This window comes from Bradyrhizobium sp. Y36 (assembly GCF_002531575.1).
Lineage (GTDB): Bacteria > Pseudomonadota > Alphaproteobacteria > Rhizobiales > Xanthobacteraceae > Bradyrhizobium.
The window spans coordinates 1-194,037 of the sequence record NZ_NWTI01000016.1 but is presented as its reverse complement, the minus strand read 5'-3'; the positions used below and the strand labels follow the sequence as shown (position 1 = coordinate 194,037).

Annotated in this window: 177 protein-coding genes, 3 tRNA genes, 1 pseudogene and 1 riboswitch; of the genes and pseudogenes, 124 read left to right on the top strand and 57 right to left on the bottom strand. The window is 65.1% G+C overall.

Going from position 1 to position 194,037, the window contains the following annotated elements; all coding sequences use genetic code 11:
• Positions 1–851 precede the first annotated feature (851 nt).
• A complete protein-coding gene (locus CO669_RS24760; protein ID WP_097662560.1) occupies positions 852–1,088 on the top strand; it encodes a hypothetical protein in 237 nt (78 codons plus the stop codon).
• Here the strand turns inward: CO669_RS24760 and CO669_RS35395 are convergent.
• The gene (locus CO669_RS35395; RefSeq protein ID WP_143278721.1) at positions 1,060–1,278 is read right to left on the bottom strand and encodes a hypothetical protein; all 219 of its coding nucleotides are present in this window, start codon (positions 1,276–1,278) and stop codon (positions 1,060–1,062) included. The two genes, CO669_RS24760 and CO669_RS35395, sit on opposite strands and share 29 nt — an antisense overlap.
• A gap of 346 nt (positions 1,279–1,624) precedes the next feature.
• Here CO669_RS35395 and CO669_RS24755 point away from each other — a divergent pair, with 346 nt between their 5' ends.
• The 3 genes from CO669_RS24755 to CO669_RS24745 all read left to right on the top strand — a co-directional run bounded on the left by CO669_RS24755 (position 1,625) and on the right by CO669_RS24745 (position 4,524).
• Positions 1,625–2,164 (top strand): TRAP transporter small permease subunit, encoded by a 540-nt coding sequence (locus CO669_RS24755; protein WP_097662551.1) that lies wholly within the window; start codon positions 1,625–1,627, stop codon positions 2,162–2,164.
• Complete coding sequence (locus CO669_RS24750) at positions 2,161–3,768, top strand: TRAP transporter large permease (RefSeq protein WP_097662550.1); 1,608 nt, start codon at positions 2,161–2,163, stop codon at positions 3,766–3,768. The genes CO669_RS24755 and CO669_RS24750 overlap by 4 nt, the downstream gene beginning before the upstream one ends.
• 144 nt (positions 3,769–3,912) lie before the next feature.
• Complete coding sequence (locus tag CO669_RS24745) at positions 3,913–4,524, top strand: hypothetical protein (protein ID WP_097662549.1); 612 nt, start codon at positions 3,913–3,915, stop codon at positions 4,522–4,524.
• Positions 4,525–4,693: 169 nt separating this feature from the next.
• Here CO669_RS24745 and CO669_RS24740 read toward each other — a convergent pair whose 3' ends face one another.
• Positions 4,694–5,671, bottom strand: coding sequence for a GlxA family transcriptional regulator (locus CO669_RS24740; RefSeq protein WP_097662548.1), 978 nt, complete (start codon positions 5,669–5,671; stop codon positions 4,694–4,696).
• A 152-nt stretch (positions 5,672–5,823) separates the two neighbouring features.
• Between CO669_RS24740 and CO669_RS24735 the strand changes: the two genes are divergently transcribed.
• Positions 5,824–6,087 carry a tautomerase family protein gene (locus CO669_RS24735; protein ID WP_097662559.1) on the top strand — a complete coding sequence of 88 codons (264 nt, stop codon included), beginning with the start codon at positions 5,824–5,826 and terminating at the stop codon, positions 6,085–6,087.
• Positions 6,088–6,161: 74 nt separating this feature from the next.
• On the opposite strand, the gene glnA is transcribed toward CO669_RS24735, so the two are convergent.
• Together glnA and CO669_RS24725 are read right to left on the bottom strand one after the other, a co-directional pair.
• Positions 6,162–7,571 carry a type I glutamate--ammonia ligase gene (gene glnA, locus CO669_RS24730; RefSeq protein ID WP_097662547.1) on the bottom strand — a complete coding sequence of 470 codons (1,410 nt, stop codon included), beginning with the start codon at positions 7,569–7,571 and terminating at the stop codon, positions 6,162–6,164.
• Between the two features lie 152 nt (positions 7,572–7,723).
• On the bottom strand, positions 7,724–8,062 hold the full coding sequence (locus CO669_RS24725) for a P-II family nitrogen regulator (protein WP_007603495.1): 339 nt from the start codon (positions 8,060–8,062) through the stop codon (positions 7,724–7,726).
• A 382-nt stretch (positions 8,063–8,444) separates the two neighbouring features.
• Here CO669_RS24725 and CO669_RS24720 point away from each other — a divergent pair, with 382 nt between their 5' ends.
• Positions 8,445–9,944: an NAD(P)H-hydrate dehydratase gene (locus CO669_RS24720; RefSeq protein ID WP_097662546.1), complete on the top strand. Its 1,500-nt coding sequence runs from the start codon at positions 8,445–8,447 to the stop codon at positions 9,942–9,944.
• Between the two features lie 164 nt (positions 9,945–10,108).
• Positions 10,109–11,074, top strand: coding sequence for a hypothetical protein (locus tag CO669_RS24715; RefSeq protein ID WP_143278720.1), 966 nt, complete (start codon positions 10,109–10,111; stop codon positions 11,072–11,074).
• Between the two features lie 61 nt (positions 11,075–11,135).
• Here CO669_RS24715 and CO669_RS24710 read toward each other — a convergent pair whose 3' ends face one another.
• On the bottom strand, positions 11,136–12,458 hold the full coding sequence (locus CO669_RS24710; protein WP_097662544.1) for a multicopper oxidase family protein: 1,323 nt from the start codon (positions 12,456–12,458) through the stop codon (positions 11,136–11,138).
• A gap of 155 nt (positions 12,459–12,613) precedes the next feature.
• Here CO669_RS24710 and CO669_RS24705 point away from each other — a divergent pair.
• From CO669_RS24705 to CO669_RS24655, 13 genes and pseudogenes are all read left to right on the top strand, one after another.
• Positions 12,614–12,698 (top strand) — tRNA-Leu (locus CO669_RS24705).
• A gap of 173 nt (positions 12,699–12,871) precedes the next feature.
• Positions 12,872–14,233: a trigger factor gene (tig, locus tag CO669_RS24700; protein ID WP_097662543.1), complete on the top strand. Its 1,362-nt coding sequence runs from the start codon at positions 12,872–12,874 to the stop codon at positions 14,231–14,233.
• 289 nt (positions 14,234–14,522) lie between these two features.
• Positions 14,523–15,155, top strand: coding sequence for an ATP-dependent Clp protease proteolytic subunit (locus tag CO669_RS24695; protein WP_097662542.1), 633 nt, complete (start codon positions 14,523–14,525; stop codon positions 15,153–15,155).
• A 470-nt stretch (positions 15,156–15,625) separates the two neighbouring features.
• Entirely contained in the window at positions 15,626–16,897 is a 1,272-nt protein-coding gene (gene clpX / locus CO669_RS24690; protein ID WP_097662541.1) for an ATP-dependent Clp protease ATP-binding subunit ClpX, read from the top strand.
• A 325-nt stretch (positions 16,898–17,222) separates the two neighbouring features.
• Positions 17,223–19,646: an endopeptidase La gene (lon, locus tag CO669_RS24685; RefSeq protein ID WP_097662540.1), complete on the top strand. Its 2,424-nt coding sequence runs from the start codon at positions 17,223–17,225 to the stop codon at positions 19,644–19,646.
• A 72-nt stretch (positions 19,647–19,718) separates the two neighbouring features.
• Complete coding sequence (locus CO669_RS24680) at positions 19,719–20,123, top strand: GFA family protein (RefSeq protein WP_097662539.1); 405 nt, start codon at positions 19,719–19,721, stop codon at positions 20,121–20,123.
• 46 nt (positions 20,124–20,169) lie between these two features.
• Positions 20,170–20,246 (top strand) — tRNA-Val (locus tag CO669_RS24675).
• 106 nt (positions 20,247–20,352) lie between these two features.
• Entirely contained in the window at positions 20,353–20,610 is a 258-nt protein-coding gene (locus tag CO669_RS24670) for a hypothetical protein (RefSeq protein WP_097662538.1), read from the top strand.
• Between the two features lie 46 nt (positions 20,611–20,656).
• A pseudogene (locus tag CO669_RS36430) lies at positions 20,657–20,757 on the top strand (SAM-dependent methyltransferase); the annotation flags it as partial.
• Between the two features lie 53 nt (positions 20,758–20,810).
• A complete protein-coding gene (locus tag CO669_RS36120) occupies positions 20,811–20,984 on the top strand; it encodes a hypothetical protein (RefSeq protein ID WP_181770258.1) in 174 nt (57 codons plus the stop codon).
• A gap of 266 nt (positions 20,985–21,250) precedes the next feature.
• Complete coding sequence (locus CO669_RS24665) at positions 21,251–22,459, top strand: hypothetical protein (protein ID WP_143278719.1); 1,209 nt, start codon at positions 21,251–21,253, stop codon at positions 22,457–22,459.
• 280 nt (positions 22,460–22,739) lie between these two features.
• The gene (locus CO669_RS24660; protein ID WP_097662536.1) at positions 22,740–23,600 is read left to right on the top strand and encodes a class I SAM-dependent methyltransferase; all 861 of its coding nucleotides are present in this window, start codon (positions 22,740–22,742) and stop codon (positions 23,598–23,600) included.
• A 132-nt stretch (positions 23,601–23,732) separates the two neighbouring features.
• Positions 23,733–24,812: an acyltransferase family protein gene (locus CO669_RS24655; RefSeq protein ID WP_097662535.1), complete on the top strand. Its 1,080-nt coding sequence runs from the start codon at positions 23,733–23,735 to the stop codon at positions 24,810–24,812.
• Positions 24,813–24,875: 63 nt separating this feature from the next.
• Here the strand turns inward: CO669_RS24655 and CO669_RS24650 are convergent, their stop codons facing one another.
• The 5 genes from CO669_RS24650 to CO669_RS24630 are packed head-to-tail and all read right to left on the bottom strand — an operon-like array spanning position 24,876 to position 31,742.
• A complete protein-coding gene (locus CO669_RS24650) occupies positions 24,876–25,868 on the bottom strand; it encodes a cation diffusion facilitator family transporter (RefSeq protein ID WP_198964240.1) in 993 nt (330 codons plus the stop codon).
• 2 nt (positions 25,869–25,870) lie between these two features.
• Entirely contained in the window at positions 25,871–29,083 is a 3,213-nt protein-coding gene (ihpC, locus tag CO669_RS24645; RefSeq protein ID WP_097662534.1) for a divalent metal ion exporter subunit IhpC, read from the bottom strand.
• On the bottom strand, positions 29,076–30,053 hold the full coding sequence (gene ihpB / locus CO669_RS24640; protein ID WP_097662533.1) for a divalent metal ion exporter adaptor subunit IhpB: 978 nt from the start codon (positions 30,051–30,053) through the stop codon (positions 29,076–29,078). The genes ihpC and ihpB overlap by 8 nt, the downstream gene beginning before the upstream one ends.
• Positions 30,050–31,324: a divalent metal ion exporter subunit IhpA gene (gene ihpA, locus CO669_RS24635; RefSeq protein ID WP_097662532.1), complete on the bottom strand. Its 1,275-nt coding sequence runs from the start codon at positions 31,322–31,324 to the stop codon at positions 30,050–30,052. The genes ihpB and ihpA overlap by 4 nt, the downstream gene beginning before the upstream one ends.
• A gap of 55 nt (positions 31,325–31,379) precedes the next feature.
• A complete protein-coding gene (locus CO669_RS24630) occupies positions 31,380–31,742 on the bottom strand; it encodes a hypothetical protein (RefSeq protein WP_097662531.1) in 363 nt (120 codons plus the stop codon).
• 443 nt (positions 31,743–32,185) lie between these two features.
• Between CO669_RS24630 and CO669_RS24625 the strand changes: the two genes are divergently transcribed.
• Entirely contained in the window at positions 32,186–33,076 is an 891-nt protein-coding gene (locus CO669_RS24625) for a hypothetical protein (protein ID WP_097662530.1), read from the top strand.
• Between the two features lie 55 nt (positions 33,077–33,131).
• Here CO669_RS24625 and pepT read toward each other — a convergent pair whose 3' ends face one another.
• The 6 genes from pepT to CO669_RS24595 form a co-directional block, all read right to left on the bottom strand.
• Positions 33,132–34,382, bottom strand: a complete 1,251-nt coding sequence (gene pepT / locus CO669_RS24620) for a peptidase T (RefSeq protein WP_097662529.1) — start codon at positions 34,380–34,382, stop codon at positions 33,132–33,134.
• A gap of 116 nt (positions 34,383–34,498) precedes the next feature.
• A complete protein-coding gene (locus CO669_RS24615; RefSeq protein WP_097662528.1) occupies positions 34,499–34,843 on the bottom strand; it encodes an HU family DNA-binding protein in 345 nt (114 codons plus the stop codon).
• 187 nt (positions 34,844–35,030) lie between these two features.
• Positions 35,031–35,107 (bottom strand) — tRNA-Asp (locus CO669_RS24610).
• Positions 35,108–35,268: 161 nt separating this feature from the next.
• Complete coding sequence (locus CO669_RS24605; RefSeq protein ID WP_063194782.1) at positions 35,269–35,472, bottom strand: hypothetical protein; 204 nt, start codon at positions 35,470–35,472, stop codon at positions 35,269–35,271.
• 142 nt (positions 35,473–35,614) lie between these two features.
• A complete protein-coding gene (locus CO669_RS24600) occupies positions 35,615–36,910 on the bottom strand; it encodes a spinster family MFS transporter (RefSeq protein ID WP_097662527.1) in 1,296 nt (431 codons plus the stop codon).
• A 60-nt stretch (positions 36,911–36,970) separates the two neighbouring features.
• Positions 36,971–38,161, bottom strand: coding sequence for an aromatic ring-hydroxylating dioxygenase subunit alpha (locus tag CO669_RS24595; protein ID WP_097662526.1), 1,191 nt, complete (start codon positions 38,159–38,161; stop codon positions 36,971–36,973).
• A gap of 243 nt (positions 38,162–38,404) precedes the next feature.
• Between CO669_RS24595 and CO669_RS24590 the strand changes: the two genes are divergently transcribed.
• The 24 genes from CO669_RS24590 (at position 38,405) to mtnK (ending at position 62,534) form a co-directional block, all read left to right on the top strand.
• Entirely contained in the window at positions 38,405–38,920 is a 516-nt protein-coding gene (locus tag CO669_RS24590; protein ID WP_097662525.1) for a MarR family winged helix-turn-helix transcriptional regulator, read from the top strand.
• A 176-nt stretch (positions 38,921–39,096) separates the two neighbouring features.
• On the top strand, positions 39,097–41,346 hold the full coding sequence (locus CO669_RS24585; protein WP_097662524.1) for a TonB-dependent siderophore receptor: 2,250 nt from the start codon (positions 39,097–39,099) through the stop codon (positions 41,344–41,346).
• Positions 41,347–42,037: 691 nt separating this feature from the next.
• Positions 42,038–42,403 carry an NADH-quinone oxidoreductase subunit A gene (locus tag CO669_RS24580; RefSeq protein WP_097662523.1) on the top strand — a complete coding sequence of 122 codons (366 nt, stop codon included), beginning with the start codon at positions 42,038–42,040 and terminating at the stop codon, positions 42,401–42,403.
• Entirely contained in the window at positions 42,400–42,981 is a 582-nt protein-coding gene (locus CO669_RS24575) for a NuoB/complex I 20 kDa subunit family protein (RefSeq protein WP_502694512.1), read from the top strand. The genes CO669_RS24580 and CO669_RS24575 overlap by 4 nt, the downstream gene beginning before the upstream one ends.
• Before the next feature lie 11 nt (positions 42,982–42,992).
• Positions 42,993–43,607, top strand: a complete 615-nt coding sequence (locus CO669_RS24570; protein WP_097662521.1) for an NADH-quinone oxidoreductase subunit C — start codon at positions 42,993–42,995, stop codon at positions 43,605–43,607.
• Between the two features lie 2 nt (positions 43,608–43,609).
• Positions 43,610–44,806, top strand: a complete 1,197-nt coding sequence (locus CO669_RS24565) for an NADH-quinone oxidoreductase subunit D (protein ID WP_097662520.1) — start codon at positions 43,610–43,612, stop codon at positions 44,804–44,806.
• On the top strand, positions 44,806–45,771 hold the full coding sequence (locus tag CO669_RS24560) for an FkbM family methyltransferase (protein ID WP_097662519.1): 966 nt from the start codon (positions 44,806–44,808) through the stop codon (positions 45,769–45,771). Before CO669_RS24565 ends, CO669_RS24560 begins: the two co-directional genes overlap by 1 nt.
• 10 nt (positions 45,772–45,781) lie before the next feature.
• Positions 45,782–46,393 carry an NADH-quinone oxidoreductase subunit NuoE gene (nuoE, locus tag CO669_RS24555; RefSeq protein WP_097662518.1) on the top strand — a complete coding sequence of 204 codons (612 nt, stop codon included), beginning with the start codon at positions 45,782–45,784 and terminating at the stop codon, positions 46,391–46,393.
• Positions 46,393–46,599, top strand: a complete 207-nt coding sequence (locus CO669_RS24550) for a hypothetical protein (protein WP_097662517.1) — start codon at positions 46,393–46,395, stop codon at positions 46,597–46,599. The genes nuoE and CO669_RS24550 overlap by 1 nt, the downstream gene beginning before the upstream one ends.
• Before the next feature lie 15 nt (positions 46,600–46,614).
• Complete coding sequence (nuoF, locus tag CO669_RS24545; RefSeq protein ID WP_063194770.1) at positions 46,615–47,940, top strand: NADH-quinone oxidoreductase subunit NuoF; 1,326 nt, start codon at positions 46,615–46,617, stop codon at positions 47,938–47,940.
• A 5-nt stretch (positions 47,941–47,945) separates the two neighbouring features.
• Positions 47,946–50,021: an NADH-quinone oxidoreductase subunit NuoG gene (gene nuoG / locus CO669_RS24540; protein ID WP_097662516.1), complete on the top strand. Its 2,076-nt coding sequence runs from the start codon at positions 47,946–47,948 to the stop codon at positions 50,019–50,021.
• Positions 50,022–50,025: 4 nt separating this feature from the next.
• Positions 50,026–51,093, top strand: coding sequence for an NADH-quinone oxidoreductase subunit NuoH (gene nuoH / locus CO669_RS24535; protein ID WP_074076914.1), 1,068 nt, complete (start codon positions 50,026–50,028; stop codon positions 51,091–51,093).
• Positions 51,094–51,101: 8 nt separating this feature from the next.
• Positions 51,102–51,596, top strand: coding sequence for an NADH-quinone oxidoreductase subunit NuoI (gene nuoI, locus CO669_RS24530; RefSeq protein WP_191093171.1), 495 nt, complete (start codon positions 51,102–51,104; stop codon positions 51,594–51,596).
• 9 nt (positions 51,597–51,605) lie between these two features.
• The gene (locus CO669_RS24525) at positions 51,606–52,244 is read left to right on the top strand and encodes an NADH-quinone oxidoreductase subunit J (protein ID WP_097662515.1); all 639 of its coding nucleotides are present in this window, start codon (positions 51,606–51,608) and stop codon (positions 52,242–52,244) included.
• The gene (nuoK, locus tag CO669_RS24520) at positions 52,241–52,549 is read left to right on the top strand and encodes an NADH-quinone oxidoreductase subunit NuoK (protein ID WP_008547737.1); all 309 of its coding nucleotides are present in this window, start codon (positions 52,241–52,243) and stop codon (positions 52,547–52,549) included. The genes CO669_RS24525 and nuoK overlap by 4 nt, the downstream gene beginning before the upstream one ends.
• Positions 52,550–52,557: 8 nt before the next feature.
• Positions 52,558–54,636: an NADH-quinone oxidoreductase subunit L gene (gene nuoL / locus CO669_RS24515; protein ID WP_097662514.1), complete on the top strand. Its 2,079-nt coding sequence runs from the start codon at positions 52,558–52,560 to the stop codon at positions 54,634–54,636.
• Positions 54,637–56,145 (top strand): NADH-quinone oxidoreductase subunit M, encoded by a 1,509-nt coding sequence (locus CO669_RS24510; protein WP_097662513.1) that lies wholly within the window; start codon positions 54,637–54,639, stop codon positions 56,143–56,145. It abuts the gene before it with no gap.
• Between the two features lie 22 nt (positions 56,146–56,167).
• A complete protein-coding gene (gene nuoN / locus CO669_RS24505) occupies positions 56,168–57,604 on the top strand; it encodes an NADH-quinone oxidoreductase subunit NuoN (protein ID WP_097662512.1) in 1,437 nt (478 codons plus the stop codon).
• A gap of 1 nt (position 57,605) precedes the next feature.
• Positions 57,606–58,412 (top strand): biotin--[acetyl-CoA-carboxylase] ligase, encoded by an 807-nt coding sequence (locus CO669_RS24500; RefSeq protein WP_097662511.1) that lies wholly within the window; start codon positions 57,606–57,608, stop codon positions 58,410–58,412.
• Positions 58,412–60,082, top strand: a complete 1,671-nt coding sequence (locus CO669_RS24495; RefSeq protein ID WP_097662510.1) for a ribonuclease J — start codon at positions 58,412–58,414, stop codon at positions 60,080–60,082. The genes CO669_RS24500 and CO669_RS24495 overlap by 1 nt, the downstream gene beginning before the upstream one ends.
• Before the next feature lie 12 nt (positions 60,083–60,094).
• Positions 60,095–60,499: a methylmalonyl-CoA epimerase gene (gene mce / locus CO669_RS24490; RefSeq protein ID WP_097662509.1), complete on the top strand. Its 405-nt coding sequence runs from the start codon at positions 60,095–60,097 to the stop codon at positions 60,497–60,499.
• Positions 60,500–60,508: 9 nt separating this feature from the next.
• Positions 60,509–60,784, top strand: a complete 276-nt coding sequence (locus CO669_RS24485; RefSeq protein ID WP_097662508.1) for a DUF1467 family protein — start codon at positions 60,509–60,511, stop codon at positions 60,782–60,784.
• 80 nt (positions 60,785–60,864) lie between these two features.
• Positions 60,865–61,212 (top strand): hypothetical protein, encoded by a 348-nt coding sequence (locus CO669_RS24480; protein WP_097662507.1) that lies wholly within the window; start codon positions 60,865–60,867, stop codon positions 61,210–61,212.
• A 35-nt stretch (positions 61,213–61,247) separates the two neighbouring features.
• Positions 61,248–62,534, top strand: coding sequence for an S-methyl-5-thioribose kinase (gene mtnK, locus CO669_RS24475; RefSeq protein WP_097662506.1), 1,287 nt, complete (start codon positions 61,248–61,250; stop codon positions 62,532–62,534).
• 198 nt (positions 62,535–62,732) lie between these two features.
• Here mtnK and CO669_RS24470 read toward each other — a convergent pair whose 3' ends face one another.
• Positions 62,733–63,617 carry a hypothetical protein gene (locus CO669_RS24470; RefSeq protein WP_097662505.1) on the bottom strand — a complete coding sequence of 295 codons (885 nt, stop codon included), beginning with the start codon at positions 63,615–63,617 and terminating at the stop codon, positions 62,733–62,735.
• Between the two features lie 283 nt (positions 63,618–63,900).
• Here CO669_RS24470 and CO669_RS24465 point away from each other — a divergent pair, with 283 nt between their 5' ends.
• The 5 genes from CO669_RS24465 to CO669_RS24445 are packed head-to-tail and all read left to right on the top strand — an operon-like array spanning position 63,901 to position 69,299.
• A complete protein-coding gene (locus CO669_RS24465) occupies positions 63,901–65,490 on the top strand; it encodes an ABC transporter substrate-binding protein (RefSeq protein ID WP_097662504.1) in 1,590 nt (529 codons plus the stop codon).
• Between the two features lie 60 nt (positions 65,491–65,550).
• Complete coding sequence (locus tag CO669_RS24460) at positions 65,551–66,474, top strand: ABC transporter permease (RefSeq protein ID WP_097662503.1); 924 nt, start codon at positions 65,551–65,553, stop codon at positions 66,472–66,474.
• The gene (locus CO669_RS24455) at positions 66,471–67,292 is read left to right on the top strand and encodes an ABC transporter permease (protein WP_097662502.1); all 822 of its coding nucleotides are present in this window, start codon (positions 66,471–66,473) and stop codon (positions 67,290–67,292) included. The genes CO669_RS24460 and CO669_RS24455 overlap by 4 nt, the downstream gene beginning before the upstream one ends.
• Positions 67,289–68,269, top strand: coding sequence for an ABC transporter ATP-binding protein (locus CO669_RS24450; RefSeq protein ID WP_097662501.1), 981 nt, complete (start codon positions 67,289–67,291; stop codon positions 68,267–68,269). The genes CO669_RS24455 and CO669_RS24450 overlap by 4 nt, the downstream gene beginning before the upstream one ends.
• Positions 68,262–69,299, top strand: coding sequence for an ABC transporter ATP-binding protein (locus CO669_RS24445; protein ID WP_097662500.1), 1,038 nt, complete (start codon positions 68,262–68,264; stop codon positions 69,297–69,299). The genes CO669_RS24450 and CO669_RS24445 overlap by 8 nt, the downstream gene beginning before the upstream one ends.
• Positions 69,300–69,524: 225 nt before the next feature.
• On the opposite strand, the gene CO669_RS24440 is transcribed toward CO669_RS24445, so the two are convergent.
• The 5 genes from CO669_RS24440 to CO669_RS24420 all read right to left on the bottom strand — a co-directional run bounded on the left by CO669_RS24440 (position 69,525) and on the right by CO669_RS24420 (position 74,945).
• The gene (locus CO669_RS24440) at positions 69,525–70,601 is read right to left on the bottom strand and encodes a serine hydrolase domain-containing protein (protein ID WP_198964238.1); all 1,077 of its coding nucleotides are present in this window, start codon (positions 70,599–70,601) and stop codon (positions 69,525–69,527) included.
• Between the two features lie 235 nt (positions 70,602–70,836).
• Positions 70,837–71,862 carry an ABC transporter permease gene (locus tag CO669_RS24435; RefSeq protein WP_097662557.1) on the bottom strand — a complete coding sequence of 342 codons (1,026 nt, stop codon included), beginning with the start codon at positions 71,860–71,862 and terminating at the stop codon, positions 70,837–70,839.
• An 11-nt stretch (positions 71,863–71,873) separates the two neighbouring features.
• Positions 71,874–73,376, bottom strand: coding sequence for a sugar ABC transporter ATP-binding protein (locus CO669_RS24430; protein ID WP_097662498.1), 1,503 nt, complete (start codon positions 73,374–73,376; stop codon positions 71,874–71,876).
• 6 nt (positions 73,377–73,382) lie between these two features.
• On the bottom strand, positions 73,383–74,405 hold the full coding sequence (locus CO669_RS24425; protein WP_018320172.1) for a sugar ABC transporter substrate-binding protein: 1,023 nt from the start codon (positions 74,403–74,405) through the stop codon (positions 73,383–73,385).
• Positions 74,406–74,540: 135 nt separating this feature from the next.
• Positions 74,541–74,945: a globin gene (locus tag CO669_RS24420; protein WP_097662496.1), complete on the bottom strand. Its 405-nt coding sequence runs from the start codon at positions 74,943–74,945 to the stop codon at positions 74,541–74,543.
• A gap of 496 nt (positions 74,946–75,441) precedes the next feature.
• On the opposite strand from CO669_RS24420, the gene CO669_RS24415 reads away from it, so the two are divergent.
• The 10 genes from CO669_RS24415 (at position 75,442) to CO669_RS24370 (ending at position 86,283) form a co-directional block, all read left to right on the top strand.
• On the top strand, positions 75,442–75,816 hold the full coding sequence (locus tag CO669_RS24415) for a DUF2946 domain-containing protein (protein WP_198964237.1): 375 nt from the start codon (positions 75,442–75,444) through the stop codon (positions 75,814–75,816).
• A 95-nt stretch (positions 75,817–75,911) separates the two neighbouring features.
• On the top strand, positions 75,912–78,320 hold the full coding sequence (locus tag CO669_RS24410; RefSeq protein ID WP_097662494.1) for a TonB-dependent receptor family protein: 2,409 nt from the start codon (positions 75,912–75,914) through the stop codon (positions 78,318–78,320).
• A 26-nt stretch (positions 78,321–78,346) separates the two neighbouring features.
• A complete protein-coding gene (locus CO669_RS24405) occupies positions 78,347–79,558 on the top strand; it encodes a sialidase family protein (RefSeq protein WP_097662493.1) in 1,212 nt (403 codons plus the stop codon).
• A complete protein-coding gene (locus tag CO669_RS24400; protein WP_097662492.1) occupies positions 79,555–80,052 on the top strand; it encodes a TlpA family protein disulfide reductase in 498 nt (165 codons plus the stop codon). The genes CO669_RS24405 and CO669_RS24400 overlap by 4 nt, the downstream gene beginning before the upstream one ends.
• Positions 80,053–80,080: 28 nt before the next feature.
• On the top strand, positions 80,081–80,617 hold the full coding sequence (locus tag CO669_RS24395; RefSeq protein WP_097662491.1) for a copper chaperone PCu(A)C: 537 nt from the start codon (positions 80,081–80,083) through the stop codon (positions 80,615–80,617).
• A gap of 32 nt (positions 80,618–80,649) precedes the next feature.
• Positions 80,650–81,174, top strand: a complete 525-nt coding sequence (locus tag CO669_RS24390; RefSeq protein WP_198964242.1) for a YcnI family protein — start codon at positions 80,650–80,652, stop codon at positions 81,172–81,174.
• The gene (locus CO669_RS24385) at positions 81,174–82,736 is read left to right on the top strand and encodes a copper resistance CopC/CopD family protein (protein ID WP_097662489.1); all 1,563 of its coding nucleotides are present in this window, start codon (positions 81,174–81,176) and stop codon (positions 82,734–82,736) included. Before CO669_RS24390 ends, CO669_RS24385 begins: the two co-directional genes overlap by 1 nt.
• Positions 82,737–82,880: 144 nt before the next feature.
• Complete coding sequence (gene proS / locus CO669_RS24380) at positions 82,881–84,200, top strand: proline--tRNA ligase (protein WP_097662488.1); 1,320 nt, start codon at positions 82,881–82,883, stop codon at positions 84,198–84,200.
• Between the two features lie 90 nt (positions 84,201–84,290).
• On the top strand, positions 84,291–85,571 hold the full coding sequence (locus tag CO669_RS24375; RefSeq protein WP_018642337.1) for a lipoprotein-releasing ABC transporter permease subunit: 1,281 nt from the start codon (positions 84,291–84,293) through the stop codon (positions 85,569–85,571).
• A 7-nt stretch (positions 85,572–85,578) separates the two neighbouring features.
• Complete coding sequence (locus tag CO669_RS24370; protein WP_097662487.1) at positions 85,579–86,283, top strand: ABC transporter ATP-binding protein; 705 nt, start codon at positions 85,579–85,581, stop codon at positions 86,281–86,283.
• A gap of 94 nt (positions 86,284–86,377) precedes the next feature.
• Here CO669_RS24370 and CO669_RS24365 read toward each other — a convergent pair whose 3' ends face one another.
• The gene (locus tag CO669_RS24365; RefSeq protein WP_097662486.1) at positions 86,378–87,457 is read right to left on the bottom strand and encodes a zinc-binding dehydrogenase; all 1,080 of its coding nucleotides are present in this window, start codon (positions 87,455–87,457) and stop codon (positions 86,378–86,380) included.
• Positions 87,458–87,564: 107 nt separating this feature from the next.
• Here CO669_RS24365 and CO669_RS24360 point away from each other — a divergent pair, with 107 nt between their 5' ends.
• Positions 87,565–88,344 carry a helix-turn-helix transcriptional regulator gene (locus CO669_RS24360; protein WP_097662485.1) on the top strand — a complete coding sequence of 260 codons (780 nt, stop codon included), beginning with the start codon at positions 87,565–87,567 and terminating at the stop codon, positions 88,342–88,344.
• Between the two features lie 30 nt (positions 88,345–88,374).
• Here the strand turns inward: CO669_RS24360 and CO669_RS24355 are convergent, their stop codons facing one another.
• Positions 88,375–89,646, bottom strand: coding sequence for a COG3904 family protein (locus CO669_RS24355; protein WP_502694511.1), 1,272 nt, complete (start codon positions 89,644–89,646; stop codon positions 88,375–88,377).
• Positions 89,647–89,881: 235 nt separating this feature from the next.
• On the opposite strand from CO669_RS24355, the gene map reads away from it, so the two are divergent.
• Positions 89,882–90,631, top strand: coding sequence for a type I methionyl aminopeptidase (gene map, locus CO669_RS24350; RefSeq protein WP_097662483.1), 750 nt, complete (start codon positions 89,882–89,884; stop codon positions 90,629–90,631).
• Positions 90,632–90,653: 22 nt separating this feature from the next.
• Here map and pdxR read toward each other — a convergent pair whose 3' ends face one another.
• The gene (pdxR, locus tag CO669_RS24345; RefSeq protein ID WP_097662482.1) at positions 90,654–92,063 is read right to left on the bottom strand and encodes a MocR-like pyridoxine biosynthesis transcription factor PdxR; all 1,410 of its coding nucleotides are present in this window, start codon (positions 92,061–92,063) and stop codon (positions 90,654–90,656) included.
• Positions 92,064–92,179: 116 nt separating this feature from the next.
• On the opposite strand from pdxR, the gene CO669_RS24340 reads away from it, so the two are divergent.
• Positions 92,180–92,641 carry a carboxymuconolactone decarboxylase family protein gene (locus tag CO669_RS24340; protein ID WP_097662481.1) on the top strand — a complete coding sequence of 154 codons (462 nt, stop codon included), beginning with the start codon at positions 92,180–92,182 and terminating at the stop codon, positions 92,639–92,641.
• Positions 92,642–92,684: 43 nt separating this feature from the next.
• Complete coding sequence (locus CO669_RS24335) at positions 92,685–93,323, top strand: HD domain-containing protein (RefSeq protein ID WP_097662556.1); 639 nt, start codon at positions 92,685–92,687, stop codon at positions 93,321–93,323.
• Positions 93,324–93,345: 22 nt separating this feature from the next.
• Here CO669_RS24335 and CO669_RS24330 read toward each other — a convergent pair whose 3' ends face one another.
• Both CO669_RS24330 and CO669_RS24320 read right to left on the bottom strand, forming a co-directional pair.
• A complete protein-coding gene (locus CO669_RS24330) occupies positions 93,346–94,653 on the bottom strand; it encodes an MFS transporter (protein WP_198964236.1) in 1,308 nt (435 codons plus the stop codon).
• 367 nt (positions 94,654–95,020) lie between these two features.
• The gene (locus tag CO669_RS24320) at positions 95,021–95,329 is read right to left on the bottom strand and encodes a DUF3551 domain-containing protein (RefSeq protein WP_097662478.1); all 309 of its coding nucleotides are present in this window, start codon (positions 95,327–95,329) and stop codon (positions 95,021–95,023) included.
• A 254-nt stretch (positions 95,330–95,583) separates the two neighbouring features.
• Between CO669_RS24320 and CO669_RS24315 the strand changes: the two genes are divergently transcribed.
• From CO669_RS24315 to fabZ, 15 genes are all read left to right on the top strand, one after another.
• Positions 95,584–96,306, top strand: coding sequence for an outer membrane protein (locus CO669_RS24315; RefSeq protein WP_097662477.1), 723 nt, complete (start codon positions 95,584–95,586; stop codon positions 96,304–96,306).
• Positions 96,307–96,868: 562 nt separating this feature from the next.
• Positions 96,869–100,372 carry a DNA polymerase III subunit alpha gene (gene dnaE / locus CO669_RS24310; RefSeq protein ID WP_097662476.1) on the top strand — a complete coding sequence of 1,168 codons (3,504 nt, stop codon included), beginning with the start codon at positions 96,869–96,871 and terminating at the stop codon, positions 100,370–100,372.
• Between the two features lie 115 nt (positions 100,373–100,487).
• Complete coding sequence (locus CO669_RS24305) at positions 100,488–101,231, top strand: carbonic anhydrase (protein WP_097662475.1); 744 nt, start codon at positions 100,488–100,490, stop codon at positions 101,229–101,231.
• 308 nt (positions 101,232–101,539) lie between these two features.
• Complete coding sequence (locus tag CO669_RS24300; RefSeq protein WP_097662474.1) at positions 101,540–104,029, top strand: caspase family protein; 2,490 nt, start codon at positions 101,540–101,542, stop codon at positions 104,027–104,029.
• 234 nt (positions 104,030–104,263) lie between these two features.
• Positions 104,264–105,259, top strand: coding sequence for a 30S ribosomal protein S2 (locus CO669_RS24295; RefSeq protein WP_097662473.1), 996 nt, complete (start codon positions 104,264–104,266; stop codon positions 105,257–105,259).
• A gap of 136 nt (positions 105,260–105,395) precedes the next feature.
• Positions 105,396–106,319: a translation elongation factor Ts gene (tsf, locus tag CO669_RS24290; protein ID WP_097662472.1), complete on the top strand. Its 924-nt coding sequence runs from the start codon at positions 105,396–105,398 to the stop codon at positions 106,317–106,319.
• Positions 106,320–106,379: 60 nt separating this feature from the next.
• Positions 106,380–107,096, top strand: a complete 717-nt coding sequence (pyrH, locus tag CO669_RS24285; protein WP_097662471.1) for a UMP kinase — start codon at positions 106,380–106,382, stop codon at positions 107,094–107,096.
• 67 nt (positions 107,097–107,163) lie between these two features.
• Positions 107,164–107,727, top strand: a complete 564-nt coding sequence (frr, locus tag CO669_RS24280; protein ID WP_097662470.1) for a ribosome recycling factor — start codon at positions 107,164–107,166, stop codon at positions 107,725–107,727.
• A gap of 11 nt (positions 107,728–107,738) precedes the next feature.
• Positions 107,739–108,497, top strand: a complete 759-nt coding sequence (locus CO669_RS24275; protein ID WP_097662469.1) for an isoprenyl transferase — start codon at positions 107,739–107,741, stop codon at positions 108,495–108,497.
• Positions 108,494–109,336, top strand: a complete 843-nt coding sequence (locus tag CO669_RS24270; protein ID WP_097662468.1) for a phosphatidate cytidylyltransferase — start codon at positions 108,494–108,496, stop codon at positions 109,334–109,336. Before CO669_RS24275 ends, CO669_RS24270 begins: the two co-directional genes overlap by 4 nt.
• 4 nt (positions 109,337–109,340) lie before the next feature.
• Complete coding sequence (gene dxr, locus CO669_RS24265; protein ID WP_097662467.1) at positions 109,341–110,564, top strand: 1-deoxy-D-xylulose-5-phosphate reductoisomerase; 1,224 nt, start codon at positions 109,341–109,343, stop codon at positions 110,562–110,564.
• A 44-nt stretch (positions 110,565–110,608) separates the two neighbouring features.
• Positions 110,609–111,760: an RIP metalloprotease RseP gene (gene rseP / locus CO669_RS24260; protein WP_097662466.1), complete on the top strand. Its 1,152-nt coding sequence runs from the start codon at positions 110,609–110,611 to the stop codon at positions 111,758–111,760.
• Between the two features lie 187 nt (positions 111,761–111,947).
• Entirely contained in the window at positions 111,948–114,473 is a 2,526-nt protein-coding gene (gene bamA, locus CO669_RS24255; RefSeq protein ID WP_097662465.1) for an outer membrane protein assembly factor BamA, read from the top strand.
• A gap of 128 nt (positions 114,474–114,601) precedes the next feature.
• Positions 114,602–115,669: a UDP-3-O-(3-hydroxymyristoyl)glucosamine N-acyltransferase gene (gene lpxD, locus CO669_RS24250; protein ID WP_097662464.1), complete on the top strand. Its 1,068-nt coding sequence runs from the start codon at positions 114,602–114,604 to the stop codon at positions 115,667–115,669.
• Positions 115,666–116,127, top strand: coding sequence for a 3-hydroxyacyl-ACP dehydratase FabZ (gene fabZ / locus CO669_RS24245; protein ID WP_097662463.1), 462 nt, complete (start codon positions 115,666–115,668; stop codon positions 116,125–116,127). The genes lpxD and fabZ overlap by 4 nt, the downstream gene beginning before the upstream one ends.
• Before the next feature lie 18 nt (positions 116,128–116,145).
• On the opposite strand, the gene CO669_RS24240 is transcribed toward fabZ, so the two are convergent.
• Positions 116,146–116,469, bottom strand: coding sequence for a KTSC domain-containing protein (locus CO669_RS24240; RefSeq protein ID WP_097662462.1), 324 nt, complete (start codon positions 116,467–116,469; stop codon positions 116,146–116,148).
• 175 nt (positions 116,470–116,644) lie between these two features.
• On the opposite strand from CO669_RS24240, the gene lpxA reads away from it, so the two are divergent.
• Genes lpxA through lpxB form a run of 3 tightly spaced genes read left to right on the top strand, consistent with a single transcriptional unit; the run spans position 116,645 to position 119,488 of the window.
• Positions 116,645–117,436, top strand: a complete 792-nt coding sequence (lpxA, locus tag CO669_RS24235; RefSeq protein WP_097662461.1) for an acyl-ACP--UDP-N-acetylglucosamine O-acyltransferase — start codon at positions 116,645–116,647, stop codon at positions 117,434–117,436.
• Positions 117,437–117,455: 19 nt separating this feature from the next.
• A complete protein-coding gene (locus CO669_RS24230) occupies positions 117,456–118,313 on the top strand; it encodes an LpxI family protein (RefSeq protein WP_158228789.1) in 858 nt (285 codons plus the stop codon).
• The gene (gene lpxB / locus CO669_RS24225; protein ID WP_097662459.1) at positions 118,310–119,488 is read left to right on the top strand and encodes a lipid-A-disaccharide synthase; all 1,179 of its coding nucleotides are present in this window, start codon (positions 118,310–118,312) and stop codon (positions 119,486–119,488) included. Before CO669_RS24230 ends, lpxB begins: the two co-directional genes overlap by 4 nt.
• Positions 119,489–119,623: 135 nt before the next feature.
• On the opposite strand, the gene CO669_RS24220 is transcribed toward lpxB, so the two are convergent.
• The 8 genes from CO669_RS24220 to gltX form a co-directional block, all read right to left on the bottom strand.
• Complete coding sequence (locus tag CO669_RS24220; protein WP_097662458.1) at positions 119,624–120,391, bottom strand: SDR family NAD(P)-dependent oxidoreductase; 768 nt, start codon at positions 120,389–120,391, stop codon at positions 119,624–119,626.
• On the bottom strand, positions 120,388–121,497 hold the full coding sequence (locus CO669_RS24215; RefSeq protein ID WP_097662457.1) for an ABC transporter ATP-binding protein: 1,110 nt from the start codon (positions 121,495–121,497) through the stop codon (positions 120,388–120,390). The genes CO669_RS24220 and CO669_RS24215 overlap by 4 nt, the downstream gene beginning before the upstream one ends.
• Before the next feature lie 10 nt (positions 121,498–121,507).
• Positions 121,508–122,365, bottom strand: coding sequence for a carbohydrate ABC transporter permease (locus CO669_RS24210; RefSeq protein WP_198964235.1), 858 nt, complete (start codon positions 122,363–122,365; stop codon positions 121,508–121,510).
• The gene (locus CO669_RS24205; RefSeq protein WP_097662555.1) at positions 122,358–123,206 is read right to left on the bottom strand and encodes a carbohydrate ABC transporter permease; all 849 of its coding nucleotides are present in this window, start codon (positions 123,204–123,206) and stop codon (positions 122,358–122,360) included. The genes CO669_RS24210 and CO669_RS24205 overlap by 8 nt, the downstream gene beginning before the upstream one ends.
• A gap of 71 nt (positions 123,207–123,277) precedes the next feature.
• Positions 123,278–124,564: an ABC transporter substrate-binding protein gene (locus CO669_RS24200; protein ID WP_097662455.1), complete on the bottom strand. Its 1,287-nt coding sequence runs from the start codon at positions 124,562–124,564 to the stop codon at positions 123,278–123,280.
• 59 nt (positions 124,565–124,623) lie between these two features.
• Positions 124,624–125,802, bottom strand: coding sequence for an ROK family transcriptional regulator (locus tag CO669_RS24195; RefSeq protein WP_198964241.1), 1,179 nt, complete (start codon positions 125,800–125,802; stop codon positions 124,624–124,626).
• A 196-nt stretch (positions 125,803–125,998) separates the two neighbouring features.
• Positions 125,999–127,303, bottom strand: coding sequence for a citrate synthase (gene gltA / locus CO669_RS24190; RefSeq protein WP_097662453.1), 1,305 nt, complete (start codon positions 127,301–127,303; stop codon positions 125,999–126,001).
• Positions 127,304–127,449: 146 nt separating this feature from the next.
• Positions 127,450–128,877 (bottom strand): glutamate--tRNA ligase, encoded by a 1,428-nt coding sequence (gltX, locus tag CO669_RS24185; protein WP_097662452.1) that lies wholly within the window; start codon positions 128,875–128,877, stop codon positions 127,450–127,452.
• Between the two features lie 166 nt (positions 128,878–129,043).
• On the opposite strand from gltX, the gene CO669_RS24180 reads away from it, so the two are divergent.
• Entirely contained in the window at positions 129,044–130,720 is a 1,677-nt protein-coding gene (locus CO669_RS24180; protein ID WP_097662451.1) for a glutamine--tRNA ligase/YqeY domain fusion protein, read from the top strand.
• Positions 130,721–130,727: 7 nt separating this feature from the next.
• Positions 130,728–131,114, top strand: coding sequence for a nuclear transport factor 2 family protein (locus CO669_RS24175; RefSeq protein ID WP_158228788.1), 387 nt, complete (start codon positions 130,728–130,730; stop codon positions 131,112–131,114).
• Here CO669_RS24175 and CO669_RS24170 read toward each other — a convergent pair.
• On the bottom strand, positions 131,077–131,730 hold the full coding sequence (locus CO669_RS24170; RefSeq protein ID WP_143278718.1) for a hypothetical protein: 654 nt from the start codon (positions 131,728–131,730) through the stop codon (positions 131,077–131,079). The genes CO669_RS24175 and CO669_RS24170 overlap by 38 nt on opposite strands.
• Positions 131,731–131,889: 159 nt before the next feature.
• Between CO669_RS24170 and CO669_RS24165 the strand changes: the two genes are divergently transcribed.
• Together CO669_RS24165 and CO669_RS24160 are read left to right on the top strand one after the other, a co-directional pair.
• Positions 131,890–132,123, top strand: a complete 234-nt coding sequence (locus CO669_RS24165) for a DUF2171 domain-containing protein (RefSeq protein WP_015685840.1) — start codon at positions 131,890–131,892, stop codon at positions 132,121–132,123.
• A gap of 95 nt (positions 132,124–132,218) precedes the next feature.
• Positions 132,219–134,498 (top strand): ComEC/Rec2 family competence protein, encoded by a 2,280-nt coding sequence (locus CO669_RS24160; RefSeq protein ID WP_097662449.1) that lies wholly within the window; start codon positions 132,219–132,221, stop codon positions 134,496–134,498.
• A gap of 8 nt (positions 134,499–134,506) precedes the next feature.
• Here CO669_RS24160 and CO669_RS24155 read toward each other — a convergent pair whose 3' ends face one another.
• The 6 genes from CO669_RS24155 to CO669_RS24130 form a co-directional block, all read right to left on the bottom strand.
• Positions 134,507–134,941: a hypothetical protein gene (locus tag CO669_RS24155; RefSeq protein WP_097662448.1), complete on the bottom strand. Its 435-nt coding sequence runs from the start codon at positions 134,939–134,941 to the stop codon at positions 134,507–134,509.
• Between the two features lie 557 nt (positions 134,942–135,498).
• Entirely contained in the window at positions 135,499–136,200 is a 702-nt protein-coding gene (gene lexA, locus CO669_RS24150) for a transcriptional repressor LexA (RefSeq protein WP_097662553.1), read from the bottom strand.
• Positions 136,201–136,375: 175 nt separating this feature from the next.
• Positions 136,376–137,587, bottom strand: a complete 1,212-nt coding sequence (locus CO669_RS24145) for a molybdopterin molybdotransferase MoeA (RefSeq protein ID WP_097662447.1) — start codon at positions 137,585–137,587, stop codon at positions 136,376–136,378.
• Positions 137,588–137,773: 186 nt separating this feature from the next.
• Complete coding sequence (locus CO669_RS24140) at positions 137,774–137,980, bottom strand: hypothetical protein (protein WP_097662446.1); 207 nt, start codon at positions 137,978–137,980, stop codon at positions 137,774–137,776.
• A gap of 167 nt (positions 137,981–138,147) precedes the next feature.
• Positions 138,148–138,771, bottom strand: a complete 624-nt coding sequence (locus CO669_RS24135) for an HAD family hydrolase (RefSeq protein WP_097662445.1) — start codon at positions 138,769–138,771, stop codon at positions 138,148–138,150.
• Positions 138,772–138,801: 30 nt separating this feature from the next.
• Positions 138,802–139,935, bottom strand: coding sequence for an alpha-hydroxy acid oxidase (locus CO669_RS24130; RefSeq protein ID WP_097662444.1), 1,134 nt, complete (start codon positions 139,933–139,935; stop codon positions 138,802–138,804).
• 339 nt (positions 139,936–140,274) lie between these two features.
• Here CO669_RS24130 and CO669_RS24125 point away from each other — a divergent pair, with 339 nt between their 5' ends.
• Positions 140,275–141,612, top strand: a complete 1,338-nt coding sequence (locus CO669_RS24125) for a S41 family peptidase (RefSeq protein ID WP_097662443.1) — start codon at positions 140,275–140,277, stop codon at positions 141,610–141,612.
• Positions 141,613–141,744: 132 nt separating this feature from the next.
• On the opposite strand, the gene CO669_RS24120 is transcribed toward CO669_RS24125, so the two are convergent.
• Positions 141,745–144,480: a bifunctional diguanylate cyclase/phosphodiesterase gene (locus CO669_RS24120; RefSeq protein WP_097662442.1), complete on the bottom strand. Its 2,736-nt coding sequence runs from the start codon at positions 144,478–144,480 to the stop codon at positions 141,745–141,747.
• 320 nt (positions 144,481–144,800) lie between these two features.
• Here CO669_RS24120 and CO669_RS24115 point away from each other — a divergent pair, with 320 nt between their 5' ends.
• Entirely contained in the window at positions 144,801–144,965 is a 165-nt protein-coding gene (locus CO669_RS24115; protein ID WP_097662441.1) for a Flp family type IVb pilin, read from the top strand.
• Positions 144,966–144,971: 6 nt separating this feature from the next.
• On the opposite strand, the gene moaC is transcribed toward CO669_RS24115, so the two are convergent.
• Genes moaC through CO669_RS24095 form a run of 4 tightly spaced genes read right to left on the bottom strand, consistent with a single transcriptional unit; the run spans position 144,972 to position 149,245 of the window.
• Positions 144,972–145,487, bottom strand: a complete 516-nt coding sequence (gene moaC / locus CO669_RS24110) for a cyclic pyranopterin monophosphate synthase MoaC (protein ID WP_097662440.1) — start codon at positions 145,485–145,487, stop codon at positions 144,972–144,974.
• Positions 145,487–146,308 (bottom strand): indole-3-glycerol phosphate synthase TrpC, encoded by an 822-nt coding sequence (gene trpC, locus CO669_RS24105; RefSeq protein ID WP_097662439.1) that lies wholly within the window; start codon positions 146,306–146,308, stop codon positions 145,487–145,489. The genes moaC and trpC overlap by 1 nt, the downstream gene beginning before the upstream one ends.
• Before the next feature lie 7 nt (positions 146,309–146,315).
• A complete protein-coding gene (gene trpD / locus CO669_RS24100) occupies positions 146,316–147,329 on the bottom strand; it encodes an anthranilate phosphoribosyltransferase (RefSeq protein WP_097662438.1) in 1,014 nt (337 codons plus the stop codon).
• Positions 147,330–147,343: 14 nt separating this feature from the next.
• Positions 147,344–149,245: a peptidylprolyl isomerase gene (locus CO669_RS24095; protein ID WP_097662437.1), complete on the bottom strand. Its 1,902-nt coding sequence runs from the start codon at positions 149,243–149,245 to the stop codon at positions 147,344–147,346.
• A 223-nt stretch (positions 149,246–149,468) separates the two neighbouring features.
• Here CO669_RS24095 and tpiA point away from each other — a divergent pair, with 223 nt between their 5' ends.
• From tpiA to CO669_RS24070, 4 genes are all read left to right on the top strand, one after another.
• Positions 149,469–150,224, top strand: a complete 756-nt coding sequence (tpiA, locus tag CO669_RS24085; RefSeq protein WP_097662435.1) for a triose-phosphate isomerase — start codon at positions 149,469–149,471, stop codon at positions 150,222–150,224.
• Between the two features lie 139 nt (positions 150,225–150,363).
• Positions 150,364–150,750, top strand: coding sequence for a preprotein translocase subunit SecG (gene secG, locus CO669_RS24080; RefSeq protein WP_097662434.1), 387 nt, complete (start codon positions 150,364–150,366; stop codon positions 150,748–150,750).
• Between the two features lie 166 nt (positions 150,751–150,916).
• Positions 150,917–152,548 carry a CTP synthase gene (pyrG, locus tag CO669_RS24075; RefSeq protein WP_097662433.1) on the top strand — a complete coding sequence of 544 codons (1,632 nt, stop codon included), beginning with the start codon at positions 150,917–150,919 and terminating at the stop codon, positions 152,546–152,548.
• A 374-nt stretch (positions 152,549–152,922) separates the two neighbouring features.
• Positions 152,923–153,915 carry a DUF3800 domain-containing protein gene (locus CO669_RS24070; RefSeq protein WP_097662432.1) on the top strand — a complete coding sequence of 331 codons (993 nt, stop codon included), beginning with the start codon at positions 152,923–152,925 and terminating at the stop codon, positions 153,913–153,915.
• Here CO669_RS24070 and CO669_RS36550 read toward each other — a convergent pair.
• The 4 genes from CO669_RS36550 to CO669_RS24055 all read right to left on the bottom strand — a co-directional run bounded on the left by CO669_RS36550 (position 153,880) and on the right by CO669_RS24055 (position 156,945).
• Positions 153,880–154,014 (bottom strand): hypothetical protein, encoded by a 135-nt coding sequence (locus CO669_RS36550; protein WP_283806810.1) that lies wholly within the window; start codon positions 154,012–154,014, stop codon positions 153,880–153,882. The two genes, CO669_RS24070 and CO669_RS36550, sit on opposite strands and share 36 nt — an antisense overlap.
• Positions 154,015–154,083: 69 nt before the next feature.
• Positions 154,084–154,779, bottom strand: a complete 696-nt coding sequence (locus tag CO669_RS24065; protein ID WP_245444462.1) for a class I SAM-dependent methyltransferase — start codon at positions 154,777–154,779, stop codon at positions 154,084–154,086.
• A gap of 106 nt (positions 154,780–154,885) precedes the next feature.
• Complete coding sequence (locus CO669_RS24060; RefSeq protein WP_097662552.1) at positions 154,886–156,265, bottom strand: sensor histidine kinase; 1,380 nt, start codon at positions 156,263–156,265, stop codon at positions 154,886–154,888.
• Positions 156,266–156,270: 5 nt separating this feature from the next.
• Positions 156,271–156,945, bottom strand: coding sequence for a response regulator transcription factor (locus tag CO669_RS24055; RefSeq protein WP_097662431.1), 675 nt, complete (start codon positions 156,943–156,945; stop codon positions 156,271–156,273).
• Positions 156,946–157,133: 188 nt separating this feature from the next.
• On the opposite strand from CO669_RS24055, the gene CO669_RS24050 reads away from it, so the two are divergent.
• The 4 genes from CO669_RS24050 to CO669_RS24035 all read left to right on the top strand — a co-directional run bounded on the left by CO669_RS24050 (position 157,134) and on the right by CO669_RS24035 (position 159,920).
• Positions 157,134–157,460 (top strand): NIPSNAP family protein, encoded by a 327-nt coding sequence (locus tag CO669_RS24050; protein ID WP_097662430.1) that lies wholly within the window; start codon positions 157,134–157,136, stop codon positions 157,458–157,460.
• A 126-nt stretch (positions 157,461–157,586) separates the two neighbouring features.
• Positions 157,587–158,435, top strand: a complete 849-nt coding sequence (kdsA, locus tag CO669_RS24045) for a 3-deoxy-8-phosphooctulonate synthase (protein ID WP_097662429.1) — start codon at positions 157,587–157,589, stop codon at positions 158,433–158,435.
• Positions 158,435–159,643: an MFS transporter gene (locus CO669_RS24040; protein WP_097662428.1), complete on the top strand. Its 1,209-nt coding sequence runs from the start codon at positions 158,435–158,437 to the stop codon at positions 159,641–159,643. The genes kdsA and CO669_RS24040 overlap by 1 nt, the downstream gene beginning before the upstream one ends.
• Before the next feature lie 61 nt (positions 159,644–159,704).
• Positions 159,705–159,920, top strand: a complete 216-nt coding sequence (locus tag CO669_RS24035; RefSeq protein ID WP_097662427.1) for a hypothetical protein — start codon at positions 159,705–159,707, stop codon at positions 159,918–159,920.
• Positions 159,921–159,969: 49 nt separating this feature from the next.
• On the opposite strand, the gene queF is transcribed toward CO669_RS24035, so the two are convergent.
• Positions 159,970–160,458: a preQ(1) synthase gene (queF, locus tag CO669_RS24030; RefSeq protein WP_097662426.1), complete on the bottom strand. Its 489-nt coding sequence runs from the start codon at positions 160,456–160,458 to the stop codon at positions 159,970–159,972.
• A gap of 126 nt (positions 160,459–160,584) precedes the next feature.
• Between queF and eno the strand changes: the two genes are divergently transcribed.
• Positions 160,585–161,868, top strand: coding sequence for a phosphopyruvate hydratase (gene eno, locus CO669_RS24025; RefSeq protein ID WP_097662425.1), 1,284 nt, complete (start codon positions 160,585–160,587; stop codon positions 161,866–161,868).
• A 46-nt stretch (positions 161,869–161,914) separates the two neighbouring features.
• Entirely contained in the window at positions 161,915–163,063 is a 1,149-nt protein-coding gene (locus CO669_RS24020) for a zinc-binding dehydrogenase (RefSeq protein ID WP_097662424.1), read from the top strand.
• A 57-nt stretch (positions 163,064–163,120) separates the two neighbouring features.
• Here CO669_RS24020 and CO669_RS24015 read toward each other — a convergent pair whose 3' ends face one another.
• Entirely contained in the window at positions 163,121–163,858 is a 738-nt protein-coding gene (locus CO669_RS24015) for an SDR family oxidoreductase (protein ID WP_097662423.1), read from the bottom strand.
• A gap of 100 nt (positions 163,859–163,958) precedes the next feature.
• Here CO669_RS24015 and CO669_RS24010 point away from each other — a divergent pair, with 100 nt between their 5' ends.
• The 16 genes from CO669_RS24010 (at position 163,959) to CO669_RS23935 (ending at position 179,507) form a co-directional block, all read left to right on the top strand.
• Positions 163,959–164,942: an AraC family transcriptional regulator gene (locus CO669_RS24010; protein WP_245444460.1), complete on the top strand. Its 984-nt coding sequence runs from the start codon at positions 163,959–163,961 to the stop codon at positions 164,940–164,942.
• Between the two features lie 117 nt (positions 164,943–165,059).
• Positions 165,060–166,058, top strand: coding sequence for an MBL fold metallo-hydrolase (locus CO669_RS24005; protein WP_097662421.1), 999 nt, complete (start codon positions 165,060–165,062; stop codon positions 166,056–166,058).
• Between the two features lie 179 nt (positions 166,059–166,237).
• Positions 166,238–166,789 carry an NADPH-dependent FMN reductase gene (locus CO669_RS24000; RefSeq protein WP_097662420.1) on the top strand — a complete coding sequence of 184 codons (552 nt, stop codon included), beginning with the start codon at positions 166,238–166,240 and terminating at the stop codon, positions 166,787–166,789.
• Positions 166,790–166,920: 131 nt separating this feature from the next.
• Positions 166,921–167,238, top strand: a complete 318-nt coding sequence (locus CO669_RS23995; RefSeq protein WP_097662417.1) for an FtsB family cell division protein — start codon at positions 166,921–166,923, stop codon at positions 167,236–167,238.
• A 218-nt stretch (positions 167,239–167,456) separates the two neighbouring features.
• Positions 167,457–168,416 (top strand): helix-turn-helix domain-containing protein, encoded by a 960-nt coding sequence (locus CO669_RS23990; RefSeq protein WP_198964233.1) that lies wholly within the window; start codon positions 167,457–167,459, stop codon positions 168,414–168,416.
• Positions 168,417–168,652: 236 nt separating this feature from the next.
• A complete protein-coding gene (adh, locus tag CO669_RS23985; RefSeq protein ID WP_097662413.1) occupies positions 168,653–170,170 on the top strand; it encodes an aldehyde dehydrogenase in 1,518 nt (505 codons plus the stop codon).
• Between the two features lie 224 nt (positions 170,171–170,394).
• Positions 170,395–171,417: a pyruvate dehydrogenase (acetyl-transferring) E1 component subunit alpha gene (gene pdhA / locus CO669_RS23980; protein WP_097662412.1), complete on the top strand. Its 1,023-nt coding sequence runs from the start codon at positions 170,395–170,397 to the stop codon at positions 171,415–171,417.
• A gap of 29 nt (positions 171,418–171,446) precedes the next feature.
• Entirely contained in the window at positions 171,447–172,829 is a 1,383-nt protein-coding gene (locus CO669_RS23975; RefSeq protein WP_097662411.1) for a pyruvate dehydrogenase complex E1 component subunit beta, read from the top strand.
• Positions 172,830–172,842: 13 nt separating this feature from the next.
• Positions 172,843–173,166 (top strand): hypothetical protein, encoded by a 324-nt coding sequence (locus CO669_RS23970; RefSeq protein ID WP_097662410.1) that lies wholly within the window; start codon positions 172,843–172,845, stop codon positions 173,164–173,166.
• On the top strand, positions 173,163–173,465 hold the full coding sequence (locus CO669_RS23965) for a DUF5076 domain-containing protein (RefSeq protein ID WP_097662409.1): 303 nt from the start codon (positions 173,163–173,165) through the stop codon (positions 173,463–173,465). The genes CO669_RS23970 and CO669_RS23965 overlap by 4 nt, the downstream gene beginning before the upstream one ends.
• Before the next feature lie 2 nt (positions 173,466–173,467).
• Positions 173,468–173,920 (top strand): nucleoside deaminase, encoded by a 453-nt coding sequence (locus CO669_RS23960; RefSeq protein ID WP_097662408.1) that lies wholly within the window; start codon positions 173,468–173,470, stop codon positions 173,918–173,920.
• 62 nt (positions 173,921–173,982) lie between these two features.
• The gene (locus tag CO669_RS23955; RefSeq protein WP_097662407.1) at positions 173,983–175,341 is read left to right on the top strand and encodes a pyruvate dehydrogenase complex dihydrolipoamide acetyltransferase; all 1,359 of its coding nucleotides are present in this window, start codon (positions 173,983–173,985) and stop codon (positions 175,339–175,341) included.
• 22 nt (positions 175,342–175,363) lie between these two features.
• Positions 175,364–175,600 (top strand): hypothetical protein, encoded by a 237-nt coding sequence (locus CO669_RS23950; RefSeq protein WP_097662406.1) that lies wholly within the window; start codon positions 175,364–175,366, stop codon positions 175,598–175,600.
• Between the two features lie 17 nt (positions 175,601–175,617).
• The gene (gene lpdA, locus CO669_RS23945) at positions 175,618–177,039 is read left to right on the top strand and encodes a dihydrolipoyl dehydrogenase (protein WP_097662405.1); all 1,422 of its coding nucleotides are present in this window, start codon (positions 175,618–175,620) and stop codon (positions 177,037–177,039) included.
• Between the two features lie 131 nt (positions 177,040–177,170).
• Positions 177,171–178,412 (top strand): threonine synthase, encoded by a 1,242-nt coding sequence (locus tag CO669_RS23940; protein WP_097662404.1) that lies wholly within the window; start codon positions 177,171–177,173, stop codon positions 178,410–178,412.
• 123 nt (positions 178,413–178,535) lie between these two features.
• Positions 178,536–179,507, top strand: coding sequence for a tripartite tricarboxylate transporter substrate binding protein BugD (locus CO669_RS23935; RefSeq protein ID WP_097662403.1), 972 nt, complete (start codon positions 178,536–178,538; stop codon positions 179,505–179,507).
• 119 nt (positions 179,508–179,626) lie between these two features.
• On the opposite strand, the gene CO669_RS23930 is transcribed toward CO669_RS23935, so the two are convergent.
• A complete protein-coding gene (locus tag CO669_RS23930) occupies positions 179,627–181,831 on the bottom strand; it encodes a lytic transglycosylase domain-containing protein (RefSeq protein ID WP_097662402.1) in 2,205 nt (734 codons plus the stop codon).
• A gap of 317 nt (positions 181,832–182,148) precedes the next feature.
• Between CO669_RS23930 and CO669_RS23925 the strand changes: the two genes are divergently transcribed.
• The 9 genes from CO669_RS23925 (at position 182,149) to CO669_RS23885 (ending at position 192,296) form a co-directional block, all read left to right on the top strand.
• Positions 182,149–183,885, top strand: coding sequence for an adenylate/guanylate cyclase domain-containing protein (locus tag CO669_RS23925; protein ID WP_097662401.1), 1,737 nt, complete (start codon positions 182,149–182,151; stop codon positions 183,883–183,885).
• A 105-nt stretch (positions 183,886–183,990) separates the two neighbouring features.
• Positions 183,991–184,167 (top strand): hypothetical protein, encoded by a 177-nt coding sequence (locus CO669_RS36115; protein WP_198964232.1) that lies wholly within the window; start codon positions 183,991–183,993, stop codon positions 184,165–184,167.
• A 173-nt stretch (positions 184,168–184,340) separates the two neighbouring features.
• Positions 184,341–184,553, top strand: a complete 213-nt coding sequence (locus tag CO669_RS23915) for a hypothetical protein (RefSeq protein WP_097662399.1) — start codon at positions 184,341–184,343, stop codon at positions 184,551–184,553.
• A gap of 116 nt (positions 184,554–184,669) precedes the next feature.
• Positions 184,670–184,921 (top strand): hypothetical protein, encoded by a 252-nt coding sequence (locus CO669_RS23910; protein ID WP_245444458.1) that lies wholly within the window; start codon positions 184,670–184,672, stop codon positions 184,919–184,921.
• Between the two features lie 89 nt (positions 184,922–185,010).
• Positions 185,011–185,235 carry a hypothetical protein gene (locus tag CO669_RS23905; protein WP_097662397.1) on the top strand — a complete coding sequence of 75 codons (225 nt, stop codon included), beginning with the start codon at positions 185,011–185,013 and terminating at the stop codon, positions 185,233–185,235.
• A gap of 103 nt (positions 185,236–185,338) precedes the next feature.
• Positions 185,339–188,632, top strand: coding sequence for an ATP-binding protein (locus CO669_RS23900; protein ID WP_097662396.1), 3,294 nt, complete (start codon positions 185,339–185,341; stop codon positions 188,630–188,632).
• Positions 188,629–189,066, top strand: a complete 438-nt coding sequence (locus CO669_RS23895; protein ID WP_097662395.1) for a response regulator — start codon at positions 188,629–188,631, stop codon at positions 189,064–189,066. Before CO669_RS23900 ends, CO669_RS23895 begins: the two co-directional genes overlap by 4 nt.
• Positions 189,067–189,095: 29 nt before the next feature.
• Positions 189,096–189,308, top strand: a riboswitch (cobalamin riboswitch).
• A gap of 114 nt (positions 189,309–189,422) precedes the next feature.
• Entirely contained in the window at positions 189,423–191,654 is a 2,232-nt protein-coding gene (locus tag CO669_RS23890; RefSeq protein WP_097662394.1) for a TonB-dependent receptor, read from the top strand.
• 60 nt (positions 191,655–191,714) lie between these two features.
• A complete protein-coding gene (locus CO669_RS23885; RefSeq protein ID WP_097662393.1) occupies positions 191,715–192,296 on the top strand; it encodes a hypothetical protein in 582 nt (193 codons plus the stop codon).
• A 91-nt stretch (positions 192,297–192,387) separates the two neighbouring features.
• Here the strand turns inward: CO669_RS23885 and CO669_RS23880 are convergent, their stop codons facing one another.
• On the bottom strand, positions 192,388–192,612 hold the full coding sequence (locus CO669_RS23880) for a hypothetical protein (protein WP_097662392.1): 225 nt from the start codon (positions 192,610–192,612) through the stop codon (positions 192,388–192,390).
• Entirely contained in the window at positions 192,612–193,052 is a 441-nt protein-coding gene (locus CO669_RS23875) for a hypothetical protein (RefSeq protein WP_143278716.1), read from the bottom strand. The genes CO669_RS23880 and CO669_RS23875 overlap by 1 nt, the downstream gene beginning before the upstream one ends.
• Positions 193,053–193,137: 85 nt before the next feature.
• Here CO669_RS23875 and CO669_RS23870 point away from each other — a divergent pair, with 85 nt between their 5' ends.
• Positions 193,138–193,536 carry a MerR family transcriptional regulator gene (locus CO669_RS23870; protein WP_158228787.1) on the top strand — a complete coding sequence of 133 codons (399 nt, stop codon included), beginning with the start codon at positions 193,138–193,140 and terminating at the stop codon, positions 193,534–193,536.
• The last annotated feature ends 501 nt before the right edge of the window (positions 193,537–194,037 follow it).

Sequence of the window (194,037 nt, the reverse complement as noted above, 5' to 3'; positions counted from 1 at the left end):
CTGGATCGCCCGCCCCAGTGCGCAAGTGCGCACAAGGCGGGCGATGACAGTGAGTGTGTGGTGACAGACATGGGTTCGCATTCTCGCGGCTTTTTTCGCCCGAGCTTTGCTTCGTTGCTTGCGCCCATCAATTGCCAAAGGGCGCAGGGAAGGCCGGGCGCCGGCGGCACCCGAGTCCGTGTACAAGAACATGCACACGGGGTGGACCACAGGTGATGCCGGTCGCCCGGCCTTCCCTGCGCGGATGGTTTTAACGGTGTCCTTCGTGCTCTCCTCGGGGAGCGTTGCACTATTGCCCCCGTCGCCTCACGGCTGATCGATGTGCCGCCGGTTGGCGGCCACATCCCCGCGAGGTTTGACGCCAGACCCCGGGCGTCAGGACCACACGACTTCTCCGTCCGCGGACGGCCCCGCCGAAATCCCCGAAGGCTTGCGTGTGCTCGCCCTCAGGTCTCAACGAGACCGCTGTGACCGCGCCGGGTCGTATCGCGTCGCCCGATGGCTCACGGTTGCCCGCCCTGTCATGAGCTGATCGCGCCGGCGCTGCCGCGTCCACCGCACCCCGGCCCGCATCTCGTGACGATCGCGAAGCGCCCCTTTGGAAAGGGCCGGGATGTCCGGGTATATGCCACAAATCCGAAATTCGGGAAAGTGGAATATTTTTGGAGCGAGGGCTTGACCGAGTGTTTTGCCCGACGCCTCGCGAACGGCTTAATCATCGCCTTGGCGGCCCTGACCGGATCGGGGCCGTTTGCGTTATCCCAATGCGGTGAGCCGCATTTTCGGAAAGACTTGCTGGATGGGTTTGGCAGATACAACTAAAGTTCTACCCCGAACGGAGGATGACATTCATGAGCAGACCTGCGAAGACCGAAAGCGAACTGATCGCCATGGCGAAGGCCGAATTGAAGGTCCATGCCGACTGTCCCGACGGAATGATCATTTCCGTCCTTCGTGACGGGAATTCCTGGGAGTTTCGCGCCAGCGCCGATCGGGCCACCTCTGATCGGCCGGGGTACCCCGAATGCGTCGCCATGCTCGTCCAGATCGGCGATCATCTCAGCAAGCAATACGACGTCGCGGGCTGAGCGCCGCGGGCGACGCACGCGATGTCATTTGCTCGACCACCATCGTCAGGCCGGCAGAGAGTGCCATGACGATGACCAGTGGAATTGCGGTCTCGAAGAACGGCAGCCCCATCGATCGATGAGGTTGTCCGTTGCGAGGCATGAACAACCAGAGGTGGGCGATTGCCATGATCAACAATATGCCGATCATGAAGCCCCCTCTGGAGCGGAGATAGCCCCCTTGAAGCCGGTCCGTCCGAGGGCCGCGTTGCCGCCCGTCCCAGCGGGTGACCCCAATTAAGCACTGCGACCATATTTTAGTTGTTGCTGCGGCAAGCTGTCCATTTTCCTGTTGACCCGGAATGGGCTGCCAGTAAATGTGCCTTGCTTCTCGCGGCGGGGGAGACCTGAACATGTCTCGCCAAAAACCGACAACAAGAACGGACGGAAGCATCAGGAGGGTGAACTAGCTCCCGCGCAGGAATGGAAGGCTGCTGACACAGCGCCTGCTCCTGCTCGTCCGGGGTTAGCACTCAGCGAGCGGGGAAAAGGCATCGATGCGCCCATTGTTGGCGGTGAGTACGGCTATCGACTGGCTGAACGAAAAAGTCGGCAATGTCTGCAACGTTCTGGTTCTCGCGGCCTGCGTCGTCAGCGCCGTGAATGCGATGATCCGGTACGCCTTCAGCTACAGCTCCAATAGCTGGCTCGAGACGCAGTGGTACATGTTCGCCGTCGTGGTGATGTTCGGCTCGTCCTACACCTTCAAGCGCAACGAGCATGTGCGCGTCGAAATCCTCTACCTGATGCTGTCCGAACGCGGCCAGTTGTGGCTCGACTTGATCGGGACACTGGTCTTCCTCGTCCCGGCGTGCCTCCTCCTCAGCTACCTCTCATGGGCGATGTTCTACAACTCGTTCATCATCGGCGAGATGTCCAACAACGCCGGCGGTCTGCTCCGGTGGCCGATCAAGTTCGTGCTGCCTGCGGGCTTCTTCATGGTGGCGTTGCAAGGCGTTTCCGAAGCCATCAAACGAGCGGCGGCGCTGCGCGGCGAAGTCACCATTGACGCGAAATACGAGCGGCCGACCCAATGATCACGATTGAGATGATGCCCCCGCTGATGTTCGGCGGGCTGGTCCTGGCCATGCTGATCGGATACCCGGTCGCCTTCACGCTCGCCGCCCTCGGCCTTTCGTTCGGCTTTCTCGCGATCCACGAAGGTTTCTTCGGGTTCAGCTTCCTGCAGGCGATCCCCGAGCGCATCTACGGTAGCGTGCTGGCCAACGAGCTGCTGCTGGCGATTCCATTCTTCACGTTCATGGGCTCGATCCTCGAACGGTGCGGCCTCGCGGAGGATATGCTGGACTCGATGGGGCAGTTGTTCGGTCCCATTCGCGGCGGTCTCGGCTATTCCGTGATCATCGTCGGCTTCATCCTCGGCGCCATCACGGGCACGGTGGCGGCGCAGGTGATCGCGATGGCGCTGATCTCGATGCCGGTGATGATCCGCTACGGCTACAACATGCGCTACATCACCGGCGTGCTCGCGGCGTCCGGCACCATTACCCAGCTGGTGCCTCCCTCGCTGGTGCTGATCGTGCTCGCGGACCAGCTCGGGAAGTCGGTTGGCGACATGTATCTCGGCGCCTGGGGACCATCGATCCTCCAGATCGCGCTGTTCGCCGGCTACACGTTTGTTCTGAGCGTGATCAAGCCGGGCCACGTTCCGGCGGTGCCCAAGGACGCGAGGACGCTCACGGGCTGGGCGCTCTGGCGCAAATGCCTTCTGGGCATCATCCCGTCCGCCGTCCTGATCTTCGTGGTGCTCGGCACGATGATGCTGGGCCTTGCCACCCCGACCGAAGCCGGCGCGATGGGCGCTGTCGGTGCGATCGTCCTCGCCGTCATCCACCACAAGGATTTCAGCTCGGCCGGGCACAAGATCCTGCTCATCGGCGTGGCGGCGGCGGGCGTCGGCACCATCATCGGCATCTACTTCACGCCGAACCTGGCGTTCAAGATCGCCTTCGCGATCGCCTATCTCGCGGTCGCCTGGGTCTGCCTTGAGGCGGTCAGGATTCCGGACCTGCGCGACCTGGTCAAGCAAGGCTACCAGACCACCATGCGCATCACCTGCATGGTGACGTTCATCCTGATCGGATCGACCTGCTTCTCGATCGTCTTCCTGGGCTGCAATGGCGGTGTCTGGCTGGAGCACATGCTGACATCGCTGCCGGGAGGCGTCTGGGGCTTCCTGATCTTCATGAACCTGTTCATCTTCTTCATCGCGTTCTTCCTCGACTTCTTCGAGATCGCCTTCATCATCATCCCGATGATTGCGCCGATCGCGCAGAAGTTGCTCGCTCCCGTCGTCGGGGCCGACGCCGCGCTGATCTGGTTCGGCGTCATGCTCTGCGTCAACATGCAGACCTCCTTCCTGCATCCTCCGTTCGGTTTCGCGCTGTTCTACCTGCGCGGCGTGGCGCCGAAGGAGGTCAAGAGCTCGGACATCTATTGGGGCGCGATGCCCTGGATCGGCCTGCAGGCGATCATGGTTGCGGTCGTCATCGCATTCCCGATCACGGTCACCGGGCTGCTGGACGCTCCCAGGAAGGTGGATCTGGACAAGATCAAGATCGAAATTCCGGACATCGAGCTGCCGCCGCCGGTGCTCGATTTCGGCCAGCCGAAGAATTGAGGAAAGACTTCTGGGGGGCGATTGACCCTCCACGGCGTTCGACGCTGCTCGACCTTCGCGATCCCACCGGTGCCTTCGCGTTGGTGCCGGACGGCCCCACACGGTCTCCCGTCCGGCCCTTTCTTGAAATGGGATGTGCTCGCAATGATCCGCAGCGTCACCGTCACGGTCATTCTCCTGCTTGCGTCCCCGGCCTTGGCGCAAAGCGCGCCACCGCAAGAGGGGCCGATCACCTGCGCTGCGCCGGTTGCGCCTGACGATACCGAGCGGAGCCTGAAGCAGCGCTACGGCAAGGTCGCCGTGGTGCAGGAGCTGCCCGGCGCCGAGGGTGAACGCTACAAGGGCCTCGTGCTGTTCCCGAAGGCGAGGGACCGCCGCGTCGAGGTCGCCTTCACCGACGACAAGGCCGGGCGCGCCTCCGGCTTGACCTTGCGCGACGCAGGGAAAACCAGCCTCTGGAATGTCGCGGGCGTCACGATCGGATCCAGTCTGGCCGACGTGCAGAAAGCCAACGGCAAGCCGTTCCTCGTCAGCGGCTTCGAGTGGGACTATGGCGGCTTCGTCACCGACTGGAAGGGCGGCACGCTCGGCCGGCCGCTGCAAGGCGGCTGTCGGGTCACGATCCGTTTCGGCGGCAAGACCGGTGCGCCGAGGTCGCTGTCCGGTGACGGCGTTAAGGTGGCGTCCGACAACGCGGCGCTGGTGAAGTTTGCGCCCGTGGTGACCGAGATCGGCGTGAATTTTCCGGACAAGTGACGATGTGCGCGAGTGGTCGGCGGATTACGCCTTCGGCTAATCCGCCCTACGTAAACCAATCGGTAGGAATTGGTTCGATGCGGTTTTTGCGGATCTGATTTGTTCTTTGAGAACGAAGTGGAGTCAGATGCAGAACGAAAGCTGACGGCTATGGCCGGCGAGGATTATCTCACGCCGTGCGCTCCATTCGCCGCGCCCGGTAGGCTTGCGGCGACATCAAGGTGAGCTTGCGGAACGCCTTGCGGAAGCTGCTCTCGTCCTCATAGCCGCTCGTGCGTGCGATGGCCTTGATCGGCTGTGTCGTCGTCTCCAGCAGCGTGCGCGCGTGCTCGACGCGGCGGCGCATGATGAAGGCCTGCGGCGGCTCGCGCGTGAGCTCCTGAAACTTCCGGTTCAGCGTGCGCTCGCTGAGCCCGAGCGCGCCGGCAAGGCGCCTGACCGTCATCGGAGCCTTGCCGGTGCGGCGAACCAGCAGGTCGGCCCTGGTCAGCAGCGGGTCCTGCGAGAGCAGATAGCCGACCGGCATGAAGATCGACTGGGTGCGCTGCGCGGTGTCGATGACGACGTAGTCCGCACAGAGTTTTGCGATCGCCTTGCCCTCGACCAGCTCGATCAGCCTGAGCAGCAGATCGACCCACGACATCGGGCCGGCGGCGCAGACAATGCGGTCGGCAACCGTGATGACGGCGTCAGCGGCGAGGTCGATGGTGGGATGACGCTGCCGCAGCTCGCTTTGCAGCCACCAGGTGATGGTGGCGCGGCGGTGGTCGAGCAGGCCGGCCCCTGCGAGCAGGAACACGCCGCTGCAGAACGCCCCGATCAACCGGCCGTTCGCGTGCTGTTGCCGGAGCCAGGCGCCGGCGCGGGCATATTGCGGTTGCAGGCGCTCCGCGGTGACGTGATCGACGAGGTTGCCCGGGACGAGGATGGCGTCGAAGCGTGCGCGTGGCCCGACCGCGCCATCGACCGCAACGATCTGGCCGCCGCCGGCGCGCACCGGCTTGCCGTCGAGCGAGAGCGTCTGCCAGCTGAAGCGGGGCTTTGCGCCGCTCTGCTGCATGACGTGGTTGGCGAGCGACAGGATGTCGGCGACGCCTGATATCGCCGAGTGCATGCAGCCTTCCACGGCCAGAATTGCAAGCTTCATGGGACCTCCAGGCGGACGTGCGCGATCCTATCCGATCGGGCTCGCGGCCGCGTGGCGGAGATTGCCCGATCTCTGTCTTATCCGCCACTGCTGCCTGCGGCTCGCCGGGCGCAATCTCCCACCGTCGTCACACGACATGATTGGAGAAAGACATGCCTTACGTCACCATTTCCACCGTCCGCGGCATCCTGGATGCCACGCAGAAGAAGGCGCTACTCGAGCGCGTCACCGATCTCATGGTCGAGGTCGAAGGACAGGGCAATGCGGAGTTCCGCCGCAACGTCTGGGTCAGGATCGAGGAGCAGGAGCCCGCGCACTGGTCGCTCGGCGGCATGCAGCCGACAGCCGAGATCATCGCCGGCACGTTCGGCGCGATCGGCGCGGACGGGCTGCGGGTCGCGCGGCCGAAGCCGTAGCTCACCGCGACCACAAAACGAAAAGGCGCTTCCATCGGAAGCGCCTTTTACTTTGTCGCGACAGTTCGGGCCGCTTAGCCCGAATAGTACATCTCGAACTCGACCGGGTGCGGGGTCATCTCGAAGCGGGCGACCTCGGTCATCTTCAGCTCGATGTAAGCGTCGATGAAGTCGTCGTCGAACACGCCGCCGGCCTTGAGGAAGCCGCGGTCCTTGTCGAGGTTTTCCAGCGCCTCGCGGAGCGAACCGCAGACGGTCGGGATCTGCTTCAGCTCTTCCTTCGGCAGGTCGTAGAGGTCCTTGTCCATCGCCGGACCCGGATCGATCTTGTTCTTGATGCCGTCGAGGCCGGCCATCAGCATCGCGGCGAAGCCGAGATAGGGGTTGGCCATCGGATCGGGGAAGCGCACCTCGACGCGCTTGGCCTTCGGCGAAGCGGTGTAGGGGATGCGGCACGAGGCCGAGCGGTTGCGCGCGGAGTAGGCGAGCAGCACGGGGGCCTCGTAGCCCGGGACCAGACGCTTGTAGGAGTTGGTCGACGGGTTGGTGAAGGCGTTGATCGCCTTGGCGTGCTTGATGATGCCGCCGATGTAGTGCAGGCAGGTCTCCGAGAGGTCGGCGTATTTGTTGCCGGCGAACACCGGCTTGCCGTCCTTCCAGATCGACTGGTGCACGTGCATGCCCGAGCCGTTGTCGCCGTAGATCGGCTTCGGCATGAAGGTAGCGGTCTTGCCGTAGATGTGCGCGACCTGGTGGATGCAGTACTTGTAGATCTGCATGTGGTCGGCCATCAGCGTCAGCGTGTCGAACTTCATGCCGAGCTCGTGCTGGGCGGAAGCGACCTCGTGGTGATGCTTCTCGACCTTGACGCCCATCTTGGCCATGGCGCCGAGCATTTCGGAGCGCATGTCCTGCACCGAGTCCTGCGGCGGCACCGGGAAGTAGCCGCCCTTGGTGCGGATGCGGTGGCCGAGATTGCCGCCTTCATATTCGGTGTCGGAGTTGGTCGGCAGCTCCGAGGAGTCGAGGCGGAAGCCGGTCTTGTAGGGCTCGGCCGAATAGCGCACGTCGTCGAACACGAAGAACTCGGCTTCGGGGCCGACGAACACGCTGTCGCCCACGCCCATCGACTTCACCATGGCCTCGGCCTTCTTGGCGATGCCGCGGGGGTCGCGGTTGTAGGGCTCGCCGGTGGTCGGCTCGAGCACGTCGCAGGTGATGACCATGGTGGTCTCGGCGAAGAACGGGTCGATCGTCGCGGTGACCGGATCGGGCATCAGGCACATGTCGGACTCGTTGATCGCCTTCCAGCCGGCGATCGAGGAGCCGTCGAACATCGTTCCTTCGGCGAAGATGTCATCGTCGATCATGCTGACGTCGAACGTCACATGCTGCCACTTGCCGCGCGGATCGGTGAAGCGCAGGTCGACGTACTTGACGTCGTTGTCCTTGATCGATTTCAGGACGTCTTTGGCGGTCTTCATGCATACCCCTTTTGGCTCTGCGGGTCGGTTTCCAGATGAGCAAAATCGTTCTCGCTCGGGCGAGTTTTTGCGCGACCGCACAAACGAATTCAGGCCGCCGAAGCAGCCTTATTTCCAGTCGGAGTGTCGCAAAATTCGGGATAGCACCCGGCTCAGATAGCGTCCAGCCCGGATTCGCCGGTTCGGATGCGGATCGCCTCTTCGATGTTGGAGACGAAGATCTTACCGTCGCCGATGCGTCCGGTCTGCGCGGCGCGGCGGATGGCGTCGATGGCGCGCTCGACCAGATCGTCGCCGATCACGATCTCGATCTTCACCTTGGGCAGGAAGTCGACGATGTATTCGGCGCCGCGGTAGAGCTCGGCGTGCCCCTTCTGCCGGCCAAAGCCCTTGGCTTCGGTGACGGTGATGCCCTGAAGGCCGACCTCCTGAAGCGCTTCCTTCACCTCGTCGAGCTTGAATGGCTTGATGATGGCTTCGATTTTCTTCACTGCGCGCCTCCCGGCCTTATCGAACAAATAGCAACGTCTTCGTCAGGATGCGCTTCTCTAACGCACGATCTTGTCTTCGCTATGCCGGAAGTCCTGACCTGGCCGGCAACAACGGCCGGCGACACCCTGATAAATGCCAGTGAGCACGACGAACCGAAGCGGCTTCCTCGAAAGCAGGGTCTATGCCAAGTTGCAAAGGCCCTGATTATTGGAGCGTTATCAGCCTTTTAACGCGCATCTCTGAAGGGTGGCGCCGATCTGCACAAAATACCGAAGACTACGAAATAGGCAAACGGTTCAATTTGTGTGCAGATCGTTGTTCCCCAAGGCGGGGCGGCCCGGAAGATGCCTGTTGAGAAGGCGATTGTACTAGGGAAGTGGCATGGAAGTTCTGACCAACGCCGAAATGCAGCGGGCGGACCAGCTCACGATTGCGGCTGGCACGCCCGGCTTCAAGCTGATGTTGAGCGCGGGCCAGGCGGTCGCCGAGGCCGCCCACGCGCTGGTGGAGGAGGGGCCGATCCTGATCGTGGCCGGCCCCGGCAACAATGGCGGTGACGGTTTTGTCGCAGCCGCCGAGCTCGCGGCCCAGGGACGCGAGGTCTCGGTGATCCTGATGTGCGAGCGCGACCAGCTCCAGGGCGACGCGGCCTCCGCCGCGCGCGGCTGGAAGCACCCGGTGCTCCCGTTCAATCCGCAGGCGATCGGACGGCCGGCGCTGATCATCGACGCGCTGTTCGGCGCAGGCCTCAGCCGTCCCGTCGACGGCGAGGCGCGCGCGATGATCGAGGCGATCAACGCCAACGGCGCCGCGGTGCTCGCCGTCGACCTGCCGAGCGGCATCAACGGCACCAGCGGGGCGGTGATGGGCGCGGCGGTGAACGCCACCGAGACCGTCACCTTCTTCCGCAAGAAGCCGGCGCATCTCTTGCTGCCGGGCCGGAAGCATTGCGGCCACGTCCGCGTCGCCGACATCGGCATCGAGCCGCAGGTGCTGGACGAGATCGCGCCGCGGACTTTCGAGAACGATCCGGATGCCTGGGGCCGCGCCTTTCCGGTGCCGGGCATGGACGGCCACAAATACGCGCGCGGGCATGTGCTGGCGGTCTCCGGCGATGCGGCGGCGACCGGCGCTGCGCGGCTCGCCGCGCGCGGCGCGCTGCGGGCAGGGGCGGGCCTCGTCACGCTGGCGAGCCCGCGCGAGGCGCTCGCGATCAACGCGGCCGCGCTGACGGCCGTGATGGTTCGCCCCGTCGACACCGCCATCGAGTTCGGCGAGCTGCTCGGCGACAAGCGCTACAACACCTGCATCATCGGCCCCGGTGCGGGCGTCGGCGAGCGCACCTGCGATCTCGTCCACACCGCGCTCACCGCGCAGCGGCATCTGGTGCTCGACGCCGATGCGTTGACGAGCTTTGCCGCAAAGCCCGAGCGGCTGTTCGAGTCGATCAAGTCGTCGCAGGACAAGGCGGTGGTGCTGACACCGCATGAAGGCGAGTTTCCGCGCCTGTTCTCCGACCTCAGCAACAAATTTCCGGGGCGTTCCAAGCTGGAGCGCGTGCGCGCCGCGGCCGAGCGCTCCGGCGCCGTCGTGCTGCTGAAGGGGCCCGACACCACCATCGCCGCCCCCGACGGCCGCGCCACCATCGCCGCCAACGCGCCGCCCTGGCTCGCCACCGCCGGCGCCGGCGACGTGCTCTCCGGCATCATCGCGGGCCTCCTGGCGCAGGGCGTGCCCGCGTTCGAAGCCGCCAGCATCGGCGTCTGGATGCACGGCGAGGCGGCGAGCGAAGCGGGGCCCGGCCTGATCGCGGAGGACCTCACCGAGACGCTGCCGGCGGTGCACCGGCGGATCTATGGTGCGCTCGGGGTGGAGTACTAGCGTTCGTCGACGCTGGCACCGCTGCGCAGATCCATCGGGGATCGCGTGGTGCCTGGCCGCGCGGTTCGTCGACAAAGAACCTTCGGTTGTAAGCTGCGGCACAGCAGCCTCTCGAAAACCGAACTAGTAGGAGCGGGCATTGTCCTCAAAGGAAGGCAGCAGATATGCCCCTCGGCTCAGTTCAGCCATCGACAGCAGGCCGTGATTGTTCAGGCGAGTCAGCGCCGGCCGGAAACCCTGCGGCGCAATCGCCGACGGCCGGCATTGGTGCCGGCGCTGGCGTGGTTCATGCGCGCCCGGCTCCAGCCGAAGCCCCGCTTCCGCCCGCCGCCAGCAATGCGGCGACCGTTTCGGCATCCGAGTTCTTCCACCTCGACGGCGGTGTTGATCTCGCAGCCGGCACTCATCCCATAAATCCCGAGCAGGCCCTGACGCCCGCGAACCACAAGCCGGGCATCGTCGCTTCACAAAGCCTCAACATGAGCGTCGCGCACAGAAGCGGCCATGACACCGTGTCCGTCGTTGCCGGATTCAAGGCCAGGGAGGCAACGCTCGTTGGAGCGTCGGCGATCGGATATTCGGGCAGCGTGAAAGCCGGCCGGCAGATCGGTCCCGTGCAGGTCGGCGTCACGGGAACGCTGTATGGGAGCAATGCTCTCCACATGCGGCAGGACGATGCAAAGGGCCTGCCCGCGGGCTACCGCTATGGGCAGGCTGCGGTGACCATCGACTCGAAGCACGAACTGCCGGACGGCGGCGGTGTCGCCGTCCACGCCGAAGCAGGATACCGCGCCGGTCCCGGCCTCAATAACCGCATCAACCTTGCCGCCAAGGGAACGCTCACCGAGCATGTGGGGCCGGTGACGCTCGAGGTGACCGGGGCTGTGATCGCGGGCGAATGGACCGATCGGACCCCACAAGGGCTGCCGCGGCGCCAGGACGCGATTCCCAGCGCGGAAGTCAAAGCATTGCTCCCGGTGAGCGAGCATATCCGGGTGTTCGCAAAGGTCGGAGGCGACGGGCGATATTCCAACCAGGACGATCACGGCTCGAGGAATTACGCGAACTTCGGCGGCGGCGTGGGTATCCAGTTCAGTCAGGACGGCCCGAAATCCAAACCGAAGAATTGATCCCGTGCATTGCAGGCGGGGCCTGGCGAGCGCGATCCCACGGACCCGCCGCGCATGAACCTCACTCCACCGCGTACCACCGCACCAGCCGCGGCGCGGCCCAATCGGTCGCGACCGATTCGAGCAGCCATCGTCCGGGGGAGGTCGCCGCGAAGGCGATGCGCTGGGTCTGGCCGGGCTCGATCGCCAGCGTGTCGAGCCAGTAGGGCTTCCAGCCGTCGTCGAGCTTGTCGAGCAGGCGGAAAGAGTGGCCGTGCAGGTGGAAAACGGTCGTGATCGGGCCGGGGTTCTTCAGTGCCAGCACGACGGTGCGGCCGGTCTTGGCGCGGAAGGCGGGAGCGGCGTCCGTGGAGAAGCCGGCCGGCCGGATCCAGCCGGCGTCGGGCGCGCCGAGCGCGACATCGAACCGCAGGGCGCCGCGGAGGTCGAGCGTCTCGGGCAAGCCGTTGGACGGCAGGGGCTGTGGCGGCGCCAGCGGCGTGCGCCGCTCCATCTGGTCCGATATCTTGAGGCTTCCGAGCGGACGCGCCTCCTTGCCGTCGTGCAGGAGAAATGGGGCCGAGTTGGCCGCATCGACAAGCGCGTCAGCGCGTCCGCCCGGGGCCAGCACCAGCGCACCGTTCCGCGCCGGAAATGGCTCGGCCGGCTGGCCGTCGAGGGCCATCACACGGACGTCGTAGCCGTCCAATTTGATTGCGAGCACAGAGCGTTGGGAGCCGTTGATGAAGCGCAGCCGCAGCCGTTGATGGCGCAAGGCTGAGAGTTCGAATGAAGTCTGCCCGTTGATCGTATAGAGCGTCGCAGAGCCCTTCGGGTCCTGCCCCGGGGGAAGCGCGGTTCCGTCCGGCCGCAGGCGCCATTCCTCGATCAACAGCACCTCATCCCGGTCGACGACGTCAGGGCTGGTCTCGGCCGCGATGACCGGAAGCGGGCGCGTGGGCAGCTTCATTCCGTCCTCGAACAGGCGAAAGTCGGCCAGCAAGGTTCCCGCATTATGTATTGAAATAATTGATGTTTCGACTGCGTTTTGCGAAGCGGGGGCCCGCCCTCGCAGCGGATCGGCCCCGCTGTGAAGGCCGTACCAAACTGGCGCAAGCGGGACAGGCAGGTCGTTGCGAAACACCAGCTCGCAGCGGTCGCCGCGCTTGAGACGGACGTCCCCGAGGCGGCTTACGGCGGCCAGCTCCCAGATTGGTGTAGCTGGCTGGCCGGACCTGAGAGCCAGCGTGGACGCCCTGGCCTGAAGCGCGAGCTGGGCGGTCACCGGCGGGGTTGCGCCGCCCGCCATCAGCCCGGCCGCGGCAGCGCCGAGGGAGGCAGCGAGGGAAGCCCCGAGGCCGGCCAGAACGTCGCGCCGATTGGGGTCTAGGATCCGCGGTTTCATGGCCCCGATCCGGACCACGCCGCGCTGGATAAGTCCAGCCGTCGTGCCTACTTGAGGCCTGCCTCCATCAGGCCATTTTTTTGCTGCGAACAGTCAGGCGCATGCTATAAGCCCGGCCGCCCGCGGCATCGCGGCCGGTCTTGATGCAAATTCACGCGGGCGTGGCGGAACTGGTAGACGCGCTGGATTTAGGTTCCAGTGACGAAAGTTGTGGGGGTTCGAGTCCCTCCGCCCGCACCAAGCGCTTATCGCGTTTGCACGGATTACGAGACCTGCTTCCGCGCGGATGTTTGTCCGCTGGGAGCCGGTCCGATGAAGCACCGGCGGTGAGGCGTTTGCCTCGCGCCGGATCGATTAATGACAGCGTCCCGACGCATGCGCGCCGGGACCGAACGAGAAGAAGATTGGACGCCATGCAGGTCACAGAGACCCTCTCGGAAGGTTTGAAGCACGAGTTCAAGATCAGCGTTCCCGCGTCTGATCTCGACGCCAAGGCCGGTGCCAAGCTCGTTGACCTCAAGGACAAGGTCCGCATCAACGGCTTCCGTCCCGGCAAGGTGCCGGTCGCGCACCTGAAGAAGGTCTACGGCCGCTCGGTGATGGCCGAGACCATCGACCAGACCATCCGCGACACCAACACGCAGCTGTTCTCCGAGCGCGGCTTCCGCCTTGCGACCGAGCCGAAGATCACCATGCCGAGCGAGCAGGCCGAGGTCGAGGAGCTCCTGAGCGGCAAGACCGATCTGACCTACACGGTCGCGATCGAGGTGGTGCCGGCGATCGCGCTCGCCGACTTCAAGACCTTCCAGGTCGAGAAGCCCGTCGCCGACGTCAGCGAGGCCGACGTCGACGAGGCGATCAAGCGCATCGCCGACACCAACCGCGGCTATGCCGCGAAGGCCGAGGGCGCCAAGGCCGAATCCGGCGACCGCGTCACCATCAACTTCAAGGGCAGCATCAACGGCGAAGTCTTCGAAGGCGGCACCGGTGAAGGCATCCAGGTCGTGATCGGCTCCAACACCTTCATCCCGGGCTTCGAGGAGCAGCTGATCGGCATCGGCGCCGGCGAGACCCGCACGCTGAAGGTATCGTTCCCGAAGAACTACATGAACGACAAGCTCGCCGGTCAGCCGGCCGAGTTCGAGACCACCGCGACCACGATCGAGGCGCCGCAGGACGTTGCGATCGACGACGAGTTCGCCAAGACGCTCGGCCTCGAATCGCTGGACAAGCTGAAGGAAGCCGCGCGCGAGCGTCTGGTTGCCGAGTTTGCCGGCGCGACGCGCCAGCGCGTCAAGCGTGCGCTGCTCGACCGCCTCGACGAGGCGCATCGCTTCGAGGCGCCGCCCTCGCTGGTCGATGAAGAGTTCAATCTGATGTGGAACTCGGTCAACGCCGAGATGGCCTCCGCCGGCAAGACCTTCGCCGATGAGGACACCACCGAAGACAAGGCCAAGGAAGAGTATCGCAAGATCGCCGACCGCCGCGTGCGGCTCGGTCTCGTGCTCTCCGAGATCGGCGAGAAGAACAAGATCACCGTGACCGACGACGAGGTCGGCCGCGCCGTGATCGAGCGCGCGCGCTCGATGCCCGGCCGCGAGAAGGAAGTCTGGGACTATTACCGCAGCAACGCCCAGGCCTTGGCCCAGCTTCGCGCACCGATCTATGAGGACAAGGTCGTCGACTTCATCCTCGAGCTCGCCAACGTGACCGAGAAGAAGGTCTCGCGCGAGGACCTCTACAAGGACGACGAGGCGGAAAAGACCGCGGCCTGAAGGGTTTGAGGCAGGCATCTATTAAGGATGATCGGCGAAGGGGCCCAGCTAGCCAGATGGCCGGCTGGGCCTCTTTGTGCGAATCAGCTTCAACTGCCCCACGGATTAAGCCTTAATTCGCTCCGCACTTGTCAGAAGCGAATTGGGCTATATCTGTCGGTACGCCCCGTACCCGAGTTTCTACACCAACAAGTCCTGCATCACGGGACGTGCGTCGGCCTTCCGGCAAATCCAGCCCAACTGGCAGCCACGACAGGCGATGTCCACGTCCGAAAAACCTAGGTGACTCATGCGCGATCCGGTTGAAACCTACATGAACCTCGTGCCCATGGTGGTCGAGCAGACCAACCGTGGCGAGCGCGCCTACGACATCTTCTCGCGCCTCCTGAAAGAGCGCATCATCTTCGTGACCGGTCCGGTCGAGGACGGCATGTCGACGCTGGTCGTCGCGCAGCTGTTGTTCCTCGAGGCGGATAATCCGAAGAAGGAAATCTCGATGTACATCAACTCGCCGGGCGGCGTGGTGACGTCGGGCCTTGCGATCTACGACACCATGCAGTTCATCCGTCCGGCGGTCTCGACCCTGTGCACGGGGCAGGCGGCCTCGATGGGCTCGCTGCTGCTCGCCGCCGGCGAAAAGGATATGCGCTTCTCGCTGCCGAACTCGCGCATCATGGTGCATCAGCCCTCCGGCGGCTTCCAGGGCCAGGCCACCGACATCATGCTGCATGCCCAGGAAATCCTGAACCTGAAGAAGCGGCTCAACGAGATCTACGTGAAGCACACGGGCCAGACCTACAAGGCGATCGAGGACGCGCTGGAACGCGACAAGTTCCTGACCGCGAACGACGCCAAGGAGTTCGGCCTGGTCGACAGGGTCATCGACAAGCGCGCCGAGGAGCCGGCGGCGAAAACCCCGTAGCACTACTGGGGCTGCGGCGATCCCTTGTTAGGCCCTCGGGCAAATGCTTGAGGGATCGCCGGGCGCCATCAGGGCAGCGTTCACGTTTAGGACGCGTGCGCGCGTCGCAAAACGGTATTTTGCGCCCTGCGACAGGCAGAAGGTTCCGCTTTCGTGCTTGTTTTTCGTGGCAATCCAGCAACGCCGGGGTGATTTCGATCACTTCGCCCGTGCCAAGACCGGAAATCACGGTATTGTCACGGGTAGCCGGCGACCCCCGATTAGCGAATTCTTGATAGTCGGGTGACAGCATGGTTGGCTACGAATGATCGGCTATGATCGCGGAGAATCGAGCGACCGTGATTCGCACGGGATGTAATGCGTAGGGTCTTTTTTGGTACGGAATTTGCTCTACTTAAGCTTCATGCTGGCCATCGTGCCGGAATGGAGCGATCGAGCGGAACGGGATCGAACCGCGGACGGAGACAGGAATGAGTAAGGTCGGCACGAGCGACTCCAAGAACACGCTATATTGCTCGTTCTGCGGCAAGAGCCAGCACGAAGTCCGCAAACTGATCGCGGGTCCCACGGTCTTCATCTGCGACGAGTGCGTCGAGCTCTGCATGGACATCATCCGCGAGGAGAACAAATCCTCGCTGGTCAAGTCGCGCGACGGCATTCCGACGCCGAAGGAAATCTGCAAGGTCCTGGACGATTACGTGATCGGCCAGAACCATGCGAAGAAGGTCCTCTCGGTCGCGGTGCACAACCACTACAAGCGCCTCAACCACCAGACCAAGCACAACGACGTCGAGCTTGCGAAGTCGAACATCCTGCTGATCGGTCCGACCGGTTCGGGCAAGACGCTGCTCGCGCAGACGCTCGCGCGCATCCTGGACGTGCCGTTCACCATGGCGGACGCGACCACGCTGACCGAGGCCGGCTATGTCGGCGAGGACGTCGAGAACATCATCCTGAAGCTGCTCCAGGCCGCCGACTACAATGTCGAGCGCGCTCAGCGCGGCATCGTCTACATCGACGAAATCGACAAGATCAGCCGCAAGTCCGACAATCCCTCGATCACGCGCGACGTGTCGGGTGAGGGCGTGCAGCAGGCGCTGCTCAAGATCATGGAAGGCACGGTGGCTTCGGTCCCGCCGCAGGGCGGCCGCAAGCATCCGCAGCAGGAATTCCTGCAGGTGGACACCACCAACATCCTGTTCATCTGCGGCGGCGCCTTCGCCGGCCTCGAGAAGATCATCTCGGCGCGGGGACGGTCGACCTCGATCGGTTTCGCGGCCCAGGTGATGGCGCCCGAAGACCGCCGGACCGGCGAGATCTTCCGTCACGTCGAGCCTGAGGACCTGCTGAAGTACGGCCTCATCCCGGAATTCGTCGGCCGTCTGCCCGTCGTGGCGACGCTCGAGGATCTGGACGAGACCTCGCTGAAGAAGATCCTGACCGAGCCGAAGAACGCGCTGGTGAAACAGTACCAGCGGCTGTTCGAGATGGAGAACATCGAGCTGACCTTCGCCGACGAGGCGCTTGGCGCGGTCGCCCGCAAGGCGATCGAGCGCAAGACCGGCGCGCGGGGCCTGCGTTCGATCCTCGAAGCGATCCTGCTCGAGACCATGTTCGATCTGCCGGGCCTGGAAGGTGTGGAAGAAGTCGTGATTTCGCGCGAAGTCGTGGAAGGCACGGCCCGTCCGCTCTACATCTACGCCGATCGGACCGATCGCGCGGTCGAGAACGCCAGCGCCTGAGCTTCCGGCGCTGGAACGCTCCAATCGTACCTTTGAGTTGGGGCTGCGGAAATGTTGTTCCGCAGCCGGTGTTGCGTCGCTTACCGCGTTGCGTAAGCGCCTGATGGCGCGCGTTTTTCAATGACTTGACACCCCCCGGGTCGATAGCCACCTAATGTCGGCGGCGAGCGAAAATTCTCTTCAAGATTCGCCTCAGTTCCGATCCGGCAAGGCCGGTCCAACCTTCGACTGGTAGGCCGGTTTGTGGATCACCTCGGCACCTTGTGGCGGTTGCGCATGAAGACGGCGGACTGCGTGCAAGGGGGCAAAGCAAAAGGAAAAGGCCATGACTAATCCAAAACCGCGGCCAACCATCGTCCATGGCGAAACGCACGCCTATCCCGTGCTGCCGCTGCGCGACATCGTCGTCTTCCCGCACATGATCGTTCCGCTCTTCGTCGGCCGCGAGAAGTCGATCCGCGCGCTTGAAGAGGTGATGAAGAACGACGCGCTGATCATGCTCGCGACGCAGAAGAACGCGTCCGACGACGATCCGGCGCCCGATTCCATTTACGAGACCGGTACGCTCGCCAGCGTGCTCCAGCTCTTGAAGCTTCCCGATGGCACCGTGAAGGTGCTGGTCGAAGGGCTTGAGCGTGCGCGCGTGCAGAAGTACACCGATCGCGCCGACTATTACGAAGCAACCGCAATTGCGCTTGCCGACACCGATGCGAAGTCGGTCGAGGCGGAAGCGCTGGCGCGCTCGGTCGTGTCCGACTTCGAGAGCTATGTGAAGCTCAACAAGAAGATCTCGGCCGAGGTCGTCGGCGTCGTGCAGGCGATCACCGACTTCGCCAAGCTCGCCGACACCGTCGCCTCGCATCTCGCGGTCAAGATCGCGGACCGCCAGGGCATCCTGGAGACGCTGTCCGTCACCACGCGCCTGGAGAAGGTGCTGGGCCTGATGGAGAGCGAGATCTCGGTGTTGCAGGTCGAGAAGCGCATTCGCTCGCGCGTCAAGCGCCAGATGGAGAAGACCCAGCGCGAGTATTATCTCAACGAGCAGATGAAGGCGATCCAGAAGGAACTCGGCGACGACGACGGTCGCGACGAGCTCGCCGATCTCGAAGAGAAGATCTCCAAGACCAAGCTCTCCAAGGAAGCGCGCGAGAAGGCGCAGCATGAATTGAAGAAGCTGCGCCAGATGTCGCCGATGTCCGCGGAAGCGACCGTCGTGCGCAACTATCTGGATTGGCTGCTGTCGATCCCGTGGAACAAGAAATCCAAGGTGAAGAAGGACCTGGAGCAGGCGCAGGCCATCCTGGATTCCGATCACTACGGATTGGAGAAGGTCAAGGAACGCATCGTCGAGTATCTCGCGGTGCAGTCGCGCGCCAACAAGCTGACGGGTCCGATCCTGTGCCTCGTCGGGCCTCCCGGCGTCGGCAAGACCTCGCTCGGCAAGTCGATCGCGAAGGCGACGGGACGCGAGTTCGTGCGCGTCTCGCTCGGCGGCGTGCGCGACGAGGCCGAGATCCGCGGTCACCGCCGCACCTATATCGGCTCGATGCCCGGCAAGATCATCCAGTCGATGCGCAAGGCGAAGTCGTCCAATCCGCTGTTCCTGCTGGACGAGATCGACAAGATGGGCGCCGATTTCCGCGGCGATCCGTCCTCGGCTCTGCTCGAGGTTCTCGATCCCGAGCAGAACGGGACCTTCAACGACCACTACCTCGAGGTCGACTACGATCTGTCCAACGTGATGTTCATCACCACCGCGAATACGCTCAATATTCCCGGACCGCTGATGGACCGCATGGAGATCATCCGGATCGCGGGCTACACCGAGAACGAGAAGGTCGAGATCGCGCGCAAGCATCTGATCCCGAACGCGGTGTCCAAGCACGGCCTGGACTCCAAGGAGTTCTCGATCGACGACGACGCACTGCTGCTTCTGATCCGCCGCTACACCCGCGAGGCGGGCGTGCGTAACCTGGAGCGTGAGCTCTCCACACTCGCCCGCAAGGCGGTGAAGGAGCTGATGATCTCCAAGAAGAAGTCGGTCAAGGTCACCGAGAAGACTCTGGAAGAGCTGCTCGGCGTGCCGAAGTACCGCTTCGGCGAGATCGAGAGCGAGCCGCAGGTCGGCATCGTCACCGGGCTTGCCTGGACCGATGTCGGCGGCGAGCTGCTGACCATCGAAGGCGTCATGATGCCCGGCAAGGGCAAGATGACGGTCACGGGCAACTTGCGCGACGTGATGAAGGAGTCGATCTCGGCTGCGGCGTCCTATGTCCGCTCGCGCGCGATCAACTACGGCATCGAGCCGCCGATGTTCGACCGCCGTGACATCCACGTGCACGTGCCTGAGGGCGCGACCCCGAAGGACGGTCCGTCCGCGGGCGTCGCCATGGCCACCGCGATCATCTCGGTCATGACCGGCATCCCGGTCCGGCACGATGTCGCGATGACCGGCGAGATCACGCTGCGCGGCCGCGTGCTGCCGATCGGCGGCCTGAAGGAGAAGCTGCTGGCTGCGGCCCGCGGCGGCATCAAGACGGTGCTGATCCCCGAGGACAACGCCAAGGATCTCACGGAGATTTCCGATGCGATCAAGGGCGGCATGGAGATCATCCCGGTCTCCCGTCTCGACGACGTCATCGCCAAGGCGCTGGTGAAGAAGCCGGTGCCGATCGTCTGGGAAGAGGACACCAAGGTGACGGTGAAGCCGGACGGCGACGAGGCTGCCGGCGGCCTGACCGCTCACTGAGATCGCAGCTCGAAAAAATGATAAAACGGCGCCTTCGGGCGCCGTTTTTGTTTTGGGAAGGGGACGAGGGCGATGCAGATCGACGGGCAATGCCATTGCGGCAAGATCACCTTCGCGGCCGAGGTCGATCCTGAGGCGGTCTCGGTGTGCCACTGCACGGACTGCCAGGCGCTGACCGGCTCGCCATTCCGCGTGACGGCTGTCTGTTCCGGGGCGGACGTCCACCTGACCGCCGGCACGCCAAAAATCTACGGCAAGCGCGGCGACAACGGCCGGATGCGCTTCCAGCATTTTTGCGCCGACTGCGGTTCCCCGCTGTTCACCAGCGGCGAGGGCGACCAGGCCGACGATTGGGGCATCCGCTGGGGCTCGATCCGCCAGCGCGACAAATTGCGCCCCGTCAGGCAGATCTGGTGCCGGTCCGCGGCAGTCTGGATCGACGCGGTGCCACTCCTGCCGGGCCGCCCGCAGGATTGAGGTCGGGCTTGCCCAGCGAGGGCGGGTAGGGATAAAGAGGCGGCGAGGGCGGTTAGCTCAGCTGGTTAGAGCATCTCGTTTACACCGAGAGGGTCCGCGGTTCGAATCCGTGACCGCCCACCAGCCTTCGTTCGCTTCGCGAGCTATGGCTCGGCAAGTCAGCACAGCCCGGCAAGTGAGCAGAACTCGGCAAGGCATCACACTCAATTCGGTCGAGCGAAGCGAGGGAATGCTCGTCATCGAGGACGAATTGCACGCCGAGCACCAGGGTCGATTTCAGACGCGCCAACAGGCTCTCGCAGAATTGCAGCCGCTCGCCGCGATCCGGTGGAACGAAGCGCCCAATCATCCGCCCTGCGGCAAGCGTCATTGTGGTCGCCGTTACGAGCTGATCGAGTCCGATGACAGCGCCACGCCCCGGGCGGAGCTGTCTCGAACGCTTCCGCTTGAGATCTTGCTGCGGGCGTGCAGTGGATTCCGGACGTAGACGGGCTGCAATCAAGAGGCTCCCGATGCAACAGCCCAGCGACTAGATCGCCTATTGGAACGGCCCCAGCGGACAGCGCTGGGCCGATCGCCACGCGGTGCAGGAGACCTGCTCGGTCCCATCGCCGAGGTGCTGATCGACCGCGCCACGATCGCTACCTCGACTTGCGCCGGGTCTGTGTGGTGGACTAGATTGTGCTCATGATCCAAGGTTTCGCTCTAATTGTCCTGCCGTTTGCTGCGGTTTTGCTATGGATCGGCTTGCGGCGCACAGCGCCACTGAGCGTTACCGTGGCGGAAGCCTTGGAATTGGGAGCGATTGTCTGGATCGGGCTTTTCGCTCTGATAGCGACGCTGTATTTCAGGACCCATTGATGATGCGACATATCTTCGAGGCCATCGCTGCGGTTCGGCGGGAAGACCGTGCAGCCGCTCGCGAAAGGCGAATGATCAAGGCCCGCCGCCGCTCGGCTTCGCGTGCGCGCGCGGCAGCCATGGAACACGATCCCGAGCATCTGCGGGACTAAAGCGCGATGAGATTTGGATGAATCGTCATCGCGCTTTAGGTTGTTGTTTGCGCATGATCTTTCCGGAAAACCGCTTCGCACTTTTCCGGATCATGCTTTAGGACTGATCCGACCATGGATCTAAGTCTGCCAGATCGGCCTCTCCCGCACGTCATCCGCCGCTCGGCAATGACGATCATGTGGACGGGCACCGCCGTTCTCATGATCGGCCTGTTCGTGGTCATGGCCCGCCAGCCGTTCGAATACGTGGACGATCTTGCGTGGCTCTACCGGCTCGGCAATCAACGATTCGCCGAAATCCCCTTTAGCCCGGCGTGGATGGACGGCAGCCCGTTCTATCGGCCAGGTGCGGAGCTGTTGCTGAAACTGCTGCATTCCGCCTTTGGCTGGCATCTTTTGCCCTACCGGATCGTCCAGTTTGGCGCTTTGCTCTTACTGTTGTGGACGACATCCGTCGCGGCGGCGCGGCTGGACCTGCCGGGTTCGACGATTCCACTGCTTGCCGTTTTTCTGATCGGGTCTCCGTTCATATCGGGGTCGGTCATATGGCTGAGCGAACTGCCTCACATTGTCGTTTTGATCTGCTTTGCGGCGGGTCTGGCTGTTGTCTTCTCTTCGCGGAGCGAAGGCATGAAGCTGACTCTGTGCGCCATCCTGTTTGTGGCGGCTCTCTCGATGAAGGAGAACGGCCTGGCTCTGCTGGTTTTCTACCCTTTTCTTGCGGCGTCCTTGCCGGTGAGGGCAACGCTGGTTTTCGGTGCCATCACGCTCGGTTATTTCGTCATGAGAGCCGCGACCATCGGCCACGGAATGGGGCTGGCCAACGCCAGCCCGGTCGATATTCAGTCCTATGCCGTCAACATCGCGTCACAGGTCATCGCGCTTTGGACTCGCCTGACCAAATGGGGAGAGCCGATACACGAACTTCGCTACGAGACTCCCCTGCTATTGGCATCGACTGCGTTGATCGCATTGCTATTGCCGAAATGGAGAAGCAGACCGGCGATATTGCTCCTCATTGTCGCTCTTGGCTGCGCACTTTTCTCCTACGCCTATGCGAGGGATCGTCATTTGGCGCTGCCGGCGCTTGCCTACGGCCTGCTGCTCGCCATGGCATCGTCGAGTCGGCGGATTCGCTGGTTACCCGTTCTTGTCTGGATGGCCTGGTCCGTGCAGGCAGCACTGACGGTCCGGGATGTGCACAGAGCCTCCGTTGACCTGATCGAGCGAGTCTATCGCCCGAACGTCACTCCACCGATGCCGGCCCTTCCCGTGCATGTCTGGGACATAGCAAGGTCAGCAGCACTCTCCCTGAGAAACTAGGCGGCGAAGCACAGCGCATGCGAGGCTTCACGCGAATTTATGTCAGCATCCGCTCTTGAGCTGTGTTTGGTTATTGTCACATGGTTCGACGGCGTTCCGATCTCGATAGCGATGGAATTCGTCGCCGGGCCAGAGCGATAACCATGTCACTTCAGGCGGAGACGTGCCGGGCCCGCCGACCGAGATTCACTCAGACAATCGAAATCTGATAGGAATTCCCGAGAACGGATGCGATCCTGCAAGGACAGGTGGCGCGCGAGCGCGTGCGACGAGGAGCCCGATGCAACAGCCCAGCGGAAATGATCAAAATGCCGACCAGATCGCCTATTGGAACGGACCGAGCGGGCAGCGCTGGGCCGATCGCCATGCGGCGCAGGAGAGCCTGCTCGGCCCCATTGCCGATGTGCTGATCGACCGCGCCAAGCCGAAGCCGGGCGAGCGTATCCTCGACGTCGGCTGCGGTTCGGGGGCGACGACTTTCGCATTTGCGAAGGCGGTGGCGCCTGACGGTTTTGCGCTCGGCCTCGACGTGTCCGAGCCGATGCTGTCGCAGGCGCGCGCGTTTGCGCCCAAGGGTCTGCCGCTCGATTTCGTGCTGGCGGATGCGACCTTCTATCCGTTCGAGCCGGCGAGCTTCGATCTGCTCGCCTCGCGCTTTGGCGTGATGTTCTTTGCCGATCCCGTCGCGTCCTTCGCCAACCTGCGCCGCGCGCTGAAGCCCTCAGGGCGGCTCGCCTTTGCCTGCTGGCGCGAGCCGAAGGAAAACCCGTGGATGATGGCGCCGTTGATGGCGGTCTACAAGCATGTGCCGAAAATGCCGCCGGTCGGACCGGAGGAGCCGGGCCCGTTCGCCTTCGCCTCGGAAGAGCGCGTGAGCCGCATCCTCAAAGGCGCGGGCTTCGTCGACGTGGCGATGGAGCCGCACAATCTGCCGATGGATGTTGCGATCGGCGGCGGCCTCGACGCGGCGGTCGACGGCGCCCTCCAGATCGGCCCGGCCAGCCGTGCGCTGCAGGGACATCCGCCGGAGACCTATGAGGCTGCAAAAGCCTCGATCCGCGAGATGCTCACGCCGTTCCTGAAGGGGCAGAGCGTGGCGCTGCAGGGCGCGATCTGGATCGTGACGGCGAAGGCGACGTAAAGCGCGATGAGATTCGGATGAACCGTCATCGCCCTTCAGGTTGTTGTTTGCGCCTGATCCTTCCGGAAAACCGCTTCGCAATTTTCCGGATCATGCTTTAGGATGCGTCATCCGAACTGCGCGTGAGCGGACATGCCGAGTGACGCAAGGCCGGGTGCGCTGGCAGGCGTGGACCGGAGGGGAGACGCTCAACGTCATGGCCGACTGCCGGGCGTGCAGCTCGGGCGCGCGGTGGCCGCTCTGGCCGTATTCTACTTTCACACGCATCTCGCGCTGATCTATTTCGACAAGTCGCAGCTCGTCACCTGGAAATTTCTGGCCGATCACGGAGCCGACGGGGTCGATCTGTTCTTTGCCATATCCGGCTTCATTGTCTGCTACGTCTCGACGGCGCCGGGTTACACGCCCCTAAGTTTCCTCGCCAAGCGCTTTTTCCGCATCTACCCCCTCAACGCGCTGGCCACGCTGGTGATGATCGTTCTCTTCAGCCGCAGCATCGGGGGGCCGTCTCAAGAGATCGAGCTGGGGCGGATATTGCGGTCGCTCCTGATCGTTCCGCAAGCCACACCGATGAACTCGGTCGGCTGGACACTCGAATACGAGGTGATTTTCTACCTCGTCTCCGCAGTGCTCATCCCGCTCGGCGGAGTCCGGCTGTTGCTCGTCTGGTGCGTCGCGGCTGCCTGGGTCGGGCGCGCGATCGAGCCTCAACCTCCGATCATCGCCCGTTTCGCTGACGGCCATTATGCCGACTTCGCCGCGGGCGTGTTCGCCTACATGATGATCGCACGGCTCTCCCCGCGCTGGAGCTCCAGTCTGGGGCTTCTGGCGCTCGCGGCCGGTGCGTATGTTTTCGGTCCGCGATTGACGGTATGGGCAACCCCCATGGCGTGCTGCCTGGCCGTCGCCGGCCTGGCGCTTCTGCCGGCGGCGCCGCGCTTGCTGGTCAAGCTTGGCGATGTCTCCTATGGCCTTTATGTGTGGCACTGGCCGGCATTCATGTTCTTGCCGTGGCTGGCGGCCTGGCGGCACTTCGACAAGGCGAATGGCGAGATCTGGCGCTGGATCATGCTCGTGGTGGTCATCGCGATCGCGTCGGCGTCCTGGATCTTGCTCGAGCGTCCGATCAATCGCTGGGCGGCGCGTTGGCTGGCGCGACGTTCAAAGAACGGCGTCATTGCGGGCGCGGCCAGCTCCGACGTGACAGCTTAGCGGCAAGTGGCGGACACGCTTGTCCCGGACGACAACGGTGGCCGGAGCCGGCCAAACAATGCCTCACACCACATCATCCGGCGCCAGCGCGCAGCCGTTGTCGGGATGGGTCTCGATCTGCAGCGTGGTGTGGCCGATGCGGAACGATGCCTTCAGCAGCTGCGCGGTCTCCATCAGAAAGGCGTCGCCCGTGCCGGCGGGCATGACGAGATGGCAGGTCAGCGCAGTCTCCGTGGTCGAGATCGGCCAGACATGGAGGTCGTGGAACGCCGAGACGCCTGGACGCGCGAGCAAAAACGTCCTGATCGCGGCGAGGTCGGTGCCCCTGGGCGCAGCGGCCATCGACATGTCGACGGAGCCGCGCAACAGGCTGGTCGTGCTCCAGAGGATGGTGGCGCAGATGACGAGGCTGGTGATCGGATCGAGCCAGAGCCAGCCGGTCCAGATGATCAGCGCGGCGGAGATGACGACGCCGAGCGAGACCGCGGCGTCGGCGGCCATGTGCAAGTACGCGCCTTCGATGTTGATGTCGTCCTTGCGCCCGCTGGCGAACAGCATCGCGGTGAAGCCGTTGACGAGGATGCCGATGCCGGCGACCACCATCACGGTGACGCCTGCGACCGGCTCAGGCTCGCGCAGGCGCAGGATCGCCTCCCAGCCGATCGCGCCGGTAGCGACCAGCAGGAACACCGCGTTCGCCAGCGCCGCCAGGATGGTGGAGGCGCGAAAGCCGTAGGTGAAGCGGCCGCTCGGCGCGCGCCGGGCCGCGATCGAGGCGCCCCAGGCGATGACGAGGCCGAGCACGTCGGACAGATTATGGCCGGCGTCGGCGAGTAGCGCAGTGGAGTTGCCGATGTAGCCGTAGACCGCCTCGGCCACGACCAGCGCGGTGTTCAGCGAGATGCCGATCGCGAAGGCCTTGCCGAAATTGGCGGGCGCATGGACATGCGCGTGGCCAAGTCCATGATCATGGCTGTGGTCATGACCGGGTCCATGATCGTGGCTGTGGCCGGCATGATCATGGTGGTGATGGCCGTGGTGGTCGTGGCTACCCAAGTCTAGCGCTCCCCGGACGCCGCCAAATCAGGCGCCATTCTAGGCGTTTCGTGCGCCGCGTCACGCCGGAACAGCACGTAGAGCGCTGGCAGCACCAGCAATGTCAGGATGGTCGAGGAGATGATGCCGCCGATCACCACGGTCGCCAGCGGCCGCTGTACCTCCGCGCCGGCACCGGTGGCGAGCGCCATCGGCACGAAGCCGAGCGAGGCGACCAGCGCCGTCATCAGCACCGGCCGCAGCCGCGTCAGCGCGCCCTCGCGCACGGCCTCCGCGACGGATCGCCCCTCGCTGCGCAGCCGCTCGATGAAGGCGATGATGACGAGGCCGTTGAGCACGGCGACACCCGACAGCGCGATGAAGCCGACGCCGGCGCTGATCGAGAGCGGAATACCGCGCAGCAGCAGCGCCGCGACGCCGCCCGTGAGCGCCAGCGGCACGCCTGAGAACACCAGCGCCGCATCAGCCGCCGATCCCATGCCCATGAACAGCAGCAGGAACACCAGCAGCAGCGCGACCGGCACCACGATGGTCAGCCGCTTGGTCGCGGAGACCAGCTGCTCGAACTGGCCGCCCCAGCCGATGAAGTAGCCCGGCGGCAGCTTGACCTTCTCGGCCACGGCCGCTTGCGTCTCGGCGACGAAGGAGCGCAAGTCGCGCCCGCGAACGTTGGCCATCACCACCACGCGGCGCTTGCCGTTCTCGCGGCTGATCTGGTTGGGGCCGGGCGCGATCTCGATCGCCGCAACGGACGAGAGCGGCACGTAGCGCGGCGTCGTTCCCGATGCCCCCGGCCAGGCGGTCTTCGTGACGGCCGCGACGTCCTCGCCTGGTGGCAACGGGATCGGCAGCGACTTGATCGTATCCGGATCGGCGCGCAGGCTTTCCGGTAGCCGCACCACGATGTCGAAGCGCCGATCGCCCTCGAACAGCTTGCCGACCGGCTTGCCGCCGATCGCAATCTCGACGAGGTTCTGCACCTCGCTGAGGCTGAGGCCATAGCGCGACAGCGCCTGGCGGTCGAGCTTGACGGTGAGGATCGGCAGGCCCGCGACCTGCTCGGTCTTGACGTCGGCGGCGCCCTCGATGCCGCGAACGACGCCGTTGACCTGCTGGGCGATGCCGGCGAGCACGTCGAGATCGTCGCCGACGATCTTGACGCCAACGTCGCTGCGAATGCCGGCGATGAGCTCGTTGAAGCGCATCTGGATCGGCTGGGTCATGCCATAGGCGGTGCCGGGGAGGGTGTTGGCGGCCCGCTCGATCTCCTCGATCACCTCGCTCTTCGGCTTGGCCGGTTCGGGCCATTCCTCGCGCGGCTTCAGCGTGACATAGGTGTCGGCGACGTTCGGCGGCATCGGATCGTTGGCGATCTCGGCGGTGCCGATCTTGGAGAAGATGGTCGCGACCTCCGGCACCTGCCTGACGGCCTTTTCCAGCCGGAGCTGCATGTCGACGCTCTGGGTCAGGCTGGTGCCGGGAATCCGGATGGTCTCGATGGTGATGTCGCCTTCATCGAGACTCGGGATGAACTCGCCGCCCATGCGCGTCGCGGCGAAGATGCTGCCAGCGACGATCAGCACCGCACCGAACGCGACGCTGCCGCGATAGCGGATGGCGCGGTCGAGCAGCGGCACATAGAACCGCTTGGACACCCGCATGAAGACGTTCTCCGTCTCCGAGACCTTGCCGGTGACGAAGATCGCAACCGCGGCCGGGACGAACGTGACCGACAGCAGCGCCGCGCCGGCGAGCGCCATCAGCACCGTCAGCGCCATTGGCGTGAACATCTTGCCTTCGGTCCCGGTCAGGGTGAGCACCGGCAGATAGACCACAGCGATGATCAGCGTCCCGAACAGGCTCGGCTTGATGACCTCGCTGCTGCCGTCGCGAATGGTCCGGAGCCGTTCGTCCAGCGTCAGCAGCCGGCCGTGCCGGTGCTGCTCGGCGGCAAGCAACCGCAGGCAGTTCTCGACGATGATGACGGCGCCATCGACGATGATGCCGAAATCGATGGCGCCAAGACTCATCAGGTTGGCGCTGACCTTGCTCTCGACCATGCCGGTGATCGTGAACAGCATGGAGAGCGGGATGACGCAGGCCGTGATCAGCGCGGCGCGGAAGTTGCCGAGGATCAGGAACAGCACCGCGATCACCAGCGCCGCGCCCTCGACGAGGTTCTTCTCGACCGTCTGGATGGTGGCTTCCACCAGATGCGTGCGGTCGTAGACGGCGCGCGCGATGACGCCGTCGGGCAGAGATTTCGCGATCTCCGCGAGCCTGGCCTTGACGCGCTGGGCCACGGTGCGGCTGTTCTCGCCGATCAGCAGCATGGCGGTGCCGAGCACGGTTTCGTTGCCGTTCGTGGTTGCTGCGCCGCTGCGCAGGTCCTGGCCTTCGCCGACCTCGGCGACGTCGCGGATACGGACCGGCACACCGCCCCGCGAGCCGATCACAATGTCCCTGATATCCTCGATATTGGCGACCTGTCCGGGCGCGCGGACGAGGTATTGCTCGCCGTTGCGCTCGATATAGCCGGCGCCGACATTGGCGTTGTTGGCGGCCAGCGCCGCCATGATGTCGCGGAAGCCGAGCTTGTAGGCCATCAACCGTCCGGGGATCGGCAGCACGTGGAACTGCCGCTCATAGCCGCCGATCGAGTTGACCTCGATCACACCGGGGATGGTGCGCAGTTGCGGCTTGATGATCCAGTCCTGGATGGTGCGCAGCTCGGTCGGCGTGAACTCGGCGCCCGTGGACGATTTCGCGCCGGCCTTGGCTTCGACCGAGTAGACATAGATCTCGCCGAGCCCGGTCGAGATCGGTCCCATCGCGACCTCGGTTCCCGCCGGCAGCTGGTCCTTCGCCTGCTGGATGCGTTCGTTCACGAGCTGGCGCGCGAAATAGATGTCGGTGCCGTCCTGGAACACGACGGTAACCTGGCTCAGCCCATAGCGCGAGATCGAGCGCGTATAGTCGAGCCTGGGCAAGCCGCCCATCGCGGTCTCGAGCGGGAAGGTGATGCGCTGCTCGGCTTCGAGCGGTGACAGGCCCGGGGCGCGCGTGTTGATTTGAACCTGGACGTTGGTGACGTCGGGGACAGCGTCGATCGGCAGGCGGGTGAAATTCCAGGCGCCGAAGGCGCCGGCCGCGAGCGCGAGCAGGACCACGAGCCATCGTTGACGTACGGAGAAGGCGAGGAGCGCGTCAATCATGTTCGGCCTCGCCCTTGCCCATCTCCGCCTTCACGACGAAGCTGTTTTCCGCGACGTAATGCTCGCCGGCGGAAAGCCCAGCCTTGATCTCGACGTGGCGCGGATCGGAATCGCCAAGCTCCACCGGCCGCGCCTCGATCTTGTCGCCGTCCTCGCGGACGAACACGATGGTCTTGTTCTCCAGCGTCTGGATCGCGCTTTTGCGAACGGCGACCGCGACATTGCGCGCGGCGAGGATCAGCCTTGCCGTGACGAACAGGCCGGGACGCAGCCGGCCTTCGGGATTCGCCAGCACCACACGGGCCAATGCGGTCTGGGTCTCGCTCGAGCCGATCGGGGCCATGTAGGAGATCGTGCCCTTGATCTCGCCGCGGCCGTCGTCGGGATCGATCAGCACCTCGTCGTTGAGACGGACGCGCCGGAGATCCTGCCGGTAGATCGACAGGTCGACCCAGATGGTGGAGAGGTCGGCGACCACGAAGGCGGGCTTCTGCTCCGAGGCGTATTCGCCGAGCGAGATCTGCCGCTCGATGATCGTGCCGGCAATGGGCGCCTTCAGCTCGTAGACGGTGAGGCTCTGGTTGCTCTCGATCGCGGCGAGCAGGTCGTCCTTGCCGACCTTGTCGCCGATGCGCTTCTGGATCGATTTGACGAGACCTGGAAAGCGCGGCGTCACCTGCACCACGGCCTCCTGGTTGGCTCGGAGAATGCCGTTGAAGGCGAGCGTGTCGGTCAGTGTCGCGCTCGCAGCCTCCGCCAGCACCACGCCGGCAGCCGCCAGCTTGACGTCGGAGATGCGGATGCGGTCGGCGCCGTGCTCGTCCTGCTCGACATGGTCGTTCGGCTTCTTCGGTTCGGAATGTTCGGCGTGCTCGGCGGGCGCGACCTTGGCGGGAGCGAGCAGGGAGTAGCCGTACGCGCCGAGTGCGGCGGCAATGACGGCGACGAGGATGGTCGAGGACGGTTTCATCGCGCGCTCTCCCGCGCCAGCGTGAACGGATTGCCGACAAGGCCTTCGATGGTCGCAACGCCGGCATGGAAGTTCTGCAGCGCCTCCTGCTCGCGCAGCCGGGCCTGGGTGACGCTGGCCTGGGCGTCGAGCACCTCGAGCAGGGTGAAGCGGCCCTGGCCGTAGCCTTGCGAGATCGCCTCGGAGGCCTCGACGGCCTTGGGGATGGCGGTCTCGCGCAGCACGGCGAGCTCGCGCAGCGAGCCCTGCAGCGAGTCGTAGGCACGGCCGGCAATCACGATCAGCGTGTTGCGGTTGGCCTCGCGCTCGGCTTTGGTCTTGGCGAGGCTCTCTTGCGCCGAGAGGATGTTGCCCTGGTTCTGGTCGAACACGGGGATCGGGACCGAGAGGGAGAGCCTGACAGCATCGTCATTGGTCTCGTTGAAGTGGCGCCAGCCGGCGGCGATCCGCACGTCCGGATAGGGCCTGAGGCGTGCCATCAGCAGCTCGGCATTGCGCTGGGCATAGACCGCGGTCCAGCGCACCAGCTGCGGATTGGCGTCGATGGCGGCGACCACCGCCTGGAACGTCGGCGTTTTGCCCAGGATGTCGAGCCGGCCGGAGACCTCGCCGAATTTGGCGTTGGGATCGCCCATCAGCACCGCAAGCTCGCGTCGGGCGCTGGCCAGCGTTGCCTTGAAGCGCTCGCGGTCGGCCTTGACCAGGGCGGAGGCGACTTCGGCGCGGCCGGTTTCGGCCGGAGAGGAGGCGCCGGCCTCGACGCGGCGGCGGAGCAGCGGCGTCAGGCGGTCGATCGCCGCAATCTGCTCGTCGAGGATATGGATGCGCCGCTGCGCGCCGAGCACGCCGAGGAACGCGATCGCGGTCTCCGACAGCACCTCGAGCCTGATCGCCTTGCGCTGGATCGCGGCGACCTCGATGCCGGCGGCACCGGCCGCGATCCGCGCGTCGCGCTTGCCGAACAGCTCGAAGGCCTGGCTGATCTGGAGCGTGGTCTCGGCCGAGCGGGTCCCGCGATAGATGCCGGAGCCGAGCGAATTGTCCTGTTCATAGGACAGTTCCGGGTTGAGCAGGGCGCCCGCCTGGATGCGCTGGCCCGCGGCGATGCCGACGTCGCGCTCGGCTGCCGTCAGCCGCGGGCTCGCGGCCAGCGCGCGCGAGAGCGCGCTGCGCATCGTCAAAGTCTGAGCCTGCAACGGCGCAAGCGCCGATCCGACAATCAGACACGTCGCCGCGCACACGAGGCGCGCGGCCATTCCCCTGCGAAACATGAAACCGACCTGTGAAGGATGAACCTAATGGGCGCAGAACGCCCGACCAATCCGTTCAGGCAATAGGCTTGGGAGGGGGAGAGACGGTATCGGGGATGATGCCGGCGAGCCGAGGCGCAGGTTGCGGACTCGTCGCGGACACAAGCGGGGTTGCCGCGGTGGATGGCGCCGGCTGTGTCACCGCCAGCGAGAAGCAGCCATGGCAATGATGTCCGCCGATCGCCTTGTGGTCGCTGTGGCCCGTGGAGCCATCGAGGGCCGCGGCGATCTCCGAGCCGCCGCCGGGCGTGGTGACGTCGATGTCGTGCGCGCCGTGCAGCGCGCCCGCGAACAGATAGACGATCGCGATCAGCACGGAGAACAGCCCGCGCCAGTTGCGCGGACGGCAGGTTCCTCGGGGCTGGCGGTTCGCGAGCACGACGTCACTCTGGTTGCGGTCTGTGCCCGGCCTAGCATGGCGGCGGGAACAGTGTCGACCCGCAACATTGTTACGTTCCGGGAACAATTGCCGCAGCCGCGAAGGCGTGGCGGTCACGTCTCACTGGCGGGCTCCGCACGTTCGCATCTTTAACCTGCGACAGGAACAGGTGCGGTCATTGCAAACACGGAAAGGCCCCAGCCGGGCTGACCGGCTGAGGCCTTGTGCTCACAATGTCATCCTTGGGACTCCAGCGATCAACACGCAGCTGGTCCGTTCGTTCCCGCCGTTTCGTCCAGTTTGGAACGTTCGTCGGCGGTCGCAATTAGCGACCATAAGAAACTGAGGAGGACGGACAATGGACGGACTGATTTATCTGATCGGCTTGATCGTCGTCATCATGGCGATCCTGTCGTTCTTCGGCCTGCGTTGAGAGAGCCGCGATGACGGTCGAAACTCTCATGCAAGAAGAGATCATCGAGGGCGGCCTCGACGGCGAAGCCCCCCGCAGCATCCAGTGGAGCTCGGTGTTCGCAGGCGCTCTCGCTGCCGGCGCGATGTCCTTCATCCTGATCGGCTTTGGCGTCGCCGTCGGTCTCGGCGTCAGTTCGGCCTCGCCGACATGGCGCGATGCCTCGGCCGCGCTGGCCCTGCTCTCGGGGCTGTATTTGATCATCCAGGCGATCATCAGCTTCGGTTTTGGTGGCTACATCGCGGGCCGCACGACGCGCCCGGCGCCGGCACTGGCGACGATCGAAGACGATGGCGAGCGGCGGGACGGCCTGCACGGGCTGACGGCCTGGGCTCTGGCCGTGCTGGCCGGCGCAGCTCTGCTCGCGCTGCTCGGCGCCGCCGCGATCGACCGTTCGCCGCTGCGCAGCTCGGCTAGCAACAGTTCGACAGCCGAGCCGCTGTTGAGCTACGAGCTCGACAAGCTGTTCCGCGCGCCGCGTCGCGCGCCAAACATCGATCTGAGGGAAGAGCGCGCCGAGGCCGGACGCATTCTGATGACGTCGTCCAGCCATAGCGGCGTCAGCGCCGATGATCGGACTTTCCTGGTGCAGCAGGTTGCCGGCCTGACGGGATTGACGGCCCCGGACGCCGAACGGCGCGTCGATGCGCTGATCGCGGATGCCAGGACGGCGATCAACCGGGCGCGGCGCAACTCCATCATCGTGGCGTTCTCGATCGCAGCCGCGACCCTGATCGGTGCCGCGGTGGCGTGGGCTGCGGCCGTGGCCGGCGGACGGCATCGCGATGGCGAACCCCTGCCGAACTGGATGGCGAGCTCAAACCGCTTCCATCGCAATCCGCGCGCGATGCCGGTGCCATAGGCTGCAAAACAAATGGCCGGGCGCAAGCCCGGCCATACGAACGCCTGTGGAGGCTTCAGGCTTTCTCTTCCCAGATCATCGCGAGATGCACGATGGTCTGCACCGCCTTTTCCATGTCCTGCCGGCTGACCCATTCGAGCCGCGAGTGAAAGGCGTGCTCGCCGGCGAAGATGTTGGGGCAGGGCAGGCCCATGAAGGACAGGCGCGAGCCGTCGGTGCCGCCGCGGATCGCGGTGCGCATCGGGCGCAGACCGGCGCGGCGGATCGCCTCGATGGCGTATTCCAGCACGTGCGGGTGGCGGTCGATCACCTGCTTCATGTTGCGATACTGCTCCTTCACCTCGAAGCTGTAGGTCGAGCGCGGATAGTCCTTCATCACATCCTTGACGATGGTCTCGAGCAGGACCTCCTTTTCCTTCAGTCCCTCTTCGGTGAAGTCGCGGACGATGAAGGAGAGCGTCGCCTGTTCCAGCGCACCCTCGATGCCGATCGGATGCAGGAAACCCTGCTTGCCCGAGGTCGTCTCCGGCGAGCAGCCTTCCTTCGGGAGGCGCTCGACGATGGCGGCGGCAATCTTGATGGCGTGCTCCATCTTGCCCTTGGCGTAGCCGGGATGGGCGCTGACGCCGGTGATGGTGATGGTGGCGCCGTCGGCCGAGAAGGTCTCGTCCTCGACGCAGCCCGCGCTCTCGCCGTCCATTGTGTAGCCGAAATCGGCCCCGAGCTTCTGGATGTCGACATTGTCGACGCCGCGGCCGATCTCTTCGTCCGGCGTGAACAGGATCTTGATGGTGCCGTGCTTCACATCAGGGTTGGCGATGAAGAACTGCGCGGCATCCATGATCTCGGCGACGCCGGCCTTGTTGTCGGCGCCGAGCAGCGTGGTGCCGTCGGTGGTGATGATGTCGTTGCCGATCTGGTTCTTCAGCGCGGGGTGCTCATTGAAGCGGATCACCTGGCTGGTGTCGCCCGGCAGGGTGATGTCGCCGCCGCGATAGTTCTTCCAGACCTGCGGCTTGACGTCCTTGCCGGTGACGTCGGGCGATGTGTCCATGTGCGAGCAGAAGCAGATCACGGGCACCTTCTTGTCGGTGTTGGCCGGGATGGTGCCATAGACATAGCCGTAGTCGTCGAGATGAGCGTCGGCCACGCCCATCGCCTTCAGCTCGGCGGCGAGCATGCGGCCGAGATCCTTCTGCTTCTCGGTCGAGGGCGAGCGAGGCGAATCCGGATCGGACTGGGTGTCGATGGTGACGTAGCGCAGGAAGCGCTCGGTTACGGTATGCGAAAAGGTGAGGGAGGACATTCTGGTCAAACCGCCGGGTCAGGGGAAGACAGGCGGTATACCAGAAAGCGGGCCGCGTTGCGGCCGGAACGCGATGTAATCAGGCTTAACGAAACCTTGGCTCACAAGACGCGAATCTAGATCGCCTCTTTCAGTTCCTTGACCGGACGGAACGTGACCTTCTTGGTGGCCTTGATGTGGATCGGCTCGCCGGTGGCGGGATTGCGGCCGGTGCGGGCGGCGCGCTTGCGGACCTGGAGAATGCCGAGCCCGACGATGCGGACGCGGTCGCCCTTCTTCAGGTGCTTGGCGATCAGATCGACCATGTCGGTCAGGACGGCCTCGGCGCGCTTCTTGGACAGGTCCTGACTCTCGGCGATGTCCGCGGCGAGGTGCTTGAGCGTAATGGTGGCGGGAGCGGCGGACTTCTTCGCCGAATCCTTCTTGGCCGAATCCTTCTTAGCCAAATCCTTCTTAACCATGGCTGGCCTCCTCAATGACCGGGAAGCCCCGAAAATGCCGGGAAAAACGTGGGGCGCCCTCTAAGTCCTTTGAGACGTAGACGATTCGGGCGCCAGCTGACTATGCCACCAGTTCCCGCCGGACGCTGATCATTGCCGCGCAAGGCGTTGAGAAGTTTGGGGTAAGTTTTTGAAGGGATTGCCAAAATGGCGCGAGAGACGGGGCTCGAACCCGCGACCTCCGGCGTGACAGGCCGGCGCTCTAACCAACTGAGCTACTCCCGCGTGGTTCGCTCGATGCGCGCGGAACGAGGGGGGACTTAAAGGCGGGGCTGGGTGAAGTCAAGGACGTTGCGAAGCGCCGGCGCATCTCCGCTTAAGCATTGCTCTGGAAAACGAAAAAGGCCGCCCGGAGGCGGCCATGGGTCAGCCCGGCAGGGGACGCTTCAGCGAATCTCCGACGTCCCGGCGCTCGTCACCACGACCGGCTTGCCGGCCTTGATCACGTGGGTGGACTGGGCGGTCTGGCTGTAATCGGCATTGGTGCGGGCTGCGATGCCGAAGCCGGCCACCATGATGCCGGCCACCAGCGCCACCACCACGATCTTCAGATGGGTCGCACGATCAGCAGAGTGAATGGAGTGGTTCATCTGAGCCTCCCGACGGGCTTTGCCGCCGTCTATGGGCTCATCTTCTAAGGACCATCTGTTTCCGGATGGTTTCGCGGGTTCCGCAAAATGGTTTCATTAATACACCCGCTGGGTTTCGCCGGGCTTGCGGCCGGATGAGGTCTCAGGCCGCCGCCCGGTCGATATCGGCCCGGATCGACCGCGCCGCCCAGATGAAGAGCAGGGCGCCGAGCATGGTCGTGACCGCCGCCGAGAGCAGGGAATAGCGCACGGCCTCGGCGCCATAGCTTGCCTTCAACGCGTCGTTGACCATGCCGACCGCGAGCGGGCCGACGCCCTGGCCGAAGCAGGTGGCGGTCAGCGCGATCAGCGCGGAGGCGAGCGCCCGCATGCTGGGCTTGGCCACCGTCTGCGCGATCGCGAAGATCGGGCCGAGATGGAAGCCGACCAGGAAGGAGGTCAGCGCCAGCATGGCGACCATCATCCTGAAGTCCTGCGTCAGCATGCACAGCGCGAACACCGGGCCGGCAAGGCCGGAGGTGATCGCGGGCGCCCACAGCTTCCAGCGGTCGTCGCGGCGGCTCACTTGCGCCACCACGAAACCGCCGAGCAAGGTACCGGCCATGCCGGCAAGGCCCTTGAAGGTGCCGGCATAGGTGCCGATCTCGGCGCTGGACAGATGATGCACGCGCGCCAGGAACGGCGGGATCCAGGCCGCGGTGGCGTAGTTCGTGTAAGTCGTGAGGCAGAAGCCGATCAGGACGATGATGAAGCTGCGCTGCGAGGCGAGAAAGCGCAATGTTGGCCCGAGCGGCTCGGGCACGAAGCTCTCCTGCATCGCGCCGCGCTTCGGCTCGGAGATCGTCAGCCACAGCACGACGGCGAGCAGGATGCCGGGCAGGCCGGCGACGTAGAACGCCATGCGCCAGCCATAGTGCTGGTTGACGTAGCCGCCGACGAAATAGCCGAGGAAAACGCCGAGATAAGTGCCGATGGCGTAGATCCCGAGCGCGCGCGGGCGCTCGTTCTTGGCGAAGAGATCGGCGACGATGGACTGCGAGGCGGGAGAGCCTGCGGATTCGCCGATGCCGACGCCGATGCGCGCCAGCGCCAACGAGGTCAGGCTGGTGGCGGCACCGCACAGCGCCGTCATCGCGCTCCAGAACGCGAACGCCAACGCGACGATGTTGCGCCGGTTGACCCGGTCGGCGACGCGCGCGATGGGAATGCCGAGCAGGGAATAGAACAGCGCAAAGCCAAAGCCTGCGAGCAGGCCCATCATGGTGTCGCTGAGGGCGAACTCCTTCTTGATCGGCTCGATCAGCACGTTGAAGATCGTGCGGTCGAGGAAGTTCAGCGCGTAGATGATGGTGAGCAGCCCCAGCACGTAATAGCGCCGCGCCGAGGGCTTTGCCGCGGCAGCCGTCTGCACCGACATTTGTGACGTCACGTCGACCATGGCTTCCCCCAATTTGTGTTTATTATCGTTGTCGGTCCAGCTCCGTTTGGAGCTGGTAGATCAGCCTTCGCGGATGTAATTCCCGGCTTCGAACTCCACCGGCGGCGCGCTTGCATCGAACGAGACGCCGATCGGGTCGCGGCCTGCGGCGAGTGCGTCGAGCTGGTCGCTCAGCATGCGCCGGATCAGGAGGATGCCGCGGTCGCTCTGGCCGAAATGCTCCTCGGAATGAACGGTGACCTCGCCCTGGCCGACCTGGGCCTCGTAGTCGCCCGGGAATTGCTGGTGCTCTTCCTCGGTCATGTCCCACCAGAACTTGCCGTTGAACTTCGAGCGCATGCGGCTGATGTCGCCGGAGTTCTTGACGCGGCCGGCGACGTAGATGCGGAAGGAGCCATCGTCGATCGGAAGCACCCAGCCGATCGACTCGACGCGGGCGAACTGCGCAACGCGCGGGTTCGGCACCACGCGCAGCGTGGGAAGCGCGGCCTCGCTGACGCGATAAAACACCTTGCCGTCGTCCTGCTTGCGTTCGGAGCGCACGAGCACGCCGCGCGGCGATTTCTCGAACTTCACCTCCGGGATCGAGGCCATCATGTCAGTGAATTGCGGCCCCGAGAACGAGCCGTGCAGCACCGGCACGTGATAGGGATCGACCACGTTCTCGAAATGCTGCAGCCAGTTGCAGGGGATGATGGCGGGGCCGCCGCCGCCGATCGAGGAATCGTCGGCCTCGACGAACTCGCCGTCGTCCATGTTGTCCAGGCACTCGTAAGCCGGCAGCACCGGGCGTTTTTCGGCCGGACCCATATAGGCGAAGATCAAGCCGTAGCGCTCCTCGACCGGATACCAGGGCTGGCGCACCTTGTCCTTGAACTGGCCGCCGTCGGGCTCGCAGGGCTGTTCCAGGCAATGGCCCTCGGTGTCGAACTTCCAGCCGTGATAGCAGCAGCGGATGCCGTCCTCCTCGACCTTGCCGTAGTAGAGCGTGGTGCCGCGGTGGCAGCAACGCGCATGCAGGAGCCCGGCGCGACCATGCTTGTCGCGGAACAGCACCAGATCCTCGCCGAGCGCGCGCACTTTTTTCGGTGTGTCGGTGGCGTCGCCGACGAGCCCGACCGGATGCCAGTAGCGGCGCAGCAGCTCGCCCATCGGCGTGCCGCGCACGACGGAGGTCAGCTCGGTGCGCGTGTGCGCCGGCTTCATCGCATAGGCCGTGCCGAGATCGCGATCCCGCTGGGTGATGGTCATGCTTGTCCTCCCGCTGCCAGCCCGTGGCCGCGCCGCTTGTTGCGTCTTGCCCAGAGTGAAAAATAATTCGATGACAATGTCAACGATCTTCCAAATGCCTCTTAGATGCATTTGATGGGACGGCCCGCGGGTTTTGGCAGGCTTCGACTTGGGAGGCTTCGACTTGGGAGGCTTCGACTTGGGAGGCTTGGACTTGGCAGGCTTGGGCTTGGCAGGCTTGGGCTTTCTTGGCAGAGGTGGATCATGAGACAGACCGAGAGCAAGGGCGGGGCGACGTCGCCCGCAGCGGAGCCCACCGAGCCGTCGGCCCCGATCACCGTGATGCTGTCGTCGCGACTGATGGTGCTTGCCAATCTGCTCAAGCGCGGTGCGATCCTGCGCTACAAGCGCCTCACCGGATTGTCCTCGGTCGAGTTTGGTCTCGTCGCCTCGCTCGGCCGCCGGCCGCCGATGAGCGTGGCGCGGCTCGCCGAGGCCGTCGGCCAGGACAAGGGGCAGATCAGTCGCGCGCTGGCCAATCTGGTCGCGCGCAAGCTGATCGCCAAATCGGCGAATCCGAATGACAGCCGCGAGGTGCTGATCTCGCTGACGGCCGCGGGCCTTGCCGCGCATGATGCGATCGTCGACGGCGCGCAGGAGCGCAACCGGCGTCTGCTGGAAGATCTGAGCGAAGCCGAGTTCCACGCGCTGCTGGGGCAGGTCGATCGGCTCACGGCGATCGCCGCCGAGATGCTCGAGAGCGAGAAGAACGCGCGCTGATCTCGCAGCGATCTCTCGACATGTTGGATCGGTTCTAAGAGTCCTTCTAAGATCTTTTCAATTAGGGAATTCTCGCGCCCTCACATAAGCGTCGCCCTTGAGCGCATGCCGTCCGGGGACAAGCGGCATGACGCATCGAACTTGCAGCTTGGGGTGGCGCGTTGAACAGTCTTGGAATGCTGCGGTCGGCCGTGTTGGCGACCGCGTCCGCTTTGGTCTTGGTGCCGCAGGCATCGCTTGCACAATCATCCGCTCAGAGTGGTGCGCAAAACCTGCCGTCGGTGACCGTCACCGCGCCGGAAGCGCGCCGTCGCGCGGCGACGACGCCTCAGCGCCGCGTGCCGCGAGCGTCGGAGCAGACCGCTGACAGGACCAAGCCGCAGCCCCGCCGCGATGTCGGCTTTGTCGAGACCCCGCGCGGGCCGGTGCACGGTTACGTCGCCGGGCGCAGCTCCTCCGGCACCAAGACCAACACGCCGATCATGGAGACGCCGCAGGCGGTATCGGTGGTCGGCGCCGAGCAGATCCGCGACCAGAAGCCGACCAAGCTCGACGAGGTGCTGCGCTACACCGCCGGCGTACGGGCAGGGACCTTCGGCGCCGACACGCGCAACGACTGGTGGCTGATCCGCGGCTTCAAGTCCGACGACATCGGACTGTTCCTCGACGGCATGCAGCTGTTCTACACCTCCTATGCAAGCTGGCGGCTGCCGCCGTCCAACATGGAGCGCGTCGAAGTCCTGCGCGGTCCGTCGGCCGTGCTCTATGGCGGGTCGAGCCCGAGCGGCATCGTCAACGTCATCAGCAAGATGCCGCCCACCGAGCCGATCCGCTACATCGAGACCGGCGTCAACAATTTCGGCAACGCCTATGTCGGCTTCGATGTCGGCGGGCCGATCGCGACCCGGCCGCAGGACGGCAAGCTGTTCTATCGCGTCGTCGGCGAGATCAGGAACGGCGGCACGCAGGTCGACTTCACGCCTGACAACAACTACTTCATCGCGCCGTCGTTTACCTGGAAGCCGGATGCCGACACGTCCCTCACGGTGCTCGCATCGGCCTCGAAGACGGACACGAGGGGCATCAACTTCCTGCCCTACCAGGGCACGGTGACGAACGCGCCGTTCGGCAAGATCCCGACCAGCTTCTTCGTCGGCGATCCCAACGTCGACAAGTTCACGCGCGAGCAGGAGATGCTCGGCTACCAGTTCGAGCGCAATCTCACCGACGACCTCACGTTCCGGCAGAATGCGCGGTTCGCGCATATCGACCTGACCTATCGCGGTTACATCGGCAACGGCTGGGACAACATCAACACCGCCACGATGGGCCGCTATAACTGGTACGCGAAGAACACCGCCAACCAGGCCAATCTCGACAACCAGCTGGAGTATCGCTTCAACACGGGGCCGGTGCGGCACACGATGCTGTTCGGCGTGGATCTGAAGGGCTACCAGATCGACGACTACCAGAACTTCAATTTCGGCACCGTCCCGTCGATCAATGTCTTCAGTCCCGTCTATGGTCTCAACATTCCGCTGACCGGCGCGCCGTTCCGCAACTTCTTGATCACGCAGAAGCAGGCGGGCACCTATCTCCAGGACCAGATGAAGCTCGGCAACTTCACGCTGGTCCTGAGCGGCCGCAACGATTGGGTCGAGACGACGCAGGACGCGCGCGACACCGGGGCCAATGTCGCCAGCCGCAACGACAGCAAGTTCAGCGGCCGGGCCGGGTTGATCTACAATTTCGACAACGGCATCGCACCCTATGTCTCCTATGCGACGAGCTACAATCCGGTCATCGGTCTCAACGCCAGCAACCAGCTCTTCCTGCCCGAGACCGGGCAGCAGACCGAGATCGGCGTGAAGGTCGCGCCGAAGGGGTTCGACGGCTATTTCACGGCCTCGGTGTTCGACCTGAAACGCCAGAATGTCGCGACGACCGCGGGCACGCCGATCCTGCTGAACCAGACCGGCGAGGTGACCTCGCGCGGCATCGAGCTCGAAGCGGTGGCCAATGCCACCAGGGAACTCAAGCTGATCGGCGCGTTCACCGCCTATCATCTCTTCAACAGCCGGGATCTCGATCCCTCGCTGGTCGGCAAGACGCCGACCAACACGCCTCAGCTCCTGGTCTCGGGCTGGGCCGACTACACCTTCAAGGACGGGCCGCTCGAGGGCTTCGGTGTCGGCGGCGGCGTGCGCTATGTCGGCTCATCCTGGGCCGATCCGGCCAATACGCTCGAGGTTCCCGCAGTGGTGCTCGGCGATCTCGCGCTCCATTACGAATGGCAGAACTGGCGGACGGCGCTCAATGTCGTCAACCTGACCGACAAGATCTACGTCGCGAGCTGCTCGTTCCCGACCTCCTGCTTCTACGGCGACCGCCGGCGCGTCACCGCCAGCGTCTCGTACAAATGGTGAGGAGGGGCGAGGGCGGCGGCGTCCGGTGCCGCTGATCGTCCCCCACGAGATCGATGAGCTCCCGGCCATGCCCCCCGGCCTGAAGCTCATCCGGGCGCGGCGCGCGCGGCGGGCCTTGGCATCGCCGCCGCCGCGCTCTCTCGATCGGCCGAACTGCAATATATCGCCTGTTGGCGTCGCTCTCGCCGGCGGCGAGCCGGTCCCGGCGCGATGCATGGCTCGTCTGATCGCTTTGCGCCTGTGGATAGGTGTCTTTGCGGCAACGCCTCCCGCCTCGCGAGCGTGACGATCACCGGCCGTTTGGCGGCGCTGCTCGGGGTGACCTTCGGCAATATGGCGCCGGGGTGACAGCCGGGCGCTCCCGAGGGCGGCGATAGCCCGTCTTGGGTGCGCCACCGCACCCGAAACCGCGCCTTTTTCTCGGGCGAAGCACGGCAAAGCAGGGCCGTGGCCCGTGCGCCGCAATCTCCGAGCTGCTGCCCTGCAAAACCGGTGGCCGCCCTTGCTGGGCCCTGCGATCTGCTCCATACCAACGCGGGGTGATTCCGGGATTTTCACCGCTCCGGGGGCGGCAAAAGGGCCTAAAACGAGCGTGCCTTGCGCCCATTGGTGCACTGCGCTAAGGCTCAGAACAATTCCAAATCGGACGAATCCGTGGCTGTCCCGAGGCTGCGGGAAAAAGGGCTCGCCAATGAGCGGCATTCTGCAGAACTATCTTCCACTCGTCGTCTTTATAGCGGTCGCGGGTCTCATCGGCCTCGTGCTGCTGATCGCGCCCTTCATCGTGGCGTTCCAGCAGCCGGATCCGGAAAAGCTCTCGGCGTATGAGTGCGGTTTCAACGCCTTCGACGACGCGCGCATGAAGTTCGACGTCCGCTTCTACCTGGTCGCCATCCTCTTCATCATCTTCGATCTCGAGGTGGCGTTCCTGTTTCCCTGGGCGGTGGCGTTCGGCAAGCTTGGCGCGACCGGCTTCTGGTCCATGGTGGTGTTCCTCGGCGTGCTGACCGTCGGGTTCGCCTATGAATGGAAGAAAGGGGCACTGGAATGGGATTGAACCCTGCACCGTCCGCCGGTCCGGTCATCGCGCCGGCCGCCAAGGGCATCCTGGATCCGTCGACCGGCAGGCCGGTCGGAGCCAATGACCCGTTCTTCCTCGAGGTCAATTCCGAGCTGTCCGACAAGGGCTTCTTCGTGGCCGCGACCGACGACCTCATCACCTGGGCCCGCACCGGCTCGTTGATGTGGATGACCTTCGGTCTCGCCTGCTGCGCGGTCGAGATGATGCAGGTGTCGATGCCGCGCTACGACGTCGAGCGCTTCGGCTTCGCGCCGCGCGCCTCGCCGCGCCAGTCCGACGTGATGATCGTCGCCGGCACGCTGACCAACAAGATGGCGCCCGCGCTGCGCAAGGTCTACGACCAGATGCCCGAGCCGCGCTACGTCATCTCGATGGGCTCCTGCGCCAATGGCGGCGGCTACTATCACTATTCCTACTCGGTCGTGCGCGGCTGCGACCGCATCGTGCCGATCGACATCTACGTGCCGGGCTGCCCGCCCACGGCGGAAGCGCTGCTGTACGGCGTGCTGCTGCTGCAGAAGAAGATCCGGCGCACCGGCACCATCGAACGCTAAGGTTTTACGTCATGGACGACGCCAAGCTCGACGCCCTGGGGCAGACGATCGTGAGCGCGCTTCCGGGCGCCGCCACCGGTCATTCGGTGGCCTTCAACCAGCTGACGGTTGATGTCGAGGCCAGCAAGATCGTCGAGGTGGTCAAGTACCTCCGCGACGATCCGAACTGCCGCTTCATCAACTTCACCGACATCACGGCCGCGGACTATCCGTCGCGCGAGAAGCGCTTCGACGTGATCTATCACTTCCTGTCACCGACCCTGAACACCCGCATCCGCCTCAAGGCCCAGGCCGACGAGACCACGCAGGTGCCGTCGCTGATCGAGGTGTTTCCCGGCGCCGACTGGTTCGAGCGCGAGGCCTACGACCTCTACGGCGTGTTCTTCGTCGGCCATCCCGACATGCGCCGCATCCTCACCGACTACGGTTTCGAAGGCCATCCGCTGCGCAAGGACTTCCCGACCACCGGTTTCGTCGAGGTCCGCTACGACGACCAGGAGAAGCGGGTGGTGTACGAGCCCGTCCGGCTCAACCAGGAATTCCGCAAGTTCGACTTTTTGTCGCCGTGGGAGGGAGCCGACTATCCCGTCCTTCCGGGGGATGAAAAAGCGGGACCGAAGGTTTGATCATGAACGAGCAACCCGAACAGCTTCGCAATTTCACCATCAATTTCGGCCCGCAGCATCCGGCCGCGCACGGCGTGTTGCGTCTGGTGCTGGAGCTTGACGGCGAAGTTGTTGCCCGCGTCGATCCCCATATCGGCCTGCTTCACCGCGGCACCGAGAAGCTGATCGAGCAGAAGACCTATCTGCAGGCGATCCCGTATTTCGACCGCCTCGACTACGTCGCGCCGATGAACCAGGAGCACGCTTTCTGCCTCGCCGCCGAAAAGCTGCTCGGCATCGAGGTGCCGCGCCGCGGCCAGCTGATCCGCGTGCTCTATTGCGAGATCGGCCGCATCCTCTCCCACCTTCTGAACGTCACCACGCAGGCGATGGACGTCGGCGCGCTGACCCCGCCGCTGTGGGGCTTCGAAGAGCGCGAGAAGCTGATGGTGTTCTACGAGCGCGCCTCGGGCAGCCGCATGCACGCAGCCTTCTTCCGTGTCGGCGGCGTGCATCAGGATCTGCCGCAGAAGCTGGTCGACGATATCGAGGCCTGGTGCGATCCGTTCCTGAAGGTCGTGGACGACCTCGACCGCCTGCTCACCGCCAACCGCATCTTCAAGCAGCGCAACGTCGACATCGGCGTGGTGCCGCTGAAGGAAGCCTGGGAGTGGGGCTTCTCGGGCGTGATGGTGCGCGGCTCGGGCGCGGCCTGGGACCTGCGCAAGTCGCAGCCCTATGAATGCTATGCCGAGATGGATTTCGACATTCCGATCGGCAAGAACGGCGACTGCTACGACCGCTATCTGATCCGCATGGAAGAGATGCGCCAGTCCGTGCGCATCATGAAGCAGTGCATCCAGAAGCTGAACGCGCCCGACGGCAAGGGCCCCGTCGTGGTCGAGGACAACAAGGTCGCACCGCCGCGCCGCGGCGAGATGAAGCGCTCGATGGAAGCGCTGATCCATCACTTCAAGCTCTACACCGAAGGCGTCCACGTCCCGGCCGGCGAGGTCTACGCCGCGGTCGAGGCGCCCAAGGGCGAGTTCGGCGTGTTTCTCGTCTCCGACGGCACCAACAAGCCCTACAAGTGCAAGATCCGCGCGCCGGGTTTTGCGCATCTGCAGGCCATGGACCACATCTGCCGCGGCCATCTGCTCGCCGACGTCTCGGCGATCCTCGGTTCGCTCGACATCGTGTTCGGAGAGGTCGATCGGTGATGGGGCAGCAGGCGCCAATCCAGTTCGACCGCGCCTCGGGAGCCCTGGAAGGGGCCAACCTGTGGGAGCGGACGGCTGCCTTGGCCCTGGTGACGGGATCGAAGATCTCCTCGCACTTCTCGCATATGGGCTACATCGCCTGCGCGAATTTGCTGCGGAAGACGCTGCCCGAGCGCAACATCGCGATCAGGCTCAATCCCGACGCCGTGTTCGAATTCCCCTATGGCGACGGCTATTGGAGCAAGCTGCTCAACCGCTCCTACAATTACGAGGACGAGCTCGAGCTGCTGTTCGCCGACAGCATCGACGTCGACTACACGCTGCTCGATTGCGGTGCCAATTACGGCTACTGGTCGGTGCTGGTGTCGAGCAAGCCGTTCGGCTCGCACAAGGCGATCGCGATCGAGCCGTCGGGGCAGAACTATCCGAAGCTCGCCAACAACGCCCGCGTCAACGCTGGTCGCTTCGAGACCCTGAAATGCGCGATCGGCGCCACCCGCGGCACCGCGCGTCTGTCCGGGACCAAGCACGAGGCCTTCAGCATCGCCGGCGATCCCTCGGCGGGCGGCGAGGAGGTGCCGGTCATCTCGCTCGACAATCTCATCGACGACGGCAGGATTGCCGCCAGCGGCAAGTACCTGATCAAGCTCGACGTCGAGGGCGTCGAGATCGAGGCGATCAAGGGCGGCGCCCGGCTGCTCCAGGCCGACAGCGTCATCATGTGCGAGGAGCACGGTAGCGACCGCAACCATTCGGTGTCGCGCTACATCCTCGAGCAGACCCCGCTGAAGCTGATCGTGTTCGATCCGCGCAGCAACCGGATGGAGACGGTGACCGAGCTGTCGATCCTCGACCGCATCAAGGTCTCGACCCACGTCGGCTACAACGTTTTCGGCACCGCAAGCGCATTCTGGCAGGACAGGATCGAAGCCCTGAATGCGAAAACCGCGCGCCGCATGCAGTGAGAGATAACAGATGTCCGTTCGCCGATTAGCACCGAAGGAAGTCCAGCCCGCGAGCTTTGCGTTCACGGACGAGAACCTCGCGTTCGCCAAGCAGCAGATCGCGAAATATCCGGCGGGACGTCAGGCCTCGGCGGTCATCGCCATTCTCTGGCGCGCGCAGGAGCAGCACGACGGCTGGGTCTCGGAAGCCGCGATCCGCGTCATCGCCGACATGCTCGAGATGCCCTATATCCGCGTGCTCGAGGTTGCGACCTTCTACACGATGTTCCAGCTCGCGCCCGTGGGCAAGAAGGCCCACGTCCAGGTCTGCGGCACCACGCCGTGCCGGCTGCGCGGCGCCGAGGATCTGATCCACGTCTGCGAGCACCGCATCCATCACGAGCCCTTCCACCTGTCCAAGGACGGCAATTTCAGCTGGGAAGAGGTCGAGTGCTTGGGGGCCTGCGTGAACGCGCCGATGGTGCTGATCGGCAAGGACACCTATGAGGACCTGACCAAGGAGAGCTTCGGCAAGGTGCTCGACGGCTTCGCCTCGGGCAATCCGCCCAAGCCCGGCCCGCAGAACGGCCGCCAGTTCTCGGCGCCGATTTCGGGGCCGACCACGCTGAAGGAGATCACCTGATGCGTGATCTCTCGCAGCCTTCCGCGCAGGGGAGCGGTGCCATGAAGAGATGGGGCTTCATCGCGTTGCATGCCGCCGTGGCGGCCGCCTTCATCTTCCTGCTGCAGCGCTTCAGCCTGAACGCGTCGCTGGAATCCAGTCTGCTCTGGGCGCTGACCTTCGCCGTCTGCGCCGCCGGACTTGCCTACAAGCAGACCATTCGTTGATCGGAAAGCACTGATATGCTCGAGGACAAGGACCGCATCTTCAAGAACCTCTACGGCCTCCACGATTGGGGGCTCGAGGGTGCGCGGCGTCGCGGCGCCTGGGATGGCACCAAGAACATCATCGACAAGGGCCGCGACTGGATCATCAACGAGATGAAGGCGTCGGGCCTGCGCGGCCGCGGCGGCGCCGGATTCCCGACCGGCCTGAAATGGTCCTTCATGCCGAAGGAATCGACCGACGGGCGGCCGAGCTATCTCGTCGTCAACGCCGACGAATCCGAGCCCGGCACCTGCAAGGATCGCGAGATCATGCGGCACGATCCGCATCTGCTGATCGAGGGCTGCCTGATCGCGAGCTGCGCGATGAACGCGCACGCCTGCTACATCTATGTCCGCGGCGAGTTCATCCGCGAGCGCGAGCATCTGCAGGCCGCGATCGACCAGGCCTATGAGGCCAAGCTGGTCGGCAAGGACAACGTCAACGGCTGGCCGTTCGACATCTACGTCGCCCACGGTGCCGGCGCCTATATCTGCGGCGAGGAAACCGCGCTGCTCGAAAGCCTCGAAGGCAAAAAGGGCCAGCCGCGCCTGAAGCCGCCGTTCCCGGCCAATGTCGGCCTGTTCGGCTGCCCGACCACCGTGAACAACGTCGAGTCGATCGCGGTTGCGCCCGACATCCTGCGCCGCGGTGCGGCCTGGTTCGCCGGCATCGGCCGTCCGAACAATGTCGGCACCAAGCTGTTCTGCATCTCCGGCCATGTCGAGCGGCCCTGCAACGTCGAAGAGGCCATGGGCATCCCGTTCCGTGAGCTGATCGAGAAGCATTGCGGCGGCATTCGCGGCGGCTGGGACAACCTCAAGGCCGTGATCCCCGGCGGCTCGTCGGTGCGCATGGTGCCGGCCGAGCAGATCATCGACACGCCGATGGATTTCGACAGCCTGAGCAAGCTGCGCTCGGGCCTCGGCACTGCGGCCGTGATCGTGATGGACAAGTCCACCGATCTGATTCGCGCCATCGCCCGCATCTCCTATTTCTACAAGCACGAGAGCTGCGGCCAGTGCACGCCGTGCCGCGAGGGCACGGGGTGGATGTGGCGCGTGCTCACCCGCATGGCCGAAGGCCGCGCCCACAAGCGCGAGATCGACATGCTGCTCGAGGTGACCAAGCAGGTCGAAGGCCACACCATCTGCGCGCTCGGCGACGCGGCGGCATGGCCGATCCAGGGCCTGATCGCGCATTTCCGTCATGAGATCGAAGCGCGCATCGACGAATATTCGCACAAGTCCGACATCGACGATATCGGCGTCCGCGATCCCGTGAACATGGTCGCGGCGGAGTAAGAGACATGACCAAGCTCATCATCGACGGCAAAGAGATCGATGTGCCTGCCGAATACACGCTGCTTCAGGCGTGCGAGGCGGCCGGTGCCGAGATTCCGCGCTTCTGCTATCACGAGCGCCTGTCGATCGCCGGCAATTGCCGGATGTGCCTCGTCGAGGTGAAGGGCGGCCCGAAGCCGGTCGCGAGCTGCGCCTGGGGCGTGCGCGACTGCCGTCCGGGCCCGAAGGGCGAGCCGCCGGAAATCTCGACGCGTTCGCCGATGGTGAAGAAGGCGCGCGAAGGCGTGATGGAGTTCCTTCTGATCAACCATCCCCTGGACTGCCCGATCTGCGACCAGGGCGGCGAGTGCGACCTGCAGGACCAGGCGATGGGCTATGGTGTCGACACCAGCCGCTTCGCCGAGAACAAGCGCGCGGTCGAGGACAAATATCTCGGCGCGCTGGTCAAGACCTCGATGAACCGCTGCATCCAGTGCACGCGCTGCGTCCGCTTCTCGGCGGAAGTCGCCGGCGCGCCCGAGATGGGCGCCACGGGCCGCGGCGAGGACATGGAGATCACGACCTATCTCCAGCACGCGCTGACCTCGGAGCTGCAGGGCAACCTCGTCGACATCTGCCCGGTCGGTGCGCTGACCTCGAAGCCCTATGCCTTTGCCGCCCGTCCCTGGGAGCTCGGCAAGACCCAGTCGATCGACGTCATGGACGGCGTGGGATCGGCGATCCGCGTCGACACCCGCGGCCGCGAGGTGATGCGCGTGCTGCCGCGCATCAACGAGGCCGTGAACGAGGAGTGGATCTCCGACAAGACCCGCCACGTCGTCGACGGCCTGCGCACCCAGCGCCTCGACCGGCCCTATGTCCGTGAAGCCGGCAAGCTGCGTGCGGCGAGCTGGCAGGAGGCCTTTGCCGCGATCGCAGCCAAAGCGGCGCGCACCGACGGCAAGCGCATCGGCGCGATCGCCGGCGATCTCGCCGGTGTCGAGGAGATGTTCGCGCTGAAGGACCTGCTCGCCAAGTTCGGCTCGGGCAATCTGGCGGTGCAGGGCGGCGACGCCTTCGACCCCGCGCTCGGCCGTGGCTCCTACATCTTCAACCCGACGCTCGCAGGCGTCGAGCAGGCGGATGCGCTGCTCATCATCGGCGCCAATCCGCGGAAGGAGGCGGCCGTGTTCAACGCCCGCATCCGCAAGCGCTGGCGTGCCGGCGGCTTCAAGGTCGGCGTGATCGGCGCCAAGGCCGATCTGACCTATGATTACGATCATCTCGGCGCGGGCACCGAGACGCTCGGCGAACTCGCGGCCGGCAAGCACTCCTTCATGGACGTGCTCAAGAACGCCAAGAACCCGATCATCCTGGTCGGCGCGGGCGCGGCCTCGCGTCACGACGGCGCGGCCATCCTCGCGGCCGCCGCCAAGCTCGCGCTCGACGTCGGTGCGCTCAAGGACGGCTGGACCGGCTTTGGCGTGCTGCACGAGAGCGCCTCGCGCGTCGGTGCGCTCGATATCGGCTTCTCCGCGACCGGCGGAGGGCTGAACGCCGCGCAGATGACGACGTTCGGCACGCTGGACCTGCTGTTCCTGCTCGGCGCCGACGAGATCAACGCCCCCGACGGCACCTTCGTCGTCTATATCGGCACCCATGGCGACCGCGGCGCGCACCGCGCCGACGTCATCCTGCCGGCGGCGGCCTATACCGAGAAGTCCGCGATCTACGTCAACACCGAAGGCCGCGTGCAGATGACGGGCCGCGCCGCGTTCCCGCCGGGCGAAGCCCGCGAGGATTGGGCGATCGTCCGCGCATTGTCGGAGGCGCTCGGCAAGAAGCTCGGCTACGACTCGCTGGCCGCTTTGCGCCAGGCGGTGTTCAAGGCCGTGCCGCATCTGATCCGTCTCGACCAGATCGAGGCCGGCTCGGCCGACCAGATCAAGAAGCTGGCGGGGAAGGGCGGCTCGCCGGAGAAGGCGCCGTTCAAGCCGCTGGTCGAGGACTTCTATTTGACCAACCCAATCGCGCGTGCGTCCGCCGTGATGGCGGAGTGCTCGCGGCTTGCCTCCGGGCAGATGCTGACCGCAGCGGAGTGAGCTGATGGAATTTTTCGAAAGCGCATTCTGGACCGGGTTCCTCTGGCCGCTGATCATCATGGTCGCGGAGAGCGTGCTGGTGCTCGTCGTCCTGTTGGTGGCGATCGCCTACATCCTGCTCGCCGACCGCAAGATCTGGGCGGCGGTGCAGATCCGCCGCGGCCCGAACGTGGTCGGCCCTTGGGGCCTGCTGCAATCCTTCGCGGACCTCCTGAAGTTCGTGCTGAAGGAGCCGATCATCCCGGCCGGCGCCAACAAGGGCGTGTTCCTGCTGGCGCCGCTGGTCTCGTGCGTGCTCGCGCTCGCGGCCTGGGCGGTGATCCCGACCAATCTCGGCTGGGTGATCTCCGACATCAATGTCGGCATCCTCTTCATCTTCGCGATCTCGTCGCTGTCGATCTACGGCATCATCATGGCCGGCTGGTCGTCGAACTCGAAATATCCGTTCCTGGCCGCGCTGCGCTCGGCGGCGCAGATGGTGTCCTACGAAGTCTCGATCGGCTTCGTCATCATCACGGTGCTGCTCTGCGCCGGCACGCTGAACCTCTCCGCCGTGGTCGAGGCCCAGCACGTGCGCGGTCTCGCCAGCCTGATCGGGTTGCCGCAGCTCACCATCCTGAACTGGTATGTCTGGCCGCTGTTCCCGATGTTCGTGGTGTTCTACGTCTCGGCGCTGGCGGAGACCAACCGCCCGCCCTTCGACCTCGTCGAGGCGGAATCCGAGCTGGTCGCCGGCTTCATGGTCGAGTACGGCTCGACGCCGTATCTGCTGTTCATGCTCGGCGAGTATGTCGCCATCGTCACGATGTGCGCGATGGCCACGATCCTGTTCCTCGGAGGCTGGCTGCCGCCGGTGGACCTGCCGCCCTTCAACTGGGTGCCGGGGATCATCTGGTTCTCGCTCAAAGTCTTCTTCATGTTCTTCCTGTTCGCGATGGCAAAGGCGATCGTGCCGCGCTACCGCTACGACCAACTGATGCGTCTCGGCTGGAAGGTGTTCCTGCCGCTGTCGCTGGCGATGGTCATCGTGGTGGCCGGTGTGCTGCATTTCGCCGGCATCGCGCCGAAGTGAGGGCTGTCATGGGTATCAACGTCAACGCCACTGCACGCTCGCTTCTGTTGTCGGAATTCGTCTCGGCGTTCTTCCTCGCCATGCGCTATTTCTTCCAGCCGAAGCCGACGCTCAACTATCCGTTCGAGAAGGGACCGATTTCCCCGCGCTTCCGCGGCGAGCATGCGCTGCGCCGCTATCCGAACGGCGAAGAGCGCTGCATCGCCTGCAAGCTGTGCGAGGCGGTTTGCCCGGCGCAGGCCATCACCATCGAGGCCGGCCCGCGCCGCAACGACGGCACCCGCCGCACCGTGCGCTACGACATCGACATGGTGAAGTGCATCTATTGCGGCCTCTGCCAGGAGGCCTGTCCTGTGGACGCCATCGTCGAAGGCCCGAACTTCGAGTTCGCGACCGAGACCCGCGAGGAACTGTTCTATGACAAGGCCAAGCTGCTCGCCAATGGCGACCGCTGGGAACGCGAGATCGCGAAGGCGATCGAGCTCGACGCGCCGTACCGGTGAGATAAGAGCATGATCCTTCCCGCGCTGTTCTTCTATCTTTTCGCCGGCGTCTGCGTCGCCTCGGCGGTCATGGTGATTGTCTCGCGCAATCCCGTGCACTCCGTGCTGTACCTGATCCTGGCCTTCGTCAACGCCTCCGGCCTGTTCGTGCTGATGGGCGCCGAGTTCCTCGGCATGATGCTGATCGTCGTCTATGTCGGCGCGGTCGCGGTGCTGTTCCTGTTCGTGATCATGATGCTCGACGTCGACTTCCTCGAGCTGCGCGAGGGCTTCATCGAATATCTGCCGGTCGGCCTGGTGATCGGCGGCATCTTCCTGTTCGAGCTGCTGCTCACCGTCGGCTTCTGGGTCATCAACCCCGGCGTCTCCAAGACGATCACGGCGGCGATCCCGACCAACGTCTCCAACACCGAGGCGCTCGGGCTCGTGCTCTATACGAAGTATATCCACTACTTCCAGCTCTCGGGCATGGTGCTGCTGGTCGCCATGATCGGCGCCATCGTGCTGACGCTGCGCCACAAGGCCAGCGTGAAGCGGCAGGACATCAACGTTCAGAACGCGCGCACGCCCGACATGGCGATGGCGATGCGCAAGGTGGCGCCGGGGCAGGGGCTCTCGGATGCCGATGCGGCGGAGTGGGTGAAATGACGATCGGGCTCGGACATTACCTGGCGGTCGGCGCGATCCTGTTCACGCTCGGGATCCTCGGCATCTTCCTGAACCGCAAGAACATCATCGTCATCCTGATGTCGATCGAGCTGATCCTGCTCTCGGTCAACATCAACCTCGTGGCTTTCTCGACCTTCCTCGGCGACATCGTCGGCCAGGTCTTCGCGCTGCTGGTGCTGACGGTCGCGGCTGCGGAAGCCGCGATCGGTCTCGCCATCCTGGTGGTCTATTTCCGCAACCGCGGCTCGATCGCGGTTGAGGACGTCAATCTGATGAAGGGCTGAGCTCTCAAATGGTTCAGGCAATCGTTTTCCTGCCTCTGCTGGGCGCCATTCTGGCGGGGCTCATTGCCCTCGCCGGCGCGCATGCCCGCAACCCCTCGGGCGACGAGCTCGATCATCACGGCGACCACGGCCATGGCGACGCGCACGCGTCGGCGGCTCATGACGCACATGGACATGACGATCATGGTCACGACGATCACGGTCACGGCCCGACCGAGCCGCCCGCGGCCGGCTCGCGTGCTGCCGAGCTGATCACGACCGCGCTGCTGTTCGTCTCGGCGGCATTGTCCTGGATGACGCTGGTCGATGTCGGCTTCATGCACCACGACACCCGCATCCAGCTGCTGCCTTTCATCTTCTCCGGCGACCTCCAGGTCTGGTGGACGCTGCGCGTCGACACGCTCACCGCCGTGATGCTGGTGGTGGTGACGACCGTGTCTTCGCTCGTGCACCTCTATTCCATCGGCTACATGGACGAGGATCCGAACCGTCCGCGCTTCTTCGGTTATCTCAGCCTGTTCACCTTCGCCATGCTGATGCTGGTGACCGCGGACAACCTCGTGCAGCTGTTCTTCGGCTGGGAAGGCGTGGGTCTGGCGAGCTACCTGCTGATCGGCTTCTGGTACCAGAAGCCGTCGGCGAACGCGGCCGCCATCAAGGCCTTCGTGGTCAACCGCGTCGGCGACTTTGGTTTTGCGCTCGGCATCTTCGCGATCTTTCTGCTGACCAGCTCGACTGATTTCGAGACGATCTTCCATGCCGCGCCCGGTCTCACCGGCAAGACCATCGACTTCCTCGGCTGGCATGCCGATGCGCTGACCCTGACCTGCCTGCTGCTGTTCATGGGCGCGATGGGCAAGTCGGCGCAGTTCCTGCTGCACACCTGGTTGCCGGACGCGATGGAAGGCCCGACCCCGGTCTCCGCGCTGATCCACGCGGCGACCATGGTCACCGCGGGCGTGTTCATGGTGGCGCGCCTGTCGCCGCTGTTCGAGCTCGCCCCGAACGCGCAGGCCGTCGTGATGTTCTTCGGTGCCACCACCGCGTTCTTCGCGGCCACGATCGGCCTGGTCCAGAACGACATCAAGCGCATCGTCGCCTACTCGACCTGTTCGCAGCTCGGCTACATGTTCGTGGCGATGGGGGCAGGGGCCTATTCGGTCGGCATGTTCCATTTGTTCACGCACGCCTTCTTCAAGGCGCTGCTGTTCCTAGGCTCCGGCTCGGTGATCTACGCGATGCACCACGAGCAGGACATCCGCAACATGGGCGGGCTCTGGAAGAAGATCCCCTACACCTATGCGGTGATGGTGGTGGGTACGCTGGCGCTGACCGGTTTTCCGCTCACGGCTGGCTACTTCTCCAAGGACGCGATCATCGAAGCGGCCTACGCCTCGCACAATCCGTTCGCGACGTACGGCTTCCTGATGACGATCGTCGCAGCGGGCCTGACCTCGTTCTACTCCTGGCGCCTGATCTTCAAGACCTTCCACGGCGAGCCGCATGACGAGCATCATTACGAGGCTGCGCATGAGGCTCCACTCTGGATCCTGATCCCGATCGGCGTGCTCGCGGTCGGCTCGTTCGTTGCCGGCTTGCCGTTCAAGGAGCTGTTCGCCGGTCACGGCGTCGAGGAGTTCTTCCGCGAGTCCGTGAAGATGAACCCGCACATCATCGAGGAGATGCACCACATCCCCGAGCACATCGCCTTCCTGCCGACGGTGATGATGGTGCTGGGCTTCCTCGTCTCGTACCTGTTCTACATCCGCCGGCCCTACCTGCCGGTCGAGCTCGCGAAGACGCAGCCGATGCTGTACCAGTTCCTGCTCAACAAATGGTACTTCGACGAGCTCTACGACCTCATCTTCGTCCGTCCGGCGAAGTGGATCGGCTATCAGCTCTGGAAGAAGGGCGACGGCTTCATCATCGACGGCTTCGGCCCCGACGGCGTCTCCGCTCGCGTGCTGGACGTCACCCGCAACGTCGTGAAGATCCAGACCGGCTATCTCTATCACTACGCCTTTGCCATGCTGATCGGTGCCGCCGGCCTGATCACCTGGTTCATGTTCGGCTTTGGAGGCCAGTAAATGACGACCTGGCCCATTCTTTCGGTCACGACGTTCCTGCCGCTGGTCGGCGCGCTGATCGTCTATCTCAGCCGCGGCGATGACGAAGCGGCCAAGCGCAACTCGCGCTGGATCGCGCTCTGGACCACACTGATCACCTTCGCGGTGTCGGTGATCCTGGTCATGCGCTTCGACCCGACCAATCCCGACTTCCAGTTCGTCGAGAAGGCGAACTGGCTCGCCACCGGCATCACCTACCACATGGGCGTCGACGGCATTTCGCTGCCGCTGGTGATCCTCACCACCGCCGTGATGCCGTTCTGCATCATCGCGAGCTGGAAGGCGATCACCAACCGCGTCCGCGAATACATGATGGCGTTCCTGATCCTGGAAACGCTGATGATCGGCACCTTTTCGGCGCTCGATCTCGTGCTGTTCTATCTGTTCTTCGAGGGCGGCCTGATCCCGATGTTCCTGATCATCGGCGTCTGGGGCGGTCCGCGCCGGGTCTACGCGTCGTTCAAGTTCTTCCTCTACACGCTGCTCGGCTCGGTCCTGATGCTGCTCGCCATCATGGCGCTGTACTGGAACGGCGGCACCACGGACATCCCGACCCTGATGCACACCGCCGTGCCGCGGAACCTTCAGACCTGGGCGTGGCTGGCCTTCTTCGCCTCGTTCGCGGTGAAGATGCCGATGTGGCCGGTGCACACCTGGCTGCCCGACGCGCACGTCGAGGCGCCCACGGCCGGCTCGGTGGTTCTGGCCGCGATCCTCTTGAAGATGGGTGGTTACGGCTTCCTGCGCTTCTCGCTGCCGATGTTCCCGCTGGCCTCGCACGACTTCGCCCCGTTCGTGTTCACGCTCTCGGCCATCGCCATCATCTACACCTCGCTGGTGGCGTTGATGCAGGAGGACATGAAGAAGCTGATCGCGTACTCGTCCGTTGCGCATATGGGCTTCGTCACCATGGGCATCTTCGCCGGCACCATGCAGGGCGTCGCCGGCGGCGTGTTCCAGATGATCTCGCACGGCATCGTCTCCGGCGCGCTGTTCCTTTGCGTCGGCGTCGTCTACGACCGCCTGCACACCCGCGAAATCGCGGCCTATGGCGGCCTCGTCAACCGGATGCCGCTCTATGCGATGACCTTCATGATCTTCACCATGGCCAATGTCGGTCTGCCCGGCACCTCTGGCTTCGTCGGCGAGTTCATGACGCTGCTCGGGACCTTCAAGGTCTCGATCCCGACCGCGTTCTTCGCCACCTTCGGCGTGATCCTGTCGGCGGCCTATGCGCTGTGGCTCTACCGCAAGGTCGTGTTCGGAGCGCTGGTCAAGCCGTCGCTCGCGAGCATGAAGGATCTCACCTTCCGTGAGTGCCTGACGCTGTTCCCGATGATCGCGCTGACGATCCTGTTCGGTGTCTATCCGAAGCCGGTGCTCGACATGTCGGCTGCCTCGGTTCAGCAACTCGTCAACAACTACAACACCGCTGTGACGGCCGTGAAGGCCGCCGCACTGCTCCAGTGATCGGGCAGGTCAGGATATCGCCATGAGCTTTGAGACTGCAGGTTATCAACTGGCGCCGGTGCTGCCCGAGATCGTGCTCGCGGTCGGCGCCATGGCTCTGCTGATGCTGGGCGCCTATCGCGGGCAGGGGACCACGAGCGCGGTCACCTCGCTGGCGGTCGTGCTTCTGGTCGTGGTCGGCGTGCTCGAATACATGCTTCCCGCGGGCAAGCAGGTGACCTTCGGCGGCAACTTCATCGTCGACGATTTCGCCCGCTTCATGAAGATCCTGGCCCTGATCGGCTCGGCGGTGACGCTGATCCTGTCGACCGAGTTCCTGTCCGATCCCTCGCGCCGCATCTTCGAATACGCCATCCTGGTGCTGCTCTCGACGCTCGGCATGATGGTGCTGATCTCGGCCGGCGATTTGATCTCGCTCTATCTCGGCCTCGAGCTGATGTCGCTGGCGCTCTATGTCGTCGCGGCCTCGAACCGCGACAACGCCAAGTCGACCGAAGCCGGCCTGAAGTATTTCGTGCTCGGTGCGCTGTCCTCGGGCATGCTGCTCTACGGCGCCTCGCTGATCTACGGCTTCACCGGCACGGTCAGTTTCACTGGGATCGCGGCGGCCGCGACGGTTTCGAACGTTGGCCTCGTGTTCGGCCTGGTCTTCCTGCTCGTCGGCCTCTGCTTCAAGGTTTCGGCCGTGCCGTTCCACATGTGGACGCCTGACGTGTACGAGGGCGCGCCGACCCCGGTCACCGCCTTCTTCGCTTCCGCGCCGAAGGTCGCCGCGCTCGCCGTCTTCACGCGCGTCACGCTGACCGCCTTCCCCGGCATCGTCTCGCAGTGGCAGCAGATCCTGGTGTTCGTGTCGATCGCCTCGATGGCGCTCGGCTCCTTCGCCGCGATCGGCCAGACCAACATCAAGCGCCTGATGGCCTATTCCTCGATCGGCCACATGGGCTTTGCCCTGGTCGGCCTTGCCTCGGGCACGGTCGAGGGCGCGCAGGGCGTGCTGATGTACATCGTGATCTACGTTGCGATGACGCTCGGCTCGTTCTCGGTCATCCTCGCCATGAAGCGCAACGGCCAGGCCTTGGAGAAGATCAGCGATTTCGCCGGCCTGTCGCGGACCAACCCGCTGCTCGCCTTCATGTTCGCGATGCTGCTGTTCTCGCTGGCCGGCATTCCGCCGCTCGCCGGCTTCTTCGCCAAATGGTACGTGTTCGTCGCGGCCATCAAGGCGAATTTGTTCACGCTCGCCGTCATCGGCGTGCTCTCCAGCGTGGTGGGAGCCTACTATTATCTCGCCATCGTCAAGACGATGTATTTCGACGAGCCGGCCGGTCAGGTCGATCCGATGCGCGTCGAGGTGAAGACGGTGCTGGCGGTTTCGGGCCTGTTCACCATCCTGTTCGCGCTGTTCGCGGGTCCCGTGGTGAGCGTCGCCTCGGCCGCGGCAAAGTCGCTGTTCTAGGATGGCCTTCGCGCTCGGTCCTCGTGCACAAGCCGCGGGCTACAAGCTCGCGGCGTTCGAACGGACCGGCTCGACCAACACCGAGGCGATCGAACGCGCAAGAGCCGGCGAGCGCGGCCCGATGTGGTTCGTCACCTCGGAGCAGACCGCCGGCCGCGGCCGCCGCCAGCGCGCCTGGATCGCGCCAAAGGGCAATCTCGCGGCCAGCGTCCTCGAGGTCCTCGACGTCGCGCCTGCGGTTGCCGCCACCATCGGTTTTGCCGCCGGGCTTGCCGAGGAGGCCGCGCTGGAGAAGGTCAGCCTCGAAGCTGCGCTGCGCCTCGGCGAGGGCCGTCCCCGCTACGCCCTGAAATGGCCGAACGACGTGCTGGCGAACGGCAAGAAGCTCGTCGGCATTGGCCTCGAGGCGGAGGCCGTCGGCGATCGCCTCGCCATCGTCGTCGGTATCGGCACCAATGTCGTTGCCGCGCCCGAGGGCACGCCGACGCCCGCCATCTCGCTGGCCGTGCTCGGCGTCCAGATCAGCGCCGAGGAGCTGTTCTCGGCGCTGTCCGATGCCTGGGTCGAATTCCGCGGCCTTTGGGACAATGGCCGTGGCTTTGCCGATATCCGAAAACTCTGGCTGGAGCGGGCCGCCGGTCTCGGCGAGCCGGTCGCAATCCACACGGGAACCACGACGCTGGAAGGCATTTTTGACACCATCGACGACACCGGCTGCCTGATCGTGCGCACCGCCGAGGGCCGCAATGTGCCGGTGGCTGCGGGCGAGGTATTCTTCGGCCCGGTCCGCTCCGTGGGAGCTGCGTGATGGCAAAACCCGAAGAACTGGTGTTTGCGCCGCTCGGCGGCGTCGGCGAGATCGGCATGAACCTGTCGGTCTACGGCCTCGGCAACCGCCAGCAGCGCGCCTGGCTCGCCGTCGATCTCGGCGTCTCCTTCGGCGACGAGGAGCACCTGCCGGGCATCGACCTGATCATGCCCGACATCAGCTTCCTGGAGAAGGAACGCAAGAACCTGATGGGCCTGGTGCTGACGCACGCCCATGAGGACCATTTCGGCGCCATCATCGATCTCTGGCCCAAGCTGAAATGCCCGATCTATGCGACGCAGTTCAGCGCTGCGCTGTTCGAGGCCAAATGCGCCGCCGAGCGCAACGCGCCGAAGATCCCGGTGACCGTGGTGCCGTCGGGTGGCCGCATCGACGTCGGCCCGTTCAACGTCGAGTTCATTCCCGTCGCGCATTCGATTCCCGAGGCGCATGCGCTGGCGATCCACACCTCGGCCGGCACGGTGCTGCACACCGGCGACTGGAAGATCGACCCGACCCCGACCCTGGGGCGGCCAACCGACGAGAAGCGCCTGCGCGAGCTCGGCGAGGAGGGGCTGCTCGCCCTGATCGGCGATTCCACCAATGCGGTGCGGGATGGCCGCTCGCCCTCGGAAGCCGAGGTCGCCCGGACCATCATCGATCTCGTGAAATCCGCCAAGGGCCGCGTCGCCGTCACGACCTTCGCCTCCAACGTCGCCCGCATCAAGGCTGTCGCCGCCGCCGCGAAGGCAGCCGACCGCGAGGTCGTCGTGGTCGGCCGCGCGATGGAGCGCGTGGTGCAGGTCGCGCGCGAATGCGGCTATCTCGACGGCGTGCAGAACTTCCGGTCGCCCGAGGTCTACGGCCATCTGCCGCAGGACAAGGTGCTGGCGCTGTGCACTGGCAGCCAGGGCGAGTCGCGCGCCGCGCTGGCACGCATCGCCAATGACGACCACCCCGAGATCACGCTCAACCGCGGCGACAGCGTGATCTTCTCCTCGCGCACCATTCCCGGCAACGAGAAGGCGGTCGGCTCGATCATCAACAATCTGGTGCTGCAGGGCGTCGAGATCATCACCGACCGCGACGCTCTGGTCCACGTCTCCGGCCATCCCCGCCGGGACGAGCTGCGCGACATGATCGCCTGGACCAGGCCGCAGCTCCTGATCCCCGTCCATGGCGAGGCCCTGCATCTGCACGAGCACGCCAAGCTCGCGCGCGCCGCCGGCGTGCCGCGCGTGCTGGTTTGCCGCAACGGCGACCTCGTCAAGCTCGGCCCCGGCGATCCCGGCATCGTCGGCGAGGTGCCCTCGGGCCGTCTCTACAAGGACGGCACGATCCTGGAGGATTCAAAATCCCGCGCCGTGGTCGAACGCCGCCGCATGGCCTTCTCCGGCTGCGCCTTCGTCGCCATCGCCATGACCGAGCAGGGCGAGCTGGCCGACGATCCCGAAGTCGATCTGGTCGGCATCCCCGAGAAGAACCGGGCAGGCGAGCCCTTCGACGACATCGTCTTCGACGCCGTGATGTCCACGATCGAGGGGCTGCCGAAGGCCCGCCGCCGCGACCCCGACGCCTTGGGCGAGTCGGTGCGACGCGCTGTCCGGGCCGTCATCAACGAACATTGGGGCAAGAAGCCCCCCTGTCTGGTACACGTGCTGACAGTCTAACGGGAGAGAACCATGCTGGGCCGGCTCAACCATGTCGCGATCGCGACCAAGGATGCCGTCAAGGCCGCGAAGATCTACGGCACCGCGTTCGGCGCCCAGATCTCGGAAGCCGTGCCGCTGCCCGAGCACGGCGTCATCACGGTGTTCGCCACGCTCCCCAACACCAAGATCGAGTTCATCGAGCCGCTCGGCGAGGCCTCGCCGATCGCAAAATTCGTCGAGCGGAACCCCGACGGCGGCATCCACCATGTCTGCTACGAGGTCGTCGACATCATCGCCTCGCGCGACACGCTGGTGAAGGAGGGCGCGCGGGTGCTCGGCGACGGCGTGCCGAAGATCGGCGCCCACGGCAAGCCGGTGCTGTTCCTGCACCCGAAGGACTTTTCCGGCGCGCTGGTCGAAATCGAGCAGGCATAAGGCCGCCCCATGGCCATCCAGATCTCGACCGCGATCGCGATTTACTTCGTCATCTGGTGGATCGCGCTGTTCCTGACGCTGCCGTTCGGCGTGCGCAGCCAGCACGAGGACGGCGTCGGCGCGCCCGGCACCGACCCCGGTGCCCCGATCCTGACCCGGATGGGCCGCAAGCTGATCTGGACCACGATCATTTCGGCGATCTTCTACGGCGCAGGCCTTGCCGCCTATCACGCCGGCTATCTTTCGATCGAGCGCCTGTCGAAATTGATGGGCATGCCGTTTTAGGTTTCTTGGTGCGGCGCATTCTTCGAGACGACCGCTTCGCCTCGCCTTGATTTTGGACCTGTCTTGATTTGGGGGCATCAATGACTTTTCAGAGGATCGTCATCGCGCTTCTGGTGCTGATCGTCGCCGGTCTCGGCGCCGTCGGCTATGTCGAATGGAAAATGGCCGCGCAGGTGCGCACCCTGAAGGCGTTCGTCGAGGGCTATGTCTTCAACGAAGCCGTCATGGCCTGCGAGCAGGCCAAGAGCTCGACTCCGTTCAAATGGAACGGCGGCAAGAGCACGTCGGTGATCGGCCTCAACTCCGTCAAGCTGGACAAATACACGGTCAGCGCCAGCTACACGCTGGTGGCGGACCTCGTTTATTGCGATTACGATCCGATCAAAAGAAAGGCCGAGATCGGCTCGAGCTTCCTGGAGCGGGAGTAACGATCCGGCCATGCCAAGCATGGGATGGGATCGTCATGGCGCAGGGGCAGGGAGACTACCGGATTCTGCATGAGGCCGATTTGCGGGATCATCTCGCAGGCCTGCCCGATATCGCGGCGCGCCTCGGCGGCGAGCCGGCTGCCTGGGACGTTACCGAGGTCGGCGACGGCAACCTCAACCTCGTCTTCATCGTCAAGGGCACGCATGGCGGCGTCGCCGTCAAGCAGGCGCTGCCTTATGTCCGCCTCGTCGGCGAGAGCTGGCCGCTGCCGCTGTCGCGGGCCCATTACGAATATCTCGCGCTGTCCCGCCAGGCCGAGCTCGCACCTGGGCTGGTACCGGCGCTGCTGCATCACGACGAGACTCTCGCGCTGACGGTGATGGAGTTGCTCGAGCCCCACATCATCATGCGCAAGGGGCTGGTCGCCGGAACGCAATATCCCGGCTTCGCCGGTGACATCGCCACCTTCATGGCGCGGACGCTGTTCTTCACCTCCGACCTCGCGCTGTCGGCGGCCGAGAAGAAGCAAGGCATAGCTGCTTTCGCCGGCAACCATGCGCTGTGCAAGATCACCGAGGACCTGATCTTCACCGATCCCTATCGCATCGCCGAGCAGAACCGCTGGACCGCGCCCTATCTCGATGCGCTCGCTGCGAGCCTGCGCGACGACATGGAGCTGCACGTCGCGATCTCCCGGCTGAAGCTGAAATTCATGGCGAGCCCCGAGGCGTTGCTGCACGGCGACCTTCACACCGGATCGATCATGGTCACCGAGCGCCAGACGCGCGTGATCGATCCCGAATTCGCGTTCTACGGTCCGATGGGATTCGACGTCGGCGCGGTGCTCGCCAATCTCCTGATGGCCTATTTTGCATCGAACGGCCACGAGCGCGCGCCGGGCGAGCGGGCGGCGTTCGAGGGCTGGGTGCTGGAGACGATCGGGCAGATCTGGATCGAGTTTTCCCGCAAGTTTCTGGAACTCTGGCGCGCAGGGGGCACTGGCGATGCCTATCCCGTCTCGCTCTTTGCCGGCCCGCAGGGCGCCGCGCGCCTCGAGGCCGAGCGCCAGACCTACATGCAGCGCCTGTTCACAGATGCCGTCGGCTTCGCTGCCGCAAAGACCATCCGCCGCATCTTCGGGCTTGCCCATAACATCGACTTCGAGCTGATCGAGGATGCCAAGACCCGGTCGATCAGCGAAGCTCGCGCGGTGCGGTTGGCGCGGGCGATGATGGTGGAGACGGGGACTTTTCGGACGATCGGCGACGTGACGGGCGCCGCGCGGAAGCTGCGGGACTGGATGCCGGAATTATCGGGCTGAAGGCGTAGCGCAGGACGGCTCCTCACACTCCGTCGTTGTTGCGAGGAGCGCTCTCCAGGCTCCGGCATTGCGAGCGCAGCGAAGCAATCCAGAATCTTTCCGCGGAGACATTCTGGATTGCTTCGTCGCAAGGGCTCCTCGCAATGACGGGGAGAGAGTGGGCACTCAATGACGACGAGGGGAGTGCAGGCCAGCCCCTCAATACATCCGCATCGGCAGCGGCGCGCCTTCGGGGCCGGCCAGCAGACCCCAGGTCTCGTTGGCCGCGACCTCGAACTCGCGGTTCTGGGCTGCGCTGCCCTTGAGCTTGAGGGTGACCTTGTACTTGCCCGGCGGCAGGTCAATTTTCTGACGATCAGGCAACTCGTCTGCGGCGGCGTCGAAATCGATCAGTCCTTCTCCGGCGTGAGGGGCCAGCTGGATGGTTCGCTCGTTGACGGTGATGTCGGCCGCTTCATCCGCCTTGTTGCCGAGCAACAACCTCGCTTGACCCGGCACGGGCTGGATGCGGGCGGTGGCGGCCAGCGGCTTGCGCCGGGCAAGGTCGACGATCGTGGTCTTGTCCTGACGCACGAGCCGAAGCAGCGCCGGCCCGTCCGACGTCGTGAAAGCGACGACGGCCCGGTCGGGCTCGATGACCGCGCCGTCGTTCTCGGTCCAGCCGCGCTTTTCGAGTGCAGCGCGATAGAAGTCGAGCACGGCCGCGAGATCGCGCGGCGTCTCGACGTGAGCCGACCTGATGAAGGGCGAATTCTTCGCGGTCACCAGGCCCCAGAGGTCGACGAGCGGCAGGCCCATGTCATCGGACATTTTGGCCTCGAATGTACGGCTCGTCGCCTGTGCCAGAAGCCCGATCGTGTCGCAGAGCAGGCGCTCGCCCAGATAGTTCGGGGCGCAACGGCCCCTGACGGCCCACCATGTATCGTCGACAAACCCGTTTGACCGCTTGGTGTGGGACCAATTGATCTGAATGTTCTTCGTCAGGTCGTCGCGGGCAGGGTCCGGCGTGACAGGGATCGCCATCGCCGCTGTCGCGGCGACCAGACTGCCGGCGAGCAGGATGCCTGGCCTTCGGCGGGTCATTTTTGCGCGATCCTTGTTTTCGCAATCGATTGGAGCTCAGATGACGATCCTGAGCTTGGTCGCGTCGATGACGAAAAATGTTCATGGTTCCTGGCCGCGGATGTCGCACCGCGTCAATGCCAATTGCATCGCTGGGGAGACGCAACCTGATCCGCGAGACCTGTCTCCAAAGCGCCGCCCAACGGAACTGACATTGGTCTCCACCAAAAACGAAGCTTGCATTCGACGGGCTGCGAATGATCAAATCTCTGATCGGCTTGCGCCTGCGTTGGTTGGGGGACACATGATGTTCAGGATGATTGCGATCGTCGCGGGAGTGGGGCTGGCGCTCGCCGGCGCGGCCGAGGCCCAGACCCCGCGCAAGGGCGGAACCATCCGCATGACCGCACCCTATGGCTCGAGTTTCACGAGTCTCGACATTCACACCACGCAGCGCGCTCAGGACGAGATCTATGCCAAGGCGCTGCATCGATCGCTCTACATCTGGAATTCGGCGGAAGGAAAGCCGGTTCTGGAGCTTGCCAAGGAGGATGTGGTCTCCGGCGGAGGCCTCGTTCACACCTTCAAGCTGCGCGACGACGCCTATTTCCACAATGGCCGCAAGATGACCGCCGACGACGTCATCTGGTCCTACAACCGCATCATGGACGGCACCAAGGCCTTTCCCGGTGCGCGCTTCGTGCGCGTCATCGAAGGTGCCGCGGCGGTCGAGAAGGGGCAGGCCAAGGAGATCTCCGGCCTGAAGAAGATCGACGATTTCACCCTCGAAATGAAGCTGACCGAGAAGGTCGATCCCGGCTTCTACTTCTTCACAGCGCTGACCTCGATCTACCCGGCCGACGAGGGCGCCAAGGACAGCTTCATCCAGCATCCGATCGGCCTCGGGCCGTTCAAGTTCGTCGAGCACGTGCCGGGCTCGCGTATCGTGCTGGAGCGCTGGGACCGGTTCTACAAGCCCGGCAAGCCCTATGCCGACAAGGTCGTCGTCTCGATCATGGCCGAGGCCGCGGCGCGCGATGTCGCCTTCCGCAACAAGGAGGTCGACACCTCGGTGCTGGGGCCCGCCCAATACGTCGCCTATCAGTCCGACGCCAATCTCAAGGGCACCATTGTCGAGGTCGCCGAGGTGTTCACGCGCTACATGGGCATGAATCCCGCGTACAAGCCGTTCTCCGACAAGCGCGTCAGGCAGGCGATCAACTACGCGATCGACACCGATTTGATCATCAACAAGCTTGTCAAAGGCAAGGCCTACCGCGCCACCAGCTGGCTGCCGTTGACCTCGCCCGCCTACGACAAGGCGATGAAGCCGTATCCCTACGATCCCGCCAAGGCCAAGCAGCTGCTCGCCGAGGCCGGCTACCCATCCGGCTTCGAATTCGAATGGACCACCAGCCCGAACGAGAGCTGGGGCCTGCCGATCGTCTCGGCCGTGATCCCGATGCTGGACAAGGTCGGCATCAAAGTGAAGGTCAAGCAGGTCGAGACCGCGGTGCTGGCGGAGGTGGTGCGCACCGGCGACTACCAGGCCTTCATCTATTCCCAGGCGAGCGGCCCGGATCCACTGTCTGCGCTCAAGTGCTTCCACTCGTCGACGCCGCAGCCGGCCTGCAATTACATGACCTACAAGAATGCCGATTTCGACAAGATCGTCGATGCGGCAGGGCAGGCCGACGACCCCGCCAAGCGCACCGAATTGCTGCAAAAGGCCAACGCGCTGCTCTATGAGGAGGCGCCGGTCTGGTTCTTCAACTACAACAAGGCAGTCATGGCGGTGCAGCCGTGGCTCAAGGGGATTCAGCTGAATCCGACTGAACTGACCCACCAAAACGTCGAAGACCTCTGGGTCGACGAGACCTCGCCCGCGAAGTGACATGCGCTCGCGCGCTCCCTCCATCGTGTCAAACGATGGAGGGAGAGAGGAAAAGTGCCGATGCTCTCCTTCCTGTTCCGTCGCCTGTTGCAGACCATTCCGACCGTGCTCGCGGTCGTGCTGCTGGTCTTCGTGCTGTTCAGCGTCGTTCCCGGCAGCATCGTCTCCTCCATGAGCGACGACAGCGACCCGCAGGTCGAGGAGCGCATGAAGAAGCAGCTCGGGCTCGACGATCCCGTCTATGTGCGCTTCGGCAAGTACATCGCAAAGCTCTCGACCGGTGATTTCGGCACGTCGTTCCGAACCCGCGAGCCGGTGACGACCATGATCGCCAAGCGGGCCTGGCCCACGCTGCAGCTCGTCTTCGCGGCCATGGCGTTTGCCGTCGTCGTCGGTGTGCCGCTCGGCTTCATCGCGGCGCTGAAACCGGGCGGCATAGTCGATACGCTTGCGATGGTCGTTGCTGTGTCGGGCCTGTCCATTGCCAAATTCTGGCTCGGGCTGGTTCTGATGTATCTGTTCGCGTTGAAGCTCGGCTGGCTGCCGAGTTTCGGTTATGGCGACGGCGGATTGAAATATCTGCTGCTACCGGCCGTGACGCTCGGGGTCTCGCCGATGGCGCTGTTCGCCCGGACGACTCGCGCCGCGGTCCTGGAGATCATGACCGCCGATTTCGTCCGCACCGCGCGTTCCAAGGGCATGAGCGAGACCAGGGTGGTGAAGTGGCACGTGATGCGCAACGCGCTCGTCATCATCCTCACGACCGTGGGCCTGCAATTCGGCGCCTTGATGGGGCAGGCGGTCGTGGTCGAAAAACTGTTCTCCTGGCCGGGCATCGGCTCGCTGCTGGTCGACAGCGTCCTGCAGCGCGACATTCCGGCCGTCCAGGGCTCCATCCTCGTGGTGGTGCTGGCCTTCCTTGCGATCAATCTCTTGATCGACGTGCTCTACGGCGTGATCGATCCCAGGATCAGATACGCATGAAGCTTCGCGCCAATCTCGTCATCGGTGGCTCGCTGTTCGCGCTGGCGATCCTGGTCGGCTTGCTCGCGCCCTGGCTCGCGCACACCGATCCCGTCATGGATGCCAATCTCATGAACGCGGAGGAGCCGCCGAGCTGGACCTGGTGGTTCGGCACCGACGACCAGGGCCGCGACATCTATTCCCGCGTCGTCTACGGCGCGCGCGTCTCGCTGACGGTCGGCATCATCTCGCAGCTGATCAACAGCGTGATCGGCGTGGCTCTAGGCCTGAGTGCCGGCTATTTCGGCGGCTGGTGGGACGACGTCGTCAACGCCCTGACCAACCTCATGCTCGCGATCCCGTCGCTGATCTTCGCGCTGGCGATCATGGCCGTGCTCGGCCCCGGCCTGACCAGCCTCCTGATCGCGCTCGGGCTGACCAACTGGTCCTTCACCTGCCGGATCGCGCGGGCCTCGGCGCTGTCGTTGCGGAGCCAGGGCTATGTGCAGGCGGCAACCGTGCTCGGCTACGGCGATCTGCGCATCATGATCACGCAGCTGCTGCCGAACATGCTCGGGCCGCTCATCGTCATCGGCACGCTCGGCATGGGCAGCGCGGTGTTGTCGGAGGCCGCCTTGTCGTTCCTCGGCCTCGGCGTCCGTCCGCCCTTTCCAAGCTGGGGCAGCATGCTGTCGGAGGCCCGCGAGCAGATCACGACGGCGCCGTGGTTGTCGGTCTTTCCGGGCCTTGCCATCTTCCTGACGGTGCTCGGCCTCAATCTGCTCGGCGACGGCCTGCGCGACATTCTCGATCCCCAATCGCGGAGCCGGCGGACATGACCGGCACGCCGCTGCTCGAGGTCGAGGATCTCAAGCTCGATCTCGATATCGGATCGGGGCGCGTTGCGGCGGCCGAGGGCGTTTCGTTCCGCATCGATCGCGGCGAGACCTTCGGCCTCGTCGGTGAATCCGGCTGCGGCAAGAGCATCACGGCGCTCGCCCTGATCGGCCTGCTCCGGCATCCCTTGTCGATCGGCGGCGGGGTCATCCGGTTCGACGGCAAGGAGATCCAGCACCTGTCGGCCGCCAGGCAGCGGGATCTGCGCGGCAACCGCATCGCCATGATCTTTCAGGAGCCGATGACGGCGCTGAACCCGGTCTCGCCCGTGGGCCGGCAGATCGCCGAGATGTTCGTGTTGCACAAGGGCAAGAGCTGGCGGGAGGCCAACCGGCTGGCAGTCGAGGCATTGGCGAGTGTCCGCGTGCCTGCGCCCGAGCGGCGCGTGAAGGACTATCCGCATCAGCTCTCGGGCGGCATGCGCCAGCGCGTGATGATCGCCATCGCGCTCGCTTGCGGTCCGGATCTCTTGATCGCCGACGAGCCGACCACCGCGCTCGACGTCACCGTGCAGGCCGAAATCATCGAGCTGATGCGGAATTTGTGCGCGGAGCGGGGCACGGCGATCCTGATGATCAGCCACGATCTCGGGCTCGTCGCCAATGTCTGCCGCCGCGTCGCCGTGATGTATGCCGGCCGCATCGTCGAGGAGCGCGGCTCGGCCGACATCTTCCGCGCGCCCTCGCATCCCTATACGCAGGGGCTGGTCGCCTCGCTGCCGCGGCTCGGCAGCCGCGCCGCGCTGGGCCGCGGCAGGCTGCAGGAAATCGCCGGCGTCGTTCCGGCGATCACGAATTTCCCCGAGGGCTGCCGGTTCAATCCGCGCTGTGCCCAGGCGACCGAGATTTGCCGGACGGTCGCGCCCGGCACGGACCTGTTGGAGGCGGGCGGGCTCGTGAGGTGCCATCACCATGCATGAGCCGCAGAACGGGCCGGCTGAGGAACGGCCGGACGATGATCTCATCCTCAGCGTGAGGGATCTCGCGGTTCATTTTCCGCTTGGCGGCGGTCTGCTGGGGGGCGGCAAGCGGGTGCTCCGTGCCGTCGACGGCGTCGATCTCAGCTTGAGGCGCGGTGAATGCCTCGGCCTCGTCGGCGAGTCCGGCTCGGGCAAGTCGACGGTCGCCTTGTCGATCCTCGGCCTGCTGGCGCCGACGCGCGGTCGCATCATGGTGGACGGGCAGGTGGTGACGAACCGCCAATCCGGCGACCGCAAGGCGCTCGCCCGCACCGTGCAGATCGTGTTTCAGGATCCCTATGCCTCGCTCAACCCGCGCCAGACCGTCCGGCGCACGCTGGAAGATCCCCTGCGTGTGCACGGGGTCACCGCGAAGAGCGAGATCGAGGATCGCGTCGCGACCATGCTGCGGCATGTGGGCCTGCGCCCCGAGCAGGCCGACCGCTACCCGCACGAATTCTCCGGCGGCCAGCGCCAGCGCATCGGCATCGCCCGCGCGCTGATCCTCAATCCCAAGATCGTCATCTGCGACGAGCCGGTGTCGGCGCTCGACGTCTCGATCCGTGCCCAGATCATCAATCTGCTGCTGGAGCTGAAGGACACGCTCGGCCTGTCCTACATCATGATCAGCCACGATCTCGGCGTGGTCGAGCACATGAGCGACCGCGTCGCCGTGATGTATCTCGGCCGCATCGTCGAGAACGGCGATTGGCGCGAGATCTTCGAACGGCCGGCGCATCCCTATACGCGAGCCCTGATTGCCGCCATCCCCGATCCCCTGCACCACGCCCCGCTGGCGACGACAGGCGGCGACCTTCCCAACCCGCTCAATCCGCCTGACGGCTGCGCCTTCAGCCCGCGCTGCCGCTACGCGGAAGCCGTGTGCCGGCGCGAGCCGGGGCCGGTGCTGGAGACGCGGCCCGACGGACATGCGGTGCGGTGCTGGCGGAGTGAGGAGATTGCGGGGCAGGAGGCGTCCGTTTCAGTTTAGGATCGGGGCGTCAACGAGAGAGGGGAATGTTCGGGTGTCCTGCCTCCTCACGTCATCGCGAGGAGCCCTTGCGACGAAGCCATCCAGATTGTCTCTGCCGAAAGATTCTGGATTGCTTCCGCCTTCGCCAAGGCTTCGGCGGACAAGTCGCTGCGCTCGCAATGACGGACGCTGGAACGGCGTAATGGTCCGCACCTTAGAGACGACGGGTATCGCACGAGGCTTTCACCTCAGCCCGGCCAGGACGACGTCGCGGATCACCCGGATCGGCGGCATCCATTGCTTCTCGTCGGCGTAGTTTCCGCAGGTGATGGCGACCACGATTTCGAGGTCGGGCATGACGAACAGCCGCTGGCCGCCATAGCCGAAGCCGCCGACCCAATGCGCGAGCGGACGGTTCGGCCGCTGGCCGTATTGCAGGTCCCCGCTATACCAGAAATAGCCGTACCGGCGCTGCTCGTCGCAGGGAACGTAAGGCTGGGACGATTTCGCCAACCAGTCCGTCGAGACGATCTGGCGTCCGTCCCATTGCCCGCGGTTGAGGATCAATTGGCCGATGCGCGCGAGATCGCGCGGCGTCATGCGCAGGCCGGAGGCGGGTGCGGGCTGCCCGTTGAAACCCTTGGTCCATTCGGTCGGACCGATCCCGAGGGGATCGAACAGGTTCGCGCGTGCAAAATCCGGCAGCGACTGGTCGGTGCCTTTCACCAGCAGTTGTCCGATCAGTTCGGTGCCGGCCGCGCCGTAGATCCAGCGGGTGCCGGGATCGGAGATGAAGGGCCGGCTGAAGATGTAGCGCAGGCGATCGGGCGCGCGCTCCATCTGAATTTCACTGTTGCTCGGGTCCTGGTAGGGAATGTCCTCGTTCCAGTCGAACCCCAGCGTCATGGTGAGCGCGTGCGCGACGGTCAGGCGCTGGAGGCGGGGATCGGTTGCGGCGTGGGCGTATTCGGGGAATTGCGCGATCAGCGTCTGGTCGGGTGCCGGCACCTTGCCGAGATCGAGGGCGATCCCGTAGAGCAGACCTAAAATGCTCTTGGTGACCGAGCGCAGATCGTGCAGCGTGTCGGGGCTGAAAACGACGCGGCCGCGCGGAGCGCCCCAGACTTCGTCCTCGCCGGTGAAGTAACGTTCGAGCACGAGCTTGCCCTTGCGCGTGACGACGACGCCATGCAGGCCCCAGGCGCTCTTGTCCGCAATCGCCTTGTCGAGCCGCTCGTCAAGGTCGGGCGCAAAGCCCGCATCGGACGGGGGGATCGATCCCCACGCGAACGGCGCGGAGGCAAGCGGGCTTGTCGTCACGAGAAGCGCTCCTCCGCCGACAAGGACGGCGCGGCGATCGATGACAGCCATTTGGGCTCTCGCTCTCCGGGGGCACGCGGTCGGTGCCATGACGGAGTTGTTCGCCTGTTTTGCCCGACGAGTCAAACCTCGCCAAGGCTACAGATGTTGATGATCGGCCGTGATAAGGGCCTGAACTCACTCACAGTTTCTACTGTGCATGGGGTTGTTTTCGCAGTTTTTGCTTTGAGGCCGTCTACTCCGCCGTTCTTTCCCGCAGCCGCTGCGCATAGACGTTGATGACCAGCGCTGCCAGCAGGATCAGGCCGCGGATCAGGATCTTCAGGAAGCTGTCGATGTTGACGTGGTCGAGGCCGTTGTTGAGCACACCGAGCACGAACAGGCCGACGATGGTGTTGCCGATGCCGCCGCGGCCGCCGAACAGGCTGGTGCCGCCGACGACGACGGCGGCGATGGAGTCGAGCAGATAGGTGTCGAATTCGTTCTGCTGCGCGCTGCCGAAATGGGCGACGCCGAGCATGCCGCCGATGCCGGAGCACACCGCCGAGATCACCATCACCGCGCCCAGGATGAGCTTGACGTTGAGGCCGGAATATTCGGCCGCCTCGCGATTGCCGCCGACCATGTAGACGTAGCGGCCGAAGCGCGTGTAGGTCAGCACGAGGTGGCCGCCGAGCAGCATGATGGCGGCGACGATCACGATCCAGGGAATGCCGCCGATCGAGCCGGAGCCGAGGGTGGTGATCAGGCTAGGGACCTTGTAGGCGATCTGGCCGCGCACCAGGAGCGCGGAGATGCCGGCCGCGATCTGCATCATCGCGAGCGTCATGATGAAGGAGGGGATGCCGATCACGGTCAGGCCCAGCGCGTTGACGAGGCCGAGCAGGGCGCAGAGCAGGATCGAGAGGATGATCGCGACCGCGCCGGGCAGCGGGATGTTGGCGATGTTGACGTAGGATTCCTGCAGCGTGAAGTAGGCGACCGCGATGCCCGTGACGTTGGCGATGCTGGCGATCGACAGGTCGATCTCCGCGCACAGGATCACGAAGGTGAGGCCGACCGCGATGATGCCGGTGACCGACACCTGGGTCAGGATGTTGCCGAGATTGTCGAGCGTCGCGAAGGAGGGGCTGGCGAAGGCGAAGAATCCGGACAGGAAGATCAGGGTCAGGAACGGGGCGATGTTGCGCATCTGCGAGCGCAGGAAGGGCGCAAGGCCCCGGGCCCGCCGCTCCGCCGCCAAAGCCGTCTCGCTGCTCATGTGCTTCTCCGTCACGCCGCTTCCAGCAGGCGGTCCTTGCTGACCGGCTCGTTCCTGAATTCCCGCACCATCGCGCCGCGCTTGAGCACGAGGATGCGGTCGGCCAGCGACAGCACCGTTTCCGGCTCGGTCGACAGCACGATGATCGCGAGCCCCTTGGCGCGGAGGTCGCGGACGATGTTGATGACGTCGTTCTTGGCGCCGACATCCATGCCGCGGGTCGGCTCGCACAGCACCAGCAGCTTGGGCGGATAGGTCAGCCATTTCGCCAGGGCCACCTTCTGCTGGTTGCCGCCGGAGAGCATGCCGAGGTCGAGCCCGACCGCCGGCGGCCGGATCTGCAACTGCTCGACCTGACGCTTTGCGATATCGCGCTCCTGCGCCGGCTTGAGCAGCAGCGCGGAGATGCGATCGAGGATGCTGATCGAGATGTTCTTGTAGACCGGCTCCTGATGGAACAGCATGTCGCGCCGACTCTCCGGCACCAGGGCAACGCCGGCGCGCCGTGCCGCCGCCGTGCTGGCAAAGGTCTTCGGCGTGCCGTCGACGAGAAGCGTGCCAGCGTCCGGCTTCAGCTTGCCGAACAGGATGCGCGACAGCTCCTGCTGGCCGCATCCCATGAAGCCGTAGATGCCGAGCACCTCGCCGGCGCGGGCCTCGAAGGAGATGTCCTTCAGGCTGCGGGACAGCGAGAGCTGGTCGACCTTGAGAACGACCCGGCTGGCGCTCGGCTGCGGCAGCATCAGATCGTCGCTATAGCTGTGCTCGAGCGCCTCGCCGCCGCGGCCGATCATGGCCTCGATCAGCGCGCCCTTGCTGGTCGCAGAGCTCGCGGTCTCCGCGACCTTCCGCCCGTTGCGGAATACGGTCACCGTGTCGGACACAAGCAGGATGTCCTCGATGAAATGCGAGATGAAGACGATGCTGGTGCCTTGCTCGCGCAGCCGCCGCAGCGTTGCGAACAGGCGCTCGACCTCGGGCGGGGAGAGGGCGGAGGTCGGCTCGTCCAGGATGACGATCCGGGCGCCGGAGAACAGCACGCGCGCGATCTCGATCAGCTGCTGCAGCCCGATCGGGAGATCGCCGAGCCGCGACATCGGATCGACGTCGATGCCGAAGCGGGCGAGCTGCTCGCCGGCCTCGCGCGCCATCCGCCGCCATTGCACGAGGCCCAGGGCATTGGTCGGCTGGTTGCCGAGGAAGACGTTCTCGGCGACCGTGAGATCAGGCGCGACCGAGAGCTCCTGATGCACCATGGCGATGCCGGCCGCGTGCGCATCGCGCGCCGAGCGGAAATGCGTCTCCGCGCCGTCGATCAGGAAGCGGCCGGAGAATTCGGTGTGCACGCCGGCGATGATCTTCATCAGCGTGCTCTTGCCGGCGCCGTTCTCGCCGACGAGACCGTGGATCTCGCCGGGATGCAGCGCGAAGTCGACACCACGAAGCGCTTCGACGCCGCCGAAGCTCTTCGTGATGCCCTGCAGTTCAAGGATGGGCGAACGCACCTCGGGCATGGAGGTTCAGATCAGGAAGTGATCCTGCATCCACTGCATCCCGGCGGCATTGGCCTTGGTCACGACCGGGCCGTCGGTGACGACGTTCTTGGGAATGCCCTGTCCGCTCTTTTCGCCGCCGACCACGGCGGAGACGCCCGCGATGATGGCGCCGCCATGAATGCGGCAGGAGGGATTGCGGACGGTCGCGAACATGCGGCCCTCGCTCACCGCCTGGATTGCCGGCGGCATGGCGTCGACGCCGCCGATCAGGATGTTGGTGCGGCCGCGTGCCTTCATGATGTTGGCCGCGGCGAGCGCCATGTCGTCATTGTGGAAGAACGCCGCGTCGATCTGCGGATATTTGGTGAGATAGGTTTCCCAGAGCCGCGCCGTCTTGGAGACGTCCCAGTCGGCCGGCTGGGTGTCGAGCACCTCGATGCCGGGGAATTGCTTCACCGTGTTGGTGAAGCCTTTTGCCCGCCCTTGCGCGCCGGTATGACCGAGCGCGCCCTGCGTCATGATGATCTTACCCTTGCCGCCCATCGCGTTGCACAGTGCCTGGGTCACCGAGGCGCCCATGAACTCGTTGTCGGGGGCGAGGAAGGAGTGGACGTTGATCTGGTCGAGCGGCGCAATCAGCGTGTCCATGTCGATCACGGGCGTGCCGGCATCGATCATCTTCTGCACGGGCTGGGTGAGGGTGCCGATGCCGAAGGCCTGGATCGCGACGAAGTCCCATTTCTGCGAGGCCATGTTGTCGATCGCCGCACGCTGCTTCACGGCGTCGAGCTGGCCGTCGAACCAGGTGACCTCGACGTTGAACAGCTTGCCCCAGAATTCGGCGGCCTGCTTGCCTTGCGCGCACCAGGTGGCCTGCAGCCCTGCATTGGAGAATGCCGCCTTCAGCGGCTTCTCGCTGCGTCCGACCTCGGCTGCCAGTGCGGGGTTTATGCCCATGCTGCCGAGGAGGGCAGCTCCGGCGCCGGCGGTCGCAGCCGCCTGAAGAAGATCGCGCCTCGTCGTCGAGAAATCTTTCGTCCCGGACATCGCTCGCTCCCATATATATTTTCGTCGGCGCGTCATTGATTGCGCGACCGATGGCCGAAAGTGTCTCACAAGAGTTGGCGCCACTCAATCTGCAATCACTCATTGCAGCGAGCCGTGTTGGTGCAGCGCAAAGCGTCAGGCCGTCGCACCGGCGAATGCGTCGAGGTCGACGAGCAGCTGATCCCAGGCGTGCGCGATCTCGATGGACCATTCTTCGCCGAGCAGATCGCGCAAGCTGTCCCTGATCACGGCGAAGAACGCGATGAACAGCTCGCGCGGCGTGCCATAGCCATCGTGCGAGGCGACCTCGCAGGCGATCAGCCGGAAATGTCCGCGGCGTTCACCGGCGAAATCGAGAATCGCCTCGATCGCCAGCGCGAGCATCGACCCCTTCACGAGGTCGCGGCCATCGGCGCGGAACATCGCCTGAGTCTCGGGATGCGCGTCGAACAGGCGTTGGTAGACGAGAGGCGTGAGATCCGCACAGCGCGAGGCCGCACGTTCGAAGCTGATCTCGATCGGATTGGACGAAGCATTCATCGGCGCTTCAGGCCCTTGCCAACAATACCTGCGGACAAAAAAAGAGCGGGGCCCTGGCCCCGCTCAAAAATTGTGTCGACCCTATTATCCCCGATCTTAAGATTTGATCTTGATTGGCGGGGCGACGCTGCATTTTGCGCGCCAGGGGCTCCTCCCGAGACTTGGACCACCAGACTTGGACCTCGCGGCCAGCCTGAGCGAGAGGGATGCTAGATCAACTTTTCTCACTTGTCATCATTTTCGGCAACGAATGTTCAAAATTCGGTCAGTAGACGAAATGATCGGGCGTCGGGGCCTGCAAGTATATGACAAATATACGAAATCTGTGGAAAGCGGGGGCGTTTGACATGCCTCAAATGCCCATCCGCGGGGCTGTGCTGGGTTACCGCGGCCACGGTTTTCGCCAAATTTGCGCTGGGCCAAGAAGGCGGCGGAACTGACCTCGACTTGGGAGCGGCACGGTGTTTAGTTAGTGAACGAACGAATGGTTCGGCGGATGCGCGCTCGGCTTCAAAAATTCCTGCCCCTGGTCCTGCTCGCCCTGGCGATGCAGGTGCTGGCGCCGATTGCCGCCTGCTGGGCGACCGGGCAGGCCATTGCCGATCCGCTGTCTGCCGGCGTCATCTGTCACAGCGCGAGCGAGCAGGGCGGCCTGAGCGATCAGACCGGCGGACCGAATGCGCATGCCGGCGCGTGCGCCCTGTGTTGCCTGGCCCAGGCCAGCGCCTCGCTCGATTCGCCGACGCACACGACACTCCCGATTCCCGCCCGCCATGCCGAGCGCGTGGTGTGGCATCCGGCCCAAGCGCTCGCGATCGCCGCGCCCGAGGGCTCGATCGCCCAAGCGCGCGCCCCACCTCGATTTTCCTGACCTAGCGACAAACCGAACCGTCGGCGCGCGCCGTTGCCGTGCCGATGGCGTGCTCAATGGACCGGCCGAGGTGCCGGATGTCAGGAATTCAAGTGATGTTACGCATACGTGCGATCGGAAGCGCGGGCTTGCCCGTGCTTGTCGGACTGCTGTCCCCGGTCGGTTCAGACGCGCTCGCCCAGGCTGCCCCGGAAGCGATTCCCGCAGTGACGGTCGAGGCGCCCAAGACCTCCCGTCTCCAAACAATCACCCGGCCAACGCGGCTACGCTCCGCATCGGCGGCGCGCGCAGCGAGGCCGGTCGCGCCGGTCGCGATCGATGGCGCCCAGGGGCAAAACAACACGATGTCCGCCGGGGCGGTGCGGGCCGGTCTCAATCAGGCGCCCGCCGGCCAGACCGCGACGACGATTGATCGCAGCCAGTTCGACAACCGCCCGTCGTTTTCGGTCAGCGACGTCTTGCGGGACAGTCCGGGCATTTCGATCAAGCAGGGTAACGGCCCGCGCGATTTCGGCATCTCGATTCGCGGATCCAACGCCCGCAACGGTTTCGCCATCCGCAATCTCGTGATCTTCGACGACGGCTTCCCGGTGACGCAGCCGGACGGCCTGTCGCGCAGCGACCTGATCGATCCCCACGCCTACAGTGCGATCGACGTGATCCGGGGGCCGTCGTCGGCGCTCTACGGCAATTACGCGACCGGCGGTGCGCTCAATTTCCGCACACGGCCGGGCGGCACGATCGATGGCGTCGAATATGGCGTCGACGGCGGCAGCTACGGCTATCTCAACAATTACCTGGCGGCCGGCAAGAAGGTCGGCAATTTCGAGGGCTCGCTGTTCGTGAGCGACACCAGGGCCGACGGCTACACCGGTAACAGCTGGTTCAACACCCAGACCGTCAACTTCCTTGGCACGCTGAAAGCGACGCCGGACGATCGCTTCACGGTCAAGATCATCAACAACGACCTCAGCGCACGGCTGCCGCTGCGGCAGTCGCTGAACCAGTTCTACACCAACCCTTTCCAGCAGGGGTGCACGACCGGTGCGACGGCTGCCGCCGGATGTCCGACCGTGTCTCTCTTCAACAACGGCTTCAACGGTGGCAAGGACACCGAGACAGCCACGCAGGCGGGTCTCGGGCGAAACGATCGGCGCACCATTGTCGGAGGACGCTGGGAGCACGACTTCGACAACACGATGACGTGGCGCAACCAGTTCGTCTTCGACGACCGGAACATCAGCCAGCCCACCGGCGCCACGACCGCGATCGGCGATTTCCCCTCGTACAACTACATGAGCGATCTCACCAAGCGCGGCGAAATCTTCGGCATGGAGTCTACCACGTTGGTCGGCGCCTGGTACAACACGCTCGTGGCGTCCAGCGATACGCGGAACGTCATGCCGGGCGGAAACGCCACACTGGGCCTGATCTCGGCCAACACCTACAGCGATACGTCCAATTACGGGATACGGGCGAGGGAGGAGCTGAAGCTCACTTCCGCGCTCACCGCCGTCGCCGGAATAGGATGGGAGACAACCGTCCTGAAAGGCGTCAATACGCTCTACAAGTACAATACGGTCAACGTTCCCGTGGCGACGATACCCACGCCCACCAGCGTCAATCGCAAAATCGAGAACACCGCTCCTGAATTTGCGCTGCTCTACAGGCTCAATCAGGAATGGCAGTTTCGCGGACGGGTCGCGACGGGATACGGAACGCCGCAGGTGTCGAATCTGTTCGTTCTTCCGAACGGTGATTTCGGCAACAACACCCAGCTCCAGACGCAAACCAATGTCGGCTATGATCTCGGCTTTGATTGGACGCCGAGCAATGCAGTCAAGCTGAGCGCGACGGCATTCTACGAGTTCTTCCGGAATGAGCTGGTCAGTCAGGCCGCCAGCAATCCCAGCGCCAGCAACGCGACCTATATGTTCAACGCGCCGCGGTCCGAACACCGCGGCATCGAGCTGGCCGCCGACTGGAAGTTCTATCCAGGCTGGCGGTTCATGGCGGCGTACACCTATCTCGACGAGGTCTATACCGAATATGTCGAGAACATCACTAATGGCGCCGTGTTCAGCTTCAACCGAGCCGGCAACAAGATCCCCGGCATCTCACCCAACGAGCTGACGGCCAGGATCGGCTATGATGCGTTCGCTGGGCCGCTGACCGGCCTTGGCGGCTTTGTCGAGGTCCAGTGGAAGGACTCCTTCTACATGGACAATGCAAACCTGCTGAAGGCGCCGGGCTATGAGCTGGTCAATGTGAATGTCCACTACGCGACCGACCTGTTGTCCAACACCTTCAGATCCCTGAACTTGTATCTCGAGGTCAGGAACGTCTTCGATCGGACCTACGTCGCCTCGGCCAACAACATCTCCAATACGGTGACGGCGGCGGGCCTTCAAAATCCTGCGAGCGTGCTCGCAAATTCGACGGGATCGATCTATGCGGGCTCGCCGCGCACATTCGTTGCGGGTATGAAGGTGGCATTCAAATGATCCGGGCTCTCGAAGGGAGTGGGGCCATGATCCGAACTGGCCTGCTCGCGATCCTCGCTCTCGCATTCGCACAAGGAACGGCGCTCGCACAGATGCGGGCCCCGTCTGCATCGGAAGCGGCGTGCGAGGAGCCGACACTGCGCTGTGCGACCAAGGCGACGCCCGCCTTCGGTCCTGACGGGACGCTGTGGCTGGTCTGGATGGCGGGAGGGCAGGTCTCGGTCGCAAGCTCGCGCGATGAAGGCCGCAGCTTTTCGGCGCCGACCCATGTCACGACCAAGCGGCTGAGTCTCGATTGGGGACCGGATGCGCGGCCGAAGATCGTGATCGACCGCAACGGCGGCATCGCGCTCGCGTTCTCGACCTTCAGGGACGCGGCCTTCAACGGAGAGGTGTTCACCACGCGCTCGGCCGACGGCGGGAAGAGCTTTGGCGAGCTGAAGCCGATCACCGCCAGCAATGAGAGCCAGCGTTTCGAAGCGCTGGCGCTCGATCAGGATGGAACGGTGTTTGCCGCGTGGCTCGACAAGCGCAATCGCATTGTCGCGAAGGAGGCGGGACAGAAGTACGAGGGAGCCGGGCTGTTCTTCACCTCGTCCGGCGACGGCGGCACCACTTACGCCGAAGCGAAGCTGGCGCGCGAGGGCACCTGCGAATGCTGCCGCTTGGGCCTGGCATTCGCTGCGCCCGGGCGGCCTGTTGTGATTTTCAGGAACATCTTCGAGGGCGGCGTGCGCGACCACGCGGTCATGACCTTCACGGACGTCGCGACTCCAGGTGAGGTCCGCCGGGTCAGCAATGACGACTGGCAGATCAATGCCTGCCCGCATCATGGGCCGAGCCTCACCGTTGCGCCGAATGGGACCTACCATGTGGTCTGGTACACGAACGGCAAGGCGCGAAAGGGCTTGTTCTACGCACACTCGCGCGACGAAGGCCGCACCTTCTCCGCGCCCATGGCGCTGGGCCAGCCGGGCCGCAACCCCACGCGGCCCTACGTGCTTGCCAGCGCCAAGGGAACGGTGATGGTCTGGAAGGAGTTCGACGGCGAGAAGACCTCGGTCCAGATGACGATCTCCCGCGACGACGGCGAGACGTGGTCGCCGCCGAAGACGATATCGAGCACGAGCGACACCTCCGATCACCCTTTGCTGGTCTCCAACGGCAAGCAGACCTATTTGTCGTGGATGACGAAGGCCGACGGCTATCGGCTTACAGCCATCGAGGACCAGCCATGAGAGTTCGATTTGCAGGCCTTGCCGGCCTTGTCGCTCTGACCGCTTCAGTGGCTGCGCTCGCCGCATCTCCAGCCCTGAAGCCGTTCGAGCGCGGCACCTGGCAAAGCGTCCTGAAGGGACATGCCGGCCGTCCCGTGCTCGTCCATTTCTGGGGCGTAACCTGCGGCCCCTGCAAGGTCGAGCTGCCCTTGCTCGGGCAGTTTGCCAAGGATCATCCTGAGGTCGACGTCGTCACCGTCAGCGCCGATCTCGTGCCGAACCTGCCGGGGGCAACGCAATCGATGCTCGACAAGGCGGGTCTGTCGTCGACCGAGAACTTCATCTTCAACGACGGCTTCGTCGAGCGCTTGCGGTTCGAGATCGATCCGGCCTGGCAGGGCGACATTCCCAGGACCATGCTGATCTCCCGGGAAGGGACCGTCACGACGATCGAGGGCTCGGCTGAAATGGGCGATCTCGAAAAATGGTCGGCGCAACAACTCGCCAAACACTGAAGTTCAAGTCTGCAAAGGGAAGACCGACATGAAGACCATCTCGAAGAACGTGCTGCTCGCTGCGTTCGCTCTCGCGCTCTCCGCGGCCCCGGTGCTCGCCGACGACGTCAAGGCCGGCGATCTCGTCATCTCGCAGGCGTGGAGCCGCGCGACGCCGGGCGGCGCCAAGGTTGCCGGCGGCTTTCTGGTCATCGAGAACAAGGGCACGGCGCCTGACAAGCTGGTCAGCGTCTCCGCCGACATCGCGGGGAAGGCCGAGATCCACGAGATGGCCATGGACAACGGCGTGATGAAGATGCGTCCGCTCGACGCGGGGCTCGTGGTCGATCCCGGCAAGACGGTGAAGCTCGCGCCCGGCGGCTATCATCTGATGCTGCAGGAGCTGAAGGGGCCGTTCAAGCAGGGCGACAAGGTGCCGGTGACGCTGCAATTCGAGAAGGCCGGCAAGGTCGCCGTCTCCCTCGACGTCCAGGGCGTCGGCGCGCAGGCCCCCGGTGATGCCGGGCATTCCGGTCACATGGATATGAAGAAGATGCCGGACCATTCGGGAATGAAAATGAAATGAGCCTGATCTGGACTCTCGAAAGGGCCAACATGATGCGATCCTGCCTGTTCCTGATTGCCGCGCTAGCCGCCTCGCCGGCGGCGGCGCATGTGTCGCTCGAGACCAAGCAAGCCGTGGTCGGCACGTCCTACAAGGCCGTGTTCGTCATTCCCCACGGTTGCGCGGGCTCGCCGACGGTGAAGATCCGCGTGCAGGTTCCGGAAGGGGTGATCGCGGTGAAGCCCATGCCGAAGGCGGGCTGGAATGTCGATGTCGTCGAAGGCAAATATGCCGGAGAATACGACTATCACGGCAACAAGCTTTCCTCCGGCGTGAAGGAGGTGGCCTGGTCCGGCGGCAAGCTGCCGGACAAGCACTATGACGAGTTCGTCATGCAGACGGTCCTGACCGACAAGCTCAAGCCGAACACGACCCTGTACTTTCCCGTCGTCCAGGAATGCGAGACCGGCGTCAGCCGCTGGATCGAGATCCCGGCCGAAGGGGCAGGGCACGCGCATGACAGCAAGTCCGAGGGCAAATCGCCGGCGCCGGGCGTGAAGCTGTTGCCCAAACCCTGATGCGCCTGTTCGCCGCGCTCGCGACCCTGCTCCTTGCTGCCGGATTTGCGAGCGCGGCGTGGGCGCATGCGGCCCTGGTCTCGGTCGAGCCGCCGAGCGGCAGCATGCTCGCGGCCGCGCCCAAGGCGGTGGAGCTGCGCTTCAACGAAGCGGTGACGCCGGGTGCGGTCCGGCTGATCGACGGCGCCGGCAGGGCGCGCGACGATGCAAAGGTCAGCGCGTCGGGCGAGACGATTTCGGTTGCGATGCCGACGGATCTGCCCGAGGGGACCGCGGTCGTCAGCTATCGCGTGATCTCGCAGGACGGTCATCCCGTCACGGGATCGGTGATGTTCTCGATCGGCATGCCGACCGCGACCAAGCCTCCCACAAACGTGGACGGCGGGTTGAACGCGCTGATCTGGCTGGCGCGGGTCGGTCTTTATCTCGGGCTGTTCGTGGGCGTCGGCGGCGTGTTCTTCGCGCGCTGGATCGCATGGTCGATGACCGGCATGACCGTGCCACGCATGGCGCTCGCCATCGGAATTCCGAGTGCTGCAGCATCTCTCGGCGCGTTGGGTCTCGATCTGCTCGGCCTGCCGATGGCGGCTCTTGCGACTGCTGGCCCCTGGAAGGTCGCGCTCGCGACCAGCGCCGGGCCGGCTCTGCTGGCGGCCATCGCAGCGATGCTGCTCGCTCTGGTGGCGCTGCGCAGCGGGTGGTACGCGCGCGCTCTCGCTGTCATCGCATTGATCGGTGTCGGTCTGTCGCTCGCCATGACCGGGCACGCCGCTACGGCGTCGCCAGAGGCCTTGACGCGTCCGGCGATCTTCCTCCACGGCCTCGGCGTCGCCATCTGGATCGGTGCTCTCGTGCCGCTGGTCGCGCTGGTGTCACGGCCGACGACCGCGATGCTGCCGATCGTGAACCGCTTTTCCCGCATCGCTGCGCTCGCGGTCGGCGTGCTGGCCTTGACCGGCCTTGTACTGGCGATCGTGCAGCTCGAAAGGCCGGCAGCGCTGGTTGCGACCCGCTACGGGTGGATCCTCTCGACCAAGCTCGTCCTGGTCACGGGATTGCTGGCGCTGGCTGCGCTCAATCGGTTCCGGCTGACCCCGGCGCTGGCCCGGAACGGGGCAGGGGCGCCCGCGCTGCGGCGCTCGACCCTGATCGAATGCGCCATTGCCCTGGCCGTCTTCGCTGTGGTCGCCGGCTGGCACTTCACGCCGCCGCCGCGCACCATTGTTCCCGAGACGCCTTTGGCGATCCATATTCACAGCGACAAGGCGATGTTCCAGGTGCTGGTCTCGCCCGGCAGGCCCGGCGTCGATGATTTCGTGCTCCAGCTGATGACCGGCGAGGGGACGCCGCTGGCGGCCAAGGAAACGACATTGACGCTGAGCCTGCCCGAGCGCGGCATCGAGCCGATGGAGCGGAAGGCTTCGCTGGGGCCGGACGGCTACTGGCATGTGCGCAAGGTCGAGCTTCCCTTCGCGGGCCGTTGGCACGTGCGGATCGACGCGCTGGTGAGCGACTTCGAGCAAATCACGCTCGAGGATGAACTCGACGTCACGCCGCCGTAATGTGGAGTTCGCGCTGAGCTTGAAGTCCGACGGAAAAATGACAGGAATTCCGATGCGTTAGCGGCTTTTCCTCATTCCCGGTCTTGTGTTTTCGCTCGCAATCCGGTTTCACTGCAGGCAACCACTGATTCCACGAGTATTGCCATGCGGTTGTCGCGCTTCTTTCTGCCCATTCTGAAGGAAAATCCGAAAGAGGCGGAGATCGTCTCGCATCGGCTGATGCTGCGCGCCGGCATGATCCGGCAGGAGGCGGCCGGCATCTATGCGTGGCTGCCGCTGGGCTTCCGGGTGCTGAAGAAGATCGAGCAGATCGTGCGCGAGGAGCAGGACCGTTCCGGCGCGCTGGAACTGTTGATGCCGACCTTGCAGCTTGCCGACCTCTGGCGCGAGAGCGGCCGCTACGACGCCTACGGCCCGGAGATGCTGCGCATCGCCGACCGCCACAAGCGCGAGCTGCTGTACGGGCCGACCAACGAGGAAATGATCACCGAGATCTTCCGCGCCTATGTGAAGTCCTACAAGAACCTGCCGCTGAATCTCTATCATATCCAATGGAAATTCCGCGACGAGCAGCGTCCGCGTTTCGGCGTGATGCGCGGCCGCGAGTTCCTGATGAAGGATGCCTATTCGTTCGACCTCAACGAGGCCGCCGCGCGCGTCGCCTACAACAAGATGTTCGTCGCCTATTTGCGCACCTTTGCGCGGATGGGGCTGAAGGCGATCCCGATGCGCGCCGAGACCGGCCCGATCGGCGGCGATCTCAGCCACGAATTCATCGTGCTGGCCGAAACCGGCGAATCCGGCGTGTTCATCAATCGCGACGTGCTGGACCTGCCGGTGCCGGGCGAAGACGTCGATTACGACAGCGACCTGACGCCGATCATCAAGCAGTGGACCTCGGTCTATGCCGCCACCGAGGATGTCCACGACGCCGCCCGGTTCGAGCAGGAAGTGCCTGCGGAGAAGCGGCTCAACACTCGCGGCATCGAGGTCGGCCAGATCTTCTACTTCGGCACCAAATATTCCGAGCCGATGAAGGCCATGGTGGCCGGCCCCGACGGCGTCGACGTGCCGATCCATGGCGGGTCCTACGGCGTCGGCGTCTCGCGCCTGCTTGGCGCGATCATCGAGGCCTGCCACGACGATGCCGGCATCAAATGGCCGGAGGCGGTCGCCCCGTTCCGCGTGTCGATCCTCAACCTGAAGCAGGGCGATGCGGCGGTCGATGCGGCCTGCGAGAAGCTTTATGCCGAGCTGACCGCCAAGGGCGTCGACGTGCTCTATGACGACACCGACCAGCGTGCCGGCGCCAAATTCGCCGCCGCCGACCTGATCGGTATCCCCTGGCAGATCATGATCGGGCCGAAGGGGCTCGCCGACGGCAAGGTCGAGATCAAGCGGCGAAGTGATGGCTCCCGCGAGACCATGTCGCCTGCGGACGCGGTCGCAAGACTTGTGGGCTGACAAGCCTGGTCGGCTGAATATTGTTCATCGCCCGATATCGCGGCCGCCAATCCGGCCACAATTGACCCCGAATCATGGGATTATCGAGCGATGGATGAGACCATGACCGAGACCGTGCAAACCGCACCTTTTGCGCCATTCGAGTGGATGCTGTCGGCGCGCTACCTACGGGCGCGCCGCAAGGAGGGATTCATCTCGGTCATTGCCGGGTTCTCCTTCCTCGGCATCATGCTGGGCGTGGCGACGCTGATCATCGTCATGGCGGTGATGAACGGCTTCCGCAAGGAGCTGCTCGACAAGATCCTCGGCCTCAACGGCCACATCCTGGTGCAGCCGCTGGAATCGCCGCTGACCGACTGGAAGGACGTTGCCGACCGCCTCAGCCAAGTCAAAGGCATCCGGCTCGCCGCGCCCGTGGTGGATGGCCAGGCGCTGGCGTCTTCGCCGTGGAACGCCTCGGGCGTGCTGGTGCGCGGCATCCGCTCCGACGACCTCAACAACCTCACCTCGATTGCCAAGAACATCAAGCAGGGCTCGCTCGAGGGCTTTGACGAGGGACAGGGCGTCGCCATCGGCCGCCGTCTCGCCGACCAGCTCTCGCTGCATGCCGGCGACAGCATCACGCTGGTGGCGCCGAAGGGCGCGGTCACGCCCATGGGCACGACGCCGCGCATCAAGCCGTACAAGATTGTCGCGGTGTTCGAGATCGGCATGTCCGAATATGATCTCGGCTTCGTGTTCATGCCGCTCGCGGAGGCGCAGGCCTATTTCAACCGCAGCAACGACGTGACCTCGATCGAGGTGTTCACCACCAATCCCGATCAGATCGTCGCCTTCCGCCAGGCCGTGACGGAGGCCGCTGGCCGGCCGGTCTTCCTGGTCGACTGGCGCCAGCGCAACTCGACGTTCTTCAACGCGCTCCAGGTCGAGCGCAACGTGATGTTCCTGATCCTGACCATGATCGTGCTGGTCGCAGCGCTGAACATCGTCTCCGGCCTGATCATGCTGGTGAAGGACAAGGGCAGCGACATCGCGATCCTGCGCACGATGGGGGCCTCGCAGGGATCGATCATGCGCATCTTCCTGATCACGGGCGCCTCGATCGGCGTGGTCGGGACGCTGGTCGGCTTCGTCGTCGGCCTCGTGATCTGCCTCAACATCGAGTCCATCAGGCAGTTCCTGTCCTGGCTGACCTCGACCGAGCTGTTCTCGCCGGAACTGTATTTCCTGTCGAAGCTGCCTGCCGAGATCGACATCGGCGAGACCACGGCGGTTGTCATCATGGCGCTGACATTGTCGTTCCTGGCGACGCTGTATCCGTCGTGGCGCGCCGCGCGCCTCGATCCCGTCGAAGCGCTCCGGTACGAGTGAGGACCTGATGGAGCAGCAGCAGGGGGCTGAGGATGTACCGGTCATTTATCTCCACGAGATAAAGCGGCAGTACTTGCAGGGCGAGGTGCCGCTGACGATCCTGGATGGCGCCAAGCTGGCGCTGTGGGCGGGCCAATCGGTCGCGCTGGTCGCGCCGTCGGGCTCCGGCAAGTCGACGCTGTTGCACATTGCGGGCCTGCTCGAGGCGCCGGATTCCGGCGAGGTCTATGTCAACGGCGCGCCGACCTCGCAGCTGCCCGACATCGAGCGCACGCAGCTGCGCCGCACCGATATCGGCTTCGTCTACCAGTCGCATCGGCTCTTGCCGGAGTTCTCGGCGCTGGAGAACGTGATGATGCCGCAGATGATCCGCGGCCTGAAGAAATCCGAGAGCGTCAAGCGCGCGAAAGAGATCTTGGGATATCTCGGCCTCGGCGACCGCATCACCCATCGCCCCGCCGAGCTGTCGGGCGGCGAGCAGCAGCGCGTCGCGATCGCGCGCGCGGTCGCCAACGCGCCGCGTGTGCTGTTCGCGGACGAGCCGACCGGCAACCTCGATCCGCACACGGCGGATCACGTGTTCCAGGCGCTGATGCAGCTGGTCAAGGCGACCAAGGTGTCGATGCTGATCGCGACCCACAACATGGAGCTCGCCGGCCGCATGGACCGGCGCGTGTCGCTGTCGAACGGCCAGGTGGTCGAGCTCGAATAGAAAAGTGCGAAAGCAACCCCATGCACAGTAGACAAGTGCTTGGGCCGACTGACGAAAAAATCGGCGACGACGGGCACCCCGTCGCCTGCAGTTCTCAAGGCCTGATCACCGTCAATTTGAACGGCCCGCCATTGGCGGCGGCATGCGCCACGGCCTCGTTGGCGTGGTCGAGGCCGAAGGATGTTGTCTCATACTCCTCCAGCCTCAGCAGCCCCGCGCGCACCAGCGCGATCAGGCGGCTCGCGGCGTCCGGCGGATACATCCAGACGCCGTGGATGCTGATGCAGTTGCGCATGATCCAGGGGTAGGGCAGCTCGAGGCCCGGGCCGCCGGCCATGCCGACGCCGCCCATCAGCGCGATGCGCCCGTAGGGGCGCACCGTCATGATCGCCGCGCGCACGACGGTCGGGCTGACCGAGGGCGGCATGATGTCGAGCACGCAATCGATCGGTGCGGGCGCCGCCCGCTTCATCGCCTCGCGGTCGTGCTCTTCGCTGCCCGTGAGCTTGACCGGCTGCACCCGGTTGCCGAAGCGGCGGACGAGGTCGGCGAGGATGGTCTCGTTGCGGCCCGGGGTGACCACGCAGGCCGCGCCCATCGCGAGCGCGACCGAGACGGCGGCGCTGCCGAAATTGCCGGTCGCCCCGCTCACCAGCACGGTCTCGCCGGGCTGAAGGTTGGCGGCGAGGAAGCCGCCATAGGGCACCAGAGCCGTCCCCAGCGCACACCATCGCGACGCCTCTTCGGACGTGATCTGGCCGAGCCGCTTCGCATTTTCGGTCGGCAGGCGCATCTGCTCGGCATAGGAGCCGTGGCGAAAATGCTGCTGCAGGCGCATGCCGCCGGGGCCGGCGGCGGTGAGCCCCTGCAGGGCGATATCGGGCGCCACGACATCATCGCGCGAGCGCACCGTGGGATCGCAGAACACCCAGTCGCCGACGCGGAGCTTGGTGGCATCCGGGCCGATCGCGCGCACCCGGCCGATGCCGCCGGGGCCGGGGATAACAGGCAGGTCGAGCGCATAATTGCGTGTCCCGTCGAAGACCTCGTTCATGTAGGACAGCACGCGCGTGGCGACGACGTCGACGATGACCTCGCCGGTGCCGATGACCGGGTCCGGAACGTCCTCGATGGCCAGCTTCGATCCAAATGATTTGAGTACGGCAGCTTTCATGTGTTCACCTCAAGGTCGGGTGAAGCCGGTATGAGCGGTCTTGGAGGAAGCAGGAAGGCCTGGTATTATCCTAGTATTCCCCGAGCCCTCCATGCGGGAGCGACACCATGGCCGATCCGCGCCGCGTCGAATTCGGCGACTTCCTGAGGTCTCGCCGTGAAAAACTGGCGCCGAAGACGGTCGGGTTGCCTGCGGGGAGCCGGCGCCGCACCGCGGGGCTGCGCCGCGAGGAGGTCGCCCAGCTCGCCGGCATCGGCGTCGACTGGTACATCCGCCTCGAGCAGGGCCGCACCGTCAGCCCCTCGGTCACCACCGTCGATGCGCTGGCCCGTGCGCTGCGGCTCAGCAAGACCGAGCATGCGCATCTGAAGGCCCTCGCGCGCGATGGGGCGAGGGGCGCGTTCACGCGCGAGATCGTGCCGCCGCCGATCCTGCGGCTGGTCGAGAGCCTTCCGCATCCGGCCTACATCACCGGGCGGCGTTGGGACGTGCTGGCCTGGAACGCGGCGGCCGAGGAGGTCTTCGCATTTGGCCGGCTGCCGGAGGAGGACCGCAACACACTGCTCCTGATGATGACCAACAAGCGCACGCGAAAATCCTACGGGGCCGGCTGGGCTGACGTCGCCAAGCGCATGGTCGCGATGTTTCGCGCCACCCATGACGTCTGGGCCGGCGATCCCGCCTTCGCGGAATTGCTGACCCGCTTGCGCGAAGGCAGTCCCGAATTCGTCAAATGGTGGGGCGCGCACGAGGTGCACGGCACATTGTCGGGCCGCAAGACCATGACCCATCCCACCAAGGGGGTTCTGCATTTCGAGCACACCAGCTTCCAGGCCAACGACGATCCCGCGCTGAAGCTGGTGATCTACACGCCGGTCGGGGACTGACGGAGGGGGCGGGCGTCAGCTCGCCGCACGCTACGGCGCGGGCGTGGACGCAGGCGCTGCCCTGACGTTCGGCAGCGCACCACTTGCCGTCCAAGGACTGTCCGTCCAGGGCGTCGGCTGCAGGGAATTCGCCGGCCAGGATTTTGCCGGGCCTGTCGCGGCTGAGGTGCACGAGGTCCCGAGCTGCGTCCACACCGAGGCCAAACCGGTCGCGTCGATGTTGAAGCTTGTGACGTCAGCCTTTCCCTCCGGTTCGGGTGTGGTCTCCCGCACCTGCAGGGAATGCGATGCCAGCACCGCCTTGACCATGTCGGGATCGACGGCGCCGTTCCAGACCTCGTACTTTCCGAACCGCACCGGAGGTCCGCCGGCTTCCTTGCTGAGGTCGGCGCTGGCCGCCATCAGGATCGATCTCCTGCCGGGAGCGGCTGCGTCGATCTCGCCCGCGAACATCAGCGGCACGCGCTTCTTGTTTTCGCAATAGAGGCGCCACTCCATGGTCCGGAACGATGAGTCGCTCTCCTTCCTCACCGTGGCGACCTTGCTGATGAAGGGACGTGTACCCTTCTCAAGCCGCCACATCGTCTCGGCCAGCGGCCGCGTGTCGATGCCGAAGCGGTAGAGCTCGGGCCGCGTCAGCACGTGCAGGTTTTCGAATTTCACGGTGCGGATCAGCGCGTCGAGCTCGCGGCTGATGCCCATCGCCGCAATGAACGCGGCGCGGTCGCGGTCGGCCCCGGCGATCCGGCGCCGCCGTGCTTCGGCGACCACCTCCGGCGGCGGATTGCCGCTAAACTTGAGGATCAGCCTGGAATTATGCACCGCCAGCGCGGCATCTGGGGCGACCTCGCGCGAGGTCGCGCCGAGAAACAGGTAGCCGCAGGCCGAGTTGCACATCGCATGATAGGTGGTGAGCTCGGCCTCGACTTCGCCGGTCGCGTTCTTGATCTTCAGGCACGCGGCATCGACCTGCGTGCCTGCCGCGCACGCGGTCACGATCGTCCGGCCAACCCGGGCGATGGCCTTGCGGCTGCGGAGCAACCGCCCGATGTCGTAGGATTGCTCCACGTTCCCGCCGGGCGAATGAAGGTAGATCGGGCGCTGCAGATCCTTGACGCCGGCCAGGAAGCGGCGAATGCGCAGGGCGGCGCCCTGATCGATCTCGCCCTCGATCGCGATCCAGCGGTCGCAGCCCGGCCCGCACGCATCGGGCGCGCCTTTGGCCAGATAGATCGTCAGGCGGGAGGCAAATCCGGCTTTCGCGGCCGGAGTTTCTTCGGCCCGCAATGCGTCGGGAAGCAAGAGGAGGGCCAGGAGAAGCAATATTCGCAAGCGCATGAAGCGATCGACTAGGTGAGGTGAGCAACCGTGACCGACGCTATACGACGATCGCCGCGATCACAACTTGGGGTGGCATGACGGTCCACGTTTATTTCGCCGGGACGGCCCTGCGACTGCGGCAGGATTCTCCGGCGCGTTCCGATTTGCAAGCCGTCCTCGCAGGCGCTATGCCCCGGCTTTCGTAGAGAGCCCCGATATGACGATTTCCGACGACAACGACCTGACGCGCCTGAAAGAGATCGGGCGCATCGTCGCCCATGCGCTGGAGGCGATGGGGAAGGCGCTCGAGCCGGGCATGACCACCTCCGAGCTCGACCAGATCGGGCGAAAGCTCCTGGAGGCCGCCGGGGCGCGTTCGGCCCCGGAGCTGGCCTACGATTTTCCCGGCGCGACCTGCATCAGCGTGAACGAGGAGATCGCTCACGGCATCCCCGGCGAGCGGCGGATCGCGCGCGGCGACCTCGTCAACATCGACGTGTCGGCCGAGAAGAACGGCTTCTTCGCCGATACCGGCGCCTCGTTTGCCGTTCCGCCCGTTGCCCGCGCCGTCGAACGTCTCTGCCGTGACGGGCGGAGGGCGATGTGGACCGGCCTGAAGCAGGTCGGCGCCGGCAAGCCGATTGCCGGGATCGGCCAGGCGATCGGGACCTTCGCGCGGAAGAACGGCTACAGCCTGGTCAGGAATCTCGCCAGTCACGGCGTCGGACTGTCGCTCCATGAGGAGCCGACGGAAATTGCAACATGGCCCGATCGCTCCGAGCGCCGCATCATGACCGACGGCCTGGTCTTCACCGTCGAGCCGTTCCTCTCCATGGGCGCCGAGTGGGCGGAGAATGGCGACGATGCGTGGACGCTCTACAGTAGCCCCGAGGCGCCGACCGTGCAGTACGAGCACACCGTGATCGCCACGCGTAACGGACCTTTGATCGTAACGTTGGCCAATTGAGGCGGCCGAGGCCGGGTACGGATCACGTCAAGCGGTCGATGATCCCAAGGAGCCGCTCGCAGGACGCCTCGATCTTCTTGAGCGGAGACGTCGCGATGCCCAGCAACAGTCCTGAGCACGCCGAAGCGCTCGGAGCGTACCAGAGCGATAGCGGCGTCGGTGCCAGTCCGAACGACGCTGCGTCCCGGGCGATAGCGAGATCGGGTGCTCCGTCCGGCAATCGCAGCACCGCGGCCAGACCGGCAATCGCAACCTTCGCAGGGCGCGTGCGGAGCTGTTTCAGCAACGCATCGCCTTGCGCGGTGTAGGCGCGTTTCGTGCGCCGCAGATGCCGAAGATAGTGGCCGTCGCGCATGAAGTCGGCCGTGGCTAGCTGCACCGCGGGCCCCGGTGCGGGCGCGAGGCAAGCCGCAGTCTCTGCAAATCGCGAAGCAAGAGCCGCCGGCGCAACGACAAAGCCGAGCCGCAAGGCCGGGCTTATGGTCTTGCTGAAGGAGCCGATGTGGATGACGCGACCGACGCGGTCGAGCGAGGCGAGCGCCGGCGTGGCGCGGCCCTTGAGCTGCAGTTCGCTGAGATAGTCGTCCTCGATCACCCATGCCTTGTTCTGGGTCGCCCATTCGAGCAGTCGTGAGCGGCGTGCCAGTGACAGCGTGGATCCGAGCGGCGCCTGTTGCCCCGGCGTCACGACAACCAGCGCGGCGTCTGGCGCATGTTTCATGCCGAAATCGACGTCGATGCCGTCGGCATCGACCGCGATCGGTACGATGGATAATCCCGCGAGTTCGAGACCGTGCCGGGTGAAAGGAAAGCCGGGGTCCTCCATCCAGGCTTTCTTCTTTGGCCCGAGGCAGAGGACACGGAGCGCGAGGCCGAGGCCGCCGGCGAAACCGCTGGTGACGATGATTTGGGACGGCGCGCATTCTATTCCCCGGGCCAGCGCAAGGTAGGCCGCGATCTCACGTCGCAAGTCCAGCTCGCCGCGCGGATCCGGGTAGATCGCGGGTGCGCTCGTTTCGGCGCGAACCGCCCTTACCCGCATTCGCGCCAGCAACTTCGCAGGAAAAGTTTCCTGCGACGGCACGCCCATCTGGAAGATCGCCGGTCCAGTCGTGAGCTCCTGGTACATCTCCATGAACGAGCCGGGGTCGGGGGCCTTGTCAGGCCGCACTGGGGAGGACCGGCGGTCGGCGACATGCGTGCCGGTCGCACGGGCTGCCACGATCATTTGGTCGGATGAGAGCTTCTCATAGGCTGAGCGCACGGTGCCGCGCGCGACGCCGAGCTGAGCCGCCAGATCCTGCCACGAGGGCAGGCGTGCGCCCGGGGCGAGCACACCGCTCTCGATGGCGGCCCTGATCCCTCTATGGATCTGCTCCGCGAGGGGCATCTTCGCGGACCGATCGAGCTCCAGGCGCAGCGGTTTCGTCATGCCCCATGGTACAGAAATTTTGTGCGTTCTTGGTGCTTTTTTGTGAACCAGGCGAGGGGCATCTGAGGAAATGAGGAGGGAGCTTTGACCTCCTCCGATCATCAGGGAGTCATCAGATGAGTGAACGTCTCAACTACAACCACATCGCACCGGCCGGCGCGAAGGCGCTCGGCGGAGTCTACGGCTATGTTACGCAGAGTGGCTTGCCCGGAACGCTGGTCGCGCTCGTTTACCTGCGCATTTCGCAGATCAACAACTGTGCCTATTGCCTCGACATGCATACGCGCGATCTGTTGAAGAGCGGCGTGAAGGTCGAAAAGCTCGCGCTGCTGCAGGCATGGGCCGAGGCCGGCAATCTCTTCGACGAACGCGAGCGCGCAGCCCTTGCATGGGCCGAGACGGTCACCCGTGTTGCCGAGACCAACGTTCCGGATGAAGCCTATCAAGCCGCCCGCAACGTCTTCAGCGAGCGCGAACTCGTCGATCTCACGATCGCAATCAGTCTGATGAATGCGTACAATCGCATGTCGATCAGCTTCCGAAATACGCCTCACGCGGCGCTCGAGAAGGCCGCCTGATGGCTCACGCGGCATCAACCGAACGCAGACCAGGAGCTTGAAGATGACGAGCGTGATCTCCGGCGTCAGAATTCCCGACAGCCAGCTGGCTGGCGAGGCCGCCGAGCTGGTGCGCAGCTACGAAGACGACATGCTGTTCAACCATTCGGTTCGCGTCTACGTGTTCGGCGCGATGAAGGGGCTGCGTCAGAAGCTGAAGTTCGATTCGGAACTGCTCTATGTTGCGGCGCTGTTTCACGACCTCGGCCTTGTCGATCACTACCACACGCAGACAAAGCGATTTGAGGTCGACGGAGCCGACGCTGCGCGTGAGTTTCTCCGGGCGCGCGGTATCGCCGAGCCGCAAGCCGATCTGGTCTGGGAAGCCGTCGCGCTGCACACCACGCCGGGCATTCCGCAATATATGAGGCCGGAGATCGCTCTCACCAACGCAGGCGTTCTGGTGGACGTCGTCGGCATTGGATATGACGATTACACGCCGGAGCAGCGTGACCAGGTGATATCAGCGTTTCCGCGCGGAGACTTCAAGAACGACTTCCTCAAGGTTCAGACGTGTTCAGCCCTGAAGAAGCCGCAGACCACATTCGGGACGGTCAATTTCGACTACATCGAGGATCACGATCCCAGCTTCCGCAAGCCGAACGCGTGCACGCGCATCCGCAACACGCCTTGGCAAAGCTGAGCGGACGCGTCTGCTTCAGGCTCTAGCCCACCGGATTTCTGGCAGGATCTGAGCGGCTATTGTCCGGCGCCAGCGGCGGCGCGTTCGCCAGCGATGCGGTATCGCTGCGCCAAGCGAGCGCGATCGAGGCGGACCGGCTGTCGCGCCAGGCGACGATCCAGATCAGGAATCCGAGCAGCGCCAGCGCGGCGCCGACGGGACCGGTGGAGGTCCAGCCCAGCCCCTCGCGGATCGCGAGGCCCCCGAGGAACGGGCCGAGCGCATTGGCGGTGTTGAAGGCTGAATGATTGAGCGCGGCCGCGAGCGCCTGCGCCTCTCCCGCAACGTCCATCAGCCGCGTCTGCAGGATGGCGCCGAGCGAGACGCTGGCGCCGATGGCGAAGATGTCGGCCGCAAGCAGCCAGGGATTGCCGGCGGCAAGCGGAAATAGCAGCAGCGCGACCGCGGCAAACAGCAGGATGATTCCCGCCGTCGGCATCAAGGCGCGGTCGGCAAAGCGCGGAACGAACAGATTGCCAAGGGTGGCACCGATGCCGAACACGGCCAGGAAGAACGGGATGGCCGCGGTGCTGACCTTGGTAACCTCGATCAAGGTCGTCGCAAGATAGGTGTAGACCGCGAACATGCCGCCGAAGCCGATGGCGCCGATCGCCAGCGTGATCCAGACGCGGCCGCTCCTGAGGGCGCCGAGCTCGCGCAGCGGATCGGACCTGCCGGCCTGGTCACGTGGCGCAAACAGGGCGCAGAGCCCGATCGTGAGCAACGCCAGCACCGAGACGAGGCCGAAGCTCGCGCGCCAGCCAAGCGCCTGTCCGATCAGATTAGCGAGCGGTACGCCGATGACGGTGGCGGAGGTCAGGCCGAGCATCACCTGGCCCACCGCCTGCGAGCGCCGATGCTGGGGAACCAGGGAAGCTGCGACCAGGGCAGCAATGCCGAAATAGGCGCCGTGCGGCAGTCCCGAGAGAAAGCGGGCCACGATCATCGCGCCATAGCCGGGCGCGAGCGCGGTGAGCGCATTGCCGAGCGCGAACACCAGCATCAGCGCGAGCAGCTGCGTGCGCCGGGCGAAGCGCGCACCAAGCACGGCAATCAGCGGCGCGCCCAGTACCACGCCGAGCGCGTAGGCGCTGATCGCATGGCCCGCGGTCGGCTCGTCGATGCCGAGATCGGCGGCGAAGAACGGCAGCAGGCTCATCGATGCGAATTCGGTGGTTCCGATCGCAAACCCGCCCATGGCAAGCGAGAGCAGGACGATGGCGAGGTGAGGGGGCGCGGAGGCTGAAGTCGATCTTGCGCGGCGCGAGGTCGCTTGAGGCGAAGTCGTCATGAGTCCTGCATTGGTGGCGTCAACGGGAACCAACCCAGCGAACGTCGCCACCCCTGCAATATTTCTCCGTCGTACTTAAACTGCGATCAGCCCGCGTCAACATCGCAGCGCCGGCGAAGAAGCGAGTGCATATCAGCGTCCCGCATGTGCCGGCCCTTGATGGGACGGTCTCGATCGGTGCGCAGGCTTCTTCAGCGGAAAATACGGGTTAACCAGGCAGCTCGCCGAACGTCCGACGGCGAGATAGCGGACGGGGCCATAGATCTGCATGCAGACGGGATAGCTCGGATCATAGGTCTGCGCCCATCCAGGCGCGCTCCCGAGGAGCAGGCCGGCCGCGACGAATGCGAGGCGGGCGCTGCGCATCTCAGCGCGGCAGGTAGTAGCCCGGCGCCAGCGGGCGCGGACGATTTTGATATGCGTAGGGGTCGTCGCTCTGGCCTACGAAAAAGGGATTGGCGATACAGCTGAGTGCGCGACCAGACGCGCTGGCCTGACACTGCGCGTAAGTGTCGAACCTGCAATTGCTCAGCCCCGGCCATTCATCACCAGTGAGGCAGAAGGGATGATTCTTGCCGAATGCGCGCGCTGGCGTGCTTGCAATTGACGCGAGTGAAAATGTGATGAATGCGAGCGAAAGTGTGGCGACAATGGGGAGGACAATTCGTCTGCGCATCTTCAATTCTCCATCACGCGAATGTGCGCGCGACGTTGTTTCGCGCGCATGCAATTTATCTCGTGTCACCGACCATGGAACTACAGAAAACACTTATTTCAAAGGGTTTCCAGAGCGCGCTGATAAATCTTCATTAATGAAGCGCGGGCCTTTGGCGCGAACTGTTGCGTCGTGGTTACAGCAATTCCGTCGATCGCTGTTATGACCACTGTACGGCCAGGGGGCCTAAACGACGAAACTGGAACGGGACTCAAATGAAGAAGAATTTGTTGCTTGCGGCTGTGAGCCTCGTCGCGCTGAGCGCGACCGCGCCGGCGCTGGCTGCTGACCTCGCAGCACGGCCCTACACCAAGGCGCCTGCGATGGTCGCCGCGATCTACGACTGGAGCGGCTTCTACATCGGTATCAACGGCGGCGGCGGTTCGTCGCATGCGAAGTGGGATCTGGTGGGCTTCGGCCGTGATGGTTCCCACGATGCAACCGGCGGCACGGTCGGTGGCCAGATCGGCTATCGCTGGCAGTCCGGTCAGTTCGTGTTCGGCGTGGAAGGCCAGGGCAACTGGGCCGACTTCTCGGGCAGCCATGTCGGCGCGATCTCCGGCTTTACCAACAACACCAAGATCGATTCGTTCGGTCTGATCACCGGCCAGGTCGGTTACGCCTGGAACAACGTGCTGCTCTACGTCAAGGGCGGTGCGGCTGTGGTCGGCACCAAGTACGATGCCTCGCTCGCCGGTGTATCGCTAGCATCGGCCAACGACACCCGTTGGGGTGGCACTGTCGGCGCGGGCCTCGAGTTCGGTTTCGCCCCGAACTGGTCGGTTGGCGCCGAGTACAACCACATCTTCCTCGGTGGCAACGACCGCAACCTGACCGGCCCCGCCGGTGTTCTGGCGGTCAATGTCAAGCAGGACGTCGACATGGGTCTTGTCCGCCTGAACTACAAGTTCGGCGGCCCGATGCTCGGCCGTTACTGAGACTGATCGCTCTCTTCGGAGCGGTTGTCGAAAAGCCCCGGCTTCGGCCGGGGCTTTTTTATTGCGTGAATTCAGCGAGTTAACCATTTGATTTTCAAGTGGCCGAGACCGCTTGACTCCCGAGAACGAAATGAGAACAATGTTCTTCATACGTTCTTGTGATGGAGCAAGCCATGTTCAGGATTTTCGTGGAAGAAGCCGCCGCACTCGCCTCGCTCGCGCTGTTTGTCGGGATGGTCGCGATCTGGGCCCAGGTCATTCCGCAGCTTTGATGCCGCAGCCTTGATTCCGCTGCGGCTCGTCAACGACGACTCAGGGGATCGGTGATCGGCCAGATGCCTTATCAGTCGGATGGCTTCAGTCAGATGCCTTGGGGAAAAGCAGGACGGCGCGGCGAAGCGGCCGCTCCGGCGTGGACTCCGGGGCCGTGACGCCCCACCATTGCGGGGCGAGTCGGCAAAGGCGGGTGGAAGGCGGGGGCCGGATCCCTCGCGGATCTCCCTGACGCCCCCTGAGGTCCGGCGACCGCTCCATCCCATCTGCAAGAGGCCGTCACGCGACCATGCCGAGCGCCGGATTTGTTCACCTTCACGTTCACTCGGCCTATTCGCTGCTCAAGGGCTCGATCAAGATCGCCAAGCTTGCCGAGCTTGCGAAGAAGGATCACCAGCCGGCACTGGCGCTGACCGACACCGACAATCTGTTCGGTGCGCTGGAATTCTCCGACAAGATGGCCGGCTCCGGCATCCAGCCGATCGTCGGCTGCGAGCTGGCGATCGATTTCGGCGATCAGGATCCGAACGCGCGCAACGCGATGGCGCCCTCGCGCGTGGTGCTGCTGGCAGCGCAGGAGCGCGGCTATCGCAGCCTGATGCGGCTGAACTCGCGCGCGTTCCTCGAATCGCCTGATAGCCACGCCCCGTTCATCAAGTTCGACTGGCTCGAGGGCCAGAGCGAGGGACTGATCGCGCTGACGGGCGGACCGGACGGGCCGATCTCGCTGGCGCTGGCCGGCGGCATGGTGGAGCTCGCCGGCGTGCGATGCGAGCGTCTCGCCGCCATGTTCGGCGACCGCCTCTACGTTGAACTGCAGCGCCACAATACCGACAAGGAGCGGCGCGTCGAAAGCAGCCTGATCGATATCGCCTACGCCAAGGGCCTGCCGCTGGTTGCGACCAACGAGCCGTATTTCGCCGCGACCGACGATTACGAAGCGCACGACGCGCTGCTATGCATCGCCGGCGGGCGGCTGATCGCGGAGACCGAGCGCGAGCAACTCACGCCCGATCATCGTTTCAAGACGCGCGCCGAGATGGCGCTGCTGTTCGCCGACATTCCGGAGGCGCTGGCCTCGACGGTGGAGATCGCCGAGCGCTGCTCGTTCCGGCCGATGACGCGCAAGCCGATCCTGCCATTCTTCACCGTCGGCGCCGCGCAGAGCTCGGACGCCGCCTCGGTCGAGGCCGCCGAGCTGAAGCGTCAGGCGGAGGAGGGGCTCGCCAACCGCCTCAGCGTCCACGGCCTGTCGCAGGGCACCACGGAAGAGGACTACAACAAGCGCCTGGCGTTCGAGCTCGACGTCATCATGCGCATGAAATACGCGGGCTACTTCCTGATCGTGTCCGACTTCATCAAATGGGCGAAGAGCCAGGGCATTCCGGTCGGGCCGGGCCGCGGCTCCGGCGCGGGCTCGCTGGTCGCCTGGGCGCTGACCATCACCGACCTCGATCCGATCAAGTTCGGCCTGCTGTTCGAGCGCTTCCTCAATCCCGAGCGCGTCTCGATGCCGGACTTCGACATCGACTTCTGCCAGGACCGCCGCGGCGAGGTGATCAGGTACGTCCAGGAGCGCTACGGCCGCGACCAGGTCGCGCAGATCATCACCTTCGGTACGCTGCAGGCGCGCGGCGTGCTGCGCGACGTCGGCCGCGTTCTGCAGATGCCGTACGGCCAGGTCGACAAGCTGACCAAGCTGGTGCCGCAGAATCCGGCCGCGCCCGTCACGCTCGCCGCCGCGATCGAGAGCGAGCCAAAACTCCAGGCGTTCCGCGACGAGGATCCGATCGTGGCGCGCGCCTTCGACATCGCCCAGCGTCTCGAAGGCCTGACCCGCCACGCCTCGACCCATGCGGCCGGCATCGTGATCGGCGATCGTCCCCTGAGCGAGCTCGTGCCGCTCTACCGCGATCCGAAGTCGGACATGCCGGTGACCCAGTTCAACATGAAATGGGTCGAGCCGGCCGGCCTCGTGAAGTTCGACTTCCTCGGCCTGAAGACGCTGACCGTGCTCGATGTCGCCTGCAAGCTGCTCAAGCCGCGCAACATTGACGTCGATCTCGCCACGCTGCCGATCGACGATGCCGAGAGCTACCAGATGCTGGCGCGCGGCGAGGTGGTCGGCGTGTTCCAGGTTGAAAGCCAGGGCATGCGGCGCGCGCTGGTCGACATGCGCCCCGACCGGTTCGAGGACATTATCGCGCTGGTGGCGCTGTATCGCCCGGGCCCGATGGCGAACATCCCGACCTATTGCGCGCGCAAGCACGGCGACGAGGAGCCGGAATATCTGCATCCCGTGCTGGAGCCGATCCTGAAGGAGACCTTCGGCGTCATCATCTACCAGGAACAGGTGATGCAGATCGCCCAGGTGATGTCGGGCTATTCGCTCGGCGACGCCGACCTCTTGCGCCGCGCCATGGGCAAGAAGATCCGCGCCGAGATGGACAAGCAGCGCGACATCTTCGTCGCGGGCGCGGTGAAGAACGGCGTGCCGAAGGGACAGGCCGAGACCATCTTCGAGCTGCTGGCGAAGTTCGCGGACTACGGCTTCAACAAGAGCCACGCGGCGGCCTATGCGCTGGTGTCCTACCACACCGCCTACATGAAGGCGCATTATCCGGTGGAGTTCATCGCGGCGTCGATGACGCTCGATCTCAACAACACCGACAAGCTCTCCGAATTCCGCTCCGAGGCGCAGCGCCTCGGCATCAAGGTCGAGCCGCCGAACATCAACCGTTCCGGCGCGACCTTCGAGGTCGGCGACAAGGTCATCTACTATGCGCTCGCCGCGCTCAAGGGCGTCGGCATCCAGGCGATCGAGCAGATCATCGAGGAGCGCACCAAGCGCGGATTGTTCACCTCGCTCGCCGACTTCGCCGCGCGGGTCAATCCGCGCGCGATCAACAAGCGCATCATCGAAAGTCTGGCCGCCGCCGGTGCCTTCGACACGCTGGAGCCGAACCGCGCCCGCGTCTTCGCCGGTGCGGATTCGATCCTCGCCGCCTGCCAGCGCGCGCATCAGGCCGAGACCATCGGCCAGAACGACATGTTCGGGATGTCGGCGGACGCACCGACCATCATGCTGCCGCAGATCGAGCCGTGGCTGCCGGCCGAAAAGCTCCGCCGCGAATACGACGCCGTCGGCTTCTTCCTGTCGGGCCATCCGCTCGACGACTACGCCACCGTGCTGAAGCGGCTGCGGGTGCAGAGCTGGGCGGAATTCTCGCGTGCGGTGAAGACCGGCGCCACTGCCGGCAAGGTCGCGGCCACCGTGGTCTCGCGCATGGAGCGGCGCACCAAGACCGGCAACAAGATGGGCATCATGGGGCTCTCCGATCCCACGGGCCATTTCGAGGCGGTGCTGTTCTCCGAAGGCCTCGCGCAATATCGCGACGTGCTTGAACCGGGCGCGGCCGTGCTGCTGCAATTGGGAGCCGAGCTGCAGGGCGAGGACGTCCGCGCCCGCGTGCTGCATGCCGAGCCGCTCGACGATGCCGCCGCCAAGACGCAGAAGGGGCTGCGCATCTTCGTGCGCGACACCAAGCCGCTGGACTCGATCGCCAAGCGTTTGGCCGGGCCCGACATGGCGGCGTCGAACGGCGCCGCGCCAAAAGTCGGCAGTCCCGGTATCGCGCCGCGCGGGAACGGCGACGGCGAGGTCTCGCTGGTGATGATGCTCGACCTCGAGACCGAGGTCGAGATGAAGCTGCCCGGCCGCTTCAAGGTCTCGCCGCAGATCGCCGGCGCGATCAAGGCGGTCGCGGGCGTGGTGGACGTGCAGCAACTCTGACGCCGGCGCGCACCGCCGCAAACCAAAGCTTAACTAATCAGCTCATGCATGGTTTCGAAGTCTGCCGGGTACAGCTATCAGTTGTCGTCCCGCGCGAACCCAAGGAAGAAGAACCATGTGTGACAAATGCTCTGAAAATCCGCATCAATCGCTTGCTCCCTCCCGCCGTTCGATGATGCTTCTTGCCGCCTCCGCGCTCGGGGCGGCCGCATTCGGCGGGGCCGCTTCGGCGAAGGAAGCCAAGGCGCCGCCGAAACCTCAGAACGTGCTGTCGCCCGATGCGGCGCTCAAGCGGCTGATGGAGGGCAATTCACGCTACGTGTCGGGCGTGTCGCGCCGTCACGACTTCACGCACGAGCGCGAGGCATTGGTCGGCGGTCAGAATCCGTACGCGGCTGTTTTAAGCTGCGCCGATTCCCGCATCGCACCCGAATATGCCTTCGACAGCGGACGCGGCGATCTGTTCGTGTGCCGCGTCGCCGGAAATTTTGCCGGCGACGAGACCGTTGCGAGCATGGAGTACACCGTCGCCGTGCTCGGCACCCCCCTGATCCTGGTGCTCGGCCACGACAATTGCGGCGCCGTCGACGCCACCATCAAGTCACTGAAGGATGACAAGCCGCTACCGGGACACATCCCCTCGCTGGTCTCCGCGATCGCGCCGGCAGTGAAGACGGCGGCCGGGCAGGGCGGCAACGCGCTCGACAACGCCATTCGCCAGAACGTCATCGACAACGTCGCCAAGCTGAAATCGGCCGCGCCGATCCTCAACGCGGCGGTCGAGCAGGGCAAGCTCAAGGTGGTCGGCGGCATCTATCGGCTGAGCACGGGAACCGTCGAGTTGCTTGCGCAGGGCTGAGCCGTTCGGGACCACCAGAGCCAAGCGGTCGGCCTCTGTCCGGCAAGAGGCCGACCGCCATGCACCCGGTCTGTCCGATCCGCGCCATCCCGAAAGGCAGGGACTTGAAGGAGCCTCGCGCAGTTTCTAGGCTGAGCAGCCGTCGACTTGGGCTGGCTTGAGCTGATGACTTGGGCTGACTTGGAGCTGACGCCGGCAGCGGCGTGGCCACGCCATCGCCTCAATCCGAGCCTTTCGTTCAATCGCCGTTCAGCCGGCTGCGCGCCTCATGCGTGGTGGCTCTTCAACTACTAGCGGGCAAGCAAGCCATGCGTGGGACGTTCAGACTCTTCATTTGCCTTCTGCTGCCGATCGTGGCCCTTGTCGCCGGCGCGCCGGGCGGGGTGCGCGCGCAGCAGCAGGAGAAGCGCATCGCCCTCGTGGTCGGCAACGGCGCTTATGCCAAGTCGCCGCTGGCAACGACCGCGAACGATGCCGGCCTGGTCGCGCAGACGCTCCAGGCGGCCGGCTTCGACGTCGTCGGGGCGCGCGATCTCGACGGCGACACGCTGCGCAAGAGCTTTCGCGACTTCATCCAGAAGGCCCAGGCCTCGGGCCCGGGCACCGTCGCGATGGTCTATCTGGCCGGCTACGGCGTGCAGCTGGCCGGCGAGAACTATTTCATCCCGGTCGATTCCAACATCACCCGCGACACCGACATTCCGACAGAGGCCCTGCGCATCAGCGATTATGCGCGCCAGCTTGCGTCCATTCCGCTCAAGGCCAACATCGTGGTGCTCGACGCGGCCCGTGCGCAGCCCTTCGTCGAGGGCGGCCAGCAGATCGCGGGCGGTCTGGCGCTGGTCGAGCCCGAGCCGAACATGCTGATCGCCTTCAACGCTGCGCCCGGCACGGTCGCGCCGGAAGAGCCGGGGCCGTACGGCATCTATGCGCAGTCGCTGGCGGAGATGATCCGCACCGGCGGCCTGCCGTTGCCCGAGGTGTTCGACCGCGTCCGCCTGCGCGTCAACGAGGCCAGCAAGGGCGCGCAGGTGCCCTGGAACGAGCAGAAGATCTCGGCGCCGTTCACGTTCTTCGAGCGCGGACCCGACGCGCCGCCGCCGGAGACCACGCCCGACCAGGTCGCCGCGATCCGCAACAAGCCGATCCGCGATCTCGGCGTGCAGAACGCCTACGCCGCCGCGCTCGAGCGCGACACGCTGCCGGCCTATGAGGAGTTTCTCGCCGCCTATCCCGGCGATCCCCTGGCCAAGCGCGTGATGGCGATCGTGGCGGCGCGCCGCGAAGCCATCACCTGGCGGCGGACCTACCGGACCGACACGCCGGAGGCCTATTGGTCGTATCTGCGCCGCTATCCGCGCGGGCCGCATGCGGCAGATGCGCGCCGGCGTCTTGCGATCCTCACTGCGCCGGCCGAGCCGCCGCCGAGCTTCGCGATGATCGACTACGACGTGCCGCCACCGCCGCCGGAGGAGGTGGTCTATGTCGATCGTCCGGTGCTGTATTTCAGCGATCCCGATTTCGGCTTCGCACCGCCACCACCGCCGCCGGTCTATTATCTGCCGCCGCCGCCGCCGGATTTCGTCGTGCTGACGCCGCCGATGCCGGTGGTCGGCCTGTTCGTGCTGCCGCAGCCGGTGTTCGTGCCGATTCCGGTGTTCGTCAGTCCGCCGGTCTATGTCGCGCCGCCGCCGAACAACATCATCTACCAGAACATCCACAACACGACGGTCATCAACACGGTGATCAACCGTCCGCCGGCCCCTGCGCCGGGCGCAGGGCCGGGACCCGGTCCGGCGAACCTGGCTCCGGCGGTCGCCGGCCGAGCCAATCCGGCGGGGCCCGCGGTGCCGCAGGCGGTCGTGCAGCGCGCCGCGCTGATCCAGCAGGGCAAGGCGCCGATGCCGCCGAGCGCGACGATCCAACCGACGGCAAGGCCCGGCACGCTCCCGGGGACGACGCAGCCGATGGCGAGGCCCGGTATCCCGCCGGCAGCGCCGGTCGCTGTCGCGCCGACCGCGACGCCGCCGGTCGCACCTCAGACCAAGTTGCCGCAGGCCAATACCTTGCCGGTTCCCGGGGCTCATGGCGGGCCGCCAGTGCCGCCAGCGGCGGGGGCAGGGACCCCGCCGGGCGGCAAGCCCGCACCGGGGGTGACCGTTCCGACGGCAACCGCTCCGCCGACCGCGCCGCCCCATCCGGGCGCCCCGGTGACCGCTACGCCCGGTGCAACACCGCCGACTCATCCCAATGCGCCGACGGCCGCTGCGCCGGCGACCGCTGCGCCGACTGCGACAAACCCTGCTGCGGTGCCCGGTCAGGTGCCGAAGCCGCCGGTTGCGCAGACACCGCCGGGCGCGGCTCCCGGCGTCGCGGGACGTCCGGTGCCGCCACTGCCCTCGGCCGCGCGCGAGCCGGTCAGGCCGCAGAATCTGCCCTCGGCTGCGCCGGCGCAGGCGGCCCGTCCGTCCGCGCCGCCCGCGCGGCCCCAGGCCGTGGCGAGACCGACACCTCCGCCGCCTGCGGCCGTCGCCCGTCCGGCGCCACCGCCTCCGCCGCGCGTGGCGTCGCCTCCGCCGGCACGGGTGGCTCCGCCCGTGACGGTTGCGCGGCCGGCGCCTCCTCCGCCAGTGGCACGGCCGGCACCGCCGCCGCCGGTCGCCCGGCCGGCGCCCCCGCCACCGCCGCCGCGGATGGCGGTCGCACCCCCGCCGCGCCCGGCACCACCTCCGCCGCGGCCCGCCGCACCGCCGTCGGCGGCGGCAAAGAAATGTCCGCCCAACCAGCCCAAATGCTAGCCGGGGTAGCAGGGTAGCGCCGGGCTCTGCGGGGTCTTTACGGGATGGGGTCTTTCAGCGGGCGAAATCCGCCCCGGAAAGGCCCTTATTTCCTTGCTTCTGGCCGAAATCGCGCTATACAGCGCGCCATCTCACACGGAAGCATGGCTCGCAAGGCCGTCCGGTGGCAACCGGGGCGACAACGCTCCGTTTTGCTCACACGCTTCCGGAGGAACCAACCGGAGAATTAGAACGATGGCACTACCCGATTTCACTATGCGTCAGCTGCTCGAAGCTGGCGTGCACTTCGGCCACCAGTCTCACCGCTGGAATCCGAAAATGGCGCCGTTCATTTTCGGCGCGCGCAACAACATCCACATCGTCGACCTCGCGCAGACCGTGCCGATGCTGCACACGGCCCTTCAGGCCGTCAGCGACACCGTCGCCAAGGGCGGCCGCATCCTGTTCGTCGGCACCAAGCGCCAGGCGCAGGACGGCGTTGCTGATGCGGCCAAGCGCTGCGCGCAGTACTTCGTCAATTCGCGCTGGCTCGGCGGCACGCTGACCAACTGGAAGACGATCTCGGCCTCGATCAAGCGCCTGCGTCACCTCGATGACGTGCTGGCGGGCGGCGAAGCCAATTCCTACACGAAGAAGGAGCGCCTGACGCTTCAGCGCGAGCGCGACAAGCTCGACCGCTCGCTTGGCGGCATCAAGGACATGGGCGGTCTGCCCGACCTGATCTTCGTGATCGACACCAACAAGGAAGACATCGCGATCCAGGAGGCCCAGCGCCTCAACATCCCGGTCGCCGCGATCGTCGACACCAATTCCGACCCGAAGGGCATCACCTATGTGGTCCCCGGCAATGACGACGCCGGCCGTGCGATCGCGCTCTATTGCGACCTGATCGCGCGTGCCGCGATCGACGGCATCTCGCGCGCGCAGGGCGATTCGGGCATCGACATCGGTGCCTCGACCCGTCCGCTGGCCGAAGAGCTGCCGGCGGCGTCCTCGAGCGGCTTCCAGGGCCTTGCGGGTCCCCGCGGCACCGCCGACGACCTCAAGAAGCTCCCGGGCGTCTCGGGTGCGATCGAGAAGAAGTTCAACGACCTCGGCATCTTCCATTACTGGCAGCTCGCCGAGCTCGACCACGACACCGCGCACACGATCGGCGAAGAAGTCGGTCTGCCGAGCCGCGCGGATGCCTGGGTGGCCAAGGCCAAGGCGCTGACCGCGGAAGCGGAATAGTCAAGACGAGCGATGGCTTGGCCGGACGGGATCCGGCCACCATTTCATTCAGTTGACGCGAATTCCTGAGATGGACCGCGGCGGGGCAATCGGAGCCACGCCGCGGCAAACCGGCAGGCACAAAGGATTTTCAACGATGGCAACGATCACAGCTGCGATGGTCAAGGACCTGCGCGAGTCGACCGGCGCGGGCATGATGGACTGCAAGGCCGCGCTGACCGAAAACGACGGCAACATGGAAGCGGCGCAGGATTGGCTGCGCAAGAAGGGCCTGTCCAAGGCCGCCAAGAAGTCCGGCCGCGTCGCGGCGGAAGGCCTGATCGGCGCGCTCACAAAGGGTAACAAAGGCGTCGTGGTCGAGGTCAACTCCGAGACCGACTTCGTCGCGCGCAACGGCCAGTTCCAGGGTCTGGTGAAGATGGTCGCGCAGGTCGCGTTCGACGCCGGCTCCGACGTCGAGAAGATCAAGGCCGCCAAGGTCGGTGACGTCACGGTGGAAGCCGCGATCAACGACGCGATCGCCACCATCGGCGAGAACATGACGCTGCGCCGCGCCGCTTCGCTCGAAGTGGGCCAGGGTCTGGTGTCGAGCTATGTCCACGGCGCGGTCGTCGACGGTGCCGGCAAGATGGGCGTGATCGTGGCGCTGGAATCGCCCGGCAAGGCCGACGAGCTCGCCGGCCTGGGCCGCCAGATCGCGATGCACATTGCTGCCGCCAACCCGCTGGCGCTCGATCCGTCCGGTCTCGATCCGGCGGTCGTCAAGCGCGAGAAGGACGTGCTCGCGGACAAGTATCGCCAGCAGGGCAAGCCGGAGAACGTGATCGAGAAGATCGTCGAGTCCGGTCTGAAGACCTACTACAAGGAAGTCTGCCTGCTCGAGCAGGCCTTCATCCACGACACCGGCAAGTCGGTGGCGCAGGCGGTGAAGGAGGCCGAGGGCAAGGTCGGCGGCGCTGTGAAGATCGCCGGCTTTGTGCGCTATGCTCTCGGTGAGGGAATCGAGAAGCAGGAAAGCGACTTCGCAGCCGAAGTCGCTGCAGCCAGCGGCAAGAAGTAAGCGCCGGAACGATCCTTCCGGCGCGCCGCCGGAAGCGGCGCCCGGGCAAGGAAAGTGCTCATGACTGATCCGGTCTATCGTCGCGTCGTGATCAAGCTGTCCGGCGAGTATCTCGCGGGGCAGCAGGGCTTTGGCATCGATCAGACGACCGTCGACCGGGTTGCGGACGATGTGATCGCGGCCCGCAAGCTCGGCACCGAGGTCGCAGTCGTGATCGGCGGCGGCAATATCGTGCGCGGCGTCGAGGTCTCGGCCCGGGGCGTGTCGCGGCCGACCGGCGACACCATGGGCATGCTCGCCACCATGATGAACTGCCTCGCGCTGGAAGCGGCGATCGAGCGCAAGGGCACGCCGGCGCGGACGCTGTCGGCCTTCGTCATGCCCGAGATTTCCGAGTTGTTCACCCGCACTGCGGCGCACAAATATCTCGCCGAGGGCCGCATCGTGCTGCTCGGCGGCGGGACCGGCAATCCGTTCTTCACCACCGATACGACCGCGGTGCTGCGCGCCGCCGAGATCGGCGCCCAGGCGGTGCTGAAGGCGACCAATGTCGACGGCGTCTACTCGGCCGACCCGAAGAAGGATCCGTCCGCCACGCGATTTGACCGGCTGACCCATTCGCAGGCGATCGAGGGCGGCTACAAGGTGATGGATGCGACCGCCTTCGCGCTTGCCCGCGAGACGTCGCTGCCTATCATCGTATTCTCGATCGCGGAGCCGGGGTCGATCGGAGCGATTCTGCGCGGCGTCGGCCACGGAACCATTGTCGCCGGCTGATGGCTCATCTGGCGCGCCCGAAGGGAAGGGCGCGGAGCGGTCGCCGGGATTTTGAAGGAGAAACGTGATGCCCACGGGTACTTTCGACCTCAACGAAGTCAAGCGCCGCATGCAGGGCGCCGTCGCCTCGCTCAAGCACGAGCTTGGCGGCCTGCGGACGGGGCGCGCCTCCGCCTCGATGCTCGATCCGGTGCAGGTCGATGCCTATGGCAGCCACATGCCGCTCAACCAGCTCGCGACCGTCAGCGTGCCCGAACCGCGCCTGATCTCGGTGCAGGTCTGGGACAAGTCGATGGTCAAGGCGGTCGAGAAGGCGATCGTCGATTCCAATCTCGGCCTGTCGCCCGCGACCGAAGGCCAGGTGCTGCGCCTGCGCATTCCCGAGCTAAACGAGGAGCGGCGCAAGGAGCTGGTGAAGGTCGCGCATAAATACGCGGAAGCCGCCAAGGTCGCTGCGCGCCACGTCCGCCGCGACGGTCTCGACGTCCTCAAGAAGCTCGAGAAGAATCACGAGATGTCGGAGGACGACCAGAAGCGACACGCCGACGAGGTGCAGAAGGCGACCGACGGCACCATCGCGGAGATCGACCAGTTGCTGGCTGCCAAGGAAAAAGAAATTCTCACCGTTTAAGGCCACCTTCAATGTCCAACGCCGCCGCGCCTGCCACGGAAGGACCCGATCGGTCCGAGGCGCCCGCGCATGTCGCCATCATCATGGATGGCAACGGGCGTTGGGCGGCCGCGCGCGGTCTGCCGCGTGCGGAGGGGCATCGCCGCGGCGTCGAGGCTCTGCGCCGCGTGGTGCGGGCCTCGCACGAGCTCGGCATTCGCTATCTCACCATCTTCTCCTTCAGCTCCGAGAACTGGTCGCGCCCGGCGAGCGAGATCGGCGATCTCTTCGGCCTGCTCCGCCGCTTCATCCGCAACGATCTGGCCAGCCTGCACCGTGACGGGGTCAAGGTTCGCATCATCGGCGAGCGCGAGGGGCTGGAGGGCGACATCTGCGCGCTGCTCAACGAGGCCGAGGAGCTGACGCGCGACAACACGCGCCTCACGCTGGTCGTCGCCTTCAATTACGGCTCGCGGCAGGAGATCGCGAAAGCGGCACAGAAGCTTGCGCGCGAGGTCGCGGAGGGAAAGCGCGATCCCGCGACGATCGACGCCGAGACGCTCGGGGCGCATCTCGATGCACCCGACATTCCCGATCCCGATCTCATCATCCGCACCAGCGGCGAGCAGCGCCTGTCCAATTTCCTGATGTGGCAGGCCGCCTATAGCGAGCTGGTGTTCGTGCCGATCCACTGGCCGGATTTCGACAAGGCGGCGCTGGAGGGCGCAATCGCCGAGTTCGCCAGGCGCGAGCGCCGTTTCGGCGGCCTGGTCGCGAAAACCGCCTCGTGAGCGAACACGACGCCGCACCGGCGGGCGCAAAGCCTGCCCCGAGCAATCTGGTGATGCGGGTCCTCGCAGCGCTGGTGCTGGCGCCGCTCACCATCGCGATCGCTTACGTCGGTGGCTGGCTGTGGGTGCTGCTCGTCACCCTGGTGTCGATCGGGCTGTTTGCGGAATGGCTGACGGTGGTCGGCGCGGGCTCGGCGGCGCTGACGGGGGCAGGGACGATCGTCATCGCGATGATGGGGGCCGCCGTTGCCTTCGGCGGGCTCAAGACCTCCGTCATCGTCGGCCTCGTCGGCGGCGCGATCGTGACGCTGATCGCGCGCGGCAAGTTCGTTTGGGCGGCGACGGGATTTGCCTATGCCGCGGCTGCGCTGCTGGCCTCGATCCTGGTCAGGAAGGATCTCGTCAACGGCTTCTCGGCGCTGATGTTCGTGTTGCTCGTGGTGTGGGCGACGGATATCGGCGGCTATTTTGCCGGCCGCAGCATCGGCGGGCCGAAGCTCTGGCCGCGCGTGAGCCCGAAGAAGACCTGGGCCGGAGCGCTCGGGGGCTTTGTGGCGAGCCTTGCGGTAGCCGCCGGTTTTGCCGCTTGCGGGATCGGGAAGGCGGTTCCGCTGCTGCTGATCAGCGCGGTCCTGTCGGTCGTCTCGCAGGCGGGCGATCTGTTCGAATCCGCGGTCAAGCGGCGCTTCGATGTCAAGGATTCCAGTCACTTAATTCCCGGCCATGGCGGGCTTATGGACCGCCTGGACGGTTTTGTCGCCGCCATCCTGGTGGCATGGATTATCGGCTTTCTCCGCCATGGTGTGCATAGCGCCGGAAGCGGTCTTATGGTTTGGTGAGGATATGAGCGCAGTCCCATTGCGTAATAACAAGGCTGCGGCGTTGTCCGTCCGCAGCGTCACGGTTCTCGGCGCCACCGGCTCGATCGGCGACAGCACGATGGATCTGCTGCGCGCCTCGCCCGAGCGCTATCGCGTCGAGGCGCTGACGGCGAACAGCAATGTCGCTGGCCTGGCGAAGCTCGCGAAGGAATTTTCCGCCCGTTACGTTGCGGTCGCCGACACCACCAAGCTCGCCGAGCTCAAGGCCGCACTGGCGGGAACGAGCACCGAATGCGGCGCCGGCGAAAGCGCGGTGATCGAAGCCGGCGCGCGTCCGGCCGATTGGGTGATGGCGGCCGTGAGCGGCGCTGCCGGGTTGAAGCCGGCGCTGGCCGCCGTCGATCGCGGCGCGCATGTCGCGCTCGCCAACAAGGAGTGCCTGGTTTGCGCCGGGGATTTCTTCATGCAGCGCGCGGCCAAAGCGGGCGCCTGCATCCTGCCGGCCGATTCCGAGCACAACGCGCTGTTCCAGGCCCTGGCCTCGGGCAATCGCGATGAGCTGGTCCGCGTCATCATCACGGCGTCGGGCGGCCCGTTCCGCACCTGGAAGCCCGCCGACATCGAGCAGGCCACGCTGGAGCAGGCGCTGAAGCACCCGAACTGGAGCATGGGCCAGAAGATCACGATCGATTCCGCCTCGATGATGAACAAGGGTCTCGAGGTGATCGAGGCCTCCTATCTGTTCGCGCTTGTGCCCGACGAGATCGACGTCCTCGTGCATCCGCAGTCCATCATTCACGGCATGGTCGAGTTCTCCGACCGTTCGGTGATGGCCCAGCTCGGCGCCCCCGACATGCGCACGCCGATTGCGCATTGCCTCGGCTGGCCCGACCGGATCAAGGGGCCGGCCGCGAAGCTGGACCTCGCCAAGATCGGTCAGCTCACCTTCGAGGCACCCGACTTCGAGCGCTTCCCCGGGCTTCGCCTGGCTTTCGATTCGCTCCGGACCGGGAAGGGGGCGACCACCGTCTACAACGCCGCCAACGAGGTCGCGGTCGCCGCGTTCATCGCCGGCAAGATCCGGTTCGGCGCGATTGCCCGGCTGGTGGAGGCAACGCTGGACGACTGGGTCCGCAGCGGGAACCAGGCGCCCATGACCTCAGCCGATGATGCAATCTCTGTTGACCATGTTGCGCGAAATAAAGCTGCCGCCCTATTGCCTCAAATTGCCTTAAAGGCATCCTAGATGGTTCGGGGCCAGGGCCTTGCGGCGCTGGATGAGGGAATTCGATGAATGACTTTTTTACCCATAGTTTCAATGCGTTGAGCCATGGGGTGCTGGGCTATGCGGTTCCCTTCCTGTTCGTCCTGACGATTGTGGTGTTCTTCCATGAGCTCGGCCATTTTCTGGTCGCGCGCTGGGCTGGCGTTCGTGTCTTGACCTTTTCGCTCGGTTTCGGACCTGAGCTGGTCGGTTTCAACGACCGCCACGGCACCCGCTGGAAGATCTCGGCGATCCCGCTCGGCGGCTACGTCAAGTTTTTCGGCGACGAGAGCGAGGCCTCGACGCCATCGGCCCAGACGCTCGCGGCCATGTCGGCCGAGGAGCGCGCCGGCAGCTTCCACCACAAGAAGGTCGGTCCGCGCGCCGCCATCGTCGCGGCCGGGCCAATCGCCAATTTCATCCTGGGTGCGCTGATCTTCGCCGGCATGGCGCTGTATTACGGCAAGCCGAGCACGATCGCCCGGGTTGACGGCGTCGTCGCCGATGGCGCCGCGGCGGCGGCCGGGTTCAAGATCGGGGATGTCGTCGTCCAGATCGACGGCAAGCCGATCGAGAGCTTTGCCGACATGCAGCGAATCGTTGCGATGAATGCGGGTTCGGCGCTTACCTTCCAGGTGAAGCGGGACGGCGCGATCGTCTCGCTGACCGCAACGCCGGCGCTGCTCGAGCGCAAGGATCCGTTCGGCAACAGCCACCGTCTCGGTGTGCTCGGCGTCGAGCACAAGTCGCAGGCGGGCGAGGCTTCGACCGCGCCGGTCGGCGTCGGCGAGGCGCTCAAGATCGGGGTCGAGCAGGTCTGGTTCATTATTACCAGCACCTTCAAGTTCCTGGGCTCGCTGTTCGTCGGGCAGGGAAATCCCAACGAGGTCAGCGGCGTCCTGGGAATCGCGAAGATGTCCGGGCAGGCGGCCAGCGCCGGGTTCCAGTTCGTGATCAATTTGTGCGCGGTACTGTCGGTGTCGATCGGCCTGTTGAACCTGTTCCCGATCCCGCTGCTCGATGGCGGCCACCTGATGTTCTACGCGGCGGAAGTGGTCCGCGGCCGGCCCTTGTCCGAGCGAACCCAGGAGATGGGGTTCCGAATCGGGCTCGGTTTGGTGCTGATGTTGATGGTGTTTGCGACCTACAACGACATCCTGCGGATGGCGGCTTCCTGATAGGGGCTTTTTTGTGGCGTGCCTTATGGCGTTGCTGATCAGCAACGTCTTGGAATGAAATTGGAATTACGGCGCTTTCGGCCGTTTGCGGCGTCGGTGAAATTGGCTACAAGCGGCCTGAACTTGGGGAATCTCCGGACCGGCTTTGGGGTTGGGTCTGGCACGGAATGATAAGGGCGCGTTGCGCATGAAGTTTGGACTGCGACTCCGGGGGGGCTTGCTCGCAACCCTGATCATGTTCGGCGCGCCGGTAATTGCCCCGGTCGGGGCTGTTTTCGTGTCTTCGTCTGCGTTCGCTCAGACCGTTCAGTCGATTTCCGTCGAAGGGAATCGCCGGGTCGAGGTGGAGACGATCCGATCCTATTTCAAGCCGGGCCCGGGCGGCCGCCTCGATCAGGCCGCCATCGATGACGGCCTCAAGGCGCTGATCGAAACCGGCCTGTTCCAGGACGTCAGAATCAACCGCGGTTCCGGCGGCCAGATCGTCGTCTCCGTGGTGGAAAACCCGGTGATCGGCCGCATTGCCTTCGAGGGCAACAAGAAGATCAAGGACGAGCAGCTCACCACTGAAGTCCAGTCCAAGGCCCGCGGCACCTTCTCGCGCGCCATGGTGCAGTCCGACACGCTGCGAATCGCCGAAATCTATCGTCGGTCCGGCCGCTACGACGTGCGCGTCACGCCCGAGGTCATCGAGCAGCCGAACAACCGCGTCGACCTGATCTTCACGATCGAGGAGGGCGCCAAGACCGGCGTCAAGTCGATCGAGTTCGTCGGCAACAACGCGTTCTCGTCCTACCGCCTGCGCGATGTCATCAAGACGCGCGAATCGAATCTGCTGAGCTTCCTTGCCAGCGGTGACATCTACGATCCCGACCGCGTCGAAGCCGACCGCGACCTGATCCGCCGCTTCTATCTCAAGAACGGTTTCGCCGACGTGCAGGTGGTGGCCGCGCTCACCGAATACGATCCGGAGAAGAAGGGCTTCAACGTCACCTTCAAGATCGAGGAAGGATCGCAGTACCGCGTCGGCGCGATCGACTTCCGCTCCAGCATCCCGAACTTCGACCCCTCGTCGTTGCGCGCCTATTCGCGCGTCTATGTCGGCTCGCTCTACAACGTCGAGTCGGTCGAGAAGTCGGTCGAGGAGATGCAGATCGAGGCCTCGCGCCGCGGCTATGCCTTCGCCGTGGTCCGGCCGGGCGGCGACCGTAATTTCGAGGCGCACACCGTCTCCGTCGTGTTCAACATCGACGAAGGCCCGCGCACCTATATCGAGCGCATCAACCTGCGCGGCAACACGCGTACGCGTGACTACGTGATCCGCCGCGAGTTCGACATCTCCGAGGGCGATGCCTACAACCGCGCCCTGGTCGACCGCGCCGAGCGGCGCCTGAAGAACCTCGACTACTTCAAGAGCGTGAAGATCACGACGGAGCCGGGCTCCTCGAGCGATCGCGTGATCCTGGTCGTCGACATGGAAGAGAAATCGACCGGCGACTTCTCGATCTCGGGCGGTTACTCCACCACGGACGGCGCGCTGGCCGAAGTCTCGGTCTCCGAGCGCAACCTGCTCGGCCGGGGCCTGTTCGCCAAGGCGTCGGTGACTTATGGCCAGTACGCCCGCGGCTACTCGCTGTCGTTCGTCGAGCCCTATCTGCTCGACTACCGCGTCGCGCTCGGCCTCGACCTCTATCAACGCCAGCAGCTGTCCAACAGCTACATCTCCTACGGCACCAAGACGCTCGGCTTCTCGCCGCGCCTCGGCTTCTCCCTGCGTGAAGATCTGTCGCTGCAGCTGCGCTACTCGGTCTACCAGCAGGAAATCACGCTGCCGTACTATCTGGCGAACTGTAACAACATCGCCGGTTCGGCGTTCAACCCGAGCCCGGCCTTCGTCAATGCCAACGGCGGTGTTCCGGATCTCAGCTCGACCAACGGCCTCGGCTGCTACAGCGACGGCGAAGCTTCGCTGCCCGTCCGCAAGGAACTGGCGAACGGCAAGACGCTGACTTCGGCACTCGGCTACACGCTGACCTACAACACGCTGGACAACAACAAGAACCCGACCGACGGTCTGCTTGTCGATTTCCGTCAGGATTTCGCCGGCGTCGGCGGCGACGTGTCCTACCTGAAATCCGTCGTCGATGCGAAGTACTACACGCCGCTGGTGTCCGATATCGTCGGCCTCATCCGCGTGCAGAGCGGCATGCTGAACAAGATCGGAAGCGATCTGCGCATGCTCGACCACTTCCAGATGGGTCCGAACCTCGTCCGCGGCTTTGCCCCGAACGGCATCGGCCCGCGCGACTTGAATCCGTTCGGTTCGCGGGATGCGCTGGGCGGCACCAAGTACTGGGGCGCTTCGCTGGAATTGCAGATGCCGTTCTGGTTCCTGCCGAAGGAAGTGGGCTTGAAGGGCGCGGTCTATGCCGATGCCGGCGGTCTCTATGACTACAAGGGACCGACGAGCTGGGCGACGACCGGCGAGGTCAATCTCCCGGGCTGCACCCCGTCGACCGTCAATCCGGTGAGCGCGGGAACCTGTACCGGCCTCGTCTATGACGACAGCAAGGTCATCCGCTCGTCGGTTGGTGTCGGCCTGATCTGGCAGTCCCCGTTCGGTCCGCTGCGCTTCGACTACGCCGTGCCGCTCAGCAAGGGCAAGTACGACCGTACGCAGGAATTCCGGTTCGGCGGCGGTACCACGTTCTAATTCGATCAGCTGGGCATGAGCCGGCCCCCGACTGGGGCCGGTCTTCAAAAAGATCGTGCTCAATCCATGAGATTAGGCATGATGCGGCCTGACCGCTTCATGCCGAAGCCGGACCGCGACGGGGTGGAATGGCGCAGCCGACCTTCTTCAAAAAGCCGCCGGCTTCGACGCTGGCCGAGATTGCCGCGCAGACCAAGGCGCAGCTGGTCGACCCCGCAAGGGGCGATCACGTCATCACGGGCCTTGCTTCGCTCGACGAAGCCGGCCCGATGCATTTGGCGTTTTTCGACAATCTCAAATATGCCGACGAGCTCAAGGCGACCCGGGCCGGGGCATGCCTGGTGAGCCCGCGCTTCGAGGCCCAGGTGCCCGCCCATGTGGCCGTGCTGCGGGTGGCCCAGCCGTTCCGCGCCTTTGTCGGGATCGCCCGGGAATGGCACGGCGATGCGCTGCGTCCGCAATCCTGGTTCGGCATCGAGGGCATTGCGCCGTCGGCCATCATCGATCCCTCGGCCAGACTCGAGGACGACGTCATCGTGGAGCCGCTGACGGTCATCGGCCCGGACGTCGAGATCGGCAGCGGCACCGTGATCGGCGCCGGCGCCGTCATCGGCCCCGGCGTCAAGATCGGCCGGGACTGCAATGTCGGCGCCCGCAGCGCCATCCAGTGCGCCCTGATCGGCAACAACGTGCTGATCCATCCCGGCTGCTCGATCGGGCAGGACGGCTACGGCTTCATCTTCTTCGGCCCCGAGGGCCATCTGAAGGTGCCCCAGACCGGCCGCGTGCTGATCCAGAACAATGTGGAAGTCGGCGCCGGAACCACCATCGACCGCGGGTCCCTGCGCGACACCGTGATCGGGGAGGGCACCAAAATCGACAATCAGGTCCAGATCGGCCACAATGTGACGATCGGCCGGAACTGTCTGCTGGCGGCCCAGATCGGCCTCGCGGGCAGCCTGACGATCGGCGACAACGTGGCGCTGGGAGCGAAGGTCGGCATCAACAACCACCTCAAGATCGGCGACGGCGCCCAGGTCACCGCGATGAGCGGGGTCAAGGACGACATCCCGCCTGGTGGGCGCTGGGGTGGCTTCTTTGCCAAGCCGACCAAGCAGTGGTTCAAGGAAATTATCGCGGTGGAGCGCCTGGTACGCGACAGCAGGGCCGACACGAAGGACGAGGGACGGGAATGACGTCGGAATCACCTGTTAAGTTCGAGCTGGTGGATATCAACGCCATCCTCCAGACGCTGCCGCACCGCTTTCCCATGTTGCTGATCGATCGCGTGATCAACATCCGCGCCGACTACAGCGGCATCGGTATCAAGAACGTCACCTTCAACGAGCCGGCCTTCCAGGGACATTTCCCGGAGCGTCCGGTCTATCCCGGCGTTATGATGATCGAGGCGATGGCGCAGACGGCGGGCGTGATCGGCATCAAGTCGGTCGAAGGTACCGAGAAGCCGCGGGCGGTGTATTTCCTCACCATCGACAAGTGCAAGTTCCGCAAGCCGGTGCTTCCAGGTGATACCATCGAGTATCACATGCGCTCGCTCGGCCGCCGCAAGGCGATGTGGTGGTTTCACGGCGACGCCAAGGTCAACGGGCAGGTGGTCGCGGAAGCCGACGTCGGAGCCATGCTGACGGATTGAAGCGTCCGCCGACCAGGCTCACGCGCTGCAATCGTAGCGGCCGCCGACAGCCTCGCGCCTGATATGCCGGTTGAAGAACCGGCCCATCGACGGCGCGCCCAGAAGGCGGTCGACCGTCTCGGCCGCGACGCCGCAATAGCGTGCATAGCCGCCGTTGGTCGCGACCACGAGATCGTGCTGCGCGCGGTCGTAGCAGACACGCTGAAGCACCGTGCTGCGATTGATGTCGCGGCATTCGAATGTCGCGAGGTCGATGGCGCCGCGATCACCGGTCTCGACCGTCTCGGACACGATCGGCGCGGTCGCAAGATGTGCGAGCAGAAGTGCCAGGGCCCTGACCAATTGTGCTGAAGCTCCACATGAACTTGCTGAGGGGCCGGGACGGCCGCCTCATCCGATACTTGAAACACGGCGAGATGATACGTCACTGGACAGATCGGGCAAAGTCGCGCTAACCACCCGAAAACCGAGCGACTTCAATACATAATCAGAGCTTCCTAACGAGTAAGATTGCTTGATGAGCAAGATTGATCCTACCGCACGGATCGCGGACGGCGCCGTGATCGGCGAGGGCACCGAGATCGGCCCCTTTTGCATCATCGGCCCGAACGTCGTGATCGGTGCGAACTGCAGGCTGATCGGGCAGGTGACGGTCATCGGCCATACCTCGGTCGGCGACGGCTGCGTGATCTCGCCATTCGCAGTGCTCGGCGGCGCGCCGCAGGATCTCAGCTACAAGGGCGAGCCGACCACGCTCGAGATCGGTTCCGGCTGCACCATTCGTGAAGGCGCGACGATGAACGTCGGTACCGTCAAGGGCGGTGGGAAGACGCGCGTCGGCAGCGGCGGCTACTTCATGAACAACAGCCATGTCGGCCATGATTGCATGGTCGGCGACAACGTGATCTTCGCGACCTCGGCGACCCTCGGCGGCCATTGCGAGATCGGCGATGCCGTCTATATCGGCGGGCTGTCCGCGGTGCATCAGTTCACCCGCATCGGCCCTTATGTGATGGTCGGCGGCGTCTGCGGCGTGCGTGACGACGTGATTCCGTACGGGCTCGTGAACGGCCAGTACGCCGTGCTGGAAAGCCTCAACCTGATCGGCATGAAGCGGCGCAAATTCACCAAGCAGCGGCTGGCGACCGTGCGTGGGTTCTACCAAAAGCTCTTCCATGGCCCCGGCACCTTCGCCGAGCGGCTGGAGGCATCCCGGCCGCTCGCGGGCGAAGATCCGGCGATCGCCGAGATTCTCGACTTCATCGGCAAGGGCAAGCGCCCGCTCTGCCTACCCGCGATCGCGAAGTGATTTCGAGATGGCCGCGGGCATGACATCGGCGGCTTCGGAGATCCCATCGCCGGTCGGTATCGTCGCCGGCGGCGGCGCGATGCCGTTCGCGGTCGCCGACTCGCTCGCCGCCCGCGGCATCACGCCGGTGCTGTTTCCCCTTCGGGGGGCCTGCGATCCGGCGCGGCTGGAGCAATTCCGTCACCGCTGGATCTCGGTCGGCCAGCTCGGTCGCGCGATGCGGCTGTTTCGCGAGGAGGGCTGCCGCGACCTGATCTTCATCGGCACCTTGGTACGGCCCTCGCTGTCCGAGATCCGTTTCGACGTCACCACGCTGCGCTTGCTCGGCAACGTCATTCGCGCCTTCCGCGGCGGCGACGATCATCTGCTCTCCGGTGTCGGCCGCATCCTCGAGCAGGGCGGCTTTCGCATGGTCGGCATCAAGGACGTCGCGCCTGATCTCCTGATGCCCGAGGGCAGCATCAGCCGTGCGTGGCCGAATGACAATGCCAAGGCCGACATCGCGCGCGGGCGTGCCGTGCTGACGGCGCTCGGCCCGTTCGACATCGGCCAGGCCGCGGTGGTGATCGACGGCCATGTGGTGGCGGTCGAGGACATCGAGGGCACCGACGCGCTGCTCGCGCGTGTCGCGCGGCTGCGCGAGGAGGGCCGCATTCGCGCGGCTGCCGGCCGCGGCGTGCTGGTGAAGGCGCCGAAGAGCGGCCAGGATCTGCGCTTCGATCTGCCGACGATCGGCCCGCGCACCATCGAGGGCGTCGCGGCCGCCGGCCTTGCGGGCATTGCCGTCATCGCCGGCAACACCATCGCCGCCGAGCCGCAGGCGATGATCGCGCTTGCCGACGCGAAATATCTCTTCATCATCGGCCTGCCGGCGTGATGCAGCCGCGCGATCCCCAGCGCAAGATCTTCCTGATCGCCACGGAGGAATCCGGCGACCGGCTCGGCAGCGCCTTGATGAAGGTGCTGCGCCAGCGGCTCGGCGACGGCGTCGAGTTCGTCGGCGTCGGCGGCCGCACCATGGCGCGCGAAGGACTCGAATCATTGTTTCCGATCGAGGAACTGTCGATCGTCGGCTTCGCCGCGGTGGTGCAGCAATTGCCGAAGATACTGGGGTTGATCCGCAACACCGCGGACGCGGTGCTGGAGGCGGCGCCCGATGCGCTCGTCATCATCGACAGCCCGGATTTCACCCATCGCGTCGCCCGCCGCGTGCGCGCAAGGAATTCCGCGATCCCGGTGGTCGATTACGTCTCGCCGCAGCTCTGGGCGTGGCGGCCGGGCCGGGCGCGGACCATGCTCGGCTATGTCGACCATGTGCTCGGCCTGTTGCCGTTCGAGCCCGAGGAATACCGCAAGCTCGGCGGGCCGCCCTGCAGCTATGTCGGCCATCCCCTGGTCGAACAATTGTCCTCGCTGCGGCCGAACGCTGAGGAGCAGGCGCGCCGTGATAGTGAGCCGCCGGTGCTGCTGGTGCTGCCCGGCAGCCGCCGCAGCGAGGTGCGGCACCATCTCGACGTGTTCGGCGCGACGCTCGCCCGCCTGCAGGCGGAAGGCCGCGCCTTCGAATTGATGCTGCCGACCATGCCGCATCTCGAAGCCGCCATCCGCGAAGGCATCGCGAACTGGCCGCTCAAGCCGCAGATCGTGATCGGCGAGAACGAAAAACGGGCCGCCTTCCGCATAGCACGCGCGGCGTTGGCCAAGTCCGGCACGGTGACGCTGGAGCTCGCGCTGTCGGGCATTCCGATGGTGACGGCCTATCGCGTCGGCGCGATCGAAGCCTTCATCCTGCGCCGCGCGATCCGCGTCTCCTCGGTGATCCTCGCCAATCTCGTGATCGGCAAGGACGTCATTCCGGAGTTCCTGCAGGAGGACTGCACGCCGGACAAGCTGGCGCCCGCGCTTCGCGATGTGTTGACGGATTCTCCGCTGCGGCGGCGGCAGGTCGAGGCCTTCGCCCGGCTCGATCAGATCATGTCGACCGGCAACAAGTCACCGAGCGTGCTCGCAGCCGACATCGTGCTCGCGACGATGCGCCAGGGACGCCGATAAGACGACGGTGCCGTAGGGTGGGCAAAGGCGCGTAGCGCCGTGCCCACGTTCGTCGCGATGAGAAAGCCGTGGGCACGCTTCGCTTTGTCCACCCTACGACACCGTGAACGTTGCGATGGTGTGCCCGGATCATTCCTACGCCATCCCGGCATCCACCCGAAAACACTGGCTGGTGATGCGCTGGCTGTCGTCGGAGGCGAGGAACAGTGCCATGTTGGCGATGTCCTCGGGCGTCACCGCATCGGGGACGGCCTGGCGCGCGCGCATCTCGGTGATGACCTTCTCGTCCGGATACCACAGCCGGCGCTGCCGCTCGGTGACGACCATGCCCGGCGCAATCGCGTTGACGCGGATGCGATCGGGGCCGACCGATCGCGCCAGCGAGTTGGTGAAGCCGACGACGGCCGCCTTCGCCGCGGCATAGACCGGCAGCGCCGGCGCGCCGCGCATCCAGGCGATCGAGGACATGTTGATGATCGAGCCGCCGCCGCGCGCCCGCATCTGCGGCACCACCGCCTGCGCGGCAAAGAAGACGTGCTTGAAATTGACGCCGGTCATCCAGTCGAACTCGGCGGGCGTCACCTCGGCCAGCACCTGCCGCTGGTCGTTGGCGGCGTTGTTGACGAGCACCGCGGCGTCGCCGAGCTTTCGCTGCACGTCCGTGATGGCGGTCCGCAAGGTATCGATATCCAGGAGATCGCAGGGCACGAACAGCGGCGCCGTGTTGGATGCGGCTGCGACTTCCGCGGCCAGCGCGGCGCCGGCCGCCTGGTCGATATCGAGGAACGCGACGCGGGCGCGCTGGGCGGCGAAGGCACGCACGAAGGCGGCACCGATGCCGCTGGCACCGCCGGTGATCAGCACCACGCGATCCGCGAGGCTCGAATAGGTCGTCTTCGTCATGCGATCAGTCGCTCCGTTTCGGGGTCGAACAGGCAAATGCGGCGAGTGTCGAGCGCGAAGGAGGCGGATGTGCCGGGCGAGGGACGGATGTCGGGCGAGATCCGCGCCATCGCCGGCTCGCCCCCAAGGCGCAGCGACACCATCGTCTCGGCACCGGTCGGCTCGACCATGTCCACCGGCGCCTCGACGAGGACAGGCGCTTCTCCTGAAAACGCGCGGCTGCCCTCGGCAATGCATTCCGGCCTGATGCCGACCACGACGTCGCGTCCGACGAAGGGCGCCGCGCCGTCATAGTCTCTCAGGCGCAGGCGGATCTGGTCCGGCCGGCCCGCGCCGATCACGGCCACCAGCCCGTCCTTGTCGCTCTCGAGCCGGCCCCGCATGGTGTTCATTGGCGGCGAGCCCATGAAGCGGGCGACGAACAGATTGGCGGGATAGCGGTACACGGTGTCGGGGTCGGCGAATTGCTGCACGCGGCCCTGATGCATCACCGCGATCCGCGTCGCCATCGTCATGGCCTCGATCTGGTCGTGGGTGACGTAGACGATGGTGGCGCCGATGCGCTGGTGCAGCCGCTTGATCTCCATCCGCATCTCCACGCGCAGCTTGGCGTCGAGATTGGAGAGCGGCTCGTCGAACAGGAAGAGCAGGGGATCACGCACCAGTGCGCGGCCCATCGCGACACGCTGGCGCTGGCCGCCGGAGAGCTGCGACGGCTTGCGCCCGAGCAGGGGCTCGATCTGGAGCAGTTTGGCGACATTCGCGACCGCAGCGTCCTGCGCGGTCTTGGGCACGTGACGGCATTCCATGCCGAAGGTGATGTTCTGCCGCACCGTCATCGACGGATAAAGCGCGTAGGACTGGAACACCATGGCGATGTCGCGGTCTTTCGGCGCGACATCGTTGACGACACGCCCGCCGATCTCGATCGTCCCGGCGCTCGGGCGGTCGAGCCCGGCGACGATATTGAGCAGGGTGGACTTGCCGCAGCCGGACGGTCCGACCAGCACGGTGAATTCGCCGCTCTCGATGTCGAGGGCGATGTCCTTCAGCACCTCCAGATTGGCGTAGCGCTTGGACAGATCGCGAATGCTCAGGGCTGCCATGACGTCTCCATCATTTCACGGCCCCGGCAGTCAGGCCGCGCACGAAGTATTTGCCGCCGAGGAGGTAGATCAACAGCGTGGGAAGCGCGGCGATGATCACCGCGGCGCTCTGCACGCCGTGCTGCGGGATATCGGCGACTGCGGCGGAGAGCGCGATGAGAGCCGCCGTGACGGGTTGCTGCTGGCCGGTCGTGAACGTCACGCCGTAGAGAAACTCGTTCCAGATGTGGGTGAACTGCCAGATCACGGTGACGATCAGGATCGGCGCGGACAGCGGCAGGATGATGCGCCAGAAGATGCGAAAGAAGCCGGCGCCGTCGATCCGCGCGGCCCTGATCAATTCGTGGGGAATGGCGACATAATAATTGCGGCAGAACAGGGTGGTGAAGGACAGCCCCTGGATGGTGTGGATCAAGACGAGGCCGGCCAGCGTGTTGATGAGACCGATATCCCGCAGCACGATGGTCCAGGGCAGAAGGCGCATCTGCTGGGGCAGGAAGAGGCCAAGCGTGACGATGCCGTAGATCCAGGTGTCGCCGCGAAAGCGCCACAGCGACACGGCGTAGCCAGCGATCGCGCCAAGCATGGTCGAGAAGATCGTCGCGGGGATCGTGACCAGCGCGGAGTTCAGCATGTACGGCCGGATGCCGGCGCAGGTCTCGGCGACGCAGAAGCCGCTCCAGGCGGCGGCGTAGTTGCTCCAGGCCAGGTGCTGCGGCCAGCCGATCATCGACCCCTGCGCGATCTCCTCGTTGGTCCGCAGCGAGTTCAGAACGACGACGATCAGCGGCGCGAGCCAGGCTGCGGCGATCAGCGAGACGACGAGATAGATCCAGATCCGGCGCGGGGCGAAGGTACGGTCACGCATGGGCGGCCCGCCGTCGCTGGAAATACCGCCAGGCCGCATACGGGAGCAGCACCGCCAGAAGGATGAGCAGCATCAGCACCGCCGCCGCCGCGCCCCGGCCGAGCAGGCTGCGCTGGAACATGAGGTCGTAGACGACCAGGGCCGGCAGCTGGGTCGCGATTCCCGGACCTCCATTGGTGAGGGCGCGGACGAGGTCGAACGTCGAAATCGCGAACTGCAACTGGATCACGACGACGGTGATGGTGATCGGCCACAGCGACGGCAGAATGATGCGCCGGTAGATGCGGACCGGGCCGGCGCCGTCGATCTGTGCGGCCTTGATGATGTCGGCGTCGACGGAGCGAAGGCCGGCAAGGAAGAGCGCCATGGCAAAGCCGGAGGATTGCCAGATCGCAGCGATGACGATGGTCCAGATCGCCATGTCGCGGTCGATCAGCCAGTCGAACCTGAAGGAGGTCCAGCCAAGATCGTGGACCAGCTTCTGGATCCCGAGGCCAGGATTGAGCAGCCAGCTCCAGACCGTGCCGGTGACCACGAACGACACTGCGAGCGGATAGAGGAAGATCGATCGCAGCACGTTTTCGCCGCGAATGCGCTGATCGAGCAGGATCGCGAGGATCAGGCCGGTCGCCGCGCTCAACACCACGAAAGCACAGCCGAACAGCAGCAGATTGTCGAGGGCGATCTGCCAGTTCCGCGATGCCGCGACCGCCGTGTAGTTGCGCAGTCCCACCCAGCCCGTAACGGGAATGAGCGTCGACGGTGTGAACGAGATCCAGATCGTCCACAGCGAGAACGACACGAGGTGCGCTGCGGACAGCAGCAGCGGCACCCAGATCATCAGATATTCGGGCAGCCGGCGCACCCATTCCGGAAGCGCCGGCCCGCCGGGCCTTATCGCAGCGGTGTTGCTCAACGCGCGCCCTCGACGGCCTCTGCGAGGCGGGTGGCGGCCTGCTCGGGCTTGATCGTCTTGTTCTTCACGTACTCCGTGATCACGTCGATCATCGCGGCGGTCATGCCGTTTTCCTGCGCCATGTTATGGGCCATGCTGAGGACGGCTTGGTTGCTGGCGATGGCGTTCTTAAGGGCCGCTGCGGTCGTCCGTTGCCCCTCCGACCAGCCTTCGCCGGACAGATCGACGTCGGTGCGCACGGGGATCGATCCCGTGATCTGCGAATACATGGTCTGGATCGCCGGATCCATGACGAGCTGGGCCATCAGCGTCTGGCCGGCCTGCAGGTCGGGCTCCTTGCGCTGCCAGAAGATGAAGGCGTCGGCGTTCAGCAGGAACACCGGCTTGCTGTTGTCGCTGGGGCCCGGGGCAATCGTGAAGTCCTCGAACTTGAAACCGGCATTGCGCAACACGCCCTGCGCCCAGCCGCCCATGATCATCATGCCCATGTCGCCGTCGACGAAGCGCTTCAGATTGGTCGAGAAGTGCTGAGCGCCGACATTGGGGTCCATCCAATCGGCGATCTTGCGCACCTGCGCGAACGCGGCCTTGATCTCGGGGCCTTCCAGGGCCTTCTTCTCGAGATTCATGATGGCCGCGCGATAGGCGAGCGGACTGATGCCGGCGAGAGCAGCTTCGAATTTCTGCCCGTCGTCCGGACGGGTGCCGCCGTTGGCGATGGGAAAGGCGACGCCGCCCGATTTCATCTTTTCGGCGAGGTCGTTGAACTCCGCCCAGGTGACGGGGATCTTGTCGGCCTTGGCCTTGTCCATCGCGCGTTTGGACAGGAACAGCATGTTGGTGCTGTAGATCTGCAGCGGCAATGCGATCCATTTGCCGCCCGGCTTGTGCAGCTTCGCAAGGTCCGGTGCGACGACCTTCTCATAGCCGGCGGCAGCGACCACGGCGTCGAGATCGACGGTCGGGGCAATCTTCGACCAGGCTGCAATCTCGGGACCCTTCAGCTGCGAGCAGGCCGGCGGATCGCCGGCCATGATCTGGGCGCGCAGCTTGTTCATCATCTCGGTGGTGAAGCCGGGGACGGGCGAATGCTGCCACACGCCGCCCTTCTCCTCGAACTTCTTGCCGAGCGCGGTGATGGCTGCGCCATCGCTGCCCGCGGACCATTGCGAGATGGCGGTCAGGCGCGGCTTGACGGCGCCTTGCGCGCGGGCAAAGGCCGGCAATGCGAGCGTGGCAACGGATCCAGCGAGCAGACGACGCCTTGTTGTCGTGATCGGCATTTCAGTTCCTCCCGGTGTGAAGTCTTTCGCGCGTGTGGACCATTCAGGCTCAGCGCATGTCAGGCGGCCTCCGTCGATGTCGCGGGCATGCCGCCTCGGCTGGCGAGACAGAAGGCGGCGAAGGCGAGGGCGGCTTGCGGGTCGTTGCCGGTCGACGGCGGCACGAAGGCGAGGGACACCTGCGCCAATTTGCGCCCGCCCAGCAGGCACGCGTCGACGCCCTCGACCACGGCGTTGCGATCGTCGTCGGCGAGTAGCGACGGCCAGCCGCTGATCGCGACACCCCCGCACGGCTTCACGTTCAGCGTATTGCCGATGGCAAGGCCAAGCCGGAACAGGCGTCGTCGCAGCTCCTGGCGCACGCGCGAGGTGAGCGTGATCGTGTTCACCCAGTCGCTGCCGAGCCGGAGCAATTCGGTTTCGGCAACGCCGAGAAGCCCGGCCACGGCGGGAAGCGACGTATATGCCTCGACGCAGCCGTGGTGGCCGCAGCGGCAACGTGGCCCGTCGGGGCCGAACACCATATGGCCGAGCTCGACCGGCTGCAGTGCGTCGGCCTCGGTGGGATCGTCCATCCAGGTGCCGGCAACACCCTGGCTGACCAGGACGAACAGATGGGCGTCGTTGAACGGATAATTCTCCGTGCGGGAGCGGTGGAACGTGGCGTGCGCGACGACCGAATTGGTGAATTCGAGCGGCACGTCGGCGAACATCTCGGCGAACATGCCGTTGATGCGCCGGACGTCACAGGGGATGATCGGATTGGCCGAGACGGTGAGACGGCCGAGGCCGGGAATGGAGACGCCGATCTGGGACAGCGTGATCCGGCGGCGACGCGTCCAGTCGCGCAGCAATGTCATGGCCTCGCGAAACACGCGGCCGACGGTCTCGGCGGTCGGTATCTTCGGCAGCGGCACCCGCTCGGTGTAGCGCAACTCGCCCGCCAGGCTGCCGACGCCGACGCTGAGATGCTGTGCGGCCAGCTCGAAGGCCGCAAGCGCAACCGAGCCATCGAGCGACACGAGGCCGGTCGGTCCGCCGACGTAAGGGGCAGGGCGCCGCACCTCCTCGATCAGGCCTTCGGATTTGAGGTCGAACAGGATGCGCGACAGGCTCGCTTCCGACAGCCGCACGGCCTTGGCCAGAGGCGGGCGAAACGAGCCGCCCGACTGAAGCAGATGAGTCAAAATGGCAGCGCGCGTCTGCCGCCGACTTCTCGGCTGCTCCGGCATTTCCATCCCTGTCGTCATTCTTACTTAGTGTAAGAATGCGCGCAGGGCCTTTCGGCTGTCAAGCGTTCGGCCGCGTGATGCGCCGACTTGTTGTTGTGCGTGGCAGCAACGTCGATAGCGGCGGCGCGACTGGTCTCGGCCTAAAACAAAAACGGCGCCATCTTGCGATGGCGCCGTTTCGAGAGCCGTATCGGCTCAAACCTTACTTGCGATCCTTCATCGGCACGTAGTCGCGCTTGGCGACGCCGGTGTAGAGCTGGCGCGGGCGGCCGATCTTCTGCTGCGGATCCTCGATCATCTCGCTCCACTGGCTGATCCAGCCGACGGTGCGGGCGACCGCGAACAGCACGGTGAACATCGAGACCGGGAAGCCCATCGCCTTCAGCGTGATGCCCGAATAGAAGTCGACGTTCGGGTAGAGCTTGCGGTCGATGAAATACTGGTCGCTGAGCGCGATCTTCTCGAGCTCGAGGGCCACCTTCAGCATCGGATCGTCACCATGGCCGGTCTCCTTGAGCACAGCGTGACACATCTTCTGCATGATCTTGGCGCGCGGATCGTAGTTCTTGTAGACGCGGTGGCCGAAGCCCATCAGGCGGACTTCGGAGTTCTTGTCCTTCACCTTGGCGATGAACTCGGGGATCTTGTCGACCGTGCCGATGTCATAGAGCATGTTGAGCGCGGCTTCGTTGGCGCCGCCATGCGCCGGGCCCCAGAGGCAGGCAATGCCCGCCGCGATGCAGGCGAACGGATTGGCGCCGGAGGAGCCGGCGATGCGCACCGTCGAGGTCGAGGCGTTCTGCTCGTGGTCGGCGTGCAGGATGAAGATCTTCTCCAGCGCGTCGGCCAGCACCGGGCTGACCTTGTAGTCTTCGCAAGGCACCGCGAAGCACATGTTCAGGAAGTTCTCGGCAAAGCCCAGCGAGTTCTTCGGATACACGAAGGGCTGGCCGACGGTGTACTTGTAGGCCATCGCCGCCAGCGTCGGGATCTTCGCGATCATGCGCATGGAAGCGATCATGCGCTGCTTCGGATCGTTGATGTCGGTGGAGTCGTGATAGAACGCGGCGAGCGCGCCGACGGCCGCAACCATGATCGCCATCGGATGGGCGTCGCGGCGGAAGCCCTGGAAGAAGCGGGCCATCTGCTCGTGCACCATCGTGTGATGGGTCACGCGGTGGTCGAAATCCTTCTTCTGCGCGGCGGTCGGCAGATCCCCGTAGAGCAGGAGGTAGCAGGTCTCCAGGAAGTCGCCGTGCTCGGCGAGCTGCTCGATCGGGTAGCCGCGGTATTCCAGCACGCCCGCGTCGCCGTCGATATAGGTGATCTTGGACTGGCAGCTCGCGGTCGAGGTGAAGCCCGGATCGTAGGTGAAAAGGCCCGACTGGCCGTAGAGCTTGCCGATATCGACGACATCAGGCCCGACGCTGCCGCTGAGAATCGGAAGATCGTAATTCTTGTTTCCGACCGTCAGCGTGGCGGTCTTGTTGCTTGGTTTTGCGTCCATCGTAGGTCCCCGATGTGTGGTGAAACGGGCCGGTGCCGGAGGCCCCGCGGAAGATCATTGGGGGCAGGCCGGAAGTTCCAGAATGTACGGGGAGATGGGTATATTATTGCTGTGTGCGCTGCAAGATCGCCGCACGCATGATCGACTTACGTCGTAGACTGATCCTTAAGCCGCCCAAGGCTCTCCTGGCGTCCCAGGACGTCCAAAACCTCAAATATACCAGGCGACGTGGTCCGTCCGGTCAGCGCGGCCCGCAGGGGCTGGGCGACAGCGCCGAGCTTGAGACTGTTTTCCTCGGCAAAAGCGCGCAGCGCAGCTTCGGTGGTGGCGCCGCTCCACGTCTCGACTTTCTCCAGCGCGGAATGAAGCTGGCCGATCAGCTTGCGGTTCTCTTCCGTCAGCAGCGCTTGCGCCTTGGCGTCGAGCTGCAGCGGCCGGTCCGCGAAGATGAAATCGGCGCCGTCGATCAGCTCGAGCAGCGTCTTGGCGCGCTCTTTCAGCGCCGGCATGGCTTTGACGAGCTGTGCCCGGGTGGTGTCGTTTAACTTGGCCTTAATCCCGTCGCGGGCGGGCACGACATGGTCGAGCACGTCCTCGAACATCTTCACGAGCGATTGATCGTCGGCGTGGCGGATGTAGTGGCCGTTGAGGTTTTCCAGCTTGGCGAAATCGAAGCGGGCGGCGGCGCGGCCGACGCTGGCGAGGTCGAAGGCTGCGATCATCTCCTCGGTCGAGAAGATCTCCTGGTCGCCATGGCTCCAGCCGAGCCGGACGAGGTAGTTGCGTAGCGCGGCGGGGAGGTATCCCATGGCGCGGTAGGCATCGACACCGAGCGCGCCGTGGCGCTTCGACAGCTTGGAGCCGTCCGGACCGTGGATCAGCGGGATGTGAGACATGCTCGGCAGGGTCCAGCCCATCGCATCGTAGATCTGCTTCTGGCGGGCCGCGTTGATCAAATGATCGTCACCGCGGATGACATGGGTGACGCCCATATCGTGGTCGTCGACCACCACAGCGAGCATGTAGGTCGGGTTGCCATCGCCGCGCAGCAGGACGAGGTCGTCGAGGTTCTCGTTCTGCCAGACAACGCGGCCCTGGACCTGGTCCTCGATCACGGTCTCGGCGGTCTGCGGCGCGCGCAGGCGGATGGTCGGCTTCACATCGGCCGGGGCGGTTGCGGGATCGCGGTCGCGCCATAGGCCGTCATAGAGGCGGGTGCGCCCTTCTGCGCGCGCCTTCTCGCGCATCGCGGCGAGCTCCTCTGCGGTGGCGTAACAGCGATAGGCCTTGCCGTCGGCCAGCAACTGCTCGGCGACCTCGCGATGGCGCGCGGCGCGGGCGAACTGGTAGATGACGTCGCCATCCCAGCCGAGCTCGAGCCATTTCAGCCCGTCGAGGATGGCGCCGATCGCCGCCTCGGTGGAGCGCTCCCGGTCGGTATCCTCGATCCGGAGCAGCATCTTGCCGCCATGCTTCTTCGCATAGAGCCAGTTGAACAGCGCCGTGCGGGCGCCCCCGATATGGAGGAAGCCGGTCGGCGAGGGGGCGAAGCGGGTGACGACGGAATCGGTCATTCTTGGCAGGGCCTATGCATTGGAGGCGGTGGTATATAACAGGACCGCAGCATAACTAAAGCCCATCAGCGGACCGCCAGACCTCGCTTAAGCCCGTGCCTAACCTCTTGGCTCAGCCGAGCGAATTTGGCAGAAGGACCGCTGATTTCCCGACAGGATTTTCGTAATGACAGAACCGGTGGCAACTGAGGTTGGGCGCGATTTCATTCGTGACATCATTCAGGCCGACCTCGACCAGGGCAAATACAGGGAGATCGTGACCCGGTTCCCGCCGGAGCCGAACGGCTATCTGCATATCGGCCATGCCAAGTCGATCGCGCTCAATTTCGGCATCGCCCAGGAGTTTCCGGGGCGCTGCCATTTGCGCTTCGACGACACCAATCCGGTCAAGGAAGAGCAGGAATACATCGATTCCATCCAGGCCGACGTGCGCTGGCTCGGCTTCGACTGGGGCAAGAACCTGTTCTTCGCCTCGGACTATTTCGACCGCCTGTACGAATGGGCCGAGAAGCTGATCGGCGACGGGCTCGCTTATGTCGACGACCAGACCCAGGAGGAGATCCGCCTGTCGCGCGGCACGCTGACCGAGCCGGGCAAGAACTCGCCGTTCCGCGACCGCAGCGTGGAGGAGAACCTCGACCTGTTCCGCCGCATGAAGGCGGGCGAATTCCCGAACGGCGCGCGCGTGCTGCGCGCCAAGATCGACATGGCTGCCGGCAACATCAACCTGCGCGACCCCGTGCTGTACCGCATCCTGCACGCGCACCATCCGCGCACCGGCACCAAGTGGCACATCTATCCGAGCTACGATTACGCGCACGGCCAGTCGGACGCGATCGAAGGCATCACGCATTCGATCTGCACGCTGGAGTTCGAGGACCACCGGCCGCTCTACGACTGGTTCATCGAGAAGCTGCCGGTGCCGTCGCAGCCGCATCAGTATGAATTCGCGCGGCTGAACCTCACCTACACGCTGCTGTCCAAGCGCGTGCTGACCCAGCTCGTCCGCGACGGCCATGTCGCCGGCTGGGACGATCCGCGGATGCCGACCATGGCGGGCATGCGCCGCCGCGGCGTGCCGCCGGCGGCCTTGCGCGAATTCGTCAAGCGCATCGGTGTGGCCAAGGCCAACAGCGTGGTCGATGTCGGCATGCTGGAGTTCTGCATCCGCGAGGAGCTGAACCGCACCGCGCAGCGGCGCATGGGCGTGCTGCGTCCGCTCAAGGTCGTGATCGAGAACTATCCGGAAGGGCAGACCGAGGAGCTCGAGGCGATCAACCACCCGGATGATCCCTCCGCGGGCACGCGCAAGATCACGTTCGGCCGCGAGCTCTATATCGAGCAGGACGACTTCATGGAGAACCCGCCGAAGAAGTTCTTCCGCCTGTCGCCGGGCAACGAGGTGCGGCTGCGCTACGCCTACTTCGTCAAGTGCACCGGCGTGATCAAGAACGACAAGGGCGAGGTGGTGGAGCTGCGCTGCAGCTATGACCCCGCCACCAAGGGCGGCAACGCGCCCGACGGCCGCAAGGTCAAGGCGACCATGCACTGGCTGCCGGCCGCGACGTCCGTGCCGGCGGAAATCCGCATCTACAACCAGCTGTTCTCCAATCCGAGCCCGGACGCGTCGAACTTCGCGGTCGATCTGAATCCGAATTCGCTGGAGATCCTGCCCGACGCCCGCATCGAGGCCTCGGTTGCCGAGAGCAATGCGACCGAGCCGATGCAGTTCGAGCGCCAGGGCTATTTCGTCCGCGACAAGGACTCGACGCCCGGCAAGCCGGTGTTTTCGCGCACCATCGGCCTGCGCGACACCTTCGCGAAGGAAGTCGCGAAGGGGTGATGCGCACATGAGCAACGAAGCCGACGCCATCGTTTCCGTCATCATCGAGAAATGGTGCGCCGGCTTCGCGACGCTCGATGCGGCCGCGCTCTCATCGTTGTATTCGAAGAACGCGTTCTTCTTCGGCTCCAACCCGAAACTCTATCGGGGCAGGGACGGCGTTTCCGATTACTTCGACGGCCTGCCGCGCTGGCGCAAGCCGAGCGCCGTATTCTCCGATGTGAATGCAGCGCAGGCTGGCCCTGACCTGATCAACATGGCCGCGACCATCTCGTTCGACCTCGCCGGCGAGCGGGACGATCTCATCGTCAAGATGAGCTGGGTCATCATCCGCGAGGACGGCGACTGGAAGATCGTCAATCACCACGCCTCGGCGCAGGCGCCGCTGATTTAGCGGATTCTCCGCTTGAGGCATTTCCGGATGTTGCCGGATTCGATATCATGTAGCGCTTCACCGCCTTCGGGAAAATGACAGGCGAGCGCTCCGCGAGGGAGGCCTTGGCCTGCTCGCCCATATCTTCCACACTGGTACGGCCGGTAAAGGTCATCTTACCCACAAGCTTGAATGAGCCGCGGGTAAAGTCGATAAAGATGCACCCGACATTTAAAATCTCATCCGAGCCAACCCGAAATCGCGCGAACTCCCCCAAGAGCTTGGTGCCCGCGGCACCTTCGCAGCTTACAGATTGCACGGCATATTTGCCCGCCGGCAGCATAATGGCTCCTCCGTAAGTCGCGCCGCTGAGGACGCGACCGAACAATGTCGGTGTGTCCTGGACCTTGACGGAGAATTTCTTTTCCGTGTCGGAGAGCAGGTCGACCCAGATTTGCTGACAGATTGTCGCGCGCGAACTCTCCTCGATCAGGCGTGCATGCATGAACACGAGACTGGAGCCAGGATTTTTCTCGTGGCTCTGCCTCACTCGCTGTTCAAAATCCGTTTCAGCACGTGCGATGCCACCGCTGACGAGCGAAAGGACCAGAAAGAGAGAAATACGGGGCTTCGTCATGAGCGGTCGCCGCGAAGGCAGGAGGAGGATGATCGAGTGCAATCTTTGATTGCGCAAAGCATGCGGCGCGTCCTGCGTCAAGCGCGACGGCTGAAGCGAGCGCTTCATTCGAACGAAAGCGCGCTCTCCACGTTATGAAGGGTCAACTGGAGAAACCCCATGCAAAATATCGCAGAGCATATGGAAGTCATCGGCGCGGACGGCGTTCATGTCGGCACCGTCGACAAGGTCGAGGGCAACCGCATCAAGCTGACCAAGAAGGACAGCGGTGAGGGCAGCCACAAGGGCCATCATCATTTCATCGACAAGGGGCTCGTCGCCGGTGTCGAGGGGAACAAGGTGCGGCTGTCGGCCAAGGCGGATGTCGCCGTGACCATGGAAGAGGAAAAGTAGGGGCGCCTTTTCGCGTTCCCGATTTGTGCCGCTATTCGCGCGGCCGCACGTTCCGGTAGCCTCGGCGCCCATCGCGTCGCGTAGGGTGCAGGGTTATGGCGGAGCCGGGCCGGCCGGGACGGTCCCAGGGAGTTGCCGGGACGTGGCCGGTCGGCCGCGTTGTGCCCGCCGGCGGCTTGGTCCCCGCGGGCTTCGGCATCTGGCCCGCAATCGTTGAAACATTACGCGAATGGGCCCGCGCCGAAGCCGGCCCCGGGCGCTTGCTGCCGTGGGTGCCGGTCGCCTTCGGCGGCGGCATCGCGCTGTATTTTGCCGCCGATCACGAGCCGGTGCTGTGGGTTGTCGCGACGACAGCCGTCGCACTCCTGCTTGGCGCGGTGCTGTTGCGGCGGAGCCGGCTGTTCGCGCCCGCGATCATGATTGCAGCGCTCGCTTCCGGCTTTGCCGTGGCGACCTGGAAGACGGCGCGCATCGCGCACACGGTGCTCGCAAAACCGCTCTATTCGGTGTCGCTGTCGGGCTTCGTCGAGACGCGCGACATCCGCGAGCGCACCGATCGCTTCGTGCTGCGCGTCACCGCGATGGAGGCGCAGCGCAGCGACGTCAAGCTGGAGCGCGTTCGCCTCTCCGTGCGCAAGGGCACCGCGCCCGAGGTCGGCAGCTTCGTTCAATTGAAGGCGCGGCTGATGCCGCCGCTCTCGCCGGTCCGCCCAGGCAGCTACGACTTCTCCCGCGACATGTTCTTCCAGGGTATCGGCGCCTCCGGCTTCGTGATGGGCGCGATCACGGCGTCGGTGCCGCCGCACACCGGCGGCCTGCGGCTGCGTTATGCCGCTTTCATGCAGGGCCTGCGCGATGCGATCGACTCTCGCATCCGCTCGACGCTCGAAGGTGACAACCGTGCGATCGCCACCGCGCTGCTCACCGGGCGGCGCGATGCAATCTCCGCGCCGGTCAACGACGCCATGTTCATCTCGGGACTGGGACACGTGCTCTCGATCTCCGGCTATCACATGGCGGTGGTCGCCGGGGTGGTCTTCTTCGCCGTGCGCGCACTGCTGGCCTTGATCCCGGGACTGGCGGCCGGCTTTGCCATCAAGAAATGGTCGGCCGCCGCGGCGTTGGTCGCAGCTGCGTTCTACCTGCTCTTGTCTGGCGCGGAGGTGGCCACGCAGCGTTCGTTCTTCATGACGGCGGTGGTGCTGATCGCGGTGATGGTCGATCGCCGCGCCATCACCTTCCGCACGCTGGCCGTGGCGGCGCTGATCGTGCTCGCGCTTGCGCCGGAAGCGCTGGTGCATCCGAGCTTTCAGATGTCGTTTGCGGCAACGCTCGGGCTGGTGGCGCTGGTGCAGATCGGCATGCCGAACCTGTTCGCCTCGCCCGATCATTCCGCCACCGCGCGCGTGGCGCTGTGGGGCGGCCGCGAGATCGCGATGCTGTTCCTGGCCTCGCTGATCGCTGGGCTCGCGACCACGCCCTATGCCGCCTTCCATTTCCATCGCGTCACACCCTATGGCGTGCTCGCCAATCTCGGTGCGATGCCCGTGGTCTCGGCGCTGGTGATGCCGGCCGGGCTGCTCGGCCTGCTTGCTGCGCCCTTCGGGCTCGACGGCGGGTTCTGGTGGCTGATGGGGATCGGCATCGAGTGGATGGTTGCGGTGTCGCGCTGGGTGGCGGCGCTGCCGGGCGCGGTCGGCCGCATCCCGGCGCTCGGCATCGCGCCGCTGATCGCGGCGAGCCTCGGCATCATCCTGATGGGCCTGTTGCGCACGCCCTTGCGCTGGTGTGGTGCCATCGTGCTGCTGGCCTCCATCGCCTGGGGATTGTCGGTGCGGCAGCCCGACATTCTGATTGCCGGGGACGGCGCGAGTGTCGCCGTGCGAGGCAGGGATGGGCGCCTGCACCTGATCAGGACGGGCAAGGACAATTTCCTTCTGAAGGAGTGGCTCGCAGCCGACGGCGATCCGCGCGATGCCGCGAGCGCCTCGCTCGCCGACGGCGTATCGTGCGACGAGTTGGGCTGCGTCACACCGCTCGCCGATGGACGGCTGGTGGCGCTGGCTTCGCGCATCGACGCGTTGGCGGACGATTGCAGCCGCGCCGCGCTGGTGGTGACGTCGCGGCCCGCGCCGATCGATTGTGGGGCGATGGTGGTGGACCGGCCGCGGCTGGTTCGTCAGGGCGCGCTGGCTCTGACGCGGCGCGGCGACGGCTTCTCGGTAGAGACGGTGAGGGCGAGAGGCACGAACCGGCCCTGGTCGCCGGCGGCTGCCGGCGATGCAGATTTCGAAGCAGGCCTCGTGCCGAAGGCGGCAGCTCCGCGCAGCAGGGATGCGACCCCCTCGGAGGTCGATGTTCAGGCCGAGGACTAAAGTCCCAGTCAGCCCGTCGGCAGGGGCGCGATGGGCGACCGACTGTCGGCGGTGATCTCAGGCTTGTGCTCGCGTTCGCCGAGCGGCTGTGTCACCGGCAGCTGCAGCACGGTGGCGCGCTGGCCTTCGACGAGCTGTGTCACCAGCACGTACTTGCCGTCAGGGAATTCGATCGCGTCATGATGGCGGTCGGGAATGTGGGGATCGATCTTGCCGAACTTGCCGACGCGGGAATTGACGGTGCGCGTCCAGATCCAGCGATTGTCGTAACGAACGTTGTCGGCAAAGGCGAGCTCAGTCCCGGGCAGCAGGCAGACCGCAACGGACAGATCGGCTTCGGAGGCGAAGCCGCGCGTCGAGGTGCCGCGGAAGGTTGTCGTGACGATCGTCTCGCCGACTTCGGCGGGACGCGTCGCGACGGCATGCAGGCTATAGTCACACATCGGGTTGCTCCTCATTCGAAGATGACGACCCGCACCTCACCTGGAGGCGCTGGCCTCGGAGTGGAAGCACGCAACGCTCTGCTTGGTTGTAGGCAAATCTACGGCTGGGATCCACGCGGCGCGATCACATTATCTTTTCCGATCCGATAGGAACAAAGCCATTTGCCGTGCATATGGCAGGCGCGTGTCGAGACCCGACGGGGATGAAGGTGTTGCGATCGTCAAGGCGATCGCGGGTTGCGACTGCAATCGCGCATCTGCCCGGTCATTGCCCGCGGCGCGCACACAGCCCACGGCGCTGATGCAGGGATCAGCGCCGTCGCGCAGCACTCAAAACGAACAGGTGCATGGCGGTCCAGGAAAACCCGCGCGATATTCTTGCTTCGCGCGGCCTGCCGAGGCTCTCGCCGTGAAAGATAAGGCCGGACAATCTGTGCAGTACCAGAAAGACCATCCAGCCGGAGCGGACAAATCATCCCCTCCAATTCCTGATCGGTGCTGCCGATCGGCGGCGCGTAACACGCGCCAGCAATTTCGGTATCGTGCTATCTTCGGACTCAGTACTTGCGGTAAAGACCGATCAGCTTGCCCTGAATCTTCACGCGGTTCGGCGGCAGGATGCGCACCTCGTAAGCGGCATTGGCCGGCTCGAGCGCGATCGAGGCGCCGCGGCGGCGGAAGCGCTTGAGGGTGGCTTCCTCATCGTCGATCAGCGCGACCACGATGTCGCCGGTATCGGCGCTCTCGTTGCGCTGGATCAGCGCCATGTCGCCGTCGAGGATGCCGGCTTCGACCATGGAATCGCCGCGCACTTCGAGTGCGTAGTGCTCGCCGGAGCCGAGCATGTCGGGCGGCACGCTGATGGTGTGGCTGCGGGTCTGCAACGCCTCGATCGGGGTGCCGGCCGCGATGCGGCCCATCACGGGCACCGCCACGGGCCGTTCGCCCTCGTCCGCCGGCGGGCTGGAGCTCGCGCGGACCCTGCCGAGATTGCCCTCGATGACGCTCGGCGTGAAGCCGCGCCGGTTGCTGGCGGCGGCCTGCAGCTCCGGCAGCTTGATCACTTCGATGGCGCGGGCGCGGTTGGGCAGGCGGCGGATGAAGCCACGCTCTTCGAGCGCGGTGATCAGGCGGTGGATGCCTGACTTCGAGCGCAGGTCGAGCGCATCCTTCATCTCGTCGAAAGAGGGCGGCACGCCGCTTTCCTTCAAACGTTCGCTGATGAACCGCAGAAGCTCGTATTGTTTGCGCGTTAACATCTCGACCAAAGTCCCCCGGTTGATGTCGTTCGATTCCGAGACGATGAATTCAGCGATAAGCCGCTACATCCTCGAAACAAATCATGAACGGACACTATATGTTCGATACATGTTCCGCAACTGCTTAATTTACCGTGAACGAAGCGAAACTCGCGGAATGCGTGTGATACGCAGTTCAGGCGGGGAGCCGCAGCACCTCGCAGGGGCTGCCGGCTTCGGCCTTCGGCGCGAACGGTGGGCGCACGAGAAGTACCTGTGCTGCAGCAAGATTCGCAAGCAGGGAGGAGTCCTGGTGTTTGACGGGAATGGCGATCTGCGTGCCGTCCTCGCGCAGCTCCAGGCGCGCGCGCAGATAATCCTCGCGCTGGTCGTTGGCGGCGAGATCGCGGCCGAGCACGGCGCGCTCGCGACGATGATGAATCACTGAACGGCCCGACAGCGCGCGAATCAGCGGCACCATGAACAGGAAGGCGCACACATAGGACGACACGGGATTGCCGGGCAGGCCGATCACGCGCATGGCGCCGAGCCGTCCGTGCATCATCGGCTTGCCGGGCCGAATCGCGATCTTCCAGAACGACATCGCGATGCCTTCGTCCCGAAGCGCCTGCTGAACCAGATCGTGGTCGCCGACCGACGCGCCGCCGGTGGTGATCAGGATGTCGGTACCGCTCTCGCGGGCGCGCCGGATGCCGGCGGAGGTGGCTGCCAGCGTATCGGCGGCGACGCCGAGGTCGATGGTCTCGGCGCCCTCGCTGCGGGCCAGCGCATGCAGGGCGTAGCCGTTCGAATAGACGATCTGGCCGTGTCCGGGCGTTGTGCCCGGCCGCACCAGTTCGTCGCCGGTGCCGAGGATCGCGACCTTCGGACGGCGGCAGACCGCAAGCTGCGGGTGATTCATCGCCGCGGCGAGCGCGAGGTCGCGCTCGGTGAGTCGGATTCCCTGACGCAAGAGCACGTCACCCTCGCGGAAATCGACGCCGGCCGGACGGATGTGCCGTCCGACGATCGCGGGCTCCTTGATCGTGACGCTGTTGGCGTCGGCGACGGTGTCCTCCTGGATCACGACGGCGTCCGCGCCGGCAGGGACGACGCCGCCGGTGAAGATCCGCACGGCTTCGCCGACGCCGACTGTTCCAGCGAACGGGCGGCCCGCCGCGACCTCGCCGATCACCGTCAGCCTGGAATCGATGTTGGCGGCATCGGCCGCCCGTAACGCATAGCCGTCCATCGCCGACATGGCTTGCGGCGGCTGCGTGCGCCGCGCCGCAACGTCGTGCGCGAGCACGCGGTGATAGGCTTCGTCGAGCGAAACCATCTGTTCGGGCAGCGGCTCTGCACCCGCCAGCACCGCAGCAAGGGCGTCGGAAACCGGCATCAAGGCCACGGCGATACTCCAGCTCGGCACGTTCGGACGAAATGTTCCGACAGTCTTCTAGCCGAGTGAAGGGGGAAGCAAAAGGAGGCGGGACGCAGGTCACGCCCGGCGCGGCATGATCCAGAGAATGAGGCCGATCGGCAGGAGGGTGGCCATGGCAAGGACGAGAATGACGAACCCCACGGCCAGCATCGATCAACTCCCGGTCGGTCCGCCCGGACTGACGCTTTCTGCGACGTCGGGAGCTTTGGGACCTTGATCCTTGTCGGGGAGCGGATCGGCCTGCGATTTCAGATCGGCAGCCTTGCTGATCAGCTTGGCGGACAGGTCAGAATCCGAAGTGGTTCTTGCGAATTCAAGCAGGAGAGAGGCTTGCTTGGTGAGGTAGGTTTTGCCCAGCACGTGGTTCAGTCCGGTGTAGAAGTCCCAACGGAGTCATGAGTCCGAAGGGTGGTATTCCGTTCCCGGAACTTTGTACAAAAATGCACAAAGTGATCAGGTTCCATGCTTCTGCAAATTTAGTTCCGGGCCAAATGGGTCCGCTGCCGGCCGATGACGCCAGCCTAACCTCAGATGCCGAGCGCCTTCAAGGCGTTCCCGACGTCGCGCGGCGACGTCACGTGCACCGTGGTCAATCCGCGTGCCCGCGCACCCTCGATGTTCTCTTCGAGATCGTCGAAGAAGACGATGCGCTCCGCAGGCACGCCGATCTCGGCGACGACATGGTCGAAAGCCTCCGCATCCGGTTTGCGCAAGCCGATGCTGGACGACAGGTACAACTCCCGGAAATGGCCGAGCAGATCGGCATATTCCTTTGAGAAATAGTCGACATGCGGCCGGTTGGTGTTGGAGAAGGCGTAGAGCGGCATCTGCCTGGCGGCACGCGGCAACAGCTCGGCGATGTCAGGCATCTCGCCGGCGAAGATCGCGTTCCAGCCCTCCAGGAACTGCGCGTCCGAAATGCCGATTCCAAGCGAAGCCCGTAACGAGGCGAAATAGTCCGCATCGCTGAGCTTACCGACCTCGTGCAGCCGGTATGCCTCGTCGCGCACATAGCGCGCGACGATCGACTCGGGCTCGCAGCCGGCATGCCCCGCCCAGCAGGCGATCGCCTTGGAGAAGTCGATGTCGAGCACCACGCGCCCGAGATCGAACAGAAGCGCATCCGCGCTGCCGGGAGAGAGCGATGTCACCTGAGTCCTTTTCACGTTGGCATCGGCGGATCAGTATCGATAAGGCTCGTGGTCGAACAGCGGGAACGCGCTGAACACGCTCGGCGCGTTGGTTGCGGTCGCCGGATGCAGGCAGGACTTGTTCACTTCGGCAAACGACGTGGCTCCGAGCAGGCCGAGGCAGCGCAGCACCTCGTCCTCCAGCAGCTCCAGCATCCGCGTGATGCCGGCTTCGCCGGCAGCCGCCAGCGCCCAGCATTGCAGCCGGCCGATGCCGACGAGGTCCGCACCCGCCGCGATCGCCTTGACGATGTCGGTGCCGCGACAGATGCCGCCGTCGACCATGATCTTGGCGCGGCCCTTCACGGCGTCGACGATCTCCGGCAGCACGTGCATGGCACCGCGGCCATGGTCGAGCTGGCGGCCGCCATGGTTGGAGACGTAGATCCACTCGACGCCGTGATCGACCGCGATCAGGGCGTCCTCGGCGGTGGCGATGCCTTTGAGGATCAGCGGGGTCTTGAACTTGTCCTTGATCATCTTCACGGTCCGCCACTCCAGACCTTTCTGGTAGTCACCGCCGGTGGCGCGCAGGCGGCTCTCGCGAACGTAGCGCTTGGCGATGTCACGTTCGCGACGGCTGTAATGGGCGGTGTCGACGGTCAGGCAGAAGCCGGCATAGCCGTTCTTCTCGGAGCGGCTGACGACATCCGCAACGAAGGCGTCGTCGCCGCGGACATAGAGCTGATAGAGCCGGAGCGCGTCAGGGGCGGCCTCGGCGGTCTTCTCCAGGCCCGGATCGGACACCGAGCTCAGCATGTGCGCCGCACCGAATGTACCGGCCCCCCGCGCCACGCTCGCCGCGCCGTCGGGATCGAAGATCTCGAGCGCGCCGACGGGGGCGAGGATCACGGGAAGGCGCATGTTGCGGCCGAATTGCTGAACCGAGCCGTCCACCTTGCGGACGTCGCGCAGCACGCGCGGGCGAAAAGCGATCTCGTCCAGCGCCATGCGGTTGCGGCGCATCGTGGTCTCGGTCTCGGCGGCGCCGACGATGTAGTCCCAGGCGTTCTGGTTGAGGTTGGCTCGCGCTTTCCGGATGAATTCGTGCAGATTCTGGAACGGCTCGTTGCTGGCGCCGAGTTCGACGTTCCGTTCCGGCCGGATGCGGGGTGCTTCGTTCATTGTTATCCTCCCGAGAATTTGAAGCCTTATGTCATCGCCTAACCCGTCCAGCCCTCCAAAACCATCCTAAAATCGCATAGCTGCGAGGCGTGGACCGGCCCACCGATTCCCCTTGCGGGCGGACCAGTCCGGCAACGTTGCCAAAAGTTTAGGTCCGAACGAAGCGATTTCTGCCCGGGGCGGGTCGGCGTGGCCTCCCGGCCTTGAAGAAACCAGAATGGTATTGTGAGAAGCTGACTGGATCGCCAATTGCATGGGCGACTTCCAAGTGACTTCCAAGTCTCGAAAAGCAAGTCTCGAAAGACAAGCGAACCGCCAAGCAAAAAGGCCAGTCCCTCCATGCGGAAATCCCTGCTGTTCCCACTGGGCGCGCTCACCGGAGCGTGTCTGACCCTTCTGGTAGCCAGCCCGCACGGCGGTGTCTGGGCGGCACGGGCGGCGGCGAGCGCGGATGACGCCTATTCCCAGCTCAACCTGTTCGGCACGGTGTTCGAGCGCGTCAAGGCGAGCTATGTCGAGAAGCCCGACAATGCCAAGCTGATCGAAGGCGCGATTACCGGCATGGTGACCTCGCTCGATCCGCACTCGCGCTACATGAACGCGAAGGCCTGGACCGAGATGCAGGAGACCACCTCCGGCGAGTTCGGCGGCCTCGGCATCGAGGTCACGATGGAAGACGGTCTCGTCAAGGTCGTCTCGCCGATCGACGATACGCCCGCCTCGAAGGCCGGCCTGATGTCCGGCGACCTCATCAGCAAGATCGACGGCGAGGCCGTGCAGGGTTTGACGCTCGAGCAGGCCGTCAACAAGATGAAGGGCCCGGTCGACACCCAGACCAAGCTCACCATCGTGCGCAAGGGCGCCGACGCCCCGCTCGACGTCGCGATCAAGCGCGAGATCATTCACGTGCGTCCCGTGCGCTTCCATGTCGAGAACGGTGACATCGGCTATGTCCGCATCACTTCGTTCAACGAGCAGACCACCGACGGCCTGAAGAAGGCGATCGCCTCGATCACCAAGGACGTCCCGCAGGAGAAGCTCGCCGGCTACGTCGTCGACCTGCGCAACAATCCGGGCGGATTGCTCGACCAGGCCGTATCGGTGTCGAGCGCCTTCCTGCAGCGCGGCGAGGTCGTCTCCACCCGCGGCCGCAATCCGGAAGAGACCCAGCGCTTCACCGCCCATGGCGGCGATCTCACCAGGGGCAAGCCGCTGGTGGTGCTGGTCAACGGCGGTTCGGCCTCGGCCTCGGAAATCGTCGCCGGCGCGCTGCACGACCACAAGCGCGCGACCATCATCGGCACGCGCTCGTTCGGCAAGGGCTCGGTGCAGACCATCATTCCGCTCGGCACCGGCAATGGCGCGCTGGCGCTGACCACGGCGCGCTACTACACGCCGTCGGGCCGCTCGATCCAGGCCCAGGGCATCGCCCCCGACATCGAGATCCTGCAGGACGTGCCGCCCGAGTTGAAGGGCCGGATGGACACCATGGCGGAGTCCCAGATGCGCGGGCATCTGTCGGCCGCCGACGGCACCGAGCAGACCGGATCGCAATCCTACGTTCCGCCGAAGGAGGAGGACGACAAGGCGCTGCACGCGGCCTTCGATTTCCTGCACGGCGTCAGCGCCAACGCAGTCGCGGCCAAGCCCGCGTCGAAGGCGGCGGTGCCGAACTAGGTCTTACACTGTCAGAGATCGATATCGCCCGGGAGTGGTCTGCCGCTCCCGGGCGAGTTCGTTTGGGAAATTGTCTCGATCCGCAGCCCGGACGGAACGCAGCCTGATCCGGCTACATCGCCACGTTAGGACCTAACCGGCCTCGCGGCGGCGGCTTTCCTTGCCGCCGCGCTGGGCGAGGCGGCTGCGATGCAGCGCGAACAGCTCCAGCACCTTGTCGGCCGGTTTCGCGGCGCTGAACAGATAGCCCTGCATCTCCGAGCAGCCAAGCGCGCGCAGCAGGCGCTGCTGCTCCTCGGTCTCGACGCCCTCGGCCGTGGTGGTCATGCGGCGCGCGGCCGCCAGGTTGACGACGGCCTGGACGATGCTGGCGGAGCCGTCGGGACCGGCGATGTCGTTGACGAAACAGCGGTCGATCTTGATCTTGTCGAACGGGAAGCGGTGCAGATAGCTCAGCGAGGAGTAGCCGGTGCCGAAATCGTCGAGCGCGATGCGAACGCCGATGGCACGGAGCTGGTGCAGGATCGTCAGCGCGGCATCATCGTCGCGGATCAGCACCGCCTCGGTGATCTCGAGCTCCAGCCGGCTCGCCGGCAGGTTCGAAGCGGCGAGCGCCGCCATGATCTTCAGCGCCAGCGTGCCGCTCTTGAACTGCACCGGCGAGACGTTGACGGCGAGGCGGATGTCGTCAGGCCAGCCTGCGGCATCGCGGCAGGCGGTCGCCAGCACCCATTCGCCGATCTCGTTGATCAGGCCGGTATCCTCGGCGATCGGGATGAACTCTGCCGGCGAGACCATGCCGCGCACCGGATGACGCCAGCGCACCAGGGCCTCGCAGCCGGTGATACGATCATCCTTCAGGCTGAGGCAAGGCTGATAATAGACCTCGAGGCCGCCTTCGCGACCTCCTTGGGCGATGGCGTGGCGCAGGTCGCTCTCGAGCTGCCGGCGCTCGCGTACCTTGGCATCCATCTCCGGCTCGAAGAAGCGATAGGTGCGACGGCCGGCCGACTTGGCGGCGTACATCGCCATGTCCGCGTTCTTGAGGATCTGGTCGAGCGCCGTGCCGTGTTCGGGCGCGAGCGCGATGCCGATGCTGGCATCGGTGGTGAGATGGTGGCCCATGCAGTCGAACGGTGCGCGGATGGCCTCGAACACCCGCGCGACGAGGTCGTCGACCTGGTCGCGCGATGTCACCGCGCTCTGGACGATGGCGAATTCGTCGCCGCCGAGCCGCGCGACGAAATCTGTCGGGCCCGCACAGCGCCGCAGGCTCGCGGCCACCGATTTCAGCAGCTCGTCGCCGACGAGGTGGCCGAGCGCGTCGTTGACGCCCTTGAACTCGTCGATGTCGATGTAATGCACCGCGATCTCTTCGCCCTTGCCGACAGCGGCCAGCTCTTCCCGCAGATGCTCGTGGAACATGGTGCGGTTCGGCAGATCGGTCAGCGCGTCGTAATGGGCGAGGTGGGTGATGCGCTCCTCGATGCGGCGGCGCTCGGTGATGTCCTCATGGGTCGCGACCCAGCCGCCATCGGTGAGCGGCTCGTTGAGGATGTGGATCGAGCGGCCGTCTGCGGTGTCCACCACCATGGAATTTCGGACGTGGATGTCCTTCAGGACAAGCGAGACGTAGGCGTCGACATTCCCCGCGAACGAGCCGGTCGCCTTGCGATGGGCGATGATGTCGTGGAAACTGCAGCCGGGCTTCACGACGTCGGCGGACAGTCCGTACATTTCAATGTAGCGCTGATTGCAGACCACCATTCGCCGCTCGGCGTCGAACAGCAACAGGCCCTGCGTCATGTTGTTGACGGCGCGGTCGAGCCGTTGCTTCTCCAGCGTCAGCCGTTCGCGCGAGGCGCTGTGCTGCTCCAGGAGCTTGCGCACGACTGCGATCAGCACGCCCGCGATGGCAAGCGCCGAGGCGCCGGCGACCGAGATCAGCATGCCGATCTGCTCGCGCCAGTCGGTCAGGGCCGCCGCGCGCGTCGTGGTCGCCATCATCAGGATCGGGAAATGGGGCAGGGCGCGCGAGGAGATCAGCCGGTCCTCGCCGTCGACCGGGCTTACGAAGCGGCCGGCGAAATGATCGAGGCCGAAGACCCTCTGCTGCTCGAACGAACCGGTCTTGAAGTTCCGCCCCATCAATTCGCTGGAATGAGGATAGCGGGCGAGCAGCGTGCCGTCGCGATGCAGCATCGAGATCGTCGCGCCTTCGCCGAGCGCGACTGAGGCGAAGAATTTCTCAAAGTTGGCGGGCTCGATCCCTCGTCCGACCACGCCGAGGAATTCACCCTTGGGACCGAGGATCCTTCGGGCCACGAGGATGGTCCAGGCGCCGGAGATCCGGCTGTGCAGCGGCTCGATCAGGACATCCGGCGCGTTGGGATCGTATTTGAATGTGCGGAAATAGGCGCGGTCGGCCAGGTTGGTCTTGGGAACCGGCCATGCCGTCGACGAATTGATCAGATTGCCGTCGGCATCGATGATGTTGACGCCGCCGATATACGGCAGCGCCTCGATCTTCGATCGCAGCATCTGGTGGACGCTCTGATCGGAGAGGCGTTTGCGGAACTCTTCGACATTGGCGATGCCGATCGAACGCACGTGATCGACGAAGTCTCGCTGGATGACCGCGAAGTCCTGCAATTGCTGATCGAAGTGATGAGCGAGCATCAGCACGGTGTTCTCCAGCTCGCGGCCGGAGTTGCGCAGCGCTCGCTCGCGGAAGTTCTGCGCCATCAGGACGGAGCCGATGGCGATGGCAGCGATCAGCAGCGTGCCGCCCACCACCAGCCAGCGGATCGGTCCGCTGCGCACGAAGGTCTGGTCAAAGAGGCGACTGCCGAATTTCGTCGTCGTCATACTGGATCATTGCCTGCACACGTCAGGATCAATTCTTGGCCCCGAAAGCATCCGTTGGTTTACGGGAACGGTGTGGAGGCGAAGTTAGGAAGCGCGGTTAACGCGATGTGAACGGCCGCGCACAAAGGCGATCGATGCGCGCGCAAAACATGCAGGACGAGACATGCAGGAATTGCCGCGAGCACCGGCCGTGCCGGTCAATTCCTGCCGGTCGGGCCGAGATCAAGGAAGACTTAACCATCTAAGGTGTTGGCGAGTCTTGCGCAGGCATTGGCACGTGATTTGCGAGCACGCCTTTCGGCACACCGAGAGGAAACACGATGAAGAAGACTTTGAAGAACTTTCTCGCCGACGAGCGCGGTGCGACCGCGATCGAGTACGGCCTGATCGCCGCCGGCATCGCGCTTGCGATCATCACCGTCATCAACGGCATGGGCGCCAGGCTCAACACGAAATTCACGTCCATCAGTTCGGCGCTGAAGTAGCGACGATCAGGCGCGGTAATGGCCGGACTTGCCGCCGAGCTTCTCGACCAGGTGAATGCCCTCGATGCGCACGCCGCGCTCGACCGCCTTGATCATGTCGTAGATGGTGAGGCAGGCGACGGACACGGCCGTGAGGGCCTCCATCTCGACGCCGGTCGGTCCCGTCACCTTCACGCTGGCGCGCACCACGCAACCGGGCAGCTTTGCATCGGGCTCGATATCGACAATGACCTTCGACAGCGCGAGCGGATGACAGAGCGGGATCAGCTCGGAGGTGCGCTTGGCGGCCATGATGCCGGCGATGCGGGCCGTGCCGAGCACGTCGCCCTTCTTGGCGTTGCCCGACACGATGAGGTCGAGCGTCGCCTTGGTCATGACGACGCGGCCTTCCGCGACCGCAAGCCGCTCGGTTGCCGGCTTGTCCGACACGTCGACCATGCGAGCCTCGCCGGAGGCGCCGATATGGGTGAGGGCAGGGCCGGCCCTCTTGGCCGGGTTCGCCTTGGCAGGCTTGCGTGCCATCAGCGCGTGCCCGCCGCGCGTGCCACATCCTCGCGCGCGAGCAGCGTGCGCGTGGCGGCGGTGACGTCGGTCTGCCGCATCAGGCTCTCGCCGACCAGGAAGGTCGACATGCCGACGCGCTCGAGCCGGGCGAGATCGGCGGGCGTGAAGATGCCGCTCTCGCCGACCATCAGCCGGTCGCCGGGGATCAGCGGCGCCAGCGTTTCGCTGGTCGCGAGGGTGGTTTCGAAGGTGCGCAGATTGCGGTTGTTGACCCCGATCATCGGCGAGCGGAGCTTGAGCGCGCGGTCGAGCTCGGCGCGGTCGTGGATCTCGATCAGCACGTCCATGCCGTAAGCGATCGCTGCGTCTTCGAGGTCCTGTGCCGTGGCATCGTCGAGCGCGGCCATGATGATCAGGATGCAGTCGGCGCCGTGGGCGCGGGCCTCGACCACCTGATAGGTGTCGAACATGAAATCCTTGCGCAGCACCGGCAGCGACGTCGCCGCGCGCGCGGCGACCATGAAGTCGAGATGGCCCTGGAAGGAGGGCGTGTCGGTCAGCACCGACAGACAGGCGGCGCCGCCGGCCTCATAGGCCTTTGCAAGCTGAGGCGGATCGAAATCGGCGCGGATCAGCCCCTTCGACGGCGAGGCTTTCTTCACCTCCGCGATCAGTGCGTAGTTGCCGTCGGCATGCTTGGCCTTGATCGCCCGCACGAAGCCGCGCGGGGCGGCTTGCGCCCTGGCCTTCGCCTCGATGGCCGACAGCGGCTGCGCGCGCTTGGCGGCAGCGATCTCCTCGCGCTTGTAGGTTTCGATCTTGGTCAGGATGTCCGACATGTCAGGCTCAGCCGTTCGAGACCGCGATCAGATGCTTCAGCCGCGTGTTCGCTGCGCCGCTGTCGAGCGACTTTGCGCCGATCGCAACGCCCTCCTTGAGGTCCTTGGCGCGTCCGGCCACGATCAGCGCGGCGGCGGCGTTCATCAGGGCGACGTCGCGATAGGGGCTCGGCTTGCCGCTGAGCACGCTTTGCAGCGCGATCGCGTTGGCGTCGGCATCGCCGCCCTTGAGCGCACCGGCCTCGCAGCGCGGCAGGCCAGCGTCCTCCGGCGTCACCTCGAAATTCCGGATCTCGCCATTGTGGAGCGCGGAGACGAAAGTCGGGCCGGTGAGGGTGATCTCGTCGAGGCCGTCGGAGCCGTGCACCACCCAGGCGGATTCGGAGCCGAGATTCTTCAGCACCTGCGCCAGCGGCTGCACCCATTGCCGGGAGAAGACGCCGACCATCTGCCGCTTCACGCCGGCCGGGTTGGACAGGGGGCCGAGCAGGTTGAAGATCGTGCGCGTGGCAAGCTCGACCCGGGTCGGGCCGACGTTCTTCATGGCGGGATGGTGAGCGGGGGCGAACATGAAGCCGATGCCGCATTCGCGGACGCAGCGGCCGACCTGATCGGGCCGGAGGTCGATCTTCACCCCGAGCGATGCCAGCACGTCGGCAGCGCCCGAGCGCGACGACAGCGCGCGGTTGCCGTGCTTGGCGACCGGCACGCCGGCGCCCGCGACGATGAACGAGGCGCAGGTCGAGACGTTGACGGAGCCGGAGCCGTCGCCGCCGGTGCCGACGATGTCGACGGCGTCCGCGGGCGCATCGACCGTGAGCATCTTCGAGCGCATCGCCGCAACCGCGCCGGTGATCTCGTCCACGGTCTCGCCGCGCACACGCAGCGCCATCAGCAGGCCGCCCATCTGCGAGGGCGTGGCCTCGCCGCTCATCATGGCGTCGAAGGCGGAAGCGGCTTCGTCACGCGACAGGCTGGCGCCGGTCGCCACTTTTCCAATGATCGATTTCAGGTCGTCCATCGCGTGCTTTCAACCTACTGCTGGTTCGCGCCGGTCACCTGCGCGAAGGCGGCCTGATTAATGGTGGTCCCGATGTCGGTTTCAAGCTTGTTGACGTAGGAAGCAACCTGCTCCTCGGTCTGGGCACGGTCGAGGCTCTCCTTCAGCTTCTTGACCGCGTCGGAGGCGGCATCGACCGGGGGCTCGACGATGTCGGTGACGCGGTAGACGATCACATCGGTGCCGCCGGTCACCGGTGTCTGGCCGACACCGTCCTTGGCGACGCGGAAGGTGGCCGACACGACCGCCGCGGGCACGCTGGCCGGCGTGTCGTCGCGCTTGAAGCCGTTTGCGGTCTCGACCTTGGCGCCGATCGCTGCGGCTTCGTCGGCGAGCTTGCCGCCCGCTTCGAGCTTCTGCACCATCTCGGTCGCCTTGGCCTTCAGCTTGGTCGCGATCTGGTCCTGGCGCCAGCGCGCCTCGACCTGGTCGCGGACTTCGTCGAGATTGCGGTCGCGCGAGGGCGTGATGGCGAGCACGTCGTACCAGACGTAGCCGCCCTTGAACGAGATCGAGTCGTTGTCGACGCCGACATCGGTGTTGAAGGCCTGCGAGACCACGTCCAGGCCCTGCGGAATGTTGGCGACCGGCTGGCCGTTCGGGGCGCGGCCGGAGCGGTCGACGGCGTCGATGGTCACGGCGGTGAGGCCGAGCTTCTGCGCCGCGTCGATCACGCTGGCGCCGCCGCCGCGCTCGTCTTCCATCTTGTCGCGGAGGTCGTTGACCTTGACGCGCGCACGCTCGGTGGCGAGCTCGCGCTTGATGTCGCCGGCAAGCTTCGCATAGTCGGCCTCGGCGCCCGGCTCGATCTTGTCGACCTTGACGATGGACGTGCCGAGCGCGCCCTGGATCGGCTGGCTGATCTCGCCGGCGGGAAGCGCGAAGGCGGCGTCGCCGACCGCAGCATCCAGCGAAGACTTGGTGACGAGGCCGAGGTCGATATCGGAGGCGCTCAGCCCGCGCTCCTTGCCGAGGTCCGCGAACGACATGCCGCCGACGAGACGCTCCCGGGCGGCCTGCGCTTCAGCGGCGTTGGGGAAGACGATCTGCTGGATCTGGCGCTTCTCCGGTGTGCCGAGCCGGTCCTTGCGCTGCTCGAACACCTTCTTGGCGTCCTCGTCGGACACCTCGCTCCACTTGCCGATCTCTTCGGGCGAGACCACGACGAAGGAGATTTTGCGATATTCAGGCGCGCGGAACTGGACCTTGTGATCCTCGAAATAGGCCGCGAGCGCTTCGGGCGAGGGCGCGTCGATCTGGCCTGCCTGGGCGGCATCGAGCCTGACGAATTCGATGGTGCGCTGCTCGTTCTGGAAGCGCGTCAGCACGTCGAGCATGGTTTTCGGCGGCTCGAGGCCGGCGCCGATCGTGCCGGTGATCTGCCGGCGCAGCGACACCTTGCGCTGCTCGGCGACGTAGCGCTGCTCGGTATAGCCGAAATTGCGGATCATGGCCTGGAAGCGGTTCGCATCGAAATTGCCGCCGACGCCCTTGAAGTTGGGGTCGTTCATGATGACCTGGCGGATCTGGTCGTCGGACTGGCCGAGCCCGAGCCGGCGCGCCTCCTCGTCGAGGGCGGCTTCCGCGATGGTCTGCTGCAGCACCTGGCGGTCAAGGCCGAAGGCCCGCGCCTGGTCGGGCGTGAGGGGGCGACCGAACTGGCGGCTGATCTGTTGCAGGCGGTCGGTGTAGATCTGACGGAACTCGTTCAGCGAAATCTCGGTGCTGCCGATTTTGGCCACCGTGGACTGCCCGAAGCCCTTGAAGATGTCGGCGATTCCCCAAATGCCGAAACTGACGATCAGCACGCCCATCACGATCGCCATAATGGTCTTGCCGACCCAGTTTGATGAGGCCTTGCGCATTCCTCGAAGCATTTGGTCCAACTTGTTTGAGCAGGAGGGGAACGGGAGCGCGTCTTAATGCAGATTCCGCAGAAGCGCCTCACCAAATTGAAAGATCATCATAAAGTGGCGGCTTTCCCCCCGCAACCTCGGGTCAGGCGACCGCTGGAAGCTGCGGTTAAAAGCCTCTGGTCTCTGGAACTGCAACAGGTCCTCTGCTAGCGCATGCGCAAACCTCATTTTGCTGGAAATTGACATGACCGACGCCATCCGCCCCCTGATCGCCGGCAATTGGAAAATGAACGGGCTGAAGGGCTCGACTGCCGAATTCGACGCCATGCTCAGCGGCGCGGCAGATGTGGCCGCCAAGGCCGATCTGTTGGTCTGCCCGCCGGCGACCCTGATCGCGGCCTTTGCCGACAAGGCGCGCGGCAAAAAGGTCGCGGTGGGAGCCCAGGATTGCCATCCCAAGGCCTCCGGCGCCCATACCGGCGATATCGCGGCGGAAATGCTGGTGGACGCGGGCGCGAGCGCCATCATCGTCGGCCATTCCGAGCGCCGCGCCGATCACGGCGAGGGCGACGCCCTGATCCGCCAGAAGGCCGAAGCCGCCTGGCGCGCCGGGGCGATAGCGATCGTCTGCATCGGCGAGACCCAAGCCCAGCGCGACGCCGGCCAGACCCTGGACATCCTGCGCGGGCAGCTTGCCGGCTCGCTGCCTGATGGCTCGACCGCCGCCAACCTGACCGTGGCCTATGAGCCGGTCTGGGCGATCGGCACCGGCCTGACCCCGACCGCCCAGGATGTCGAGCAGATTCATGGGTTTATCCGGGAACTCATGACCTCGCGGTTCAAGGCCGATGGCGCCAGGATGCGCATCCTCTATGGCGGCTCGGTCAAGCCGTCGAATGCGGCCGAGCTGATGGCAGTCGAGAACGTCAACGGCGCCCTGGTCGGCGGCGCCAGCCTGAAAGCGGCCGACTTCCTTGCGATCGCGAAGGGGTGCCCCTAGCTCATCCAAAGCTTTGGTTCGGGACCGATCGGGGGTGGCAATACCCCCTCCGATCGTGTAACACCGCGCAACTTCAGGAAAACCCGCGAAGCGCGATCGGCCGCCGTCAGGCGCTGTCCGCTTGTGACGGAAGGGCATTATGCAGACCGTTGTCATCGTCATCCACCTCATGATCGTCGCCGTGATGATCGGCGCCGTCCTGCTCCAGAAGTCGGAAGGCGGCGGCCTCGGCATGGGCGGCGGTGCGGGCTTCATGTCCAGCCGCGGCACAGCGAATCTGTTGACGCGGACCACCGCGATCCTGGCTGCGGGCTTCTTCCTCACCAGCATGTTCCTGTCCTGGCACGCCGGCTACAGCCGCGCGCCCTCGCCGATCATCGGCACGCCGGCGTCGCAGGGCCAGCCGGCCGGCGGATCGCCGGTCGCGCCGCCGACCTCGGGCGGCATCCTGGATTCGCTGAAGAAGGCCGACGAGCAGCAGCAGGCGCCGGCCCCGACCGGCCCGCAGGTGCCACGCTCGCAATAAAGCAGGGGGGCCATGCGGGGCGGCAGCTACCGTCCTGCATCAAAAATCCCCATCAAGGCACTGTCACCACTCTTCGTTTTGGCTCACCCACAGGCCCGCAAAATCTTTGGGGCGGAATACGAATCGCTTTGGCGAATCGAATTCGAGGGATTAGAGGTTAAGTCCCATGGCGCGGTACATATTCATCACCGGCGGCGTGGTTTCTTCGCTCGGCAAGGGTCTGGCTTCAGCGGCACTCGGTGCGCTGTTGCAAGCCCGGGGCTACAAGGTCCGCCTCCGCAAGCTCGACCCCTATCTCAACCTCGATCCCGGAACGATGTCGCCGTATCAGCACGGCGAAGTGTTCGTGACCGATGACGGCGCGGAGACCGATCTCGATCTCGGTCACTACGAGCGCTTCACGGGCCGGCCTGCGACCAAGCAGGACAACATCACCACGGGACGCATCTACCAGGACATCATCTCCAAGGAGCGCCGCGGCGATTATCTCGGCGCGACCATCCAGGTGGTTCCGCACGTCACCAACGCCATCAAGGAATTCGTCCTCTCCGGCAACGACGATTACGATTTCGTGCTGGTCGAGATCGGCGGCACCGTCGGCGACATCGAGGGCCTGCCGTTCTTCGAGGCGATCCGCCAGCTCAAGAACGAGTTGCCGCGCGATCACGCCATCTACATCCACCTCACGCTGCTGCCGTACATTCCGAGCGCCGGCGAGTTGAAGACCAAGCCGACGCAGCACTCGGTGAAGGAGCTGCGCTCGATCGGCATCCAGCCGGACATCCTGCTCTGCCGCACCGACCGCGAGATCCCGAAGGAGGAGCGGCGCAAGCTCGGCCTGTTCTGTAACGTGCGCGAGAGCGCCGTGATCGAGGCGCGCGACGCCGACAGCATCTACGCCGTGCCCGAGGCCTATCACAATGCGGGCCTCGACGACGAAGTGCTCGCCGCCTTCGGCATCGAATCGCGCATCCCGCCGGTGCTCAAGAGCTGGCACCAGATCAACGAGCGCATCCGCAATCCCGAAGGCAACGTCACCATCGCCATCGTCGGCAAGTACACCGGCATGAAGGATGCGTATAAGTCGCTGATCGAGGCGCTCTCGCATGGCGGCATCGCCAACAAGGTGAAGGTCAATCTCGACTGGATCGAGAGCGAGATCTTCGAGAAGGAAGATCCGGCGCCGTTCCTCGAGCACGTCAACGGCATCCTGGTGCCCGGCGGCTTCGGCCAGCGCGGCGCCGAGGGCAAGATCAAGGCGGCGCAGTTCGCGCGTGAGCGCGACGTGCCGTATTTCGGCATCTGCTTCGGCATGCAGATGGCGGTGATCGAGGCCGCGCGAAACCTCGTCGGCATCGAGGACGCCAACTCCACCGAGTTCGGTCCGACCAAGGAGCCCCTGGTCGGCCTGATGACGGAATGGCTGCGCGGCAACGAGCTCGAGAAGCGCTCGCAGGCCGGCGATCTCGGCGGCACCATGCGCCTCGGCGCCTATCCCGCCGCGCTCAATCGCGGCAGCCGCGTCTCGCAAGTCTATGGCGGCGCCACCGAAATCTCCGAGCGCCACCGCCACCGCTACGAGGTCAACACCGCCTACAAGGATCGCCTCGAGCAGCACGGCTTGAAATTCTCGGGGCTCTCGCCCGACGGCGTGCTGCCTGAGATCGTCGAATACGAGGACCATCCCTGGTTCATCGGCGTCCAGTTCCACCCCGAGCTGAAGTCGCGGCCGTTCGAGCCGCATCCGCTGTTCGCCTCGTTCATCCAGGCGGCGATGGTGCAGAGCCGGCTGGTGTAGGTCGCGATTCTGGTGTTATTTTACCATTATGTGGTCTTGACTCTCTGTGAAGAATCGCTAATGTTAGGGGGTTGAGCGTTTTCGCTCGATGTGGCTGGCAGGCCGCTAAGGCGCTGCAGCTAATTCAAAGCCCGCCTCGCGCGGGCTTTGTATTTTTCTTCGTGTTAATTTATGCGCTGCCGGGGATGATGTGAACGCGCCTTAGAGGTAAGCTGTTCACAATGTCGACATAGTTCTTGACTTCCCTTTTCGGCCACGTACGGTTGCACCATTGAGCGTTTTCGCCCGATAGGATTGCAGGCCCTTGGGCTCTGCATTCAATTCAAAGCCCGCGCTCCGCGCGGGCTTTGTACTTTTTGGATTGCGATCATCAGATGTGGCTTTGTTTTGTCGACGAGTTCGGCGATTTTTCCGCCAAATTCGATTCAAGCGGCGGGGCGGTTGAGAGCTACGGCAGCTGGCGACCGATCTGCGGCTATGGCGGTTTTCTGATTCCTGCCGGCTACTACAAGGAATTCTGTGATCACTTTACCCGGCTTAGAATGATCGGCACCAGAAACATTGCGTTTGCCAAACACAACGCTGTGCTCAATCCAGACAAGCGCGTTTCGTTCGACGAGTTTGCCTTATTGTTTTCGCAGCAGCGTCACCGGCTTTATTCAAGGTCCGAAGAAGTTGGTGGGACCGAATTTTTCTCGGGCTCCTATCTCAACTCCAGCAACCACTCTGGGGCAAGAAAACGAGAGGTAATTCGGCGAGCAAAGAAATTCCTCTCATTGATCGAGCAATTCAACGGCGAGATCTTCTTTTCAGGCATCGAGAAGGAGGGATATTTCGCGCGTCCTCGGAACAGGGGGCGTCCTCGCACGCTTCACGTCAACCTCATCCCTCGGGCGTTGCGTGTGGCGCACAGTGAAGCCGCGGCGCGGAAATCGCAAATAAAGATGATCTTTGATCATCATCCAGAGGATGATGAAACGATCGCGCGAATTCGCGCAAAACAGAACAGGCAACCAGTACATGCCCTAGCAGAGTTGCAGACCAGGCAAGAATATTCGCAGGAAATAATCGTTAGGGAGAGATACTTCGACTACCTAAAGGAGCCGATGTTCCACGTCCAGAGTCACTGGTCGCTGGGAATACAGGCTGCGGACTGGGTGTGTTCTCTCTTGGGCAAAGTGAAGTCGTACGAGTGCGACCCTGCCAAATTCAACTCGTACGAACTCCTTGGCAAAAAACTTGGTGATCGAATCGAGGATCTACGATCTCGATATAGCGCAATCGACTTTTCGAGCGCGGGAGGCTCAAGCGGAGCGGGGCAGCAATTGAGACTAGACCTTGGAGGGCCCGCCGATCTCAATCACTAGACCCTTCCAGTTCAGCGAAATTTTGATTTTCCGTTTCACGAGCAACGCCAGCGCAGCCAGCGTAAATGCTCCGGCGAAGGCCCAGACCGCTGTATCCATGATCCCCTCCATCTGTCGCGCTCGACGCACGAACGGGGGATCGTAGCGAATCACTTCAACCTTAAAATGTTACTTTAACGGGTAGTGTTTTGTCAAACTAGGCTGGCTTGGGCCCTTTACGTTCTGTGTCAACTGAATCTGTCCGGACTTGGCTGCTATTGAGGACAGCGGCGCAACCGATCCCGTGATCAGCTTCATCTGTGGCCGCCGCGTCAGCCTGTAGACGGCGGCGGGCGGCACGTTGAGCAAGGTGCGGTCCAGGAGCTTTGCGCGCAGGCCCAGCCGGTCTAGCACGGGCCGCGGCACCGGGCAGCTCATGCCATAGGTGAACTGGTAGAAGGCGCCGCCGGGGCGGACATAGCTGAACGCTCCGCTGAGGATCGAGATCACCTTGCGCCTGCTCATGTTCAGCAGCGGCAGGCCGCTCACCACCGCGCCGACGGGCGCGCCCTCATAAAGCCGCTCGGTCGCAAGCCGGCCTGCATCCATCCACAGCACGCGCGAGCCGGGAAAGCGCATCTGCAGCAGCTTCATGAAGTCGGAGCCGTATTCGATCAGCGTGAGGTCCTGCGGACGGACGCCGCGTTTGAGCAGCTTGTAGGTGAACGCGCCGGTGCCGGGACCGAGCTCGAGGATGGGTCCCGTCGTTGCACTGATCTCGCGCGTGATGAGATCGGCGAGCGCCGCACCCGATGGTGCGACCGCGCCGACCCGCCGCGGGGACGACATCCAGGACAGGAAGAACGAAAGAAAGTCGTTGGGCATGCGCACTCCGGATCTTGGTTGCACCTCGATTGGAGGTGCGGCGCATGCAGTGTCGCGGGAGTGCATTGCGACAGCATTGCGCTACGGGGCGCAAATACCAATTGAATCAGCTCTGCCGCACTTCCGGCAGCGTCATCCGGAAGCAAGCGCCGCCCCCGTTCGGTCCGTCCGCGACCGAAACGTGGCCGCCATGCAGCTGCACGATCTCGCGCACCATGTTGAGGCCGAGGCCGGCACCGCGATCGCGCGGCGTCAGCCGGTAGAACGGTTCGAAGATCTGCTCGCGCTGCTCGGCCGGAATGCCCGTGCCCTCGTCCGTGACTTCGATGCTCGCAGGGCGGTCGACACGAATGGCGATGGTGCCGCGGCGCGGGCCGTGCTGGACCGCATTCTGCACGAGGTTGGTCAGCGCGCGCTCCAGCGCCGCCGCATCGCCCATCGTCTCGATCGGTGTCGCCGGCGCGTCGAGCGCCAGCTCGTAGCCGGCGGCAATCGCCAGCGGCGCGAGGTCGGCGGCGACGCTTTGCGCGACCGCGACGAGATTGACACGCGTGAAGGGATGGCCGCAGCGGTCGAGCCGCTGGATGTCGAGCAATTGTTCGGCGAGCGTCGCCAGCCGCGCGGCATCCTCCATGAGACGGGTCTTGTCCGGCCCGGCGGCCAGTGACTCCAGCCGCGTGTTCAGGATCGCGATCGGCGTCCGCAATTCGTGCGCGGCATCCGCGACGAAGCGCTTGTGGCGGGCATAGCCCTGGTCGAGCCGCGCCAGCGCGTCGTTGATCGCGGTCACCAGCGGCATGACCTCCAGCGGGATCCGCTCCAGCGGAAGCCGCGCGCCGCGCTGATGGATATCGATGCGCCGGGCCTCGTCCGCCGCGGTGTCGAGCCCTCTGAACGCGCGACGCACGATCATCGGCGTTGCGATGAACGTCGCCGTTCCCATCAGCAGCAGGCCGGGCAGGGCGATGCCGAGAAACGCGAGCGACGTCATGAACAGCGCCTTGGCGCCGGTCAGCCGCCCTTGCGTCGCCGTGATGACCTGCACGTTGCCGGCATCTGTGTTGACCCGCTTCAGCCGCGCCGCGGGCTTGCGGGGATCGTCCTCGAACAGCTGCCAGCCGAGCCGGGCCTGGCTGATCTGGTCGAGGCCGTTGCCGATTGCGGCGAACTCGCCCGGCACGGTGCCTTCGCTGAGGACGCGGCCCTGCCGGTCGCGGACCAGGAACCAGAGATCGGGCGTCTCGCTGCGCAATTGCTGCAACTCGGCCGTCGGCCGCAACGCCAGCCCACCTTGCGGCTCGCGCGTGAGCGCGCGCCGGACCACGTCGATGACGCGGTCCTCGTCGCGCTCTGCGAGCACGAAGCCGGAGGCGCAAAGCCCGGCGAGGACGACGGCAAGCAGCGCGACCAGGATCGCGGCCTGGAGCGCGAGCAGGCGCCAGCTCAGCCGCGAGCGCAGGCAATAGGGATCGTCGTGCATGCTGATCGCGCTCATGGCAGCTTCTTCAGGAGATAGCCGACGCCGCGAATGCCGTGGATCTCGATCCCGGCGTCGGCGTCCGCGAGCTTCCGCCGCAGCCGCGACACATGCGTGTCGAGCGCGTTGGACTGGATCTCGTCGTCGAAATTGTAGACCGCCTCTTCCAGCGCCGAGCGCAGCACGGTCCGGCCCATGCGACGGACCAGCGCTTCGAGCACCAAGAGCTCGCGGCGAGGCAGCTCGAACGGCACGCCGTCGATGCTGGCCTCGCGATGACTGAGGTCGAAGGCGAGGCGGCCGGCGCGGATCACGTCGGGGGAGAGGCCCGCCGGCCGCCGCAGCACGGCGCGCAGCCGCGCCAGCAGTTCCTCGACTGCAAACGGCTTGGCCAAATAATCGTCGGCACCGCTGTCGAGCCCGGCGATGCGGTCAGCGAGCTCGCCGCGCGCAGTCAGGACGATGATCGGCACGCCGTCGGCGCGCGCGCGGAGCTTTGGGATCAGGGCGAGGCCATCGCCGTCGGGAAGCTGGCGGTCGAGCAGGACGGCGGCATGAACGTCGGCCGAGATGGCCTCCTCCGCCTCGGCCAGAGTCGGGGCATGGTCCACCACCATGTCGTAGCGCTTCAGCGCCGAGGCCAGGGCGCCGGCCATTTCCGCTTCATCCTCGACCAGTAAGATCCGCATGTGACAGGCACCCAGGCTGCGACCGAGCCTTTGTAGCGGCCCGATCATTGCGGCAGCATTGCGGGAGTCCGGCGCGGCGCCGGACACGCAAGCCATGCGCGGAGCGCCGCAGGGGCGGCCGGTCCCGGCTCAAGACACCCTCGCGGCCAGCCGCTATAACCGCGGCACCTGTTCAGGGAGGAACATGAATGATCTACGAAATGCGCGTTTATCGCTGCGTGCCCGGCCGCCTGCCGGCGCTGTTGAAGCGGTTCGAGACCGCCACGCTGAAGATCTGGGAGAAGCACGGCATCAAGCAGGCCGGGTTCTTCACGACCTTGATCGGCGAATCCAACCAGGAGCTGACCTATTTCCTGGCCTGGGAGTCGCTTGCCGAGCGCGAGACGAAGTGGGGCAAGTTCATGACCGATCCGGACTGGCTGAAGGCACGCGCGGAGAGCGAAGCGGACGGCCAGATCGTCGGCAATATCGTCAGCCAGATCCTGACGCCGACTGCCTTCTCGGCGGTGAAGTAGGAATCTGCCGCGGCAAGGGCGGCGCCGGCAGCCCCGGCGCAACCCTGATATTCGGATGGCCTGGGCCGAATAGGGTTGATCCGACCCTCGTGGCGGCTATGGTCGCGCCGAAACGAGGGATTTGTCTTGAGCTCTTCGCATTCAGCGGCGCCGGTCGTCACCATCGGAAAGGTCAAGTTCGGCAACGATCTGCCGATCTCGATCATTGCCGGACCCTGCCAGCTCGAAAGCCGCCAGCATGCGCTGGAGGTCGCCTCCGCGCTGAAGGAGATCGCGGCCCGGCTGAACATCGGCCTCGTCTACAAGACCTCGTTCGACAAGGCCAACCGCACCAGCGCGTCCGCGGCACGCGGCCTGGGTCTTGCGCAGTCGCTGCCGATCTTCGCCGAGATCCGCGGCTCGCTCGGCCTGCCTGTCCTGACCGACGTGCACGAGGCCACGCAATGTGCCGAGGTGGCGCAGGCCGTGGACATCTTGCAGATTCCCGCCTTCCTGTGCCGGCAGACCGATCTGCTGCTGGCGGCGGCTGCGACCGGCAAGGTCGTCAACGTCAAGAAGGGACAATTCCTCGCGCCGTGGGACATGACCAATGTCGTCACGAAGATCACCGGCGCCAACAATCCCAACGTGCTGGTCACCGAGCGCGGGGTGTCGTTCGGCTACAACACGCTGGTCTCCGACATGCGCGCGCTGCCGATCCTGGCGCGCACCACCGGTGCGCCCGTGATCTTCGATGCCACCCATTCGGTGCAGCAGCCGGGCGGGAAGGGGGCCTCGTCGGGCGGCGAGCGCGAATTCGTGCCGGTGCTCGCACGCGCGGCGGTTGCGGTCGGCGTTGCCGGCGTCTTCATCGAGACCCATCCCGATCCCGACCGCGCGCCCTCTGACGGACCCAACATGGTGCCGCTGCGCGAGTTCGAGGGGCTGATCGCCAGGTTGATGGCGTTCGACGCGCTGGCAAAGAACCCGCGCTGATGCCGCACGGCGAGGCGCGGCCGCACGATCACGGCTTGCCGACAGCGCTCTACGTCATCTCGGGTGCAAGCTTCGCCGCGGCCTTGTCGGCGCGCGCGCTCGATCCCGTGCTGCCGCATGTCGCCGAGGATTTCGGAGTCAGCATCGCGACCGCCGCGGGCTTTGCCGCGGTGTTCGCCTTCACCTTCTCGATCATCCAGCCGATCGTCGGGGCCGCCGCCGATCTGTTCGGCAAGACGCGGCTGATGATCGGCTGCCTTGCGCTGCTCGGCCTCGCCAACATCCTGGGCGCATTTTCAACCTCGTTCTCGGTCCTGTTTGCGACCCGCATTCTCGCCGGCATCGGCTCGGGCGGCGTGTTTCCGGTGGCGCTCAGCCTGACCAGTGATCTCGTCGGCCCCGAGAAACGTCAGGTCGCGATCAGCCGCACACTCGCCGGCGCCATGACGGGCAATCTGCTCGGTGCCTCGGCTTCGGGGCTGATCGGCGACTTTCTCGGCTGGCGCGGCGTGCTCGCGGTGCTCGGCGGGCTCGTGATCGTGGCCTCGATCGCGGTCGCCGCCGGCTTTCACGGCGCCAAGGTCAAGCATCCGCCGAAGACCAGCCTGTCGGCGCTGAAGGCCGGCTACCGCACCATCTTCACCAACCCCAATGCCTATGTCTGCTACTCCGCGGTGTTCATCGAAGGCTGCTGCGTGCTCGGCCTGTTTCCCTACATCGCCTCGTTCCTGTTCGAGCTCGGCCAGACCTCGCTCTCGATTGCGGGCATCGTCATCGCGGGCTTTGCCGTCGGCGGCCTGTTCTACACGCTGACGGTGTCGCGGCTGCTGCCGTGGCTCGGCGTCAAGGGCATGATGATCGCGGGCATGACCCTGGTCGCGTCGCAGCTCGTTGCCGTCGCATTCGGTCCGCGCTGGGAAGTGCAGGCGCTCAACCTCGTCGTGATGGGCTGGGGCTTCTACATCGCCCATGGCTGCCTGCAGGTCTTCGCCAGCGAGCTCTCGGTCGAGGCGCGTGCCACCGCGCTGTCGCTGCATTCGTTCTTCTTCTTCATGGGGCAGACCGTGGGGCCGCTCGCCTATGGTTTCGGGCTGCAGCATGCCGGCAAGATGCCGACTTTGGTCGCAAGCGCGGGGATCATGGTGGTACTCGGCTTCGTCTGCGCCCGGCTGCTGAAGCAGCGGGCTCCGGCTGACGCGCGAGCGTGACGGAACAGCAGGGGCCCGAAACTAAATCGGACGTTCTGCCGCGCACGTGCTACAGCCGGGGATGACAAAGTTTCTCATCGCCGCGCTGCTCGGCATAAGTCCAGTCGCAGCGCAGACCTCCGAAGCGCAACCCAAGCCATCGCTGACGGATCGCGAGCAGGTGCAGGCAGATCGTGCCAAGGCGGCCGCCGAGGAAAGGAACGCGCCGACCGCGCGTCCATGGGACAGGGATGCCAGCGGCAAACGTCCCTGGGAAAAGTTGACCGCTCCCAAGTAGTGCGACGCGAGGCGAGACCCAGGATCGCGCTTCGCTTGTCACGTGCCCGCTAGCCGCGCCCGCGATAGGGTGCAACGCCTTGCTCCGGCACCCACAGGCCCTTCGGCACGCGGCCGGTCTGCCAGAACACGTCGATCGGAATACCGCCGCGCGGATACCAGTAGCCGCCGATGCGCAGCCATTTCGGCTTGATCTCGGTCGCGATGCGCTTGCCGATCATCACGGTGCAATCCTCGTGGAAGGCGCCGTGATTGCGGAAGCTCGCGATGTAGAGTTTCAGCGATTTCGACTCCAGCAGCCACGCACCCGGCGCGTAGTCGATCATCAGATGCGCGAAATCCGGCTGGCCCGTGACCGGGCAGAGCGAGGTGAATTCCGGCACGGTAAAACGCACCAGATAGTCGGTACCCTTTTGCGGATTGGGCACGCGGTCGAGCTGGGCCTTTTCGGGCGCATCCGGCCATTCCACGGCATGGCCAAGCTGCAGGGCAGCCGGGTCCAGGCTTGAGGTCTTCGATTTGCTGGGTTTTTTCGACATGAGGCCGCCTCCGAGCGGCCCTCTTAGCCAATCATCCGGCGGCCGTCACCCGGCCTTTTCCACCTCGATGCATTGCGGTAGAAGCACCGCCAACTGCCCCCCTTTGTTTCTCGAAATGAGGCTCTCATGACCGCCATCATCGACATCATCGGCCGCGAAATCCTGGATAGCCGGGGCAATCCCACCGTCGAGGTCGATGTTGTGCTGGAGGATGGGGCGCTCGGCCGCGCCGCGGTGCCCTCGGGCGCCTCCACCGGGGCCCATGAGGCCGTGGAACTACGCGACGGCGACAAGGCCCGTTATCTCGGCAAGGGCGTCTCCAAGGCCGTCGGCGCCGTCAACGGCGAGATCTTCGAGGCCCTTAGCGGCCTCGATGCCGAGCAGCAGGCCCAGATCGACCAGATCATGATCGACCTCGACGGCACCGCGAACAAGAGCCGGTTAGGCGCCAACGCCATCCTCGGCGTCTCGCTCGCCTGCGCCAAGGCGGCCGCGAACTCGCTCGACATGCCGCTCTACCGCTATGTCGGCGGCACCTCGGCCCGGCTGCTGCCGGTGCCGATGATGAACATCATCAATGGCGGCGTGCATGCCGACAACCCGATCGACTTCCAGGAGTTCATGATCCTGCCCGTCGGCGCGTCGTCCTTCGCCGAAGGCCTGCGCTATGGCGCCGAAGTCTTCCACACGCTGAAGTCCGAATTGAAGAAGGCCGGCCACAACACCAATGTCGGCGACGAGGGTGGCTTTGCCCCGAACCTGCCGTCGGCCGACGCTGCGCTCGAGTTCGTGATGAACGCGATCGGCAAGGCCGGCTTCAAGGCCGGCACCGACATCGTGCTCGGTCTCGACTGCGCCTCGACCGAGTTCTTCAAGGACGGCAAGTATGTCTATGAAGGCGAGGGCAAGACCCGCTCGATCTCCGAGCAGGCCAAGTACCTCGCGGACCTCGTCGGCCGTTATCCGATCGTCACCATCGAGGACGGCATGTCGGAAGACGACATGGACGGCTGGAAGGAGCTCACCGACCTCATCGGCAAGAAGTGCCAGCTCGTCGGCGACGACCTCTTCGTCACCAACGTCAAGCGCCTCGCCGACGGCATCAAGACCGGCCGCGCCAACTCGATCCTGATCAAGGTCAACCAGATCGGCACGCTGACCGAGACGCTCGCCGCCGTCGAGATGGCGCACAAGGCCGGCTACACCTCGGTGATGTCGCATCGCTCCGGCGAGACCGAGGATTCCACCATCGCCGACCTCGCGGTCGCCACCAATTGCGGGCAGATCAAGACCGGCTCCCTTGCACGTTCCGACCGCACCGCCAAATACAACCAGCTCCTGCGCATCGAGCAGCAGCTCGGCAAGCAGGCGCTGTACGGCGGCAGGGCCGCACTGAAGGCGCTAGCATAAGCCAGCGCTTCGACTCGCGACACGAGACGCACAGGGGAGGATCGACATGAGCGACGGCAAGACCGGACTACCCGAGTCAGGACTGCAACTGCGTTCGCTGCTGAAGAAGAGCGGCGAGCTGGAATTGTCTCTCGTGAACGTCCCGACGCCGGAGCCGGCCGACGACGAGGTCGTCGTCCGCGTCGAGGCGACACCGATCAACCCCTCCGACCTCGGCCTCCTGATCGGGCCCGCCGACATGTCGGCCGCCAAGGCCTCCGGCACCAAGGAGATGCCGGTCATCACCGCGACCATGCCGGAGGCGGCGATGCGGATGATGGCAGCCCGGCTCGACCAATCGCTGCCGGTCGGCAACGAGGGCGCCGGCACGGTGATCCGGACCGGATCGTCGGACGCGGCGAAGGCGTTGATGGGCAAGACCGTGTCGATGATCGGCGGCGCCATGTACACGCAGTACCGGGTGCTCAAGGTCCGCGACGTCATGGAGCTGCCGGAGGGCACCACGGCCGCGGACGGTGCGTCCTGGTTCGTCAATCCGTTGACCGCGCTCGGCATGACCGAGACGATGCGGCGGGAGGGCCACAAGGCGCTCGTGCACACGGCGGCCGCGTCCAATCTCGGCCAGATGCTCAACAAGATCTGCATCAAGGACGGCATCGGCCTCGTCAACATCGTCCGGAGCAAGGAGCAGGCCGACATCCTGCGCAAGATCGGCGCCAAGCACATCGTGGATTCCAGCTCACCGAGCTTCACGGACGATCTCACCAATGCGCTGGTCGAGACCGGCGCCACGATCGCCTTCGATGCCATCGGCGGCGGTAAGCTGGCCAGCCAGATTCTGACGGCCATGGAAGTTGCGGCCAACAAGACCGCGAAGGAATACAGCCGCTATGGCTCCAACGTGTACAAGCAGATCTACATCTACGGCAGCCTGGACAACCGTCCGACCGAATTGAGCCGGTCGTTCGGATTGACCTGGGGCGTCGGCGGCTGGCTCTTGACCCCGTTCCTCCAGAACATCGGCCCGGCCGAGATCGGCCGGCTGCGCCAGCGCGTCGCGTCCGAGCTCAAGACCACCTTCGCCAGCCACTACACCAAGGTGGTGTCGCTGACCGAGGCGCTCGATCCCGCCAACATCGCGGTGTACGCCAAACGGGCCACCGGCGAGAAATTCCTCATCAACCCGAACAAATAACCGAGGTGTGCTTGGGCGGATGATTCCGGGCCGCGGCACGGCGGCCCGGTCGACGCATCATGCCTGAGCCGTTGGGCGGACGACGATCTCGCCGACGTCCACATTGTCCGGTTGGCGTATCGCAAAAGCGATGGCTTCGGCGATGGCGCTCGCCGGAATGGCGATTGCCCTCATAGCCGCCAGTCCCTGTTGCCTCAGCTCGGAATCCGTCATCGAGGAGGGGAGCTCGGTGTCGACATAACCGGGAGAGATGGTCGTCACGCGAAGCGACGGACCGGCCTCCTGACGAAGCCCCTCGGAAATCGCCCTGACGGCGTTCTTCGACCCCGCATAGACTGCCATCGTCGGAACGATCTTGATTCCGGCGGTCGACAGCGTGTTGACGAAATGACCGAAGCCCTGACGTCGAAAGACAGGCAAGGCCGCGGCAATCCCGTAGAGCACCCCCTTTACGTTCACGTCGATCATGGTGTCCCAGTCGTCGACCCGGAGGTCGTCAAGGCGGGAGATCGGGGCAATCCCCGCATTGTTGATCATGACGTCCAGCTTCCCGTATCGCTCTGTTGCAAGTCCGACGAGGCCGGCAACATCGTCGCGCTGCTTGACGTCGGTGACGCGATAGGACGCCTTTCCGCCCTTGGAGACGATGCTCGCGGCCAGCATCTCCAGTCTGTCGGAGCGTCGCGCGCCGAGGACCATGATGGCGCCCTGCTCTGCGAGATGCCGGGCGGTCGCTTCGCCAATTCCGCTGCTGGCGCCCGTGATGGCGATGACCTTGCCTGCGATACCCGTCATGGCTGTTCCCGTTCAGTTCGTTTGCGGGACAAACGTCGCATCGGAAGCAAGGATGATCTATGCTCGAGTGGGTCGAAAATCGTCGAGATCGGATCAAGCCTTGGACAAGCTCGCGGCCACGCATCTGGGCAAGATCTTGGACCCCAAGACTCCAGACCCTCTGTCTCAGGTCTTCTCACTCCTGGACGTTCGCGCCGCGCGTTGTACGCGGTTCGAGGCGGGCGGCAGGTGGTCGTATCGATTCCCGGCAAAGCCCGCCCTGAAGTTCGGCGCGGTGGTTCAAGGCGAATGCTGGATCGATTTCGGCGATGAAGCCCGTCATCGGCTCGCCTCCGGCGACTGCTTTCTTCTCTCCAATGCGCCGGCCTATGTTCTGGCCAACGACGAACACCTTGCTCCCGAGGATGGTATCGCGGCGTTCGATTGGGCGCAGTCGGACGTCGCGCGCCACGGCGGCGGCGAGACCGTGTTGCTCGCCGGCAGTTTCGGCTTCGAACCGTCGGACGCCGAATTGCTGCTCGACGCGCTTCCGCGCTTTCTGCTCATCCCGTCGCGCAGTCCGCCGGCACCTGTCATTCAGTCCACGCTCGGGATTCTCGACCTCGAAATCAGGGGCACGGGAATTGGAGCGGCGGTGCTCACCAACAGGCTGGCCGACGTTCTGCTGGTCCAGGTGCTCCGTGCGGCGTTGGACCAGAGCGACGGCGAGGGGCTTGGATGGATCAATGCGCTGGTCGATGCCCGGATCGGCAAGGCAATTGGTCTGATGCACGCAGACGCCGCTCACCCCTGGACCCTGGACGCATTGGCCGGCGCGATCGCAATGTCGCGCTCTGCGTTTTCGAAGCGGTTCAAGTCTCTGGTCGGGCTGGCGCCGCTCGACTACCTGCTTCGCTGGCGCATGCGGCTGGCACGCGACCAATTGCGGCTTGGCGTCAGCGTTTCAGCAACCGCCGCGCGGCTGGGATATTCGTCGGAGAGCGCCTTCGGGCACGCCTTCAAGCGAGTCTACGGCCAGGCGCCGAAGCGATACTGGCGTAGACAGGCCACCGGCGAAAAATTCCTCATCAACCCAAATAAATAATCGTGACGTGCGCGGGCACGTCACCGAAGGAAGGTCTTGCCTTCTGAGCCAAGCGGGAGATTATTCCGCCGCCATTTGAATGCGGAAAACCGCAAGGGCTCAGAAGGGGACCTCTCCATGACCGATCTCAACCGCCGTCACCTGCTCGCGGGCGCTGCTGCCGTTGGCGCGGCTGCCGTCGCCGGCCTTCGCCCGGCCACCGTCAATGCCGCAGTGCCGCAAGCCGGGACGCAGGCGCCGGGCTTCTATCGCTACAAGGTCGGCAGCTTCGAGTGCACCTCGATCAATGACGGCGCACGCACCTTCCCGATGCCGGACAAGTTCGTCGCCAACAAGCCGAAGGAAGAGGCGCTGGCCGCGGGCGAGGCGGCCTACATGCCGAAGGGCATGGTCACGGTGCCGTTCAACCCGCAGCTCATCAACACCGGCTCCAAGCTCGTCCTGATCGACACCGGCAACGGCGTTGCCAATTTCGAGGCGAGCAAGGGTGCGGTCGGTCGCACCTTGCAAAACCTCCAGGCTGCCGGCGTCGACCCCAAGAACATCGACGTCGTGCTGCTCTCGCATCTTCACCCCGACCACACCAACGGCATTCGCCTGGCCGACGGTGGGCTCGCATTTCCCAATGCCGAGATCATGGTGCCGGGCAAGGACTGGGAGTTCTGGACCAGCGAGGACAACACCGCCAAGGCCGAGTCCAATCCGATGATGAAGAACTACTTCGCCAACGTGAAGAAGACCTTTGCCGGCCTCGAGTCCAAGGTCACCAAGTTCGAGTGGGGCAAGGAAGTCGCGCCGGGCATCACCTCGATCGCAACCCCGGGCCACACGCCGGGGCACACCTCGTTCGCGATCGCCTCGGGCGATGCCAAGGTGCTGATCCAGTCCGACGTCACCAACATTCCGGAATTCTTCCTGCGCAATCCCGACTGGCACGTGATGTTCGACGCCGACCCCGCGCTGGCGCAGGAGACGCGCCACAAGTTCTACGACATGGCGGCGGCGGAGAAGGCGACCGTGGTCGGCTTCCACTTCACGTTCCCGTCGGTCGGCCATGTCGAGAAGGACGGCGCCAAATACCGTCTGATCCCCTCGGCGTGGAATCCGACGATCTGAGCCGAGGTAGACATTTGCGCGATGATCGGGCCGCCGCCGGGCGGCCCGATTGCGTTGGGCGACCATCTGCTTTCGCGAAACGCTGCGTTTCCAAATCGAGCCGGTTCATGCACTTGCATCAAATGGTCCGGATCGCTTAAGTGCCGCCGGCACTTTCCTCTAGGGTTCAAGGACACCTCATGGCCTACAACATCGTCGTTATCGCCGGCAGCCTGCGCAAGGAGAGCTTTTCGCTCAAGATCGCCAACGCGCTCGCCAAGCTCGCGCCCGGCTCGCTCAAGCTCGAGGTGATCACGCCGGCGGGCATCTCGTTCTTCAACCAGGACCTCGAAGGCGCGCCGCCCGCCGACTGGCTGGCCTTCCGTGACAAGCTTCAGAAGTCGGACGGCGTCATTTTCGTCACGCCCGAATACAACCGCGCCATCCCGGGCGTGCTGAAGAATGCCATCGACGTCGCCTCGCGGCCCTATGGCAAGAGCTCGTTCAACGGCAAGCCGGTCGGCATCATCTCGAACTCGCCGGGACCGCTCGGCGGCGTCAGCGCCGCAAAGACGCTGCAGAACATCCTGCCGGGCATTGCCGGCCCGATCATGCAGCAGCCTGAGACCTATCTGAACGCGGTCGGCGACGCCTTCGATGCGGACGGCAATCTGACCAAGGAGTCGCTGAAGCCGGTGCTCCAGGCCTATATCGACGCCTTCGCCGCGCACGTCGCCAAGCACCACGGCTGACGCTGTCCTTCCGTCGTGGCCGGGCGACAGCGCGAAGCGCGTCTTCGCGCTGGATGTCCCGGCCATGACGATTGGCGGCTCGGGCAGGGGTGATTAGCACTCCCTTAACCAACCTGTCCCATCTTCCCAAGATGGTCTCCCGCGCGCGCCTGAAATCGATCCTGACCGGCCTTGCCCTCTATGCGATGGCGGCCGCCATCGTCGGCTATTTCGGCGTCAACGCCTATACCGGCAAATACGGCCTCAACGCCCGCCAGGAACTCGACCAGGAGATCATCGCCCTGACCAGCGAACTGGCCCAGCTCAAGCGTGAGCGCGCCAGGAGCGAGCAGCGGGTGTCGCTGCTGCGGTCCGCGCGGATCGACCCCGACATGCTGGACGAGCGGGCGCGCTTCCAGCTCGACTACGTCAATCCGCGCGATCTGGTTCGGATGATCCCGGCCAAGTAGCGTTTTCCGCGACGCTCGAAACCGACACGAAAGCCGTTGCCCAAATCCGATCGAAATGGCCCGTCGCTCCTGCGAAGGTCGTAAGTCTGGAACCCGCCGGTTGCCTTGACGGCGGCGCCGCGGCGGGCTCATGGCTTCTGGTGGCATTGTTCCGAAGTTGACGCAGATCAAGCGGGCAGGGCCGGCACGTTCTAGTCTGTCATCCGGAGGAAACTGTGATGAATGGGTCAATGCCCCGGCATCACGCGGCCCGTGTCGAGGCCGCCATCGCGTCAGGCCAGGCGGCACGGTCCGCGCTCGTGGCCTCGTGGCGCCGTTCGTCCAGATTGCATCATCTCGATCCCGGCGGGAGAACCTCGCCGATGCGGCTGACCGAGGCCGAGCTGCTGCAGGCACGCGAGCGCATTGCGCCGCTGCTGGCCGCGGCGCAAGGGGCGATGGACCGGCTTTATCAGGCCGTCGGCGCCAGCGGCTGCTGCGTGCTGCTCGCCGACGGGGAGGGTGTGCCGGTCGATCGTCGCGGCACGCCGGCGGATGATGCGACGTTCCAGTCCTGGGGCCTGTGGACCGGTGCGCTCTGGAGCGAGGAGCACGAGGGCACCAACGGCATCGGCACCTGCCTGGTCGAGCAGCGTCCGCTGACGATCGACCGGGACCAGCATTTCTTCACCCGCAACACGCTTCTGAGCTGCACCGCCGTTCCGATCTACGACCATGAGGCCGCGCTCGCGGGCGTGCTCGACGTTTCCTCCTGCCGGGCCGACAGGACCGACGCGTTTTCCAGCCTGATCGCGCTTGCGGCAGGCGAGGCGGCCAGGCGTATCGAAGCCGACCTGTTCCGTCGGGCTTTCGCCGACGCCCGCATCGTGCTGACGCAAGCTGCGGACGGGCAATGCGGAGGCCTGGTGGCGGTCGATGCGGACGACCTCGTGATCGGCGCGACCCGCTCCGCCCGGGCGGCGCTCGGTCTTGCTCCCAGCCGGGCCTTGCAGCCGGTGCCCGCGGCCGATCTGCTCGGCGGCGATGCCGCACGCGATCATCTCGCCGGCGGTCAGCGCGCGGTGGTGCAGCGGGCGCTGCTCCGTGCTGGCGGCAACGTCTCGGCGGCCGCCAAGGCCCTCGGCGTCAGCCGCGCCACGCTGCACAGGAAGCTGAAGCGGTTCGAGCTGAACCACTAAGCGGCGTCGCTTACTCAGGCTGTGATCTCTTGCCCCGGACGCAGCGCAGCGCGTCGCCCTTGCGACGTGGTGCGCTGCTGCGCGTCCGGGACACGAGAGTGTGTCGCAGAACTGCGACAGGTCGGCTCCGCCATCGCTTTCCCCCGGGCTGACAGAAGACACCTCCCGCATCATCGTCCGCGCAAGTCGCGAGCCACGCGACGAATTGCACAAACAGCAAACATCGGGAGTGATCAATGAACAAGGTGGAATTCCTCAGCGTCACCAAAGTTCCCTTTGCCGAACGCTATGACAATTTCATCGGCGGCAGATTCGTCGCGCCGATCTCGGGCAAATATTTCGACAACGCCTCGCCGGTGAACGGCCAGATCGTCTGCAAGATCGCGCGCTCGGACGCGCAGGACGTCGAACTGGCCCTCGACGCGGCGCATGCCGCCAAAGGCGCCTGGGGCCGCACCAGCGTCGCCGAGCGCGCCGCGGTCCTGAACCGGATCGCCGATCGCATGGAGGAGAACCTGGAGCGCCTCGCGATTGCCGAGACCTGGGACAATGGCAAGCCGATCCGCGAGACCCGCGCCGCCGACATCCCGCTCGCCATTGATCATTTCCGCTACTTCGCCGGCGTCGTGCGCGCCCAGGAAGGCTCGATCGGCGAGATCGACCACGACACCATCGCCTATCATTTCCACGAGCCGCTCGGCGTTGTCGGTCAGATCATCCCCTGGAACTTCCCGCTGCTGATGGCCTGCTGGAAGCTTGCGCCTGCGCTCGCCGCCGGCAATTGCGTGGTGCTGAAGCCCGCCGAGCAGACCCCGGCCTCGATCATGGTCTGGGCCGAGATCATCGCCGACATCCTGCCCCCCGGCGTCCTCAACATCGTCAACGGTTTTGGCCTCGAGGCCGGCAAGCCGCTGGCCTCGAGCCCGCGCATCGCCAAGATCGCCTTCACCGGCGAGACCACGACGGGCCGGCTGATCATGCAGTACGCCAGCCAGAACCTCATCCCCGTCACGCTGGAACTCGGCGGCAAGTCGCCCAACATCTTCTTCAACGACGTCACCGCCGAGGACGACGACTTCTTCGACAAGGCGATCGAAGGCTTCGTCATGTTCGCGCTGAACCAGGGCGAGGTCTGCACCTGTCCGAGCCGGGCGCTGGTCCACGCCGATATCTATGACCGCTTCATGGAGCGGGCGCTGAAGCGCGTCGCGGCGATCAAGCAGGGCGACCCCCGCGATGCCACCACCATGATCGGTGCGCAGGCCTCCGGCGAGCAGCTGGCGAAGATCCTGTCCTACATCGACATCGGCAAGCAGGAGGGCGCCAAGGTGCTCGCGGGCGGCGGACGTGCCGAGCTCGGGGGCGATCTCGCCGGCGGCTTCTACGTCAAGCCGACCGTGTTCGAGGGGCACAACAAGATGCGGATCTTCCAGGAGGAGATCTTCGGGCCCGTGGTCTCGGTCACGACCTTCAAGACCGATGACGAAGCGCTCGAGATCGCCAACGACACGCTCTACGGCCTCGGGGCCGGCGTCTGGAGCCGCGATGCCAACCGCTGCTACCGCTTCGGCCGGGCGATCCAGGCCGGCCGTGTCTGGACCAACTGCTACCATGCCTATCCCGCCCATGCCGCGTTCGGCGGCTACAAGCAGTCGGGCGTCGGTCGCGAGACCCACAAGATGATGCTCGATCATTATCAGCAGACCAAGAATCTCCTGGTCAGCTACAGCCCGAAGAAGCTCGGCTTCTTCTGATCGGGCAGAGCGGGCGGCGCTGTTTTGGCGCCGCTCGTTCCGGCAAAGGGGAGCCGGTCCGTGCGGCGTTAGGTTTGTTGCCCGATCAGCGCCAAAGATTTTCCAATATTTCGACCACGTTGCACTGCGGCATAATGAAAGTCGTGGCAGGCCGTAGTGGTGCTTTCCAATGGTGTTTGACTTGGGTTAGAGAGGGCGAAAGTTTTCTCTGACCCGGAATTCCTATGGCCGCACCCAAGAAAGCCGCCGCAAGCACTCCACAGGACAAGACCGACGGCGGTTCGCCCCCGGAATTCACCAGGGAGCAGGAGCTCAAGGCGCTCCGCGACATGCTCCTGATCCGGCGGTTCGAGGAAAAGGCCGGCCAGCTCTATGGCATGGGCGCGATCGGCGGCTTCTGCCATCTCTATATCGGCCAGGAGGCCGTGGTGGTCGGCATGCAGATGGCCCTGAAGCAGGGCGATCAGGTCATCACCGGCTATCGCGATCACGGCCACATGCTCGCCACCGGCATGGACGCCAACGGCGTCATGGCCGAGCTCACGGGCCGCCGCGGAGGCTATTCCAAGGGCAAGGGCGGCTCCATGCACATGTTCAGCAAGGAGAAGCACTTCTACGGCGGTCACGGCATCGTCGGCGCCCAGGTCTCGCTCGGCACCGGTCTCGCCTTCGCCAACAACTATCGCGGCAACGACAATGTCAGCGTCACCTATTTCGGCGACGGCGCGGCCAACCAGGGCCAGGTCTACGAGAGCTTCAACATGGCGGAGCTCTGGAAGCTGCCGGTGATCTACGTCATCGAGAACAACCGCTATGCCATGGGCACCGCGGTCTCGCGCGCCTCGGCGCAGCAGGATTTCTCCAAGCGCGGCGTGTCCTTCAACATCCCCGGCAAGCAGGTCGACGGCATGGACGTGCGCGCCGTCAAGGCCGCCGGCGACGAGGCCGTCGCCTGGTGCCGCGCCGGCAAGGGTCCCTTCATCCTGGAGATGCAGACCTACCGCTACCGCGGCCACTCGATGTCCGACCCTGCAAAATATCGCACGCGCGAGGAGGTCGAGAAGGTTCGCCACGACCAGGACCCGATCGAGCAGGTGCGCAACCGCCTTCTGGCCGCCAAGGTCAGCGAGGCCGATCTGAAGGCGATCGACGCCGAGGTGCGCGACATCGTCAACGCGTCCGCCGATTTCGCCCAGCATGATCCCGAGCCGGATGCCGCCGAGCTCTGGACCGACGTTTACCGCTGAACGCGCGCAAGCTTTCTTTTGGAGTCGATATGCCAATTCAAGTGCTGATGCCCGCGTTGTCGCCCACGATGGAGAAGGGCAACCTCGCCAAATGGCTGAAGAAAGAGGGCGAGACGATCAAGTCGGGTGACGTGATCGCCGAGATCCAAACCGACAAGGCGACCATGGAGGTCGAGGCGACCGACGAGGGTACGCTCGGCAAGATCCTGATCCCCGAGGGCACCGCCGACGTCGCGGTGAACACGCCGATCGCGACCATTCTCGCCGACGGCGAGAGCGCTGCCGATCTTGCCAAGGCACCAGCGCCGACCGCGAAGGCCGCGGAGTCGGCGCCGCCCGCCGCCGCGAAGAGCGAGGCACCCGCGCCCAAGGCTGCGCCAGCGCCGCAAGCTGTCGCCGAGCCTGATCCGGAAGTGCCTGCCGGAACCGAGATGGTGACGCAGACCATCCGCGAAGCCTTGCGCGATGCCATGGCCGAAGAGATGCGCCGCGACCCCGACGTCTTCGTGATGGGCGAAGAGGTCGCCGAATATCAGGGCGCCTACAAGGTGACGCAAGGGTTGCTCCAGGAGTTCGGCGCCAAGCGCGTGATCGACACCCCGATCACCGAGCACGGCTTTGCCGGCGTCGGCGTCGGCGCCGCCATGACGGGCCTCAAGCCGATCGTCGAGTTCATGACCTTCAACTTCGCCATGCAGGCGATCGACCAGATCATCAACTCCGCCGCCAAGACGCTCTACATGTCCGGCGGCCAGATGGGCTGCTCGATCGTGTTCCGCGGGCCGAACGGCGCGGCAGCCCGCGTCGCCGCCCAGCACAGCCAGGATTATTCGGCCTGGTACTCGAACGTTCCGGGCCTCAAGGTCGTCGCGCCGTTCTCGGCCGCCGACTACAAGGGCCTGCTCAAGGCCGCGATCCGCGATCCCAATCCGGTGATCTTCCTCGAGAACGAAGTGCTCTACGGTCACACCGGCGAAGTGCCGAAGCTCGATGATTTCATCATCCCGATCGGCAAGGCGCGGATCGTGCGTTCCGGCAGCCACGTCACCATCATCTCGTGGTCGAACGGCATGACCTATGCGCTGAAGGCCGCCGACGAGCTCGCCAAGGACGGCATCGAGGCCGAGGTGATCGACCTGCGCACGCTGCGCCCGATGGACACCGAGACCATCATCAACTCCGTCAAGAAGACCGGCCGCGCCGTCACGGTGGAAGAGGGCTGGGCCCAGAGCGGCGTCGGCGCCGAGATCGCCGCGCGCATCATGGAGAACGCCTTCGACTATCTGGACGCGCCAGTTGCGCGCGTCTCCGGCAAGGACGTGCCGATGCCCTATGCGGCCAACCTGGAGAAGCTCGCGCTGCCCTCGGCGGCTGAAGTCGTCGAGGCTGCCAAAGCCGTCTGCTACAGGTAGAGTCAGGCGCACCATGTACAAGCTGACCTGGTATATCTACTGGCGCTGGATATTGGCAGCTTTGGCTTTCACAGTTCTGATTCCGCTCGCGTTCATGGTGGTTGAGTTTCCATTGATGTTGTTGCTGGCGATCGTGTCGCGAATGCTGGGTTATCCGGAGTTTGCGACCACCGCTTCTGCCGTCGTCAATGCCATGATCTTCCAGCCGCTGGTTCTGGATTTGGTATTCTTAGCCGTCGGCTTCTTGGTTCTGCGGTCCATGCTGAAACGAGCAATTGGAGTAGAGTTGGACGGGAAGGTTCTTGTCCTTCAGGACACATCGGAATCATCTCAATGAGTGGCCCGAAGGAGCAGCCACTGCCGCCCGACGTCCTCGCCCGCGACGACGCGGTCGAAATCCTGCGCGTGTTCGTGCTGGACGGCGGGCTGTCGATGGCGTTCCAGCGGGCCTTCGAGGAGCCCGACATGTGGGGCTTGCTGCTGGTCGATCTCGCCCGCCATGCCGCGCGCGCCTATGCGCGCGAGAGCGAATACACGGAAGAGGACGCGCTGAACCGGATCCTGGAGATGTTCCAGGCCGAGATCGAGCGTCCGACCGACACCGGCACCACGACGCCGCGCGGGAAGGGACACTGACCGTGGCCGTCGAAGCGCACCATTACGATCTCATGCTGGAGGCGATCCGCGAAGCCGAGGCCTCGATCGCGCAAGGCGGCCTGCCGATCGGCGCCGTGCTGACGCGCGACAACAAGATCATCGCCCGCGGCCACAACAACCGCGTGCAGGAGAACAATCCGATCCTGCACGGCGAGATGAGCTGCCTGCGCGAAGCCGGCGCGATCTCGTTCCACGACACCGTCATGTACACCACGCTGTCGCCATGCGCGATGTGCGCGGGCGCGCTCTCGCTGTTCAAGGTCAAGCTCGTGGTGATCGGAGAGTCCGTCACCTTCGAGGGGTCCAAGGACATCCTCGACAAGTTCGGCATCCCCTGGATCGACCTTGCCGACGACCGCTCCATCACCATGATGAAGAATTGGCGTTCCGTCCCTGCCAATGAGCGCCTCTGGCAAGGCGACATCGGCAACTAAACCTGGTCTGTTCGTCTTCGCTGTCGAAGGCGGATTTTTGCAAAGTTCTTCTTGAGGTCAGCATGCCCATCAACATCCTGATGCCCGCTCTCTCGCCGACGATGGAGAAGGGCAACCTCGCCAAATGGCTGAAGAAGGAAGGCGACAAGGTCAAATCCGGCGACGTCATCGCCGAGATCGAGACCGACAAGGCCACCATGGAGGTCGAGGCCATCGACGAGGGCACGATCGCCAAGATCCTCGTGCCCGAGGGCACGCAGGACGTCCCGGTCAACGACGTGATCGCGGTGCTCGCCGGCGAGGGCGAGGACGTGAAGGCTGCAGGCAGCGCCAAGCCCAGCGCTTCGGCTGCGCCGCCGAAGGCCGAGAAGCCCGCTGAGGCCCCCGCCGCAGCGCCAGCGCCTGCACCGGCCGCGCCCAAGGCTGCACCGCCGCCTGCCGCTGCACCGGCCCCGCAGGCTGCAGCGTCGGCCGCACAGGCCAACGGTCATGGCGGCCGCGTGTTTTCCTCGCCGCTGGCGCGGCGTCTGGCCAAGGAGGCCGGCATCGATGTGTCGATGGTGACTGGCACCGGCCCGCACGGCCGCGTGGTTGCGCGCGACGTCGAACAGGCCAAGTCCGGCAAGGGTCTCAAGGCGCCCGCCGCAGCACCGTCCGGTGCGCCCTCGATCGCGCCGACCATGTCGGACAAGCAGATCCTGTCGCTGTTCGAGCCGGGCTCCTACGACATCGTCCCGCATGACGGCATGCGCCGCACGATCGCGCAGCGCCTGACCGCATCGATCCAGAACGTCCCGCACTTCTACCTGACCATCGACTGCGACATCGGCAAGCTGCTCGCTGCGCGCGAGGAGATCAACGCGGCCGCGCCGAAGGACAAGGAGAAGAAGCCGCTTTACAAGATCTCGGTCAACGACTTCGTCATCAAGGCGATGGCGGTGGCGCTGCAGAAGATCCCGAACTGCAACGTCAGCTGGACCGAGAGCGGCATGGTCAAGCACCATCATTCCGACGTCGGCGTTGCCGTCGCAATGCCCGGCGGCCTGATCACCCCGATCATCCGGAAAGCGGAGACCAAGACGCTCTCCACCATCTCCAACGAGATGAAGGATTTTGCCGCGCGCGCCCGTTCGCGCAAGCTGAAGCCGGAAGAGTATCAGGGCGGCACCACCGCGGTCTCCAACCTCGGCATGTACGGCATCAGCCACTTCACCGCCGTGATCAATCCGCCGCATGCGACCATCCTCGCGGTCGGCACCAGCGAGGAGCGGCCCGTCGTGCGCGGCGGCAAGATCGAGATCGCGCACATGATGAGCGTGACCCTGTCCTGCGATCACCGCGCCATCGACGGCGCGCTAGGGGCAGAGCTGATCGGCGCCTTCAAGCAGCTGATCGAAAACCCTGTGATGATGATGGTCTGACGCGGCGGCAAAGGGGGCAACCTTGCATGTCCGTACCCGCTGGCCATGGATATCGCTACTGCTCGGCGCCGTCGTCGCGCTCAACCCGATTGGGCTCGACTTTCTTCACTCTGCGTTCTTTGCCGGAGAGCAACTGGCACGGAACATCGCTCAGCCTATCGTGCTCGCCGCGCTGGCCGTCCTAGGCCTGGTGGTGGTGTTCGAATGGCTGGTGAGATCTTTTCTGGTCAAGCGCCGCGCCCGCGGTGCATCCACGTGACTTGAATGGGAGCCGCCATGGCCGACACGTCCTTCGACATCATCATCATCGGCTCCGGTCCCGGCGGCTATGTCACCGCCATCCGCGCCGCGCAGCTCGGCTTCAAGGTCGCGATCGTCGAGAAGTCGTATCTCGGCGGTATCTGCCTGAACTGGGGCTGCATCCCGACCAAGGCGCTGCTGCGCTCGGCCGAAATCTACCATTACATGCAGCACGCCGGGGATTACGGCCTGTCGGCGGAGAAGGTCTCGTTCGACCCGAAGGCCGTGGTGCAGCGCTCGCGCGGCGTCTCGAAGCGGCTGAACGACGGCGTCGGCTTCCTGATGAAGAAGAACAAGGTCAGCGTGATCTGGGGCGCGGCTTCGATCGACGCGCCCGGCAAGGTCACCGTGAAGAAGTCCGACGTCGAGGGCCCGAAGGGCGCGCTGGGCGAGGGGACCTATCAGGCCAAGCACATCATCGTCGCGACCGGCGCGCGGCCGCGTGTGCTGCCCGGGCTCGAGCCCGACAAGAAGCTGGTCTGGACCTACTTTGAAGCGATGGTGCCGGAGCGGATGCCGAAGTCGCTGCTGGTGGTCGGCTCGGGTGCGATCGGCATCGAGTTCGCCTCGTTCTTCCACACCATGGGTTCGGAGGTCACGGTCGTCGAGGTGTTGCCACAGATCCTGCCCGTCGAGGACGCCGAGATCGCCGGCCTTGCGCGCAAGCGCCTGGAGAAGCAGGGCATCAAGATCATGTCCTCGACCAAGGTGACCAAGCTCGAGAAGAAGGCCGACAGCGTCGTCGCCACCATCGACGACGGCAAGGGCAAACCCGTCACGACCGAATTCGAGCGCGTGATCTCGGCCGTGGGTGTCGTCGGCAATATCGAGAATCTCGGCCTCGAGAAGCTTGGTGTCAAAACCGACCGCGGCTGTATCGTCATCGACGGCTACGGCAAGACCAACATTCCCGGCATCTATGCCATCGGTGACGTTGCCGGTCCCCCCATGCTCGCGCACAAGGCCGAGCATGAAGGCGTGATCTGCGTCGAGGCCATCAAGGGCCTGCATCCGCATCCCATGGACAAGAACATGATCCCGGGCTGCACCTATTGCCACCCGCAGGTCGCCTCCGTCGGCCTCACCGAGGCCAAGGCGAAAGAGAGCGGCCGCGAGATCCGCGTCGGCCGCTTCCCCTTCGTCGGCAACGGCAAGGCGATCGCGCTCGGCGAGGACCAGGGCCTCGTCAAGGTCATCTTCGACAAGAAGACCGGACAGCTATTGGGGGCCCACATGGTCGGCGCCGAAGTGACCGAGCTGATCCAGGGCTATGTCGTTGCCATGAATTTGGAGACGACCGAAGAAGAGCTGATGCACACGGTGTTCCCGCATCCGACCCTGTCGGAGATGATGAAGGAAGCTGTGCTGGATGCTTATGGACGGGTGTTGAATATTTGACCGCTCGTCATGCGCGGGCTTGACCCGCGCATCCATCCATCGAAGCGCTCTTCGTGAGATGGATTGCCGGGTCAAGCCCGGCAATGACGGAGGCAAGAAACTGGCAACAAGGAAGAAGAAAGAAGCGAGCCATGCACGACAACGACAATCTCACCATCGAACGCCCGACCTTCGTCACCCATCTCGAATGCGCGATGGAGGGCGATCATTACGCCGCCGACCAGGTCCACAATCTCTCCAAGGCCGGCAAGCCGCTCTTGGTGCGCTACGATCTCGCCGGCGTGAAGAAGGCGCTGACCAAGGATGCGCTCAAGGAACGCCCCACCGACATGTGGCGCTACCGCGAGCTGCTGCCGGTGCGCAAATGCCGGGACATCGTCTCGCTCGGCGAAGTCACGACGCCGCTGATCCGGCTGCCGAAGCTGGGCAAGAAGCTCGGTGGCGGTGAGATCATCGTGAAGGATGAAGGCCGCCTGCCGACCGGCTCGTTCAAGGCGCGGGGCCTCGTCATGGCGGTATCGATGGGCAAGGCGCTCGGCATCAAGCACATGGCGATGCCGACCAACGGCAATGCCGGCGCGGCGCTCGCGGCCTACGCCACGTCCTGCGGCATCAAGACCACGATCTTCTGTCCGGCCGATACGCCCGAGGTGAATGTCAGCGAGATCGAGCTGCAGGGCGCGACCGTCTACCGCGTCAATGGCTATATCGACGATTGCGGCAAGATCGTCGGCGAAGGAAAAGCAAAAGTCGGCTGGTTCGACACTTCGACTCTGAAGGAGCCGTACCGCATCGAAGGCAAGAAGACGATGGGCCTGGAGCTCGCCGAGCAGCTCGATTGGGACGTGCCCGACGTGATCTTCTATCCGACCGGCGGCGGCACCGGCCTGATCGGCATGTGGAAGGCGTTCGACGAGCTCGAGAAGATCGGCTTCATCGGAAGCAAGCGCCCGCGCATGGTCGCGGTGCAGGCCTCGGGCTGCGCGCCGATGGTGCGGGCCTATGATGCCGGTACCGAGCACGCCACGCGCTGGGAGGACGCCCACACCATCGCGTCGGGCATCCGCGTGCCGCAGGCGATCGGCGATTTTCTCATCCTGCGCGCGGTGCGCGAGAGCAAGGGGTTTGCGATCGCCGTCGATGACGACAAGATCTCGGCGGCGCTGAACGAGGTCGCACGCGAGGAGGGGCTCTTGCTGTGTCCCGAGGGCGCCGCGACCTATGCCGCCTACAAGGAGAGCCTTGCCGACGGCCGCGTCGCGAAGAGCGACCGCGTCATGCTGTTCAACTGCGCCACCGGCCTGAAATATCCGCTGCCGCCGGTCACCCGCACGCTCGATCGCCACAAGCCGATCGACTATTCGCAGTTCTAAGCGAGACCCTGCGGCGGAGCGCAACGATCACGCGGGCGCGTCATTTCGTCTCTTCACGAACAATCCCTCTTCCCGTACGCGGGAAGAGACAAGAACAACAATGACATCGCTGGGGAGAAGACAATGACGAAGGCCGTCTGGGCTGCGCTGATTGCTGTTCTCGCTGTGACCGGCGCCGCGCGCGCCGATGACTATCCCTCCCATCCCATCACCATCATCGTGCCGTTCTCGGCCGGCGGACCGTCGGACGCAATGGCGCGCGTGCTCGCCGAGCGGATGCGCACTGCGCTCGGCCAGCCTCTCGTGGTCGAGAACGTCACCGGCGCCGGCGGCTCGATCGGCGTCGGCCGAGCCGTGCAGTCCCCGCCGGACGGCTACACCATCTCGTTTGGTCATCTCGGCACCCACGTCGCCAACGGGGCCGTCTACAAGCTCAAATACGACCTCGTCACTGACCTCGAACCCGTGGTGCTGCTGCCGAGCAACCCGATGATCGTCGTCAGCAAGACCGCGGTCCCCGCGACCTCGCTGAAGGAGCTGATCGAATGGCTGAAGTCGCGGCCGTCGCCGCCGACGGCGGGCACCGCCGGCGCCGGTTCCGGCAGCCACATTGCCGGCGTCTATTTCGAGAGCGTCACCGGCATCAAGCTGCAATACGTGCCGTATCGCGGCACCGCGCCGGCGCTGAACGATCTCATCGCCGGTCAGATCGACGTCATCGTTGACCAGACCTCCAACTCGATCGCCCAGGTCCGCGCCGGCACCATCCGCGCCTACGCCATCACCGACAGCAAGCGCCTCGCCTCGGCGTCCGACATCCCGACCGCGGAGGAGACGGGCCTGAAGGGCTTCAACATGACGCTGTGGTCGGGCATGTGGGTGCCGAAGGGCACGCCGAAGGAGATCGTGGCCAAGCTCAACGCCGCAGCCGTCGAGGCGCTGAACGATCCTGCGGTGAGGAAGCAACTCGAAGGCCAGGGCCTGGAGATGACGCCGAAGGATCAGCTCACGCCCGAAGCGCTCGGCGCGCGGCAAAAGGCCGAGATCGAAAAATGGTGGCCGATCATCAAGGCCGCGAACATCAAGGTGGATTGAGGATAGCTTCGTAGGGCGGATTAGCCGAAGGCGTAATCCGCCAGCGCCTCTTTCCGCGGAAACTGAGGAGGCGGATTACGCTGCGCTAATCCGCCCTCCGACGCGACGCTCGAACCTGGCTACTCCGTCCCCGTCAATCCCACCGGCGTTGCCTTCGCGCTGGCGTCCTTCGTCACCACGCGCTCGTCGCTCTTGCCGGCGACCATGCCGCTGCCGTCGAACCGCGCGCGGTAGACCAGCACGTTCTCGATCACGCGCTGCACGTAGTTGCGCGTCTCCGACAGCGGGATGCGCTCGACCCAGTCGACCGGGTCGACGTTGGGATCCCTGGGATCGCCGCGCGCCTGCACCCATTCGCGCACGCGGCCGCGGCCGGCATTGTAGCCGGCGAAGGTCATGATCTGGTTGCCGCGATATTCGGACAGCAGCGCGCTGAGCTCGGCCGCGCCCATCTGCGTGTTGTAGACGGGATCGGAGACCATCTTGTCCCAATCGTAAGTCAGGCCGAACCGTTTGGCGGTGTCGCGTCCGGCTTCCGGCGTCACTTGCATCAGGCCGACGGCGTTGGCGGGCGACTTGTCGCGCTGGTCGAACGAGCTTTCGGTGCGTGCCACCGAATAGATCACGCTGGTCTCGATCGCGGGGGCGACCTGCTTGTGCTCGGGAATGCCGATGGTCGGGAAGGCGTAATGGTCGAGCGCGAGCCCGCGCGCCAGCGCCGACTTGCCGACCTCCAGCATCACGCGCGCGTCGTTGCGCTGCCCGGCGAGCTCGCCGAGCGCTTCGAGGGCGGCGACGTCGGTGCTCTCCTTGGCGAAATCCTCGGCGTAATAAAACACCGTGTCGCGCTCGCCGATGCCGTAGAGCATGTCGGCGGCACGCACCCGCTCGTCCGCGGGCGGCGTTTCGGCGGCGGCCAGCACGGGCGAGGGCGGACGCAGCTCGATACGGTCGAGGCCGAGCCTTGCACGCGCCAGCTGGCCGTAATAGGCGGTCGGATAGCGCGAGGCCGCCCGGTAGCTCATGCGCGCATCGGCCATCGCGCCCATGGCCTCGGCGGCCCGGCCGCGCCAGTAATGCGCGCGCGACAGCGCGATCGGATTGGCCGAGCCTTCGTCGATGGCGGCGAAGTGCACCATCGCCGCCTTGGGATCGTCGAGATAGCGCAGCGCGATCCAGCCGCACATGAAGTGGTAGTCGACCCGATAGACTTCCTTCTCGGGCACCGCGGCAGTGCGCACCACGTCATAGGCGGTTCTGGACTTGCCCTGGTCGAGCAGCTTGCGCGCCAGCAGGCGCCGCTCGCGCCACCAGGCGTCGGTGTCCTGTGCGGCCATGGTCTCGGGGGCAGCGGCCAGGATCACCGTGGCGGCATCATCGATGCGGTCGTTCTGGAGATGCCACTGCGCGCGGCATAGCACATAGCCGAGATCGCGGCGGGCATCCGTGGCGACGTCGTCGAGATAGTCCTTGGCCTTGGTCGCCTTGCCGGTCACGGCGGCGCAGGCCTTGACGATCGCAAGCTCATCCTCGCCGAGCCGTTTCGCAGCGCGCCGCGCAGCCCCGTAGTCCTTGGCGCCGAGCCGCCTGTCCATGCGGGCGCGATGATCGTCGGCGGTCAAGAGATCGCGGAACGCTTCGTAGGAATCCTCCTCGCTGCGCTCAGACAATTCGTCCGTGCGCCAGGCCTCGCGCACGAGGCGCGCGGCCCGGTCGGCATCGCCCTCAGCCAGCAGCACACGGGCGAGCGCGAACTTGCCCTTGGCGCTGATCGGGCGGTCCATGGTGAATTTGTGCACGGTGGCGGCGTCGCTCTTCTCCTGCCACAGCCGCGCCTCGGCGCGGCGGCGGAGCAAGGTGCGGCTCGGCCAGTCCGGATTGGCGGCGAGAAAGGCGGCGTAGCGCTTGAAATTCGCCGTGCTCTCGGAATGGCGCAGCATGAACCAGTCGGCGAGCTTCTGCCCGGCGGGGTCGGCAATGCGGTCGCGCGCGGCGCTTGCGTCCTCCGTCTTGCCCTTGCGTGCGAGATCGATCGCGTCCTTCAGCACGGCAAGGTCGCCGGTGAGCGCCGGCGCTGCCGGCGTGTCCGCGGGCTCGTCGCCTTGCGTCTTCGACTTGCGCTTGGCCTCGGCATGCTTGCCATTTGCTTGCTTGACATGGCGCGCCTTGCCGGCGGCGGCGTGACGCAGCTTGCCGGCTTTCGCCTCGTGCGACTTCTTCGGCGCGGACGATTTGTGACTGCTCTTCGCTGCCAGCTCGGTGGGAATGAGGGCCAATGCGGCCACGGCAACGACACACGCGAGCGAGCGTAGGCACTGGTTCATTCCATGGTCCCCCTGCGAAACCACTACAAACCAAGGTCCGCGACGACATGCGGCTTGAGAATCAAGGCATCGACGATGCCACGGCACCGTTTCGCATTCCTGACGCTGTCGCAACAATGCGGCAAAATACGGATGCAATGGCGGAACTTCGGGACTGCCGCAAAGGGCAGTCCGCTTAACCTTCGTTAACGATCTGGACCCGCACGACGGCCGGGCCGGTTCCGGGCGTCAGGAGGAACCAGATTGCGCGTGTTCCCGCCGCCCATCCGGTGTATGCAGTTCCCGCACTCCGTCCTTCCAGCCTTTGCCCCGCACCCATGCCGATTTTCAACCAGTCGATCCGGCGCAAGATCGTCGGCATCGCCCTCGGATTGATCGTCCTGATGCTGGTCACCTCGATCCTGTCGATGGTGATGTCCAGCCAGGTCGGCGTCCTCCTGGACGAGCTGACCAACCGCTACATCCCGGCCTATAGCCATCTGGCCCGCGCCAATATCCGCTCGCTGGAGCGGGCGTTGGCGCTGCGGCGGATGGTCATGACCCGGATGGGCGCGTCGTCGGACGAGGAGGCCTATGCGGCGCGGCTTCGCGACTTCGAGGCCCTGGACCGCAAGTTCGAGGAGGAGGCCGAGGCCGCGCGCAAGCTCATCAACGCGATCATCGACGATCCCAGGACCTATTCCGACAATGCCGCGCTGGCCCGGCTCGACGTCCGCATCGAAAGCGCCGTCACCGAGCTGCGCCGCAATCTGGACGAAGGTAACGCCAAACTGGTCAAGCAGGTCGAGGCCAAGGACATGACCGAGGCCCGCGTCACGCTGGAACAGCTCGACGCCCTGCGCGATGCGTTCAACCGAAAGGTCGATGCGATCCGCGCCGACATGCTGACCCAGGTCTTCTTCTCGACGTCGCAGGTGATCAGCCGCCAGCATCAGGCCATCGTCGTTTCCGGTGTCGTGACGTTGCTCGCGGCCATCGTCGGCTTTGCCTTTGCGCTGCTGGTGTCCAGCGGCATCACGCGCCCGGTGCGGCTGCTGCTCGCCGGCACGCGCGAGGTCGAGGCGGGCCGCTTCGACAAGACCATCACCGTCTCCACCCAGGACGAGATCGGCGAGCTCGCCGCGGCCTTCAACCGTATGACCGAGCAGCTCAGGCACAATGAGCGCATCCGCGAGACCTTCGGCCGCTACATCGATCCCAAGGTGGTGCAGGGGCTGATCGACCGGCCGGAGGTCGCGATCGACGGCGAGCGCCGGGTCATGACCATCATGTTCTGCGACATGAGCGGCTTCACCTCGATGAGCGAGGGCATGACGCCGCGCGGCCTCGTCAGGGTGATGAACCACTACTTCACGGTCATGTCCGCGCCCATCAGGAACAATCGCGGCATCATCGACAAGTATATCGGCGATGCCATCATGTCCTATTGGGGCCCGCCCTTCGTCGAGGAGGACGAGCAGGCGCTCCTTGCCGGCATCGCGGCGACCGAGATGGCCGACCAGGTGCCCGCGCTGCAGCGCCAGCTGCCCGACCTGCTCGGCATCCGCGCCATGCCGGCGCCGTGCGATTTGCGGATCGGCATCGCCACGGGAGAAGTCCTGACCGGCAGCATCGGCTCCGAGCTGATGATGAGCTTCACCGTGATGGGCGATGCGGTGAACCTCGCCTCGCGGCTCGAGGCGGTCAACAAGGTCTACGGCACCCGCATCCTGATCTCGCAGGCGACGGCCGAGTCGATCGGATCGCGGCTCGAGCTGCGCGAGATCGATCGGCTGGCGGTCGCGGGCCAGAGCGCGACGCAGGGGATCTTCGAGGTCATGGCAAGGGCGGGCATGCTCACCGATGCGCAGGACACCTTGCGCGCACGCTACGCCGAGGCGCTCGCCGCCTATCGCGCCCGGCGCTTCGATGCGGCGCGCGCCGGCTTCAGCGCGGCGCTCGAAGCCGTTCCGGGCGACGGCCCCTCGCGCACGATGCTCGGCCGCATCGCGCAGTTCGAGGCAAGCCCGCCGGACGCGGGATGGGACGGCGCATGGCGGTTCGACAGCAAATAGGCTGCCGTCCGGGAATAATTGATTCTACTCGATAACGATGTTCGCCGTGACCTATTTCCCGGGCTTAGGCTGGTTGTCCTTGAGGCGTTTGATGGGGACACGCCGATGCCAGAACTTCAGGACAGGCTGGAACGGTTCGAGACGCTCACCGCCGAATGCGAGCTGATCGCCAAGCTCGCCATCGAGAGCACCAAGCGCGAGTTCTATCTGAAGCTTTCGGAGCAGTACCGTCAGTTGGCGGTGGACATGCGGCAGGCGATCGCGACCAGGGCCGCGGCCTGACGCCGATCGAGTCCGCGGCCTGACGCCGGCTGCAATCCGTTCTTAAGATTTGGCGCGCATCCTGTTGGCACGCGGGCGTCGCTGATCGGCGAAGCCTGTGGTGGGAAGGCCGGGGTTCGCTGCAATGCAGCGCGCCTCGCGAGAGTCACTGCCAAGCCTGACAGGGCAATCCCATGCGCCTCGTCGTCGTGATCATCATCGCGCTCATGACCGCGGCCTGCGATCAGGAGCAGGACATCACCGGCTCGACGACGCCGGCCTGTCCGATGCGGAACTACGGCTACAATCCCCGCGACTTGAACCAGTGCGTCAACGCCTGCAAATCCTGCGATCGCGGCACCACGGTCACCTGCAGCACCTCCTGCACCCTCAAGGGCGCGCGCTGAGCACAGCGCCGTGCGCCTCGCAGGGATCGGAACCGGCGGTGCCGGGGCACCGGAACGATTCACTTGGATGAATCATTGAAGCAGGCGGCAGGACGCGGAGTCCGATGGAAATGGGTATGCTCGATCCGGGTCGGTTTCTGGTGTCGTGCTCGCATTGCGATGCCTGGCCGATGGCGGCCAACGTGAAGCGGTCGAACTGGTCGGCGTCCCCGCACGAGGTCCGCTTCGTCTGCACGCGCTGCCGCCGCGAGGAGACCGCGATCGTCTCGGCCTCCGGTGAGCTGACCCCGATCAAGCGCGTCGACGTTCCGCCGAGTGACGTCGCCGTCGCCTGGGCCCAGGCGCAGAGGGTCCGGGGGCGGACCTGAGCATGACCCGGCTCGTTCGGTTTCCCCGCATGGAACTTGGTCGCCCTTCGGGCGTTTGTGCCGGGATATTCACGTGAGGGGCCCGACCCATGATCGGCGAGCATTTCGACACGCGGACGCGGATCAACATGAAGCTGGCGCTGGACCGGATCTGCCGCAATCGTCCCGCGGGTGAAGATCACGGTTTCCGCCGGTCGGTCGCTGAAAGCATCATCCGCTGCGCGCTCGCGGGACGCACTGGCATCGGCCAGCTCGTCGATGCCGGCGAAAGGGCGGTGATCAAGACCGGTTCGGAAAGGCCTTCCGCCCAGTGACAATTGCGTGCGCGCCCCGCGCGTGTCGGAGCCTGATGTGAACAGCGCTGTCGAGCGAACCACGGCGAGGGCTCCCGCGGATTTCCTGTCAGGCGGTGGAGAGATGGGTGCACGCATGCGCACCCATGACTGGACCAGCACGCCGCTCGGCCAGCCGCACACATGGCCGCGCAGTCTCAAGACCGCCGTCCGCATCATGCTGACCTCGCGCCAGCCGATCTGGATCGGCTGGGGGCGTGAACTGATCTATCTCTATAACGACGCCTACAAGTCGATCATCGGCGGCAAGCACCCTTGGGCGCTCGGTCGGCCGACCGCGGAAGTCTGGCGCGAGATCTGGCCCGACATCGGCCCGATGCTCGCGACCGCGATGGGAGGCGACGAGGGCACCTATGTCGAGGAGCAGCTCCTGATCATGGAGCGCAGCGGCTATCCCGAGGAGACCTATTACACCTTCTCCTACAGCCCGATCCCCGACGACGAGGGGTTCGCCGGCGGCATCATCTGCGCCAACACCGACGATACGCGCCGCGTCGTCGGCGACCGCCAGCTTGGGCTGTTGCGCGAGCTCGCGGCCACGACCGCCGACACGCGAGCCCTCGGGGACGCCTGCCGTCGCGCCAGCCTCGCACTCGCGACCGACGCGCGCGACCTGCCGTTCGCGCTGATCTATCTGGTCGAGCCCGACGGACGCGATATCGCTCTCGTCGGCACGACGGGCTTTGATGGCGACCATCCCGCCGCGCTGGCGCGCCTACCGCTGGAGGGGCCCGCGCTCTGGCCGCTGGCCGAGGTCATTCGCGAACAGAAGCCGCAGGTGGTCTCGCATCTCGCCGCGCGCTTCGGCGCCGAATGTCCACGCGGCGCGTGGGACGTGGCGCCGCGTCAGGCGGCGGTGATCCCCATTCCGGCCCGGGGCGAGACGGCGCGCAAGGGCGTGCTGGTTGCCGGTCTCAACCCGTTTCGGCTGTTCGACGACGACTATCGCAATTTTCTCGAGCTTGCGGCCGGCGAGATCGGCGCCAGCCTCGCCAATGCGCAGGCCTATGAGGAGGAGCGCCGCCGCGCCGAGGCGCTGGCGGAGATCGACCGTGCCAAGACGACATTCTTCTCCAACATCAGCCACGAGTTCCGTACGCCGCTGACGCTGATGCTGGGACCGATCGAAGACGCGCTCAACGACTCCTCGCAGGCGGCGCTGCCTGACGTGCAGCGCGAGCGGCTCGACATTGCGCATCGCAATTCGCTCCGCCTGTTGCGGCTGGTGAACAGCCTGCTGGACTTCTCCCGCATCGAGGCGGGGCGGGTGCGGGCGAGCTTCGTTCCGACCGATCTGGCCGGCTTCACCGCCGAGCTCGCCTCGAACTTCCGCTCGGCAACCGACCGGGCCGGATTGCGATTGAGCATTGCCTGTCCGGCGCTGCCGCACGACGTCCATGTCGATCGCGAGATGTGGGAGAAGATCGTCCTCAACCTGATCTCCAATGCCTTCAAGTTCACCTTCGAAGGCGAGATCGCGGTCGAGATGGGCGCCAGCGCCGACGGCAAGTTCGCCGAGCTGCGCGTGCGCGACACCGGCACCGGCATTCCCGCCGACGAATTGCCACACGTGTTCGAGCGCTTTCACCGCATCGAGGGCGCCAAGGGACGCACGTTCGAGGGCAGCGGCATCGGGCTTGCGCTGGTGCACGAGCTGATCAAGCAGCACGGCGGCACCATCGCCGTCGAAAGCGAGTTCGGCCGCGGCAGTGTCTTCACCGTCACGATCCCGTTCGGACTGGCGCATCTGCCGGCGGAACGGGTTGCCGACCGCGTTTCGACGGAGCTGCCGGCTGGAAGCGGCGCCGAGGCCTATGTGCAGGAGGCGCTGCGCTGGTTGCCGCAGCAGGCGGGCACCACCGATCTTCGCGACGAGGTCGCTCTCGAAGGGCCGAGCGACACGCCGGACGCCTCGACGCGTGGCGGCGGCGAGCGCATCATCCTCGCCGACGACAACGCCGACCTGCGCGACTACGTCACGCGTCTGCTCGAAGCCCAGGGCTACAGGGTCGAATCCTTCGCCGACGGGCAGGGCGCATTGGAGGCCGCCAGGCTTCGTCGTCCCGACCTCATCCTGTCCGACGTGATGATGCCTCGCCTCGACGGCATCGGGCTGCTCGGCGCGTTACGCAGCGACGAGCGTTTGCGCGGATCGCCGGTGATACTGCTGTCGGCGCGCGCCGGCGAGGAGGCGCGCGTCGAGGGTCTGGAAGCCGGCGCAGACGACTATGTCAACAAGCCGTTCTCGGCGCGCGAATTGCTGGCGCGGGTGCGCGCCAATCTGCAGCTGGCGCGGATTCGCCGGGATGCCGAGGAGATCCAGCGCCGCCAGGCGGCGCGGCTGGAAGCCGTCGTCGGCACCGTGCCGACCGCGGTCTGGTTCACCTATGACCGCGAGGCGAAGCACGTGTTCGGCAACGCCTATGGCGCGCGACTGCTGCGGGTCAGGTCGGATGGCAACATGTCGCTGTCGGGACCCGAGGGGGAGCGTCCTACCTGTCGCGTGCTGCGCGATCGCCACGAAGTCGACGTGGCCGAGCTGCCGCTGCATCGCGCCGCCCGGGGCGAGGAGGTCGCCGCGGAGGAGCTCGAGCTCTGCTTCGACGACGGCTCCTCGGTCACCGCGATCTTCGAGGCCTCTCCGATCGTCGACGCCGCCGGTGTGTTCCAGGGCGCGGTCTGCGCCGCCATCGACATCACCGAGCGCAAGCGGCAGGAGCGCCATCGCGAGCTCCTGGTCAACGAGCTCAATCACCGCGTCAAGAACACGCTGACCACCGTACAGTCCTTCGCGCTGCAGACCCTGCGCAACGCGACCAGCCTGGCCGACGGACGCAAGGCGTTCGACGCGCGCTTGATCGCCTTGTCCAAGGCGCACGACGTGCTGGTCAGGGAAAACTGGGAATCGGCGGAGCTCCGGGAGGTCGTGTCGGACGCCCTGGCCGCGCATGCCGGGCCGGAGAGTACGCGGCTCACGATCGGCGGGCCGGATCTGCGCATGCGGCCATCGGCTGCGCTCGCCATCTCGATGGCGCTGCACGAGCTCGCGACCAACGCCGTCAAGCACGGCGCGCTGTCGAACGGCGCGGGCGCCGTCGATCTCGCCTGGACGGTCGACGACCAGTTCGAGCTGTGCTGGACCGAGCGCGATGGTCCCCCCGTGATCCCGCCGTCGCGCCGCGGTTTCGGCACGCGGCTGATCCAGCAAGGCCTGCCCCATGAATTCGGCGGTGCTCACGTCGATCTGCGCTTCGCGCCGGGAGGCGTCGTTTGCGTCATTCGCGCGCCGCTCCATGAAATCCGCGCCAGTCTGGGCGGATTCGATCTTGCAACCGTTGATGCCGGGAGAAGCACATGAAACCTGAAAACCATCTGGCGGGTCAGCGGGTCTTCGTCGTCGAAGACGAGGCGCTGGTGATGATGCTGCTCGAGGATTCCCTCGTCGATGCCGGCTGCGAGGTCGCGGGCATCGCCTCGCGCGTCGATGACGCGCTCGAGAAGGCGGCGGCGCTCTCGTATGACGTTGCCGTTCTCGACGTCAATCTCAACGGGCGGCAGACCTTCGAGGTCGCGCGCTGCATCGCCGGGCGCGGCATCCCTTACGTGTTCGCCACCGGTTACGGCCCGGCGAGCCTGCTCGCGGACTTCCGCCACGTTCCGATCCTGCAGAAGCCGTTTCAGCAGCAGGATCTCGAGACGGCGCTGTGCCAGGCCCTGTCGGCCCACGCGGAGCGGAATCAAAATGCATCCCTCGGCGGGCTTCCGTCCGACCAGAGCTGTTCCTTGGCCTGACCGCTCGATTGACTCGCCGGTGCGTTGGCCCCTAAATGATCGGCGACGGTTCTCCTCACGGAGATCAAAAGGGAATGTGGTGCGGGATATCCCAATCGGGGCCTATCTCAATGCCACGGCTGCCCCCGCAACTGTAAGCGGTGAATCTTTCGTCTCATGCCACTGGGAATCTCGGTCCTGGGAAGGCGACGTAGAGGTCACGACCCGCGAGCCAGGAGACCTGCCGTCAGCCGTGGTCACACGCGACGATGTCGGTCGGGGAGTACAGACATTGGCTTCACCGGAGCAATCCATCGCTCTGCCGTGAAACCTCGTTCGCTGTGACGTGCCACTGACGTCATACCGAGGCCTTAACCGTGTCCCGTCCCATCTCTGCCGCCTGGCGCCTCAGCGCCGGCCTGTTCGCGTCTGTCTCCCTCCATTCGCTCAACCTGTCTGCCGCCTACGCCCAGCAGGCCCTTGCCGAGCAATTGCCGCCGGTCGAGGTGAACCAGCCGGCCGATCAGAGCCGCACGCGGGCGAGGGTGACCGGAAACGGCGATGCGGCGCGGCCGCCGGGAGCCGCGACCGTCAGGCCGGCAGGACGTCGTGCCGGCTCGTCCGGATCCGGTTCTGTCGCCGGCGATGGCGGCATCGTCGGCGCCGCCACGACCGTCATCACCGCCGCCGATATCGCGCATTCGCCGTCGCAGACGCTTGCCGAGATCATCGCGGCGCAGACGCCGGGAGCCCAGATCACGACGTTCTATGGCGGCCAGATCGGCGCCAAGACCGGTGTGGATTTGCGCGGCTTCGGCGCTTTTGCCACCGCCAACACGCTGGTGCTGGTCAACGGCCGGCGGCTGAACGACGTCGACATGGCGCAGGTGGACCTCTCCACCATCCCGCTCAATTCCATCGAGCGGATCGAGATCACGCGCGGCAATTCCGGCGCGGTGCTGTACGGCGACAACGCGGTCGGCGGCGTGATCAACATCGTCACCCGGAACGGCGTCGGCGGGCCGCCCGTGACCGCGCGCATCGAGGCCGGCTTCGGCTCGTTCAACACCAGGCTCGGCAACGTCTCGACCTCGCTCAATTCAGGTCCGTGGTCGACCTCGTTCTACGGCAATGCCGTCAGCACCGACGGCTATCGCGACAACAATCGCTATTCCCAGCACAATGGCGTCGGCAATCTCAACTACACCACGCCGGGCCTGACCGCGTTTCTCACCGTCACAGGCGACAATCAGGAGCTGCGACTGCCTGGCGGCCGTACCGTCGATCCCTCCATCGGTCTCGACGAGCTCACGAGCAATCGGCGAGGCACCGGCACGCCGTTCAACTATGCCCACCAGCAGGGTTATGGCGCAACCGCGGGCTTCACCAAGACCCTGGTCAACGGCGTCGACCTCATCGTCGACGGCGGCGTGCGCGACAAGAAGCAGCAGAGCGCGTTCTTCTCCAGCCCGATGCCGGTGCCGGCCTTCTTCACCTCGACCTATGTCGATTCCCATCTGACGACGTGGTCGATCACGCCGCGGCTCAGCGTGAAGAGCCTCTTGCTCGGCATGCCCTCGCAACTCCTGACCGGCATCGACTATTACGATGCCAGCTTTCAGCAGAACCGCGGCGCCGGGCAGGGGCTTTCCCCCTGGCACAATTACGACCTCAGGCAGCAGACGGTCGCAGGCTATTTTCAGCACACATTGGGCGTGGCGCCGACGACCGACATCTCCTATGGCGCGCGGGTGCAGAACGTCAGTCTCGCGGCACGCGACAATTTCGATCCGGCCGCGCCGTTCAACGCCGATATCGGCGCGCTGCCGCTGACGAGCAACGAAACCCAATACGCGCTGCATCTCGGCGCCGAGCATCGCCTCAATGACGTGGTCTCGCTGTTCGGTCGCGCCGCGCGCGCCTTCCGCACGCCCAACGTCGACGAGCGGTTGTCCTCGGGGCCTTCCTTCGATCCCCTGACCTTCGCATCGATCCCGCAAACCTTCCAGCTCAAGACCCAGACCTCCTGGGATGTGGAGAGCGGTCTGCGCATCAAGGGCGGCGGTCTGCAGCTGCAGAGCAGTCTCTATCTGATGGACCTCACCAACGAGGTCCATTTCAATCCGGTCCTGTTCTACAACACCAATCTCGATCCGACCCGGCGCTACGGCTCGGAGACCAGCCTGTCCTATCGCGTCAACGACGCCCTGGTGCTGCGCTCGGGCGTGGCCTATACACGCGCGGTCTTCCGCGACGGCATCTGGGCCGGCAACGACGTGCCGCTGGTCTCGCGCTACACGGCAAGCGCCGGGCTCACCTGGAATATCTGGCAGAACTATCTGGTGCTCGATGCCACCGCGCGCTTCTGGAGCGAACGGCGCATGGACAACGACCAGGGAGGCACCCAGAAGCCGATCCCCGCCAACGGCACGATCGACCTCAAGCTCAGCGGCCAGGTCGAGCGCTACTTCTGGTCCCTCAGCGTCAACAATGTGCTGAACGCGCTGTACTACGACTATGCCATCGCGAGCACCTTCACCGACGGCCGCTTCAGCGCCTATCCGCTGCCTGGCCGCAGCTATCTGCTCAAGGCCGGCGCAACGTTCTGACGTCGCTGGGCTGTCACAAACCCGCAATTGGATTAGAGTTCGAAAACAAGGAGATCTTTCATGGCGCTCGGTATCCTGCCGTCTGACGACCACCGTTTCCACCTCCACCCGGTCGCGCCGCGCCTTGCGCCGATGTTCGGCTTTGCGCTGCTGACGGCATCATGCGCACTCGCGAGCTTCGCTTTCGCCTGCGCCACGCCGTTTGCGGCCTTCGCCGTGGTGGCCGCGGCGATGCTGCGGCTCCGCCCGGCATTGCTCGTCGTCACCGGCGCCTGGCTCGTGAACCAGACCATTGGTTTCGGCATGCTGCATTATCCCGTCGACGCCGGCACCATCGCCTGGGGCTTCGTCATCGGCGCAGCTGCGCTTCTGGCGACCGCGGCCTCGTCGACGGTGCTCGGCCTGCTGCCGCGGGGGCGCACGCCGCTGGCGCTCGCGATCACGCTCGTCGTCGCCTACGGGATCTACGAGCTCGCGCTGCTCGCCGCGACGCCGTTCCTTGGCGGCGAGGGCGCCTTCACCGCCGCGATCGTGACCCGCATCGGCCTGACCAGCGCCGTCTGGCTCGCCGGCCTCGTCGCCGTCTGCGAGATCGTCCGCCTGCTCGCCCCGTTGGGCCGCAAGGGGGCGATGTCGGCCTGAGCCGGTCCTGTAGCCCGGATGGAGCGCAGCGAAATCCGGGACACCTGCCGCTTGGGGCAAAGATCCCGGATTTCGCTGCGCTCCATCCGGGCTACGGCACTGAAGCCCGAACCTTGCTCCACCGCCGCAGCGCGACCAGCGTCCAGACCGTCTCGACAAGGCCGAACGGCCAGGCGCCCTGGAGCAAGCCGTAGATTCCGCTGAGCGCGCACGCCGCCGCGAAGGCCAGCACGTAATGCGGCCCGCGCGGCTCGAGTGCGTAGAACAGCAGCATCGCGCTGACCGACAGCAGGCCGAAGATCGTGACGCTGTCCATCAGCTCGCGGGCAGCTTTGGCTTCTTGGCAATTCCGAGCATGTGGAAGACGGCGGGCTCCATGACCGGCCACAGCGCGGCGGTCGCCGTCAGGACGGTCGCGGCGCACATCACGCCCAGCACCGACGATCGCAATCGCGCGCCGGTCTTGCGCGATCGCCACGCGATCCAGACCCAGGAGCAGATCACCACGGCGATCGACAGCTTCGTCAACAATCCATGCGCGTGGTCCAGCACGGCGATCACGCTCCCGGCACTGGCCAGCACGACCGCAGGCAATGTGAAGGGCAGCACGCAGCATGCCGTGCAGGCCGCAGCCACCGCCGCGGTCGTGAGTGCTGCGCCGGCGGCCTTGCCGCCACCGGGTGCGGCCTTGGCGGCGCAGCCGCATCCGGGCGCCGTCTCGGACGGCAGGTTGCAGGACGGTCCGATAACGCTCATGTGATTCTCCTCGCGCTTGTGCGTCATGGACACGATCGCTACGCCCTCAAGCCACTTGAGGTTCAAGCGAAAAGTGAGAGCTTCCATGAGAATTGGCGTCCTCGCCAAAGCCGCCGGCGTCTCGGTTCCCACCATCCGTTATTACGAAAGCATCGGTCTGCTGACGCCGCCGGCGCGGCTGGGCGGCCAGCGCATCTATGGCGTTGAGGCTCTCAACGCGCTCAGCCTCATCAGGCATTGCCGCGCGCTCGACTTCTCGATCGACGAGACGCGCGACATCCTCGCATCAGTCGAGCGGCGGCTGCCCTGCAGCGACACGAAGAGTTTTGCCGAGAAGCATCTCGGCGCGATCAGGCAGAAGATCGCGGAGCTTCGTGCGCTGGAGGCCAGAGTTGCTTCCCTGGTCAGCGGCTGCGAGACGACGTGCTGCGGCAGCACCGCGCCGGATTGCGTGATCCTGCAGCCGGGATGCGGCGCTGCGTGAGCCGATCCGGGCTGCGCGATCGCGCCTGTGTCGCCTCGCTGTCAATCCATGTCACTAAAAATATTCCACTTTACCGAAATTCGGTTTTGGCGTATGTGTCGCCCATCCCGGCTCATCCTTGAGGGGCGATCGTACGTCGTCACGAATTGCGAGCCGGGCTTGCGGTGGACGCGGCAGCGTCGGCACGAGATGGGACGGGCAGGGCGGGTAGTCCCTGTGAGCCCGACCCCCGCGTGCAGACGAACGACGCTGCTAGGCTTCGTCTCGTGTGTAAGTTTCCGGCTCCGTCGACAGGGCCGGGAAAACTGCGGCGATAGGGCGGGCCGTGCGTACGGCAAAACCGTGTGGTCCTGGCCGTCGTTGCTACGGTCAAGCCGGATCGAAGATGCGCGCGAGCCCGACCGGGTGGACGGCATCGTCAATTCGAACGGTGAGGGAGGCCAGAAGGAAAGTTCGGCTCCCGGGAGAGCACGGCATAAGCCGTCCGACCATCGCGCAGGG

What these genes read in the sequence shown, in the direction of transcription:
- CO669_RS24760 (WP_097662560.1), top strand. Translation starts at nt 852, where the DNA reads ATGAGCAGACCTGCGAAGACCGAAAGCGAACTGATCGCCATGGCGAAG.
- CO669_RS35395 (WP_143278721.1), bottom strand. Translation starts at nt 1,278, where the DNA reads ATGATCGGCATATTGTTGATCATGGCAATCGCCCACCTCTGGTTGTTC.
- CO669_RS24755 (WP_097662551.1), top strand. Translation starts at nt 1,625, where the DNA reads ATGCGCCCATTGTTGGCGGTGAGTACGGCTATCGACTGGCTGAACGAA.
- CO669_RS24750 (WP_097662550.1), top strand. Translation starts at nt 2,161, where the DNA reads ATGATCACGATTGAGATGATGCCCCCGCTGATGTTCGGCGGGCTGGTC.
- CO669_RS24745 (WP_097662549.1), top strand. Translation starts at nt 3,913, where the DNA reads ATGATCCGCAGCGTCACCGTCACGGTCATTCTCCTGCTTGCGTCCCCG.
- CO669_RS24740 (WP_097662548.1), bottom strand. Translation starts at nt 5,671, where the DNA reads ATGAAGCTTGCAATTCTGGCCGTGGAAGGCTGCATGCACTCGGCGATA.
- CO669_RS24735 (WP_097662559.1), top strand. Translation starts at nt 5,824, where the DNA reads ATGCCTTACGTCACCATTTCCACCGTCCGCGGCATCCTGGATGCCACG.
- glnA (WP_097662547.1), bottom strand. Translation starts at nt 7,571, where the DNA reads ATGAAGACCGCCAAAGACGTCCTGAAATCGATCAAGGACAACGACGTC.
- CO669_RS24720 (WP_097662546.1), top strand. Translation starts at nt 8,445, where the DNA reads ATGGAAGTTCTGACCAACGCCGAAATGCAGCGGGCGGACCAGCTCACG.
- CO669_RS24715 (WP_143278720.1), top strand. Translation starts at nt 10,109, where the DNA reads ATGCCCCTCGGCTCAGTTCAGCCATCGACAGCAGGCCGTGATTGTTCA.
- CO669_RS24710 (WP_097662544.1), bottom strand. Translation starts at nt 12,458, where the DNA reads ATGAAACCGCGGATCCTAGACCCCAATCGGCGCGACGTTCTGGCCGGC.
- tig (WP_097662543.1), top strand. Translation starts at nt 12,872, where the DNA reads ATGCAGGTCACAGAGACCCTCTCGGAAGGTTTGAAGCACGAGTTCAAG.
- CO669_RS24695 (WP_097662542.1), top strand. Translation starts at nt 14,523, where the DNA reads ATGCGCGATCCGGTTGAAACCTACATGAACCTCGTGCCCATGGTGGTC.
- clpX (WP_097662541.1), top strand. Translation starts at nt 15,626, where the DNA reads ATGAGTAAGGTCGGCACGAGCGACTCCAAGAACACGCTATATTGCTCG.
- lon (WP_097662540.1), top strand. Translation starts at nt 17,223, where the DNA reads ATGACTAATCCAAAACCGCGGCCAACCATCGTCCATGGCGAAACGCAC.
- CO669_RS24680 (WP_097662539.1), top strand. Translation starts at nt 19,719, where the DNA reads ATGCAGATCGACGGGCAATGCCATTGCGGCAAGATCACCTTCGCGGCC.
- CO669_RS24670 (WP_097662538.1), top strand. Translation starts at nt 20,353, where the DNA reads ATGCTCGTCATCGAGGACGAATTGCACGCCGAGCACCAGGGTCGATTT.
- CO669_RS36120 (WP_181770258.1), top strand. Translation starts at nt 20,811, where the DNA reads ATGATCCAAGGTTTCGCTCTAATTGTCCTGCCGTTTGCTGCGGTTTTG.
- CO669_RS24665 (WP_143278719.1), top strand. Translation starts at nt 21,251, where the DNA reads ATGGATCTAAGTCTGCCAGATCGGCCTCTCCCGCACGTCATCCGCCGC.
- CO669_RS24660 (WP_097662536.1), top strand. Translation starts at nt 22,740, where the DNA reads ATGCAACAGCCCAGCGGAAATGATCAAAATGCCGACCAGATCGCCTAT.
- CO669_RS24655 (WP_097662535.1), top strand. Translation starts at nt 23,733, where the DNA reads ATGCCGAGTGACGCAAGGCCGGGTGCGCTGGCAGGCGTGGACCGGAGG.
- ihpC (WP_097662534.1), bottom strand. Translation starts at nt 29,083, where the DNA reads ATGATTGACGCGCTCCTCGCCTTCTCCGTACGTCAACGATGGCTCGTG.
- ihpB (WP_097662533.1), bottom strand. Translation starts at nt 30,053, where the DNA reads ATGAAACCGTCCTCGACCATCCTCGTCGCCGTCATTGCCGCCGCACTC.
- ihpA (WP_097662532.1), bottom strand. Translation starts at nt 31,324, where the DNA reads ATGTTTCGCAGGGGAATGGCCGCGCGCCTCGTGTGCGCGGCGACGTGT.
- CO669_RS24625 (WP_097662530.1), top strand. Translation starts at nt 32,186, where the DNA reads ATGACGGTCGAAACTCTCATGCAAGAAGAGATCATCGAGGGCGGCCTC.
- pepT (WP_097662529.1), bottom strand. Translation starts at nt 34,382, where the DNA reads ATGTCCTCCCTCACCTTTTCGCATACCGTAACCGAGCGCTTCCTGCGC.
- CO669_RS24615 (WP_097662528.1), bottom strand. Translation starts at nt 34,843, where the DNA reads ATGGTTAAGAAGGATTTGGCTAAGAAGGATTCGGCCAAGAAGGATTCG.
- CO669_RS24605 (WP_063194782.1), bottom strand. Translation starts at nt 35,472, where the DNA reads ATGAACCACTCCATTCACTCTGCTGATCGTGCGACCCATCTGAAGATC.
- CO669_RS24600 (WP_097662527.1), bottom strand. Translation starts at nt 36,910, where the DNA reads ATGGTCGACGTGACGTCACAAATGTCGGTGCAGACGGCTGCCGCGGCA.
- CO669_RS24595 (WP_097662526.1), bottom strand. Translation starts at nt 38,161, where the DNA reads ATGACCATCACCCAGCGGGATCGCGATCTCGGCACGGCCTATGCGATG.
- CO669_RS24590 (WP_097662525.1), top strand. Translation starts at nt 38,405, where the DNA reads ATGAGACAGACCGAGAGCAAGGGCGGGGCGACGTCGCCCGCAGCGGAG.
- CO669_RS24585 (WP_097662524.1), top strand. Translation starts at nt 39,097, where the DNA reads ATGCTGCGGTCGGCCGTGTTGGCGACCGCGTCCGCTTTGGTCTTGGTG.
- CO669_RS24580 (WP_097662523.1), top strand. Translation starts at nt 42,038, where the DNA reads ATGAGCGGCATTCTGCAGAACTATCTTCCACTCGTCGTCTTTATAGCG.
- CO669_RS24570 (WP_097662521.1), top strand. Translation starts at nt 42,993, where the DNA reads ATGGACGACGCCAAGCTCGACGCCCTGGGGCAGACGATCGTGAGCGCG.
- CO669_RS24565 (WP_097662520.1), top strand. Translation starts at nt 43,610, where the DNA reads ATGAACGAGCAACCCGAACAGCTTCGCAATTTCACCATCAATTTCGGC.
- CO669_RS24560 (WP_097662519.1), top strand. Translation starts at nt 44,806, where the DNA reads ATGGGGCAGCAGGCGCCAATCCAGTTCGACCGCGCCTCGGGAGCCCTG.
- nuoE (WP_097662518.1), top strand. Translation starts at nt 45,782, where the DNA reads ATGTCCGTTCGCCGATTAGCACCGAAGGAAGTCCAGCCCGCGAGCTTT.
- CO669_RS24550 (WP_097662517.1), top strand. Translation starts at nt 46,393, where the DNA reads ATGCGTGATCTCTCGCAGCCTTCCGCGCAGGGGAGCGGTGCCATGAAG.
- nuoF (WP_063194770.1), top strand. Translation starts at nt 46,615, where the DNA reads ATGCTCGAGGACAAGGACCGCATCTTCAAGAACCTCTACGGCCTCCAC.
- nuoG (WP_097662516.1), top strand. Translation starts at nt 47,946, where the DNA reads ATGACCAAGCTCATCATCGACGGCAAAGAGATCGATGTGCCTGCCGAA.
- nuoH (WP_074076914.1), top strand. Translation starts at nt 50,026, where the DNA reads ATGGAATTTTTCGAAAGCGCATTCTGGACCGGGTTCCTCTGGCCGCTG.
- nuoI (WP_191093171.1), top strand. Translation starts at nt 51,102, where the DNA reads ATGGGTATCAACGTCAACGCCACTGCACGCTCGCTTCTGTTGTCGGAA.
- CO669_RS24525 (WP_097662515.1), top strand. Translation starts at nt 51,606, where the DNA reads ATGATCCTTCCCGCGCTGTTCTTCTATCTTTTCGCCGGCGTCTGCGTC.
- nuoK (WP_008547737.1), top strand. Translation starts at nt 52,241, where the DNA reads ATGACGATCGGGCTCGGACATTACCTGGCGGTCGGCGCGATCCTGTTC.
- nuoL (WP_097662514.1), top strand. Translation starts at nt 52,558, where the DNA reads ATGGTTCAGGCAATCGTTTTCCTGCCTCTGCTGGGCGCCATTCTGGCG.
- CO669_RS24510 (WP_097662513.1), top strand. Translation starts at nt 54,637, where the DNA reads ATGACGACCTGGCCCATTCTTTCGGTCACGACGTTCCTGCCGCTGGTC.
- nuoN (WP_097662512.1), top strand. Translation starts at nt 56,168, where the DNA reads ATGAGCTTTGAGACTGCAGGTTATCAACTGGCGCCGGTGCTGCCCGAG.
- CO669_RS24500 (WP_097662511.1), top strand. Translation starts at nt 57,606, where the DNA reads ATGGCCTTCGCGCTCGGTCCTCGTGCACAAGCCGCGGGCTACAAGCTC.
- CO669_RS24495 (WP_097662510.1), top strand. Translation starts at nt 58,412, where the DNA reads ATGGCAAAACCCGAAGAACTGGTGTTTGCGCCGCTCGGCGGCGTCGGC.
- mce (WP_097662509.1), top strand. Translation starts at nt 60,095, where the DNA reads ATGCTGGGCCGGCTCAACCATGTCGCGATCGCGACCAAGGATGCCGTC.
- CO669_RS24485 (WP_097662508.1), top strand. Translation starts at nt 60,509, where the DNA reads ATGGCCATCCAGATCTCGACCGCGATCGCGATTTACTTCGTCATCTGG.
- CO669_RS24480 (WP_097662507.1), top strand. Translation starts at nt 60,865, where the DNA reads ATGACTTTTCAGAGGATCGTCATCGCGCTTCTGGTGCTGATCGTCGCC.
- mtnK (WP_097662506.1), top strand. Translation starts at nt 61,248, where the DNA reads ATGGCGCAGGGGCAGGGAGACTACCGGATTCTGCATGAGGCCGATTTG.
- CO669_RS24470 (WP_097662505.1), bottom strand. Translation starts at nt 63,617, where the DNA reads ATGACCCGCCGAAGGCCAGGCATCCTGCTCGCCGGCAGTCTGGTCGCC.
- CO669_RS24465 (WP_097662504.1), top strand. Translation starts at nt 63,901, where the DNA reads ATGATGTTCAGGATGATTGCGATCGTCGCGGGAGTGGGGCTGGCGCTC.
- CO669_RS24460 (WP_097662503.1), top strand. Translation starts at nt 65,551, where the DNA reads ATGCTCTCCTTCCTGTTCCGTCGCCTGTTGCAGACCATTCCGACCGTG.
- CO669_RS24455 (WP_097662502.1), top strand. Translation starts at nt 66,471, where the DNA reads ATGAAGCTTCGCGCCAATCTCGTCATCGGTGGCTCGCTGTTCGCGCTG.
- CO669_RS24450 (WP_097662501.1), top strand. Translation starts at nt 67,289, where the DNA reads ATGACCGGCACGCCGCTGCTCGAGGTCGAGGATCTCAAGCTCGATCTC.
- CO669_RS24445 (WP_097662500.1), top strand. Translation starts at nt 68,262, where the DNA reads ATGCATGAGCCGCAGAACGGGCCGGCTGAGGAACGGCCGGACGATGAT.
- CO669_RS24435 (WP_097662557.1), bottom strand. Translation starts at nt 71,862, where the DNA reads ATGAGCAGCGAGACGGCTTTGGCGGCGGAGCGGCGGGCCCGGGGCCTT.
- CO669_RS24430 (WP_097662498.1), bottom strand. Translation starts at nt 73,376, where the DNA reads ATGCCCGAGGTGCGTTCGCCCATCCTTGAACTGCAGGGCATCACGAAG.
- CO669_RS24425 (WP_018320172.1), bottom strand. Translation starts at nt 74,405, where the DNA reads ATGTCCGGGACGAAAGATTTCTCGACGACGAGGCGCGATCTTCTTCAG.
- CO669_RS24420 (WP_097662496.1), bottom strand. Translation starts at nt 74,945, where the DNA reads ATGAATGCTTCGTCCAATCCGATCGAGATCAGCTTCGAACGTGCGGCC.
- CO669_RS24415 (WP_198964237.1), top strand. Translation starts at nt 75,442, where the DNA reads ATGCGCGCTCGGCTTCAAAAATTCCTGCCCCTGGTCCTGCTCGCCCTG.
- CO669_RS24410 (WP_097662494.1), top strand. Translation starts at nt 75,912, where the DNA reads ATGTTACGCATACGTGCGATCGGAAGCGCGGGCTTGCCCGTGCTTGTC.
- CO669_RS24405 (WP_097662493.1), top strand. Translation starts at nt 78,347, where the DNA reads ATGATCCGAACTGGCCTGCTCGCGATCCTCGCTCTCGCATTCGCACAA.
- CO669_RS24400 (WP_097662492.1), top strand. Translation starts at nt 79,555, where the DNA reads ATGAGAGTTCGATTTGCAGGCCTTGCCGGCCTTGTCGCTCTGACCGCT.
- CO669_RS24395 (WP_097662491.1), top strand. Translation starts at nt 80,081, where the DNA reads ATGAAGACCATCTCGAAGAACGTGCTGCTCGCTGCGTTCGCTCTCGCG.
- CO669_RS24390 (WP_198964242.1), top strand. Translation starts at nt 80,650, where the DNA reads ATGCGATCCTGCCTGTTCCTGATTGCCGCGCTAGCCGCCTCGCCGGCG.
- CO669_RS24385 (WP_097662489.1), top strand. Translation starts at nt 81,174, where the DNA reads ATGCGCCTGTTCGCCGCGCTCGCGACCCTGCTCCTTGCTGCCGGATTT.
- proS (WP_097662488.1), top strand. Translation starts at nt 82,881, where the DNA reads ATGCGGTTGTCGCGCTTCTTTCTGCCCATTCTGAAGGAAAATCCGAAA.
- CO669_RS24375 (WP_018642337.1), top strand. Translation starts at nt 84,291, where the DNA reads ATGGATGAGACCATGACCGAGACCGTGCAAACCGCACCTTTTGCGCCA.
- CO669_RS24370 (WP_097662487.1), top strand. Translation starts at nt 85,579, where the DNA reads ATGGAGCAGCAGCAGGGGGCTGAGGATGTACCGGTCATTTATCTCCAC.
- CO669_RS24365 (WP_097662486.1), bottom strand. Translation starts at nt 87,457, where the DNA reads ATGAAAGCTGCCGTACTCAAATCATTTGGATCGAAGCTGGCCATCGAG.
- CO669_RS24360 (WP_097662485.1), top strand. Translation starts at nt 87,565, where the DNA reads ATGGCCGATCCGCGCCGCGTCGAATTCGGCGACTTCCTGAGGTCTCGC.
- map (WP_097662483.1), top strand. Translation starts at nt 89,882, where the DNA reads ATGACGATTTCCGACGACAACGACCTGACGCGCCTGAAAGAGATCGGG.
- pdxR (WP_097662482.1), bottom strand. Translation starts at nt 92,063, where the DNA reads ATGACGAAACCGCTGCGCCTGGAGCTCGATCGGTCCGCGAAGATGCCC.
- CO669_RS24340 (WP_097662481.1), top strand. Translation starts at nt 92,180, where the DNA reads ATGAGTGAACGTCTCAACTACAACCACATCGCACCGGCCGGCGCGAAG.
- CO669_RS24335 (WP_097662556.1), top strand. Translation starts at nt 92,685, where the DNA reads ATGACGAGCGTGATCTCCGGCGTCAGAATTCCCGACAGCCAGCTGGCT.
- CO669_RS24330 (WP_198964236.1), bottom strand. Translation starts at nt 94,653, where the DNA reads ATGACGACTTCGCCTCAAGCGACCTCGCGCCGCGCAAGATCGACTTCA.
- CO669_RS24320 (WP_097662478.1), bottom strand. Translation starts at nt 95,329, where the DNA reads ATGCGCAGACGAATTGTCCTCCCCATTGTCGCCACACTTTCGCTCGCA.
- CO669_RS24315 (WP_097662477.1), top strand. Translation starts at nt 95,584, where the DNA reads ATGAAGAAGAATTTGTTGCTTGCGGCTGTGAGCCTCGTCGCGCTGAGC.
- dnaE (WP_097662476.1), top strand. Translation starts at nt 96,869, where the DNA reads ATGCCGAGCGCCGGATTTGTTCACCTTCACGTTCACTCGGCCTATTCG.
- CO669_RS24305 (WP_097662475.1), top strand. Translation starts at nt 100,488, where the DNA reads ATGTGTGACAAATGCTCTGAAAATCCGCATCAATCGCTTGCTCCCTCC.
- CO669_RS24300 (WP_097662474.1), top strand. Translation starts at nt 101,540, where the DNA reads ATGCGTGGGACGTTCAGACTCTTCATTTGCCTTCTGCTGCCGATCGTG.
- CO669_RS24295 (WP_097662473.1), top strand. Translation starts at nt 104,264, where the DNA reads ATGGCACTACCCGATTTCACTATGCGTCAGCTGCTCGAAGCTGGCGTG.
- tsf (WP_097662472.1), top strand. Translation starts at nt 105,396, where the DNA reads ATGGCAACGATCACAGCTGCGATGGTCAAGGACCTGCGCGAGTCGACC.
- pyrH (WP_097662471.1), top strand. Translation starts at nt 106,380, where the DNA reads ATGACTGATCCGGTCTATCGTCGCGTCGTGATCAAGCTGTCCGGCGAG.
- frr (WP_097662470.1), top strand. Translation starts at nt 107,164, where the DNA reads ATGCCCACGGGTACTTTCGACCTCAACGAAGTCAAGCGCCGCATGCAG.
- CO669_RS24275 (WP_097662469.1), top strand. Translation starts at nt 107,739, where the DNA reads ATGTCCAACGCCGCCGCGCCTGCCACGGAAGGACCCGATCGGTCCGAG.
- dxr (WP_097662467.1), top strand. Translation starts at nt 109,341, where the DNA reads ATGAGCGCAGTCCCATTGCGTAATAACAAGGCTGCGGCGTTGTCCGTC.
- rseP (WP_097662466.1), top strand. Translation starts at nt 110,609, where the DNA reads ATGAATGACTTTTTTACCCATAGTTTCAATGCGTTGAGCCATGGGGTG.
- bamA (WP_097662465.1), top strand. Translation starts at nt 111,948, where the DNA reads ATGAAGTTTGGACTGCGACTCCGGGGGGGCTTGCTCGCAACCCTGATC.
- lpxD (WP_097662464.1), top strand. Translation starts at nt 114,602, where the DNA reads ATGGCGCAGCCGACCTTCTTCAAAAAGCCGCCGGCTTCGACGCTGGCC.
- fabZ (WP_097662463.1), top strand. Translation starts at nt 115,666, where the DNA reads ATGACGTCGGAATCACCTGTTAAGTTCGAGCTGGTGGATATCAACGCC.
- lpxA (WP_097662461.1), top strand. Translation starts at nt 116,645, where the DNA reads ATGAGCAAGATTGATCCTACCGCACGGATCGCGGACGGCGCCGTGATC.
- CO669_RS24230 (WP_158228789.1), top strand. Translation starts at nt 117,456, where the DNA reads ATGACATCGGCGGCTTCGGAGATCCCATCGCCGGTCGGTATCGTCGCC.
- CO669_RS24220 (WP_097662458.1), bottom strand. Translation starts at nt 120,391, where the DNA reads ATGACGAAGACGACCTATTCGAGCCTCGCGGATCGCGTGGTGCTGATC.
- CO669_RS24215 (WP_097662457.1), bottom strand. Translation starts at nt 121,497, where the DNA reads ATGGCAGCCCTGAGCATTCGCGATCTGTCCAAGCGCTACGCCAATCTG.
- CO669_RS24210 (WP_198964235.1), bottom strand. Translation starts at nt 122,365, where the DNA reads ATGCGTGACCGTACCTTCGCCCCGCGCCGGATCTGGATCTATCTCGTC.
- CO669_RS24205 (WP_097662555.1), bottom strand. Translation starts at nt 123,206, where the DNA reads ATGATCTGGGTGCCGCTGCTGCTGTCCGCAGCGCACCTCGTGTCGTTC.
- CO669_RS24200 (WP_097662455.1), bottom strand. Translation starts at nt 124,564, where the DNA reads ATGCCGATCACGACAACAAGGCGTCGTCTGCTCGCTGGATCCGTTGCC.
- CO669_RS24195 (WP_198964241.1), bottom strand. Translation starts at nt 125,802, where the DNA reads ATGGAAATGCCGGAGCAGCCGAGAAGTCGGCGGCAGACGCGCGCTGCC.
- gltA (WP_097662453.1), bottom strand. Translation starts at nt 127,303, where the DNA reads ATGGACGCAAAACCAAGCAACAAGACCGCCACGCTGACGGTCGGAAAC.
- gltX (WP_097662452.1), bottom strand. Translation starts at nt 128,877, where the DNA reads ATGACCGATTCCGTCGTCACCCGCTTCGCCCCCTCGCCGACCGGCTTC.
- CO669_RS24180 (WP_097662451.1), top strand. Translation starts at nt 129,044, where the DNA reads ATGACAGAACCGGTGGCAACTGAGGTTGGGCGCGATTTCATTCGTGAC.
- CO669_RS24175 (WP_158228788.1), top strand. Translation starts at nt 130,728, where the DNA reads ATGAGCAACGAAGCCGACGCCATCGTTTCCGTCATCATCGAGAAATGG.
- CO669_RS24170 (WP_143278718.1), bottom strand. Translation starts at nt 131,730, where the DNA reads ATGACGAAGCCCCGTATTTCTCTCTTTCTGGTCCTTTCGCTCGTCAGC.
- CO669_RS24165 (WP_015685840.1), top strand. Translation starts at nt 131,890, where the DNA reads ATGCAAAATATCGCAGAGCATATGGAAGTCATCGGCGCGGACGGCGTT.
- CO669_RS24160 (WP_097662449.1), top strand. Translation starts at nt 132,219, where the DNA reads ATGGCGGAGCCGGGCCGGCCGGGACGGTCCCAGGGAGTTGCCGGGACG.
- CO669_RS24155 (WP_097662448.1), bottom strand. Translation starts at nt 134,941, where the DNA reads ATGTGTGACTATAGCCTGCATGCCGTCGCGACGCGTCCCGCCGAAGTC.
- lexA (WP_097662553.1), bottom strand. Translation starts at nt 136,200, where the DNA reads ATGTTAACGCGCAAACAATACGAGCTTCTGCGGTTCATCAGCGAACGT.
- CO669_RS24130 (WP_097662444.1), bottom strand. Translation starts at nt 139,935, where the DNA reads ATGAACGAAGCACCCCGCATCCGGCCGGAACGGAACGTCGAACTCGGC.
- CO669_RS24125 (WP_097662443.1), top strand. Translation starts at nt 140,275, where the DNA reads ATGCGGAAATCCCTGCTGTTCCCACTGGGCGCGCTCACCGGAGCGTGT.
- CO669_RS24120 (WP_097662442.1), bottom strand. Translation starts at nt 144,480, where the DNA reads ATGACGACGACGAAATTCGGCAGTCGCCTCTTTGACCAGACCTTCGTG.
- CO669_RS24115 (WP_097662441.1), top strand. Translation starts at nt 144,801, where the DNA reads ATGAAGAAGACTTTGAAGAACTTTCTCGCCGACGAGCGCGGTGCGACC.
- moaC (WP_097662440.1), bottom strand. Translation starts at nt 145,487, where the DNA reads ATGGCACGCAAGCCTGCCAAGGCGAACCCGGCCAAGAGGGCCGGCCCT.
- trpC (WP_097662439.1), bottom strand. Translation starts at nt 146,308, where the DNA reads ATGTCGGACATCCTGACCAAGATCGAAACCTACAAGCGCGAGGAGATC.
- trpD (WP_097662438.1), bottom strand. Translation starts at nt 147,329, where the DNA reads ATGGACGACCTGAAATCGATCATTGGAAAAGTGGCGACCGGCGCCAGC.
- CO669_RS24095 (WP_097662437.1), bottom strand. Translation starts at nt 149,245, where the DNA reads ATGCTTCGAGGAATGCGCAAGGCCTCATCAAACTGGGTCGGCAAGACC.
- tpiA (WP_097662435.1), top strand. Translation starts at nt 149,469, where the DNA reads ATGACCGACGCCATCCGCCCCCTGATCGCCGGCAATTGGAAAATGAAC.
- secG (WP_097662434.1), top strand. Translation starts at nt 150,364, where the DNA reads ATGCAGACCGTTGTCATCGTCATCCACCTCATGATCGTCGCCGTGATG.
- pyrG (WP_097662433.1), top strand. Translation starts at nt 150,917, where the DNA reads ATGGCGCGGTACATATTCATCACCGGCGGCGTGGTTTCTTCGCTCGGC.
- CO669_RS24070 (WP_097662432.1), top strand. Translation starts at nt 152,923, where the DNA reads ATGTGGCTTTGTTTTGTCGACGAGTTCGGCGATTTTTCCGCCAAATTC.
- CO669_RS36550 (WP_283806810.1), bottom strand. Translation starts at nt 154,014, where the DNA reads ATGGATACAGCGGTCTGGGCCTTCGCCGGAGCATTTACGCTGGCTGCG.
- CO669_RS24065 (WP_245444462.1), bottom strand. Translation starts at nt 154,779, where the DNA reads ATGCCCAACGACTTTCTTTCGTTCTTCCTGTCCTGGATGTCGTCCCCG.
- CO669_RS24055 (WP_097662431.1), bottom strand. Translation starts at nt 156,945, where the DNA reads ATGCGGATCTTACTGGTCGAGGATGAAGCGGAAATGGCCGGCGCCCTG.
- CO669_RS24050 (WP_097662430.1), top strand. Translation starts at nt 157,134, where the DNA reads ATGATCTACGAAATGCGCGTTTATCGCTGCGTGCCCGGCCGCCTGCCG.
- CO669_RS24040 (WP_097662428.1), top strand. Translation starts at nt 158,435, where the DNA reads ATGCCGCACGGCGAGGCGCGGCCGCACGATCACGGCTTGCCGACAGCG.
- CO669_RS24035 (WP_097662427.1), top strand. Translation starts at nt 159,705, where the DNA reads ATGACAAAGTTTCTCATCGCCGCGCTGCTCGGCATAAGTCCAGTCGCA.
- queF (WP_097662426.1), bottom strand. Translation starts at nt 160,458, where the DNA reads ATGTCGAAAAAACCCAGCAAATCGAAGACCTCAAGCCTGGACCCGGCT.
- eno (WP_097662425.1), top strand. Translation starts at nt 160,585, where the DNA reads ATGACCGCCATCATCGACATCATCGGCCGCGAAATCCTGGATAGCCGG.
- CO669_RS24020 (WP_097662424.1), top strand. Translation starts at nt 161,915, where the DNA reads ATGAGCGACGGCAAGACCGGACTACCCGAGTCAGGACTGCAACTGCGT.
- CO669_RS24015 (WP_097662423.1), bottom strand. Translation starts at nt 163,858, where the DNA reads ATGACGGGTATCGCAGGCAAGGTCATCGCCATCACGGGCGCCAGCAGC.
- CO669_RS24005 (WP_097662421.1), top strand. Translation starts at nt 165,060, where the DNA reads ATGACCGATCTCAACCGCCGTCACCTGCTCGCGGGCGCTGCTGCCGTT.
- CO669_RS24000 (WP_097662420.1), top strand. Translation starts at nt 166,238, where the DNA reads ATGGCCTACAACATCGTCGTTATCGCCGGCAGCCTGCGCAAGGAGAGC.
- CO669_RS23995 (WP_097662417.1), top strand. Translation starts at nt 166,921, where the DNA reads ATGGTCTCCCGCGCGCGCCTGAAATCGATCCTGACCGGCCTTGCCCTC.
- CO669_RS23990 (WP_198964233.1), top strand. Translation starts at nt 167,457, where the DNA reads ATGAATGGGTCAATGCCCCGGCATCACGCGGCCCGTGTCGAGGCCGCC.
- adh (WP_097662413.1), top strand. Translation starts at nt 168,653, where the DNA reads ATGAACAAGGTGGAATTCCTCAGCGTCACCAAAGTTCCCTTTGCCGAA.
- pdhA (WP_097662412.1), top strand. Translation starts at nt 170,395, where the DNA reads ATGGCCGCACCCAAGAAAGCCGCCGCAAGCACTCCACAGGACAAGACC.
- CO669_RS23975 (WP_097662411.1), top strand. Translation starts at nt 171,447, where the DNA reads ATGCCAATTCAAGTGCTGATGCCCGCGTTGTCGCCCACGATGGAGAAG.
- CO669_RS23970 (WP_097662410.1), top strand. Translation starts at nt 172,843, where the DNA reads ATGTACAAGCTGACCTGGTATATCTACTGGCGCTGGATATTGGCAGCT.
- CO669_RS23965 (WP_097662409.1), top strand. Translation starts at nt 173,163, where the DNA reads ATGAGTGGCCCGAAGGAGCAGCCACTGCCGCCCGACGTCCTCGCCCGC.
- CO669_RS23955 (WP_097662407.1), top strand. Translation starts at nt 173,983, where the DNA reads ATGCCCATCAACATCCTGATGCCCGCTCTCTCGCCGACGATGGAGAAG.
- lpdA (WP_097662405.1), top strand. Translation starts at nt 175,618, where the DNA reads ATGGCCGACACGTCCTTCGACATCATCATCATCGGCTCCGGTCCCGGC.
- CO669_RS23940 (WP_097662404.1), top strand. Translation starts at nt 177,171, where the DNA reads ATGCACGACAACGACAATCTCACCATCGAACGCCCGACCTTCGTCACC.
- CO669_RS23935 (WP_097662403.1), top strand. Translation starts at nt 178,536, where the DNA reads ATGACGAAGGCCGTCTGGGCTGCGCTGATTGCTGTTCTCGCTGTGACC.
- CO669_RS23930 (WP_097662402.1), bottom strand. Translation starts at nt 181,831, where the DNA reads ATGAACCAGTGCCTACGCTCGCTCGCGTGTGTCGTTGCCGTGGCCGCA.
- CO669_RS23925 (WP_097662401.1), top strand. Translation starts at nt 182,149, where the DNA reads ATGCCGATTTTCAACCAGTCGATCCGGCGCAAGATCGTCGGCATCGCC.
- CO669_RS36115 (WP_198964232.1), top strand. Translation starts at nt 183,991, where the DNA reads ATGCCAGAACTTCAGGACAGGCTGGAACGGTTCGAGACGCTCACCGCC.
- CO669_RS23915 (WP_097662399.1), top strand. Translation starts at nt 184,341, where the DNA reads ATGCGCCTCGTCGTCGTGATCATCATCGCGCTCATGACCGCGGCCTGC.
- CO669_RS23910 (WP_245444458.1), top strand. Translation starts at nt 184,670, where the DNA reads ATGCTCGATCCGGGTCGGTTTCTGGTGTCGTGCTCGCATTGCGATGCC.
- CO669_RS23905 (WP_097662397.1), top strand. Translation starts at nt 185,011, where the DNA reads ATGATCGGCGAGCATTTCGACACGCGGACGCGGATCAACATGAAGCTG.
- CO669_RS23900 (WP_097662396.1), top strand. Translation starts at nt 185,339, where the DNA reads ATGGGTGCACGCATGCGCACCCATGACTGGACCAGCACGCCGCTCGGC.
- CO669_RS23895 (WP_097662395.1), top strand. Translation starts at nt 188,629, where the DNA reads ATGAAACCTGAAAACCATCTGGCGGGTCAGCGGGTCTTCGTCGTCGAA.
- CO669_RS23885 (WP_097662393.1), top strand. Translation starts at nt 191,715, where the DNA reads ATGGCGCTCGGTATCCTGCCGTCTGACGACCACCGTTTCCACCTCCAC.
- CO669_RS23880 (WP_097662392.1), bottom strand. Translation starts at nt 192,612, where the DNA reads ATGGACAGCGTCACGATCTTCGGCCTGCTGTCGGTCAGCGCGATGCTG.
- CO669_RS23875 (WP_143278716.1), bottom strand. Translation starts at nt 193,052, where the DNA reads ATGAGCGTTATCGGACCGTCCTGCAACCTGCCGTCCGAGACGGCGCCC.
- CO669_RS23870 (WP_158228787.1), top strand. Translation starts at nt 193,138, where the DNA reads ATGAGAATTGGCGTCCTCGCCAAAGCCGCCGGCGTCTCGGTTCCCACC.